Source organism: Paraneptunicella aestuarii, assembly GCF_019900845.1.
Taxonomy (GTDB): Bacteria; Pseudomonadota; Gammaproteobacteria; order Enterobacterales; family Alteromonadaceae; genus Paraneptunicella; species Paraneptunicella aestuarii.
On sequence record NZ_CP074570.1, the window covers coordinates 2,652,887 to 2,883,572 of the forward strand.

At 44.8% G+C, this 230,686-nt stretch carries 110 protein-coding genes, 6 tRNA genes, 8 pseudogenes and 1 riboswitch (2 of these 125 cut by a window edge); of the genes and pseudogenes, 37 read left to right on the forward strand and 87 right to left on the reverse strand.

Features of this window, described 5'->3' with window-relative positions:
* Positions 1 to 29,306 carry the 5' portion of a non-ribosomal peptide synthase/polyketide synthase gene (locus KIH87_RS10500; protein ID WP_232357847.1) on the reverse strand. It extends 3,001 nt beyond the left edge of the window, so 29,306 of the gene's 32,307 nt are visible here — the first part of the coding sequence; the start codon lies at positions 29,304 to 29,306; its stop codon lies beyond the left edge, outside the window.
* Entirely contained in the window at positions 29,303 to 49,816 is a 20,514-nt protein-coding gene (locus KIH87_RS10505; protein ID WP_232357848.1) for a non-ribosomal peptide synthetase, read from the reverse strand. The genes KIH87_RS10500 and KIH87_RS10505 overlap by 4 nt, the downstream gene beginning before the upstream one ends.
* Before the next feature lie 932 nt (positions 49,817 to 50,748).
* Between KIH87_RS10505 and KIH87_RS10510 the strand changes: the two genes are divergently transcribed.
* Genes KIH87_RS10510 through KIH87_RS10520 form a run of 3 tightly spaced genes read left to right on the forward strand, consistent with a single transcriptional unit; the run spans position 50,749 to position 56,792 of the window.
* Positions 50,749 to 51,333, forward strand: coding sequence for a hypothetical protein (locus KIH87_RS10510; protein ID WP_232357849.1), 585 nt, complete (start codon positions 50,749 to 50,751; stop codon positions 51,331 to 51,333).
* Between the two features lie 21 nt (positions 51,334 to 51,354).
* On the forward strand, positions 51,355 to 53,661 hold the full coding sequence (locus KIH87_RS10515; RefSeq protein WP_232357850.1) for a hypothetical protein: 2,307 nt from the start codon (positions 51,355 to 51,357) through the stop codon (positions 53,659 to 53,661).
* Positions 53,646 to 56,792 carry a site-specific integrase gene (locus tag KIH87_RS10520; RefSeq protein WP_232357851.1) on the forward strand — a complete coding sequence of 1,049 codons (3,147 nt, stop codon included), beginning with the start codon at positions 53,646 to 53,648 and terminating at the stop codon, positions 56,790 to 56,792. Before KIH87_RS10515 ends, KIH87_RS10520 begins: the two co-directional genes overlap by 16 nt.
* Positions 56,793 to 57,108: 316 nt before the next feature.
* On the opposite strand, the gene KIH87_RS10525 is transcribed toward KIH87_RS10520, so the two are convergent.
* A complete protein-coding gene (locus KIH87_RS10525; RefSeq protein WP_232357852.1) occupies positions 57,109 to 58,362 on the reverse strand; it encodes an IS4 family transposase in 1,254 nt (417 codons plus the stop codon).
* A gap of 253 nt (positions 58,363 to 58,615) precedes the next feature.
* Here KIH87_RS10525 and KIH87_RS10530 point away from each other — a divergent pair, with 253 nt between their 5' ends.
* Entirely contained in the window at positions 58,616 to 59,086 is a 471-nt protein-coding gene (locus KIH87_RS10530) for an ankyrin repeat domain-containing protein (protein WP_232357853.1), read from the forward strand.
* A gap of 46 nt (positions 59,087 to 59,132) precedes the next feature.
* Here KIH87_RS10530 and KIH87_RS10535 read toward each other — a convergent pair whose 3' ends face one another.
* The 5 genes and pseudogenes from KIH87_RS10535 to KIH87_RS19410 form a co-directional block, all read right to left on the reverse strand.
* Positions 59,133 to 63,938, reverse strand: a complete 4,806-nt coding sequence (locus KIH87_RS10535) for a non-ribosomal peptide synthetase (RefSeq protein ID WP_232357854.1) — start codon at positions 63,936 to 63,938, stop codon at positions 59,133 to 59,135.
* Between the two features lie 212 nt (positions 63,939 to 64,150).
* Positions 64,151 to 65,947: a polysaccharide deacetylase family protein gene (locus KIH87_RS10540; RefSeq protein WP_232357855.1), complete on the reverse strand. Its 1,797-nt coding sequence runs from the start codon at positions 65,945 to 65,947 to the stop codon at positions 64,151 to 64,153.
* Positions 65,944 to 67,797, reverse strand: coding sequence for a condensation domain-containing protein (locus tag KIH87_RS10545; protein ID WP_232357856.1), 1,854 nt, complete (start codon positions 67,795 to 67,797; stop codon positions 65,944 to 65,946). Before KIH87_RS10545 ends, KIH87_RS10540 begins: the two co-directional genes overlap by 4 nt.
* A pseudogene (locus tag KIH87_RS19405) lies at positions 67,763 to 69,780 on the reverse strand (non-ribosomal peptide synthetase). Before KIH87_RS19405 ends, KIH87_RS10545 begins: the two are co-directional and overlap by 35 nt.
* 17 nt (positions 69,781 to 69,797) lie before the next feature.
* Entirely contained in the window at positions 69,798 to 70,763 is a 966-nt protein-coding gene (locus KIH87_RS19410; RefSeq protein WP_269751468.1) for a condensation domain-containing protein, read from the reverse strand.
* 519 nt (positions 70,764 to 71,282) lie between these two features.
* Between KIH87_RS19410 and KIH87_RS10555 the strand changes: the two genes are divergently transcribed.
* Complete coding sequence (locus KIH87_RS10555; protein WP_232357857.1) at positions 71,283 to 72,230, forward strand: IS30 family transposase; 948 nt, start codon at positions 71,283 to 71,285, stop codon at positions 72,228 to 72,230.
* 123 nt (positions 72,231 to 72,353) lie between these two features.
* On the opposite strand, the gene KIH87_RS10560 is transcribed toward KIH87_RS10555, so the two are convergent.
* The 29 genes and pseudogenes from KIH87_RS10560 to KIH87_RS10695 form a co-directional block, all read right to left on the reverse strand.
* Positions 72,354 to 73,115: an IS5 family transposase gene (locus KIH87_RS10560; RefSeq protein WP_232357858.1), complete on the reverse strand. Its 762-nt coding sequence runs from the start codon at positions 73,113 to 73,115 to the stop codon at positions 72,354 to 72,356.
* A 236-nt stretch (positions 73,116 to 73,351) separates the two neighbouring features.
* Positions 73,352 to 74,953, reverse strand: coding sequence for a condensation domain-containing protein (locus KIH87_RS10565; RefSeq protein WP_232357859.1), 1,602 nt, complete (start codon positions 74,951 to 74,953; stop codon positions 73,352 to 73,354).
* Positions 74,954 to 74,962: 9 nt separating this feature from the next.
* Positions 74,963 to 76,324, reverse strand: a complete 1,362-nt coding sequence (locus tag KIH87_RS10570) for a hypothetical protein (RefSeq protein ID WP_232357860.1) — start codon at positions 76,322 to 76,324, stop codon at positions 74,963 to 74,965.
* Between the two features lie 25 nt (positions 76,325 to 76,349).
* The gene (locus tag KIH87_RS10575; protein WP_269751469.1) at positions 76,350 to 78,971 is read right to left on the reverse strand and encodes a condensation domain-containing protein; all 2,622 of its coding nucleotides are present in this window, start codon (positions 78,969 to 78,971) and stop codon (positions 76,350 to 76,352) included.
* The gene (locus tag KIH87_RS19415; protein WP_269751495.1) at positions 78,965 to 79,654 is read right to left on the reverse strand and encodes an AMP-binding protein; all 690 of its coding nucleotides are present in this window, start codon (positions 79,652 to 79,654) and stop codon (positions 78,965 to 78,967) included. Before KIH87_RS19415 ends, KIH87_RS10575 begins: the two co-directional genes overlap by 7 nt.
* Positions 79,640 to 80,739 (reverse strand): annotated as a pseudogene (locus KIH87_RS19420) (condensation domain-containing protein); the annotation flags it as partial. The pseudogene KIH87_RS19420 and the gene KIH87_RS19415, both read right to left, overlap by 15 nt.
* Before the next feature lie 54 nt (positions 80,740 to 80,793).
* Positions 80,794 to 83,310, reverse strand: coding sequence for a condensation domain-containing protein (locus KIH87_RS10585; protein WP_332460737.1), 2,517 nt, complete (start codon positions 83,308 to 83,310; stop codon positions 80,794 to 80,796).
* A 35-nt stretch (positions 83,311 to 83,345) separates the two neighbouring features.
* Positions 83,346 to 90,389 (reverse strand): non-ribosomal peptide synthetase, encoded by a 7,044-nt coding sequence (locus KIH87_RS10590; RefSeq protein ID WP_269751470.1) that lies wholly within the window; start codon positions 90,387 to 90,389, stop codon positions 83,346 to 83,348.
* Positions 90,390 to 90,459: 70 nt separating this feature from the next.
* Positions 90,460 to 95,343 (reverse strand): non-ribosomal peptide synthetase, encoded by a 4,884-nt coding sequence (locus tag KIH87_RS10595; protein WP_232357861.1) that lies wholly within the window; start codon positions 95,341 to 95,343, stop codon positions 90,460 to 90,462.
* Positions 95,340 to 97,325, reverse strand: coding sequence for a condensation domain-containing protein (locus tag KIH87_RS10600; protein WP_232357862.1), 1,986 nt, complete (start codon positions 97,323 to 97,325; stop codon positions 95,340 to 95,342). The genes KIH87_RS10595 and KIH87_RS10600 overlap by 4 nt, the downstream gene beginning before the upstream one ends.
* Positions 97,322 to 104,266, reverse strand: coding sequence for a non-ribosomal peptide synthetase (locus KIH87_RS10605; RefSeq protein ID WP_232357863.1), 6,945 nt, complete (start codon positions 104,264 to 104,266; stop codon positions 97,322 to 97,324). Before KIH87_RS10605 ends, KIH87_RS10600 begins: the two co-directional genes overlap by 4 nt.
* 1 nt (position 104,267) lies before the next feature.
* Complete coding sequence (locus tag KIH87_RS10610) at positions 104,268 to 105,965, reverse strand: FkbM family methyltransferase (RefSeq protein WP_232357864.1); 1,698 nt, start codon at positions 105,963 to 105,965, stop codon at positions 104,268 to 104,270.
* Positions 105,929 to 106,930, reverse strand: coding sequence for an AMP-binding protein (locus KIH87_RS10615; RefSeq protein WP_232357865.1), 1,002 nt, complete (start codon positions 106,928 to 106,930; stop codon positions 105,929 to 105,931). The genes KIH87_RS10610 and KIH87_RS10615 overlap by 37 nt, the downstream gene beginning before the upstream one ends.
* Positions 106,927 to 116,010, reverse strand: a complete 9,084-nt coding sequence (locus KIH87_RS10620; RefSeq protein WP_232357866.1) for a non-ribosomal peptide synthetase — start codon at positions 116,008 to 116,010, stop codon at positions 106,927 to 106,929. Before KIH87_RS10620 ends, KIH87_RS10615 begins: the two co-directional genes overlap by 4 nt.
* A complete protein-coding gene (locus KIH87_RS10625; RefSeq protein ID WP_232357867.1) occupies positions 116,007 to 120,575 on the reverse strand; it encodes a non-ribosomal peptide synthetase in 4,569 nt (1,522 codons plus the stop codon). The genes KIH87_RS10620 and KIH87_RS10625 overlap by 4 nt, the downstream gene beginning before the upstream one ends.
* The gene (locus KIH87_RS10630; RefSeq protein WP_232357868.1) at positions 120,572 to 124,324 is read right to left on the reverse strand and encodes a non-ribosomal peptide synthetase; all 3,753 of its coding nucleotides are present in this window, start codon (positions 124,322 to 124,324) and stop codon (positions 120,572 to 120,574) included. Before KIH87_RS10630 ends, KIH87_RS10625 begins: the two co-directional genes overlap by 4 nt.
* Before the next feature lie 41 nt (positions 124,325 to 124,365).
* The gene (locus KIH87_RS19425; protein WP_269751471.1) at positions 124,366 to 129,120 is read right to left on the reverse strand and encodes a non-ribosomal peptide synthetase; all 4,755 of its coding nucleotides are present in this window, start codon (positions 129,118 to 129,120) and stop codon (positions 124,366 to 124,368) included.
* Positions 129,035 to 130,858 carry a non-ribosomal peptide synthetase gene (locus KIH87_RS19430; protein WP_269751472.1) on the reverse strand — a complete coding sequence of 608 codons (1,824 nt, stop codon included), beginning with the start codon at positions 130,856 to 130,858 and terminating at the stop codon, positions 129,035 to 129,037. The genes KIH87_RS19425 and KIH87_RS19430 overlap by 86 nt, the downstream gene beginning before the upstream one ends.
* Positions 130,855 to 139,806: a non-ribosomal peptide synthetase gene (locus KIH87_RS10645; protein ID WP_269751473.1), complete on the reverse strand. Its 8,952-nt coding sequence runs from the start codon at positions 139,804 to 139,806 to the stop codon at positions 130,855 to 130,857. The genes KIH87_RS19430 and KIH87_RS10645 overlap by 4 nt, the downstream gene beginning before the upstream one ends.
* 106 nt (positions 139,807 to 139,912) lie before the next feature.
* Complete coding sequence (locus tag KIH87_RS10650) at positions 139,913 to 142,348, reverse strand: ABC transporter permease (RefSeq protein WP_232357869.1); 2,436 nt, start codon at positions 142,346 to 142,348, stop codon at positions 139,913 to 139,915.
* Between the two features lie 78 nt (positions 142,349 to 142,426).
* The gene (locus KIH87_RS10655) at positions 142,427 to 143,422 is read right to left on the reverse strand and encodes a TauD/TfdA family dioxygenase (protein WP_232357870.1); all 996 of its coding nucleotides are present in this window, start codon (positions 143,420 to 143,422) and stop codon (positions 142,427 to 142,429) included.
* Positions 143,415 to 144,428, reverse strand: coding sequence for a guanitoxin biosynthesis L-enduracididine beta-hydroxylase GntD (gntD, locus tag KIH87_RS10660; protein WP_232357871.1), 1,014 nt, complete (start codon positions 144,426 to 144,428; stop codon positions 143,415 to 143,417). The genes KIH87_RS10655 and gntD overlap by 8 nt, the downstream gene beginning before the upstream one ends.
* Before the next feature lie 99 nt (positions 144,429 to 144,527).
* A complete protein-coding gene (gene vioD, locus KIH87_RS10665) occupies positions 144,528 to 145,643 on the reverse strand; it encodes a capreomycidine synthase (protein ID WP_232357872.1) in 1,116 nt (371 codons plus the stop codon).
* A gap of 21 nt (positions 145,644 to 145,664) precedes the next feature.
* Entirely contained in the window at positions 145,665 to 146,624 is a 960-nt protein-coding gene (locus tag KIH87_RS10670) for a TauD/TfdA family dioxygenase (RefSeq protein WP_232357873.1), read from the reverse strand.
* A 52-nt stretch (positions 146,625 to 146,676) separates the two neighbouring features.
* Complete coding sequence (locus KIH87_RS10675; protein ID WP_232357874.1) at positions 146,677 to 147,393, reverse strand: ABC transporter ATP-binding protein; 717 nt, start codon at positions 147,391 to 147,393, stop codon at positions 146,677 to 146,679.
* A gap of 46 nt (positions 147,394 to 147,439) precedes the next feature.
* Complete coding sequence (locus KIH87_RS10680) at positions 147,440 to 149,119, reverse strand: cyclic peptide export ABC transporter (protein ID WP_232357875.1); 1,680 nt, start codon at positions 149,117 to 149,119, stop codon at positions 147,440 to 147,442.
* Positions 149,120 to 149,206: 87 nt separating this feature from the next.
* The gene (locus KIH87_RS10685) at positions 149,207 to 151,654 is read right to left on the reverse strand and encodes a penicillin acylase family protein (RefSeq protein WP_232357876.1); all 2,448 of its coding nucleotides are present in this window, start codon (positions 151,652 to 151,654) and stop codon (positions 149,207 to 149,209) included.
* Between the two features lie 67 nt (positions 151,655 to 151,721).
* Entirely contained in the window at positions 151,722 to 152,900 is a 1,179-nt protein-coding gene (locus tag KIH87_RS10690; RefSeq protein ID WP_232357877.1) for an efflux RND transporter periplasmic adaptor subunit, read from the reverse strand.
* Positions 152,901 to 153,025: 125 nt separating this feature from the next.
* On the reverse strand, positions 153,026 to 154,624 hold the full coding sequence (locus tag KIH87_RS10695) for an MBL fold metallo-hydrolase (protein WP_232357878.1): 1,599 nt from the start codon (positions 154,622 to 154,624) through the stop codon (positions 153,026 to 153,028).
* Between the two features lie 474 nt (positions 154,625 to 155,098).
* Between KIH87_RS10695 and KIH87_RS10700 the strand changes: the two are divergent.
* A pseudogene (locus KIH87_RS10700) lies at positions 155,099 to 155,302 on the forward strand (transposase family protein); the annotation flags it as partial.
* A gap of 27 nt (positions 155,303 to 155,329) precedes the next feature.
* Here the strand turns inward: KIH87_RS10700 and KIH87_RS10705 are convergent.
* Positions 155,330 to 156,496 (reverse strand): IS4 family transposase, encoded by a 1,167-nt coding sequence (locus tag KIH87_RS10705; RefSeq protein WP_232357879.1) that lies wholly within the window; start codon positions 156,494 to 156,496, stop codon positions 155,330 to 155,332.
* Between the two features lie 127 nt (positions 156,497 to 156,623).
* On the opposite strand from KIH87_RS10705, the pseudogene KIH87_RS10710 reads away from it, so the two are divergent.
* The 4 genes and pseudogenes from KIH87_RS10710 to KIH87_RS10725 form a co-directional block, all read left to right on the forward strand.
* A pseudogene (locus KIH87_RS10710) lies at positions 156,624 to 157,486 on the forward strand (IS3 family transposase); the annotation flags it as partial.
* Positions 157,487 to 157,765: 279 nt separating this feature from the next.
* Positions 157,766 to 158,848 (forward strand): annotated as a pseudogene (locus tag KIH87_RS10715) (IS110 family RNA-guided transposase).
* Between the two features lie 16 nt (positions 158,849 to 158,864).
* Positions 158,865 to 159,131 (forward strand): annotated as a pseudogene (locus KIH87_RS10720) (IS3 family transposase); the annotation flags it as partial.
* A 90-nt stretch (positions 159,132 to 159,221) separates the two neighbouring features.
* Positions 159,222 to 160,388: an IS4 family transposase gene (locus KIH87_RS10725; protein ID WP_232357879.1), complete on the forward strand. Its 1,167-nt coding sequence runs from the start codon at positions 159,222 to 159,224 to the stop codon at positions 160,386 to 160,388.
* A gap of 32 nt (positions 160,389 to 160,420) precedes the next feature.
* Here KIH87_RS10725 and KIH87_RS19525 read toward each other — a convergent pair.
* The 4 genes and pseudogenes from KIH87_RS19525 to KIH87_RS10745 all read right to left on the reverse strand — a co-directional run.
* Positions 160,421 to 160,712: pseudogene (locus tag KIH87_RS19525) on the reverse strand (transposase); the annotation flags it as partial.
* Positions 160,713 to 160,884: 172 nt separating this feature from the next.
* Positions 160,885 to 161,169, reverse strand: a complete 285-nt coding sequence (locus KIH87_RS10735; RefSeq protein ID WP_232357880.1) for a hypothetical protein — start codon at positions 161,167 to 161,169, stop codon at positions 160,885 to 160,887.
* A gap of 92 nt (positions 161,170 to 161,261) precedes the next feature.
* Positions 161,262 to 162,419 (reverse strand): Arm DNA-binding domain-containing protein, encoded by a 1,158-nt coding sequence (locus KIH87_RS10740; protein WP_232357881.1) that lies wholly within the window; start codon positions 162,417 to 162,419, stop codon positions 161,262 to 161,264.
* A 2-nt stretch (positions 162,420 to 162,421) separates the two neighbouring features.
* A complete protein-coding gene (locus KIH87_RS10745) occupies positions 162,422 to 162,631 on the reverse strand; it encodes a hypothetical protein (RefSeq protein ID WP_232357882.1) in 210 nt (69 codons plus the stop codon).
* 141 nt (positions 162,632 to 162,772) lie between these two features.
* Here KIH87_RS10745 and KIH87_RS10750 point away from each other — a divergent pair, with 141 nt between their 5' ends.
* Positions 162,773 to 162,949, forward strand: coding sequence for a helix-turn-helix domain-containing protein (locus tag KIH87_RS10750; protein ID WP_332460715.1), 177 nt, complete (start codon positions 162,773 to 162,775; stop codon positions 162,947 to 162,949).
* A gap of 224 nt (positions 162,950 to 163,173) precedes the next feature.
* Here the strand turns inward: KIH87_RS10750 and KIH87_RS10755 are convergent.
* The 4 genes from KIH87_RS10755 to dnaQ all read right to left on the reverse strand — a co-directional run bounded on the left by KIH87_RS10755 (position 163,174) and on the right by dnaQ (position 165,826).
* Positions 163,174 to 163,250, reverse strand: a tRNA-Asp gene (locus tag KIH87_RS10755).
* Between the two features lie 75 nt (positions 163,251 to 163,325).
* A tRNA-Asp gene (locus KIH87_RS10760) sits at positions 163,326 to 163,402 on the reverse strand.
* 230 nt (positions 163,403 to 163,632) lie between these two features.
* Positions 163,633 to 165,099, reverse strand: coding sequence for a TIGR03503 family protein (locus tag KIH87_RS10765; RefSeq protein WP_232357884.1), 1,467 nt, complete (start codon positions 165,097 to 165,099; stop codon positions 163,633 to 163,635).
* A gap of 1 nt (position 165,100) precedes the next feature.
* Positions 165,101 to 165,826 carry a DNA polymerase III subunit epsilon gene (gene dnaQ / locus KIH87_RS10770; protein ID WP_232357885.1) on the reverse strand — a complete coding sequence of 242 codons (726 nt, stop codon included), beginning with the start codon at positions 165,824 to 165,826 and terminating at the stop codon, positions 165,101 to 165,103.
* Positions 165,827 to 165,981: 155 nt separating this feature from the next.
* Between dnaQ and rnhA the strand changes: the two genes are divergently transcribed.
* A complete protein-coding gene (rnhA, locus tag KIH87_RS10775) occupies positions 165,982 to 166,449 on the forward strand; it encodes a ribonuclease HI (protein WP_232357886.1) in 468 nt (155 codons plus the stop codon).
* A gap of 29 nt (positions 166,450 to 166,478) precedes the next feature.
* On the opposite strand, the gene KIH87_RS10780 is transcribed toward rnhA, so the two are convergent.
* The 6 genes from KIH87_RS10780 to KIH87_RS10805 form a co-directional block, all read right to left on the reverse strand.
* Entirely contained in the window at positions 166,479 to 167,447 is a 969-nt protein-coding gene (locus KIH87_RS10780) for an NAD(P)H-quinone oxidoreductase (protein ID WP_232357887.1), read from the reverse strand.
* Positions 167,447 to 167,755: an acylphosphatase gene (yccX, locus tag KIH87_RS10785; RefSeq protein ID WP_232357888.1), complete on the reverse strand. Its 309-nt coding sequence runs from the start codon at positions 167,753 to 167,755 to the stop codon at positions 167,447 to 167,449. The genes KIH87_RS10780 and yccX overlap by 1 nt, the downstream gene beginning before the upstream one ends.
* A 184-nt stretch (positions 167,756 to 167,939) precedes the next feature.
* Entirely contained in the window at positions 167,940 to 168,239 is a 300-nt protein-coding gene (locus KIH87_RS10790; protein ID WP_232357889.1) for a PilZ domain-containing protein, read from the reverse strand.
* A gap of 60 nt (positions 168,240 to 168,299) precedes the next feature.
* Complete coding sequence (gene hrpA, locus KIH87_RS10795; protein WP_408635733.1) at positions 168,300 to 172,211, reverse strand: ATP-dependent RNA helicase HrpA; 3,912 nt, start codon at positions 172,209 to 172,211, stop codon at positions 168,300 to 168,302.
* Between the two features lie 111 nt (positions 172,212 to 172,322).
* Complete coding sequence (locus KIH87_RS10800; protein ID WP_232357890.1) at positions 172,323 to 172,751, reverse strand: CBS domain-containing protein; 429 nt, start codon at positions 172,749 to 172,751, stop codon at positions 172,323 to 172,325.
* A 154-nt stretch (positions 172,752 to 172,905) separates the two neighbouring features.
* A complete protein-coding gene (locus KIH87_RS10805) occupies positions 172,906 to 173,871 on the reverse strand; it encodes an isoaspartyl peptidase/L-asparaginase family protein (RefSeq protein ID WP_232361467.1) in 966 nt (321 codons plus the stop codon).
* Between the two features lie 625 nt (positions 173,872 to 174,496).
* On the opposite strand from KIH87_RS10805, the gene sbcB reads away from it, so the two are divergent.
* The 3 genes from sbcB to KIH87_RS10820 all read left to right on the forward strand — a co-directional run bounded on the left by sbcB (position 174,497) and on the right by KIH87_RS10820 (position 178,366).
* Positions 174,497 to 175,930 carry an exodeoxyribonuclease I gene (gene sbcB / locus KIH87_RS10810; protein WP_232357891.1) on the forward strand — a complete coding sequence of 478 codons (1,434 nt, stop codon included), beginning with the start codon at positions 174,497 to 174,499 and terminating at the stop codon, positions 175,928 to 175,930.
* A 64-nt stretch (positions 175,931 to 175,994) separates the two neighbouring features.
* Positions 175,995 to 177,650: a DUF342 domain-containing protein gene (locus tag KIH87_RS10815; protein WP_232357892.1), complete on the forward strand. Its 1,656-nt coding sequence runs from the start codon at positions 175,995 to 175,997 to the stop codon at positions 177,648 to 177,650.
* 230 nt (positions 177,651 to 177,880) lie between these two features.
* Complete coding sequence (locus KIH87_RS10820; RefSeq protein ID WP_232357893.1) at positions 177,881 to 178,366, forward strand: glutathione peroxidase; 486 nt, start codon at positions 177,881 to 177,883, stop codon at positions 178,364 to 178,366.
* A 681-nt stretch (positions 178,367 to 179,047) separates the two neighbouring features.
* On the opposite strand, the gene KIH87_RS10825 is transcribed toward KIH87_RS10820, so the two are convergent.
* The 3 genes from KIH87_RS10825 to KIH87_RS10835 form a co-directional block, all read right to left on the reverse strand.
* On the reverse strand, positions 179,048 to 179,323 hold the full coding sequence (locus tag KIH87_RS10825; RefSeq protein ID WP_232357894.1) for a helix-turn-helix transcriptional regulator: 276 nt from the start codon (positions 179,321 to 179,323) through the stop codon (positions 179,048 to 179,050).
* Between the two features lie 368 nt (positions 179,324 to 179,691).
* Positions 179,692 to 181,038 (reverse strand): lysine-sensitive aspartokinase 3, encoded by a 1,347-nt coding sequence (gene lysC / locus KIH87_RS10830; protein WP_232357895.1) that lies wholly within the window; start codon positions 181,036 to 181,038, stop codon positions 179,692 to 179,694.
* Between the two features lie 109 nt (positions 181,039 to 181,147).
* A riboswitch (Lysine riboswitch) is annotated at positions 181,148 to 181,414 on the reverse strand.
* 182 nt (positions 181,415 to 181,596) lie between these two features.
* Positions 181,597 to 182,367 carry a methyltransferase domain-containing protein gene (locus KIH87_RS10835; protein WP_232357896.1) on the reverse strand — a complete coding sequence of 257 codons (771 nt, stop codon included), beginning with the start codon at positions 182,365 to 182,367 and terminating at the stop codon, positions 181,597 to 181,599.
* A 21-nt stretch (positions 182,368 to 182,388) separates the two neighbouring features.
* Between KIH87_RS10835 and KIH87_RS10840 the strand changes: the two genes are divergently transcribed.
* Entirely contained in the window at positions 182,389 to 183,138 is a 750-nt protein-coding gene (locus KIH87_RS10840) for an ElyC/SanA/YdcF family protein (RefSeq protein ID WP_232357897.1), read from the forward strand.
* A 54-nt stretch (positions 183,139 to 183,192) separates the two neighbouring features.
* Here the strand turns inward: KIH87_RS10840 and KIH87_RS10845 are convergent, their stop codons facing one another.
* A complete protein-coding gene (locus tag KIH87_RS10845) occupies positions 183,193 to 183,948 on the reverse strand; it encodes a Nif3-like dinuclear metal center hexameric protein (protein ID WP_232357898.1) in 756 nt (251 codons plus the stop codon).
* Between the two features lie 121 nt (positions 183,949 to 184,069).
* Here KIH87_RS10845 and KIH87_RS10850 point away from each other — a divergent pair, with 121 nt between their 5' ends.
* Entirely contained in the window at positions 184,070 to 184,438 is a 369-nt protein-coding gene (locus KIH87_RS10850; protein ID WP_232357899.1) for a hypothetical protein, read from the forward strand.
* A gap of 102 nt (positions 184,439 to 184,540) precedes the next feature.
* Here the strand turns inward: KIH87_RS10850 and KIH87_RS10855 are convergent, their stop codons facing one another.
* The 4 genes from KIH87_RS10855 to pheS form a co-directional block, all read right to left on the reverse strand.
* Positions 184,541 to 185,491 carry a YbgA family protein gene (locus KIH87_RS10855; RefSeq protein ID WP_232357900.1) on the reverse strand — a complete coding sequence of 317 codons (951 nt, stop codon included), beginning with the start codon at positions 185,489 to 185,491 and terminating at the stop codon, positions 184,541 to 184,543.
* A 134-nt stretch (positions 185,492 to 185,625) separates the two neighbouring features.
* Positions 185,626 to 185,928: an integration host factor subunit alpha gene (gene ihfA, locus KIH87_RS10860; protein ID WP_232357901.1), complete on the reverse strand. Its 303-nt coding sequence runs from the start codon at positions 185,926 to 185,928 to the stop codon at positions 185,626 to 185,628.
* 4 nt (positions 185,929 to 185,932) lie between these two features.
* Complete coding sequence (gene pheT, locus KIH87_RS10865; protein WP_232357902.1) at positions 185,933 to 188,329, reverse strand: phenylalanine--tRNA ligase subunit beta; 2,397 nt, start codon at positions 188,327 to 188,329, stop codon at positions 185,933 to 185,935.
* A gap of 8 nt (positions 188,330 to 188,337) precedes the next feature.
* Positions 188,338 to 189,318, reverse strand: a complete 981-nt coding sequence (pheS, locus tag KIH87_RS10870; RefSeq protein WP_232357903.1) for a phenylalanine--tRNA ligase subunit alpha — start codon at positions 189,316 to 189,318, stop codon at positions 188,338 to 188,340.
* 177 nt (positions 189,319 to 189,495) lie between these two features.
* Between pheS and KIH87_RS10875 the strand changes: the two genes are divergently transcribed.
* The gene (locus tag KIH87_RS10875) at positions 189,496 to 190,743 is read left to right on the forward strand and encodes an EAL and HDOD domain-containing protein (protein ID WP_232357904.1); all 1,248 of its coding nucleotides are present in this window, start codon (positions 189,496 to 189,498) and stop codon (positions 190,741 to 190,743) included.
* Positions 190,744 to 190,873: 130 nt separating this feature from the next.
* On the opposite strand, the gene rplT is transcribed toward KIH87_RS10875, so the two are convergent.
* The 4 genes from rplT to thrS all read right to left on the reverse strand — a co-directional run bounded on the left by rplT (position 190,874) and on the right by thrS (position 194,033).
* Complete coding sequence (rplT, locus tag KIH87_RS10880) at positions 190,874 to 191,227, reverse strand: 50S ribosomal protein L20 (protein WP_232357905.1); 354 nt, start codon at positions 191,225 to 191,227, stop codon at positions 190,874 to 190,876.
* A 14-nt stretch (positions 191,228 to 191,241) separates the two neighbouring features.
* A complete protein-coding gene (rpmI, locus tag KIH87_RS10885) occupies positions 191,242 to 191,439 on the reverse strand; it encodes a 50S ribosomal protein L35 (RefSeq protein ID WP_232357906.1) in 198 nt (65 codons plus the stop codon).
* A 116-nt stretch (positions 191,440 to 191,555) separates the two neighbouring features.
* Positions 191,556 to 192,101, reverse strand: a complete 546-nt coding sequence (gene infC / locus KIH87_RS10890) for a translation initiation factor IF-3 (protein WP_232357907.1) — start codon at positions 192,099 to 192,101, stop codon at positions 191,556 to 191,558.
* Between the two features lie 21 nt (positions 192,102 to 192,122).
* The gene (gene thrS / locus KIH87_RS10895) at positions 192,123 to 194,033 is read right to left on the reverse strand and encodes a threonine--tRNA ligase (protein ID WP_232357908.1); all 1,911 of its coding nucleotides are present in this window, start codon (positions 194,031 to 194,033) and stop codon (positions 192,123 to 192,125) included.
* A gap of 394 nt (positions 194,034 to 194,427) precedes the next feature.
* On the opposite strand from thrS, the gene KIH87_RS10900 reads away from it, so the two are divergent.
* Complete coding sequence (locus KIH87_RS10900) at positions 194,428 to 195,297, forward strand: fructosamine kinase family protein (protein WP_232357909.1); 870 nt, start codon at positions 194,428 to 194,430, stop codon at positions 195,295 to 195,297.
* 45 nt (positions 195,298 to 195,342) lie between these two features.
* Positions 195,343 to 195,543, forward strand: a complete 201-nt coding sequence (locus tag KIH87_RS10905) for a CPXCG motif-containing cysteine-rich protein (RefSeq protein ID WP_232357910.1) — start codon at positions 195,343 to 195,345, stop codon at positions 195,541 to 195,543.
* 15 nt (positions 195,544 to 195,558) lie between these two features.
* Here KIH87_RS10905 and KIH87_RS10910 read toward each other — a convergent pair whose 3' ends face one another.
* From KIH87_RS10910 to KIH87_RS10925, 4 genes are all read right to left on the reverse strand, one after another.
* The gene (locus tag KIH87_RS10910) at positions 195,559 to 196,044 is read right to left on the reverse strand and encodes a LabA-like NYN domain-containing protein (RefSeq protein WP_232357911.1); all 486 of its coding nucleotides are present in this window, start codon (positions 196,042 to 196,044) and stop codon (positions 195,559 to 195,561) included.
* A gap of 9 nt (positions 196,045 to 196,053) precedes the next feature.
* On the reverse strand, positions 196,054 to 197,445 hold the full coding sequence (locus KIH87_RS10915) for a DEAD/DEAH box helicase (RefSeq protein ID WP_232357912.1): 1,392 nt from the start codon (positions 197,443 to 197,445) through the stop codon (positions 196,054 to 196,056).
* Between the two features lie 348 nt (positions 197,446 to 197,793).
* Positions 197,794 to 197,870: transfer RNA gene (locus KIH87_RS10920), tRNA-Val, on the reverse strand.
* A 153-nt stretch (positions 197,871 to 198,023) separates the two neighbouring features.
* The gene (locus tag KIH87_RS10925; RefSeq protein WP_232357913.1) at positions 198,024 to 199,094 is read right to left on the reverse strand and encodes a patatin-like phospholipase family protein; all 1,071 of its coding nucleotides are present in this window, start codon (positions 199,092 to 199,094) and stop codon (positions 198,024 to 198,026) included.
* 285 nt (positions 199,095 to 199,379) lie between these two features.
* On the opposite strand from KIH87_RS10925, the gene KIH87_RS10930 reads away from it, so the two are divergent.
* From KIH87_RS10930 to KIH87_RS10955, 6 genes are all read left to right on the forward strand, one after another.
* The gene (locus KIH87_RS10930; protein ID WP_232357914.1) at positions 199,380 to 199,763 is read left to right on the forward strand and encodes an ACT domain-containing protein; all 384 of its coding nucleotides are present in this window, start codon (positions 199,380 to 199,382) and stop codon (positions 199,761 to 199,763) included.
* Positions 199,763 to 200,290 carry a PTS sugar transporter subunit IIA gene (locus KIH87_RS10935; protein ID WP_232357915.1) on the forward strand — a complete coding sequence of 176 codons (528 nt, stop codon included), beginning with the start codon at positions 199,763 to 199,765 and terminating at the stop codon, positions 200,288 to 200,290. Before KIH87_RS10930 ends, KIH87_RS10935 begins: the two co-directional genes overlap by 1 nt.
* 142 nt (positions 200,291 to 200,432) lie before the next feature.
* Complete coding sequence (locus KIH87_RS10940; protein WP_232357916.1) at positions 200,433 to 200,777, forward strand: ArsC family reductase; 345 nt, start codon at positions 200,433 to 200,435, stop codon at positions 200,775 to 200,777.
* Positions 200,777 to 201,904, forward strand: coding sequence for a succinyl-diaminopimelate desuccinylase (dapE, locus tag KIH87_RS10945; RefSeq protein WP_232357917.1), 1,128 nt, complete (start codon positions 200,777 to 200,779; stop codon positions 201,902 to 201,904). The genes KIH87_RS10940 and dapE overlap by 1 nt, the downstream gene beginning before the upstream one ends.
* Before the next feature lie 30 nt (positions 201,905 to 201,934).
* Positions 201,935 to 202,588 carry a M15 family metallopeptidase gene (locus tag KIH87_RS10950; RefSeq protein ID WP_232357918.1) on the forward strand — a complete coding sequence of 218 codons (654 nt, stop codon included), beginning with the start codon at positions 201,935 to 201,937 and terminating at the stop codon, positions 202,586 to 202,588.
* Positions 202,588 to 202,770, forward strand: a complete 183-nt coding sequence (locus KIH87_RS10955) for a DUF2897 family protein (RefSeq protein ID WP_232357919.1) — start codon at positions 202,588 to 202,590, stop codon at positions 202,768 to 202,770. Before KIH87_RS10950 ends, KIH87_RS10955 begins: the two co-directional genes overlap by 1 nt.
* A 26-nt stretch (positions 202,771 to 202,796) precedes the next feature.
* On the opposite strand, the gene KIH87_RS10960 is transcribed toward KIH87_RS10955, so the two are convergent.
* The 5 genes from KIH87_RS10960 to pgm all read right to left on the reverse strand — a co-directional run bounded on the left by KIH87_RS10960 (position 202,797) and on the right by pgm (position 212,321).
* Positions 202,797 to 204,737 carry a hybrid sensor histidine kinase/response regulator gene (locus KIH87_RS10960; RefSeq protein ID WP_232357920.1) on the reverse strand — a complete coding sequence of 647 codons (1,941 nt, stop codon included), beginning with the start codon at positions 204,735 to 204,737 and terminating at the stop codon, positions 202,797 to 202,799.
* Entirely contained in the window at positions 204,737 to 205,972 is a 1,236-nt protein-coding gene (locus KIH87_RS10965; RefSeq protein WP_232357921.1) for a sugar ABC transporter substrate-binding protein, read from the reverse strand. The genes KIH87_RS10960 and KIH87_RS10965 overlap by 1 nt, the downstream gene beginning before the upstream one ends.
* Before the next feature lie 323 nt (positions 205,973 to 206,295).
* Positions 206,296 to 207,360 (reverse strand): succinylglutamate desuccinylase, encoded by a 1,065-nt coding sequence (gene astE, locus KIH87_RS10970; protein WP_232357922.1) that lies wholly within the window; start codon positions 207,358 to 207,360, stop codon positions 206,296 to 206,298.
* Between the two features lie 314 nt (positions 207,361 to 207,674).
* Positions 207,675 to 210,125 (reverse strand): glycogen/starch/alpha-glucan phosphorylase, encoded by a 2,451-nt coding sequence (locus KIH87_RS10975; RefSeq protein WP_232361468.1) that lies wholly within the window; start codon positions 210,123 to 210,125, stop codon positions 207,675 to 207,677.
* 543 nt (positions 210,126 to 210,668) lie between these two features.
* Complete coding sequence (gene pgm / locus KIH87_RS10980) at positions 210,669 to 212,321, reverse strand: phosphoglucomutase (alpha-D-glucose-1,6-bisphosphate-dependent) (RefSeq protein ID WP_232357923.1); 1,653 nt, start codon at positions 212,319 to 212,321, stop codon at positions 210,669 to 210,671.
* 209 nt (positions 212,322 to 212,530) lie between these two features.
* Here pgm and KIH87_RS10985 point away from each other — a divergent pair, with 209 nt between their 5' ends.
* The 4 genes from KIH87_RS10985 (at position 212,531) to KIH87_RS11000 (ending at position 214,499) form a co-directional block, all read left to right on the forward strand.
* Positions 212,531 to 213,298, forward strand: coding sequence for an alpha/beta fold hydrolase (locus KIH87_RS10985; RefSeq protein WP_232357924.1), 768 nt, complete (start codon positions 212,531 to 212,533; stop codon positions 213,296 to 213,298).
* 81 nt (positions 213,299 to 213,379) lie between these two features.
* Complete coding sequence (locus tag KIH87_RS10990; protein WP_232357925.1) at positions 213,380 to 213,598, forward strand: DUF2788 domain-containing protein; 219 nt, start codon at positions 213,380 to 213,382, stop codon at positions 213,596 to 213,598.
* A 66-nt stretch (positions 213,599 to 213,664) separates the two neighbouring features.
* A complete protein-coding gene (gene fldA / locus KIH87_RS10995; protein ID WP_232357926.1) occupies positions 213,665 to 214,189 on the forward strand; it encodes a flavodoxin FldA in 525 nt (174 codons plus the stop codon).
* A 103-nt stretch (positions 214,190 to 214,292) separates the two neighbouring features.
* Entirely contained in the window at positions 214,293 to 214,499 is a 207-nt protein-coding gene (locus KIH87_RS11000) for a hypothetical protein (RefSeq protein WP_232357927.1), read from the forward strand.
* A gap of 68 nt (positions 214,500 to 214,567) precedes the next feature.
* Here the strand turns inward: KIH87_RS11000 and KIH87_RS11005 are convergent, their stop codons facing one another.
* Positions 214,568 to 216,589 (reverse strand): HAMP domain-containing methyl-accepting chemotaxis protein, encoded by a 2,022-nt coding sequence (locus tag KIH87_RS11005; RefSeq protein ID WP_232357928.1) that lies wholly within the window; start codon positions 216,587 to 216,589, stop codon positions 214,568 to 214,570.
* A gap of 528 nt (positions 216,590 to 217,117) precedes the next feature.
* Here KIH87_RS11005 and fur point away from each other — a divergent pair.
* Complete coding sequence (gene fur, locus KIH87_RS11010) at positions 217,118 to 217,546, forward strand: ferric iron uptake transcriptional regulator (RefSeq protein ID WP_232357929.1); 429 nt, start codon at positions 217,118 to 217,120, stop codon at positions 217,544 to 217,546.
* Positions 217,547 to 217,667: 121 nt separating this feature from the next.
* Here the strand turns inward: fur and alr are convergent, their stop codons facing one another.
* The 6 genes from alr to KIH87_RS11040 form a co-directional block, all read right to left on the reverse strand.
* Positions 217,668 to 218,765, reverse strand: coding sequence for an alanine racemase (gene alr, locus KIH87_RS11015; protein ID WP_232357930.1), 1,098 nt, complete (start codon positions 218,763 to 218,765; stop codon positions 217,668 to 217,670).
* 31 nt (positions 218,766 to 218,796) lie between these two features.
* Positions 218,797 to 219,654, reverse strand: coding sequence for an aminotransferase class IV (locus tag KIH87_RS11020; RefSeq protein WP_232357931.1), 858 nt, complete (start codon positions 219,652 to 219,654; stop codon positions 218,797 to 218,799).
* A gap of 108 nt (positions 219,655 to 219,762) precedes the next feature.
* Positions 219,763 to 220,737: a 5-oxoprolinase subunit C family protein gene (locus KIH87_RS11025; RefSeq protein WP_232357932.1), complete on the reverse strand. Its 975-nt coding sequence runs from the start codon at positions 220,735 to 220,737 to the stop codon at positions 219,763 to 219,765.
* Between the two features lie 16 nt (positions 220,738 to 220,753).
* The gene (gene pxpB / locus KIH87_RS11030; protein WP_232357933.1) at positions 220,754 to 221,473 is read right to left on the reverse strand and encodes a 5-oxoprolinase subunit PxpB; all 720 of its coding nucleotides are present in this window, start codon (positions 221,471 to 221,473) and stop codon (positions 220,754 to 220,756) included.
* Between the two features lie 30 nt (positions 221,474 to 221,503).
* Entirely contained in the window at positions 221,504 to 222,235 is a 732-nt protein-coding gene (locus tag KIH87_RS11035) for a 5-oxoprolinase subunit PxpA (RefSeq protein WP_232357934.1), read from the reverse strand.
* Positions 222,225 to 223,031, reverse strand: a complete 807-nt coding sequence (locus tag KIH87_RS11040) for an alpha/beta fold hydrolase (RefSeq protein WP_232357935.1) — start codon at positions 223,029 to 223,031, stop codon at positions 222,225 to 222,227. The genes KIH87_RS11035 and KIH87_RS11040 overlap by 11 nt, the downstream gene beginning before the upstream one ends.
* A gap of 193 nt (positions 223,032 to 223,224) precedes the next feature.
* Between KIH87_RS11040 and KIH87_RS11045 the strand changes: the two genes are divergently transcribed.
* The 3 genes from KIH87_RS11045 (at position 223,225) to KIH87_RS11055 (ending at position 225,143) form a co-directional block, all read left to right on the forward strand.
* Positions 223,225 to 223,938 carry a rhomboid family intramembrane serine protease gene (locus KIH87_RS11045; protein ID WP_232357936.1) on the forward strand — a complete coding sequence of 238 codons (714 nt, stop codon included), beginning with the start codon at positions 223,225 to 223,227 and terminating at the stop codon, positions 223,936 to 223,938.
* A gap of 194 nt (positions 223,939 to 224,132) precedes the next feature.
* Complete coding sequence (locus KIH87_RS11050) at positions 224,133 to 224,417, forward strand: NDNF family FN3 domain-containing protein (RefSeq protein WP_232357937.1); 285 nt, start codon at positions 224,133 to 224,135, stop codon at positions 224,415 to 224,417.
* Positions 224,418 to 224,552: 135 nt separating this feature from the next.
* Positions 224,553 to 225,143, forward strand: a complete 591-nt coding sequence (locus tag KIH87_RS11055) for a CBS domain-containing protein (RefSeq protein WP_232357938.1) — start codon at positions 224,553 to 224,555, stop codon at positions 225,141 to 225,143.
* Positions 225,144 to 225,234: 91 nt separating this feature from the next.
* Here the strand turns inward: KIH87_RS11055 and KIH87_RS11060 are convergent, their stop codons facing one another.
* The gene (locus KIH87_RS11060; RefSeq protein ID WP_232357939.1) at positions 225,235 to 226,623 is read right to left on the reverse strand and encodes an alpha-amylase family glycosyl hydrolase; all 1,389 of its coding nucleotides are present in this window, start codon (positions 226,621 to 226,623) and stop codon (positions 225,235 to 225,237) included.
* 166 nt (positions 226,624 to 226,789) lie between these two features.
* Positions 226,790 to 227,338, reverse strand: coding sequence for a hypothetical protein (locus tag KIH87_RS11065; protein ID WP_232357940.1), 549 nt, complete (start codon positions 227,336 to 227,338; stop codon positions 226,790 to 226,792).
* Between the two features lie 164 nt (positions 227,339 to 227,502).
* Here KIH87_RS11065 and KIH87_RS11070 point away from each other — a divergent pair, with 164 nt between their 5' ends.
* Together KIH87_RS11070 and KIH87_RS11075 are read left to right on the forward strand one after the other, a co-directional pair.
* A complete protein-coding gene (locus KIH87_RS11070) occupies positions 227,503 to 227,979 on the forward strand; it encodes a helix-turn-helix domain-containing protein (RefSeq protein ID WP_232357941.1) in 477 nt (158 codons plus the stop codon).
* Positions 227,980 to 228,028: 49 nt separating this feature from the next.
* Entirely contained in the window at positions 228,029 to 228,550 is a 522-nt protein-coding gene (locus KIH87_RS11075; RefSeq protein ID WP_232357942.1) for a transposase, read from the forward strand.
* Here KIH87_RS11075 and KIH87_RS11080 read toward each other — a convergent pair.
* Positions 228,547 to 229,576 (reverse strand): IS630 family transposase gene (locus KIH87_RS11080; protein WP_232357943.1). Its coding sequence is split into 2 segments (ribosomal slippage): positions 228,547 to 229,122 and positions 229,124 to 229,576, totalling 1,029 coding nucleotides; the frame shifts between segments, so codons are not numbered across the junction. The genes KIH87_RS11075 and KIH87_RS11080 overlap by 4 nt on opposite strands.
* Positions 229,577 to 229,658: 82 nt before the next feature.
* Between KIH87_RS11080 and KIH87_RS11085 the strand changes: the two are divergent.
* A pseudogene (locus KIH87_RS11085) lies at positions 229,659 to 229,832 on the forward strand (transposase); the annotation flags it as partial.
* Between the two features lie 201 nt (positions 229,833 to 230,033).
* Here the strand turns inward: KIH87_RS11085 and KIH87_RS11090 are convergent.
* From KIH87_RS11090 to pgsA, 4 genes are all read right to left on the reverse strand, one after another.
* Positions 230,034 to 230,120 (reverse strand) — tRNA-Leu (locus KIH87_RS11090).
* A gap of 34 nt (positions 230,121 to 230,154) precedes the next feature.
* Positions 230,155 to 230,228, reverse strand: a tRNA-Cys gene (locus tag KIH87_RS11095).
* An 8-nt stretch (positions 230,229 to 230,236) separates the two neighbouring features.
* Positions 230,237 to 230,312 (reverse strand) — tRNA-Gly (locus KIH87_RS11100).
* A 181-nt stretch (positions 230,313 to 230,493) separates the two neighbouring features.
* Positions 230,494 to 230,686, reverse strand: partial view of a CDP-diacylglycerol--glycerol-3-phosphate 3-phosphatidyltransferase gene (gene pgsA / locus KIH87_RS11105; RefSeq protein ID WP_232357944.1) — the 3' end only. 398 nt of this gene lie beyond the right edge of the window; only the last 193 of its 591 coding nucleotides appear in the window; its start codon lies beyond the right edge, outside the window — the gene reads right to left on this strand; the stop codon is at positions 230,494 to 230,496.

Consider the following 230,686-nt stretch of genomic DNA (forward strand, 5'->3'; position numbering starts at 1 on the left):
TTGCCCGTTGAGCCTGACGTGAAAATCACATAAGCCAGATGCTCCGGGGTTAACCCTTCTGGTTTCGGGTTGGTAACAGGTAGAGCTTGATCGCCTGGCTTATCATTTTGACTCTGCCAATTCTGATCCAGTCGGATCATATTCTGACGATTCGCGGCCTCGCCCATAGCTGCAATCCCTTTTTCATCGGTAAGCAGTAACATAGGGTTAATATCATTCAGCATATCGACCAGACGCTCACTGACATGATCAGGCTCAAATGGCACATAAGCCCCGCCCGCCTTTAACACCGCCAGTATTGCCACCACCATATAAGCTTGACGATCAACACAAATACCCACCAGAGAATCGGGTTTCACTCCTTTTGAAATCAACAAATGCGCCAATTGGTTAGCCTGCTCATTCAGTTCCCGGTAGGTCATTTGAACATTGTGATCATCAACGAATTTAGGGTGCTCCAGCACCAACGCCATCGCATCAGGGGTTTGTTCTACCTGACGTTCAAACAGTTCATGTAAACAAATATCGAGCGGATAGCTGGCATCAGTTTGATTGTAGTCGTACAACAACTGCTGACGCTCGTCGTCAGGCAACACATCCAACTCATACGACGGCGTTTCTGGCGCGTCTTGCAACACCTCAACCAAGTGTTGTAAAGCTCGGGTCATCATGCGCGTAACTTGCTCTGGATCAACAGGCGCAACGCCTTGCGTAGTTAAACCCAGCGAATCACCGTTATCCTCTACCGACATAAATAAAGGATAATTGGTGCGCTCTTCAGCGCCGATCACTTCCAGTTCATCGAACAATGAAAGCGGACTTTCCGGATTGCTGTTTTCGCTGTTATTTTCTGTGCTGTTTTCGCTGTGATTTTCTGTGCTGTTTTCGATGATCTGATCATCCACCTCAATACGGATATTGTGGCGATAATTGAACAGCGCACTAAACAATGGCTCTGAATTATTCAAACCACTGCATCTCAGGGCATCGGTCAATCGCGTATGCTCATGCACCATCAATTCACTTAACTGCTGATGAGCCTGCTTAATCGCAGCTTTCACACTCAGAGCGTTAACATCCTGCCTAAACGGCAGGTTGTTAATAAACACGCCCATCGAATCAGACACGCCTTCACCCGATTGCATTCTTCCCAGCAACACAGTACCAAAGACTGCCTTATCAACATTGCTACTACGCGCCACCACATGCCCAAAAGCAAAATGACACAAGCTCGCCAGGCTCACGCCCAGAGCTTTAGCGCATGTTCTCAATTCGTTGTTGAGTGAAGATGGCAGCACAACATCGTGAATAACCACATCACGACCATCCTGTTTAATATCACTGGCACCGAAAGGCAATGACGCTTCGTCAACATCTGCCAGCATTCGAGTGAAGAACTCACGATCAGACTGGATATCACTCCCCAATCGAACCTGAGCAATCAGGTTTCGGTAAGGCTGTACTTCCGGCAACTCCGCCTCTTGCCCCAGCAATATCTGTAATAATTCCTGAGAACGTCGTTCCAGCGTTGAATGGTCACCAATCAAATGATGCATTTGCTGGAGCACCAACCAACGATCCGTATTAGGCTCTGGCGCAATAACGTATTGCAACAGAGACGCCTCGTTAATATTCATCTTGGCGAATTGCGCTTGCATATTATTTAGATAGTCAGCAGCGGTTGCTCCAGAAACGGCCTCGACTCCCAGCTCTCGCACAATCAATCTGGCCTTGTTTAACACCACCTGAGCAGGTTCAGACAAGCCTTCCCAATAAAATGCAGTACGCAAAATGTCGTGGCGATCGACGATCTTCTGGGTCGTGGCTAAAAACACATCCACGGCTTCACGACTACCGAACACCATTTGTGTATTCAGGATGTAAGGGTCAATGTCATCCGAAGACAGATAATGGAACAAGATCCCTTCCTGTAATGGCGACAAACCGTAGATATCCTGAATATTGCCAATACCACCCGGCACGCTGTCCACAAGCTGGTCAATCTCGGATTGAGTCAGATCTATCAACGGCAGCATGTTTGGCGTAATGCGCGATGTCGTCGCCGTAATCTGATTAGCAGGCACCACCAGTTCATCATGCCCACCCAGTTTTTTCGCTAATCCAATAAGGGTTGGCGAATCAAACAGGTCTTTAATGGCAATGCCTAATCCGGCTTTACGAAGCTGCTCCATCAGCTTAATCGCCAGCAATGAATGTCCGCCCAAGGTAAAGAAGTTGTCGTGACGACTCACCTTTTCCACTGACAGCAATTCAGACCAAATCTGCGCTAGCTGTGTTTCCATCGCGCCTTGTGGCGCTTCGTAAACGGCTTTCACCAATGCGCCTTCATCGGGCTGCGGTAGCGCTTTGCGATCAAGTTTGCCATTGGGCGTTTGCGGCCAGCTATCCAGCAATACCAGCGCCGAAGGCACCATGTATTCCGGTAGCTGCTGCATCAGATGTTCATGCAGGGTTTGAATAAGGTTTTGACGGCTATCTTCATTTTCTAAAACAGCCAACATTTCAGGTATTACCCAGCCCACCAAACGTTTCTGCTCAGCCTCGCCCACTGCCAACACGGTTGCGGATTGCACCAGCTCATGGTTAGCAAGCTGCGATTCAATTTCTCCCAGCTCGATACGATAACCACGTAGTTTTACCTGAAAATCGTTACGACCCAGATACACCAGATTGCCATCAGGCAAGTAACGCGCTAGGTCACCAGTGCGGTAAATGCGTGCAGCTCGGCCTCGGTTATCCTGTTCGCGGAACGGGTCAGCAATAAAGCGCTCTTGCGTTAAATCCTCCCGGTTCAGATAACCACGGGCAACGCCATCACCACCAATCCAGATTTCACCCACCGCGCCTTTCGGCACAGGCTGTAAATGCTCGTCTAACAGGTAGATCTGATTATTGTCGATAGGATGACCTATGGGTGGAGAATCTGTCACAGGCAAATTGTTTAGCTCGTCAGCATCAATCTCCCATGCCGTGGCACACACCGTATCTTCGGTCGGGCCATAGGCGTTAAACACGCGAGTCTGTTGCGATAAATGCTTCACTAATTCTCGATCCGGTGCTTCACCGGCCAGGATTAACACCTCTAAACCATCCAGTGTGATATCGTCCAGCGACAAGCTTCTAAACAGCACGGGCGGCAATACCGCATGAGTAACGCCTTGTGTATTGATTTGCTCAAACAAATGGCGAGCATCGCGGCCTGACAGCTCATCACGCAGGAACAACGAGCCACCACCCACGCACATCATGGAGATTTCAAACACACTGGCGTCAAAGCCAGGGGAAGCAAACTGCATCACTCGGGTATGGTGATCAATGTCAAACAAGCGAGACTGCGCATAAGCCAGATTGACCCAGCCGCCATGCTCCAACATCACCCCTTTGGGTTTGCCCGTTGAGCCCGATGTATATATGACATAGGCCAGATTATTCGGATTTAACCCCGCGATGTGCGGATTGGTGACAGGTAGATCTTCATCTAAGAGCTGACGATCCAGCCTGATAGCACCTTGCACCAGCTCGCGGACAACAAGCTCACTAACCTCATCACCAATCGCCTCTAATCCTGCTTCATCGGCAAGCAACAACAACGGGTTGGCATCAGCTAGGGTATCCAGCAATCGACTGCTGGCATAAGTCGGATCAAGAGGTACAAATGCGCCACCGGCTTTCAGTACCGCCAATATCGCGACAATCATGTAAGGACGACGACTGCCACAAATAGCAACCAGCGTTTCCGGCTTCACACCGCGTTCAATCAACAAGTGGGCAAGCTGGTTGGCTTGTTCATTGACCTCACGATAATTCAAACTGATTTGAGAGCCATCATCATCCCCATCATCATTTGCCTGCAATAACGCAATGGCATCCGGGTTCGATTGAGCATGTTGTTCAAACAGCTCATGCAGGCACAGCTCACGTGGATACTCCGCCGTCGTCTGGTTAAAGTCATAGAGCAACGTCTGACGCTCTTGTGCGGGCAACACATCCAGCTCGCAAGAAGGCGTATCTGGCGCTTGCGCTAACAGCAAAGACAAGTGTTCCAATGCCCGTTCCATCATCTGGCACACGCGTTCAGAACCAACAGAATCAACCACTATCGCCGTTAACCCCAATGCATCGCCATAATCTTCAATCGACATGGAGAACGGATAATTGCTTTGCTCAATGGCGTGAACAAACTCAATGCGATCAAAGAGGGTTTCTTCTCCTTCCATGTCCTGCATATCAGGGTGCTGATTGTGACGATAATTCAGCAGCGCACTGAACAAGGGTGCAGACGAATCAATACCACTGCAACGCTGCGCTTCTGCCAGTGACGCATATTCATGCATCATTAACTGGCTCAATTGTTGGTGTGTCTGTTTAACCGCTTCGGCAACGCCTTGAGCACTGACATCTTGTCTAAATGGCAAGGTATTAATAAACACGCCCATTGTGTCAGCCGCGCCATCACCCGCTTGCATCCGACCAAATAGCACTGTACCGAATACAGCCTTTTCCACACCGCTGGCACTGGCAAGTACATGCCCAAAAGCAAAGTGGCACAAGCTAGCCAAACTGACACCCAAGGCTCTGGCCTGCTCCCTCAAGGTATTATTTAACAGCGCAGGTATTAGGGTTCTATGCTCTGTTGCCTGCTCACTGACGCCCTGCACATCCTTTAAACCAAAAGGCGTGGTGGATTCATCAATATCAGCCAGCATATTGCTGAAAAACGCCTGATGTTCTTCCCTGTTTGAGCCCAAGCGAGCCTGAGCAATCAGGTTTCGATAAGGCTTAGGAGTAACCAGACGTTGGGCTTGCTCAGCCAGTATCAATACCAGTTCCTGAGCATGAGTTTCAGAAGTGGAGTGATCGCCAATCAAGTGATGTAACTGCTGCACCATTAACCAGCGTTCGCTACCAGAGCCAACAGCGCCGGGTTCTTTGGCGATGATGTACCTCAGCAACGGCGCTTTGCGAATATCCAATCGAGAATGCAGCTGTTGCATCTCATCCAGATAATCTTTGGCGACCTTATCCCTATTCGCATCAAGCGAAACCTCGATGACATTCAACGGAATATGGCGCAAAACCACCTGAGCAGGCTCAGACAAGCCTTGCCAATAAAACCCCGTGCGCAGAATATCGTGTCGATCCACGATTTTCTGGGTCGCAGACAAGTAGGAATCCATATCCTCGCGATTCTCGAAGATCATATAAGAATATGGCAAATAAGGATCGACGCCGTTATCTTGCCCCTCTTGATCAGATCCGGAAGACATTGAAGACAGATAATGGAACAAGATCCCTTCCTGTAATGGCGACAAACCGTAGATATCCTGAATATTGCCAATACCACCCGGCACGCTGTCCACAAGCTGGTCAATCTCAGGCTGAGTCAGGTCTATCAACGGCAGCATGTTTGGCGTAATGCGAGATGTTTCCACTGTAATCTGATTAGCAGGCACCACCAGTTCATCATGCCCGCCCAGCTTTTTCGCTAATCCAATAAGCGTTGGCGAATCAAACAAGTCTTTGATGGCAATGCCTAATCCGGCTTTACGCAGTTGTTCCATCAGCTTAATCGCCAGTAATGAATGTCCGCCAAGAGTGAAGAAGTTGTCATGACGACTCACCTTTTCTACTGACAGCAATTCAGACCAAATCTGCGCCAGTTTAACTTCCATCACGCCTTGTGGGGCTTCGTAAACGGCTTTCACCAATGAACCTTCACCGGGCTGCGGTAGCGCTTTGCGGTCAAGCTTGCCATTGGGTGTTTGCGGCCAGCTATCCAGCAATACCAGCGCCGAAGGCACCATGTATTCCGGTAGCTGCTGCATCAGATGTTCATGCAGGGTTTGGATCAGGTTTTGACGGCTATCTTCATTTTCTAAAACAGCCAACATTTCAGGTATTACCCAGCCCACCAAACGTTTCTGTTCCGCCTCGCCCACAGCCAGCACGGTCGCCGATTGCACCAGCTCATGGTTAGCAAGCTGCGATTCGATTTCGCCCAGCTCGATACGATAGCCACGTAGTTTCACCTGAAAATCATTACGACCCAGATACACCAGATTGCCATCAGGCAGATAGCGCGCTAAGTCGCCAGTGCGGTAAATGCGTGCAGCTCGGCCTCGGTTATCCTGCTCGCGGAACGGGTCGGCAACAAAACGTTCTTGCGTTAAATCCTCCCGGTTCAGATAACCACGGGCAACGCCATCACCGCCAATCCAGATTTCACCCACCGCGCCTTTCGGCACAGGTTGTAAATGTTCATCCAACAGGTAAATCTGATTATTGTCGATAGGATGACCTATGGGTGGTGAATCAGTCACAGGCGCATCAGTCGAAGAAGAATGGTTTAGCTCGTCAGCATCAATCTCCCATGCCGTGGCACACACTGTATCTTCGGTCGGGCCATAGGCGTTAAACACGCGAGTCTGTTGCGATAAATGCTTCACTAATTCTCGATCCGGCGCTTCACCGGCCAGGATTAACACCTCTAAACCATCCAGTTGGATATCGTCCAGCGACAAGCTTCTAAACAGCACGGGCGGCAATACCGCATGAGTAACGCCTTGTGTATTGATTTGCTCAAACAAATGGCGAGCATCGCGACCTGACAATTCATCACGCAGGAACAACGAGCCACCACCCACGCACATCATGGAGATTTCAAATACACTGGCATCAAAGCCAGGGGAAGCAAACTGCATCACTCGGGTATGGTGATCAATGTCAAACAAGCGAGACTGCGCATAAGCCAGATTGACCCAACCGCCATGCTCCAACATCACCCCTTTGGGTTTGCCCGTTGAGCCCGATGTATATATGACATAGGCCAGATTATTCGGATTTAACCCCGCGATGTGCGGATTGGTAACAGGTAGATCTTCATCTAAGAGCTGACCATCCAGCCTGATAGCACCTTGCACCAGCTCGCGGACAACAGGCTCACTAACCTCATCGCCAATCGCCTCTAATCCTGCTTCATCGGCAAGCAATAGCAACGGATTGGCATCAGCCAGGGTATCCAGCAATCGACTGCTGGCATAAGTCGGATCAAGAGGTACAAACGCGCCACCAGCTTTGAGTACCGCCAATATCGCGACAATCATATAAGGGCGACGACTGCCACAAATGGCAACCAGTGTTTCCGGCTTCACACCACGCTTTATCAGCAAGTGAGCAAGCTGGTTGGCTTGTTCATTGACCTCACGATAATTCAAACTGATTTGAGAGCTATCATCATTTGCCTGCAACAAAGCAATGGCATCCGGGTTCGATTGAGCATGTTGTTCAAATAGCTCATGCAGGCACAATTCTCGCGGATACTCCGCCGTCGTCTGGTTAAAGTCATAGAGCAATGCCTGACGCTCTTGCGCTGGCAAGAGATCCAGCTTGTAGAGCGGAGTATCTGGTGCAGAGTCAAGCAACTCAACCAGATGCGCCAGCCCCCTATCCATCATCTGGCAAATCAGCTCGGCACTAATTCCTTCAACCGTCTGAGAGGTGAAACCTAATGCCGTACCATAATCCTCTACCGATAGCGCTAACGGATAGTTGGTACGTTCCGCGCTCTCAAGCACCTCCATACGACTGAACAAATTATCGACCTGGATTACAGGTGCGCTTTCATCCGTGTTTTCATCAGCGCTTTTTTCATAGACATTATGACGATAATTCAACACCGCACTGAACAAGGGCGCGGATGCATCAATGCCACTGCATTTCTGTGCCGTGGCAAGGGATGCTTGTTCATGTCCCAACAACTGACTCAAACGTTGATGTGTTTGTTGAATCGCACTGCGAATGGCTTGTGCATTAATATCCTGTCGGAAAGGCAAGGTATTGATAAATACGCCCATGGTTTCACTGGTATTTTCCAGTGCCGCCATTCTGCCCAACAGCACAGTACCAAATACGGCTTTATCGACACCACTGGCTCTGGATACCAACAAGCCAAACACCATATGACATAAGCTTGCTACACTCACACCCAGCGCTTTGCTCACTGCTCTTAACTGGTCATTCAGAGGTTGTGGCAACATGTGATGATGCTCTGTCACTTGAGAACCATCCAGCATGGTATCGCCAAAGCCATAAGGCAGCGTCGATTCATCAATATCAGCCAGCATGTCAGTAAAGAACTGACGATCATCCTCTGCACTCACACCCAAGCGCGCTTGTGCCACCAAATTGCGGAATGCTCCCGGTGTAGCAAGGCTTTCATTCTGTCCTGAAATGAGCGCATTTAACTCTTTAAAATGGATCTCCAGCGTAGAGTGATCACCGATAATATGATGCAACTGCTGCATCACTAACCAACGCTGGCTGTTTGTATTTGAGGAAGAACCAGCAATACTCGGCTCTTTGGCTATCACATAACGCAATAATGGCGCATCGCGAATATCCAGTCGGGAATATTGCTGATGCATCTCATGTAAATAATCTTCGGCAGTTTTATTTGCATCTTCTTCGAGAGAAACCTCGATGACATTCAGCGGAATATGGCGCAAAACCACCTGAGCAGGCTCAGACAATCCTTGCCAATAAAACCCCGTGCGCAAAATATCGTGACGATCCACGATTTGCTGAGTCGCAGAAAGGTATGCATCCAAATCCTCGCGATTGGCGAAAATCATATGGGCATACAGCAAATAAGGATCAACGCCTGATGATATGGAAGACAAATAATGAAACAGGATCCCTTCCTGTAATGGCGACAAACCATAGATATCCTGAATATTGGCAATGCCGCCCGGTATGCTGTCCACAAGCTGGTCAATCTCGGATTGAGTCAAATCAATCAGCGGTAGCATGTCCGGCGTAATATGAGATGTCGCAGGCGTAATCTGATTAGGTGGAACAATCAGTGCTTCATGCCCACCCAGTTTTTTCGCTAAGCCAACAAGGGTTGGCGAATCAAACAGGTCTTTAATGGCAATGCCTAATCCCGCTTTACGCAGCCGCTCCATCAAGGTGATTGCCAGTAATGAATGTCCGCCCAAGGTAAAGAAGTTGTCGTGACGACTCACCTTTTCCACTGACAGCAATTCAGACCAAATCTGCGCTAGCTGTGTTTCCATTGCGCCTTGTGGGGCTTCGTAAACAGCTTTCACCAATGAACCTTCACCGGGCTGCGGTAGCGCTTTGCGGTCAAGCTTGCCATTGGGTGTTTGCGGCCAGCTATCCAGCAATACCAGCGCCGAAGGCACCATGTATTCCGGTAGCTGCTGCATCAGATGTTCATGCAGGGTTTGGATAAGGTTTTGACGTAGACTTTCGTCTGTTAAAGCAGATACATCATCTGGTATTAGCCATCCCACCAAACGTTTCTGTTCCGCCTCACCCACTGCCAACACGGTCGCCGATTGCACCAGCTCATGGTTAGCAAGCTGCGATTCAATCTCACCCAGCTCAATACGATAGCCACGTAGTTTTACCTGAAAATCGTTACGCCCCAGGTACATCAGATTGCCATCAGGCAAGTAACGGGCTAAGTCGCCAGTGCGGTAAATGCGCGCAGCTCGTCCTCGGTTATCCTGTTCGCGGAATGGGTCGGTAATAAAGCGTTCTTGCGTTAAATCCTCCCGGTTCAGATAACCACGGGCAACACCATCACCACCAATCCAGATTTCACCCACCGCGCCTTTCGGCACAGGTTGTAAATGCTCATCTAACAGGTAGATCTGGTTATTGTCGATAGGACGGCCTATAGGCGGAGCATCAATCGACAGAGCATCAGTCGACGACATATGGTCTAGCTCGTCAGCATCAATCTCCCATGCCGTGGCACACACTGTATCTTCGGTCGGGCCATAAGCATTAAACACGCGAGTCTGTTGCGACAAATGCTTCACCAATTGCAGCTCTGAAGCTTCACCCGCAAGGATTAAGGCATCCAGTGAATCCAGCGAGATATCTTCCAGTGACAAACTTCTAAACAGCACGGGCGGCAATGTCACATGAGTCACACCTTGTTGTTTGATTTGTGCAAACAAATGGCGGACATCCCGCCCTGAGAGTTCATCACGCAACAACAGCGAACCGCCACTAACACACATCATGGCAATTTCAGACACACTGGCGTCAAAACCCGGTGAAGCAAACTGCATCACTCGGCTAGTGTGATTAATGCCAAACAAGCGTGCCTGCGAGGTCGCCAAATTCACCAAGCCGCCATGTTCCACCATGACCCCTTTGGGCTTGCCGGTTGAGCCTGAGGTGTAAATGACATAAGCCATGTGATTGGGAGAAAGTCCGGTGATCTCGGGATTAGTCACAGGCAGATTTTCAAGACTGTTAAGATGGAGAGCGCTATCCAGTCTGATAGCACTCTGAACCACCATATCATCCTCTATCGCGTCCCCTATCGCCTGTAGCCCTGCATCATCGGCAAGCAACAACAATGGATTGGCATCTGTCAGCGTATCCACCAATCTGCTGCTGGCATAGGCCGGGTCAAGCGGCACAAAAGCACCACCGGCTTTCAATACGGCTAACATCGCCACAATCATATAAGGGCGACGACTGCTGCAAATAGCAACCAGCGTTTCTGGCTTCACGCCACGCTGGATCAGCAAATGAGCAAGTTGATTAGCTTGTTCATTGACTTCACGATAACTCAAACTGATTTGAGAGCCATCATTGTTCTCTTCATCATTCCCTTCATAATAGCCCTGCAACAAAGCAATAGCATCCGGGTGAGCTTTAGCATGTTGCTCAAAGATCTGATGAAGACACACATCGCGAGGGTAATCCGATGCCGTCTGGTTCAAATCATAAAGCAATGCCTGACGCTCTTGAGCAGGCAGAATATCCAGTTTATAAATCGGTGTATCCGGTGCAGACTCAAGCAACTCGACCAAATGAGCCAAGCCCCTTGCCATCATTTTACAAATCAGCGCTGCATTAATACCTTCAGCCGCCAACGCGGTTAAGCCCAATGAAACCTCGTTATCATCCACCGACACACTTAAGGGGTAGTTAGTGCGTTCCACACTTTCAATCAATTCGATGCGTTCAAATATACTTTCGGTCTTAGTCTCTGATGACTCGATATCAAGGCTTTCAGGGGATAGATTATGACGATAGTTAAGTACAGCACTGAACAGAGGCGCAGAGGATTCAATGCCACTGCACTTTTGTGCCATCGCAAGCGACGCCTGCTCATGGGACACCAATTGGCTCAAAGTTCGATGAGCCTCTTGAATAGCGGCTTTAATACCTCGCTCATCAATATCCTGACGGAATGGCAAGGTGTTAATGAATACCCCCATGGTGTCACTGTTGTCTTCACCTGCGCCCATACGTCCGAGTAACACAGTGCCAAATACCGCTTTGCTGACGCCACTGGTTCTGGATACTAACAAGCCAAACACCAGGTGACACAAACTCGCCAGGCTGACGCTCAAGGTTTTACTGAGCTGACGCAACCTGTCATTCAGTTCCTGAGGCAATAACTCGCTATACTCATCAATTTGCGAACCATCCAGCATGACATTGTTCATGCCATATGGCGTACTGGATTCATCAATATCCGCAAGCATGTTAGTAAAGAATGCTTGATGCTCTTCCTCGCTAACACCCAAGCGCGTTTCAGCCACCAAATTACGGAATGCTCCTGGCTTACCCAACCGCTCTGGTTGACCGGATATCAAAGCGTCCAACTCATGAAACTGAATATCCAGCGTAGAGTGATCGCCTATCAGGTGATGCAAAAGAAGTAATACCAGCCAACGTCCATCTTCAGAATGGGAGCCCGGTTCTTTAGCCACAACAAACTGCATTAACGGAGCCTGTTTCACATCCAACATGCCATGCTGAGATTGCATCATGTTGAGATAGTCAGTAGCGCTATACCCCTCGACTTCATGCAACTCGACTTCTGTCACCTTCATCGGTGCATGGCGCAATACCACTTGTGCTGGCTCCGACAAACCTTCCCAGAAAAATGCGGTTCTTAGAATGTCGTGACGGTCAATCACTGTTTGTGTGGCAGACAAGTAGAGATCCAAATCTGACCGATTTTGGAATAGCAAATAGGAATGGGAGAGGTACGGATCAAAATCTTGCACCGACAAATAGTGGAACAATATCCCTTTCTGTAACGGTGACAAACCGTAAATATCCTGAATATTGCTTACACCACCCTCAATATTCGCCACCAGTCCATCAATCTCAGATTGAGTCAATGTGATGAGCGGTAACATCTCAGGAGTAATTCGAGTAGTGCTGCCAGTGATCTGGTTTTCAGGAACCACAAAGGCCTTGTGAGCCCCTAGCTTCTTAGCCAGCTCAGACAATATGGGCGAATCAAACAAATCTCGAATAACAATGCCCAAACCTACCCGACGAAGTTGCTCCATAAGTTTCACTGCAAGCAATGAATGACCGCCCAGAGCAAAGAAATCATCATGACGACCTACCCGCTCAACCTTGAGCAACGCAGACCAAATATCGGCCAGTTTTTGTTCGACCTCGCCTTGAGGTGGCTCATAATGAGCCTTAAGCAAGGCGCTATCGTCAGGTTCAGGCAGTGCTTTACGATCCACCTTGCCATTCGGCGTTAACGGCCATTCCTGTATAGTAATCATCGCCGTTGGCACCATGTAACCGGGTAACCGTTCAGCCATATACTGACTCACCGACTGAATAAGCGATTGGGATTCCTGTCCTTCATTAACGGGTTGCAAATAAGCCACAAGACGTTTTTGTTCTCCCTCACCCATCACTTTTACAATGGCCGATTTGATAGCCTCATGACTGGTCAACTGCGCTTCGACTTCGCCCAATTCAATACGGAAGCCTCTGATTTTCACCTGAAAATCATTACGTCCCAGGTACTCCAAAGTGCCGTTCGGTAACCAGCGCACCAAATCGCCGGTTTTATACATGGTTGCAGATTCATTTGAAGAAGATGAACTGGCAAATGGATCGGGAATAAAACGTTCTTCTGTGAGCTCTGGTCTATTTAGATAACCTCTAGCGATCCCGACACCAGACACATACAGCTCTCCTGCCACACCAACGGGAACCGGATTTAAGCGCTCATCCAGAACATAAGCGCGCATATTAGCGATAGGTTTACCAATGCTGCGTAAATCCTCTTTGCTTGCTACTTGAGCAAAGGTGGCATTAACCGTCGTTTCAGTGGGGCCATAACCATCAAAAAGCGTAGGTAGATGGCCAGAACGAGCCAGCCACTGCGCCACTTTTTCCGGGTTCGCAGCTTCACCGCCAATAGCAAGGCTGTGTAAACATTCAGGAATCGGCACATCATCATCCACAAGCAGATGCCAAAATGCCGTTGGCAAGTTAGCAATAGACACCTGATACTGCTCACAATACTGCCAAAAGGTATGTGCATTCACTAACCAATCATCAGTTCTGAGTACCAAACCACTGCCGTTACATAAGGCACCAAAGATTTCTTCCACCGACATATCAAAACTGTTGGACGCAAATTGCAGCACACGATCCTGGGGCTGATAATGATAAATTTGCTGCAACGCAACGGTCAGATTCACCAACCCCCGATGTTCGATCATTACGCCTTTCGGTTTTCCAGTGGTTCCCGAGGTATAAATCACGTAAGCCAGATCACGAACATTATTGATGTTTTCAAGATTACTATCGGAATGCTGACTCAGATCTATTTCGTCAACACAAAGAGCTTCTACCTTGTGCTTGAGCTCATCCACAATAGGTTGCAGCGACAACAGATTCTGCTCTTTTGTTAAGACCAGCTCCACGCCGGAATCCTGCAAGATATGTTGTATGCGTTCACCAGGGTAATCAGTGGAAATAGGCACGTAGGCTGCGCCCGCTTTGAGCACGGCCAAAATACTGACTATCAGTTCCAGATTACGCTCAAAGTGCAAGGCAACCAGAGTGTCACCGGTAAGCTCTTTACCAGTAATAACCTTATATCGCTGACGAATTTCACGAGCCAGACGGTTTGCTTTGGCGTTCAATTCACCGTAACTCAACATTCCTTCATCACTGACAACGGCAAGATTGTCAGGGCTGGCATGAGCATGATATTCAATCAACTGATGGGCACAGCGATCCTCAGGAAACGCCACCTTGGTTGCATTGAAATCATCCAGTATTTTACGACGCTCATCAGTCGGTAAAATATCCAACTGGTAGGCAGGAAAAGGCGTTGAGGCCGAAAGCGCATCCGCTAAACCAGACAGCGCTGCTGCCATCATCTGACAGATTTGTTCAGCGTCAATGGGGTCAACAACCTGAGCCGTCACCCCCAATTGTTTGCCATAATCTTCAATTGAAACCGCCAATGGATAATTAGTACGTTCTTCACTTTCAATCCACTCAATGCGATTCAGCAAATGGGCTTCATCTGGTGTTTCAGCGTCGGATTCAGAAGGCAACACATTGTGGCGATAGTTCAACAAGGCACTAAACAAAGGTGCAGCAGAATCCAGAGAGCTACATTTTTGCGCTTCTGCCAGCGATGCATGTTCATGCATCATCAATTGACTAAGATTACGATGCGTCTGTTTAACGGCAGCCAGAATGTCCATGTTTTCAACGTTGGCACCATCCACATCTTGCCTGAACGGCAAGGTATTAATGAATAATCCCATGGCTTCAGCAGCACCATCACCGGCTTGCATTCGTCCAAACAATACCGTACCAAATACCGCTTTTTGTACGTTACTGGTACGGGCAACCACATGCCCAAAGGCAAAATGACACAGCGCGGCCAGGCTCACACCCAGCGTTTTAGACTGTCGACGCAATTCATCATTCAAAGACTGCGGCAGCATGATGTTATGTTCGCGTACCAAAGCGCCATCCATAAGCACATCATGCAAACCATAGGGCACAGTAGGTTCATCAATATCCGCCAACATTTCGGTAAAGAAAGCGCTATCCACTCCCTTATCTACACCATATCGAATTTGAGCTATCAAATTTCTGAAGGGCTGTGGTGTATCCAATTCGGCATTGTTGCCGGACAGGATAAGCGCCAATTCATTCGACAGATATTCAAGCGTGGAATGGTCACCAATCATATGATGCAGTTGTAGTAACACTAGCCACTGCTCTGAGTCTGGATCTTTAGCAACCACATATTGCAGCAAAGACGGTTTCTGTATATCAAGATGGCAATACTGTTGTTTCAACAGGTTGAGATAATCGTGTTTACTGTACCCGGAAACCGTGTCCAATTGCGTTTCGGTAACAATAAGTGGTGCATGGCGCAACACCACCTGAGCAGGTTCACTTACCCCTTCCCAATAGAAGGCGGTTCTTAAGGTGTCGTGACGATCAATAATCTGTTGTACTGCTGCCAAATAGATATCCAGATCCTGTCGATTTCGGAATACCAATTGCGTGTTCAGCAAATAAGGATCCACATCATCTGAAGAGATGTAATGGAATAACATTCCTTCCTGAAGTGGCGACAAGCCGTAGATATCCTGAATATTAGCTACACCACCTGGCACGTTTTCCACAAGCTGGTCGATCTCCGATTGAGTCAAGTCAATCAGCGGTAGCATGTCTGGCGTGATATGAGAGGTATCTGCCATGATCTTGTTTGGTGGGATAATCAAAGATTCATGCCCACCCAGTTTTTTCGCCAAGGCACTTAGTACCGGCGAATCAAACAGGTCTTTGATAGCAATGCCTAGCCCGACTTTGCGCAGCTTTTCCATCAACTTGATGGCAGAAAGCGAGTGCCCGCCCAAGGTGAAGAAGTTGTCATTACGCCCTACCTGTTCAACCCCCAATAGCTCAGACCAGATCTGCGCCAATTGCTCTTCCATTGCGCCTTGCGGTGCTTCATAAGCCGCCTTGATCAAAGCGCCTTCATCGGGCTGTGGTAATGCTTTACGATCAAGCTTGCCATTCGGCGTTTGCGGCCAGCTATCCAGCAATACCAAGGCCGAAGGCACCATATAATCCGGCAGCTGCTGCATCAGATATTCATGCAGCGTTTGGATGAAATGCTGGCGAAGGTTTTCGTCTTCCAGAACTGACACATCCTCTGGTATTACCCACCCTACAAGGCGTTTCTGCTCAGCTTCAGCAACAGCCAGCACTGTTGCTGATTGCACCAGTTCATGGCTGGCAAGTTGCGACTCGATTTCGCCCAGCTCAATACGATAACCACGCAATTTCACCTGAAAATCGTTACGACCGAGGTACACCAAATTGCCATCAGGCAGATAGCGCGCTAAATCGCCGGTACGATAAAGTCGAGCGGCGCGGCCTCGGCTGTCTTGTTTACGGAATGGGTCGGTAACAAAGCGCTCTTGCGTTAAATCCTCACGATTCAGGTAGCCACGGGCAACGCCGTCACCGCCAATCCACATTTCACCCACCGCACCTTTCGGCACAGGCTGTAAATGTTCATCCAGCAAGTAGATTTGGGTGTTGTCGATAGGACGACCGATTGGCGGTGAATCGGTTAGTGCTTGTCCGTCACTAGCCCATACAGTGGCAACCACTGTGCCTTCTGTCGGGCCATAAGCGTTAAACACCTGAGTCTGTTGCGATAAATGATTTACCAGTTGTGGCTCTGAGGCTTCACCACCCAGAATCAAGACTTCCAGTGACTCAAGAAAGTCCAGAGAGATATCTTGCAGCGACAAACTTCTAAACAGCACAGGCGGTAACAACACATGGGTCACTCCCTGTTGTGCAATTTGTTCAAACAGGTGGCGAGCATCCTGACCGGATAACTCGTCACGCAAGAACAGCGAACCGCCACTGACACACATCATGGCAAGGTCAAACACACTGGCATCAAATCCCGGTGAAGCAAACTGCATCACTCGGGTACTGGCGTTAACGCCATACAAACGGGTTTGTGAACTGGCTAAATTCATCAGGCCGCCATGCTCAAGCATTACCCCTTTGGGTTTACCCGTCGAGCCAGAGGTATAAATGACATAAGCCAGATGATTCGGATCCAGTCCTGCGATTTGAGGATTAATCGCTGGCAAGCTATCCAGTGCAAGTCTGTCTAGCCTGATAAGACTATGTACAAGCTCGCTCTCAACGCTTGTTTCAACATTGCTATCAAGATAGCCGATGGCCTCTAACCCGGCTTCATCAGCAAGTAACAACAGTGGATTAGCATCTTCCAATGTATCCAGCAAACGGCTGCTGGCGTAAGCCGGATCAAGGGGAACATAAGCCCCCCCGGCTTTCAGTACCGCCAACATCGCCACCAACATATAAGGGCGACGGCGGCTGCAAATGGCAACCAGAGTATTGGGCTCCACACCTCGTTCAATCAGCAAATGTGCAAGCTGATTGGCCTGTTCATTGACTTCACGATAATTCAGCGACGTTTGGTAGCCATCATCATTTACCTGCAATACCGCAATAGCATCCGGATTAGCGTTGGCATGGTATTCAAACAGCTCATGAATGCATTGTTCACGGGGATAATCGGCGTGAGTCTGGTTTAAACCATAAAGTAATGCCTCACGCTCTTGTGGCGGCAATACATCCAGCGCATAAGACGGCGTATCCGGCGCTTGTGCCAACAGCTCACTTAGATGTTCCAGTGCTCGTGCCATCATCTGACAAACGCGCTCAGAACCAACGGAATCAACGATCAGCGCGGTGAATCCCAAGGCATCGCCATAGTCTTCCACTGAAAGTGTGAATGGATAGTTGCTCTGTTCCTTACCATCAACATATTCAATGCGATCAAAGAGCGTCTCTTCCACCTTCATACCCTGCATATCAGGGTGCTGATTATGGCGATAATTTAACAGAGCGCTAAACAACGGTGCAGACGAATCAATACTGCTGCAACGCTGCGCTTCCGCCAGTGACGCATATTCATGCATCATTAACTGGCTCAATTGTTGGTGTGTCTGTTGAACCGCCTCGGCAATGCCTTGAGCGCTCACATCTTGCCTAAACGGAAGAGTATTAATAAACAATCCCATTGCATCGGCAGCACCATCGCCGGCCTGCATTCGACCAAATAGCACTGTGCCAAATACAGCCTTATCTACTGTGCTGGCACGCGCCACCACATGCCCGTAAGCAAAGTGACACAAGCTAGCCAAACTGACACCCAAGGCTCTGGCCTGTTCCCTCAGGGTCTTATTCAACGGCGCAGGCAACATCAGGTGATGTTCTGTCACCGACTCTGAATTGCTCTGCACATCCTTTAAACCGAAAGGTGTTGTAGACTCTTCAATCTCTGCCAGCATGTTGCTGAAAAAGGCCTGATGCTCTTCCTTGTTTGAACCCAATCTCGCCTGAGCCACCAGATTTCGATAAGGCTCAGGAGAAGCCAGTTGCTCCGATTGCCCCGTCAATATTAGCACTAGCTCCTGAACCAATATTTCAGAAGTAGAATGGTCGCCAATCAAATGGTGGAATTGCTGCACCACTAACCAGCGATCACTATCACAATCAGAAGCAGAATCAGAAGCTCCAGGTTCTTTGGCGATGATATATCTCAACAACGGCGCTTCCCGGATATCCAATCGGGCATATTGTTGCTGCATCTCATTCAGGTAGTCTTTAGTGCTTTTGCCTTCTCCATTATTCTCGTCGAGTGAGACTTCAATCACACTCAGCGGTATTTGACGCAATACCACCTGAGCAGGCTCAGACAGCCCTTCCCAATAAAAAGCGGTGCGCAAGATGTCATGGCGATCCACAATCTGTTGGGTCGCAGACAGATAAGCATCCAAATCCTCCCGATTAGCAAAAGCCATATGGGAGTAAAGCAAGTATGGATCATCGCCTTTTGACGACAAGTAATGGAATAATATGCCCTCTTGCAGCGGCGACAGGCCGTAAATATCCTGAATATTGGCGACGCCACCCGGTACACTTTCCACAAGCAGATCAATGTCTGATTGATTCAGCTCAATAAGAGGCAGCATGTCAGGCGTGATATGAGCACTATCCGGCGTAATCTGATTTGCAGGCACAATCAACGATTCATGCCCTCCCAGCTTCTTGGCTAATCCAACAAGCGTTGGCGAATCAAACAAATCTTTGATGGCAATACCCAAGCCTTCTTTACGAAGCCGTTCCATCAATTTAATCGCCAGTAAGGAATGCCCGCCAAGCGTGAAGAAATTGTCGCGACGACCAACCCGTTCAACACTCAATAGTTCCGACCAGATTTGTGCCAAACGTTGTTCGGTTGCGCCTTGAGGTGGTTCGTATTCAGCACTTAACAAGGCTGCACCATCGGGTATCGGCAGCGCTTTTCGGTTGAGCTTGCCGCTTTCGTTCAAAGGCCACTGTGCTAATAAGGCCATCGCCGAAGGCACCATGTACTCTGGAAGATGGGCTTGCAGATAGGCGTTTAATGTTTCAATCAACGCCTTACGCTCATGAGCTACCTCTCTATCTGCCGAAACCTCTTCAAGCAAAGACACATCTTCCGGGATAACCCAAGCTACCAAGCGTTTTCTATCGCCTTCGCCTAATACCAAGACCGTCGCCGAACTCACCAGTGGGTGTTGGCTTAATTGCGCTTCAATCTCGCCCAGCTCAATACGATATCCGCGGAACTTCACCTGAAAATCGTTACGACCCGCAAAATCAATATTGCCATCGGGTAGGAAGCGCCCTAAATCTCCGGTTTTATATAACCGTGCCGGGCGACCCAAACTATCAGTTTCAATGAAAGGATCGGGAATAAAGTGCTCTTGCGTCAGGTCAGCTCTATTCAAATAGCCTCTCGCCAAGCCATCACCACCAATATAAATCTCCCCAACCGCACCAATCGGCACTGGCTGCATAAAGGCATTTAATAAATAGACTTGCGTATTGGAAACAGGACGTCCAATAGGAATGGAAGGCTTACCTAGATCGCTAGAAGTTATCCTGTAGGTTGTCGCAAAGGTGGTGGTTTCTGTCGGCCCATAACCATTTAAAACAAATTGTGGACTATTGGTTTTGATTAAACGTTCTATTTTCTCTGGTTCCAGCGCATCGCCGCCCACTAGAAGCGCTTTAAACTGACTCGCTATCGCTATCAGCTTGTCTACCAGATTGTTATACAGCCCTACCGATAACCATAGAATGTTGACTTCATAGGTGGTTAACAACTGAATAAATGCATCGGCATCGACCAATATATCCCGGTCAATCATGATGCATTGCCCGCCATTGGCTAACGCGCCCCAAATCTCCATAGTCGCAGCATCAAAGGCCACGGTTGACGCAAAGGCGACTTTGTCCTCTGAAGTAAAATCCAGATAACCATTGTCTTTCACAATCCGCAGCACACCCAAATGCTCGGTCATCACCCCTTTGGGCTTGCCGGTCGAGCCCGAGGTGTACACCATGTACGCCATATTGGCTGGCGTCAGCCCTGCAACCACAGGGTTAGATATTGAAAGCGGAGTCTGGCTGTCTGAACGGGTTTGCCAATCCGTATCCAGACGAACAACCGGCGTATCACCGATATGCTCACCCAGCACAGCAAGACCGGTACTGTCTGCCAACAACACCTTGGGTTTGGCATCGTCAAAAATATCCAGAAGACGAGTGCTGGCGTATTCTGGCTCCAGTGGTACATAAGCCCCACCCGCCTTCAAAATTCCCAGAATTCCTACCAATAGATACCCTTGGCGTTCAGTGGAAATGGCCACTGGCGTATCGGGTTTCACGCCTTGCTCAATCAACAAGTGAGCCAGTTGGTTGGCCTGTTCATTTAGCTCTCGATAGGTTAACTCAACGGTTGCGGATCGCTCTGTAACATGAATTCTAGTTTGAGCTTTTTTAGTTTGAGCTTTCTTAGTTTGAATTAGGGCAATCGCATCAGGAGTTTGTGCTGCCTGTTGTTCAAATAACTGGTGAATACAGCACTCGTAGTTTGATGTGCTGCTTATATTTTTATTGGGCTGATTAAAGTCATAAAGCACCTTTTGCTTTTCATCAGCAGGCAAAACATCCAGCTGATAAGCCGGAATATATGAAGACGAAGCAGAAGCTGACGATCCATTAGATAGAGTATCATCAAGCAATTCCGATAAATGCGTTAAGGCACGAGCCATCATGTTGCACACACGTTCTGGCGCAATGGGTTCTACAACCTGTGCGGTTAACCCCAAGGCATCGCCGTATTCTTCAACCGACAGTACAAAGGGATAATTTGTACGTTCCTTACCTTCAATCCATTCAATACGATTTAACAAATTGTCCTGACTCTCACTGACCTCATCAGGCTTCATATTGTGTCGGTAATTCAACAAGGCACTAAACAACGGAGCGGATGAATCCATACCGCTGCATCGTTGCGCTTCGGCAAGTGATGCGTATTCATGAACCATCAACTGGCTAAGCTGTTGGTGCGTATCCTTGATAGCCCGTGCAATATCACGATTATCCACATCTTGTCTAAATGGCAAGGTATTGATAAACAATCCCATGGCATCTGCCGCGCCTTCTCCCTCTGCCGTCGCCTGCATACGACCCAATAGCACAGTACCAAATACTGCTTTACTCACGCCACTCACACGCGACACCACATGCCCGTAAGCGAAGTGGCACAAGCTGGCCAGGCTCACTCCCAATGAACGAGCTTGCTCTCGCAAACGCTCGTTCAAAGACGCAGGTAATAACATCTGGAATTCACGGCTTTGGCTGCCATCCAGTTGCAAATCACTAAGACCAAAAGGCAATGTTGAGTCTTCGATATCAGACAACATTTTGCTAAAGAAAGCGTGATGCTCGTCTTTACTGGATCCCAAGCGGACTTGTGCAACCAAATTCCGAAACGGCTGAGGCGGTGTGAGTTTTTCAGCCTGATTAGCAAGCAGCAAACTCAGCTCACTCATGAGATATTCCACAGTGGAATGGTCACCAATCAAATGGTGCAATTGCTGTAATACCAGCCATTTTCCTGGGTCTGTATCTATGTCTGTAACGCTATTCTCGGCATCAGTTGGCACTTGGGCAACCACAAATCGAAGCAACGGCGCATGGCGGATATCTAATCGTCCATGTTGGTTTTGCATCTGCTGTAATTGCGCCTTGTATCCCTCGTTGCTAGCGTCAAGCTCCATGTTGATAACAGACAAGGGAGCTTGACGTAACACCACCTGCGCAGGTTCACTTAAACCTTCCCAACAAAAAGCGGTACGCAGAATATCGTGACGATCGATAACCTGTTGCATAGCAGCCAGATAAGCATCCAAATCCTCACGATTGGCAAATACCATCTGCAAATTTAACAAGTAAGGGTCGGTATCTTGTGATGACAGATAATGAAATAAGATGCCTTCCTGCAATGGCGACAAGCCGTAGATATCTTGAACATTGTGCGTGCCACCCGGAATAGAGGTCACAATGCTGTCGATGTCCTGCTGACTCAATTGGATCAGCGGTAACATTTCCGGGGTAATCTGTTCCGTTGTAGCCGTAATCTGATTTTCAGGTACAACAATCCCCTGAGTATTGCCCAAACGCTTTGACAGACCAGTTAATGTCGGCTGTTCAAACAGATCTTTAATCGTTATGCCTAACCCGACTTTGCGTAAGCGCTCCATAAGCTTGATCGCCAGCAAGGAGTGCCCTCCCAAGGCGAAAAAGTCATCATGGCGGCTTATGCGCTCAACCTTGAGTAGCTCAGACCAAATCTGCGCTAGCTGAGCTTCAACCCCATCTTGCGGAGCTTCATACTCAGCTTTAATAAAGGCACTGTCATCGGGCTTAGGTAATGCCTTTCTGTCCAGCTTGCCATTGGGCGTTTGCGGCCAGGCATCCATTAACACCACCGCCGAAGGCACCATATAACTCGGTAGCTGCTCAGCCACCGATTCCAGTAATGACGATATCAAATGTTGGCGAGCAGGATCAGACGCCAGTAGCGACGTATTTTCAGGCAGCACATAAGCAACCAGCTTCTTATTTTCACCGTCGCCAAAAGCCATCACCACCGATGATTGCACCTGTGGTTGTTCATTGAAGCGAGCTTCTATTTCGCCCAGTTCAATGCGGAATCCGCGAATTTTCACCTGAAAGTCATTACGACCCAGATATTCAATAAATCCGTCTTGGTTCTCACCGGAAAGGCCATCGTCGTTATCATGAGGAAGATAACGCGCCAAATCTCCGGTTTTATACATGCGTGCCGGGCGACCGCGGCTGTCGGTATCTCTGAATGGGTTTAACAGGAATCGCTCTGCGGTCAGGTCTGCACGGTTCAAATAGCCTCTGGCTACCCCGTCACCGGCAATGTAAATTTCACCGACTGCACCTTTGGGTACAGGCTGTAAATGTTCATCCAGCAAGTAAATTTGGGTATTGGCAAGAGGACGGCCAATGCTGGTGATAAAGTCCTCACTGGACTCAACGGCATAATAAGTGGAATAGGTCGTCGTTTCTGAAGGCGCATACAGGTTACATAAACGCTCAATATGACTGTGCTTAAACAGAGATTGTGCCAGCGATACGGGTAATGGCTCGCCAGCCAGGTTCACAACACGAACACTGTCTTGCACCTGCCCGCGCTCCAACATGCCTTCCAGCACTGAAGGCACTGTGTTTATGTGAGTAGTCCCAATATGAGTATTAGCAGAGACGCCATTTTCCAAGGCATTGCGCACCAGATTCAGCGTGCCGCCCTGATGTAAGGTAGCGAAACATTCATATACCGACAAATCGAAGCTTAAGGAAGTGGCAAACAGCGTCATCCCTAGCTCTTCAGCCTGATATTTTGTCTGTGTCCAGATAATCAGATTAACGGCATTGCCATGCTCTATTACCACGCCTTTGGGCTTACCGGTCGAGCCCGAGGTGTAGATTATGTAAGCCATGTTCTCGGGGCTTAAACCTTCCACTTTAGGATTAACAGATGACCTTGATGCTACTGTCTGTCCGACTTCATCTAATCGGATAAGTGCCTGGGACTGCTCATAGGTTTGTGCCGTATTCCCAATGGCCTTTATTCCGGCTTCATCGGTTAATAACAGCACAGGGTTAGCATCATCCATCGTATCCACCAAACGACTGCTGGCATAATCCACATCCAATGGTACATACGCCCCACCGGCTTTTAATATCGCTAAAAGCCCAACCAACATATAAGGGCGACGCTCAACACATAGAGCTACCAATGTCTCCGGTTTTACACCTTTTTCCATCAGCAAGTGAGCAAGCTGGTTAGCCTGTTCGTTGATTTCACGATAGGAGAAAGAATCAGCCCCTTGAACCAAGGCAATGGCATTCGGTGTGCGCTCTACCTGCTGTTCAAATAACTGATGCAAACAGACATCAAGAGGATAATCGCTATCGGTGGCGTTGAAGCCATACAATAGCTGTTCACGCTCTAAAGGCGGTAACACATCCAACGCACGAGACGGCGTATCCGGTGCGTTAGTCAACAATTCAGCCAAATGTTCAAGCGCGCTTGCCATCATCTGGCAAATGCGTTCGGGATCAATGCCTTCTATGGCCTGAGCAGTCAGCCCTAACGAATCGCCATTGTCTTCTACCGATACCAAAAGCGGGTAGTTAGTTCGCTCCTCCGCCGTTATCCACTCAATGCGGTTCAACAGGCCATTTTCCTGAACTGGCTGCTCTTCTAAATGTATATTGTGTCGATAGTTCAGAATGGCGCTGAATAAAGGCGCAGAAGAATCAACATTACTGCACCGTTGCGCCTCTGCCAGTGATGCATGTTCATGCATCAACAACTGGCTCAAACGCTGGTGAGTTTGTTGAATGGCGGGCTGAATACCTTGTTCGTTCACATCTTGTCGGAAAGGTAAGGTATTAATGAACAACCCCATGGCGTCGGAAGTGCTCTCATTTGACAGCATACGCCCCAGCAACACTGTCCCAAACACGGCTTTTTGCACGCCACTGGCGCGAGCCAGAACATGCCCATAAACAAAGTGGCACACACTCGCCAGACTCACGCCTAACTCTCTGGCCTGCTCTCTTAAAGCATGGTTAAGTTCCCTGGAAAGCATCAAACGATGTTCGCTGGTTGTCAGGCCATCCTGACGTACATCGCCTTTGCCAAAAGGCAAGGTAGGCTCGTCAACGTCCGATAGCATGTCGGTGAAGAAGCGCTGTTGCTCTGCCTTTTTCGTGTTTGGTTGACCATCCGCTGCCGCACTGTATCGAATTTCAGCGATGAGATTTCTAAACGCTTGTGCTTCAGGTAATTGCTCTTCATGCCCGTTCAAAAAGGCCATCAGCTCCAGGTTCATCTGTTCCTGTGCCGAGTGATCGCCGATCAAATGATGATGCTGATGCAACACCAGCCATCGCTCAGTTCCGGGTTCCTGGGCAATGAAAAAGCGCATAAGAGGCGCATGGCGAATATCCATCCAGCCGTTTTGTTCCTGCATCTGCGTTAAGTAATCCGCAGCACTCTTGCTGCTGTCTTGCGATACTTGTACTTCATGTATCGGAACTGTAGCTTGACGCAATACCACCTGAGCAGGTTCGGTCAGCCCTTGCCAATAAAAGGCGGTGCGTAAAATATCATGACGATTAACCACCTGCTGAAAAGCTTCCAGATAGCGGTTAAGATCATCCCGACTCTGAAACACCATTTGCAGGTTCAGCAAATAAGGGTCTTTCTCTTTGGCGGATAGATGATGGAACAATATCCCTTCTTGCAGAGAAGACAGTCCGTAAATATCCTGAATATTGCTAATGCCTTCCGGGATAGAAGCAACAATGGCATCGATCCCTTCCTGAGTGATCTCAATCAGGGGCAACATATCCGGTGTAATGCTTGTACTTGAAAGCGTTATCTGGTTATCCGGAACTTTAGGTTGTTCATTTAAGTGCGTTTCCTGACTGTTTTCACTCAAGGCAGACAAGCGCTGAGATAAACTCAAAGAGAGCCCCGCCAAGGTTGGCGATTCAAACAAATGCTTGATGGTCAGATGTAAATCATGCTTTCTCAGTTGATTCATCATCTTCACCGCCACCAACGAATGGCCGCCCAAGGCAAAGAAATCATCGTGACGACTTATCCGTTCAACCTGCAATAGTTCAGACCACACCTTGGCGATCTGCTGCTCTATTTCCCCTTTCGGAGCCTCATATTCAGCCTTAAGCAGAGCATCTTCATCAGGTACGGGTAAGGCTTTACGATTGATTTTGCCATTCGGTGTCAATGGCCAACTATCCATCACCACAATGGCTGAAGGCACCATGTAACCGGGCAAACGTTCGGTTGCATATTGGTTTACTGACTGGATAAATTGCCGACGCGCCTTCTTATCTTCAAGAACAGCATCTTTCTCAAAAACAGCGCCAAGAACCGCATCATTTTTTGGGATCAGATAAGCAACCAGACGTTTTTGTTCGCCCTGCCCCAATGCCTCGACAATAGCGGATTGCACTTCATCGTGAGAGGTTAACTGCGCTTCGATTTCGCCCAGCTCAATACGGAACCCTCGAATTTTCACCTGAAAGTCATTACGGCCAATAAATTCAATGCTGCCATTAGGCAACCAGCGCACTAAATCGCCGGTTTTATACATTCGCGCCGATGCCACTTGTGTGCCAGCTTGGGTATCCTTGCGCACAAAGGGGTTTTGAATAAAACGTTCATCCGTCAAATCAGAACGTTGCCAATAACCTCGACCAACGCCCAAGCCCCCCACATACAATTCGCCAGTAACACCAACCGGAACCGGATTGCGCTGTTCATCCAGCACATAGCACAACATATTGGCCGTAGGCTTACCAATACTGCGAATATCCGCAACACTGTCGATGCGCTCAAAGGTAGCATTTACCGTGGTTTCGGTGGGGCCATATCCCACAAACAATTGTGGCGTATGCCCAGACCTTGCCAGCCATTGCTGAATTTTCTTCTGGTTAACCGCTTCACCACCAATGGTGACTATCCTGACGCACGTTGGAATACTCCCTTCATCATCTGCCAACACATGCCAAAAAGCCGTTGGCAAGTTGGCGATGGTCACATGGTATTTTTCACAATATTGCCAGAAAGTACGGGCATCCAGTAACCAGTCATCGGTTCTCAACACCAAGCCACCACCGTGACATAGCGCTCCGAATATCTCTTCAACCGACATATCAAAACTGATAGGAGCAAACTGTGTGACCCTGTCTTGTTCGCTGTATCCATACAGTTTCTTCAAACCAACGGTAAGGTTTACCACATTGCGGTGCTCAATCATCACCCCTTTAGGCTTACCTGTAGTTCCCGAGGTATAGATGACATAAGCCAAGTCGCTGGCTTGTTGTTCTACAGATAAATTATTCTTATCTGATGAGGAGGCTTGATCAAAAGACAACTGATCAACACATAGCAACTGCGGAGACTTCGTCAATGTTGCGGCAATGCTTTGCAAAGCAGGCAAATGCGGGTGTTGCGTCAACACGATGGCACAACCGGTGTCATCCAATATATGCTGAGTACGCTCGGGGGGATAATCGGTGGAAATAGGCACGTAAGCGCCTCCGGCTTTAAGCACCGCCAGAATGCTCATCACCATGTCGATACTGCGATCGAAATACAAAGAAATAAGTGTATTCGGCTTGAGCGCCTCGCCCGTTAATGCCTGATACTGAGCGCGTAGCTCTCTTGCCAGAATATTGGCTTTGGCGTTTAGCTCTTCGTAGGTTAAAGAGCCTTCTTCACCGATCACTGCCACTCTATTAGGGAATTGCTCCGCTTTAAGTTCAACCAGTCGATGAACGCACATGTTCTTAGCGACATCAGTGACATCCAGGTGAGTCTCGTTAAAGCCATACAAGACTTGCTCGCGCTCAGGTTCTGACAGCAGAGGGATACCACTATGAATCTGTGATAGCTCTGCCGCCATACCTTGCAACACGCGGCAGAAATACTCTTTAAAGCGCACAATGGTCTGCTCATCGAACAATGCCGTGGCGTAATCAATAAACCCCGCCAAAACGCCATCCTGCTCATACCATGAGATTTCAAGGTCGTACTTAACGCTTTCATAAGGTACTAACTCAGGCGTTACCGTCATGCCGGATAAGGTCATTCCCTGAGTTTTCATATCCGCCACGCTGATCCAGTCGCATAACACCTGAAAAACAGGCGTATGAGACAGACTTCGCGCAGGATTAATCAGCTCCACCACTTGTTCAAATGGCACATCCTGATTGTCCTGAACAGAAAGGATCTGTTTTTTAACGTGGTTAAGTAGTGCTTCGGAGCTGGCATGATGTTGGGTGTCGATATGCAGCGCCAACGTATTCACAAAATAGCCAATCAGGTTTTCAATCTGGCTATGTCCTCGGTTGGCACTGGGCATGCCCAATACAACCGAATCCTGCCCCGCCAAGCGAGACAACACACTAGCCCAGGCGGTCATCAACACCACAAAAACAGAGCAGTTTTGTTGTTTGGATAGTTGAACAATCTGCTTCGATAAGGATTCATCTAACTGGAAATTTACCCGATCACCGTCGAAAACCTGCTCTGCCGGACGAGGTCTGTCCAATGGCAAAGTAATGCACTCCGGCGCACCTGCAAGCTGTTGCTGCCAATAGGCTAATTGCTTGTCAAAACGCTCACCCGACAGATTGGCATGTTGCCAGGCGGCATAATCAGGATATTGAATAGATAAAGGCGCAAGCGGGTTACCCTTCCCGTCATGATATGCCTCATACAACGACGTTAATTCCTGGAAAAAGATCCCCATTGACCAGCCATCAAACACGATATGATGCAAGGTAATAGCGAAAATCCATTCATTGCTTGAAAGTTGCACCAAAAGCGCCCGAATTAGCGGCTCAGCACTTAAATCAAACGACGCTCCCGTATTGGTTTTTATCAGCTCATTGAGCTGTTTTTCTCTGTCATCCTTTGAACTCTGAGACAAATCCACTTGCACCATTGGGCATGGCGTATTCTCAGGCAAAATTGCAACGTGCGGCGTTCCATCGTCATTCAAAAACACTGTGCGTAGCGCTTCATGCCTCGACATAATGGTGTTAAGGCTTGCGATAAGGGCTTCGACATTGAGTTCGCCTTGCATACGCAAGACATTATGGATGTGATACACCCCATTTAAGGATTCATCCATCTGAGCCAATAGCCACAAGCTTTGCTGCGCAAAAGAGATATTCAGCGGTGTATCTCGCGAAACCCTTTGGATCGCCTGAGCCACACGGCTATCTGCCTTACTGCTATGTTTCAGGTATTCCAGAATGGCTTCTTTATGACGCTTTAACAGATCAATATCGTCAGCGGTAATCGCGCCTTCCGGCGCATCAATCGATAGCTGATCATCCAAACAAGCTAAAAGGACTTTTTTACTTAAGAAGTAATCAATAATGCTTGAAATTTGCGTCATATCGTAAACTTCACTCTATTCGTTGTATTAGTTTCAGATTCAGTCTTTAAAGAATTCATTTTCACTTGTTGGTCACAGGTTTCTGCCAACGCTTGCAACGAGCCTTGCTCTGTGAGGCTCACCATAGAAAGACTGACATTTAATCGGGATTGGATAAGGTTAATGAGCTTCACCATATGCAGGGAGTGGCCGCCCAGACTAAAGAAATTGTCGTGGCGTCCTACTTGTTCAACCCCTAATAACTCTGACCAGATCTGCGCTAGTTGCTCTTCCATAACCCCTTGCGGCGCTTCATAAGCCGCCTTGATCAAAGCGCCTTCATCGGGCTGTGGTAATGCTTTACGATCAAGCTTGCCATTCGGCGTTTGCGGCCAGCTATCCAGCAATACCAAGGCCGAAGGCACCATATAATCCGGTAAATGCTGCATCAGATATTCATGCAGCGTTTGGATGAAATGCTGGCGAAGGTTTTCGTCTTCCAGAACTGACACATCCTCTGGTATTACCCACCCTACAAGGCGTTTCTGCTCAGCTTCACCAACAGCCAGCACCGTTGCTGATTGCACCAGTTCATGGCTGGCAAGTTGCGACTCGATTTCGCCCAGCTCAATACGATAACCACGCAATTTCACCTGAAAATCGTTACGACCGAGGTACATCAAATTGCCATCGGGCAGATAGCGCGCTAAATCGCCAGTACGATAAATACGAGCGGCGCGGCCTCGGCTGTCTTGTTCACGGAATGGGTCGGTAACAAAGCGCTCTTGCGTTAAATCCTCACGGTTCAGGTAGCCACGGGCAACGCCGTCACCGCCAATCCACATTTCACCCACCGCACCTTTCGGCACAGGCTGTAAATGTTCATCCAGCAAATAAATTTGGGTGTTGTCGATGGGACGACCAATTGGCGGTGAATCGGTTAGCGCTTGTCCGTCACTGGCCCATACCGTGGCAACCACTGTGCCTTCTGTCGGGCCATAAGCATTAAACACCTGAGTCTGTTGCGATAAATGATTTACCAGTTGTGGCTCTGAGGCTTCACCACCCAGGATCAAGACTTCCAGTGACTCAAGAAAGTCCAGAGAGATATCTTGCAGCGACAAACTTCTAAACAGCACAGGCGGTAACAACACATGGGTCACTCCCTGTTGTGCAATTTGTTCAAACAGGTGGCGAGCATCCTGACCGGATAACTCGTCACGCAAGAACAGCGAACCGCCACTGACACACATCATGGCAAGGTCAAACACACTGGCATCAAATCCCGGTGAAGCAAACTGCATCACTCGGGTACTGGCGTTAACGCCATACAAACGGGTTTGTGAACTGGCTAAATTCATCAGGCCGCCATGCTCAAGCATTACCCCTTTGGGTTTACCCGTCGAGCCAGAGGTATAAATGACATAAGCCAGATGATTCGGATCCAGTCCTGCGATTTGAGGATTAATCGCTGGCAAGCTATCCAGTGCAAGTCTGTCGAGCCTGATAAGACTATGCACCAACTCGCTCTCAACACTTGTTTCAATATTGCTATCAACATTGCTATCAAGATAGCCGATGGCCTCTAACCCGGCTTCATCAGCAAGTAACAACAGTGGATTAGCATCTTCCAATGTATCCAGCAAACGGCTGCTGGCGTAAGCCGGGTCGAGTGGAACATAAGCCCCCCCGGCTTTCAGTACCGCCAACATCGCCACCAACATATAAGGGCGACGGCGGCTGCAAATGGCAACCAGAGTATTGGGCTCCACACCTCGTTCAATCAGCAAATGTGCAAGCTGATTGGCCTGTTCATTGACTTCACGATAATTCAGCGACGTTTGGTAGCCATCATCATTTACCTGCAATACCGCAATAGCATCCGGATTAGCGTTGGCATGGTATTCAAACAGCTCATGAATGCATTGTTCACGAGGATAATCGGCGTGAGTCTGATTTAAACCATAAAGTAATGCCTCACGCTCTTGTGGCGGCAATACATCCAGCACATAAGACGGCGTATCCGGCGCTTGTGCTAATAATTCACTAAGGTGTTCCAGTGCTCGTGCCATCATGTTGCACACACGTTCTGGCGCAATGGAATCAACAACCTGTGCGGTTAACCCCAAGGCATCGCCGTATTCTTCAATTGAAAGCACAAAGGGATAATTGGTGCGTTCTTGTCCTTTGATCCACTCAATGCGATCAAGCAAGGTGGCTGTTTTAGCACTTTCAACGTCGGACGGATCGGGCAAGGTATTGTATCGGTAATTTAACAAAGCACTAAACAGCGGTTCAGATGATTCCATACCGCTGCATCGTTGCGCTTCACTCAGTGACGCATATTCATGAATCATGAGCTGACTCAATTGTCGATGGGTCTGTTTAATACCAGACTCGAGGCTGGCCTCGTTCACATCTTGTCTGAACGGCAAGGTATTGATAAACAATCCCATGGTATCCGCCGTTCCCTCACCCGCCTGCATACGTCCTAACAAGACAGTGCCAAACACCGCTTGTTGTACGCCGCTGGCTCTGGAAACTACATGCCCATAAGCAAAGTGACACAAGCTGGCAAGGCTGACGCCAAGAGTTTTAGCCTGTTGGCGTAATTTGTCGTTCAACGCGGCTGGCAACTTAATGTGATGCTCACGGCTTTGACTACCATCCTGTTGCACATCCCCCAATCCAAATGGCAAGGTGGGCTCTTCAATATCCGCCAGCATACTGGTGAAAAATGCCTGATGCTCTTTCTTATCGCTGCCCATTCGCACTTGCGCAACCAGATTCCGGAATGGCTGAGGCGTTGTCAACTGCTCGGCACGGCCTTCAAGTATCAGGGTTATTTCCCGCATCATGTGTTCCAGCGTCGAGTGGTCGCCGATTAAATGATGCATTTGGTGCAAGACCAACCATTTGTCTGAGTCTGAGTCTCCCTTTGTCGTATCGGTAGGCGCTTTGGCAATCACAAGCCTAAGCAACGGCGCATGGCGAATATCCAATCGTCCATGCTGGTTTTGCATCTGTTGTAATTGCGCCTTGTATCCCTCTTTGCTAGTGCTAGCGTCAAGATCCATGTTAATAACAGACAGGGATACTTGACGTAACACCACCTGTGCAGGTTCGTTCAAGCCTTCCCAACAAAAAGCCGTGCGCAGAATATCGTGGCGGTCGATGACCTGTTGCACCGCTGCCAAATAAGTATCTAAATCCTCTTTATTGGCAAACACCATCTGCACATTCAACAGGTATGGGTCGGTCTCTGTGGATGACAAATAGTGATATAAAATGCCTTCCTGCAAAGGCGATAAACCGTAGATATCCTGAATATTGCCAAGTCCACCAGCGACTGAGCGGGTAATACGGTCGATATCAGCCTGATTCAGATTTATCAGCGGCAACATATCCGGTGTAATATGCGTGGTGCTGACTGAAATGACATTATCAGGAACCTCAATAGACTGATAACTGCCCAGCTTTTTCGACAATCCCGCCAAGGTTGGCGAATCAAACAAGTCCTTGATACTAATACCCAACCCGACCCGGCTAAGTTTATCCATCAATTTCACTGCCAGTAGCGAATGCCCACCCAGAGTAAAGAAATCATCGTGACGACCCACGTTTTCGACTTGTAACAATTCAGACCAAATCGCAGCCAACTGTTGTTCAGTCTCGCCTTGAGGAGCTTCATATTCTTCTTTTATCAAGGCGCTGTCATCGGGCACGGGTAATGCCTTTCTGTCCAGCTTGCCATTGGGCGTTTGTGGCCAGGAGTCCATGAACATCACAGCAGAAGGCACCATATAGCTGGGTAGCTGAGCCGATAGATGCTCAATCAGTTCTTTAATCAGGGACGGGTCATGTGACTGTTCAGCAATCCCCGTGTCGTTAGCCAGCACATAAGCCACCAGGCGTTTCTGATCGCCTTTACCAAAGGCTGTCACAACAGACGATTGCACTTGTTCATGCTTATTCAACCGGGCTTCGATCTCACCCAGCTCGATACGGAATCCGCGGATTTTCACCTGAAAATCATTACGACCGAGATATTCAATAAATCCGTCTTGGTTCTCACCGGAAAGATAACGCGCCAAGTCGCCTGTCTTATACATTCTCGCCGGGCGACCACGGCTGTCTTTTTCCCGGAAGGGATTAGGCAGAAAACGTTCATTCGTTAAATCCGGCTGATTGAGATAGCCACGAGCAATACCGTCACCAGCAATGTAAATTTCACCCACAATGCCTTTGGGCACAGGCTGTAAATCTTCATCCAGCAAGTAAATTTGAGTATTGGCAAGAGGACGACCTATGGTGGTGACAAAGTCCTCGCTGGACTCGACGGCATAATAAGTGGAATAGGTGGTGCTTTCCGACGGCGCATAAAGGTTACACAAACGCTTAACCTGGGTTTTTCTAAATAGCGATTGCGCTAATGAAGAAGGTAACGGCTCACCAGCCAGGTTCACAACCTGCACTGTGTCTTGCACCTGACCTCGCTCCAACATGCCTTCCATGACCGATGGCACTGTGTTTATGTGAGTATTATTGATATGAGTATTACCAGAGACGCCATTTTCCAAGGCATTACGCACAAGATTCAATGTACCGCCCTGATGCAAGGTGGCAAAACACTCATACACCGATAAATCAAAGCTTAAGGAGGTTGCAAAAAGCGTGTTGCCTAGTTCCTGAGCTCGATATTCCGACCTCGTCCAGGCAATGAGGTTAACCGCATTGCCATGTTCAATCATGACCCCTTTGGGTTTACCAGTAGAACCCGAGGTATAAATGATATAGGCCAGATTTTCAGGGGTTAAACCTTCAACATTGGGGTTTGCAACCTGTTCTGATGTTACGGCCTTTCCTGGGTCATCTAATCTGATAAGAGTGTCAGCCTGAACATAAGCTTGCGCCGCATCTCCTATCGCTGCCAGCCCAGTTTCATCGGTCAGCAACAATAGAGGCTTGGCATCTTGCAACGTATCTGCCAAACGGCTGCTGGCATAATCAGCGTCCAGCGGCACATAAGCGCCGCCCGCTTTTAATATCGCTAATAGCCCCACCAGCATATAAGGGCGACGCTCAACACATAGAGCAACCAAGGTTTCCGGCTTCACGCCTTTTGCAATCAGGGTATAAGCCAACTGATTAGCTTGATGGTTTAATTGCTGATAAGTGAGCGTTTCTATTTTCGTTTCTGGTTTAGCTTCTGGTTTAGTTTCTGGTTTCGTTTCTGGTTCAGAGCTTTTTATTTCATGCACAACGGCAACCGCATCCGGCGTTTTCTTAGCTTGCGCTTCGAATAGCTGATGTAAACAGACATCAAGAGGATAATCGCTATCGGTAGCATTAAAGTCGTATAGCAACTGCTGACGTTCCGATGCAGGAAGCACATCCAGATAACGAGCTGGCATTGTAGGATCGCTGCTCAACATCTCGCTTAAGTGTTCCAACGCCCGGGTCATCATTAGGCAAACACGTTCAGCATCAACAGATTCAACACACTGCACCGTGAGCCCCAGCTTATGTCCGAAATCCTCAACCGATAGCAATAATGGGTAGTTGGTTTTTTCGTCCGCTTTTAACCATTCAATCTGATTCCAAACATGGTTATCGTGCTCATTTTTATGGGAATCAGCCAGGACATTATGACGATAATTCAAAATGGCACTGAACAAGGGGCTGGCAACATCTACGCTGCTGCAACGCTGTGCTTGAGCTAACGACGCATGTTCATGCATCATCAATTGGCTCAAACGTTGATGTGTTTGCTTGATCGCAGATTGAATATCCTGCTCATTCACATCCTGCCTGAATGGCAAGGTATTGATGAACAGTCCCATCGCGTCAGCCGCATTCTGTGATGCCAGCATTCTTCCCAACATTCTTCCCAACAAGACTGTGCCGAACACCGCTTTTTGCGTACCACTAGTGCGTGCTACAACATGACCAAAAGCAAAATGGCACAAGCTCGCCAAGCTCACGCCCAGCGATTTCGCGCGATCTCTTAAGGATTGATGTAGCGATTCCGGCAACATCAAATGATGCTCATGGCTTTGCAAGCCGTCCATCTGCACATCGCTCAAACCAAATGGCAACGAGGGTTCTTCTACGTCATGTAGCATGTCGCTAAAGAAGGATTGGTGTGCTTCTTTTTTCGTTGCTAATCGGGCGACTGCAATCAGGTTTCTAAATGGTTGAGGCTCTGCAAGCTGTGTCCCGTTGTCTAACAAAATAGCGTGTAGTTCATGATTTAACTGTTCCAGTGCCGAGTGATCACCAATGAGGTGATGATGCTGATGCAATACCAGCCATCGCTCGCTTCCCGGCTCTTGCGCAATCAAGAATCGGAACAATGGCGCATGACGAATATCAATGCGGCTATGTTGTTCCTGCATTGCTTGCAAATAGTCAATTGCGTTTTTATCTTTCTCGTTTTTGTCTTCGAACGAATCCAGCGTCACTTCCTGAACCCAGGCCGAGGCATGACGTAAAACAACCTGAGCCGCTTCGTTTAAGCCTTCCCAACGGAAAGTGGTACGCAAGATGTCATGGCGTTCAATCACCTTCTGAATGGCAGCAAGGTAAGCATCCAACGCCTCACGATTTTCAAAAGTCATATACAGGTTTAACAGATAAGGATCGCGCCCTTGCTCAGAAATATGATGGAATAAAATCCCTTCCTGCAACGGCGACAAGCCGTAAATATCCTGAATATTAGCCATACCACCGGGTACCGATGCCACAATGGAATCAATGTCAGATTGACTCAAATCGATCAGCGGCAGCATATCGGGTGAAATCAGCCTGGTTTCTGAGGTAATGAGGTTTTCAGGAATAATGAACGAGTGCGAATCGCCCTCTTTCTGCACGCGCAACTGTTCCAAACGTTGTGCTAGCTGAGCTAATGTAGGCGAATCAAACAAATCTTTAATAGACATGCGTGTTCCGCTACTGCCCACCCTATCCATTAATCTGACCGCTAAAAGAGAGTGGCCTCCCAAGGCGAAGAAGTCGTCATGTCGACCAATAGCTTCAAGCTTCAGTATCTCTGACCAAATCCCAGCCAGATACATCTCGGTTTCCCCTTCGGGCTCAGCATATTCGGCTTTCACATAGGCACTGTCATCGGGCACAGGCAACGCTTTTCTATCCAGCTTACCATTGGACGTTTGCGGCCATTGCTCCAGTAGCATAATGGCTGAAGGCACCATGTAGCTTGGTAATTTTTGCGCAACATGATCCAGTAATTGTTGAACTAGCTCTTTTTGATTAATGTTTTTTTGATCAATGCTTTTTTGATCAAGAGCTTGTTGTTCAAGCAAGGTCTTATCTTCCGGGATCACATAGCCGACCAGGCGCTTTTGCTCGCCTTCACCAAAGGCCATAACAGTAGAAGATTGAACCTGATGATGCTCATTCAAGCGAGACTCGATCTCCCCCAGCTCAATGCGGAATCCTCGAATTTTCACCTGAAAGTCATTACGTCCAAGATATTCGATATTGCCGTATGATCTCTTATCCAGCAGATATCTACCCAAATCGCCGGTTTTATACATTCTGGCCGGACGACCTCGGGAATCAGTGGCATTGAATGGATCTGGAAGAAAACGCTCGTCAGTCATATCAGGACGATTCAAATAACCTCTGGCAACACCGTCACCGGCAATATAAATCTCACCCACCACACCTTTAGGAACCGGCTGTAAATGCTCGTCCAACAAATAAATTTGCGTATTGGCAAGAGGTCGCCCAATGGAAGTGATAAAGTCCTCAGCAGATGCTACCGAATAATAGGTGGAATAAGTGGTGGTTTCCGAAGGCGCATACAGGTTACATAAACGTTGAATATGGCTCTGCTGGAAGATGCGCTTGGCTAAGGATGCAGGCAGTGGCTCACCCGCCAAATTGATGACCTTAACAGTGCTTTCGACTCCTGTTTCAGCTCCATTCCTTTCTAAAATACCCGCCATAACCGAAGGCACGGTATTGATATGCGTTGTTCCAGCAACACCTTGTTCTAAAGCGTTTCTTACCAGATTTAACGTACCGCCCTGATACAAGGTAGAAAAGCACTCATAAACCGACAGATCAAAACTCAGCGAGGTAGCAAACAGCGTTGTCGCCAGTTCTTCCGCTTGATAAGTATTGGCTGTCCAGGCAATTAAATTCACGGCATTACCATGTTCAATCACTACGCCTTTGGGTTTGCCTGTGGAGCCCGAGGTATAGATCACATAAGCCATATTTTCAGGCTTGAGTTCGTCTACAACAGGGGAACTGACGGGTAAAGGAGCATTCTTCGCATAGTCTGTTTGCCAATCGCTATCCAGTCGGATCACAGAATTAGGGCTCACAGGGGACGGGGCTTGTTTGTTGCTCCCCTTATGACTCCCCTTATTGATAGCAGACAGCCCGAATTCATCGGTTAACAACAGCAAAGGCTGGGCATCGTCAAGCGTGTCCACTAAACGCTCACTGGCATAATCCGGATCTAACGGCACATAAGCACCGCCCGCCTTTAATATTGCCAATAACCCAACCAACATATAAGGATGACGCTCAACACACAACGCCACCAGTGTTTCCGGTTTAACTCCCTTGCGCACCAACACATGGGCTAGCTGGTTAGCACTGGCGTTCAACGCCTGGTATGTCAGTTGAATAACATCGCCTTGCGGGTCACGATATTTAACCGCAATGGCATCTGGTGTTTTTTCTGCCTGTTGTTCAAATAACTGATGTAAACATAAGTGCCTTGGATAATCGGCCTTGGTGTTATTCAGCTCATAAAGCAGATGTTGACGTTCTTCGCTAGCCAGCAAGTTGATTCTGGAATGCAACGATTCACTATCCGCCACAATCCCCTTCAGCATCGCATAGAAGTAGTCCCTAAAGCGTATGATGGTTTGTTCATCGTACAGCGCCGTGGCATAGGCCAGCATACCTTCAACATTGCCGTCTTTTTCCTGCAACGACAGTTCAAGATCGTACTTGGCAACTTGGTATGGCAACTCGGAAGCAAGAAAGGTACTGCCCGGCAAGGTGAACTGATCCACCAATAAATCGCTTTCAGAAATCCAGTTACACAACACCTGAAAGATGGGTGGATGGGAAACATTACGCGGTGGATTGACCGCTTCCACCACTTGCTCAAAAGGCAACTCCTGATTAGCATGCGCGGATAACAATTGCGATTTAACATGCGACACCAGCGATTGCACTGATTGATGACTAGCCGTATCAATATGCAATGCCAGCGTATTTACGAAAAAGCCAATCAGATTTTCAATTTGTTGCTGATCCCGGTTCGCGCTCGGCACACCAATAACCACCGAGCTTTGCCCTGACAACCGAGCCAATACCGCCGACCATGCCGACAGCAAGGTCATAAACAGCGTACCGCCGTTATTCCTACTGAAATTCTTAAGCTTGGAAGTGAGTTCTTTTCCTAATGAGAGTGCAATCATGCCTCCGGCAAATGACTGCTTTTCCGGGCGCGGACGGTCGGTCGGCAACGAAATACACGCCGGAGCATGCTGTAACTGTTTTTTCCAATAATCAGATTGAGATTGTAGACGTTCCCCGGTTAACCACTGACGTTGCCACGCGGCATAGTCAGGATACTGAATTTCTAATGCGGCAAATGGACTTGTAGCCTCTTCAAAATTAGCTCCCTCTAAATTGGCCTGATAAAAGGCGTTAAGCTCTTTAAACATGATGCCCAAAGACCAGGCATCAGACACCATATGATGTTGCGTTAAGCAAAATAGCCACTCGTTGTTTGGCAACAAGGCGATCATGGCTCGAATCAATGGCCCTTTGCTGAGATCAAATGGCGTTTCTACGTTTACCTTCACCAGTTCATCAACGCTGGCATTCAATTCAACGCCAGAAAGCGTGGTCAGATCCGCATAAACGACAGGACATTGCGTGTCATCGGGCAACAACTGCACCTCAGGCATTCCATTATGGCTGGTGATCACGGTACGCAATGCCTCATGACGAGCAACCAGGCTATGTAAGCTGGCACTCAGCGCATCCACGTTTACCTCGCCTTTAAAGCGCCACAAAATAGGAATGTGGTAAGCGTCGCTGAGCCCGGTATCCATCTGTGTCAGTACCCATAAGCGTTGCTGAGTAAATGACAAAGGTAGCGAGCCATTACGTGGAATCGGCACAATCTGTTGTGCGCTTCGGCCTGTGGCGCCAATCTCATGAGTGAGACTGTATGATTCTTCTTGCTCAAACACTGAAATAGCATCCGTCAATTTAGAAGACGCTATTTTGCAAGCGATGTCAGACAAGGTAGCCAGCTCGAAGATATCTGCCATTGAGACATTGGCCTTCAATTCTGACTGGATCAGGTTCATTAACTTCACAATTTGCAGCGAATGCCCACCCAAGGCGAAGAAATTGTCATGACGTCCTACTCGTTCAACATGTAATAATGCCGACCAAATCTGTACCAGGCGTTCTTCAATTTCACCTTGTGGCGCTTCATACTCAGCCTTGATAAAGGCACTGTCATCGGGCTTAGGTAATGCCTTTCTGTCCAGCTTGCCATTGGGCGTTTGCGGCCAGGCATCCATTAACACCACCGCCGAAGGCACCATATAACTCGGTAGCTGCTCAGCCACCGATTCCAGTAATGACGATATCAAATGTTGGCGAGCAGGATCAGACGCCAGTAGCGACGTATTTTCAGGCAGCACATAAGCAACCAGCTTCTTATTTTCACCGTCGCCAAAAGCCATCACCACCGATGATTGCACCTGTGGTTGTTCATTGAAGCGAGCTTCTATTTCGCCCAGTTCAATGCGGAATCCGCGAATTTTCACCTGAAAGTCATTACGACCCAGATATTCAATAAATCCGTCTTGGTTCTCACCGGAAAGGCCATCGTCGTTATCATGAGGAAGATAACGCGCCAAATCTCCGGTTTTATACATGCGTGCCGGGCGACCGCGGCTGTCGGTATCTCTGAATGGGTTTAACAGGAATCGCTCTGCGGTCAGGTCTGCACGGTTCAAATAGCCTCTGGCTACCCCGTCACCGGCAATGTAAATTTCACCGACTGCACCTTTGGGTACAGGCTGTAAATGTTCATCCAGCAAGTAAATTTGGGTATTGGCAAGAGGACGGCCAATGCTGGTGATAAAGTCCTCACTGGACTCAACGGCATAATAAGTGGAATAGGTCGTCGTTTCTGAAGGCGCATACAGGTTACATAAACGCTCAATATGACTGTGCTTAAACAGAGATTGTGCCAGCGATACGGGTAATGGCTCGCCAGCCAGGTTCACAACACGAACACTGTCTTGCACCTGCCCGCGCTCCAACATGCCTTCCAGCACTGAAGGCACTGTGTTTATGTGAGTAGTCCCAATATGAGTATTAGCAGAGACGCCATTTTCCAAGGCATTGCGCACCAGATTCAGCGTGCCGCCCTGATGTAAGGTAGCGAAACATTCATATACCGACAAATCGAAGCTTAAGGAAGTGGCAAACAGCGTCATCCCTAGCTCTTCAGCCTGATATTTTGTCTGTGTCCAGATAATCAGATTAACGGCATTGCCATGCTCTATTACCACGCCTTTGGGCTTACCGGTCGAGCCCGAGGTGTAGATTATGTAAGCCATGTTCTCGGGGCTTAAATCGGCGACCAACGGATTAATTGTTGGCAAAGAACTCGTAAACCATTCATCCAAATCCAATCGAATAGCTTCTCTGTCTTGTGCCGCTTCACCAATCGCAGCCAGGCCAGTTTCATCAGTTAACAACAACAGCGGGTTGGCATCGTCCAGCGTATCCACCAAACGGCTGCTGGCATAGTCCACATCCAGCGGCACATAAGCGCCACCGGCTTTTAAAATAGCCAACAACCCCACCAACATGTAAGGGCGACGCTCAACGCACAATGCAACCAGCGTTTCTGGCTTCACGCCTTTTTCTATCAGCAAGTGAGCAAGCTGGTTAGCTTGTTCGTTGATTTCACTATAAGAAAAAGAATCCGTTCCTTGAATCAAGGCTATGGCATTCGGTGTACGCTCAGCCTGTTGTTCAAATAACTGATGCAAACAGACATCAAGAGGATAATCGCTATCGGTGGCGTTGAAGCCATACAATAGCTGTTCACGCTCTAAAGGCGGTAACACATCCAACGCACGAGACGGCGTATCCGGTGCGTTAGTCAACAATTCAGCCAAATGTTCAAGCGCGCTTTCCATCATCTGGCAAATGCGTTCGGGATCAATGCCTTCTATGGCCTGAGCAGTCAGGCCTAACGAATCGCCATTATCTTCTACCGATAGTAATAGCGGGTAGTTAGTGCGTTCCTCGGCTTTTATCTTTTCAATACGATGTAAAAGGTGATCGCGCATCTCTTCCGGGGCGATATCCGGCTCAGCATTATGGCGATAGTTCAGGATAGCGCCAAACAAGGGAGCGGAAGCCTCAAGGCTGCTACAGGTTTGAGCTTCAGCCAAAGAGGCATGTTCATGCATCATTAGTTGGCTTAAGCGTTTATGTGTGTGTTTGATTGCGTTAGAGACGGTTTGCTCGTCAATATCCTGCCTAAAGGGTAAGGTGTTAATGAATAATCCCAATGCCTCTGCCGCACCTTCACCCGCTTGCATTCGCCCAAGCAGCACTGTGCCAAACACCGCTTTTTGTACGCCACTGGTACGCGCCATCACATGACCAAAAGCAAAATGACACAAACTTGCCAGGCTCACGCCCAAGGCTCGCGACTTTTCTCTTAGCGACTGGTTAAGCTCATTGGATAACTGTAAAAAGTGCTGAGAAGTCTGGACTCCGTCTTGTCGCACATCCCCCTGACCAAAGGGCAATGTGGGTTCATCAATGTCGCGCAGCATGTCAGTGAAAAATTCACGATGTTTGTCTTTGCTGACACCCAGACGAACATGAGCAATAAGGTTTCTGAAAGGTTGTGCCGCTGAAAGTTGCTCGGCTTTTCCAGATAGAATCAATGCCTGCTCTGCAATAAAGCTTTCCAGCGTCGAGTGATCACCAATAAGGTGGTGCATCTGTTGTAGCACCAGCCATCGTTCGCTATTGGTATTAGTATCACTATGAAAATCAGTATTGGGCTCTTTGGCAATCACATATCTCAGCAAAGGGGCAGATTGCACGTTCAGCCTTGGGTGTTGCGCTTGCATCACATCAAGATAATCAGCCGCCTGATATTGGCTGTTTGCTTGCAACTCCACCTCGACCACATTGAGCGTTGCATGTCGCTGTACCACTTGAGCTGGTTCCGATAGCCCATCCCAATAGAATCCCGTGCGTAATATGTCATGGCGATCAACAATCTGTTGCGTCGCTTTTAGATAGGTATCCAAATCCTGTCGGTTTGGAAACACCATCTGGGTATGAATAAGGTAAGGGTCGATATGCTCAACAGAGAGATGATGAAACAGTATCCCTTCCTGTAACGGTGACAAAGCATAAATGTCCTGAATATTAGCCATTCCACCTGGAACAGCAGCGATAATGCGGTCAACATCAACTTGATTCAGGTTGATCAAAGGCAGCATTTCAGGGGTAATGTGGCTGCTGGATCCGGTGATCAGATTGGCAGGCACTTCCACTGAATGCGTTGCACTTGCGTTCTGATTTTCCAAACGCTTGGCTAACCCCTCCAACGTGGGCGCATCAAACAGATCCGCAATCACCATGCTCAATCCGGCCTTGCGCAACCGCTCAATTAACTTCACAGCCAGCAGCGAATGTCCGCCTAAATTGAAGAAGTCATCAAAGCGGCCTATTTGGCTAACTCCCAATAAATCTTGCCATAATGCGGCGATTAGCTGTTCTGTTTCGCCCTGTGGCGCTTCATAATGCGCCTTAACTAAAGCGCTTTCATCTGGTGCAGGTAAAGCTTTTCGATCCAGCTTGCCATTGGGTGTCAGAGGCCATTTGTCGAGCAAGACAATCGCCGATGGCACCATATAATTCGGCAGTATTGTGCCAATATATTCAGACAGCTTATTAATTAACGCCTGATGAGTATCGTCGCCCAGATTTTGATCTGTTAGAAGCGCTAAACTTTTAGGGATCACATAGGCAACAAGACGCTTATCATCACCCTGCCCTAAAACCAATACAGTTGCAGCTTCGACCTCTTCATGTTCGGTAAAATGCGCTTCGATCTCTCCCAACTCAATACGATAACCACGCAGTTTTACCTGAAAATCATTTCGCCCCATAAACAGCACGTTGCCATCAGGTAAATGACAGCCCAAGTCCCCCGATTTGTATAATCTGGCCGGACGCCCCAAACTGTCGGATTGCAAAAATGGGTTGGGCAAAAAGCGTTCTTCAGTCAAATCCGGGCGGTTCAAATACCCTTTGGCTACACCATCGCCACCAATGTAAATTTCACCTACAGCGCCTACAGGAACTGGCTGCAAATGATCATTCAGGATATAAACTTGTGTGTTACCAATTGGGCAACCAATTGGAATAGATGTCGTCTCAATATCTTTGTCGGTAACAGGGTAAAATGTTGCATAAGTGGTGGTTTCTGTAGGCCCATAAACATTCAGGAAAGACTGGGGCTTATTGGCGCGAAGCAAACGTTTTATTTTGTCAGCATCCAATGTATCCCCACCAACAAGCAAGGTTTTAAATTGCTCACCAATAGCCATCAATTCATTGACTAAATTGTTATACAGACCAACGGACATGAATAGAATATTGATTTGAGAGCTTTTTAACACGCCAATAAAAGCCTCGCTATCAATCAATACTTTTCGATCAACTAATACTGCGGTTCCACCATTGGCAAGTGCTCCCCAGATTTCCATCGTGGCAGCATCAAAAGCCACCGTGGAAATAAAACCAACGCGATCTCCCGGAGTAAAATCCACATAACGGTTATTTTTCACCAGGCGAGTAACACCCAAGTGCTCAGCCATGACCCCTTTAGGTTTACCGGTAGAGCCCGAGGTATAGATAACATAGGCGGTATTGCTGGGCGTCAGATCCGATACTTGCGGATTGGTTTCTGGCAACACTTGCTCTTGCCAATTCTCGTCCAATCGAATGACGTTGTATTGTTGAGCAGCGTCACCAATGGATGACAAACCGCTTTCGTCAGCCAATAGTAATAACGGATTAGCGTCTTCCAGAATATCAACCAGTCGGCTACTGGCATATTCCGGATCTAAAGGCACATAAGCGCCTCCAGCTTTAAGAATGGCTAATATCGCCACTAACATATAAGGGCGACGTTCCGCGCACAAAGCCACCAATGACTCGGGCTTGACGCCCTTTGCGATTAGCAGGTGAGCCAATTGGTTCGCTTGCCGATTCAGCTCGCGATAAGTCATTCCCCTGTCGCATATTTCGCTCTCACAATCCTGCGATTGAGATTCAATTAAAGCAACCGCATCCGGCGTTGTTTCAACCTGCTGTTCAAACAGTTGATGAATACATAGATGGTGCGGGTATTGCGTCTGCGATTGGTTGAACTCGTATAGAACTTTCTGGCGCTCTTGTGGCGGCAACACATCCAGCTCGCAAGCAGGAACAAGTGGTGAGTGAATCAGGATCTCAGATAAATGCGCGAGCGCCCTTTGCATCATTTGGCACAGGTGTTCTGCATCAATAGAAGATTTGGTATTCGCCGTTAACCCTAGCGAGTGCCCATCATCTTCGACCGATAACACAAAGGGGTAATTGGTATGTTCCACAAACCGAACTCGTTGAACTCGGCTGAATAGATGCGCTTCCTCCGTCGCGTTGATGATGTCGGACAAGGCGTTATGCCGATAATTGAGCATTGCCGTAAACAAAGGCGCGGCTGAATCAATGCCGCTACACCGTTGTGCTTCAGCGAGCGAGGCATACTCATGCTCCATTAATGCATTTAACCGCCGATGTACTTGTTTGATACTGGCTTGCACGGTTTGCGTATCAACATCCAATCGAAATGGTAAGGTGTTGATGTAAAGCCCCATCGCATCGGCAATGCCTTCACCGGATTGCATTCTCCCCAGTAAGACTGTGCCAAACACCGCCTTTTGCACGCCACTGGTGCGGGCAACCACTTGCCCGAACGCAAAGTGGCATAAGCTTGCCAGACTCACGCCTTGCATTTTGGCTTGTGCGCGTAGCGTGGTATTTAAGGTATCAGGCAAAACAACCCGATGCTCTTTGCCCTCCAAACCCTCTTGTTTTGACGTTTGCACAGCAAAAGGTATGGTGGATTCTTCGATGTCCGAGAGTAAATTCGCAAAATAGCTCTGGTGAGACTCTCTGTGACTATCCAATTGAATGCGGGCAACCAGATTACGATAAGGCACTGGCGTAGCAAGTTGAGCGTCTTGCCCGGATAAAATCAGCTTCAATTCAGCCGCCAAACTTTCCAGTGTAGAGTGATCGCCAACCAGGTGATGCAGTTGTTGCAATACCAACCATCGACCTTCGGCAGAAGCTTCAGATTCTGCTCTTGATGCTACTCTTGATACTTGAAGGGGATCTTTAGCAATGACATAACGTAACAAGGTGGACTGACGTACATCCAGGCTTTGATATTGCGCCTGCATATACTGCAAAGAATCATCATCAGCAGCGGCTTGCTGCTCGCTCAAATCCATTTCTACGACATTAAGAGGCGCATGGCGCAGCACGACTTGAGCGGGTTCGCTCAATCCATGCCAATGAAACACCGTTCGCAAGGCATCATGGCGATCCACGACTTTTTGCACCGCCGCCAAATAAGCGTCTAAATCGTCCCGATTGGAGAAAATCAAATGCTCACTGAGCAAGTAAGGATCGTGCCCCTCACCTGCAATATGATGGTATAAAATCCCTTCCTGCAACGGCGTTAACGCATAGATATCCTGTATGTTGGCGATACCCGAAGGCGTTGCCGACACAAGCTGATCAATCTCGTCCTGTTGCAGTTGAATAAGCGGCAACATCTGCGGTGTGATACGAGCACAATCCGGCTCGATCACATTAGGCGGTATCGCCGCTTTTCGATAAGAGCCGAGCTTTTTAGCCAGTTCAGCCAAGGTTGGAGAGCTGAATAAATCATGAGTTGCCAGCCCTAACCCGACTTTATGCAACTGCTCCATCAACCTGACCGCCAGTAACGAATGACCGCCTAAAGCAAAGAAATCATCATGACGACCGATACGTTCAACCTTGAGTAAGCTTGACCAAATCTGTGCCAGTCGCTGCTCCGTTTCACCTTGGGGAGCTTCATATTCAGCACGAATCAAGGCGCTGTCATCGGGTGCAGGTAAGGCTTTTCTGTCTAGTTTTCCATTCGGTGTTTGCGGCCAGTGTTCAAGCAACATCACCGCCGAAGGCACCATATAATTCGGTAAATGGCGACCAAGATGCTCGATTAGCGCTTGAATCGCTTCCTGTCTGGTATTTTCTTTCTGCAACGTAGCGAATTCGGCAGGCATCACATAAGCCACCAAACGCTTTTGCTCTCCGGAACCAAAGGCCATCACCACAGAAGAATGCACGGTTTCATGCTCGTTGAGGCAATTCTCTATTTCACCAAGTTCAATACGAAAACCACGGATTTTTACCTGAAAATCATTACGTCCGAGATACTCGATATTGCCATCAGCAAGATACCGAGCCAGATCGCCGGTTTTATACATTCTGGTGGCTCGGCCTCGACTATCCATGTGCTTGAATGGATTGAGCAAATAGCGTTCATCGGTTAATGCTGGCTGGTTTAAATAGCCTCGGGTAACGCCATCACCGGCAATATAGATTTCACCTACAGCTCCTTTAGGTACAGGCTGTAAGTGCTCATCCAGCAAATAGATTTGAGTGTTGGCGATTGGGCGACCAATGCTAACAATAAAGTCTTTCGCCGATGCCGCTTCGTAATAGGTGGAATAGGTTGTGCTTTCGGAAGGCGCATACAAGTTACACAATTTATGAATGTGCGTTTCTCGAAACAGAGATTCCGCCAATGATTGTGTGAGCGGTTCACCCGCCAAATTAACCACCTTGACGCTATCTTCAACCTGCCCCCTATCCAACATGCCATCCATCACCGATGGCACAGTGTTGATATGAGTCGTGCCAACAGCCCCTTGTTCCAGCGCATTACGCACTAAATTCAGTGTTCCGCCCTGATGCAAGGTAGCAAAGCACTCGTAAACAGACAGGTCGAATGTCAACGAGGTCGCGAACAAGGTATTGCTGAATACCTGAGCCGAATATTGAGACGCAGTCCAGATAATTAAGTTAACGGCATTGCCATGCTCAATCATGACTCCTTTGGGCTTACCGGTAGACCCTGAAGTATAAATGATGTAAGCCAAATTAGTGGGAGTGAGCTCCGGTATTGAAGGATTGCTTACAGGTAATGCTTTGTCAAAATCTCTGTCAAAACCTCTATCAAAATCCCAGTCCTTATCCAATCGAACAACGGTTTTATCAGACGGCATATCCCCAATCACGGATATGCCTTTTTCATCCGTTAGCAGTATTAACGGGTCAGCATCTTCAAGAACGTCGTTTAGGCGAGTGCTGGCATAATCGGTATCCAAAGGAACATAAGCCGCTCCGGCCTTTAAAATCGCTAATAGCCCAACCAACATATAAGGCTTGCGTTGAACACACAAAGCCACCAGTGACTCCGGTTTCACTCCTTGTTCGATAAGATAATGAGCTAATGCGTTGGCTTGCTCATTAAGCTCTCGATAAGTGAGTTTTTGATTATCACTAACATCCTGATAAACAACGGCAATTGCCTCTGGTGTTTTTTCAGCTTGCGCTTCAAATAACTGATGTAAACAGATGTCGAGAGGGTAATCACAGTCGGTGTGATTGAAATCGAATAATAATTGCTGACGTTCCGAGGCATCCAGAAAATCGACGTCAGCCAGGCTTTGTTGTGCGTTCAGGTGTATTTGATTGAGCAGATTTCTCAAATGCAAGCCGATAGCATTTGCATTAGCTCTCGCATTAGTCGCACTAGCCCCATTCCCATTCATCCCACTAAATGAGCAACGAATAGCATTTTCCTTAATGGCGACATCAATCACCAAACCAGTTCTGGAATAGCTTTCGTCGCTGTCCAAATCTTCGATAGACTGCCCGATCCTCACGACAACATTAAAAGGATTCGCCTCGGAGTCTCGGGGGATCGTTCTAAGCTCAGGATATCGACCAAAGATATCTTTGGCATAGCCAACAGGGGTTATTTCGAGAAAGCGATTAGCCTGAGTAAGAACATCTTCAAGGCGCTGTTGAGGTGTTAAAGTTAATTCAACTGGCTTAAGGAAGTTCAGTAGTGACCTATGCGCCAATGAATGTGACGTATTGTCTTGTTCATACAGAACGAAGGTAAAAGGCGTGAAACTATTTAATCTTGATAAATAGACAGCCAAGGCGCTCATGCATTGACTCGTTAGCTCATCTCTCGACTGGAAATGCTGCTGCAATGCGTGCCACTGTTTCTGCTCCAAAGATTGCTCACTAACAACATCGAGCTGTGGCAAAAAGAATGTGTCGAAATTCGCTAACTGAGTGAATACTTTGAGATATGTAGGTTCATTTTTATGAATATCGCGATATAGGTTTTTTAAGGATGTGCGCAACTCATTAGGCAATTGCGGAAGCACATCCCCTTCTTTCAAGCCCAGGGTTTCAAATACATGAATATTTGAAACCGTTTCGCCATTTAAATACCGAATGCCTTGTATTTGCACATCCTGCGTTGCCGTTGCAATAACCGGATTATCGCCTAATTGCAGGATTTGCCCCGGTGTAGCGTCAGAGGCACTATTCAGCACCTTGATGCCATCAACCAAGTAAAATTCTCCGTTCAAATAGCATTTGAGCTGAAACCAGGGATTGACTTGATATTGTCCAAAATGCAAGCCCCGCTTGAGGTTTACAATAGATTCCGCATCCATGTGCCAATCAACAATTCCCAGTGAATCTGGCGTTTTACGGGAAGAATAAAAAGTACGGAAATCTAAATTCTGAGGCGAGCCTTTAAGCGTATTTTGAGAAATGTGCTCAATGAGTTCGACAAATGCGTCATAAGCCTCGTCATAACAAAGCAAGTTAAGAGCTTCGGCACTTTCAATATGTGAAATATCAAATTTGCGCTGAATGTAAATATCACCAGCATCCACCTTATCGACAATTTGATGCCATGAAATACCGTGCTCTTTTTCTCCCTCTAACAATGCCCAGGCACTGGCATTAAGGCCGGCATACCTGGGTAGAAGGGAGTCATGAAAATTGATGGCAAACTGTTTGATTTGACGAGTCAGGCTGTCGGGGATAATTGCCTTATTAACGATGGAAAAAAGAAGATCAATATCACTCAGGGTAAGATGATCTTCAAGCTCCTGAATAGAAGCTACATGACTTATATTCTGCTCTTTACACCAATTTGCAACTGTAGGTTCTGATGTGACAACACAGGCAATGTCATGTTGGTTCTCAAGCAGGTGATTACCACACCTGATAGCTAACGTTGTATCCCCCAGTAATACACATGACTTTTTCATAGATGAAACCCGTGAGTAAATTCAGAATTTTTGATTTAACAATTTGCTCAACTACACGGTACATCATATGAAATACAGTAATATCAACAGAGTTCGGTGTCTCTCCATGAAAGGCTCCAGACTAATATTGCAATCTATTGGTAGATGCGAATTAATCAGTTCTGAAGGCTTATTCCGGCCTCTAGCATGAAGTTGGCAACGTGGTATTTAGATACTGCTTGTTCTATCTAGACTGCTTGAATAATTTCATAGAACGGTAAATTATTTTCCGGCGAGGATGGTATATTTGACGCACATTGAAGTCAAATATTTTACCCGAAACAAACAATAATTGATCAATGTGAAAATCAGGCTCTTCATCATTATCAGTCCATATGACTAGCAAAGAAGTAGTTCAGCATTGATATAGGCATCGCAGATTTATATGAAATTACTGATGAATAAAATGGGGTTTGGTCACGGTGACCATTCCAAGAAGAGCAAGTGCTTATAGCCAAATATTATTTTTTCGCAAAAATTGGAATCTATTGGCAAAAACACCAAGTAATACCCGGCCTTTTTGTACAAAAGTCACGGTTTGGTCACGACATGGTCACAAGCGATATATTGAGTTGCACTGGATCGTGCTTATATAAGAGATAACGTATTGATTTGATTGACATGGATTTTATTGATATGAATATTGGCGGAGTGGACGGGACTCGAACCCGCGACCCCCGGCGTGACAGGCCGTACCGACTATAAGTTCTTATACATAGTTATGTGTATATTAATAGTATCCAACTGTATTTATTACCTTTTCTAAATCCTCTTCATTTATACAATTTCAACCAATTAAACACACTTGTTTTGGTCACGGTCACAATAAATTCAATTTTATTAGATCTATATTGTATATTTATTACTCTACAAATAGACCTGACGGACGTAAAATGGCTCACTTACTCAAGTCAAAAAGTAAGGTAAAAACTGCAATTATTCACCCTGCGGTTGAACCCATTTTCAAGCTTTATGGGCAACTTCCAAGAACAATAGATCTGAGTTCACTCCCCCACTCTTTTTTTGAACATCTAAACCAGACCATCAGACTTGAAGGCATTTTGAATGGCAAAGAATTGCTTGTTACTGGCCCTGTAGACAAAATCGCATTATTGAACTGCCCAATTCTCGATCTAGTCAGATCCGATACTTTAATCCTAAGCAGCAATGGTGACTCAGAAGCGATAATAGAGAAGATAGTTTTTGATGCTTGGCTCTCCCTACTCCACACTGTGATTTATAGTGTTGATTCAAAAGTTCAACTCGGTATGCTCTTGGATATAGTCAATAAGGAAGTGCCAGTGGACATCCATAAAAAGCTCTTTAGCGAACACAAAACAACGGAACCAGACATTGCCAATTGGGCTGATGCCAGCAGAGCGGTAGTACAAAGACAGGCTCAGAAATGGAGAGATTATCAACGCCTCTACACAACTCATATATCTTTCCAAACGTCAGCCCTTCTGGATAAGCAATAGCATAAATGGGCAGCAGATCAGATGAGCAGTAAATCAGATCAAAAGTACAAAGAGGAATACGGCAGCAATTTATTTCTGCATATATTTAATGACGCATTAAATATCCCCCAAAAACATGCTATTGCTCACTACCTTAAGTCCCTTATTGATTCCCCGCATTACAGTATCACCATAGAATTTAAGAAAGAACTCGACAAAATTAACTTCGCCTGTGATGAAATCATCTCAGTGTCAGCCCCTTCCAATCAAAACCCGGTCGAAATACATGAAATCTATAACTGGTTACTTAAAAAACAGTGGTTACGTGAATATCACGCAACGGCTTTCGTGTGCTGTGAGTTAAAATCATACAGCTATCGAAAGCCTCGATTTGATCACTACAAAATTTTAGTTCTTTGTTCTGCTATCAGACTGGCCGAAATTGGAGATAATGACTCCCCACTCAACAAAGTGTTCAACGAATTAAGGCAACTCGGTCTCGGTAAAAGAGATGATGTAGCCCGTACACTGCCCAATCCCGAAGACTTTCCCTTAGACGTTTTGATCGACAGACTCGATATATTGAGGCAAGACGAAACAAAGTCCAACAGGGTTCAAAGATCATTGGATGGATATTACGTTGCTTTTAAAAATGCTTACGATAAAAAAACAGGCAGAATCAAGAAGGGAAATCGCGGTCCTCGCAAAAAGTATCGGCTACATATACAAACAGAAATTGAAAACGAACCTGACAATGATTTTGATGTTTTCCAGGTTCGAGAATTAAACAGACAAAGAAGTAAATCCATTGAAGAATGGGAAAATGAAGAAAAATCTACTTCTGCGGAGGACTTGGCAACCTACGCAGTCGTTGCACTCAATCAGGATACCGCCAGAGAGCTAAAAGAGAACCAGGTAAAAGCTAAGCAAGTCATTCAAAGTATCCAGCGCAAGAAACAATTTCTACCCTGTGATTTCCAAAGTCTGACCTCACATGAAATTCGAATCTTATCTCACTCAATATTGTCTGCCGACAAAACCTCAGATTTTGAGCCTGCTTTAGCATTTCTATTATTGAGCTTGTTAACTGGCAGAGCCCCAGAGGAAATTGCAAAGCAATCCAAAGGTCAACATCGATTGTTTTATCATGATGACTCTGGCTTGAACCTGAAAATTAAGCATATAACAGCGACATTTGCCCAAGAGCAAGAAGTCAGCCACATCATTCGACCTGTTGACAAAAGCGTGACTATCCGTTTGCCCAATATCGTTACTGAAGCCCAATTAAAATCAGGAGAGATTGACTCAGACATTGTCAAAAAGTGGCTATCAGAATTAAACAAAAAGTACGGAACAAGACTGGCAATAAGTCGTATTTGCCAACAAATAAATGCGTTTCAACGTCAAAACAATCTGGATTCTGTCATCGCTGATCTCATCACAGGTGTAAATGACATCAAAACTACCGGGCTCCCCTATAGCCACATTACACAGCAACAAATTCAAAGCTTCATTGACCAGTTCAGCAACTGGATTCAAGACATCACTAACAATGAAAAATGGATAATCACGACAGAGGACGAAAACAAAGAGTCTGAGCCAACCCTCGCAATAGGATCGCCACTTTATCTCAAAGAAACGGAAATCATTAGCTGTAACAGGCAGCATATTCAGCACTTAAATGAACTACGAACCAAGGGGACTCGCTACGTAATCGCCTTCCATAATCAATATGTATTGTACATCTACCGTTTGATTACTTTGGCCTCTGGTTATCGACCTGTAGTTGGCACGGGAGGCAGAATTCAGGACATCTGTCTGGGATCAGGAAAATACTGGATCAGCGATAAAGAGCGTCGAGAAGGTCTTGCTGCACGCGTGATTGTATTGCCAGAAATCGCAATACAACAAATTAAAATGTATCTCGCCCATTTAGATGCCCTGCACTTTTTCGCTTGTAACCAACTCCCCGTGTTAGCAAGTCACATCCAACAAGTACATGCCGGAGATCATACTGATGATAATACTGGGGAAAGCGACTTACTATTTTTCATAGAAAATGACGACATTACACCGTTATCACCTAAATCATTAAAACCCTATCTGGCAGATCAGTTCCCCGTTGCCATTAATTGGCATCGTCATTTCCTGCGAAGCTTTTTGATGACCAAGGAAGACATTTCACCTGCACTAATTGATTGTTTTATGGGGCATGAAGAAATGGGACAAGAAGGGTTTGGTCGATTTTCAGGATTTTCCTATGGGGATTTCAAACGAATATCCGAGACTCTACAAACACTATTGTGCTCTCTTAAATTTGAAGTGGTGAAAGGATGCAAAATCCATTAATTGAATTTAGAGCAAGTCTGGCGACAAAAAAGTCAGATCCTTTTCAATCAGGAATCGCAAAGCGAGAGCGTGATAGAAAAGACCATGATATCACTCTAGGAAAAGAGGCTTTACGCATCCTTGAACAATACTTGCCCAAGCTCTTCCATCCTGAACCTCATCCCTATGCCAGTTTCCAGAAAATCTGGAAGGAAAGTGTATTCCCTGCACTTTGCAAAAAGTTCACCAGTGCTAGCCAGTTATCAAAAGCGAATAACCTGTTAACGCATCTGATCAATGAAGGTAACAAATCCAAACTCTGGCACCTGCCTGTTCCAAATACAATCATAAGGCAGAAAAGAGAGCGCCCTTTTCGCAGCCACAAATGGTTTATTGGCTCCAATGCATTGATGGAGTTTGAAAAGAACTGGCTAAGTAATATAGAGAAAAATAGTGATCCGCAGACCAATTTAAGAGATTGCCTGATTAGCGCGGTTTTACACAGCGGACTTAACGAGCAAAGACACCTGTCGGCATTATTTGAAGCTCTACAAAGCAAATGCCCGCTCCAGCAAATTGAGCAACTTGTTTGGTTAGATTTAACACTTGTACCAGACAGAGACCATAAAAAACGTTCATTCCCCTTCTCCACCAATAGCCATAATGGAGAAGACTCAGTTTTAGTCACCCGATTTTTCCCGACCGCAATCACCTTGGCTTTAATTAATAAGTACCTTAGAAGCCGAAAATACCATTCTCAAAAATCACTTTCGCTGCAAGAAGTATTACGTCCAGCCTTTAAACAGCATGGTCTTAAAGAGCTATCTATTGAACGGTTCTGTAAAGCCGGTATCGGAGTGGCTGAAACCAAACCTGAAATTTCAATACCGGAAGCCAATGTCGAGTATGCAACCAAAAGAAACATGGCTTACTCCTTGCCAGCCAATATGTGGCAGTCCCTCTTTAAAGCACCGACACCGGTAATAATGGATAGCAAACAGTTCCAAATTACGCATGCCAACGCATTACCAAGCCTTAACGACATTAAACACAGCTCAAATAAGAGAACATCAAAATTTGGATTACTTGATGACCTGAAAAAATTACTTCGAGAGAAAGATAAAGGCATAAAACGTACATCTGCCCGAGCAAGAAATGAATGGCATTCGTTTTTCCCCAGCCTCGACACAATGCCAATTAACGAAAGCATTTTGCTTAGTTGGGTTAAACACAAGTTAGATAAAAACAACAAACTCAGTTCAATCAGAAGATACGTGAATGCTGTTGGTGCCGTATGGCTTTCAGGTACACGAGATATAGAACTCACAGATCCAGAAACCGATTTTGAAGCCTTGTACGAAGGAATGCTGGAAATCGCCGTATCCCAAAATGATGCTAGTTACCGTGCCGGACGATTAGATGATTTACACCAATTTGCGGTGGTTAACTTTCAATTGAAACCGTTAAGCACGCCACTTAGTGATAATAAAAACGCTATTTCGAGAGTCCGAGCAGGGGTTGTATCAGAGCCAGTTTTTGCCCAACTCATTAAAAGCATTTCCCAATGCAAAGACATGACTGAACCGGAACAACTACAGCTTTGCATAATTTGCATCATCGCCTTTAGAGCTGGGCTCAGAATCGGCGAAATTCTAAAACTCAGGCTCAAAGACATAGAATGGTCTGCTCAGTTATGGCTGTTTATCAGAGACAATCAATACGACAACAATAAAAGCAATGCTGCACGGAGAAAAGTGCCTCTCATCACATTGTGTACAGAGCAAGAAAAAGACTTTATTCGGCGCTGGTTGGAGCTATGTCGTTTTTCCAAGGCTCGAAAATCCAATCCTCAGCAACTGTTTTGCGCTTCCCCCCATAACCGCTACGAAATGCCGGACAAGTTACAAGTTTCCAATTTCATTGGCCAACTACTAAAGCAAATTGCCGGAGTGCCATCGCTCGTATTTTACAGCTTAAGACATTCCGCTTTTTCAAGACTGCAATTAATTATGCATTGGGATGATATGGATAAAACTTATCTTCCCGAAAGTTTGATTCAGGCCGTTATGCCATACACTCAAACAGAAAGGGCAAACATTAAAAATGCTATTTTCGGACTTCACCCTCAAAGCAGATATTGGGCTTTAGCGGTTGCCGCAGGCCATAACAGCCCATTAGTCACATTCAACAACTACCTGCACTTTTGCGATTTGATTCTATTCTGCGAGCTACAGAAGAATGCCATGAAGCTCACAAAAAACATGGCTATCAACATCAGCGGCCTTAGCGTTAAAACAATTTCAAGCCTCATGAGCATGGACAAGACAATCGAGGCTTTTCAGCTATTAAACCCGGTCATGACTAAACTCAAAAACAAAGCTTTTTGTATAGAACATCAATCTAATGAACTATCAAGAAATGAACAAAATGCGGTCGAACTTGAACTGCCAAAACCAGATAAAAGCCGAATGTTCTATATCCTTCATGAATTTTTATCTGAATATCAGGCAGGCCAATCAACCGACATGCTAGTCTGGCAGCACAAGCTTGCAAGGAAAGAAATCGACATCTGGATCGCCAATGCTAAACTCATCTGTGAACTCAGCACTTCAAAAAATCATCTAAGACATAATCCAGGTAACAGAGACTACAGCCTAATACCTCCCTTCCCTAATTCACATTTAGAAAAGCAAGATATACAGCGTTTATTGGCTCATTTTCGGAAAATATTCAAAGATAATTCCAAATCAGCTAAAAAGCAGTTGGCCTTGCTCTCCCGAATCACCTTGTTAAGGACGCACAGCAGCGATAGCGCCATATTAATAAGGCACTGGAGTCACTTACAAAAATTGTTGACCATTGTTAACTGTTTTCCCAAATCCCGATGGCGCATTCAGATTGGCTACCAGCATAAATCTACGTTAGAACAGTGGAAAGATGCCTGTAGAGGTTTTCCAACAAGCCAATATTCCCTCATTGAAGACAAACGCAATCCGAATGGACAGGCCAAGGTTTATCTATCTCATCCCGGTGAAAAACAGATTAAGTCAGACAACGATTATGGAAAGTATTCAACGAATGTACTCAAGTTGACGGTTAGGTTGTTGAGTATATTGATGTTTTCTGAAGTGGAACTTAAGGCAATTTGTTAAAACGGTTCTTAGTTAAGACTATTAATGCCCCCTCCCCTTACAAGACGAGGTTCAAGTCCAATACAACCCACTTCTTCATTGTGACGAAATCGTTCCGGATTTGTGACATATTCAGGTCTATTATAAGAACTTACAACTCGACTTTTTAGAATGTTTAGCCCAGACCTCAGCCCGGTCATGGCAATTAACCTGTTAAATTAACCCGAGATCGGTTTAAGCGATAACCATCGAATTACGCTCGACATCAGTTAATTTAAGAGATGGCTTATTTTCTTTTAGGCAATAAGGGGTTCTACCCTGAGGGATCCCCACAAATTTAAATGGGAACATAATTCACTTCCGCTAGTTTTAGTTTCAAAGCGTCGACGGCTGATGGCCATATTTCTGGCAGGAGCTTCAATGTCTTATCGACAATGGCCCTTAAACCGATAAACATCAGGCTTAGTACGTCTTTGCTTTTTAGACTGTTAGCTTGGTAACGACGATGCTTATTGGCTCTTTTCACCGTCCATCCCACTAGCGTAGCAACAAGATGGGCCAGAGTGGTGAGCAACACCAGAATGCGTAAACGCCGTGTGTCTTTGCTCAGATTATTGCTAAATCCCAAGGCAAAACGTGGGCTCTTCATATCCCGAAACGTTTCTTCAATCTGCATTCGGGTTTGATATATTTTCACCACACGTTTACCCAAATGACTTTTATCTGGTAACGACGTCACCAATAACCATGGTTCACGGTTTCGTTTAGCGCCCTTTTGGGATGGGCCTTTAAGACAGGAGGTGCCGGAGCGGTTAAGCTTATGACGCCCCTTGGGATTTTGTTTATATAAAACGAATCGTACATCCATTGGACTGCTCCGACACAACTGTCCAGCAAAGGTTTTAGGACACGATGTCGCAGCAGGATAAAGGGAAGTGATACATTGCCAGTTTTCATCGTTTATATGGAAAAAGTTGGGTTTTCTTGCTCGTCCAACAAAATGCCATCCCAGTGATAACACGGTATTAAACCAAGGCGTTTTAAACCCTGCATCGGTGACAATAACAGGCGTTGAACCCGGTGGAAGAATGGATTTAAGCACATCCAGAAAATGGCGATGTGTTGCTGGTTTTTCCTTGGTTCCAATATCATGCACTTCTTCATATAGAGTAATGCTTCGTCCCTCAAATGCTAATGAAGCTCTAAGAAGAAAATGTCGTTTATATTCATCGAGGTCAGACCAATCGACATGAATAACCGGAGTAGAAAGAGCCGCCGTAAAAAGCCTTCCCATGAAACCATAAATCCCGGATAACTCAATGTATAAGTGGCTATTTGAAAGCAGCCTGTCAGCACGTTTAATGTTATGTTTTTCTCCAGCAGAGGATGAAATTCCACGACCAATACTTGTCACTGTCGCATTTGCTCCATGCAATATGCTGGTCATGCAAGCGAGCGGTGATTTTCTTCTAGTGACATGCATACTGGGGGTGACAAGTGTGATGGTTTTATTCAAAATCTGGGGTACATTCATGGCGTATCCGTTTGGGGTTTGTGATGTTTGGCGATTGATCAGATCACCAAATGCCATGAATGTTCCCTTCTATTTAAAATAAATTATTGATCCACAAAATTTATTTGTGGGGATACCTCAGGGTAGAACCCCAAGACAAATTCGCTCTTTGTTACGATATACCGATGTAAAAACCGATTGATGTTTATCAAGATCGAGTTGCATTCAATTTGCAGACATTAGCCACTGTTTACAATAATAAGCCACCAATGTAGATTTATTACCGAAGAAAAAATTAACACCCTCAAATTATTCCAAAAGGAGATTGCTCATGGTTAAACCCGGTCACGCATTGGTAGCCAGTGTTTTATTATCTAGTTCCATGTTTTTGTATGCGGATGATGTCGTAGCGGCTGGTAATACTTTTACATCCAGTACTCAAAGTATACTAGCTGAAGCAGTGACCTCTGGCGATCACCTTAAATTAAGTAAGCTTCTGGAACAGGGGGCTAAAACTGACGGGGAACAAGGATTAACATTATTAAAACTGGCTCTGGAACATAATGACAATAAAGCTGCCGAGTTAATTCTGGAAGCTGGTCTTGATTTAGCATCCCATCGCGATGACAGTCTGCTCGACACTGCAATTTCTCAGAATAACGTAAAAATGTTTGAAACACTTCTGGAAGGTGGAGCCATTGTAGATGAGAAAAACATCAGTCAGTTGCTTAAAAAAGCCCATTCTTCCCAAAATCCCAGATTTAAAACTCTGATAGAGGCGGCTAATTCCGTCAATGACTAACGCAGGAACCGCAATTGCAGAAGCCAACAGCTTCTGCAGATAACGCCTAGCGATTCAACTTAAACCATTGAGCCACTTCCTCCATCTGTGAAATAAACATATCAATCAATTTTCCAATTGATTCATTTGCATAGAATTTGTCACTATACTGAACACCAATTCCCAGTCGGTCTCCAATTTCACTAACCCATATGGTCAACATATAACCATTGTAATTATCTGGTGCAACATAAGGATCCAGAGAAAAATCCAACCATTTAAGAATGGGTTCTTCTTTCTGGACACTCGATGATTCAGCCGGAAAGAAGTTCAACATGAGCTCTGGATGGGGTTTGCTCTTTAATCGCTGCCTGATATTTTCATCACCACTCAAATATTTCAAAAGCCCAAGGTTAGTACCGGAATAAGGAATAGACTCCAACCCATCGTGAATTTTGTGGATAGCTTCCCGGTGATTTTTTGAAGTGGAAGGATCGACAAAATAAGGTATGGTTACAGCATGCCAGCCCAAACATTCCGACAAGTCCACTTTGTTGTCTTTAACCTCCCTGCCAAAACGCATTAAATCTATCAGCATCGGAGATTGCTCATTCCACTCTGCAACAAACAAAGATAGTGCATGCAGCACTACGGCAACACTATTTACTTTTTCTTGTGCTGGAATCTCATGCATGATGATTTGGGTTTCTTCCGGTCCTACCCATTTATCAATAAAAAAATGTACCGTTTTAAATTGATTACTTTGCATAGAGTTAACGTAATCAGTTGGTAATTTTTTCATCTCATCAGGAATATGTGAAATCCAATAATCTGCTTCATCTTTTAACTCATCAGAAGCCATCATTTTTAATGCTTTTAAAGCGTTAGAATAATTCGAAGAATCAGAAACAACAGGAAGCGGGTTACCCTGAGCAATGGTAGAATAAGTATTGACTAGCTCGTCTAAAATAAACTCCATTGAAAACCCATCCAATACCAGATGATGACAAATAAACAATAATCGTTGTGGTCTGTCATTCGGTAAATTGAATAGGGCAAATCGCGTAAGTTCACCCGTACGAATATTAAGACTGCCTTGTAATTCCTGTACGTGACTTTTTAGCTGCTCATCAATATCGTCATCACTGTCACCATACACATTAATGACTTCCAATGGCACAGTTTCAGGAACATCAGCAACGACCTGATACCAGTCAGTACCATCGGTATGAAATACCATTCTGAGGGCATCATGTTTAGTGAGAACAAATAAAATTACCTGACGCAAAATGTCTTCGTTTAGCTCTACCCTCACTTCACACATTGTGGCGCAGTTAAAGTGATTTTCATTGGGGTTTTTACCTTCAAAAAAACGATATTGTGCGGGTAATAGAGGAATTTGGGATAGTTCATCAACCTTTATGTCCTGCGAACCCTCAATACGACATTCACCAAGAATAGCAGACAGCTCTGCAATAGTCTGATTTTGCCAAAGCTGCTGCATAGTCATGCTCAGCCCCACTTTTTTTGCTTTGCTGATCACCCTTATAGCAACTAGTGAAGTTCCCCCCAACTCAAAAAAGTTGTCTGCAGTCCCTACTCGCTCAACACCCATAACTTCCTGCCATAACTCACATAACAACCGTTCAGTCTCGGTCACCGGAGCAATATATTCATTCTCTCCATGTCCACTACTGTCCGGTAACGGTAATTGTGCCCGGTCTATTTTTCCATTGGGGTTCAATGGAAAACTGTCCAGAAATTGCCAGCCACCCGGCAACATAACCATCGGTAAACGCTCACCAAGCCACGCTTTTAACTCTCGCCCCAGTGCCCTCCGTTTCTCCTCTGTCTGAAAACCCTTAACCGGAATAACATAGGCGATTAGCTGAGGCACAATACCCGCCTCGTTCCCCGGCCCGTAATACACAACCACCGCATTCTCAACCTCAGGATGCATCAACATGACCGCTTCTATCTCACCGGTTTCTACCCGGATACCATGAATTTTAATCTGTCCGTCAACCCGTCCTAAAAACTCAAGGTTCCCATCAGGCTGATAACGAACACGGTCTCCCGTACGAAACATCCGACCATAAACTCCTCCCTCTCCAAACGGGCTCTCAATAAAACGCGACCCCGTCAGCTCATCACGGCCCAGATAACCTCGCGACACACCAGGACCCGATACATACAACTCACCAGGAACACCCACCGGACACAACTGCATTCCCTCATCAAGCACATACACTCGCATGTTGTCTATCGGACGACCTATCAGACTCCGGCTATCTACACTCTCACCATAGGCATAACAGGTCACATCTGCCGCCACCTCCGAACTACCGTAAAGGTTCAGCAAACAACAATCTCTCCCATAACCCTGAAATCGCCTCAACACACCCACTCCCGGCTTCTCTCCACTCACCGTCACATAACGCAACCGCTCCAGACAACCGACAAACGACTCTTCATCCTCCATCAAAACCTCAAGCATCGACGGAACAACAACCAGGCGCGTCACACCATATGTCACCAGTGAATCCAAAAACAAGGTGGGCTCCACGACCTGCTCTCGCGGTAACAATACCGTCGCACAACCCGATAACAAACCTCCCAGCAACTCCCATACCGAATCCACAAAACCCAGTGCCGCCTTGCTACAAAACACCTCTCCATCACAAACAGGATATTCACGCCACATCCAGTAAAAACGGTTCAACACACCATCATGCTGCGCCATCACACCCTTGGGCTGACCCGTCGAGCCTGACGTGTAAATCACATAACACAGTGAATCCGACCCAACCTCAATCCCCAGGTCCTGCGATGACTCCTCTCGCAAGACCTCTTCCAGTGACACCGAATCCACCGACAACACATGCCCTGAACCCAGGCCTTCAAAACGGGGCGCTATCGCCTCCTGCGTCAACAAATAATCCAGTCCCGCATCGCCCACCATATATCCCAAACGCTGCAACGGGTAATCCGGCTCCAATGGGACATACGCCCCTCCCGCCTTCAACACCGCAAGCACCGACACCACCACATCAAAATTGCGCTCTGTACACACACCAAGCGTCTCTTTGCACACCCCCTGCGCTCGCAGATAACGGGCCAGACGATTCGACCTCGCATTCAGCTCACCATAGCTCATCGACTCGCCATCAAAGTACAGCGCCACCCTATCCGGATTCTGTTGTACCTGACGCTCAAACAACTCATGCAGACATAAACCCTCCGGGTGAGCAACTTCTGTCTGGTTCCAACCAACAAGCATCTGCTCTCGCTCTGCCTCACTCAGCAGCGACAACTCGCCAACCTGCAAGTCCTCGCCGCCTCGCGCCATCTGCTCCAGCACACGTTCAAAGTGTGACAGCATCTGACGCGACATCGAATCAGACAACACATCTCCATGGTAGTGGAATTCACATTCCAGACGACCATGCTCAAGCTTTGCCCTGACCAGCAACGCATATTCGGTTCGCTCATCCGAGCCCGCTCGACCAACAACAATACCCCCGTCCGATGCACTCGCACCTCCCGGATGACCCGGCTGGTTCTCATACACCAGTAAACTGTCAAACAGTGCTGTACCAACGGGTATGGCCGTCAAACCCTGGATATCCGATAATGACAAATACTGATGCTCGTCACTCGCCACATTACGGCCATGAATGTCTACCAGCCACTGACCCAGCGACAACCCCTTGTCCACATCCACCACCACCGGTATCGTGTTGATGAAAAGACCAAGCATCCTCTCAACACCCCAAAGCGCTCCCGGTCGACCCGACACCACCGTACCAAACATCACCCGTTCACTACCGCTGTATCCCTGCAGCACATACGACCAGGCTCCCTGTAATAAACTGTTCATCGTGGTACGACTTGACTTCACCAGTGCCTGTAACTGCCCCGTTACCCTTTCTTCCAGCACAAAACCGGTCTCGCAAAAGTCATCGGCTGCTCCCTTCGATACTGGCAAATCATGGATAAAACGCGTCGGGGCCTCTATCCCCGATAGCCGCGAAGACCAAAACGCCTTCGCTTCCTCTTTGTCTCGTGACATCAGCCAACCAATGTAACTCTCATAGGGCGCTACCGCTGGGGGAGAAAAAACCTCTCCTGACTGTAAACCTCGATAACGGCCCATAACCTCATCCAGCAACAGCGGCACACACCACCCATCCAGCAGTATATGGTGGTAGGTCCATAAAAAGTGTAAACGCTCATCTTCCAGGCGCACCAATGTAATACGCATCAGGGGGGCCTGTGCAAAATCAAATCCCGCCTGTTTGTCTTGTGCATGTAATGCCAAAAGCCCCGAAGCCTGCTCCGACCCCGACTGGCCTCGCCAGTCTTCGACATGCACCGGCAATGTCACTTCACGGCGTACCAGCTGATGTACATTACGGTTGTCCAGACCCACAAAACAGGTTCGTAAAATAGCGTGCCGCGATACCGTCTGTTGCCATGCCTGTTGCAACAAACCGGTATCCACATGACCACTGAGCTCCATATAACTCTGGGATGTATACGATGAACCGTTACCATCCCACAGGCCGTGGAACAGCAAACCCGACTGCAGCGGCGTTGCCAGATAAAGATTTTCGGTATCAGGATATTGTTCGAACAACGCTTCCACCTCTTCGGTGGACAACGTTGCATGAGGAAAGTCAGAGGCGGTATACCCATGACCCGGGCTGAAAAACCTTATCAGCTCTTGCTTGTGCTCACGCAGTAAAACCAGCAGCGACTCATCCAGGCGTTTCTCCGGGTCCAGTACCTTTAAACGCCCTTCTACCACTCCCACACTTATCCCTTTGGACTGACATAATGCTAATAATTCTGTTGTACTAATTTCAGTCATTTGAACCCTTTTAGATTAAGTGTATAAATCAGCCACATTAATACTTGAACAACCAGGTTGGTGAATATAAACACCCTAACCTACATGATAAATTTTTTCTTATAAACAATATTTCCCGGTTTTCTGAATTTTGACTTCATAAATCCTCAGGTAAAGTGGGTTAATCAGCCCCCCCGAATCCAAGACTCACCTATTTGCATTACCACTGGTATTTAAACATATACGCCATCTACCAATTTTCTGTCCCATAGATCCCATGGGTTATTAGGCTCCATGAAGAGTCGTTCTTCGGAGTCAATCAATTCAAATATTTCTTCAAGTAAGTCTGTTGCCTCGCACAAATGCCGATAGCCAATAGAGCATTGATAGTTCACTCCCGATTTTAAAATCGTTTTTGCACTCTGAATTTTCTTTTCAGCTTCTCTAATTTGAGGCTGAAGATGTGCACTATCACTCATTTTGAGTTGCTGAATCCTGCTGATAATCGGTTTGATTGCGCCATCATGCCAAGCAACATCTATAACGAAAGTGTTTTCATTAGATTCCTGATAGAAATCTGCCAGAATCCCATGCAGTTTCATTAATAATGTATAAGCTGGTTTAAGTCGGTAGACAGGTGGAAACCACCCATAAAAGCAGGACGTTTTAGTCACATCCAATAATGATGTTATCTGATTGATCAGAACCTTTTGATGGTCACTTGCTTCGGACACAGGAGTCATATGCTCAAAAACATATGCCATATGTGCTGAAATCAAATCATAATGATAAGAGTATGATTTCCAATTGGCGAAAGGCTCACATATGGTTCCATGAGAATATAAAAACTGGTTGTCCTTTATATCCTTAAGATAAGCATCTGCCAGCATCAACCCTGAACACCAAGAGCCTTTTAAAAGACTAACTGTCTGCTTTTTAATCTTGGTATTTTCAATTCCACGATAACTTTCGTTTAACGTACAAAATTGAAGCGATAAGTTTTCTTCTTTGGAATTTGCTTCGCAAATTCGACCAATAGCCTGGTTAATCAGTGGAAAGATTCTATGCGAACTACCAAGATACTCATGATCGGTAAAAAGCATAAGGCTATGATTAGCATCTTCCTGTCCTTCATCACTCTCGTTAATACTTAAAGATTTAACAATGTCTGCAAATTGCTCCGGATTAATACTGTTTCTTTCAGTGTGTTTAGAACGAGTGAATACGTCTTCGAACTCTAGAATTGAATTATCAACCGAGCCATCAAGCCTTGCATATTGAACATCTTGTCGGACCGAATTGTTTTTTCCTGTATTGCCAATGTTTTCATATTCCGACAGCCAGGACAGTAACGATATTGCACGATTGCGGTGAAAACAGCCTAATCTGCTTTGCTCACCTTCTCTATCAAGAGAATAGAAGTTACCCGACCTCCGTCTGAAGCCACCCCGCGTATCCATATAGGTAGGATCTTCCAATACAAGATATTTAATACCACAAGCTTGATATATCTCTATATCTCGTTCAGTTATACAACTTTCGGGAGGAAAGAAGCCCTGCACATCAGTAACACCAAAATGAACTTCGAACGCCCTAAGAATTTTTTCAACTTCGTTCCTGAAGTCATCTACACTAAGAAAAGGCATAATAGAATGATTATATGCGGTTCCTATCAACTCCAGTCGACCATTAGCTACATAATGCCGGGTATTCTGTAACATATTTCTTGCCATATCCCTAACCTGCATAATTTCCAACTCGCCAAGCGAAGTATTTCGTAGAAAGTTAAATGTTTCCTCCGACATTTCAGCTAAAGCCAGAAATTGTTCAATAGTTTGTCCAGATATACTAATAAAAGACTTAAAGTCCTTGTTGTCTCTAAATATTTTGTAAAATTCGCTAAAACCATTCACTGAATCTAAAATCCATTTGGAACATTGTGCTTTTTTGTCTTCACTGTAGTAATTATTTTCGTTAAGCACATAAGGTACATGTGAGTGCCATCCAAATTGTAATTGAGTTGTTTTCATGATTTATTCCCCGTTTTACTAACTACCGCTGTTTGCATCATCAAAGCTTCTGAAAAAAGCTCACGTAATGCATTTTCAAAACACTGATGCAACATTTGAATGCTGTCTTCATAGTGAATTTCAACAACGTAATTCCACCCTATACTTACCGCATCCGAAGACACATGACATGTAACACACAGAATATGTTCACGCACTTTAGAACCCGTGACCCTATATTCTTGTTGGTGATTTTGTTCTTCATTAATTGATCGAACCAAATGTGTGGGGCTCTCAAATTCCGATGAGGATTCGGCTTGGCTTGTTATATCTTCAAAGTAGTTAAAATTAACCTGAGGCTCAGGTATGGCAAGCATTTTTTCTCTAACGGCTTTGTCTTTGTGACAATACCGCAACAAACCTAAACTATTATCGTTCGGTACAGCCTTAAGTTGCTCTGAAATAAACCCTATAGTATCCAGGGATACCAGATCACTTTCAGTTTTGATAAGAACCGGAGTGAGATGAGACAACCATCCTACGGTTTGACTTAAATCCAGAGTCACATCTGAATTCATACGACCGTTCTGAATCAAATTAAGATATATTGCCTGCTGTCCTGACCATCGGCGAAACCCTAATACCAAAGCTGCGACAGCAAGCGCATGATAATCTATTTTGACCCTGGAAAGAGGTAAGGGGATTTTTTGTTTTATTTCACTTACCCGCCAGCTAGTGATACCAAGGTTATCTTTATCCAGTGGGATGGTTAATGCTTGAGATGTTGCTAATTTCTGCCAGTATTCGCCATGACTAATGCAGATTTCCGAATTTGCATACTCAACCAGAGACATCGCATATTTGCGATAACTTCCCGACTGATAAGGTAAATCTTCGTCACGCTCTGTTACCTGGCAAACATAATAATAAAAAGCTTCTTCCATAAGCAGGTCGAAAGATATTGCATCCACAACATAATGATGAATTGCAAGCAATATTCGGCTAATACCTTCTTGTTCAGATTGTAATAAAGCAACTTGAATTAACGGACCTGCCTCAATATCAGATCGGTTTTCCATAATAGTTTTCAATTCAGATACTTTACGAAAACTGTCTTCTTTACCTTGGCAATTGAATACCTCAAAAGAAAGGTTGTTATCACCCGAAATCAAAATATTAACCCAGGAGTTATTTTCCCTTTTTTTGAATCTTAGCCTGAGCGCTTCGTGTCTGTTGATGACTTTTGAAATAGCCTTTTTAAGAACTTCAGGAGCAAAAATCTCTGAACCTTGTAATAAATCCCAGTATATCCATTTATTCCAACTTCCGTTTGCTCCATTTAGGCTAAAAGCAATATTTGGAGTCAAAGGGAGATATGTTGCTTCATCCTCAACATCATTACGATGAGGCAAGGATTCCTGCTGATAGATAAAGTTCACCAAATCACTTAACAATGGATTTTCATAGGCAGCTTTAACACTAATAGATAATCCTTTTCGAGCCGCCCGACGAGTCATGGTAATGATGGTGAGTGAAGTTCCCCCCAACTCAAAAAAGTTGTCTGCAGTCCCTACTCGCTCAACACCCATAACTTCCTGCCATAACTCACATAACAACCGTTCAGTCTCGGTCACCGGAGCAATATATTCATTCTCTCCATGTCCACTACTGTCCGGTAACGGTAATTGTGCCCGGTCTATTTTTCCATTGGGGTTCAATGGAAAACTGTCCAGAAATTGCCAGCCACCCGGCAACATAACCATCGGTAAACGCTCACCAAGCCACGCTTTTAACTCTCGCCCCAGTGCCCTCCGTTTCTCCTCTGTCTGAAAACCCTTAACCGGAATAACATAGGCGATTAGCTGAGGCACAATACCCCTCGTTCCCCGGCCCGTAATACACAACCACCGCATTCTCAACCTCAGGATGCATCAACATGACCGCTTCTATCTCACCGGTTTCTACCCGGATACCATGAATTTTAATCTGTCCGTCAACCCGTCCTAAAAACTCAAGGTTCCCATCAGGCTGATAACGAACACGGTCTCCCGTACGAAACATCCGACCATAAACTCCTCCCTCTCCAAACGGGCTCTCAATAAAACGCGACCCCGTCAGCTCATCACGGCCCAGATAACCTCGCGACACACCAGGACCCGATACATACAACTCACCAGGAACACCCACCGGACACAACTGCATTCCCTCATCAAGCACATACACTCGCATGTTGTCTATCGGACGACCTATCAGACTCCGGCTATCTACACTCTCACCATAGGCATAACAGGTCACATCTGCCGCCACCTCCGAACTACCGTAAAGGTTCAGCAAACAACAATCTCTCCCATAACCCTGAAATCGCCTCAACACACCCACTCCCGGCTTCTCTCCACTCACCGTCACATAACGCAACCGCTCCAGACAACCGACAAACGACTCTTCATCCTCCATCAAAACCTCAAGCATCGACGGAACAACAACCAGGCGCGTCACACCATATGTCACCAGTGAATCCAAAAACAAGGTGGGCTCCACGACCTGCTCTCGCGGTAACAATACCGTCGCACAACCCGATAACAAACCTCCCAGCAACTCCCATACCGAATCCACAAAACCCAGTGCCGCCTTGCTACAAAACACCTCTCCATCACAAACAGGATATTCACGCCACATCCAGTAAAACGGTTCAACACACCATCATGCTGCGCCATCACACCCTTGGGCTGACCCGTCGAGCCTGACGTGTAAATCACATAACACAGTGAATCCGACCCAACCTCAATCCCCAGGTCCTGCGATGACTCCTCTCGCAAGACCTCTTCCAGTGACACCGAATCCACCGACAACACATGCCCTGAACCCAGGCCTTCAAAACGGGGCGCTATCGCCTCCTGCGTCAACAAATAATCCAGTCCCGCATCGCCCACCATATATCCCAAACGCTGCAACGGGTAATCCGGCTCCAATGGGACATACGCCCCTCCCGCCTTCAACACCGCAAGCACCGACACCACCACATCAAAATTGCGCTCTGTACACACACCAACAAGCGTCTCTTTGCACACCCCCTGCGCTCGCAGATAACGGGCCAGACGATTCGACCTCGCATTCAGCTCACCATAGCTCATCGACTCGCCATCAAAGTACAGCGCCACCCTATCCGGATTCTGTTGTACCTGACGCTCAAACAACTCATGCAGACATAAACCCTCCGGGTGAGCAACTTCTGTCTGGTTCCAACCAACAAGCATCTGCTCTCGCTCTGCCTCACTCAGCAGCGACAACTCGCCAACCTGCAAGTCCTCGCCGCCTCGCGCCATCTGCTCCAGCACACGTTCAAAGTGTGACAGCATCTGACGCGACATCGAATCAGACAACACATCTCCATGGTAGTGGAATTCACATTCCAGACGACCATGCTCAAGCTTTGCCCTGACCAGCAACGCATATTCGGTTCGCTCATCCGAGCCCGCTCGACCAACAACAATACCCCCGTCCGATGCACTCGCACCTCCCGGATGACCCGGCTGGTTCTCATACACCAGTAAACTGTCAAACAGTGCTGTACCAACGGGTATGGCCGTCAAACCCTGGATATCCGATAATGACAAATACTGATGCTCGTCACTCGCCACATTACGGCCATGAATGTCTACCAGCCACTGACCCAGCGACAACCCCTTGTCCACATCCACCACCACCGGTATCGTGTTGATGAAAAGACCAAGCATCCTCTCAACACCCCAAAGCGCTCCCGGTCGACCCGACACCACCGTACCAAACATCACCCGTTCACTACCGCTGTATCCCTGCAGCACATACGACCAGGCTCCCTGTAATAAACTGTTCATCGTGGTACGACTTGACTTCACCAGTGCCTGTAACTGCCCGTTACCCTTTCTTCCAGCACAAAACCGGTCTCGCAAAAGTCATCGGCTGCTCCCTTCGATACTGGCAAATCATGGATAAAACGCGTCGGGGCCTCTATCCCCGATAGCCGCGAAGACCAAAACGCCTTCGCTTCCTCTTTGTCTCGTGACATCAGCCAACCAATGTAACTCTCATAGGGCGCTACCGCTGGGGGAGAAAAAACCTCTCCTGACTGTAAACCTCGATAACGGCCCATAACCTCATCCAGCAACAGCGGCACACACCACCCATCCAGCAGTATATGGTGGTAGGTCCATAAAAAGTGTAAACGCTCATCTTCCAGGCGCACCAATGTAATACGCATCAGGGGGGCCTGTGCAAAATCAAATCCCGCCTGTTTGTCTTGTGCATGTAATGCCAAAAGCCCCGAAGCCTGCTCCGACCCCGACTGGCCTCGCCAGTCTTCGACATGCACCGGCAATGTCACTTCACGGCGTACCAGCTGATGTACATTACGGTTGTCCAGACCCACAAAACAGGTTCGTAAAATAGCGTGCCGCGATACCGTCTGTTGCCATGCCTGTTGCAACAAACCGGTATCCACATGACCACTGAGCTCCATATAACTCTGGGATGTATACGATGAACCGTTACCATCCCACAGGCCGTGGAACAGCAAACCCGACTGCAGCGGCGTTGCCAGATAAAGATTTTCGGTATCAGGATATTGTTCGAACAACGCTTCCACCTCTTCGGTGGACAACGTTGCATGAGGAAAGTCAGAGGCGGTATACCCATGACCCGGGCTGAAAAACCTTATCAGCTCTTGCTTGTGCTCACGCAGTAAAACCAGCAGCGACTCATCCAGGCGTTTCTCCGGGTCCAGTACCTTTAAACGCCCTTCTACCACTCCCACACTTATCCCTTTGGACTGACATAATGCTAATAATTCTGTTGTTTTCATTTAGATCACTTGTCTTTTTAATCGCCATGAAGGAAATACAAATTTCCTATTAAATTTTCGAATAAAGACTCAGTGATGGAATCCAGACAGGAGGCAGGGCATTAAGATTAAACCAGGTACAATACCAAAAAGCATGAGCAGAATTCCCTGATTAAAACATTTCCATCAATGAGCTTTTTAGATCAACTACAATAACTGCCAAATCTTTGAAAAGGACGCCTATTCTGGTAAAAAACCGCCCTAACGTCCAGATATTTCTCCTTCTTTCTTTTCTCACACCTCCAAGCTGGAATTATCTTTTTCTACCTTATCAATAACATATACTTCTGCTGAATTAATTAATATCTCATCGTTCAAAATGGATAAGTTACCCACCTGTGGTACCGTTAACACTGAATGGTGGCTACCTGGAGTATCCGCTATTTCATAAAATAAGTGCAACGCTCATGGTTGCATGGTGATAGACGATCAACTGCCTATTGGTGGTATTCTAAAGTCGCCAAAAATTAGAGTATTACCATGAGTTATAAGCAGTTGACCGAGGGTCAAAGATATCAGATCGAAGCATTATTGCGAGAAGGTTTTAGCCAAAGTCATATCGCCATTCAGATTGGCAAGAACAAAAGTAGTGTGAGTCGGGAAATTAAGCGCAATGTCTCTGAAACAGGTTATTGTGCAGAGACTGCCCATAAAATAACAATGGAAAGGCACCTCCATAAAAGTAAACGTGGGATACCCGATGATACGCGCTTTTTTGTTGAGTACTGTTTGTCACTTAAATGGAGTCCAGAGCAAATTTCTGGTGTGGGTGATCTGACAGGATATCGAGTAAGTCATCAGTGGATTTATGAGTTTATCTATGAGGATAAAAAAGCCGGAGGAAAGCTTTTTAAACAGTTAAGACATGGACACCGAAAGTATAAAAAAGGTGGTTCAGGCAAACGCACTATCATCCCAAATCGCGTTGGTATTGAGCACAGGCCAGAAGTGGTTGACACAAAGGAACGCTTCGGAGACTGGGAGGTTGATACTGTTCTGGGTAAACAAGGAACAGGGGCGATTGTGAGCCTTGTTGAGCGCAAAAGCAGGCTCTATTTAGTGCGTAAAGTGAGTGGCAAAAATGCGAAAGATGTCGCACTAGCCATGACTGATATGTTACGCCCTTATACCGATTCGGTTAAAACCATTACAGCAGACAATGGTACAGAATTCTGTGACCACGAAACCGTTGCAAAGGCATTAAAGACAGATATCTATTTTGCCAATCCGTATGCCTCATGGGAGCGAGGATTGAATGAAAACTTTAATGGTTTGCTGAGACAATATATTCGCAAGGGAACTGATCTGACGACAGTCAGTGATGAAGAATTGTCTTCAATCGAAAAGCAGATAAATTTACGTCCGAGGAAGTGCCTCGGATTCAGGCAGCCAGCAGTTGTCTTTGATGAACTGCTGAATGCTGCTTAATTGGTTGAGTGTTGCACTTGAGAGTTGAATCCGCGTCATATACAACACAATTGGAGAAACGATCGCCTAAAGCATGAGCCGGATGTACGTTTTCGCTAGACAGTGTTGATCTTTGTTTATATTTCAATCGCAATACATTGGTAGCCACATCATGACAAAGGCCAGAGCGACTATGCTGCGATAATTCCTCGCCAATTTGTCATACCGAGTGGCAACGGCTCTGTATTTCTTTATCTTCATAAAGGCATTTTCAACAAGGTGTCGGTACCTATATAAACACCACTCCATTTGGCTATTTCCGATGCGGCTATTTTGCTTCCTTGGTATCTGCGATTGACTGCCCTTATTTTCGATAAAGTCCCTTAAAACCTCGCTGTCGTAGCCCTTGTCTGCAACGACATGCTGTGCCGTAGATGCATGACTAATCAAACTCTCTGCATGGACAATATCGTTAACTTGACCACCCGATAATTCAAAATAAACTGGCAATCCGCCGCTATCGACAGCCAAATGGATTTTAGTCGAGTTACCGCCTCGGCTTTTGCCTATTGCTTCTTCGTCTTTGCGACCACTTCGAGCACTATCCTGATGGGCTTTGACAATACTGCCATCGATGAACAGCCATTCTGTATCACTTTCCTTCGCCAAAGTGCTCAACAATTTTTCTAAAACACCTTTTTTCGACCATAAGTTAAACCGCCGAAAAATGGTATTCCATAGACCAAACTCAGGAGGTAAATCTCGCCACTGTATACCTGTGCGCATTCGATAAAGAATGCCTTCCAGCGTATTTCTGTGCTCATATTTATTGTAAACCCGCCCACTTTCTTTGAGCACATTTTTTAACTTTTTCCAAGCATTATCTGTTAGCATTGTTCGTGGCATAGCATCACCTTCGGTATAACGATTTTTGGCGAAACCATTATACCTTGATGCTATGCCGATTGTTTTTTGCACAAAGGTCAACACTGTCTAGCTCTTTAGTTGAAATATTGTGCAAATAAAATCAAATGTGACCACATAAAACATTTACCATTGCGAGGCAGTTTAATTACTCTTTGCTGTTGAATTCAAGAGGTAGGTAAAGCTCTCATAAATTATTACTAATCCATTTCCTCTATTCAAAACTCTGCACCTACTAACGAACTGACTAAATCGCTCTGGTGACCTTCACTCAATCGCTTCAGAACCTGTTCAAATTGTTTCGATAGTTTTTTACTTTTATCTTCGGTTAGAAACTCAGCATCGAATGTGAACCTTACGCTGAGTTCTTCAGCCAACAATTGTGCTCTTATAATGACGGGATAACTTATCAAGTACTCAGGCTCTAAATTCTCAATACTAAAACCCGGTAGTAAATTACTTGCTTGTGGCTGCTTGTATCCTGAAAGTGAGTTCTCAAAGATCAGTAAACTATCGAACAAGGGTTCGTCTGAAGTTAGCCCGCTGTAAGCCAGGACTTCAGAAAGGGGCAGACAACTGTATTCCTGGCATTTAAGAGTACCTTCATGAACGACATCCAGAAGATGTTTGATGAGCTCCACACCAGAGAAATCAATCAGTACAGGAACCAAATTAACAAACTGCCCTAACATTTTTTCGTTTCCCTCGAGCCGTAAAGACTTGCATGGAAACACCCCCCCATACACTACACTGGTACCTCCGCAATAATGTCGCAAAATGACGGCCCATGCGGCATGAAGAATAGTGCCTAATGCCGTGCAGTGTTCATGTGCTAAAGCTTGTAGCTTTTTTGTGCTTTCAGATGAAAACGAGATGCTGGATATCCAACTTGCCGGCAACTCTTTTTCAATATCATCAATTGGATGGGCTAAAAGCGTTGGTAAAGAAATTCGGTTTAAATGTTTTTGCCAGTGCTTTCGGGTCAAACCGGGATCTTGTTGTAATAGCCAGTGAATGTGCTCTTCATAAGGTAGAGCTACGGAAGAATCAAATACTTTTCCAACAACCGATTTTCCAACATCATCGAGTAATTCATTCAGCAATACGGAAATGCACCACTCATCCATAAGGAAGTAAGGATAAGTGAATATAAGATAACTATGTTTTTTTCCGGTTTTTATCAACCTGAGTCTTGTTAATAACGGCTTTGACAGGTCAACCTTCTGAGCTTTATCCCTGGACTTAAATTGTTTCCACAACTGTTCCTGTTGCCCTTCATCGACTGAACTCCAATCAATACACCATCTTGGCATTTGATAGGTATAATCTGATATCACATCAAGTGTTTTGTACACAAACTGATGTAAGGATCCTGGCCCTGTCTCTACAAAACCAGTTCTCAAAATATCATGCCTGTTAACGACAGATTGCCAGGCATTTAATACATCTACAGGCTCCAGTTCACCAGAGACTTCATAACAATATTGTGTTACACAAGTCTCTCGGTTCTGTTTTCCAATTCCACGGAACCACATTTCTGTTTGTAAAGGTGTCGCAATATACAGTTTGTAAAAATCGGGATACTGGTGCTTAATTTGTTCCCATGCTTGCTGACTGAGCCTCGCATTGGGGAAATCAGAAACTGTGAAATATTCACTCTGCTTAAAAATATTTAACAGTTCTTTCTTCTTATTCCGAATATTATCCAGTAACTCCTTATTTAGTTTATCGTCAGGTGCATGTAATTTTAACTTCCCATCAACCACTCCCAGAACAATTCCATTCTGTTTGCAATATTCCATAATTTCTCTGGTGTTCACTGTCCAGTCCTATACAGTCAATTTCAAAACACCAATATGGTTTAACCTGTTAAGCAAATGCATGATTTCATCCTGAATACGCAAATCAGCAAATTGATTTGTCATAGACTCAATAGAAATCACATTCCCTGTATTAATTAATTCGACAATTGGCTTAACCAGATCTTCATGATGCTTGTTATAATCGAAAGTGGTACCAGCACATCCAACAACGATGTGATTAGTGCTTTTCCCCCAGAGTAAAGAATGGTTCTTCAACAATTGAATCGACTGGTTTTTCATAAGCGGAGCTTCTTCAATTTCAATCACTTCAGAAGCTAATCCATAAGAAGACAATACAGAAACCCAGAATTTAACTGCCATCAAGTCCAGAAAGTCTTGCGGTATATAGTTAGCCAGTAATTTGGCTGCATCAGTGATATGCTCGGGTATTGATTCTGCATTTTTTTGCATATTATCAGGATCAAACTGCAATCGACTGTTATCGCGTTCTTTCTGCTTCAAATGCTTTACAGTTTGCTCATAGCGGTCTCGCAGCAAGGATAAAATCCGATATTTTTCCTGATACTCACCCGCAGGAAAGCACTCTAATTGCTTCTCAATAAAATTGAAAAAAGCACTGGTACAGTCTCTTGCTGGTTTTACTGCAACAAACAGGTTAAAGCTGTCTTTAACCTTAGACTCACCAATATGAAGTTGATATGAGGGAAAATAGATCATCTGCCCCGGATGAGCTATCAAAATAGCGGCATCCTTGGAATATGCTTCCATATCTCGCATGCCATTAACTTCCGGGTTATCTTCCTCATAACCCTCCGGCCAGACCCATATGGTTTTTTCTCCCCTTAAAGAAGTAATGAAGGTGGCATCACATTCCTTCTCACAATCATGAATATGGGCACCAAATGGCGTAGATGTGTATTCACCAAAAAAGAAGAAGGCAAAAGACTCTGGTGCGATGTAACCCAGTCGGGAGAATACATTTTTTAACAATCCATACACTTCTGCACGCACGTGAGGCAACAACTCAGCCCTATCAAGAACAGTACACAGTTCCCTCCCTTTAAGAAGGGGCTGTAATCGCTCAATAAAGTTTGTATAGTTTCCATCAGAAATCTTGGGGATTATTCCCATTGCATCAATTTCAGCAGGGGTTACCGGTGTACCATCAATAAACAACTTTAATGATGCCTTGGATGCGTGCCTTTTTCTGGTGAACGTGTTTAAACCATTCAATAGCATTTGATATGCATCTTCATGAGTAATGATGTCAGGTTGTACGTAGGCGTCTAACACCGCATATTCTTTCTGCCAGATATTATTAACAAAATCATCCCAAAATTTATCTGATTTAATATTCTGAACTTCCATAAAAACCCAATACCCCTGTTATTCGTTAAATCTCAATTCCGTCCTGCGACAATGAGTCATCAGAACCTTGTACTACATACTCTTTATACAGCTTACGGTTTACGTTAACTTCCCTGCAATGTTCTATACAGCTCATAAGAGCCTGTTCATAAGCCTGAGCCAGCGACGCTGTACTCTTGCAGGCAACACTGGCAGAAATGGAAAAGCGTAAACATCCTTTATGGACTATGCCATTGATGCTCAAATCAACTGTAGATGGGTTCTCACTGGCAACATCTGCCCCAGCAGATTCTTTTGCGGGAACAAAAACCGAATCCTGATTAATCGTGTTGTCAAACTGACCAAGGTAGTTGAACTCTATCTGCGCAGGATTATATTTAGCCTCCAACGCTTCAAGACCACTATCCGGATCCAGATAACGTAGCAATCCATAACCCATACCCTTGTCAGGCACTGCTCGGTATTGCTCTTTAACCTGTTTGATAAGCTCTCCAACCTCTCGATTGTCATCCAGCGACACACCTGCATCACTTAGAATCAATGGATACAAAGAAGTAAACCATCCCACTGTGTCACTCACATCAAGATGCTCAAACAACTCCTCTCTACCATGACCTTCCATCAATAAACGCAAGCTGTGCTGACCACTCCACTGTCGGTAAGCCATCAAAAAACCACACAACAACAATTCATTAATCCGGGTGCGATAAGCATCATTACATTCTCCCAACAACTGTCGGGTCGATTCTTCATCCAGCGTGAAGCCCGATGCTTCATTACCCCAAGCCTCTTCTGATGAAACCGGAAGTGGCAACACCTCCTGTGATAACTGCTCTCGCCAGTAGTCTTTCTGCCCTTGCACATGATGCGACTTCACGTATCCTTTCAAGGCCTCTCCCCATTGCTGTAACGATGAACTCTTATCTGCCAACGCTACCGGCTCACCTGAACGGTATTGTTTCCATGCCGTCTCAAGGTCAGACAACAGTATCCGCCACGAGACACCATCAACGACAAGATGATGCACTACCAACAACAATCGACCCTGTTCTTCGTCCTCCATATACACCGCTTTGAATACCGGTCCCAAACCAATATCCAGACTCGCCTGTGCCTGGTTAACCACCTTTAATTGTTCTGCTTCTCGATGCTCTGGAGAAATGTCCCTGAAATCATGTACTTCAAGGCTCTGTACCAACAGTTCTGCACTAAACGGCACATGCATGGCGCTACGCTTCTGACTATCGAAGCGTAAACGCAGCGCATCATGGCGTTGATACAGACTCCGCACTATCGCTTCTTGTGCCTTCTCGTCAAACCCTTGTGGGGTTACCAGCAAAACTGACTGGTTATAGTGATTCTCCACCGGTAACTGCCATTCAAAGAAGGCTCGTTGTACCGGCAACAGAGTCAGTTCCCCACTCACTTCGGATTGCTCAGCTTGTACCTGGCTGCCATGCCCTATAACCTCTGAAAGTTTGGCTATGGTCTGATGGTCGAACAGCTCTCGCACCGTAAAATGCAAACCCTGACGCTTCGCTCGCGATACAACCTGGATTGAAACAATGGAATCTCCACCCATGGCAAAGAAGTTATCTTCTATACCTACTTCTGGCAGGTTCAATGCTTCCTGCCAGATCTCACACAACTGCCGCTCTACTTCATTACGTGGAGGAACATAGGAACTTTGCTCCTTACCATATTTCAAAGGATCTGGCAGAGCACGTCTATCCACTTTACCGCTGTTGGTCAAAGGCAATGCTTCTAGCTGTATGTAGATTGAGGGAACCATAAATTCAGGCAAACGGCGCATTAATGCTGTGCGACACAAATCAGAAATGTTGTCCAGATCACTGAGTACAGTGGGTACAACATAAGCCACAAGATGCTTATTACCCGCTTCGTCTTCATACACGATGACGGCATTCGCAACTAATTCCGATACTGCTGCCAACGCACTTTCGATCTCGTCCAACTCAATACGGTAACCCCGCACCTTGACCTGATTATCAATACGACCCAAAAACTCAAGCTCGCCATCATAACGCCAGCGCACACGGTCACCCGTCCGATATAATCTACCGCCTCCTTCAAACGGACTGTCAACAAAACGCTCGGCAGTTAAGCCCTCTCGTCCAAGGTAACCTCGCGCTACACCCGCTCCACCAATATACAACTCACCCGACACACCCGCCGGTAACAACTGCTGATACTCATCAAGACAATACAAATGCGTATTCTGTATCGGCTTTCCTATCGGTACCGACTCACCTACAAGTGACTCCCGCGTCACTCTGAATACAGAACAGCCCACCACCGTCTCTGTCGGACCATACTCATTGATAAACACCGCATTCGGGAAACAGCCCTGCCATTTCTCCATCGTGCTCACCGTTAACTGCTCTCCACCTATAACAACTACGTGCTCAATATCCTCATTCCGCTCTATACGACCCGTCGCCCACAACGCATCAAGGTGGGCCGGGGTCAGTTTAAACAACAAACGGTCTTCATCGTCCAGCAGGTAATCTTCCAGACGCTCAAGCGCATCATCACCCTCGGCAAGCAGCTCAACATAACGACCATGACACAACGGCGCCAGCAAGCTTGTCACCGTAGCATCAAACACCAGCGGTAAACTCACCACGCACCCTGCACTTCAACAAGGTAATCTCTACCCGCGTGACTCACATAGTTCATCAAACCACCGTGCGTCACCATCACGCCTTTGGGCTGCCCTGTCGTTCCCGATGTATAAATCACATAGGCCATATCCGAACCAAAAATGCTTACCTCTGGCGACTCTGTCGGTTGTTGCTGTAACAACGACAAAAACTCACTGTCATCCAGACACACCAGTGTTTCATCCAACAGTTCCAGCTCCTGTGACAGCACGCTATCACTTATCACCAGTGACACCTTCGCATCATCCAGCAAGTAACGGATACGTGCTCTCGGATAACCCGGGTCCAGCGGCAAATACGCACCTCTCGCTTTCAGCACCCCCATCAACGCGATAACCATCTGTGGTGTACGCGATAAACACAGCGCTACCGGGATATCATTCTCTATACCCTGGCTAATCAGGTAATGGGCCAGCTGGTTTGCCCGGCTGTTCAGCTCCCCATAGGTTAGCTGGGCCGAACCCGATATCACCGCGATGGCATTCGGGGTTTTCGCAACCTGGTCGTTAAATTGCTCAATGAAGCTGGTTGTATCCAGGCCAGTGAATGTTTGCCCCGCCCCCCAATCGGAGAGCAACACTCTCTGTTCCTGTTCAGATAATAAACTCAGTTTTTTAACGGAAGTTTCGAGATCAGATGTCGCCATTTGGCAAATTACATTCTCCAAATGACTTAACAATGCAGAAATTGTCTCTTTGCTGAATTCATTTGCATTGTATTTAAAACCCAATTGCAAAGTTTTACCGTTTTCAGCCAAAAGCATTAATTTATAGTTGGATGCTTCATATGACTGGCTATCTTCAAAAGACAACCCCAGATCATCTCGCTTCTGTTCAATCACATCTTCAACCGGGTAGTTCTGGAACACCAGATAACTGTCGAACATCGCACTACCCTGAGGCAATTCACTCAACTTCTGGATGTCTGCCAACGGCATATAGCTGTATTCTTCACGACGGATATTGTCTCCATGAATATGACTTAACAACTCTCCCAACGTACCCGACAACGAGAAATTCACTCGACTCGGTATCGTGTTGATAAACAATCCAACTATCTGCTCAACACCCGACACCTGTGACGGACGACCCGATACCGTCGTACCAAACACGACATCCGATAATCCACTGTAACGCGACAACAAACACGCCCACGCGCCTGTACTATGACATTCATCGTTACCTGTTGGCGCTTCGCCAACTGCTCCAGCGCCTGACTCACCGACACAGACAAACTCGTTCCCTGCCAGGCCGACGCAGCCGCCACCACATCACCCGACAACTTCGCAATCGATAATGGAGTCGGCTCATCAAAACCGGCAAGGTAACCTGTCCAGTAATCTTCCGCCTGCGACGGCGCCTGAGCTCCCAACCATTGCATATAGGACCGGTACGGCTTCACCTTCGCCAGCACAGGCGCATGCCCCTGACACAAAGCTCGGTAACAGGCAAAAAGCTCCTGATTGATAATCGGTAATGACCAACCATCAAAGGCGCCCATAAAAAACTCCACACCAGGTGATACTGCTCTCCCAAGGTCAAACAGTCCCACACGCATCAACGGCGCACGCTCAAGGTCAATACCCTTCTCACGCTCCCGAGCCTGATAAGCCTCCAAAGCTGCTTCCTGTGCTGATGCTTCCAGCCCCGAAAGGTCCTGCTCATGCCACGGTAATGCCGCATCGGCCAGCACCAACTGCTGGATATTCTCATCTTCAAAACCGACAAACACCGTACGCAAGGCACTATGACGTGATATCAGATGCTGCCAGCTTCACGAAGCCGCTCACCCTGTAAGCGGCCCCCTGATACGATAGGTTATCTGACCAAGATAGGCCCCTGCTTCATTATCCAGTAAACGATGGAACAACATTCCCTGCTGCATCGGAACTGTCGGGTATATATCCTCAATATTCCTATAACGACGCTGCCACTGGTCCAGCTGCAACTGGCTCACCTTCGACAACGTAAAGTCACTCGGCGTATAACCACCGGCCCCAGGCTCACAGCAACGGGCTGTCAAACTCAGCAGGGATTCTTTAATACAGCGACCAAGATGCTCCATGGTCTGCGCCCGATAGCTACCCGGGTCATAATCCACACCCAATACCAGTGACCCCGATACCACCTGCCCGGAAATATTCAGCAACGCCTCTCTTGGATTACCCTGTGCAACATTACGTCCGCTAAACTCCCTGCCAACCTGGAACGCGGTCTCACTATTTACCGCCTGGTCAAACTGGCCCAGATAGTTAAAAGTCACCTCAACAGCACCGCCATCCGGTAAATCAATCTCCGGTGACAGGTAGCGGGCTATACCGTAACCCAGTCCACGGTTCGGCAACGCCCGGTATTGCTCTTTGACCTGCTTGATAATCTCGCCTGGATACTTCGCCTGAACATCCAGCGTCAGTGGGTACAAGGTGGTAAACCACCCCATCGTCTGCGTCACATCCAGCGATTCAAAAATATCTTCCCGACCATGACCTTCCATCCAGATACGCAACGCACTGTTACCGCTCCAGCGGTATATACCTAACCAGACCGCCGCCAGTAACAGTTCGTTCACCTGGGTTCGATAGGCCGCCGGGCTCTGACGTAACAGTTGTTCCGTTTCCGCTTCATCCAGTTTGAATTGATGTACCGCAACATCCAGCTCCGACTCTACTCTCTCATCCTGTGGCAAGGCCGGCACATCGGCTCCAAGACTCCGTCGCCAGTAACCGATTTCAGCCTCAAACGCCTCGCTCTGACCATACTCAACCAGCGCCTCTGCCCAGCGCTGATACGATGTCGTTTTATTCCCCAGCAACAACCGCTCACCCCGGCTATGTTGCTCATAGGCCAGGCTTAAATCATCCAGCAATATCCGCCAGGAAACTCCGTCTACCACCGCATGGTGCAACACCAGTAATAATCGACTGTCCTGTGCCTCATCAGCATCAAAATAACCGACCTTCATTAACGGTCCACCCGACAATGAGAAGCTTTCCTGTAACTCCTGGCCCGTCTCACCCAAACACGCCGTTCGGGCCGACTCATCCATGCCTCTCATATCAACACGGGTAAATGCGCTATCAATCGACAGCTCCTGCAAGGGAAAGTAATCACTATGCCACTGCCCATCCGACTCATAAAAACGCAGCCTCAATGCATCATGACGCTGGAAGATGGCATACAGCCACTCCCGTAACCACCTCTCGTCAACATCCACCGGGGGAACCAGTAACAATGACATATTGTTATACGATGGCCTGACCTGCTTCTCGGCAAAAAACCAGTGATGTATCGGTAACAGCACCTGCTTGCCACTGACCTCGCCCTGGAAGACATCCATGCCGACTCTCTTATCCAGATTCGCCACGACATCGGCAATATTCTGATGTTCAAATAACTGACGAACCGACAGGCTAATTCCGGCCTGACTTGCACGGGAAGCTATCTGGATGGAGATTATCGAATCCCCACCCAGCTCAAAGAAATTATCCCTGATACCGACACGCTCAACACGTAACGCCGAAGACCAGATATCACATAAGGTCGATTCCACCTCATTACGCGGAGCAACATATTCTGACTGCTCAAGGTACTGTGACCCCGGAGCCGGTAACGCCTGCTTGTCCACCTTGCCGTTTAACGTCAGCGGTAAACTTTCCAGCAACAGAAAATGCCCGGGTATCATATAACCCGGTAAATGCCGTGACAGCCCGGCCTTGATATCCGACAGTACCTCAGAGCCCCCGCCCTGAACCTCCAACACCACATAACCGACCAGTTGCTTGTCATGACCGGCATCATCCCGTACCAGCACCACTGCATCCTGTACCTGCGGCAACTCCCGTAAACGCGACTCTATCTCCCCCGGCTCTATACGGTAACCCCGTATCTTCACCTGGTTATCCATCCGACCAAGAAATTCAATATTACCGTCTTCTCGCCAGCGAACCTTGTCTCCTGTTCGGTACAAACGACCACTATCTATCCATGGCAATTCCACAAAACGTGCTTCACTTAGCTCCCTGCGACCAAGATAACCCTGGGTCACACCATCGCCACCAATATACAATTCACCAGCCACACCCACGGGCTGCAAACCCTGAGCAGCATCAAGCACATGCAAACGCGTATTACCCAACGGGCTGCCACTGGGCAGACTACCCGATAAACTGGCATCCCAATCCTTCGAATGCCACGTACTGGACGTAATCGCTGTCTCCGTCAAACCAAATACATGAACCAGCTCCACATCGTACGCCATCCACTGACGCATCAACCGTACCGGTATCGCTTCACATCCAACCATCACCACCCGCAGTCCTGACGGCGGTCTTTCATTATTCACTTCCAGCCAGTACAGCCATTCTCGCCACTGGGCAAACGAAAGCTCCAGTACGCTGATGGATAAATCCTCATCGATGCCTGCAGCTCGGCTGCTCCAACTAACCCACCACTTCCACGGCTCACCACCGTTGCACCCGACAACCATGCCGGTAACAGCTCTTCAAGTATCACATCAAAACTGACCGATGCCAGTTGCCAGACACGGTCATCACCACAACTGCCCAGCACGGCCTGCATCGACAGGCTGTAGTTCACCAGGTTGCGATGGCTATATAACACACCCTTCGGCTCGCCTGTGGAGCCCGATGTGTAGAAAACACCAATGCCATCATCGCCACCACAAACCGGTAAACCTCCTCTTTCCCCGGGCATCGATGATACCTGCTCTATCGCTGCATCCTCATCCATCACAATGACCTTCACACCTTCTGGCACAAAATCAGTCATGGCGAGCTTGGGGCACAACACCGCTGCGGCTACACTGTCCCGCAGCATGTATGACAACCTCGGGGCCGGATACTGGGTATCCAGCAACAGGAAACGGCCTCCGGCCTTGATAACCGCAAGCAATCCCACACAAAGCTCTCGTCCCTCTGACTGGTAAATACCTACCACATCACCGGACTGAATACCCTGGGACAACAGATAATACGCCCATTGATTGGACAAGGACTCAAGCTCACCGTAGCTCAACGAAGCACTTCCACCATCTCCGGCTTCTGCACCCTCTACGGCTATATTGCCTGGTGTCGACATCGCCTGGGCACTAAACAGCGCTCCGACTCCCGCTTCGCGGTCATAGTCAAAATCTGTCGCGTTCCAGGACGCCAACTGCTGTCCTTCTGCCTCGGTCAGCAACTTTAATGATGACAACGCCATCTCAGGCCCACCTGACGCCATCCCTTCAAGGATCTGCTCCAGATGGCCTAACAAACGGCAGATACTGGACTGACTATAAACATCTTCCCGATATTCAACTTTAAATGACAAGACCCCTTGATAAGTAGCAGATACATCTAATCCATAATCAGATTTGGCATCTTCACTCTGGATCTCAAAAGTTAATTCGTTATTAACCTGCCCCTGTTGTTCAATCACATCTTCAACCGGGTAGTTCTGGAACACCAGATAACTGTCGAACATCGCACTACCCTGAGGCAATTCACTCAACTTCTGGATGTCTGCCAACGGCATATAGCTGTATTCTTCACGACGGATATTGTCTCCATGAATATGACTTAACAACTCTCCCAACGTACCCGACAACGAGAAATTCACTCGACTCGGTATCGTGTTGATAAACAATCCAACTATCTGCTCAACACCCGACACCTGTGACGGACGACCCGATACCGTCGTACCAAACACGACATCCGATAATCCACTGTAACGCGACAACAAACACGCCCACGCCGCCTGTACTATGACATTCATCGTTACCTGTTGGCGCTTCGCCAACTGCTCCAGCGCCTGACTCACCGACACAGACAAACTCGTTCCCTGCCAGGCCGACGCAGCCGCCACCACATCACCCGACAACTTCGCAATCGATAATGGAGTCGGCTCATCAAAACCGGCAAGGTAACCTGTCCAGTAATCTTCCGCCTGCGACGGCGCCTGAGCTCCCAACCATTGCATATAGGACCGGTACGGCTTCACCTTCGCCAGCACAGGCGCATGCCCCTGACACAAAGCTCGGTAACAGGCAAAAAGCTCCTGATTGATAATCGGTAATGACCAACCATCAAAGGCGCCCATAAAATAACTCCACACCAGGTGATACTGCTCTCCACCAAGGTCAAACAGTCCCACACGCATCAACGGCGCACGCTCAAGGTCAATACCCTTCTCACGCTCCCGAGCCTGATAAGCCTCCAAAGCTGCTTCCTGTGCTGATGCTTCCAGCCCCGAAAGGTCCTGCTCATGCCACGGTAATGCCGCATCGGCCAGCACCAACTGCTGGATATTCTCATCTTCAAAACCGACAAACACCGTACGCAAGGCACTATGACGTGATATCAGATGCTGCCAGGCTTCACGAAGCCGCTCACCCTGTAGCGGCCCCCTGATACGATAGGTTATCTGACCAAGATAGGCCCCTGCTTCATTATCCAGTAAACGATGGAACAACATTCCCTGCTGCATCGGAACTGTCGGGTATATATCCTCAATATTCCTATAACGACGCTGCCACTGGTCCAGCTGCAACTGGCTCACCTTCGACAACGTAAAGTCACTCGGCGTATAACCACCGGCCCCAGGCTCACAGCAATGGGCTGTCAAACTCAGCAGGGATTCTTTAATACAGCGACCAAGATGCTCCATGGTCTGCGCCCGATAGCTACCCGGGTCATAATCCACACCCAATACCAGTGACCCCGATACCACCTGCCCGGAAATATTCAGCAACGCCTCTCTTGGATTACCCTGTGCAACATTACGTCCGCTAAACTCCCTGCCAACCTGGAACGCGGTCTCACTATTTACCGCCTGGTCAAACTGGCCCAGATAGTTAAAAGTCACCTCAACAGCACCGCCATCCGGTAAATCAATCTCCGGTGACAGGTAGCGGGCTATACCGTAACCCAGTCCACGGTTCGGCAACGCCCGGTATTGCTCTTTGACCTGCTTGATAATCTCGCCTGGATACTTCGCCTGAACATCCAGCGTCAGTGGGTACAAGGTGGTAAACCACCCCATCGTCTGCGTCACATCCAGCGATTCAAAAATATCTTCCCGACCATGACCTTCCATCCAGATACGCAACGCACTGTTACCGCTCCAGCGGTATATACCTAACCAGACCGCCGCCAGTAACAGTTCGTTCACCTGGGTTCGATAGGCCGCCGGGCTCTGACGTAACAGTTGTTCCGTTTCCGCTTCATCCAGTTTGAATTGATGTACCGCAACATCCAGCTCCGACTCTACTCTCTCATCCTGTGGCAAGGCCGGCACATCGGCTCCAAGACTCCGTCGCCAGTAACCGATTTCAGCCTCAAACGCCTCGCTCTGACCATACTCAACCAGCGCCTCTGCCCAGCGCTGATACGATGTCGTTTTATTCCCCAGCAACAACCGCTCACCCCGGCTATGTTGCTCATAGGCCAGGCTTAAATCATCCAGCAATATCCGCCAGGAAACTCCGTCTACCACCGCATGGTGCAACACCAGTAATAATCGACTGTCCTGTGCCTCATCAGCATCAAAATAACCGACCTTCATTAACGGTCCACCCGACAATGAGAAGCTTTCCTGTAACTCCTGGCCCGTCTCACCCAAACACGCCGTTCGGGCCGACTCATCCATGCCTCTCATATCAACACGGGTAAATGCGCTATCAATCGACAGCTCCTGCAAGGGAAAGTAATCACTATGCCACTGCCCATCCGACTCATAAAAACGCAGCCTCAATGCATCATGACGCTGGAAGATGGCATACAGCCACTCCCGTAACCACCTCTCGTCAACATCCACCGGGGGAACCAGTAACAATGACATATTGTTATACGATGGCCTGACCTGCTTCTCGGCAAAAAACCAGTGATGTATCGGTAACAGCACCTGCTTGCCACTGACCTCGCCCTGGAAGACATCCATGCCGACTCTCTTATCCAGATTCGCCACGACATCGGCAATATTCTGATGTTCAAATAACTGACGAACCGACAGGCTAATTCCGGCCTGACTTGCACGGGAAGCTATCTGGATGGAGATTATCGAATCCCCACCCAGCTCAAAGAAATTATCCCTGATACCGACACGCTCAACACGTAACGCCGAAGACCAGATATCACATAAGGTCGATTCCACCTCATTACGCGGAGCAACATATTCTGACTGCTCAAGGTACTGTGACCCCGGAGCCGGTAACGCCTGCTTGTCCACCTTGCCGTTTAACGTCAGCGGTAAACTTTCCAGCAACAGAAAATGCCCGGGTATCATATAACCCGGTAAATGCCGTGACAGCCCGGCCTTGATATCCGACAGTACCTCAGAGCCCCCGCCCTGAACCTCCAACACCACATAACCGACCAGTTGCTTGTCATGACCGGCATCATCCCGTACCAGCACCACTGCATCCTGTACCTGCGGCAACTCCCGTAAACGCGACTCTATCTCCCCCGGCTCTATACGGTAACCCCGTATCTTCACCTGGTTATCCATCCGACCAAGAAATTCAATATTACCGTCTTCTCGCCAGCGAACCTTGTCTCCTGTTCGGTACAAACGACCACTATCTATCCATGGCAATTCCACAAAACGTGCTTCACTTAGCTCCCTGCGACCAAGATAACCCTGGGTCACACCATCGCCACCAATATACAATTCACCAGCCACACCCACGGGCTGCAAACCCTGAGCAGCATCAAGCACATGCAAACGCGTATTACCCAACGGGCTGCCACTGGGCAGACTACCCGATAAACTGGCATCCCAATCCTTCGAATGCCACGTACTGGACGTAATCGCTGTCTCCGTCAAACCAAATACATGAACCAGCTCCACATCGTACGCCATCCACTGACGCATCAACCGTACCGGTATCGCTTCACATCCAACCATCACCACCCGCAGTCCTGACGGCGGTCTTTCATTATTCACTTCCAGCCAGTACAGCCATTCTCGCCACTGGGCAAACGAAAGCTCCAGTACGCTGATGGATAAATCCTTCATCGATGCCTGCAGCTCGGCTGCTCCAACTAACCCACCACTTCCACGGCTCACCACCGTTGCACCCGACAACCATGCCGGTAACAGCTCTTCAAGTATCACATCAAAACTGACCGATGCCAGTTGCCAGACACGGTCATCACCACAACTGCCCAGCACGGCCTGCATCGACAGGCTGTAGTTCACCAGGTTGCGATGGCTATATAACACACCCTTCGGCTCGCCTGTGGAGCCCGATGTGTAGAAAACACCAATGCCATCATCGCCACCACAAACCGGTAAACCTCCTCTTTCCCCGGGCATCGATGATACCTGCTCTATCGCTGCATCCTCATCCATCACAATGACCTTCACACCTTCTGGCACAAAATCAGTCATGGCGAGCTTGGGGCACAACACCGCTGCGGCTACACTGTCCCGCAGCATGTATGACAACCTCGGGGCCGGATACTGGGTATCCAGCAACAGGAAACGGCCTCCGGCCTTGATAACCGCAAGCAATCCCACACAAAGCTCTCGTCCCTCTGACTGGTAAATACCTACCACATCACCGGACTGAATACCCTGGGACAACAGATAATACGCCCATTGATTGGACAAGGACTCAAGCTCACCGTAGCTCAACGAAGCACTTCCACCATCTCCGGCTTCTGCACCCTCTACGGCTATATTGCCTGGTGTCGACATCGCCTGGGCACTAAACAGCGCTCCGACTCCCGCTTCGCGGTCATAGTCAAAATCTGTCGCGTTCCAGGACGCCAACTGCTGTCCTTCTGCCTCGGTCAGCAACTTTAATGATGACAACGCCATCTCAGGCCCACCTGACGCCATCCCTTCAAGGATCTGCTCCAGATGGCCTAACAAACGGCAGATACTGGATTCATCAAACGCGCTCTGATCAAATCGAATGTCCAGCATTAAAGTATTCTGGTACAGCACGGAAATATCCAAAGGATAATTTGACCACTGCAAGCCAGCAGCTGATTCAATTGAAAATGCTCCGGATTTACTCTCTTTGTTCGTTGAGCCACCGTCAGAGCTTTCGATAAGCTTATTTACAGGGTAATTTTCAAACGTAAACAGACTATTGAATAACGGAGTTCCATTAGGTAGTTCACTGGCACGTTGAATATCAGCTAAAGAAACAAAAGAATTTTCATCTCTGCTCAGGTTAGCCTGCTGCAATGCTTTGAGGTATTGAGCAATGGTAAGTTGCTCATCAAATCGGACTCGGCATGGAATAACGTTAATGAACAATCCCAGCATATTTTCCACACCAGGTAATTCAGCAGGCCGACCAGAGACGGTGGTTCCAAATACAACATCTTTATCGCCACTGTAATTGTGCAGCAGGTATGCCCAAGCCAGTTGCACCAAGGTATTCATTGTACAATTGCTCTGAGTGGCCAATTGATTTAACTGTTCCGCAATGTCGGCATTCACCAGAACATGGACATTACCGCATTCAGAAAAATGCTCATCACTATGTGAATTGGGCAGGCCAAGCCGTGTAGGTTCAGAAAATTCCTGCAAATACTCTTTCCAGAACAAACGTGAGGCTGTTGGATCCTGTTTGAGCAACCAGCGAATATATTCTTTAAACTGCAGAACTGGCGGCAATGAGGGAATCTGGTCTGCTACTAACTGACGATAAAATGTAAAGACCTCTTTAAACAGGATTGGCGTACACCAACCGTCAACCAACGCATGATGCCCAGCATAGACAAAGTGATATCTTTCGTCTTCTGTCCGGATAAGTGAAAATCTTAGTAATGGTGCCTGTTCAAAGTCGAAACCTTTAGCTTTATCTGCTTTTCGATATGCTGTAAGCCTATCACTCAAAATCTCTTTTGATACATCACGCCAGTCTTCTTCGTTGAATTCTAGCGGGCAATTTTGCTTCACTAACTGGTGGATATTTTCCGAATCCAGGCCAGTGAAACAAGTACGTAAAATATCATGTCTGTCGACGACTAACTGCCAGGCTTTTTTAAAGGCGTTAATATCGATACCACCAACCAGATCACAATAGGTTTGCAGTATATAACCCGAATCGGCCCCATCAAAAAGGCCATGAAAAATAAGACCGGCCTGTAACGGCGTAGCAATATAGAGATCTTCAATTTCCTTATGAGCTCCCTGAATCTTAACCAGTTCTTCACTGGTAATCGAAGCTAACGGAAAATCATGCTTATCCTTGTTGAAGTCGTCTTTCAGTAAAGCAATGAGTTCTTCTTTCTGAGAACGTATATCCTGTAGTAGCGTTTCGTTTAGATTGTTATCAGGATCCAATAGTCTTAATTGACCATCAACCAAGCCAATACTGATATTTTTTTGCGCCAGTTGCTGTAATAAGTCCTTGCAGCTCAAAGTAAATACCCCTTAATACTGAAAGCAGTGCTAAAAATGTGAAATGCCATGTTTTTTCTTTTATCAGGCCTCATATCTGAATACCTTTCTCTGCAAGTTCAGAACTGTCGGTCGCGAACACTTTGGAACTTTCCTGTAATTCTTTTTTCTGGTTTACATTGCCACAACGGACGATGATTTCCTGTAATGCCTGCTCCAACGCTTCACTAAAGCCCCTGATATCCTGATATTCCTGTCCCAGGGTGGTCTTCACACCAAGTTGCCCCTGATAAACATCACAAGAAACCGACATTACTGCAGGCGGGTTATTTTCGGGATGAACAGAATGACCAGAAGAGAGCCCTCGAGCTGTTTGGAATTGCGTGTCCTGGTTGACAGATTTATCCAGTTGCCCCATATAATTAAACTTGATTGCGGGTTCTGGCAGCGCCTGATCCAGTTTTATTACTTCCTGATCATTATTGATGTGCTTCAAGATCCCATAACCAATACCGTTGTTGGGAACTTCTCGATACTGGTCTTTTACTGCCTTAATTAAATCACCAATATCTTCTGTTTTTCCCGATGACAAAATCAATGGGTAAATCGAAGTAAACCAACCCACTGTTTCACCGACATCACAATTATCAAATAATTCTTCACGGCCATGACTTTCCATCTTCAATAACATGGCCTCCCCACCTAACCATCGCTTGTAAGCTTTTAACAAGCCAGTTAGTAAGAGTTCGTTGATCTGAGTGCGATAGGCTTTGTTGCATTCTCCCAATAGGAATGTGGTTTCTTTTTCTGTCAGCTGAAAACGAGCAGTCTGAAAATCCCTTTCTGACTTCGTTCTGGTTTTCATAGATTTGGGGATGGGTGTAACAGAGGATGACATTTTCTGCACCCAATAATTACGCTCCTTACGCATCAGGTCAGACTTGGCATACTGATGGACTTTTTCACCCCACTGCTGGAAAGAGTTGCTTTTTGGACGCAGCTGAATTTCACCACCTTGTGCTAACTGCCCCCATCCATATTCCAGATCATTCAATAAAATACGCCATGAAACGCCATCGACTATCAGGTGATGCATAACAAATAACAACACATTGCGCTCACCATTAATTCTAAATAGAGCAGCTTTAAAGAGCGGACCATTCTGGATATTGAGGCTCCCCTGAAGTCGCTCACAATGCTGTTCAACCTGATTTCTCCAATCAGCTTCATCAGGATTATTTAGCTCAAAAACCTCAATGGACTGAACTATCATTAGCCGATTAAAAGGCATATAGATCGTTTCAAGCTTTTCACCCGTTTGGTTAAAACGCAGTCGTAAAGCATCGTGACGAGAATAGATAGCTGTGATTAATTTATGTAAATCAGATTCAGTTAAAGCAACTGGCGCCTCTAACAATACCGACTGATTGTAATGGTTTGGCACCGGCAGGTTCATTTCGAAAAACTGAATTTGAATAGGCAGTAATGGCATGACACCAGTAACCTCGCCCTGAGGAGCAGAAACAATCTCTTCGGTGCTGACAAATGGTGCTAACGCTTCAATTGTCAGCTGCTCCAGCAGATCCCTGACACCAAAGAACAGCCCCTGCTGACGAGCCATAGACACTACCTGAATTGAGATAATAGAGTCACCACCAAGAGCAATGAAGTTGTCCTGTATCCCAACTTTAGGAATTTTTAGTACTTCTTCCCAAATTTTACACAGCTGTTCTTCAATCTCATTTTCAGGCGCTACGTATTTCTCTTTTTGAATATCAGATAATTCTGGTGCCGGCAGAGCTTTCCTATCCACTTTGCCATTTGGAGAAAGCGGCATAGTATTCAGAAAGACGTAGTTAGCTGGCAACATATAATCAGGAAGATGCTTTTTAAGCTCTGCCTGATACTGATCAATCAACATTGATGTACGCGCCTTGCGTAGCAATTCGTCTTGTTCATATTGCAGTTCATTAACAACAACATAAGCAACTAAACGGGCTTCAGCATCACTCCCCTGCCAAACGATAACTGCAGCGTGATCAACCCCAGCAATAGCACTAAGCAAGACTTCGATTTCACCCAACTCAATGCGAAATCCTCTTAACTTCACCTGATTGTCAATACGACCAATATATTCCAAATCACCGGTGTTTAGTCGTTTAACCAAATCACCTGTACGGTATAAACGTTGAGCAGGTATATTCACATTGGTATTAGTGATAAATTTCTCGGCCGTCAATTCCGGTTGATTTAGATAACCTTCAGCCAACCCCGCCCCACCAATATAAAGTTCACCCACACATCCAAGTGGCACCAAATGATGCTGAGAATCCAAAACATAACACTGGGCATTGGTTAATGGCTTACCAATTGGAATGACTGGCGCAGGTAATGTTTCGACATTATTAATATTGAAAATTGTGGTTCCTACCGTTGCTTCCGTAGGCCCGTATTCATTGATGAACTGGCAATTTGGCAGATTCACCAACCAAGGGAAAATCACTTCTGAAGTAAGTTGTTCACCTGCAACCACAAGCACATGTCTGGCATAAGGAGCAGTTTGTCCTTGAGTGTAATTATATAAAGCTTTCAGGTGTGCGGGTGTGATCTTGAATAACAAGGCGTCAGTGCTGTTAAACAAGCAATCACTTAAAGACTCAATTGGCAACGCTTCTTCTGGCAACAATCGAACATATAACCCGGCAATTAAAGGAATAAATAAAGACTGTACTGTCGCATCAAAAGCTACAGGTGAACTCACCACCGAACCTTTAATCAGCCCCTGTAAAAATGCATCTTTACCGGCACAAATAAAATTAACCAGACTACGATGTTGAATAAGAACACCTTTAGGTTGCCCGGTTGAGCCCGATGTATAAATGGCATAAGCGATACTGTTAGCTTCGGCGTCGAGTGCCCCAATATTTGATTTGGGCATTGTAGACAGACTGGAACTTTGAACCCCTTCATCAAGGCATAAATGCCTGCTATCACTTACCGGAAGTTGACTACTCAAATGCGTTTGAGTAACGAGCAAACTGGCTCCACAATCATGCAGAATATGGGTAATTCGGGATTCAGGCGCTTTAATATCTAGAGGAACATAAGCTGAACCTGATTTCATTATACCGAGCATCGCTACCATCATTTCAATAGAGCGATCCATACATAAACCAATTAATTTTCCGGGAGCTTCTCCATTTTCAAGTAAATAATGAGCGAATTGATTGGCCTGCTCATTAAGTTCCTGATAGGTGACCTGAATATCTTTGTACTGCAAAGCAATTGCATCAGGGGTCTGTACAACCTGTTGTTCAAACAAGCGATGTAAACCAACATCTTTCGGATACTCTTTCTCGTTATTGTTCCATTGATGCACCAATTGTCGAGTTTCTACCTCACTCAACATATTCAAGTTTTCTAAACGGCTGTCTAGTCCAACCTTTGAAATAGCAATCAGTACTTGCTCAAGGTGCTTAGCCAATCGCTGCATCATGTCTGGTTCAAATTGTGCAGTCTGGAAAGCTATCTCATACTGAAGTTGGGCATTCTGAAAATGGGCAATAACAGATATTCCCAAATTGTTATTGCTGTTTGCACTGAGATTTTCTACCTGAAAGCTATTCTTTTTCTGATTAGCCTTATCACTTATAGCTTCATTTGTCGGATAATTTTCAAATACCAGTAAGCTATCAAATAAAGCCGTACCATTTTCAACATCACATACTTTTTGCACTTCTGCCAATGGCAGGTAACTGTGCTCGTTACGATCAACGTTATCTTTTTGTATCTGGGCAAAAATATCTCTTAACGTGGCCTCGGAGCTCAATTGCACGCGTACCGGAATACTGTTAATAAATAATCCCATCATGGTCTCAACCCCCTGCAACTCTGCAGGACGACCAGACACAGTAGAACCAAACACAACATCATCCTTGCCCGTATAACGCTGTAAAACGTAGGACCAGGCCAACTGCATAACAACATTGATTGTACAGTGCGCCGCTTTTGCCATTTCGGCAATTTTGTCGCTGTATTCCTGTGGCAAGGCAACATATATTTTCTGCACATCAATAGATTGCAGATTTTTATTAATAATCTTATGAGGAATATTCGTTGGAGAAGTGAACCCTTTCAGATGATTTTGCCAATAACTTTTCGCCATTTCATTATCTTTTCTGAATAGCCATGAAATGTAGTTTTCATAAGAAATAGTTGTACCAAGATCTGGCGTTTCACCATTGGAAAGCGCCTTGTAACAACTCATGACCTCTTCAAAAATAATGGGAGCACACCAACCGTCCAACAACACATGATGATGGGACCAGACAAAGTGATATTTATTATTGCCAACTCTGATCAGGCTTATACGCATCAATGGCGCTTGTGCAAAATCAAATCCCTTCTCTTGATCTGCCTTACGCCAGTTTGCTAATTGTTCTTCCACGCCTGAAGGTTCCTGTTGACGCCAGTCTTCTTCATGCAGGGAAAGAATCACATTATTACAGACCAGTTGATGGATTTGGTTACTGTCCAAACCAACAAAGCAGGTTCTCAGAATATCATGACGTTGCAATACCGTTTGCCAGGCTCCATGCAGCGCCTTGCTATCAATCTCCCCCACCAGATCACAGTAAATTTGTGTCGTATAAGACGTACCCGCACCATCCAGCATGCCATGGAAAATAAACCCTGTTTGCATTGGCGTTGCTATATATAAACGCTGCAAATTGGGATAGCGGGATTCAATATCAGAAATTTGCTCTGAAGACAGCTTCGAATACGAGAAATCACTCGCAGTAAAGCCCTTTCCTTGTGACAACCATTGAACAATTTCCGGTTTATAGTGTTTTAGCCATTTGACTAACTCATCATCGAGATTTTTGTCTTGATCGAATACTTTAACTTTGCCATTGTCCAATTGCAGGCTGATTTTCTTATTATTTAACGCCGTTAAAAGTTGTTCCAGTTTCATAATTCCAAACTCGCTTCGATAGACTGTTCTTTTTGTTCACCCGCTTGTTTTGAGCGGATTTCCAATTGTTCTTTATTTTGATCCAACAACTGTTGTCTTAGGTTATGTTGCAAACAGGTGGAAATAATGGCGTTCAAAGCCTGTGAATATTCCGATGTTAAAAGTTCGGCTGATGCGAGGTTGTCCGCGACTTCAACATTCACTTGCAAACACCCCTTGCTTATCATTGCCATAACACTGATGGCAGTAGATGAAGGATTTACAGGATCAGAATTCGCCCCAGCAGATTCTTTTGCGGGAACAAAAGCCGAATCCTGATTAATCGTGTTGTCAAACTGACCAAGGTAGTTGAACTCTATCTGCGCAGGATTATATTTAGCCTCCAACGCTTCAAGACCACTATCCGGATCCAGATAACGTAGCAATCCATAACCCATACCCTTGTCAGGCACTGCTCGGTATTGCTCTTTAACCTGTTTGATAAGCTCTCCAACCTCTCGATTGTCATCCAGCGACACACCTGCATCACTTAGAATCAATGGATACAAAGAAGTAAACCATCCCACTGTGTCACTCACATCAAGATGCTCAAACAACTCCTCTCTACCATGACCTTCCATCAATAAACGCAAGCTGTGCTGACCACTCCACTGTCGGTAAGCCATCAAAAAACCACACAACAACAATTCATTAATCCGGGTGCGATAAGCATCATTACATTCTCCCAACAACTGTCGGGTCGATTCTTCATCCAGCGTGAAGCCCGATGCTTCATTACCCCAAGCCTCTTCTGATGAAACCGGAAGTGGCAACACCTCCTGTGATAACTGCTCTCGCCAGTAGTCTTTCTGCCCTTGCACATGATGCGACTTCACGTATCCTTTCAAGGCCTCTCCCCATTGCTGTAACGATGAACTCTTATCTGCCAACGCTACCGGCTCACCTGAACGGTATTGTTTCCATGCCGTCTCAAGGTCAGACAACAGTATCCGCCACGAGACACCATCAACGACAAGATGATGCACTACCAACAACAATCGACCCTGTTCTTCATCCTCCATATACACCGCTTTGAATACCGGTCCCAAACCAATATCCAGACTCGCCTGTGCCTGGTTAACCACCTTTAATTGTTCTGCCTCTCGATGCTCCGGAGAAATGTCCCTGAAATCATGTACTTCAAGGCTCTGTACCAACAGTTCTGCACTAAACGGCACATGCATGGCGCTACGCTTCTGGCTATCGAAGCGTAAACGCAGCGCATCATGACGTTGATACAGACTCCGCACTATCGCTTCTTGTGCCTTGTCGTCAAACCCTTGTGGGGTTACCAGCAAAACTGACTGGTTATAGTGGTTCTCCACCGGTAACTGCCATTCAAAGAAGGCTCGTTGTACCGGCAACAGAGTCAGTTCCCCACTCACCTCGGATTGCTCAGCTTGTACCTGGCTGCCATGCCCTATAACCTTTGAAAGTTTGGCTATGGTCTGATGGTCGAACAGCTCTCGCACCGTAAAATGCAAACCCTGACGCTTCGCTCGCGATACAACCTGGATTGAAACAATGGAATCTCCACCCATGGCAAAGAAGTTATCTTCTATACCTACTTCTGGCAGGTTCAATGCTTCCTGCCAGATCTCACACAACTGCCGCTCTACTTCATTACGTGGCCCGGTTCGTTCAACATACTCTTCGCTCTGCTGTACATCAGGCAATGCCTTGGTATCAACCTTGCCATTTACCGTTAACGGAAACTCATCCAGGAACAGGTAAACATCCGGCACCATATAGGAAGGTAACGACTCTGCCAGTAACTCCCGTAACGCACCCGACAATACCTGCTTGTCACTCCACGGGTATCGGGTCGTTGTCATATTCCCCTCGTCATGCACTACACTGCCTTGCGGATAACCTTCTCGAATCGCATAAATCACATACAGCGGAGAACCTTCCAGCAACTTCTCCTGACCAATGTGAGTCATAAACCCTTTTGAGCCAACAGCCCCTGTAACGCCTCAAGCCGGTTCTCAATATCGTGCACTTCCACTATCATCTGCTGTATCAATGGCCAGTGTTCATCTTTCAAACCTCGAAGCACATCCATCTCACTCTTCTCGACATCCAGCTTCAACAGGTCGATGACCTTCACATCATACTCTTCTATTACCTGGGATAGCGTCTGTAGCTGACAGTGCACGTCCACACTCTGCAAACGCTCATTCAACAGCTCATCAAACTCGTCACTGCTTAATCGACCTTGCTCCAAATCCTCTTGATACTGGTTATACAGATACACCTTCACATCACTCAGATCTTCCTCCAAATCGCCATAACGACCAGAAATCAGGGAATTATGAGGGTAAAAGGTAAAGGTCACTTCCTGGGCTCGATCCGACAACCCGAAGTTACACAACTGGACATCCACGTTATACAGAGCCGCATTAAACGATAACACCCTGAACACATCCGGGATCGGCTCAAAGGAATACAACTTCGCCTGCGGACATAACTGGCCCGCAAACAGCGTGAACATCCCCGTATTGGCACCCACATCAAAAATGGTCGCATCCGGTTTCAAGGTCACACCGTGTTTCAGGTAGGTCTGCTCTATGAATATCTCATCATAGGTGAAATCGGTTTCCCCACTGTTCAGACACCCGACCACCATGCCATTAGGCAGACTCTTGCGTAATACACTGTCCCAGCGACTATCCTTGCTCATCCGTGCCAAGGCATGAACCGGATAGGCACTACCTTTCGACGGCACAATATAGGTTTGTAAACGCTGTTGACGCTCTATCACCACCGCCTGCTCAACCGCTTCATGACCCAGCAACTGCGCTTCTATCTCGCCCGGCTCAATACGGTAACCCCGCACCTTGACCTGATTATCAATACGACCCAAAAACTCAAGCTCGCCATCATAACGCCAGCGCACACGGTCACCCGTCCGATATAATCTACCGCCTCCTTCAAACGGACTGTCAACAAAACGCTCGGCAGTTAAACCCTCTCGTCCAAGGTAACCTCGCGCTACACCCGCTCCACCAATATACAACTCACCCGACACACCCGCCGGTAACAACTGCTGATACTCATCAAGACAATACAAATGCGTATTCTGTATCGGCTTTCCTATCGGTACCGACTCACCTACAAGTGACTCCCGCGTCACTCTGAATACAGAACAGCCCACCACCGTCTCTGTCGGACCATACTCATTGATAAACACCGCATTCGGGAAACAGCCCTGCCATTTCTCCATCGTGCTCACCGTTAACTGCTCTCCACCTATAACAACTACGTGCTCAATATCCTCATTCCGCTCTATACGACCCGTCGCCCACAACGCATCAAGGTGGGCCGGGGTCAGTTTAAACAACAAACGGTCTTCATCGTCCAGCAGGTAATCTTCCAGACGCTCAAGCGCATCATCACCCTCGGCAAGCAGCTCAACATAACGACCATGACACAACGGCGCCAGCAAGCTTGTCACCGTAGCATCAAACACCAGCGGTAAACTCACCACGCCACCCTGCACTTCAACAAGGTAATCTCTACCCGCGTGACTCACATAGTTCATCAAACCACCGTGCGTCACCATCACGCCTTTGGGCTGCCCTGTCGTTCCCGATGTATAAATCACATAGGCCATATCCGAACCAAAAATGCTTACCTCTGGCGACTCTGTCGGTTGTTGCTGTAACAACGACAAAAACTCACTGTCATCCAGACACACCAGTGTTTCATCCAACAGTTCCAGCTCCTGTGACAGCACGCTATCACTTATCACCAGTGACACCTTCGCATCATCCAGCAAGTAACGGATACGTGCTCTCGGATAACCCGGGTCCAGCGGCAAATACGCACCTCTCGCTTTCAGCACCCCCATCAACGCGATAACCATCTGTGGTGTACGCGATAAACACAGCGCTACCGGGATATCATTCTCTATACCCTGGCTAATCAGGTAATGGGCCAGCTGGTTTGCCCGGCTGTTCAGCTCCCCATAGGTTAGCTGGGCCGAACCCGATATCACCGCGATGGCATTCGGGGTTTTCGCAACCTGGTTTTCAAAGGCCTGTAGATACCCTCTGTTCACGCCTCCGACCAGGTCAATTTCAACTTCCGTATCGTTCCAGCCGTACAACAATGTCTCCTGTTGCTCTGCAGTTAACAGCGGCAAGAACTCAACCGGTGTCTGAATGTCCTGCACAATACCAGACAACATCTGCTCAAAACTGTCAGCCATTCGTACCAGCGTCTCTTCTTCAAACAACGCCGTGTTGTACTTCCAGTCAATCACCAGCTGTTCATTGGCAACAAACATGTCAAATTCCAGGTCATAGCGGATAACACTTATTTCTGCACCACGCCCTTGTAGATCCAATTGCTCAAGTTCCAAAGACTGCACGGCATTGTTCTGCATGGTGAAATAAATCTGGGCCAGCGGTGCATAGGCCATCGACCTTTGTGGCTTCACTTCCTCAACCAGCATGTCAAACGGGATATGCTGATGCTCAAAGGCTTCCAGTATCATTTGACGGTTTTGCTGCAGTAACTCAACAAAAGGGGGATTACCCGACACATCACTGCGTAGTGGCAATGCATTGATAAAGAAGCCAATTAAGCCTTCCAAATCCTTGTGTACCCGACCCGATGACGGTGAGCCAATAACAATATCTGTCTCGCCACTAAAGCGTGACAACAGCACGGCAAAGGCAGTCTGCATCAGCATAAACAGGGTCACATCCTGAGCCTGACACACTAACTGAAGCTGCCGGGTATCATCGACGGATAACTTACGGGTTAACACCTTACCCTGATATTGCTGCTGTTTCGGACGGGGTTTATCCAGCGGTAAACTGTGTACCTGTGGAGCGCTATCCAACTGAGTTTTCCAGTAATCCAGTTGCTGGCCTAGCACATCGCCCTGTAGCCATTCCCGCTGCCAGCGTGCATAGTCTGCATACTGCACTGTCAGCGCCGGTAATGGATCCGGCTGCCCCTGACAATAGGCTCCGTACAAGGTATTGAGCTCTTTGACCAGTATTCCCATCGACCAGCCATCCGACGCAATATGATGCATGCTGGACAACACCACATGACGCTGACTGTCGCATTGAATAAGGTGCAGACGTAATAATGGGGGTCGACTCAAATCAAACGGGGTTTTGCTGTCCAGCGCGACAAGACGGCGAATTTCCTGCTCCTGCGCGTCCAAGGACAAGTGACAAAGATCTACCCGGGTGACGGGCAACGCTACCTGCTCGTGAATAACCAACACAGGCAGCTCGTCACGTTTTTCAATACCACTGCGCAGCACTTCATGGCGTTGTACGATAGTGGAAAGAGCCTGCTCAAAGGCTTCAGTCACCAGCTCACCGTGTAATTCAAAGCTGGCCTGGATATGGTATTGATTACTGTTTTCAAGCTGGTCAATAAACCACAACCGCTGCTGGGCAAATGACAATGGTAGCGTCTCGTCACGAGAAGCGACCTCGATAGGAGGCATCACCACATTGTCGGCAAACTGCGATAGTAGCGTGACGAATTCACGGATGGTTGGTTTTTCGAATAACATCCGCAATGGTACTTCGACACCAAAGGCATCACGGACCAGACTGACAACTCGTGTAGCCAGTAAGGAATGCCCTCCTAATTCAAAGAAATTGGCACTAACGCTGATGCTGTCAGCGTCCAGATTCAGTAGCTCAGCCCAAATACCCGTGAGAACCTTTTCCTCCTGCGTTTCAGGAGCCAGATATTCCCCTTGAGAAGATATTCTGTCGGGCAAAGGTAAAGCTCGTTTATCTATTTTGCCACTTGAGGTTTTAGGAAAGCTCTCCAGCACCACAAACATTCCTGGTAGCATGTAGTCAGGTAAACGTTCATGCAGAAACGCTTTTAAATCCTGAGAGGACAATGCTTCTTCCAGACTAGCCGGAATAACATACGCCACCAGATATGACTCTCCCGGAGCAAATTCTTTCGTGGTAACAACAGCATTATAAATTGCATCATGAGCGAGTAATTGCTGCTCTATTTCACCGGGTTCAATCCTGAAGCCCCGGATCTTAATTTGATCATCGTCTCTGCCCACATAAACCAATGCACGATCGGAAGTGTAATACGCACGATCACCAGTTTTATAAAGTTGATATTCAGATGTTTCATTAAATGGATTAGTAATAAAACGCTGCGTGGTTTGTTCTAAATTATTCAAATAGCCCCGAGCAACTCCGGGACCAGAGACATACAGCATACCTTTACTACCAAATGGACAAAGCTGCAGATTCTCATCAAGGATATAGCACTGCATGTTATCAATTGGGCGACCAATCAGGTTTTGTTCGCAATTTTTCCTGGTAACTTCGCTGCATGTCACATCTGCGGCAACTTCCGAACATCCGTACAGGTTAAGCAGGCGGCATTGGCTACTAAAACTTAAAAATCGTTTAGTTAATTCTGCGGAGAGTTTTTCACCACTCACCGTAATGTGAGTTAACACATCAAGGCAATTCCGGAAGGCCTGCCCCTCTCGTATCATTGCTTCCAGCAAAGAAGGAACGACTACCAGTCGAGTCACTCTCTGTTGAGTCAGCAGAGCAATAAACACCGGGATATCTTTGACCGTTTCATACCTCACCAGTACGGTAGGGAGCCCCTGTAATAAACCGCCAAATAACTCCCAGACCGAATCCAAAAAACCTAATGCAGTTTTACTGCACATAACGTCATTGTCCTGCATAGGATAAACTCGCCACATCCAGCGTATGCGGTTCAAAATAGCGCCATGTTCCCCCATCACTCCTTTAGGTTTTCCAGTAGAACCAGAGGTATAAATAACATATGCAAGATTACCCGGATTGTTTGCTTCAGATATTTGTGGATTCGCTACAGATTGTTCATGTAACAACCCTTGTAAATCAGGGCTGTCCAGAGCCAATAAGGTTGTGGTTGTAGCAAACCCCATCACCGAAAGCAGTTGGGATTGAGTAATGACAAGTCCAGGTTGAGTATCCTCAACCATGTACTGCAAACGAGCTTGAGGGTAATCTGGATCTAAAGCAACATAAGCTCCACCGGCTTTGAATATAGCCAGAATAGCAACAACCAATTCCGGCGTTCTCTCCATACATACACCGACCAGCGTCTCTTTTCCTACGCCATTCGCACTAAGATAATGTGCTAACTGATTTGCTCTTTGATTTAGCTCAGCGAATGAAACTTTTCTCTCACTATCAATTAATGCAATCTTATCGGGAGTCTTGTACACCTGTTCTTCGAACAAAATATGCAGAGGCAACTCTGGTGGATATTCAACCCTGGTATCGTTGATCCCATCTATCAGGAACGTGACTTCTTTGGGCGATAAAATTGAGAATTCCGAAATCCTTGCACCTGGCTGTTCGGCAATTCCTTTTAAAAGTGATAAGTAATGGTCAGCCAGAGTTTTAATAAAAGACTCTTCGAATAAATCCGTGCGGTATTCAAATGAAAATTCGAGGCCTGAATGAGATTCTGCTGCAGACAACGATAATTCATACTTAACAGTATGTTGTTCACTCTCTAATGACGATAGCTGGATACCATTCAGTTCCAGATCGCTTTTCTCATTAGTATTCATGGAGAAAAGCACCTGAAAAAGTGGAGAATATGATTCGCTACGAAGGGGGTTTATCTTTTCAACCAGAAATTCGAAAGGGATATCCTGATTAGTCTGAGCATCCAGATTAACCTTTTTAACCTGGCTCAAATAATCCAGAAACACAGGATTCCCGATACAATTAGTTCTTAAAATCAAAGTATTAACAAACAAACCGATTAAGGGTCTCAGTTCAGCCTGCATACGGTTAGCAACAGGCGTACCGATAACAATATCGGATTCATTACTATGTTTTGACAGCAGTAACGAAAATGCACTGTGTAGCAACATGAATAACGAAACACGCCGTTCTTTTACCAATGCTTGCAGCTTTTCCACAACCACTTTATCGGTCATAGAGAAAACCAACGAAGTACCGGTATTATCGGGCTTTGCCGGTCTTGAACTTTTTAAAGGTAAAGCATGTAAAAGAGGTAAATTATCTAATTGTTTTTCCCAATAACCCAGCTGGTTCGCCAAGACTTTACCAGCCAGATTTTTGCGCTGCCACCGGGCATAATCAATATACTGAATCGACAATGGTGCGACAGAAGCAACCTGGTAATTTTGAGCTGCATCGTATTCGGCCATGAATTCCTGCACAAGAATATTCATCGACCAGCCATCAGCCGCAATATGATGCAAATTGAACAACAACAGACCTTTCTGCTCTGATAACTTTATAAAGCGGGCACGCAGCATCAGGTCACTAGAAAGATCAAAATGGTAATTGATATTTTCAGAGATAAGCCCTTCAACAACCTCCTTCTGCTGTTGTGCACTCAAATCACTGAGATCTTCTGTATGTAACCTGAAATCAAATATCTGTAATACCTGCTGTGCAGGCTCATCATTCTGATAAACAAATACGGTTCTTAATACTTCGTGACGCTGAATAACCTGTTTAAACGCATGCTCTGCAACTTCAGGATTTAGTTTTCCTGAAACATTTAATGCCAAAGGAATATTATATTGCGTACTTTGTCCTTCAATTTGATCAATAAACCAAAGGCGCTGCTGTGCGAAGGACAGTGGCTGGGGCAATGTTCTATCGAAATCTTCAACCTTAATATGCTCCGCTGAAATCAAGCTATTGGACTGATTCTGATAGTCCTCCAAATAGGAGACAAGTTCATCCTTGTTACTTCTTATCTGAGCCAATAAGTCTTCAGAGAGGCTTTCTTTATCTCCTTTGACTTTCAGTTTCCCATCGGATACCGACAGGTGAATGCCCAAATTAATTAAGTCCTTAATAAATTTACTTGCACTGAACATTTTAAATCTCAATCTCCACAGTGTTTTCTCCCTCATCCAGAGAACTTTCCAGGGCTACCATCTTTTGTTGAACTTCGATTTCCTGTGCCAAATCAGTTAACGAATTCATTTCAAAAATTGTTTTTACAGGTAAAACAACTTTGAATTGATTTTTAATGTTCGTAATAAGGTTGATAGCCAAAAGCGAATGTCCGCCCAACTCAAAGAAATTACTACTTGCGCTAATCTGTTTACCTGCAAGCCCTAGAATGCTGGCCCATATATTTGCCAGTTCAATCTCGACTTCGGTTTCCGGGGCAATGTATTGAGACAGACTTGCGCTTGTTGACTGCGGATCAGGCAATGCCTTGGTATCAACCTTGCCATTTACCGTTAACGGAAACTCATCCAGGAACAGGTAAACATCCGGCACCATATAGGAAGGTAACGACTCTGCCAGTAACTCCCGTAACGCACCCGACAATACCTGCTTGTCACTCCACGGGTATCGGGTCGTTGTCATATTCCCCTCGTCATGCACTACACTGCCTTGCGGATAACCTTCTCGAATCGCATAAATCACATACAGCGGAGAACCTTCCAGCAACTTCTCCTGACCAATGTGAGTCATAAAACCCTTTTGAGCCAACAGCCCCTGTAACGCCTCAAGCCGGTTCTCAATATCGTGCACTTCCACTATCATCTGCTGTATCAATGGCCAGTGTTCATCTTTCAAACCTCGAAGCACATCCATCTCACTCTTCTCGACATCCAGCTTCAACAGGTCGATGACCTTCACATCATACTCTTCTATTACCTGGGATAGCGTCTGTAGCTGACAGTGCACGTCCACACTCTGCAAACGCTCATTCAACAGCTCATCAAACTCGTCACTGCTTAATCGACCTTGCTCCAAATCCTCTTGATACTGGTTATACAGATACACCTTCACATCACTCAGATCTTCCTCCAAATCGCCATAACGACCAGAAATCAGGGAATTATGAGGGTAAAAGGTAAAGGTCACTTCCTGGGCTCGATCCGACAACCCGAAGTTACACAACTGGACATCCACGTTATACAGAGCCGCATTAAACGATAACACCCTGAACACATCCGGGATCGGCTCAAAGGAATACAACTTCGCCTGCGGACATAACTGGCCCGCAAACAGCGTGAACATCCCCGTATTGGCACCCACATCAAAAATGGTCGCATCCGGTTTCAAGGTCACACCGTGTTTCAGGTAGGTCTGCTCTATGAATATCTCATCATAGGTGAAATCGGTTTCCCCACTGTTCAGACACCCGACCACCATGCCATTAGGCAGACTCTTGCGTAATACACTGTCCCAGCGACTATCCTTGCTCATCCGTGCCAAGGCATGAACCGGATAGGCACTACCTTTCGACGGCACAATATAGGTTTGTAAACGCTGTTGACGCTCTATCACCACCGCCTGCTCAACCGCTTCATGACCCAGCAACTGCGCTTCTATCTCGCCCGGCTCAATACGGTAACCCCGCACCTTGACCTGATTATCAATACGACCCAAAAACTCAAGCTCGCCATCATAACGCCAGCGCACACGGTCACCCGTCCGATATAATCTACCGCCTCCTTCAAACGGACTGTCAACAAAACGCTCGGCAGTTAAACCCTCTCGTCCAAGGTAACCTCGCGCTACACCCGCTCCACCAATATACAACTCACCCGACACACCGCCGGTAACAACTGCTGATACTCATCAAGACAATACAAATGCGTATTCTGTATCGGCTTTCCTATCGGTACCGACTCACCTACAAGTGACTCCCGCGTCACTCTGAATACAGAACAGCCCACCACCGTCTCTGTCGGACCATACTCATTGATAAACACCGCATTCGGGAAACAGCCCTGCCATTTCTCCATCGTGCTCACCGTTAACTGCTCTCCACCTATAACAACTACGTGCTCAATATCCTCATTCCGCTCTATACCCGTCGCCCACAACGCATCAAGGTGGGCCGGGGTCAGTTTAAACAACAAACGGTCTTCATCGTCCAGCAGGTAATCTTCCAGACGCTCAAGCGCATCATCACCCTCGGCAAGCAGCTCAACATAACGACCATGACACAACGGCGCCAGCAAGCTTGTCACCGTAGCATCAAACACCAGCGGTAAACTCACCACGCCACCCTGCACTTCAACAAGGTAATCTCTACCCGCGTGACTCACATAGTTCATCAAACCACCGTGCGTCACCATCACGCCTTTGGGCTGCCCTGTCGTTCCCGATGTATAAATCACATAGGCCATATCCGAACCAAAAATGCTTACCTCTGGCGACTCTGTCGGTTGTTGCTGTAACAACGACAAAAACTCACTGTCATCCAGACACACCAGTGTTTCATCCAACAGTTCCAGCTCCTGTGACAGCACGCTATCACTTATCACCAGTGACACCTTCGCATCATCCAGCAAGTAACGGATACGTGCTCTCGGATAACCCGGGTCCAGCGGCAAATACGCACCTCTCGCTTTCAGCACCCCCATCAACGCGATAACCATCTGTGGTGTACGCGATAAACACAGCGCTACCGGGATATCATTCTCTATACCCTGGCTAATCAGGTAATGGGCCAGCTGGTTTGCCCGGCTGTTCAGCTCCCCATAGGTTAGCTGGGCCGAACCCGATATCACCGCGATGGCATTCGGGTTTTCGCAACCTGGTTTTCAAAGGCCTGTAGATACCCTCTGTTCACGCCTCCGACCAGGTCAATTTCAACTTCCGTATCGTTCCAGCCGTACAACAATGTCTCCTGTTGCTCTGCAGTTAACAGCGGCAAGAACTCAACCGGTGTCTGAATGTCCTGCACAATACCAGACAACATCTGCTCAAAACTGTCAGCCATTCGTACCAGCGTCTCTTCTTCAAACAACGCCGTGTTGTACTTCCAGTCAATCACCAGCTGTTCATTGGCAACAAACATGTCAAATTCCAGGTCATAGCGGATAACACTTATTTCTGCACCACGCCCTTGTAGATCCAATTGCTCAAGTTCCAAAGACTGCACGGCATTGTTCTGCATGGTGAAATAAATCTGGGCCAGCGGTGCATAGGCCATCGACCTTTGTGGCTTCACTTCCTCAACCAGCATGTCAAACGGGATATGCTGATGCTCAAAGGCTTCCAGTATCATTTGACGGTTTTGCTGCAGTAACTCAACAAAAGGGGGATTACCCGACACATCACTGCGTAGTGGCAATGCATTGATAAAGAAGCCAATTAAGCCTTCCAAATCCTTGTGTACCCGACCCGATGACGGTGAGCCAATAACAATATCTGTCTCGCCACTAAAGCGTGACAACAGCACGGCAAAGGCAGTCTGCATCAGCATAAACAGGGTCACATCCTGAGCCTGACACACTAACTGAAGCTGCCGGGTATCATCGACGGATAACTTACGGGTTAACACCTTACCCTGATATTGCTGCTGTTTCGGACGGGGTTTATCCAGCGGTAAACTGTGTACCTGTGGAGCGCTATCCAACTGAGTTTTCCAGTAATCCAGTTGCTGGCCTAGCACATCGCCCTGTAGCCATTCCCGCTGCCAGCGTGCATAGTCTGCATACTGCACTGTCAGCGCCGGTAATGGATCCGGCTGCCCCTGACAATAGGCTCCGTACAAGGTATTGAGCTCTTTGACCAGTATTCCCATCGACCAGCCATCCGACGCAATATGCATGCTGGACAACACCACATGACGCTGACTGTCGCATTGAATAAGGTGCAGACGTAATAATGGGGGTCGACTCAAATCAAACGGGGTTTTGCTGTCCAGCGCGACAAGACGGCGAATTTCCTGCTCCTGCGCGTCCAAGGACAAGTGACAAAGATCTACCCGGGTGACGGGCAACGCTACCTGCTCGTGAATAACCAACACAGGCAGCTCGTCACGTTTTTCAATACCACTGCGCAGCACTTCATGGCGTTGTACGATAGTGGAAAGAGCCTGCTCAAAGGCTTCAGTCACCAGCTCACCGTGTAATTCAAAGCTGGCCTGGATATGGTATTGATTACTGTTTTCAAGCTGGTCAATAAACCACAACCGCTGCTGGGCAAATGACAATGGTAGCGTCTCGTCACGAGAAGCGACCTCGATAGGAGGCATCACCACATTGTCGGCAAACTGCGATAGTAGCGTGACGAATTCACGGATGGTTGGTTTTTCGAATAACATCCGCAATGGTACTTCGACACCAAAGGCATCACGGACCAGACTGACTACACTGGCAGCCAGTAAGGAATGCCCACCGATATCAAAGAAATTGTCTTCAACACCGACGTCTTCAAGAGATAAAACTTGTTGCCAGATAGCACACAACTTATGTTCTTCTTCTGTTTCCGGTGCAACATAAACAGTTTCCTTTACTGTGTTCAAATCAACTTCAGGCAATGCCTGATAATCAACCTTGCCATTGTGAGTTAAAGGAATATCATCCAAAATCACAAAGTCACTTGGCACCATGTAGTGAGGAAGCTTGTCAGACAGGTAACGTTTCAATTGAGTAACGCTAAATTCTTCCAGCTTGTTCAACTGTCCGTTTTCATCAAATAACTTCTGATGGAAAGGAGATTCAATATCAGAATGTGCATGGTGGAAGGAATCAAACTTAAAGTTAAATTCTTCGCCGTTTTTACGGATAAGTTTCCCTTCAACGTGGAAATCCGGGTTCACTCCGTTATCACAAAGCCTTCTACTGATGGTGGCTTCTATGTAATCTCCTACATCCACATCTATGCCGGAACATGAAACCGGAAAGTAAACTGGCAACCAACTGGCAGGGTCATCAAGAATATCCAGATTCAGATCGTGATCCACGAATAAATCCATCCAGACCAATAAACCATTAAAAATGGATTTCTTATTAATGTTCAAACAGATATCGTGATCTAACTCAAATGGAGAACCATTCTGATAATCCAGATCTTCAAACACATCACGACTGGAAATCACAATTTCATCTGTCACATTCTTCACAGAAATCCGGTACTGAAAGTCTTTACCAAAGTCATCCAGAATACGTTCAGCATACTGATAAGCCAGGCCAGAATAGCCATAATCAAACTGTGATTCTTCCAGTGTGGCCGCGGCAATGCGAGTCACACTCTTCACTGGTATCATATTGGCAGGATCTTTCAGTAAACGTCTGGCACTTTCGATTAAGACTGCTGACCCCTCCGATCCAGCGATACTACCGACGATTTCTGACACACAGAAATCTGCTTTTTCTGGCAGTTCCACTTCCATGATGTCGCCATGTATCAAAGTAATTCGATCTGTCAGTCCTGCAAGTTCAATATACTGTTTGGCCTGTAAATAGGTTTCTTCCAGTATTTCAACGGCATAGACATGCTTTGCACCTGATTCAAGACATAGTCGAGACAAGATAGCTTCAGGCCCCGGACCTATGTCTAATACTGTTTTATTAACCACATTTTTCTCTAGCGCTTTGCGGTATAACTCATTACGCTTGATATGCATGAACATGGCTCGATAAGCGAAATAGTCGTAGATGAAAAACTCTGAAATCGAAGGCCAGAGTTCAACTTTGTTTTGCGGCTTACAATATGCGACCAAACGCTTGTCACCGGGCTGAACTTCCACCAGATTAACCACGCCTTTATCAACTTGTGGATGCTCAGACAAGGCCGAACTGATTTCTTCCAGCTCAATACGAAAGCCTCTTAGCTTGACCTGTTGGTCCACTCGCCCAACGAAAATCAATTTTCCGTCAGCATTCCACTTAACCAGATCGCCGGTTTTATAAAGTCTCTGATATGGAATATTGGCATCGTCAATGTTGATAAACTTCTCTTGAGTCAGCTCAGGCTGATTTACGTAACCACGGGCCAAACCTGTGCCCCCGACCAGTAACTCACCTTCAGCACCTATTGGGCAGAGATTGCCAGCCTGATCCATAACACAACAATAAACATTGTTCATTGGATAACCGATCAAATCGGTAGATAGTGTCTCATCCAGAGTTTCCGCAGATGTACATACGGTATTTTCGGTCGGCCCGTAGGCATTGATGAACTGAGCATTTGGGAAACACTGTTGGGCTTTACTGATAGCCCCACCGCTTAGTTTTTCCCCAGCAAACACCAGAACTTGTAACGACTTTGCACGTCCCGCTCTTTCCTGATGGAAAAGAGCTGGGGGAATAGTGGCATGTGTCACCCCCTGGGTTTCAACAAATTCACAAATGGACTGGATATCGTAGCGCTTTTCGTCTTCCAGAATGCTCAGGGTTGCACCTGCAGATAATGCGGTTACCCATTCGGAAACGGAAGCATCAAAACTAATAGATGCAAATTGTAAAATATTACTATCCGCAGATATCTTGAATATTTCATTCTGTGACCTGGCAAGATTCACAACCCCCTGATGTTCCAACATCACCCCTTTCGGTTGCCCTGTTGATCCCGATGTATAAATAACATACGCAAGATTACGAGAGGTTAAATTACACTCTTGTACCGGAATATTGGTCACAGGCTGAGACGCAAGCAGTGCCTCACGCATGTTTTCATCAATAGGAAGAACTTTAAGTTCATCCATTGGCAAACTGGACATCAAATCCGTCTGAGTAAGAACAATCTCACATTCGCTGTTTTCCAGTATATATTCAACCCGACTATCAGGCAGGTCCGGATCGATGGGCACGTAAGCACCACCGGCTTTCAATATCCCCAGAATACCGATAATCATATCCAAAGAACGTTCGACATAGAGTGCAACCAGAGTATCAGGTTCAACGCCTTGGGATATCAGGTAGTGAGCAACCTGATTGGCCTGCTCATTCAACTCCTCGTAAGTCAGGGTTTCACCATCAAAGTAAAGGGCAGTTTTATCGGGCGAAAGTTCTGCCATTTGTTCAATTAACTGGTGAGCACATAAAGATTCTGAAATATGCCTGTCGTTCCTGTTAAATTCCTCCGTCACTCTACGCAATTCTGAGTCAGACAGGATAGGCAATGTGGCGAACGATTGCTCAGGATGAGCCAGAATACCAGACAATAACGTACTAAAATTGGCCGACATTCTGGACAGGGTTTCTTCGACAAACAACGCAGAGCTATAACGCCAGGAAAGCGAGAACAGTCCATTGATTAAACTCACATTCAAATGCAGGTCATAATCAATATTCCCGAGATTTTCATCTTTCAGATACGTTAGTTTCAATCCTTCAATATCAAGCGACTTATCCTCTGCCTCCTGAAAATCAAACTTAATCTGGGCAATAGGCGAGTGGCTCATGCTGCGCTCTGGTTGCAGTTCCTCAACCAGTAACTGGAAAGGAATATGTTGATGATCAAACGCTTCCATCAACATATTTTTATTTTGCTCTAACAGCTGCATGAAATCCTTGCCGTCAGACAAATCACTTCTCAATACCAGATCATTAACGAAGAATCCGATTAATGGTTCAATCTCAGATTGAGTTCTACCACTGATAGCAGTACTCATAACGATATCGTTCTGGTGGCTATAGCGAGACATTAGTAACGCGAATGCCGTCTGCAAGAAAGCAAATTGAGTAACGCCATTTTGTGCACAAAAATCAATAATTTGCTGACTTATTTTCGGGTCCAGTACATCATTGAAAAAAGCGCCGTCAAACTGTTGTACCGCAGGACGCGGCTTATCCAGAGGCAAGCTATGGACACTTGGAATTCCTGCCAACCGGCCCTTCCAGAAATCCATTTCAGACTCGAGATTCTTACCTTTCAGCCAATTCCTCTGCCAATACGAAAAATCACCATATTGAACTTCCAGAGGTGGCAAAGGATTCTGTTCGCCTCGGTTATAAGCAGCATACAATTTACTGAATTCATCAATTAACACCTGCATGGAACTGCCATCTGAAGCAATGTGATGAGTGTTAAACAGGAATACAAATTGTTCTTCAGCCAGTTTAAATACCTTTAACCTAACGGGTAAATCCGTACTTAAGTCATATTTATCAGTGGCATCTTCAACCATTCCCATTTTTAGAGTTGCTTGTTGCGTATCACTGTCCAGGTCACTCAAGTCCTGCCAGAAAATTGGCAACTCAAAGTCAGCTTTTACTATTGGAGTAGCTTTACCATCCTGCTCAATGATGCAGGTGCGTAATACTTCATGGCGATGCAAAATGGTATCGAATACCTTTTCGACCAAGGCTGGCTGCAGGTTACCTTCCAATCTGATTGCAACAGAAATATTATACTGCGTACTGCCTCCCTGTAGTTGGTCCACAAACCACAAACGCTGCTGACCAAAAGACAATGGAATGTCTTCATCTTCAGCAACCCTGAGTATCTGTGGGGTAACAATGCCATTTTGCAAAGAAGTGATTTCTTCAGCGCAAGCGCTGATAGTTGGAAACCTCAGAATGGCACTTAACGCAATATCAACGTCAAAGGTTTTCCGTATCTGACTAACCAGGCGCATAGCATGCAGTGAGTGGCCTCCCAACTCAAAGAAGTTATCATTAACGCCCACTTCCTCAAGTTCCAGGATTTCTTTCCATAAATCACTCAAGCGGTTTTCCAGCTCATTGCGCGGCGCAACATATTCTCGTTGAGATAACGCATTGGCTGCAGGATATGGCAACACCTTACGATTCAACTTGCCATTTGAAGTCAACGGTAAATCATCAAGAACATAGTAGTGACCAGGCACCATATGTTGAGGCAACTTACTGATTAAGTAGTTCTTGAGATGACGAATGTATTCAACTTCTTCCGGTGTCTGAATAGCCGGCACAACATAAGCGGCAAGTTGCTGATCCCCATAAGCATTATTAAAAGCAACAACTGCAGCATTTTTAACAGAGCCCTCTGCAACAAGAGCGCTTTCTATTTCACCTAACTCTATACGGAATCCACGTATTTTTACTTGATCATCAATACGTCCGACGTATTCCAATTGTCCTTTGACGTTCCAGCGAACCAAATCTCCCGTGCGATACAGTCTTTGCTTTTCTGAATTATCAAAACTGTGTTCAATAAAACGCTCTGCTGTCAATTCTGGTCGATTCAGGTAGCCCCGCGCAACCCCAGCACCAGACACGTATAATTCACCTGTCACTCCAACAGGTTGTAATGCCATTTGTGTACTGCAAACATAAGCTCTTAAATCTGCCAGAGGTCGTCCAATATTACTGGAATATTTCTCTGCGTCTTGAGCACAAACAGCATGATGGGTAACGTGAACTGTAGTTTCAGTAATACCGTACATATTCACCAACTGCACTGGTGATTGTTCCATATTGCTGAACCAATGCTTCAATTTGCCATATTCCAACGCCTCTCCACCAAAGACGATGTAACGCAGGCTTAAAGAATCTTTGTAATCACACAGATATTCCACCAACGGATAGAAAGCTGAAGGCGTTTGAGAAAGTACCGTTACTTTATGTTCCTTGAGCAAACGGCTAAAGGCGACATTATCTTGTGCCACTTGAGACGGCACCACCACAACGGTACCCCCATGGAGCAATGCTCCCCACATTTCCCACACAGAAAAGTCAAACGCATTGGAATGGAATAAAGTCCATACATCATCATGACCGAATTCGAAGTTTTCATTACAAGCGGTGAAAAGTCGCGCTACATTCTGATGCTCAACCATAACCCCTTTAGGCTGACCTGTAGAACCGGATGTGTAGATAACATAGGCCATATGCTCGGGCGTTAAACCCGTTACTTCAGGATTAATATCTGAATATTCTTCAAGAGTGGCCTCTACCTGTGGGTCTTGTAGACAAACTAACTGCACTTCTGATTCAGCAAACCTTTCTGCCAAACCAGTTTGAGTAATCAGAATATCAACCTGTGAATCAGAAAACAGATAATCCAAACGCTCTTTAGGATAGTTTGGATCCATGGGCACATAGGCTGCCCCAGATTTCAAAATAGCCAACGTGGCAACGACAGTCTCTATAGAGCGCTCAACACACAGTCCAATCAGACTGTCAGGTTTTACTCCCATAGAAATCAAATGGTGAGCCAGCTGATTGGCACGCTTGTTTAACGTGTCATAACTTAGCTTTTTGTCTTCACAAATAAGCGCTGTTCTATCTGGTTCCTGCTCAACCTGTAACTCAAAGACTTGATGCACGCAATTTTCTACAGGATAAGTCGTTACAGGAGTATCCAACCACGCTTTCTGCTCTGCATCCGATAAAATCGGCAGCTCACTGACTAAAACCTGAGCATCAGAATCAGCCATACCACTCAACGTAATTTTCAGATGCTGGCAGATTCGTTCTATGCTCTCCAATGTGAAATGTTGAGCCTGATAGGTAAGTTCACATTGCAATTGATCTTGATGCACATAAGCTCTTACTGCCAATGGATAGTTAGTATGTTCGAAAGAGTGAACATCACTGATTTCCAGAGAATTGGATCGACTGGCAACCGCTTCATTAAGCGCTGCATCCATCGGATAATTCTCAAACACCAGCAGGCTGTCAAACAGCGAAGTCCCTCCCGAAACCTCACTCAACTGCTGTATCTGCGCCAGTGGTAAATAACCATACTCATCTCGCTCTATATTGTCCGCATGCAATACACCAAGCAAGTCACCAAAACTCATCTGCGGCTCAACCTGTACCCGCACCGGTATCGTGTTAATAAACAGACCTATCATCTGCTCTACTCCCGGCAATTCTGCCGGACGACCCGATATCGTCGAACCAAAAACAATATCCTGCTCATTGCTGTAACGCTGCAACAAACAACTCCACGCTGCCTGCAACACAACATTCATCGTCGTATGGTGCGCTCGCGCCAAGGCCATCAAACGACCCGTCAACGCCTCATCCAGACTCAGACGCTGATAACCAACCGAATCCCCATCCCCCGAAACCCGGTCATACAACAACGGCGTCGGAGATACAAAACCCGACAGATGACCCTGCCAGAAATCCGCAGCCAACTGACGCTCCCGAGACAACAACCAGCCTATATAATGCTCATAAGGCACCACCGCTCCTGACGACAATTCTGCTTCGCCTGACACCTGCGCATGATAATGATTCAGCACCTCTCCAAACAATATCGGCGTACACCAACCATCCAGCAACGCATGATGATATGTCCACACAAAACGGTAACGCTCCTCTCCCATTCGAATAAGATGGATACGCATTAACGGCGCACAGCCAAAGTCAAAACCCTGCGCCTTGTCTTCTCTTAACAACCGCTCAAGCTCTAACACCTGCTCATCAAATGACTTCTCGCGCCAGTCAAGTTGGATAAAGGGTAAGTCGACCGTTCGTTGTACCAGTTGGTGAGGCTGCTCACCATCAAGCCCCACAAACGCCGTACGTAAAATGTCATAACGACCAACCAGCGCTTCCCAGGCACCTCTCATCGCCTCACTGTCCACTCGACCGCTCAGCTCACAACCTATCTGAATCGTATACGATGCCCCACTGCCATCCAGCAAACCATGGAACAACAGCCCTGACTGCATCGGCGTCGCCACATACAGCTTCTCCAGCCCAGGATAATCAGCCTGCCAACCTGACAGGGTAGCCATATCCACTGCCGCCAACGCGAAGTCTGATGGGGTAAACTGCCCTTCACTCGACTCACAATGTGCAATACAGGCCGCCAGCGATTGTTCAAACAAGACTCCCAACCGCTCAATATCCCGGCAACGCGGCGCACCCGTCATATCCACTCGCAACTGACCCTCATGAACCAGCGCATTGATACTCAACGGCACTCCCGGGGGTTATCACGACTAATGCTGTCTCCCGCTGGCTCGCGTGCAACAGAAAATGCCGACATCGCATTCACACTGTTATCAAACTGACCCAGGTAATTAAATTCAATTCGGCTATCCTGATACCCGGCTTCAAGCCCAACCAACGGACTGTCTGCTTTCAGGTAACGCAATAAACCATAACCCATGCCCTTGTCCGGCACCTGACGGTACTGCTCTTTAACCTGACAAATAACCTCTCCGATGTCCTGTGAACCAACAGATAACACCAGCGGGTACACCGAGGTAAACCAGCCCACGGTCTCCGCAATATCCAGCTCGTCACCCGGTAGCTCACGACCATGCCCTTCCACATCCAGACACATCACGTCACTACCGCTCCACTGACGGTATGCCAGTAACAGTCCCGCCATTAACAATTCATTCGTCCGGGTTCGATAAGGCCGGTTGACCGCGCCAAGTAACTGACGTGTCTGTGTTTCACTCAAACTGAAGCCTAACTGCTGTAAACCCTCACGTTCAAACTCGACCGATTCAAGCAGGGAAGGCACCGCAACCGACAGTTGCTCCTGCCAGTAATCCTGCTGCTCCTGTATCTGCTTACTACCTGCATGCGCCATCAACGCCTCGCTCCAACGCTGCAACGACACACTGCGAGGACCCGCCTTGGGCACCTCTCCTTGCGCTAACAACGACCAGCCCTGCTCCATATCCGACAACAATATCCGCCAGGACACTCCATCTATCACCAAATGATGAGCAACCAGCAACAACCGGCTATCGCCCTCTCCCCGATGCAGATACATGGCCTTGAATACCGACCCCTGTGCTATGTCCAGACTCGCCTGTGCCTGCTGACAATACTCCAGTTGCATCGCCTCCTGTGCTTCGCCCGATAAATGACTGATATCATGCTGCTCCAACGAATCCCATAACATCCGCTCACTATAGGCCTCATGACTGGCAACAACCTCTCCATGCTCTCGAGTAAAACGTAAACGCAAGGCATCATGACGCTGATACACCATATCAATCAACGCACTTAACGCCTTCGCATCAAACCTGGTCGGACACTGTAATAACACCGACTGGTTGTAATGATTTGCTACCGGTAATTCACGCTCAAAAAACGCTCGCTGAATGGGTAAAAGACTCAAGCCTCCTTCTACCGGCTCCTGAGGAATGTTTGACTCTCCCTTCAAACTCACACAGCCAGATAACTCCGCAACCGTCTGATGGTCAAACAGTTGTCTTACTGTAAAGTGCAGCCCATTGTGTTTGGCTCTTGAGACCAGTTGAATGGATATTATCGAATCGCCACCCAGTGCAAAAAAATTGTCTTGTGTGCCTACACGCTCAAGTTTCAGCACATCCTGCCAGATTTCGCACAACTTCTCTTCTATCTGATTCTCCGGAGCAACATACTCACCGCTTTGGCGGTCGCTCTCCTTCGGCGCGGGTAAGGCTTTGCGGTCCAGCTTGCCACTGCTGGTCAGCGGCATTGCGCTCATACGAACAAACACCGACGGTATCATGTAATCCGGTAAACCCGCCTTCAGTGACAACCGGCAACGGCCGACCAACTCATCGTCACTCAGTGAATCGTCACCCACCACATAGGCAACCAGTTGCATACCTCGGGCAATCTCCCGGGCTATCACCGCTGCTGAGCGCACGACATCCTCTTCCAACAGAGCGTTTTCTATCTCGCCCAACTCAATACGGAAACCCCGTATCTTAACCTGGTCGTCATTACGTCCCAGATATTCAAGCTCCCCTTCACTGTTCCAGCGACATATATCACCCGTACGGTATAAACGCGCTCCCTCAACATGACTAAATGGGTCCGCAACAAAACGCTCGCGCGTTAAATCCGGGCGGTTCAAGTAGCCACGCGCGAGACCCACACCACCAATATAAAGTTCCCCAACAGCACCAATCGGTAACAAACGCATTGATTCATCAAGACAATACAACTGGGTATTGTGAATAGGCTTACCAATCAATACGCGCTCATCGTTCATTTGAGAACAATCCCAATGACTCACATCAATTGCAGCTTCGGTTGGACCATAAAGATTGTGCAGCCTGGCGGTGTTGCCACCTGCAAAAAACTGTTCTATCAATTCAGCGGGAAGTGCCTCACCACTACAGAAAACCTGTCGAACAGAAGCACACTCAGACCAACTGGAATTCTGTAACATCATGCGCAGCATGGACGGCACAAAATGCAGGGTGGTAATCGCAAGCGTTTGAATAACATGAGACAAATACTGAGGATCTTTATGTCCTTCAGGTTCTGCCATGATCAATTCTGCCCCTTTAATTAGTGGCCAAAAGAACTCCCAAACTGAAACATCGAAAGTGTAAGGTGTCTTTTGCAACACTTTGTCACTAGCGTCTAATCCGTAAGTATCATGCATCCACTCAATTCGGTTAACCAATGCCCGATGAGGAACTGCAACGCCTTTTGGTTGCCCGGTAGACCCTGATGTATAAATAATATAAGCCAGATTACCACTGGTTAACTCAGCGACTTCCGGGTTGGTAATCGGCATGCCGGATAACGAATACTGTTGTTCAGCACTATCCAGGGCAATAGTGACTATCTCCTGCTGAGCGTCGGTTAACTCAGCATATTGTTGCTGTGTAATAACGATGCCAACACAACCATTTGACAACATATAATTACGACGTGATTCAGGCTCATGAGGTGACAATGGCAGATAGGCTGCGCCTGCTTTTTGTATCGCCAAAATGCTCACAATCATATCAACCGAACGGTCCATACAAATACCGACTGGCGTGTCGCATGTTACGCCAGATTGTAACAATTGGTGGGCAAGTTGATTGGCTTTGGCATTCAGAGCGTCATAAGTAATATGCTGATCTCTGAAGACCACGGCAATCTTTGTTGGTGTCGCCTCTACCTGCTGTTCAAATAACTGATGGATACAAACCTGATCCGGGAATTCATGAGCTGTCGCATTCCAATCGTGCAATTGCTTTTTAGTTTCTTTTTCAGTAACAACTGACAACTCAGAAATATCTTTTTGTGGGGCAACCAAAACATCTTCAATTAATAAAGCAAAACTATCTGCCATGCGTTCAATGGTGTCAGAAGAAAACAACGCCTTATTATATTTCCAGCGAATATTAACTCCATTTTCGCCAATGTTGACTATCAGCTCCAAATCAAATTTAGCGATATCAATATCCTGTTCCATTTCACGCATTTGCAGACCATCAAGTTGTACCTGGTGCTCCTCAAAATTTTGCAATGTCAGCATGATTTGGAACATTGGATGATAAGCAGTATTCCGCTCTGGTTTAAGATGCTCAACAACAAGTTCAAATGGGACTTGTTGATGGCTATAAGCTTCAAGGATAGATTGTTTGTTTTGTGCTAAAAATGAAGAAAAACTCTGTTGTCCAGAAACCTCACTACGTAACACCAGAGTATTTACAAACAGTCCAACCAGTTGTTCCAGATCTTTATGAATACGACCAGCAATTGGCGTACCTACAACGATGTCTTTTTCATTGCTGTACCTGCTGATAATCACAGATAAGATGCTGTATAAAAAAACGAATGGAGTAACCCCTTGGGTTTTACAAAATGATTCCAGTTTTTGTCTGATATCAACATTGAAATCTTGCTTATGTACGGCTCCTTCATAAGTCTGAATCTTAGGTCTTGGCCTATCCAAAGGAATACTATGCAGCATTGGCATATCAGCCAGTCTGGATTTCCAGTAAGCCAGTTGTTGATCCAGTAAATCACCTTGCAGATTTTCATGTTGCCAGGCTGCATAATCCGAATACTGGCGTATCAACGGCTGAAGAGGGTTATCGAGCCCTTGTTTAAAGGCAGAGTAAAGAACACTGATCTCTTTTAACAATATCTGCATCGACCATCCATCAGTGGCAATGTGATGCATATTGAACAGCAGACAATGTTTAAGCTCTCCAAGCTTAACTAAATGAGCACGAAGAAAAATATCGCAGCTTAAGTCAAAAGGCTTTAAGGCAAAATCAGTCATCAACTCATGCAATTTCTCCTGCTTTTCTTCAGAAGATGATGCAGAGAAGTCACTTGTTTCAAGCAAGGTAGTGTTTGGAGTAAGCAAACTCAGGTAAGCAATACCATCTATGCTCTGAATATTGGTACGCAACACTTCATGTCGTTGAACGATAGTGTCCAAAGCTTTTGATAAAGCCGGAACATCTAACTCTCCCTTTAACTCAAAAACAGAAGGCATATTGTACTGGTAGGAACCACTCTCGAACTGTTCAATAAACCACAAACGCTGTTGTGCAAATGACAGAGCTTTATTAGAAGCCATCTTTTCTGCGGTATCTTTTGTTTCAGGCAATTGCCCGAATTCACCACCATTACTTTCCAACCACTCAATCAACTCAGCTTTATGTTGCTTTAAAGTCTCTCTAAATTCGGGTGATAAACTATTTTTGACTGCGCTATAGTGCAACCTTCCATCTTGCAGGTATAATCTGATTCCTGATGCTTTCAATACATCTAATAGTGCTTCAAGTGTCATAGCTCACCATATTCAATTTCATCGTTATTATCTTCCTTAACACTAAGCCCTGAGAGAGTTTGCTTCTCTTTGTAGTGTTCCAATTTTTCCGCAATACCCCGGACAGTAGGATTCTCGAAGATAGCCAATAGTGGAACTTCCACATTTAGATTATCGCGTATCTGATTGACTAACTTTGTCGCCAACAGGGAATGCCCCCCCAAAGCGAAAAAACTGTCGTCAATACCAACAGTTTTCACTGCAAGGATCTGTTTCCATATCTCGCACAATTTCTCTTCATTAGAGTTTCGAGGGGCAACATATTCATGAGTTACAAGATTTTCAGCCTGAGGTGCTGGCAAAGCTTTCTTGTCTAGTTTTCCATTGTTGGTCAATGGTAAAACATCCAACCAAACAAAAAATACCGGGATCATAAAACTGGGCAATGTTGCTTCAAGGAAACGTTTCAGAGAGTCATTTACATGAGCGTATTCTGCTTCCTGAATATTCTGATGCTTATCAGCAACCAGATAGGCAACCAATCTCTTTTCACCATTGTTGTCTGTCAGGGCAATGACTGCCGCATCATTAATGATGTCGTGTTGCACCAACGCATTAGATATTTCGCCCAACTCTATCCGGAAACCACGGATCTTGACCTGTTCATCGGTTCGGCCCATATATTCCAACTGACCATCAGGTAACCGTCGAACCAAATCCCCTGTCCTGTATAGCTTGCTTGCTTGTTCCTCAAAACGTGATGAAACAAAACGTTGTTCTGTTAATTCCGGACGATTTAAATAGCCTCGAGTTACGCCAGCACCGCCAACATATAATTCCCCAATAACGCCATCCGGTTGCAAACGCATCTGTTCATTACAGATATAGGCATGTAAATGCGGCAGAGGCTGACCGATCAAGCTACGTGACTGTTCAACCTGCTCATTAAGAACTTTATGATACGTCACATGAACCGTCGTTTCGGTAATTCCATACATATTGATTAATTCAACACTGTCGGCAATCACAGTGTCATACCATTCTTTCAATTTCCCGTATTCCAGCGCTTCGCCACCGAATACCACATAACGCAAATATTTTTCAGGCTGTAATTGCGCTAGCGGTTTAATCAACGGATAAAATGCTGATGGGGTTTGCGATAATACTGTGACCTGCTCCTGATTAATCAGATAACTAAACGCTACACTGTCTTTACTGACTGTCTTTGGAACAATAACCAACTTGCCACCATGAATGAAAGCCCCCCAAATCTCCCAAACCGAGAAATCAAAGGCATTGGAGTGGAATAAAGTCCAAACATCTGTATCACTAAATTGGAAATGCTCCGAACAACCACTAAACAGCTCAACAACATTGTGATGTTCAACCAATACCCCTTTGGGAGTTCCCGTAGAACCAGAGGTGTATATGATATATGCAAGGTTACCCAATCCTAATTGCTCAACCTGTGGATTATTCGAAGGATACTCAGCAAACGAATAGCTATTCGCAGCAACATTGATTATCTGTTGGTCAGACAATGACAATTGAACAGACAGATGCTCTTGCGTTAAGACAATATCAACGCCGGAATCAGCCAACGTGAATTCAATTCGGGAACGAGGATAGACGGGATCAATAGGAACATAAGCACCACCGGCTTTCAGGATAGCTAATGTCGCAATCAGCATTTCCAGAGATCGTTCAAAACACAAGCCAACAAGAGTATCCGGATTTACCCCTATGCTAATCAGGTGATGGGCCAACTGGTTCGCCTGAGTGTTCAACTCCCGGTAAGTTAAACTTTGTTGCTCATAAACGACTGCAATCTTATTCGGGTAACACTCAACCTGTTGTTCAAATAAATGGTGAATGCAGCGCTTATTCCCTATTGACACATAAGGTTGCGATTGCTCTGCTGCCAGAATTTGTTGTTCATCCACCACATCGTAAAATCCAACCTCTTTTTTCGGAGCAGCAATAATTTCACTTAGCAACAACTCGAAACTATCTGCCAACTGCTCAATGCTTTGCTGGCTAAACAGGCTGGTGCTGTATTTCCATTCTGCCATCCAGTCGTCAGCATCGGTTGAAATTTCCAGTTCCAAATCAAATCTGACGATGTTCTTTTCCCGAACTCTTTCTTCAATCGTCAGTGTCTTAGCCGTAATGGCCGGAGTTGACTCTTTCTGAACGCTAAACAGGATTTGGAATAATGGACTGTATGCTGTATTTCTCTCCGGACGAAGCGCATCTACCATCATTTCAAAAGGCAGATACTGATGCTCAAACGCTTCCAGAATCATGGTCTTGTTCTGTATTAGAACAGATTCGAAACTTGCTTCATTATCAATTTTCGTACGTAAAGCCAGTGTATTGATAAAACAACCAATCAAATCTTCGGTATTTTTGTGGAACCGCCCTGATATTGGTGATCCTATCACTACGTCCCCCGAATTACTGAAACGGCTGACAAGTAATGCAAACACCGTCTGAAGCAACATAAACTCAGTAACTTTGTAGGTCTGACAAAGAGATCTGATTCCCTGTATATGCTCCGCATTTATCGAACGTTTGAAGTAAATGCCTGTAAATTCCTGACGTGCAGGACGAGGATAATCCAGCGGTAAATCGTGCAGCGAAGGAATAGCTGATAACTGTTGCTTCCAGTAAGCTAACTGACTATCAAGGACATCGTCACCAAGCCAACCTCTCTGCCACAGAGTGTAATCCTTATATTGCACCGAAAGACTGGGTAACGCAGGAGATTGCCGCTCTGTGTAACTTTCGTAAAAAGCTTTTAATTCTTTTACCAATACCGCGGTTGACCAGGCATCGGAGATAATATGATGCGTGGTAAATGTCATCACATAATAATCGTCCGAGCAGATCAGTAAATTAACACGGATTAATAAATCCTGGGCCAGATCGAATGGCTTTTCAGCATCCTCTTCGATCACCGAGTTAATACTTAGCTGTTGGGCGACCTCATCCAAACAAGAGAGGTCGTGATATAAAACAGGCACATCCAGAGGCGGCCGGATAATCTGAATGGCGCCTTCCGCACCATCGATAAAATTAGTCCGCAATATTTCATGGCGTTCAACAATAGTATTTAGTGTTTTCTGGAGCGCAGCTTTATTCAGTTTTCCTTTTATGACAAAGGCTGCAGGCATATTATACTGAACACTCTGCCCCTGTAACCTGTCTATAAACCACAAACGTTGCTGTGCATATGACAAAGGAATATCTTCTACACCTTGTCCAGGCTCAATTTCAGGCAGGACAAACGTTGATCTTTCAGATGATAGCTCTTTGGCAAAATCCTCAATGGTAGGAGCAAGAAATACATATCGTAGCGGTACTTCAACACCTAATGCTTCTCTAACCATACTGACCATTCTTGTAGCAATCAGAGAATGTCCACCCAGCTCAAAGAAATTATCCCTGATACCGACACGCTCAACACGTAACGCCGAAGACCAGATATCACATAAGGTCGATTCCACCTCATTACGCGGAGCAACATATTCTGACTGCTCAAGGTACTGTGACCCCGGAGCCGGTAACGCCTGCTTGTCCACCTTGCCGTTTAACGTCAGCGGTAAACTTTCCAGCAACAGAAAATGCCCGGGTATCATATAACCCGGTAAATGCCGTGACAGCCCGGCCTTGATATCCGACAGTACCTCAGAGCCCCCGCCCTGAACCTCCAACACCACATAACCGACCAGTTGCTTGTCATGACCGGCATCATCCCGTACCAGCACCACTGCATCCTGTACCTGCGGCAACTCCCGTAAACGCGACTCTATCTCCCCGGCTCTATACGGTAACCCCGTATCTTCACCTGGTTATCCATCCGACCAAGAAATTCAATATTACCGTCTTCTCGCCAGCGAACCTTGTCTCCTGTTCGGTACAAACGACCACTATCTATCCATGGCAATTCCACAAAACGTGCTTCACTTAGCTCCCTGCGACCAAGATAACCCTGGGTCACACCATCGCCACCAATATACAATTCACCAGCCACACCCACGGGCTGCAAACCCTGAGCAGCATCAAGCACATGCAAACGCGTATTACCCAACGGGCTGCCACTGGGCAGACTACCCGATAAACTGGCATCCCAATCCTTCGAATGCCACGTACTGGACGTAATCGCTGTCTCCGTCAAACCAAATACATGAACCAGCTCCACATCGTACGCCATCCACTGACGCATCAACCGTACCGGTATCGCTTCACATCCAACCATCACCACCCGCAGTCCTGACGGCGGTCTTTCATTATTCACTTCCAGCCAGTACAGCCATTCTCGCCACTGGGCAAACGAAAGCTCCAGTACGCTGATGGATAAATCCTCCATCGATGCCTGCAGCTCGGCTGCTCCAACTAACCCACCGCTTCCACGGCTCACCACCGTTGCACCCGACAACCATGCCGGTAACAGCTCTTCAAGTATCACATCAAAACTGACCGATGCCAGTTGCCAGACACGGTCATCACCACTACTGCCCAGCACGGCCTGCATCGACAGGCTGTAGTTCACCAGGTTGCGATGGCTATATAACACACCCTTCGGCTCGCCTGTGGAGCCCGATGTGTAGAAAACACCAATGCCATCATCGCCACCACAAACCGGTAAACCTCCTCTTTCCCCGGGCATCGATGATACCTGCTCTATCGCTGCATCCTCATCCATCACAATGACCTTCACACCTTCTGGCACAAAATCAGTCATGGCGCGCTTGGGGCACAACACCGCGGCGGCTACACTGTCCCGCAGCATGTACGACAACCTCGGGGCCGGATACTGGGTATCCAGCAACAGGAAACGGCCTCCGGCCTTGATAACCGCAAGCAATCCCACACAAAGCTCTCGTCCCTCTGACTGGTAAATACCTACCACATCACCGGACTGAATACCCTGGGACAACAGATAATACGCCCATTGATTGGACAAGGACTCAAGCTCACCGTAGCTCAACGAAGCACTTCCACCATCTCCGGCTTCTGCACCCTCTACGGCTATATTGCCTGGTGTCGACATCGCCTGGGCACTAAACAGCGCTCCGACTCCCGCTTCGCGGTCATAGTCAAAATCTGTCGCGTTCCACTGCTTTATCAAATCTTCCTGTGATTGATCCAGCAGAGCTAACCCGGTTACTGATTGTTTTGGCGTGGTAATAACTGCATTTAACAGGGTGGCAAAACTATTGGCTAATCGCTCAATAGTACCGACAACGAAAAGATCTTTTCTGTATTTCCAGGTTAATTTGATGCCGAAATCAGTTTCATAGGCAGTCAAATCCAGATCATTATGTGCGATGTCAGTATCTTCATCGTTGAACTCAAGCGTTAGTTCATTGTTCTGGAAAGTTTCACTTTCATTGTTCTGTAAGGTAAATGAGATCTGGAACAATGGACTATAGGCAAGACTCCGCTCTGGCTGCATCTTCTCAACCAGTAACTCAAACGGGATATGCTGGTGCGTATACGCATCCAGTATCATCTGCCGGTTCCGCTGCAACAACGCCGAGAAATCAGGTGCTCCCGACAAGTCCGTACGCAAGACCAGCGCGTTAACAAAAAATCCGATTAAGCCCTCGGTTTCCTTACTCACTCGACCCGCTATCGGCGACCCCATCACTATGTCCGTCTCATTACTGTAACGGGAAAGCAAGACCGCAAACGCCGTCTGCAAAAACATAAACAATGTCACATTATGCTGCTTACACAACTGACCTATCCGCGCTGACAATTTCTCATCCAGCAACTGGCTGACCGTATCCCCTACAAACGCTATCTCTGCCGGACGTTGCCTATCCAAAGGTAAACTGTGCAACTGAGGAAGACCCTCAAGCTGCTGTTGCCAGTAACCCAGCTGCGCTTCAAGAACGTCTCCCTGCAACCAGTCCCGCTGCCATTGGGCATAGTCTGCATACTGCACCTTCAAACCCGGTAACGGGTCCGGTTTGCCCTGACTAAAGGCACGATACAATTCACTGAATTCACGTACCAGAATCGATATCGACCAACCATCCGATGCAATATGGTGCATGTTAAACAACACCTGATGCACCTCTTCCGACTGCCTGAATACCTGCAATCGCAATAACAGGTCACTGGACAGGTCAAACGCCCGACCCGCATCTGCCTCTGCAAGCTCCTCTATCGTTCTCAACTGCTCCTGCGCTGACAACCCGGACAGGTCATGCCACACCAACGGCGTATCAAACGTCTCGCATATCACCTGCTGCGCTTCACCATCAATCGAAACAATACGGGCTCTCAATACCTCATGCCGCTCAATAATCTTATGAATAGCCTGTGTCAGCGCCTCTCGGTCAAGACGCCCCACCAAACGGAACTGACCCGGCATGTTGTACTGACTACTGCCCCCTTCAAGCTGGTCAATAAACCATAAACGCTGCTGGCCATAAGACAGGGGTAACCGGCCCTCTCGCGATATCACCTGTATCGGTGGAAGCACTGAACCACTGGTCAGGCTATCCAGCACAGCCGCAAATTCTGCAACCGATGTGTGCTCGAACAAGGTCTTCAACGGTACTTCCACATTGAATGCCTGACGCACCTGACTCACCAGACGCGTCGCCAGCAATGAATGACCGCCCAGCGCAAAGAAACTATCTGTCACACTCACCCTGTCTACCTTAAGCACATCCTGCCAGATAGCACATAAACGGGCTTCCCTATCATTACGAGGTCCCACGTAACCCTGGGTATCGTTACCCTGCTGTTGCGGCGAAGGCAACGCCTTGCGATTCAGTTTGCCATTTGGGGTCAGCGGAAAACGGTCCATAAAGATATACGCCGAAGGCACCATAAAGGCCGGTAAACGTGATCCCACCTCTGAGTTCAGAGCTGACCTTAACAGTGACTCATCATTCCACTCACAACACGGATGTCCCACTCTATCGTCACCAAAACCGACACCTTCTGCCTGATAACTCTCATGGATGGCATACAGCACTTCATGAGGACTTCCCTGAAGCTGGTCATCACGGTCCACTGTCCAGCGATACCCACGGCTTTCCAGTAACGCCTTAATACTGTCTATCCGGTCTCCAATATCATGGACTTCTATAATTATCTGTTTGATTTTCGACCAGTCCGAATCGTCAATACCGGCAAGAACCTGTACCTCACTCTTCTGGACATCCAGCTTTAACAGGTCAATACGCTCAACCCGCTGCTCGGCAATAATGTCTGACAAGGTCCTTATCTGACAGGTCACCTCTTCACTCTGCAAACGCTCTGCCAACAACTCATCAAAGGCCGATTCACTCAGCTCTCCACTGTCCAGCTCTTTTTGATGCTGGCTTCGAAGATAGGTTTTTACATCCTGCGAATCTACCTCCTGGTCTCCATAACGACCCGATATCAACGAGTTATGCGGATAGTAGGTAAAGGTGACTTCCTGGGATGCTTCTCCAAGACCACAGGGATACAATGTGGCATTAAGCCCATACAGCTCTGTGTTAAATTCCAGCACCCTGAATACACTCGGAACCGGCTCAAAGGAATACAGACGCACACCTGGACATACCTGCCCGACAAACAGACTGGCCATTCCCGTGTTCGCACCCACATCAAAAACACAGGCATCTTCCGGCAACACTATCCCGTGTTTCAAGTAAGTCTGTTGCCCAAAGATTTCGGCATAGGTAAAGTCGGTCTCTGCCGGATTCAAACAGCCAACATACATACCATTGGGTAATGTCTGGCGCTTCACGCCATCCCACTTGTTCTGTCCGCTCAAACGTGACAACGCCCTTACCGGACCGGCATGCTCACGGTCAGCCTGAACATAGGCCAACAACTGCTGGTCTCGCTCTATCACCACCGCCTGTTCAACCGCTGGATGTTGTGATATCGCCTTGGAAATTTCATCCAGCTCTACCCTGAAACCTCGCAACTTCACCTGATTATCAATACGCTCTACGTATTCTATGGTTCCATTGGGCAGCCAGCGTACCAAATCACCGGTACGGTATAAGCGCTCTGCGCCCTCTGTTGAAAACGGGTTATCTACAAATCGTTCAGCTGTCATCTCTGGCTGGTTCAGGTAACCTCGAGCAAGACCCGCACCTCCAATATACAACTCCCCTATCGCTCCCGGAACCTGTAACTGTTGTTGTGGATCCAGCACATAGAACTTCGCATTCGCCAGTGGCTTGCCTATCGGAATAACGCCCCTCGCGGTCCCTCGTGCCACTTCACTGTCTATCAGTTGCGTACAACTGCCCACCGTCGCTTCCGTCGGACCATATTCATTGATAAAGGTCGCTCCCGGGAGGTAGTCGTTTATCCACGGCTCCAATGTCTCACGGGTGAGTTGTTCTCCTGCCACAACCAACACATGCCGCGCATCCGGGTTGCTGCGTAAATTACCCAGCGACTCCACCGCCTTTAAATGGGCTGGCGTTATCTTGAATAACAGCGCATCTTCATCAAAACAGGTAATCTGCCAACGATTCCAGTGGCAGGACATCTTCCGGCAATAATTCAACATAACCACCGCTGATAAGCGGCACATACAGGGACTGCACTGTCGCATCAAACGCTATCGGCGAACTCACCACCGAGCCGACTATCTGCTCGTACATGAAATCCTGCTCGCCGAACTTCAAAAAGTTACACACACTGTGGTGCTCTACCATCACCCCTTTAGGTTGTCCCGTTGAGCCCGACGTATAAATCACATAGGCAAGATGATGCGGTGTCAGTCCCATGACGTGAGGATTAACATCCGGGTAACCGGATAACTGCTCACGGGTCTGTGCCGTATCCAGGCAAATCACCTGCTGGACTGTCAGCGGTAACTGCCCCACCAGACTGCTCTGGGTCACCAGCTGGCTAATACCGGTATCGTCAAGCATATAGCCAAGGCGTGCCTCGGGGTAATTCGGATCCAGTGGAACATAGGCTCCCCCGGCCTTTAAGATACCCAGTAGCCCCACCATCATCTCGGCGCTACGCTCCAGACAAATCCCCACCACAGTATCCGGCCCGACTCCCTGACCTATCAGGTAATGGGCCAGGCGGTTCGCCTGTGCATTCAGCTCTTTATAGTTAAGTTCTACATCTTCAAAAATCACCGCCACCGCTTCCGGTGTACGGCTTACCTGTTGTTCAAACAGGTAATGAACCAGGCGTTCATCCTGTTGCGACTCATCAAAGTACACTACGTCACTGGCATTCCAGTCGAACTCCAGTTGCTGACGCTCTTGCTCCCCGATCAAAGACACCTGTTCCACGCTAACTGACGGATCATCGACAAGCGCCTCAATCAGCGTGTTTAAACCTGATGATAGTTTTTGAATACTTAATGGCTGAAAAAGGTTCTGGTTGTATATCCAATCAATAGTAATGCCATCGTCCGTTTCGTTGACGTTCAACTGAAGATCGAATTTGATATTATTGGTCTCTGTTTTCAGGCCTTCAATTTCCATTGACTCAAATGTCATGGAATCTTTTTGATGATTACCTAAAGTGATAGTGATCTGGAACAATGGACTATAGGCAAGACTCCGCTCTGGCTGCATTTTCTCAACCAGTAACTCAAACGGGATATGCTGGTGCGTATACGCATCCAGTATCATCTGCCGGTTCCGCTGCAGCAACGCCGAGAAATCAGGTGCTCCCGACAAGTCCGTACGCAAGACCAGCGCGTTAACAAAAAATCCGATTAAGCCCTCGGTTTCCTTACTCACTCGACCCGCTATCGGCGACCCCATCACTATGTCCGTCTCATTACTGTAACGGGAAAGCAAGACCGCAAACGCCGTCTGCAAAAACATAAACAATGTCACATTATGCTGCTTACACAACTGACCTATCCGCGCTGACAATTTCTCATCCAGCAACTGGCTGACCGTATCCCCTACAAACGCTATCTCTGCCGGACGTTGCCTATCCAAAGGTAAACTGTGCAACTGAGGAAGACCCTCAAGCTGCTGTTGCCAGTAACCCAGCTGCGCTTCAAGAACGTCTCCCTGCAACCAGTCCCGCTGCCATTGGGCATAGTCTGCATACTGCACCTTCAAACCCGGTAACGGGTCCGGTTTGCCCTGACTAAAGGCACGATACAATTCACTGAATTCACGTACCAGAATCGATATCGACCAACCATCCGATGCAATATGGTGCATGTTAAACAACACCTGATGCACCTCTTCCGACTGCCTGAATACCTGCAATCGCAATAACAGGTCACTGGACAGGTCAAACGCCCGACCCGCATCTGCCTCTGCAAGCTCCTCTATCGTTCTCAACTGCTCCTGCGCTGACAACCGGACAGGTCATGCCACACCAACGGCGTATCAAACGTCTCGCATATCACCTGCTGCGCTTCACCATCAATCGAAACAATACGGGCTCTCAATACCTCATGCCGCTCAATAATCTTATGAATAGCCTGTGTCAGCGCCTCTCGGTCAAGACGCCCCACCAAACGGAACTGACCCGGCATGTTGTACTGACTACTGCCCCCTTCAAGCTGGTCAATAAACCATAAACGCTGCTGGCCATAAGACAGGGGTAACCGGCCCTCTCGCGATATCACCTGTATCGGTGGAAGCACTGAACCACTGGTCAGGCTATCCAGCACAGCCGCAAATTCTGCAACCGATGTGTGCTCGAACAAGGTCTTCAACGGTACTTCCACATTGAATGCCTGACGCACCTGACTCACCAGACGCGTCGCCAGCAATGAATGACCGCCCAGCGCAAAGAAACTATCTGTCACACTCACCCTGTCTACCTTAAGCACATCCTGCCAGATAGCACATAAACGGGCTTCCCTATCATTACGAGGTCCCACGTAACCCTGGGTATCGTTACCCTGCTGTTGCGGCGAAGGCAACGCCTTGCGATTCAGTTTGCCATTTGGGGTCAGCGGAAAACGATCCATAAAGATATACGCCGAAGGCACCATAAAGGCCGGTAAACGTGATCCCACCTCTGAGTTCAGAGCTGACCTTAACAGTGACTCATCATTCCACTCACAACACGGATGTCCCACTCTATCGTCACCAAAACCGACACCTTCTGCCTGATAACTCTCATGGATGGCATACAGCACTTCATGAGGACTTCCCTGAAGCTGGTCATCACGGTCCACTGTCCAGCGATACCCACGGCTTTCCAGTAACGCCTTAATACTGTCTATCCGGTCTCCAATATCATGGACTTCTATAATTATCTGTTTGATTTTCGACCAGTCCGAATCGTCAATACCGGCAAGAACCTGTACCTCACTCTTCTGGACATCCAGCTTTAACAGGTCAATACGCTCAACCCGCTGCTCGGCAATAATGTCTGACAAGGTCCTTATCTGACAGGTCACCTCTTCACTCTGCAAACGCTCTGCCAACAACTCATCAAAGGCCGATTCACTCAGCTCTCCACTGTCCAGCTCTTTTTGATGCTGGCTTCGAAGATAGGTTTTTACATCCTGCGAATCTACCTCCTGGTCTCCATAACGACCCGATATCAACGAGTTATGCGGATAGTAGGTAAAGGTGACTTCCTGGGATGCTTCTCCAAGACCACAGGGATACAATGTGGCATTAAGCCCATACAGCTCTGTGTTAAATTCCAGCACCCTGAATACACTCGGAACCGGCTCAAAGGAATACAGACGCACACCTGGACATACCTGCCCGACAAACAGACTGGCCATTCCCGTGTTCGCACCCACATCAAAAACACAGGCATCTTCCGGCAACACTATCCCGTGTTTCAAGTAAGTCTGTTGCCCAAAGATTTCGGCATAGGTAAAGTCGGTCTCTGCCGGATTCAAACAGCCAACATACATACCATTGGGTAATGTCTGGCGCTTCACGCCATCCCACTTGTTCTGTCCGCTCAAACGTGACAACGCCCTTACCGGACCGGCATGCTCACGGTCAGCCTGAACATAGGCCAACAACTGCTGGTCTCGCTCTATCACCACCGCCTGTTCAACCGCTGGATGTTGTGATATCGCCTTGGAAATTTCATCCAGCTCTACCCTGAAACCTCGCAACTTCACCTGATTATCAATACGCTCTACGTATTCTATGGTTCCATTGGGCAGCCAGCGTACCAAATCACCGGTACGGTATAAGCGCTCTGCGCCCTCTGTTGAAAACGGGTTATCTACAAATCGTTCAGCTGTCATCTCTGGCTGGTTCAGGTAACCTCGAGCAAGACCCGCACCTCCAATATACAACTCCCCTATCGCTCCCGGAACCTGTAACTGTTGTTGTGGATCCAGCACATAGAACTTCGCATTCGCCAGTGGCTTGCCTATCGGAATAACGCCCCTCGCGGTCCCTCGTGCCACTTCACTGTCTATCAGTTGCGTACAACTGCCCACCGTCGCTTCCGTCGGACCATATTCATTGATAAAGGTCGCTCCCGGGAGGTAGTCGTTTATCCACGGCTCCAATGTCTCACGGGTGAGTTGTTCTCCTGCCACAACCAACACATGCCGCGCATCCGGGTTGCTGCGTAAATTACCCAGCGACTCCACCGCCTTTAAATGGGCTGGCGTTATCTTGAATAACAGCGCATCTTCATCATCAAACAGGTAATCTGCCAACGATTCCAGTGGCAGGACATCTTCCGGCAATAATTCAACATAACCACCGCTGATAAGCGGCACATACAGGGACTGCACTGTCGCATCAAACGCTATCGGCGAACTCACCACCGAGCCGACTATCTGCTCGTACATGAAATCCTGCTCGCCGAACTTCAAAAAGTTACACACACTGTGGTGCTCTACCATCACCCCTTTAGGTTGTCCCGTTGAGCCCGACGTATAAATCACATAGGCAAGATGATGCGGTGTCAGTCCCATGACGTGAGGATTAACATCCGGGTAACCGGATAACTGCTCACGGGTCTGTGCCGTATCCAGGCAAATCACCTGCTGGACTGTCAGCGGTAACTGCCCCACCAGACTGCTCTGGGTCACCAGCTGGCTAATACCGGTATCGTCAAGCATATAGCCAAGGCGTGCCTCGGGGTAATTCGGATCCAGTGGAACATAGGCTCCCCCGGCCTTTAAGATACCCAGTAGCCCCACCATCATCTCGGCGCTACGCTCCAGACAAATCCCCACCACAGTATCCGGCCCGACTCCCTGACCTATCAGGTAATGGGCCAGGCGGTTCGCCTGTGCATTCAGCTCTTTATAGTTAAGTTCTACATCTTCAAAAATCACCGCCACCGCTTCCGGTGTACGGCTTACCTGTTGTTCAAACAGGTAATGAACCAGGCGTTCATCCTGTTGCGACTCATCAAAGTACACTACGTCACTGGCATTCCAGTCGAACTCCAGTTGCTGACGCTCTTGTTCGGAGAGCACATTCAAATCCAGAATACGGCTTTGAGTTCCGTCTTTTGTGACAGATGTTAATAAGTGCTCCAGATGATTCCAGATGCTTTGTACCTGACGATCACTGAACCGGTCTTCCTGAAAACGAATATCACAATTGAGGATGCCATCTTCGATAAAAGAGGTTAACGATATAGCGTAATTCGATTCGCTATTTGCTACGACATCACTAATTCGCAAGCCATTATTTTCCTGACTGGATGCTTGTTTGACCGCTGCATCCATCGGATAATTCTCAAACACCAGCAGACTGTCAAACAGCGAAGTCCCTCCCGAAACCTCACTCAACTGCTGTATCTGCGCCAGTGGTAAATAACCATACTCATCTCGCTCTATATTGTCCGCATGCAATACGCCAAGCAAGTCACCAAAACTCATCTGCGGCTCAACCTGTACCCGCACCGGTATCGTGTTAATAAACAGACCTATCATCTGCTCTACTCCCGGCAATTCTGCCGGACGACCCGATATCGTCGAACCAAAAACAATATCCTGCTCATTGCTGTAACGCTGCAACAAACAACTCCACGCTGCCTGCAACACAACATTCATCGTCGTATGGTGCGCTCGCGCCAAGGCCATCAAACGACCCGTCAACGCCTCATCCAGACTCAGACGCTGATAACCAACCGAATCCCCATCCCCCGAAACCCGGTCATACAACAACGGCGTCGGAGATACAAAACCCGACAGATGACCCTGCCAGAAATCCGCAGCCAACTGACGCTCCCGAGACAACAACCAGCCTATATAATGCTCATAAGGCACCACCGCTCCTGACGACAATTCTGCTTCGCCTGACACCTGCGCATGATAATGATTCAGCACCTCTCCAAACAATATCGGCGTACACCAACCATCCAGCAACGCATGATGATATGTCCACACAAAACGGTAACGCTCCTCTCCCATTCGAATAAGATGGATACGCATTAACGGCGCACAGCCAAAGTCAAAACCCTGCGCCTTGTCTTCTCTTAACAACCGCTCAAGCTCTAACACCTGCTCATCAAATGACTTCTCGCGCCAGTCAAGTTGGATAAAGGGTAAGTCGACCGTTCGTTGTACCAGTTGGTGAGGCTGCTCACCATCAAGCCCCACAAACGCCGTACGTAAAATGTCATAACGACCAACCAGCGCTTCCCAGGCACCTCTCATCGCCTCACTGTCCACTCGACCGCTCAGCTCACAACCTATCTGAATCGTATACGATGCCCCACTGCCATCCAGCAAACCATGGAACAACAGCCCTGACTGCATCGGCGTCGCCACATACAGCTTCTCCAGCCCAGGATAATCAGCCTGCCAACCTGACAGGGTAGCCATATCCACTGCCGCCAACGCGAAGTCTGATGGGGTAAACTGCCCTTCACTCGACTCACAATGTGCAATACAGGCCGCCAGCGATTGTTCAAACAAGACTCCCAACCGCTCAATATCCCGGCAACGCGGCGCACCCGTCATATCCACTCGCAACTGACCCTCATGAACCAGCGCATTGATACTCAACGGCACTCCCGGTGGGTTATCACGACTAATGCTGTCTCCCGCTGGCTCGCGTGCAACAGAAAATGCCGACATCGCATTCACACTGTTATCAAACTGACCCAGGTAATTAAATTCAATTCGGCTATCCTGATACCCGGCTTCAAGCCCAACCAACGGACTGTCTGCTTTCAGGTAACGCAATAAACCATAACCCATGCCCTTGTCCGGCACCTGACGGTACTGCTCTTTAACCTGACAAATAACCTCTCCGATGTCCTGTGAACCAACAGATAACACCAGCGGGTACACCGAGGTAAACCAGCCCACGGTCTCCGCAATATCCAGCTCGTCACCCGGTAGCTCACGACCATGCCCTTCCACATCCAGACACATCACGTCACTACCGCTCCACTGACGGTATGCCAGTAACAGTCCCGCCATTAACAATTCATTCGTCCGGGTTCGATAAGGCCGGTTGACCGCGCCAAGTAACTGACGTGTCTGTGTTTCACTCAAACTGAAGCCTAACTGCTGTAAACCCTCACGTTCAAACTCGACCGATTCAAGCAGGGAAGGCACCGCAACCGACAGTTGCTCCTGCCAGTAATCCTGCTGCTCCTGTATCTGCTTACTACCTGCATGCGCCATCAACGCCTCGCTCCAACGCTGCAACGACACACTGCGAGGACCCGCCTTGGGCACCTCTCCTTGCGCTAACAACGACCAGCCCTGCTCCATATCCGACAACAATATCCGCCAGGACACTCCATCTATCACCAAATGATGAGCAACCAGCAACAACCGGCTATCGCCCTCTCCCCGATGCAGATACATGGCCTTGAATACCGACCCCTGTGCTATGTCCAGACTCGCCTGTGCCTGCTGACAATACTCCAGTTGCATCGCCTCCTGTGCTTCGCCCGATAAATGACTGATATCATGCTGCTCCAACGAATCCCATAACATCCGCTCACTATAGGCCTCATGACTGGCAACAACCTCTCCATGCTCTCGAGTAAAACGTAAACGCAAGGCATCATGACGCTGATACACCATATCAATCAACGCACTTAACGCCTTCGCATCAAACCTGGTCGGACACTGTAATAACACCGACTGGTTGTAATGATTTGCTACCGGTAATTCACGCTCAAAAAACGCTCGCTGAATGGGTAAAAGACTCAAGCCTCCTTCTACCGGCTCCTGAGGAATGTTTGACTCTCCCTTCAAACTCACACAGCCAGATAACTCCGCAACCGTCTGATGGTCAAACAGTTGTCTTACTGTAAAGTGCAGCCCATTGTGTTTGGCTCTTGAGACCAGTTGAATGGATATTATCGAATCGCCACCCAGTGCAAAAAAATTGTCTTGTGTGCCTACACGCTCAAGTTTCAGCACATCCTGCCAGATTTCGCACAACTTCTCTTCTATCTGATTCTCCGGAGCAACATACTCACCGCTTTGGCGGTCGCTCTCCTTCGGCGCGGGTAAGGCTTTGCGGTCCAGCTTGCCACTGCTGGTCAGCGGCATTGCGCTCATACGAACAAACACCGACGGTATCATGTAATCCGGTAAACCCGCCTTCAGTGACAACCGGCAACGGCCGACCAACTCATCGTCACTCAGTGAATCGTCACCCACCACATAGGCAACCAGTTGCATACCTCGGGCAATCTCCCGGGCTATCACCGCTGCTGAGCGCACGACATCCTCTTCCAACAGAGCGTTTTCTATCTCGCCCAACTCAATACGGAAACCCCGTATCTTAACCTGGTCGTCATTACGTCCCAGATATTCAAGCTCCCCTTCACTGTTCCAGCGACATATATCACCCGTACGGTATAAACGCGCTCCCTCAACATGACTAAATGGGTCCGCAACAAAACGCTCGCGCGTTAAATCCGGGCGGTTCAAGTAGCCACGACCAACCCCTTCTCCTCCGATATAAAGCTCACCTGTCACGCCAATAGGAACAGGCTGCATATTTTCATCAACAACATGTAACGTTTCACTTGGGAAAGGTTTACCAATAGGGACTATCTCAAGTCCCTTATTCAAACAGGACACCGAAGAAAAAATAGTGGTTTCTGTTGGGCCATAACAATTAAATAATTCACCCTCAAATGAATCTAACAACCTATTAGCCAACAGAGGTGGCAAAGCCTCGCCAGCTACAAACAACTGCTGAATTTTTTTGAGCCCAGCCTGGAATTTTGTGTCTTCCAGATAGGCTGAGATCAAGGTAGGTGTTGATTGAAAATGAGTTACTGGATACTTCTCTAGCAAGTCTGCCAAAGATTCTTCTTCAGCATGAATTTGCTCGTTTTTAGCCAAAAGCAGTGTAAAACCACTAGCTAAAGTACAAATCAACTCAGCAATAGAAATATCAAAGCAATAGCTGGTCGCACCCAACCAAATTCCTTCAGGGTTAGAGAAATCCGCATATCTCTTGAAATCATTTTCAAAAGAGAACAAATGGCGGTGTTCGATCTCAACACCTTTTGGTTTACCGGTAGACCCTGAAGTGAAGATGACATAAGCACGGTTATCAAATGACAAGGGATTTGATAAAACAGGCGTTTCAAGGCCACCGTCGGTAAGAGACTCTTCAAATTTTTCTTCGCCCAAACACAGTATTTGTGCTGGCGTTTCGGGCAACCGGGTTCGAATATGCGATTCAGTAATGATGGCTTTGGATTCTGCGTTTTCCAATTGATAAGCCAAACGCTCCCTGGGATGATCAGGATCTAATGGCAGGTAAGCCGCCCCGGCTTTTAATACAGCCAAAATACTAATGACTATCTTCTCATTGCGCTCGAGATACAATCCAACAATGTCTTCTGGCTGAACGCCCATAGAAATTAAGTGATGAGCTAACTGGTTAGCTTTTTCGTTGATTTCTTGAAAGCTAAATGATTTTCCATTGCTAATCAGTGCTATCTTTTCTGGCGTTTGTAACGCGTGCTGTTCAAACAACTGATGAACAAACTTTCGCTCATTAACCTGTTGCTTAGGGCCAGACCAGTCTGCAATCTGAGCCACTTCGCAGTCAGGCATAATACGAACGTTTTTAAGATCCTCATGTAATTTGCCCAGACTATCCTCAATAAGGAAGTCCAAACGAGCCAAAATGAATTTTATTTCCTGTTCATTGAAGAATTTGGGATTGTAATCCAGGTGTAGATCTAGCGACCCATCGCTATCTTGCTCCCATACTGTCAGCATGAAAGGTCTGGTTTCATGATTGTGGCTCTGATAAACCAGCTTTCCCGGTTGGCCCCCAAAGAATAATTCTTGCTTCAACTGTAAGTAATTATATGCAACTTCATATACTTGACGTCCTTGCAAACCCAACGCGGAATTAAGGTGCCCTATTGGATAACGTTGATGCCTTAAATTTGAGCGTTGAGATTTGGTAATACTCTTCAGTAACTCTGCAAATGTATCAACGCTTGCTGTATCAATATTAGAAAGTGCAGTACTGACAAATGCCCCCAGCATCGATTTTTGTCGAGCTTTTTTCCGATTATGGGAAGGCACGCCAAAAAGTAAATCGGTACGATGATATGCAACAGAGAAGTAATGCGCTAACGCCCCCATAAAATAGTGAGCATTTGTTACTCCAACAGATTCAGATGCCTTTGAAATTTGCTCAACTTTTTCAGCTGAAATATGGAAGGTTTCCCTTTGACTTCGAATATGAACTTTTTTATCTCTGTTCTTATGATAAAACTCGGTCAGGAACCTATCTGTTTTTCCTGCACATAAATTAGACCAATATTCTTTATTTCTTTGGTAATTTTCGCTTGCAAGGTAACGCTCATCATCCCGTGCAATCGCTTCCCACTCTTCATCCTTTTGCGCCTCTACTGGATTTCCATTATAAAGTTGGCTGAGGTTTTGCGCCCAATTTGAAAAGCCCCAACCATCCATTCCCAGATGATGATATAAACCAACATACCAAAACCTGTCATGGCTCAACTTCACCAAAAATGCCTTGAAGAGTTCTTTATCCTCAATTTCCAGAGGAGTTTCAAAAAGTTCAGTAATCCATTTTTTAGCTGCATCAAAAGCATTAGCTTCATGTGTGAAATCAATAAATGGTAAATCGGTGCTACGTTGAGATGAACTATACTGTTTTACATGCTCTCCCTGAGAAACGATTCTCAGGCCAAAAATATCAAAAGTTTCTACCAGTTGACGATGCGCATCGGTCACCTTCTTTACATCAATAGCAGGTAAATCGATATAACCACCAACGTTATATAGGGGGCTCCCCTGATTCCATATCTGGTCAAAATAGATGTCTTTTTGTGTCAATGTTAATGGGTAAAAATTCACATTCATTTTTTGGCCTTATTAATATCTTCCATACCCGTTACGATCAGTAAAACCAATCACATAGCTTTTTATTAACAGTCGCTAATTAGCGATATTTGATGCATTCCATTGTCTACTCATATCTCAAAACTTCCATTGGGCTTGATAGAGCAACTTTTCTGGTTTGAAAAAAGGCTGACAGTGTGGCAACCAAAAGTGTGAGAATGATCGTCAGAATGAAAATGTAGATGTGCTCCCCAACGCCAATACGCAAAGCGAAACTGTTTAACCAGCCCTGAATAAACCAGAATCCGCCAATTAGACCAATAAAGCTGCCTAGTATAACGGGCTTGGAGAATTGCCAATTAAGTAACCAGATGAGTTCCCAAACAGACGCGCCCAATACCTTACGAATTCCAATTTCTTTTTGACGACGGGTAACATAAAACAGTGCCATGCCATACAGGCCAGTAGCAGCCATGAATAAAGCAACGGCCGAGAATACCAGTAAAATGTTTATTTGACGGTCTTCAGTGCGGTATAACGCCTCGAACTCTGATTCAACAAACTTTTTGGATATTGGTTGGTCGGGTAAAACCTGACGCCAGATCGTATCAATTTGTTTTAACACAGTTGAGGTAAATGCAGGATCTAAATCCAACGTCATAATGTGCAATTGATTGGGTGTCCCCAAAGTAAAGACCATGGGTCTGACGGCATGATGCATTGAACGTAACTTCAGATCTTCAACAACCCCGATAATTTTGAGATCGCTATCATCAGTTGAAATCACTTGCCCAATTGCAGCTTCCATTGAATTGATGCCGAGTTTGTTTAAAAACTCTTTGTTGACCACGACATCACCTTGACCTCTGACATTTTCCTGCGGTCGGATGAAAACCCGGTCATTCTGACCAGTGGAAAACACTCTTCCTGACTTGGCACTAATTTCAAAGAGATCGAAAAATTCAGTGTCGACAAACATTTGCTCACTAATGAGCCTGCCACTTTCCTGATTGCCCGCGATTTGCGCGTTAATTGTACTTGAACTAAGTCTCGGGAAAGGACTGTTAGATAAAGCAGCACCTTTCACACCATTGATGCTCAGCAACTGCTGTTTGAAAGTATCTGCCAATGCTTTGTTCTGCCCACCGAAGAATAATGTCAGCTTATTAGATTCATTAAATCCCTTGTCTACGCTGTAGAGATAGTTCATTTGCATATAGAAGAAGGCCGTGCCAATGATTAATGCGGCAGAGACAGCAAATTGCACAACAACCAGTGCGTTTCTGACATAGGATTGTCCGGGAGGGGATGACTTGTTAGCAGTTAAAACGGTTGTCGGTTTAAGGGATGACAATACAAATGCAGGATAACTGCCGGCAATAACAGCCAGAACAAAAACAAATACAATGCTCCCGAAAAATAATATGGGATCCAGCAAAGTAACCATTGTTAGTGACTTTTCCCACAACAGGTTGAACCAGGGTAGAGCCAAAGCCCCGATGACTATTGCCAGTAAAAATGCAAAAAAAGAGATAACAATGGATTCAGTAATGAATTGAATAATAAGCTGCTTGCGAGAAGCCCCCATTACCTTACGGATGGTAACTTCCCGTGTTCTTAATGATGCTCTGGCAGTGGAAAAATTAACAAAGTTAATACTGGCTATTAGCAGTATCAGTATTGCAGCTAACAATGCAGAGTAAACCGCACTTATACTGCCATTCTGATCACGCTGATGCTCTTTATCACCATGCAAATGAATATCAAACAATGGAATTAGATTGATCTTGATATTTTCAACATTTTCCAAGTGATCATTAGAAATAAAGTTTTTAGCCAGATGCTCTACTTTCCTGTTAATTAACTGATCATTTTGTGGAGTAGAAAATTTAATATAGGAATGTACGGCTGCCGAATACCACTCATTTATAATGCCACTGAATACCGTTTTTTTTTCATCAAATAAAGTCAAAAAATTCAACTTGAAATGCGAGTTTTCAGGTACATCTTTGAGTACCCCAACAACCTCGTAATCAACAATTTGGCCAAAAGCATCAATAGCCAGAATCTGCCCAATCGGATTCTCCGAACCAAAGTATTTTAAAGCCATAGATTCGCTGACAAGAATATTACTCGCGCTTTGTAATGCCTCTGCACCAACCCCTTTGACTACTGGAAGATCAAAAATGTCGAAGAAAGATTTTTCAGCATATGTGATTTGTTCATAGAACACCTGATTGTTGCGACGAACTCTGTTGTCCCAATCAAATAAGCGAACCGACGCACTTACATTGGGCACCTGTTCAATTACCGCACTCAATACAGGATAAGGTGATTTGGAAGTTCTGAATGGTTGTAAATTTTTGGGATAATAACTGGTTTCAATCTTGTAAACATTTTCACCGCCATCAACCCAACGGTCATAACTCAGTTCATCAACTATATATAAGGTCACCAATAAGCACGCGGCAAAACCTATAGCTAATCCCCCTACACTAATAAGGAAATTAACTTTATTTGTTAACGCGATTCTTAGTGCAATATTGAAATAATTCTTAAACATTACTTCCAATTCCTGTTTAGACCCTATCCGGGTCTGATTTCAGGCAACCTGTTTGCCTGATAAAAATACAAACACTACTTATTCTTCTAATGCGGCAACAGGCTGGGCATGTAATAACCTGGAAGACATTTCGTAGCGATAATCAGCAGATTTTTTCAAATCCTGAGTGATATTTATGCGCTTTAACCAGCGGTCGTTACCATCAAAATTGGCAACAAAAGGTTTACGCCCATGAACCCATTTAAAATTGTCCAGGTAACAGATATCGCCAGCCTGAATAGGAATTTCTATTAGCTTCGATTCTATTTCCTTATTTAAATAATCCAGTGCCATCTGAGCCTCTTCATCATTTTCCATGGCATGGGTGAAATCTGGATCAATACATAAAAAGGGTTCGTCCGGATTGCCATATAAAATGGAATGCGTCACAAAAGTATCACCCTCAGTCTGATGCGCATTGTCAGGAACGATATAAAACCGTTTCTGGAAAAGAATGTTGAAAATATCTTTAGGAATATCCAGTGCACTAAGGGAAATGCCTGTAGTACCAGTGTTTGTTGGGTTTTTAAGACAGTAGAAACACAAGTATTCACCTTTATGCGGATGAAATGCATCTTCAGTGTGAAAACTAAGAGTAGCAAGACTGCTACAACCAGCCTGATAATATTCCTTACCCTTTATCGGCACAACATCGTGGATCAGTTTTCCACCCTGCTGGCTTACAAAGCCAAATGCATCCCCCAGACGAGAAGAAGCGATAACAGCTAAATAATCCACTTTTTTATTGGGAATATAAGTATCTTCTGGATGCCAGGTTTTAGGCGTTAGTGGAAGCTTATCTTTCTGAAACCCTCGAATAATCAAACACCCACTATGTGAATTGTTGTTTTTCAATTCATTCAGTTGTTCCAGCAATGATTTAGGCAAATCTCCTGCCAGCACATAAGCGATTTCGAGAAATTCAGGGTCCTCTGCTGTCGAAAACTGTTCACGAATATCTGCCATATAAACATCTAAGGCATCAACTTCACTATCGCTTAATTCATAAATATCAATGAGATTTACACTAGACATGATTATCGACCTCTCCAATGATTCTGTCTTTGCTTGACTTTCTAACGCTTGCTGAGCGTCTTAAACTTGAGGTGATATTGATGCGCTTTAACCATCGATCTGTGCCGTCAAATCGTGCGATAAAAGCTTCTCGACCATGGACAACCTTACGATTATCCACAATGCATACATCACCACTCTGAAAAGGAACTTTGACTACATTGCGGTTAACTGCTTCTGTCAATATTTCCAGAGCGCGTTTCGCTTCCTTATCGTTCCTTAATTCCTGCGTATAATGAGGGTCGTAGCAAATGTAAGGACGTTTGAAATTACCGTACAACATAGACCGTCTTTTGCCATTGCTGCACAACTCATTGAGGTAATCTTCCGACACAGGATCTTTGGATTGTTCTTCATCAAGATGTGATTCGTCCGGCATAATGCTATAGCGCTCCTGAAATAAAATTCTCTTAACTTCAGGCTCAATATTGAGGTCGACTACAGAACAAAAGGTTGTTGCGATGTTGTCCGGGTTGCGCACACATACAAAATTAACGTATTCCCCTCTATGAGCATGGAATGAGTCTTCAGTATGTAAAACCAGTTCAGAATCACTGCCATAACCGGTTTGGGCATTTCCTCTTCCTTTAATTGGAATCAGGTCATGGATTATTTTACCTTTTTGTTGTGTTTCCCAACCAAAGGCTTCCCCCACCAATGAAGAAAGCAAAACTGAAAAATAATCAAGATCCATCATTGGTCGATAAGATTCCGGGTAATCCCATGAAGAAGGCGTAGGGCCAAGATCTGCAACAGGAAACCCTCTAACCAGTACGAGTCCACGGTCATCGGGATTATATTTTAAGTCTTTGTAAGCCATACGAATTCTTCGGGGCAAATCACAGGCATACAGAGACGCTCTGTCCAAAAATACGGGAGCATCAGCGGTTCCGTACCTGGCCTTCAACGCTGCAACCAGTTCCAGACAAAATTCGATCTCTTTTTGAGTAAGTGTTATTTGGTTCATCCCTTTACCTCTTAGGACTAATTATGCTTAACGAATATACTACTGAATAGAACATGTGCTTTTGTGGAGACATTTTTTAGTCCTGCATATTTGACTCTATTAAGCCCAATAGCGCTTTTTAAGAAAGTCTGTCAGTAGTCCAAAACCCTCATCGAATGAAGCTTTTGAAGCACCAAAACCCAAGCGGCAATACCCCTTGTAACCAAAACATTCTCCCGGAACCAGCATTACGCCCGTTTCGTTTACCAAGTCTCGGCAAAACTGCTCTGTATCCTCAACCCCCTTAAACTTGATGAAACAGGAGACACTACCTTGAGGATTAGTCCACTTAACCCGATCTTTGTTTTTCTCTACCCAATGAGTTAATTGTTGAAGGTTATCTTTGGCTTCTTTCATTTTGGGGGCCATCAAAAGATCAATATTTTCAATGGCTATCTGGCCTACGTATTCAACCAGAGGGGAAATATATAACGTTGTATAATCACGTAGCTGTACACAGTGCTCGATGACTTCTTCTGAAGCAAAGCACCAACCAATCCTGAGGCCTGGTAAACCATAGCCTTTGGATAATGTTCCAACTGAAATTGCCTTATCATATTCAAGGAAAGGATTAGGCAACTGTTCTCCCAGTGTCATTTCTTCAAATGCAGCATCCCACACAAGGTACGCATCAACCTCAGACACTAACTTAATAAGCTCTTTCTGCTGCTCACGAGTGATAGTGACTCCTGTAGGGTTATGAGGAAAGTTTACCGCGACCAATTTGGTATTTTCAGTAAGAAGGGATTTAAAATCATCCATTGCAGGAATGAAACCTGCCTCAGGTTCCATTTTCCAGTATTTGATATTACAGCCTTTTGTTTCAGCTACTGTGCTTAAGGCATGATAAATCGGATCCAGAAGAATAACTTCATCACCAGGCTCAAGTAACGTGCTCATAATATGGTATAGCATCTCGTTTGAGCCGTTAGCAGTCATGACATTGTGTAAATTGCCATTTCCCCATCTGTTAGCTATCGCCTGGCGTAAACCATCACAGCCTCGAGTCATACTGTCATCAAAAGAAATAGCATCCATTTTTTCCAGATCAATGGGTAAAAGCTTGCGCAGGTCGCCAAAGGTATATGTAGCAACACCGCTACTACCAAGGTCCATCTTGCAATCAAAGTAAAACTCCCTCATCCAGTGCTCTAGTGATGCCTTTGGTAACTGCATAAATTCTCCTATTAAAGTATGTTAAGCCATTGCGGTTAGCGTTTTACGCTCCCCTGAGAAGGGTTTTCGGCCATGGCTGAAAGCGAGATTATCCAAAATCATCAGATCGTTCTCTTGCCACTTAAAAACGATTTCATTGTCCGCGTAGACTCTTCGAATAACGTCAAGATCTTGTTCATCAATCTCACTTCCATCACCAAAATAGGCATTCCTTGGCAGGTTCTCTTTGCCCAATACTTCAACCAGGCTTTCTTTGGTACTCTTGGTAAGGCTGGAAACGTGAAACAGGTGTGCCTGATTAAACCAAACGTCTTTATTCGTATGCGGATGCTTTAGCGTGGCCTGATTAATTTGTTTTGTACGCAAGCCATTGTTCCCTATCCACTCGAACTGAATATCATTGTCGCGGCAATAAGATTCAACTTTTGTTTTATCGGTGGTCTGAAATACTTCGCTCCATGGAAGATCGATGTCTTGATAATTACGTACATACATGACTTTTTTAGCAATAAACTTTTCCCTTATCTCAACAGGAATAGCCTCAAAAACCTTATGACTATCTGCAATTGGAGTTTCACCGCCAATGCTTGCTGCAACCTGGCTAAAAAAACCAATTTTTGTCGGCCATTTGTTCGAGTATGAACTTTCATTATGTTGCAGAATCGTCTCATCAGGATGGTATTCAGTAGCCGTGTAGACATTAGCACGAAGCTGAGTTCGCGGCGTAGACCGGTACACGTAAGACAACAGTGGCATACTAAAAATTTCTGACAAAACCCGGCTCAACTGTTTACTGCCAGATATGCGCAATCCTCTGATAAGAAGTGCACCATTCTGGTCTAATAAGCGATTAATATCGGAATGATTATTTTGGGCCCAATCAGTAACTTTTTCACCTTGTGGATCAACATGAATCAACATGGGTTTACCGCTAATTAACTCTAAATCAGATACCTGAATACCATTCAGATTGTTGACCATAACTCATCCTCTATTATCATCTTCGTTATCATTTTTTCTTGCGAGTTTTCTACTAAGCCACGGTTACTTCTGGTGTGGTTTCAGTTTGCTTTTCCAGTCTTTTCTCAGACACAACTTTGCCATCCAGTAAATTAACGACATAATTGGCAAAGCGAGTGTGCTCTTCAGAGTGGGTTACCATGACAATGGTTGTCCCCTTTTCATGCAACTGGCGAAGCATTTCCATAACTTCTTCACCATGTTTTGTATCCAAATTACCCGTTGGTTCGTCAGCAAGAATGACCTGGGGGTCAATCACTAACGCTCTGGCGACAGCAACTCTTTGCTGCTGACCTCCCGAAAGCTGATAAGGGCGATGATTTGCTCGATGGGAAATATTAAGCTTCTCTAAAACCGCATTTACCCGGCAGGTAATCTCACTAGCCGGTAGTTTCTGATATAGCAGTGGTAGCTCAATGTTTTCCCTGATAGTTAGTTCGTCAATCAAATTGAAAGACTGAAAAACAAACCCGATATTTTTCTTTCTGATGGTTGAAAGCTGGTCTTCTGAATAGTTGGAAATATCCTCTCCATCAAAGATATAACTACCGCTAGTAGAGGAATCCAACATTCCTAATATGTTGAGAAGTGATGATTTTCCACAACCAGATGGCCCCATAATGGCCACAAAGTCACCACGTTGGATTTGTAGGTCAAGGTCACTAACGGCTGCGGTCTGAACCTCTTCTGTCCTAAACAATTTAGTTAATCCTTTAAGTTCAATTAACATGTTCCAGCTCCAGCAAAATTTAAATTATTATTTAGTTGTAGGGTTGTTAGTGAACAGCTTCCAGCTGCTTTTTGGTTTGTACTTTTTTGATTTTGCCTTCATCCATCACAATGATTTTGTCAGCGATATCAAAAAATCTGTCGTCATGACTGATAACAACAACCATTTTTCCTCTGGCTTTTAGTTCTGGTAAGATTTCCTTGTAGAATACAATCTTAAAGCTAGGATCCTGATCCGCGGCCCATTCATCAAAGATATACAAGTCACGATCTTCAAGCATTTCAACCAAAAGGGCTAACCGTTTCTTCTGTCCGTCAGACAAAGATATTGTTGAAAATTTTCCATTCTCAATTTTTACTTTTTTATCCAGACCTAACTTGTTCAGTAATTCTTGAATTCTTGAATTTTCATCGGGATTGATACTACCCAACAGACGATCAAACAAATAAAAATCGGTAAAAATTGCCGAAATCGCCTCTCTACAACTATTTAGGGTGCTTTGATCTACGCGAGTATTTCCGAAGTAAATATCACCTTCATGGACAGGATAATGAAGAGCTATCAGTTTACATAAAGTAGACTTACCGGAACCGTTGCCTCCCACAATAAAAGCAATTTCACCTTTAGCGAGTTCCATATCTATCGGACCTAATTGAAAACTATGATTTGTGCCTTCGTAACGGTAGGTCAGATTGGAGTAACGTACTGTTTTCCAATCAGGCAATCTGATTATCTCTTCACTGGCGTTTTCCCGAGACATTAAATCAATGAATTCGTTGACTCGCCCCAAAGCGACCTTGGCAACAAGTAATTGTGGAACCGTATTCATAATCGCAGTGATTGGCCCTGTAATGTACAGCATGGCCATGATGACACCGATCAGTGTTTCAGTACTGATCGAGTTATAGTTAACGTAAACAAAGGCGACGAAACCTATTACAAAAAAGCTAACCAAATCACCGTAACTACGTGCAGAACGCACGATTGTTTCAGCTTGTAAGCTGTCATCCCTAAGTAACCGTTCTGCATCACTCAATATTTCGTTGTAATAAGCTTCTCTTTTGGCTTTGTTAAGCTTCAGTTCTTTGGTGCCATATACCAGCCCCAACATTGACTCATACAAATAATCCCAATGCTTTCTTACCTTTCGGAAATAGTGGTTACCAATATACAGGGGGATCTGATATGTCACGCCACCAAATACAATAGCCAGGATAACTACCCAGAACAGCTCCGTATTCAGAAACAACAAAAAGCCTAACAAACCAACTAAAGTTACACTGTTCACCAATAGCCCTGGAAATAATCCGGCTCCGTCAACAATTTGCGATACATCTCCGGTAATAACAGCCAATGTACGAGATGACCCCAGCTTGTCCAACTCATCAATTGGCGCTTTTAAAATACGACGATATATATTCAGTCTTGTTCTGTTGGTAATCTCGGTAGCGATTCTCACCAATAGAATTTGAGATGCTGTGCGGGCTATCAGGATAATGACGCATATCGCCAGGAAAAGTAGTGCGAAATAAGGATTGGAAACCTTAATTTCAAACATTGTTAAAGCACTGGACTGATCGACTGTAGGCAAATTATTGTCAGCCCCAATGCTCTTCAATATGATGGGAATCAGCATTGAGTAACAAATACCAGCAATCGCACCTAATAACATGGAAATGAATACCATATTAGGTGCGTTTTTTGTGAAAGCTTCAAAGAGCTTCATGGGTTCTCTTTGTGGCATACGCTAAATAATCTCCCTGCCAATAGTTTTGCTTACTCGATCATTCATAAAAGTCGAAAAACGTTCTTATTAATTTGTTGTTGGATTCAGAATCGTTGTAGTTTCAACGTTTTTATTCCCATCACCATACAGTTCAAAGAATTCAACTCTATTGAACGGTTTCACCATATCGGAATAATGCTTACTGAGCACATGACCAGACTGGCCAGTAGAGTTCATATAAAGATGACGGATGTCACCATCCCCCATTTGCATGATTTGCCTGAAAGTGGCGCCAAAGGTTTGTTGGTATCCCTCTCCTTCCAACCACCTGGCATTTGCAACATTAACAGTATTACTTGATCCGCCATTCTCGAGTTGACGGCCAAAGACCATATCCAAAAACCGGAAGTCACTAAAAGGCGTATGCTTGTAGAGAGTGAAATGAAGATTTCCCCAATTCCAATTCGAAAAGCTTCCTCCTTTTAATTCTTCCAATTCTTCAAGAGCTGCTTTCAAACTCTGCTGCAACATTGTCTTGCAGTTTTCTTTCACCGCAGTGCCAACATTTTCACACCAGTCCAACTCGTTAGATGTCAATGCCTTGTAAAGTTGTGAATTGGAAGTGCCTCTTCCAATATCCAGCAATCTGTCACTTTCGGTGATTTTGTTCCAAAATCCATCTAATTGATCATCAAAAAGGTGCATTCTCAAGTGCTTCACCCATACATAGAAAATACTTGCAGCAACACTGTCTTCGGACATTTGTCCATCCCAATCCCTGATCAGAGCAATTACCTGTTTCTGTTTATCATTCTCTGGTTCTAATGAGAGTAAAACTGGCACTAAAGCAAGTGCACTTACATCCTTCGTGTCAGCATGCATAGACTGGATAAACGCCAAATCAACCGCCTGTTCACCTTCAATCTGTTGTTCGAGCAATTCTTCTATTCGTTGTGCTCTTGCAGGCTCAGCCCAATCTTTTGAAATGAAGTAAGGGTATTCATCACCAATAATTTTGTTATTAGCAGAAACAATAAATCCTTTTTTGGGATTGAATGTTCTGGGCATGACTTCATCAGGAATATATCCGTTCCAAGCAAACTCATCAGTCCATCCAGGAACGGGAAGTTGCCCTTCCCCATTCGCTCTAACAGGAATTTTGCCAGCAGCCAAATAACCAATATTATTTTTTGAATCTGCATAAAGCATATTCAGTGCTGGTGTCACGAGGAAACTGGCAGCCTTTTGAAATGCGGTCCAATCCTGAGCATAATTCATCTGAAAGAAAGACTGATATGTAGTGTCGTTTTCATTAAGTGCAGTCCAGCGCAATGAGACTGGTTGATCAAACACACCATTCATATCCGTAACTAAAGGACCATGGCGAGACTTACGTAAAATGATTTTTACCGGTTGGTAAGGGGACATTAACTCCGCAGGAAAATCTGCTTTTATAGAAATTTCTTCGGTGCGGGTTTCAAATTCAAGCCACTCACCGTTGAAAAGGTACTGCTTGGAATTTTTAGCATTTACCTGCTCAAAATACAGGTCCTGAACGTCTGCAAGCATTGCCGTACCGCCCCAGGCAATACTCTCATTTCTGCCAAACACGACTACGGGCATACCAACTAAAGTCATACCTGATGTATTCAGGCGATCCCCCTTTAAGCTTGCGACATACCATAGTGATGGCATTTGAAGACCCAAATGAGGATCATTCGCCAAAATAGCAGCTCCTGATTCGGTATATTTCCCTGAAACAACCCAAGCATTACTGCCAGCATTTTGTCCCCCAATGCCCAAGTCGGTTTCCATTTCCTTGTTCACTTTACCTAGAGACAACAAAGCGGCCTCTGTCTCAGGAGAGAGCTCAGTAATCGAGACAGGTGCATTTTCCGGATAACCTTTATTCAAAAATGCCTGCTGATCAGGTGAAAGATATTTGTTCGTTATTAGATTATTAATTTCCTGATCAAGGTTGGCTGATATATTAAGTGCAAACACTTTGGCCCAGGCAAGTGAATCTATTGGTTTCCAAGGGGCTGGTGTCACACCAAGAATCAAGAATTCCGGAGGCAATACAGGATTACTGTTCAACCACGCGTTAATACCATCAGCATAGGCCTGCAGGGAAGCTTTGGCATCTTCATCTATTGCCTCATAAGCACTTTCCGCAGCACCATAAAAATCCAACGTCCGCATCCATGTGTCTTTACTCAATAAAGCCTTGCCAAAGACTTCACTCATTGTTCCTGCAGCAATTCTGCGCTGTAATTCTAATTGCCACAGGCGATCCTGCGCATGAGCGTAACCAATTGCGAAAAAGGCATCAGTATCAGTTTGTGTATCTATATACACAACACCATTGTTATCACGACGAATTTTTACAGGATGAGAAATTCCTTTTACGACAACGTCTGTGTCAGAATCCACAACGCCTTTTGCCACATGCCAATACACTGCAAACAAAATCAGAAATAATGGAATTATGATGAAGATTAAGAATCTTGACATCACAGGGTATTTCTCAAACATTAATAATTTCCTTTCCTGGCTTGCATGCTCAATTTCTCTGGTCCTTAATGAATAAACTTTGAAGGCTCTAACGAGAATTGATTTCAAGCACATCTTTATCTTCATAACCGGAATATGAAGATGAAACGATAAACTCACCTAACTCCAGACCGTTTAGTACTTCGATGTACTTGGAATTGTGACGCCCTAATTGCACTTTTCTTTTGGTAGCATAAGTTCCATCGTCAGATAATACGAACACCCAGTTGCCACCGGTTTCCTGATAAAAGGAGCCATACTCAATCAAATTCGCAGAGGTAGATTCTCCCAACTGCAAGTTGCCAATGACAGTCTGGCCTCTACGGAAATCGGCTGGAGATTCCCCATCAAATTTCAAATCGACTTTAAAAGTGTTGTTAGTCACCTGGGGATAGATTTTAGCAACATAAAGCTGATGAACTTTGTCGTTAATGGTTACCTCAACTTTCTGATTTACATGCACACGCTCCAAATAGAATTCACCGATATCAGCAACCAATTTAAATTGCAGAGGATCATCAATTTGTCCGATTCGAACTCCTACGCCAACAGCCTGGCCTTTCTTCAATTCAAAAGAAGTAAGTCGACCAGACCTGGGAGCCTTGACGGAAAGGTTTTCCAGATTTTTACGAGCCATAGCCAGGTTCTTTTCCAATTGCTCACTTGCCTTTTTCAACTGACCTATCTGTACTTCCTGCATTTCAATATCGTTTTGTTGACTTTCCAGCGTTACTTCTCGTTGAGAAACATACCAGTCCAATTCGATTTGAGTATCTTCAAGGTCGGCTTTCATCAGTACATTGTCTTTCACCAAAGGAAGAGAACGTTCAAGCTTTTTCCTCAATCGACGAATCTGATAATTAATATCGATAAGATTTTTTTTGTGGCTAAGACGGTTTTGCTCTAACTGAAGTTCGAGAGTTCGGATATTATTTAATTGCTGAGTAGTATCTGCGTCACTTCTGATCACCGATATTTGTACAGCGGGGTTAGAAAGCACCAGCATTAGCTGTCCCTCTTCAACCAATTCCCCATCCTCAACATAAATATCTTCTACCCGTCCACCTTCAATAGCGTCCAGGTATAAAGACTCTAATGGCTGTACATTAGCTCTAATAGTAACTCGATCATCAAAATTACCTTCTATAACCTGAGACAGAGATAAAACCTCACCTTCGACATCAACCGTACGTGAACTTTCTGGCACGAACAGCTTATATAGACTCACAGCTATGATTAAAACTATTGCTACTACAATTAATTTCTTTCGGCCATCATTTGTTTTTTGAATTACTGTATCCAAGAAATTACCTTATAAACAGTTAACTTTTCCAATTACTCAAGCATGTCTTATCAAACAAACTCGTATGTTTTTTTACCATATAGCATTTCTGCTTCGATATTAAGATCTGAGCATTCACAGACAAACTTCCTTGATTCCACCAATTGTTCGGAATCATGTTCATAATTCATCCCCATAAAATATCTATAACAGGGTTCCACACCTAGCGCATAAACTGCTACATTTTTAGGTAAGAATTTGTTAACAAGAGCAATTGCCTGTACAGAATTCGCGCCATTCAACCGGCGGCTTTCTTTAATCTTTTTGGAAACCTTTTTGCTACTCAAAGCCCCATAAATCCAAGTATAGGGTGCCCCTACACACTCCATTCCGATAGCAAACAAATCAATATTTTCAAAGAAGGAAGACATATTATCATACACCTGAATGTCAGGGTTTGCAGAGTCAGCTCCGAAAAACATCCTTCGGCCATTTATGTCAATTATCCAGGCAGTTTTGGATCGAATATTAAGATCGCCATGCTCACCTAGAAAAGGAATTGCTGTAATACTGCCTTTATCTAATTTGATGGAATCCAGATCTTCAACATCAATGACATCAAATCCTAATTTCTCCAGCCCCAACCGTAACGAAGGGTCCTCAAGTGTTCCACCATTGTTACGAGGAACGATTATCTTTCCAATTCTATGCCTTAGCTGAATAAGCGTTTCCAAATTGACATGATCAAGATGGTGGTGCGTTAAACATGCGTAATCAATTCTTTCTGGTAATTCAGAAAAGCTCATTACTTGAGCTTTATCATCATTACTCACCGCGATTACCGGATCTATCAGGATATTAACTTCCTGAGTTTCAATTAAGAATCCTGCGTGTCCCGTATAATTAACGCGCACACCTTGATGTTCTAAAGGCTTATGAAACTTCAGAGGTTTTGATTCTGTGAAGAGTTCTTCAACATCAAGCCCGCCCTCTATAGAGACATTTGAAAACAACTCTTTGATTCTTTTGGAAGATATCGGGTTAACGCGGGCACTGAATATTTCATCAAGTATTGGAGAATCAAATGCTAAATCAGCCTGTAGATGCTGTTTGTCAGGTAAGCGGGGCGTGCTTAAAACGAAGGGACGCTCTTTAACTTTTTCCAGTGAGCCAAAAGATACTGACTGTAATTCTGGTTTGTAATAATCACTTATATATAGAAGTGACTCCAGAATACGATACGAAACCCTGTGTTCCCGATCCATGAGCAATTCAACAAAGCCCTTTAGCGGCCCAGGTATCTGCGAATAAAGATATTCAATACTTTCTCCACTAACATGGCTATTCACAAGTTCGTCTAATTTATCTATCGCTTCAGATAGTTGAATAAGATCGCGATTATGCGTTTGGGTTTTATCTACCAACGCACTGATTTCCTGCACCTGGTCTTCGGTACAATTGAGAAACTCACCTCCCGCCAGATTAGGATCCTTAGAGGCTATAATATGAAGTTGATGGTTACTAAGGAAAGAGCGCATCAATCTCAGATGGGTATGGACAAGATAACGGGAAAATGTAGCCGGAGAAACCAGGTAAGACCATGCATACCAGTGATTAATCAATGGTTCAAAGTAAACATCGTCTCTCAAATAAAGGGCTTTGCCGTCCACTCTTTCCTTTCCGTCATAAAAATCAGTTTCCGAGGTGCGAAACGCCCCCCAAAATCACTTATTTGGCAACATCGTGTTGTAAGCAAAACAGATGTCGCTAAACCCTATAAGTTTACAAACATCTAAAAGTAGTTGTTTGACTGTTCACTCGAAGGAACGGAATGCCTTAGACCCTATGCAGTCAATATTAGCTCAGAAGAACATAAAGGATAATTTTCATCGACACACAATAACAACAGCACTTACAAACATGCACAATTGATTACTCGTGCATACTATATTTATTTTTTCCTTAAAAAAAGTAAATTCACACACTTTCAACATTTTTTATTAACCTTTTTGAACGAACATTTTCACCAATAAGAAAAAATTGTAACATTAGATTGTTTTTCATACGAAAAAATGCCAAGGCCGGATCGCACTTTATTTAAAAATATGATCAAATAACGGCAGTTTCCCTAACCAGCCGTAGCAATGACACTTATAGAACACCTTTCCATAGTTGAAGAGACTCGCTCAGACATTAACAAAAAACATGACCTCACCGATGTTATCTTTTTGGTCATCAGTGCCATTATGGCTGGTGCTGAAGGATGGCAGGATATTCAGACTTATGGTGATGCCAAGAAAGACTGGCTTAAGAATTATCGTCCCTTTAAAAATGGCATTCCTCGCCGGGTTCTACCCTGAGGGATCCCCACAAATTTAAATGGGAACATAATTCACTTCCGCTAGTTTTAGTTTCAATACGTCTCTATTTTTTAGGCTATTGGCTTGATAACGACGATGCTTATTGGCCATTTTTACCGTCCACCCCGTCAGCGTAGCAACGAGATGGGCCAGAGTGGTGAGCAACACCAGAATGCGTAAACGCCGTGTGTCTTTGCTCAGATTATTGCTAAATCCCAAGGCAAAACGTGGGCTCTTCATATCCCGAAACGTTTCTTCAATCTGCATTCGGGTTTGATATATTTTCACCACACGTTTACCCAAATGACTTTTATCTGGTAACGACGTCACCAATAACCATGGTTCACGGTTTCGTTTAGCGCCCTTTTGGGATGGGCCTTTAAGACAGGAGGTGCCGGAGCGGTTAAGCTTATGACGCCCCTTGGGATTTTGTTTATATAAAACGAATCGTACATCCATTGGACTGCTCCGACACAACTGTCCAGCAAAGGTTTTAGGACACGATGTCGCAGCAGGATAAAGGGAAGTGATACATTGCCAGTTTTCATCGTTTATATGGAAAAAGTTGGGTTTTCTTGCTCGTCCAACAAAATGCCATCCCAGTGATAACACGGTATTAAACCAAGGCGTTTTAAACCCTGCATCGGTGACAATAACAGGCGTTGAACCCGGTGGAAGAATGGATTTAAGCACATCCAGAAAATGGCGATGTGTTGCTGGTTTTTCCTTGGTTCCAATATCATGCACTTCTTCATATAGAGTAATGCTTCGTCCCTCAAATGCTAATGAAGCTCTAAGAAGAAAATGTCGTTTATATTCATCGAGGTCAGACCAATCGACATGAATAACCGGAGTAGAAAGAGCCGCCGTAAAAAGCCTTCCCATGAAACCATAAATCCCGGATAACTCAATGTATAAGTGGCTATTTGAAAGCAGCCTGTCAGCACGTTTAATGTTATGTTTTTCTCCAGCAGAGGATGAAATTCCACGACCAATACTTGTCACTGTCGCATTTGCTCCATGCAATATGCTGGTCATGCAAGCGAGCGGTGATTTTCTTCTAGTGACATGCATACTGGGGGTGACAAGTGTGATGGTTTTATTCAAAATCTGGGGTACATTCATGGCGTATCCGTTTGGGGTTTGTGATGTTTGGCGATTGATCAGATCACCAAATGCCATGAATGTTCCCTTCTATTTAAAATAAATTATTGATCCACAAAATTTATTTGTGGGGATACCCCAGGGTTCTACCCAGATTTTACGGACACATCTAAAAAGAGGCATACTATGCCTGATAGGAGTGTTCATGACCAAACGAAGAAAGTTTTCCCCAGAATTTAAGCGCGAAGCTGTCGCCTTAACGCAACAGCCAGGTGTTAGTTGTCGTCAAATAGCATTAGACATTGGCATCAACCCTAATATGTTGAGCCGTTGGAAACGTGAAGCGGAACAAGCGAAAGAGCAAGCATTTAAAGGCAGTGGCTCCCCGCGTGATGAAGAAGTGGCCCGTTTAAAAAGAGAGTTAGCCAAGGTCAAAAAGGAACGAGATTTTTTACGAGAAGCGGCAACGTTCTTCGCCAAAGAGTTACCTTAAGGTATCAGGCGATAAAACGTTGTCGCGCTCAGTTTTCGATTAGACTCATGTGTCGTTGTTTGAATGTATCACCTAGCGGTTATTACGCTTGGGCGGCGCGTCAACCAAGCCCGCGAGTCCTTGCCAACGCATACATACTTAAGCGAATTAAGGATATCCACGAAGACAGTCACGGTATCCTTGGTGCTCCTCGCATGTTGGAAGACCTTCTGGATGAAGGGATTAAAGTGAGTTTAAATCGTGTCGCTCGACTGATGTCAGTCAATGGTATTCAAGGCTGGCCTCGTAAAAAAGCTCGGGGATCAAAACGTCATTCCATTCGCCCTGATGGCTTAAAGAATCATCTTGAACGAGATTTTTCTGCATTAGAGCCAGAAACAAAATGGGTTACTGACATAACAGAAATTCCGACTCAAGAAGGAAAACTCTACTTATGCGTGGTATTGGATTTATTCAAGAAACTGGTTCTGGGCTGGTCGATGCACCATAGGCAAGATCGCTACATGGTAATGCGAGCAGTGGAAATGGCAATCTGGCAGCGTGAAGGTAAACATGAGGTGATTCTGCATTCGGATAGTAATAATGTTCTTGCTTTGTTTAATAGTGTAAATCACTCCTTAGTGTTTCATGCTTGAGACATGGTGCAGATAATGTACTGGGCTTTCTGACCCTCATTCCGATCGACCTTTTGTGTCATTCCTTGGATCTGTCGATTGCCCGGTTACATTATTTGGTGAGGGCAACCTCGCTGATATTTGTGACTCAAGAAGGGCCTGGTGATTATCTCATTACTGTCATGTCCAAGTATTCAGTTTGCTGCTCTCTTCCATATTTTTAAGAATTGGAGATAAGCGATGAATCAAGCAAAAGTGATTGAAGCTGGATATGTTGTTGGCGGCGTAGATACTCACAAAGATATCCACGTTGCTGCGGTTGTAAATCATTCAAATCAAGTTTTATCGAGTGAAAGCTTTCCTACAACGCGATATGGATACAAAAAAATGCTGAGTTGGATGTCATCATTCGGCAAAATCTCACGTGTAGGTATTGAGTGCTCTGGCTCATATGGTCAAGGACTGCTTCGCTATATGCAGTCCAGTGGTGTAGAGGTATTAGAGGTAACAGCACCAGATAAATCAGATCGCCGTAAACGTGGAAAAGACGACACTTTGGATGCACAAAATGCTGCGCATGCCGCGTTTAGTGGGCATCGGACGGTTACACCGAAATCCAGAGATGGAATGGTTGAATCGCTACGAGTGCTAAAAAGTTGCCGTAAAAGTGCCGTGGCAGCAAGAACGGTTGCATTACAAATGATTAGAACAAGTATCGTTTCTGCGCCAGAGGAGCTGCGTGACACCTTAAGACACATGACTCGGATGAATCTAGTCCGCACCTTGGCCGCTACTCGGCCTGATTTAACGAGCTATAAAGATATTACGACAGCTTACAGAATCACTTTGAAGTCGTTGGCCCGAAGATATATTGAACTTCACGATGAAATCGCAGATCTCGATAAAATGATTGCTACGATTGTTGAAACACTAGCACCAGAGTTATTAATGCAAACAGCTGTTGGATACGAATCGGCAGCGCAACTACTAATCACTCTAGGCGATAATCCCGAAAGGCTTAGTTCTGAATCGAGTTTCGCCGCTTTATGTGGTGTCAGTCCAATTCCTGCATGATCAGGAAAAACAAATCGGCATAGATTAAATAGAGGTGGAGACCGCGCTGCAAATAGTGCACTTCACATAATTGCCATAGGAAGACTTCGAACTGAAGAACGTTCACAAACCTATATCAAGAAGCGCACGGCTGATGGCTTATCGAAAATGGAAGCATTGAGATGCTTGAAAAGATACATAGCTCGCGAAATCTACTATCTATTAAGAAATAGAAACGCGTCTATAAATGCTATTCAAATTACTACTTGACTCTTAGAAGGGCATCAGAGGAAGCCAATATACCAGCGGTGATTATCAGCGTCTGCTCAAACGCAATCAGCTAATCAGCAGTATGAGTGCAGTTGGACATTGTGGTGATAATGCGGCCTGTGAGGGTTTCTTTGGAATGTTAAAGCGTGAACGGGTAAACCATCGGCGCTATCGAACACGAGATGAAGCAAGAGCGGATCTGTTTGATTACATTGAAAGGTTCCATAACCCGAGAATGCGACGTAGACTAGCGAATCAAGACAAGAAGTTTAAGTCTTTATAAAACTGTCCGTAGAAACGGGGTAGAACCCGAGGTATCCCCACAAATAAATCAGGCAAATCAATAAATTAATTCGCAAAGGAAGGAACATTCATGGCATTTGGTGATCTGATCAATCGCCAAACATCACAAACCCCAAACGGATACGCCATGAATGTACCCCAGATTTTGAATAAAACCATCACACTTGTCACCCCCAGTATGCATGTCACTAGAAGAAAATCACCGCTCGCTTGCATGACCAGCATATTGCATGGAGCAAATGCGACAGTGACAAGTATTGGTCGTGGAATTTCATCCTCTGCTGGAGAAAAACATAACATTAAACGTGCTGACAGGCTGCTTTCAAATAGCCACTTATACATTGAGTTATCCGGGATTTATGGTTTCATGGGAAGGCTTTTTACGGCGGCTCTTTCTACTCCGGTTATTCATGTCGATTGGTCTGACCTCGATGAATATAAACGACATTTTCTTCTTAGAGCTTCATTAGCATTTGAGGGACGAAGCATTACTCTATATGAAGAAGTGCATGATATTGGAACCAAGGAAAAACCAGCAACACATCGCCATTTTCTGGATGTGCTTAAATCCATTCTTCCACCGGGTTCAACGCCTGTTATTGTCACCGATGCAGGGTTTAAAACGCCTTGGTTTAATACCGTGTTATCACTGGGATGGCATTTTGTTGGACGAGCAAGAAAACCCAACTTTTTCCATATAAACGATGAAAACTGGCAATGTATCACTTCCCTTTATCCTGCTGCGACATCGTGTCCTAAAACCTTTGCTGGACAGTTGTGTCGGAGCAGTCCAATGGATGTACGATTCGTTTTATATAAACAAAATCCCAAGGGGCGTCATAAGCTTAACCGCTCCGGCACCTCCTGTCTTAAAGGCCCATCCCAAAAGGGCGCTAAACGAAACCGTGAACCATGGTTATTGGTGACGTCGTTACCAGATAAAAGTCATTTGGGTAAACGTGTGGTGAAAATATATCAAACCCGAATGCAGATTGAAGAAACGTTTCGGGATATGAAGAGCCCACGTTTTGCCTTGGGATTTAGCAATAATCTGAGCAAAGACACACGGCGTTTACGCATTCTGGTGTTGCTCACCACTCTGGCCCATCTCGTTGCTACGCTGACGGGGTGGACGGTAAAAATGGCCAATAAGCATCGTCGTTATCAAGCCAATAGCCTAAAAAATAGAGACGTATTGAAACTAAAACTAGCGGAAGTGAATTATGTTCCCATTTAAATTTGTGGGGATCCCTCAGGGTAGAACCCAAAAATGATTCGGTCATCGAAGCCGTTTAGCTGTTTTTCACTAACAGCAGTTCAAAGCTGCTTTTTCGATCTCGAGGAACCTCAAGTGCAATTTCACTATGGACACTACGAACAGATTTGGAGAACCTACCAGTACAGGAGTTACAGGCATTTTTTCCGGTAGGTTCATTTTTAGAATAACCAAGATGCTGTTCCATCCAGCTTCTAGGGCTCTTTCTACAACTTTCTTGGTGAGTTGTTTTAATAATCCTGATTCGCCCAAAATATCTTTTGGTGAATCACAACTTTCAAGCAATTAATCGATTAGTTTGTCTAAAATTGGCATTCTTACTTCCTACTACTTCATTTAACAGAATGTCAGTACACAACTCTTTTTCCATTCAAGAATGAGCCAGATCAAGCAACCTGACTCAAGAGAACACCTTGAAAGAGCCTATGTAGCTAAGCTTTAAATTGTAGAAGTTAACTTATGAGTTAGCCGCCAATCGAACCAACCCCACTATCCCCTCCTCAAAATCTAGCTTTAGCTCATCTTGCCTAAGCTGAAGCTCGTAGGCGGCTTCAAGGTAGGGATTGGAAAACCCGATAATAATTAATTTTGGGAGTGAAGCTTGAAAGATATTCCCTTCAGGAGCGCTTTCTAAACAAAGTTCTTCTTGCATTTCACTGAGAGAAATAGAAAGTTTGCTATCTATTGATGATATTTGTTTGACAAACCATGGTTGTGGTTTTGTATTATTGCCGTTAGCCATAATTACCTCTGCTTAGGTTGTTGTGGTTAGTCAGGTAGTTGGGCTGCAACCCTTCTATCTGGCGTTAAAAATTCTTCGTTGTCTGATGTATTTTAAAAATCTGTCAGCAGCTTCTCGAAAGCGCTGCCGTCTTTTCTCGTTAAATTGGGAACGTATCGAGAATAAACTCGAAATAGCATTGCTGTACTTGTATGCCCTAATTGCTTAGCGATCCATTCAGGACTCTCCCCTGCTGCCAACCACAATGTTGCTGTGGTATGTCTGCTTTGATAAGGATTCCTTTCTAGTATGTTCAGTCGCCTTAAAAGTGGATACCAAACTCGTTTAGTGACGTTCCTATGCTGCAAGGGCGTCCCTGTGGCGCTACAGAACACGAAACCAGATCGATTAGCCGTCATTGCTCTTTGGGCTTTTAAAGCCTCTATTACGGGCTCTGACAAATCCACATGGCGATAAGAACCATCCGTTTTAGTATCCTGGATATTGCCATTTACCAAAGATTTGTAGATCAATAGTTGCCTGTTATCTAAATCGACATACTTCCACTGCAAACCGTCAATTTCACCCGTACGCAATCCAGTAAAAAATCGAACCGTATAGTAATTTTTGAAGTCATCTCGCACATATTTGATCAGCCTTTTAACCTCATCCATAGTGAAAGGATTTATCTCGGTACGTGGTACAGATAATTGCTTAATACCACGCCACGGAGACTCAAATTCAAAACGATCTGCGGCTTCTTCCACAATCATCTTAAGCGGTGAAAGAATATGATTGATTCTTGAGGAAGATAGTCTCTTTTTGGTCACTGGAGACTCTTCTGTAATTTTACGCCTGAAATCCATAATGTCTGCCTTTTGGATTTCATGAAGTTCACGCTCTCGCCAAACAGGCAAAAGATGCTTGTCCAATATTCCTCTGATGTTTTCAATCTGCGATTGTCGCCATTCTACTTGCTTCTCAGCAAACCAGATTTCAGCGAATACACCAAATAACATACGGTTACCAATTCGCTTAAATTTCTCCTGACGAATTAAGTTTTCAAACTTTTCCACCTTAGGGCTATCAGGAAAGTATCTGGAGTAATCGAATTTACCCAATTTGATTTCTGCCTCAATCATGCTGATTAGCTTTTCCAGGCGCTTACGATTTTGAGGGTTATCAAGATGGCTTGTCTGTTCTCTGCATCTAACTCCCTTGAAACGGAAGTCCACATATAACTTTCCATCTCTGGCATTAATAGCGCCCATATTTAGCCCACCAGTAATGTAAGAGGATCAGGCCCTTGATGCATTTCTTTTTCTATCTCTTCCCAAAGATACAGAATTTTGCGACCACCAAATGGCCTTACGTAATGAACACCTTCAAAGAAAACCGAATCCTTTAGTCTTTCCCTTACCGTTCTGACATCGTATTTAATTTTAGCGGCAAGCTCTTCCGCTGTAAGATAGGTGTATGACATAATACCTCCAAAAGTTAAATTATTAACTTTGCAACACATTTAATACCTACAGGAGTTACTTTACCACCATAAATACCTTCTGCAAGTATTTTTTATTATCTGGAGGGATTATTTTTGGTTAAGTGTCATTTGAGCCGAATTATGGGTGAGCGTAAAATTAAAGTTGCTGAGCTTTCCAGAGAGACAGGAATTAATAAAAACACGTTACATAGGATGTATAAGGAAACTGCTTCGAGAATTGAGCTAGATGTAGTAGAAACACTCTGCCGCCACCTTGATATAGGCATCGCAGATTTATATGAAATTACTGATGAATAAAATGGGGTTTGGTCACGGTGACCATTCCAAGAAGAGCAAGTGCTTATAGCCAAATATTATTTTTTCGCAAAAATTGGAATCTATTGGCAAAAACACCAAGTGATACCCGGCCTTTTGATACAAAAGTCACGGTTTGGTCACGACATGGTCACAAGCGATATATTGAGTTGCACTGGAATGTGCTGATATAAGAGATAAGGTATTGATTTTATTGACATGAATAGTGGCGGAGTGGACGGGACTCGAACCCGCGACCCCCGGCGTGACAGGCCGGTATTCTAACCAACTGAACTACCACTCCGCATTATTCATTTCAGAAATCTTGTTAGGAACAAGGAATTATCTGAATTTTGCAGATGAAATATAACTTTAAAAGTGGCGGAGTGGACGGGACTCGAACCCGCGACCCCCGGCGTGACAGGCCGGTATTCTAACCAACTGAACTACCACTCCGCATTATTTTAAAGTTTTCAAGAAGTTAAGAAGATACTCTTGTATTTCTTTGAACCCCTCGTCCACCGCGGCGCAGATAATACGGCGATGGCAGAAATGAGTCAACAGCTTTTTTTGAAAAAGTCGTTCGTTAGCTTTATTTATGCGCGAATTGTTCAAAGTTTGCTTTGTTCAAACAAAAATTCAACAAACTTAAGGCTTATATCCATAAATCAGCCAAGTTTTTAGCGTTAAGCCTTCTCTTTCTTCTTACCAGACTTGCCAGGTTTTGCTTTTGGCAACTTACTCATTAACCCTTTCATCGAGTTAAGCATTCCGGAAAAATCCATCTTAGGCATACTCAATGTCTTATTGGCAGTCTTATTATTTGGTTTCTTGCTTGATGAACCCGTTTTTTTTCTGGAAACGATAAACCAAATAACGCCCGCACCAATAATAATAATCCCCAGATTAATACCAATGATAAGCTTCACCAATGTACTGGTTGACATAGAATCATCTTCAACAACGGGCTGATTAATACGTTTCATTTCTTGCAAGGCTAGCGCCTCTGCACTTAAGGCATCTTCAGGAATACTTTCAATCTGTTTTGGAGGCGCACCAGCAGGCAATTCAGGTTCTTCTGCAAAGAAAGTAAATTCAGGAACATCTAAAATAAAGTCGCGTCCATCGATTGTATTGCCATAGGCTGTTAATTTGACCCTAAAAATACCGTACTCAAAATTAACAACATCATAGGTGCGAACATCGTTTGAAACCCGGGTAATTGAAAAATTCTGCACATCACCATTGGGATATCGGATTTTTCCGTCTACCAACAAACTTCCCATATCTACCATTTCCCGATCCGCATCCACCATTAATTTATGATAACCGGAGCCGGTATCATCCAGTTTGACATCAACTTTAATGGGATTTTCATGCAAAATGATAGGTTCACTGACCTGCTCCCGAGTAAACATGGGAGTCGATACGGTGAAAATGGGTTTCCATTCGCCTGCAGGTATGGTCAAGTTAAACTGACCGGTAAAAGTGCCGTCCAACGGACGTTCATCCATGCCTTTACCATTATCTTCAAAGGTGGCAATGGTCTGAGTTTGAGCACCAAAATTATTAAAGTTAGGGTTATTGGTACTAACAAATTCCATGTTTAACTTAACGACGTCGCGAAACTCAGCATAATCAATAGGCTTGCCGCCATTAGTCAAATAGGCCGTTTGCTTAAGAATCTCACCCGAAAATAGAACGGTAGGCAGTGGTTCAGCCTGCAATTCAATATCACTGAGCACCATAACGCGACTACCGGGCAAGATCTGCCCTACCGCTTGCCAAGGCCCCGGTGTTGGATTTTTCATGCGTATCATGTCGTAGGTAGTTGAGTCATACCATTCAACATCATTCTCTTCGGCTTGAGACAAAAAGATTTTAGAACCATCAGGCCGAACCAGCACAATAGGAGCAGAGCCGAACTTGCGGAAAAACACCATGGTGATTTCATCCACTTTATAGTCAATACGAAATCGGTTTTGCAGCAAACGTATACCATTGTGGTATTCGCTGCCGATTTCCCGCAACGGTGTCGTATCAACCTGTTCGACCGCTGTTTTTTGTTTATTTGCGTTATATTCCTGGTCTGACTCTTGGGCAAACGCGCCCAAAGTCAGCAATATCGCAAATAAATAAATTACTCTGCTCATTTTACCCCTGAAGTTTTTGATCCTGTATTTCTCGCCACAGGCAACTACCGCCTTCTTTGGCGACAATATCTAAACGGCTTTCATGCTGTTCCAATTCATCGGCGGAAGCGTGGATAATCTTTAGCGGTTTACGATCAGAAGTTAATCTTCGGATCACTTCTGCGCCTCCGTCATTTTGTTTATTACCCGATAAATTTAAGCTGGTTTGTCCCCCCGTCATCATCAGATAAACATCAGCCAGGATCTCGGCATCCAGCAAAGCGCCATGCAGTTCACGTTGCGAGTTATCTACGCCATATCGCTTACACAAGGCATCAAGATTATTTTTCTGACCCGGGTGCATGGTTCTGGCAAGTACCAGAGTATCCAGCACGGTACAAATTTCATCGGTGGTTTTTACCGGGCTTTTGCGACTTTTCTTGAATTCATGATTCATAAAGCCCACGTCGAAGGGAGCATTATGAATGACCAGTTGAGCACCGCTGATGAAATCGACAAACCCTTGCACAACATCATCAAATATAGGTTTGTCAGCCAGGAATTGGTTGGTTATACCGTGAACTTCAATGGCTTCCTGTTCAACTTCACGTTGAGGATTAATATATTGATGGTAGTGATTCCCGGTCAGACGACGGTTAATTACTTCAACACAACCGATTTCAATAATACGGTGTCCCTGCAATGGATCGATACCTGTGGTTTCGGTATCAAGAACAACTTGCCTCAATGTTTTTCTCCAAACTCTCTTCGTGTTAGCGCTATTCAAGCTCTTCAATTCAGCTTCTTATTCAAAAGAAGCATCGCAAAAAATGAAGCTCTGTGCCTGAAAGCATAATCTGAGTTATCATACACCGCCATTAATCAAGTAGACTACAGTTAACCTTGAAAACCATTCAAATATACACAGACGGTTCCTGTTTAGGAAATCCCGGGCCAGGCGGATATGGCGCAATCCTTGTTTACAAAAAGTATCGTAAAGAACTAGCTGGCGGCTTTAATCTGACAACGAACAACCGTATGGAGTTGTTAGCAGCCATTAAAGCGCTGGAATCACTGAAAGAAGCTTGTCAGGTAGAACTCACCACCGACAGCCAATATGTTAAAAATGGCATTAATCAATGGATTAATAACTGGAAAAAACGAGGCTGGAAAACGGCTGACAAGAAACCGGTTAAGAATCAGGATTTATGGCAAGCGTTGGATCACGAAGTGTCAAAGCACAAAGTCAACTGGCACTGGGTAAAAGGTCATTCAGGTCATCCTGAAAATGAACGCTGTGATGAACTTGCTCGTGATGCGGCGTCACAATCCAATTTACCTAAAGACCCAGGCTTTATTCAAGAAAGTTAGAGTGGGCTTCTCAGTTCCATTTACCAGCACTATTCCCAGTTAATAATGAATTTGCCCATACTGTCGTTTTTCGCCATACGCTCATGGGCAATGTCAATATCAGAAATTTCAAATTCCGTATCGATAACGGGTTTTAACTCACCAGATTCGAACCGGGATAAATACTGTTTGGTAAAATCCCTCACCAAATCCGCTTTATAACTGTCACTGCGATTCCGTAATGTGCTTCCAACCAGTGTTGCCCTTTTCCCCAATAACAATGCCGTATCGAACTGTTCAACAAAACGCCCTCCCAATATTGCCAAGTCGATAATACAGCCATCCATGTTTAACAATTTCAAGTTTTTATTGGTGTAATCCCCCGCGACCATATCAATAACCAGATCCACACCACCCCAAGCCAGCTTCAACTCTTGATAGAAATCCTGTTGCTTGTAGTTAATCGCAATATCCGCGCCCCATTCTTGGCAATAATCGCCTTTAGCCTCACTGGAACAGGTGACAGCCACTTTTGCTCCGTGTAATTTTGCTAATTGGATCGCAGCAAGCCCAACGCCACTGGCACCAGCATGAATAAGAAGGTTCTGACCAGATTGCAATTCTCCAATCCAGTGTATTGCTTGAAAGGCAGTTAAGAAGACTTCTGGTATTGCCGCCGATTCCGCCATTGTAAGTGTCGCAGGACAAGGTATTAGCAAGCCCACATCAACAGCTGCGTATTCAGCATAGCCGCCACCAGCAATCATGGCGCAAACAGGATCGCCAATTTTCCAACCAGTGACTTGCTCTCCCAGCTCTTCTATAACACCTGAAACTTCCATCCCTAAAATGTTACTTGCTCCGGCAGGAGGCGGATATTTGCCCTGCTTCTGCAATAAATCGGCTCGATTAACGCCAAATGAAGCCACTTTCACCAATACCTGATGAGGCTGAATATCTGGTTTATTGGTTTCCTGAAGAGAAAGAGTTCCATCTTCCGAGTAAGAAACATAACGCATTAGAGCACCTGAAATTCATTGTCTGTATTTGTTGAAGCGCTATTTGAGGCGCTATCTGAAGAGAGCATCGTAACACTGTCTACCCTTGAACGGTCTGGCCCTTGCCATAACCAATCCATAAGAGATTGAACTTGAGCCTCCACGCCACAAGCCATAACCTCAACAGAACCATCGGGCAGGTTCTTGGCGTAACCTGTTAATCCCAACTCCAGCGCTTGTTGACGAGTTGTGGCACGATAGAAAACACCCTGCACTTTTCCAGTTACAATGGCTTTTTGAATAATAAAACCGTTATTGGTTATCGACATTAAGATAGCCTGCGATCCATTTGTGAAGAAAGGATTATAAACAAAAATACGAGTGAATTAAGAAGTGAAGCCGTTTAAAGACAAACGGCTTTATACGAAGCGGAATAGCTCTTAGATAGCTTGGTACTAATAGCCAAAACTGTCACCTCAAAAGATTTCCTTATCTTGATTTGAGTTTTTTACTCTAGGTCATATTGACAATTTCAACACCAACCAGAAAGGTGCTATCAGATAATTTTTGCTCTCGAACCACCTTAACAACCGCCGATAAAGACGCGATTTGGGCACTATTAGAATCTATAGAAACGCTTAACTCTGTACCAATTGCGATAGACTCACCCACCTCAAAAGACATACCCACCGCACTAATATCCTTACATACAGCAGAAATGGGGTTTGAGACATCTTGGCCTTGTACACGCAATTCACAAGGTGAATTCATAATCATTCTGAAAAATGAGCGTTTATCGTCGTACTGCAGCATGATTATTCCTCTATTGGTTTAATGCAAGTCTAATACATCCACATCCCTTTTTCGTATTCCCTATAGATTATCTAAATAGTTTTCTATACGTTTCGCCGATATTGGCATACTTGTACCTAATTGCTGAGCGAAAAGCGATACTCGTAATTCTTCAATCATCCAGCGTACCTCAGCAATCTCGTCGCTTACAGGCCTTCCTTTAGGTATTGTATTCAGTAATGACTGATAGCGTGCGGTTACCTTTTCAATACTCAATTGATGCTGCTTATCCTTGATTGGATCGACGGGTAATTTCTCCAGTCGCTTCGATAACCCCTGAATATATCGACGCCAATCTTTCAAACGACGAACACCAACATCAGTGACAAATCCTGGATACACCAAGGATGCCAAATGCTGCTTTACATCATTGAATGCCTGCACCATTTCAAAGCCCACTTTGCCTTTTAACTTCTTATTTATGGCATGAGCTTCGGTTAATCCTTTCTCTACTTCACTGGCTACGACCAATACTCGTTCATTTAACTCACCAGCTATAGTCTTTGTCAGCAACTCAAATTGAGCCTGGCTACGGATACTGTTATCCGAAGCAATGAGATATTCATCAATCACGGCTTCGATACAGTCATCGATCAACTTTTTAACTTGTCCAAATGGATTGAAGTACAGTCCAAGTTTAGCCTTATTTGGTAATTTATCCTGCAAATAGCCGACAGGAGATGGCAACTGCTTCATTAATAAACAACGCAATCCCACTCTATGTTCGCGCACAGCTTCATCCTGATTGGGAAACAAACGGACATTAACCTGCTGGCCTTCTCGACTTAATGCCGGGTAGCTTTTTAATTCAAAGCCGGCTGTTTTACTCGTCCACTGTTCAGGTAATTCACCAATATTCCATTCATTCAAATCATCTTGTTCAATGCTGTCAGGAACCGTTTTATCCAAGGTTTCTTTAAACTTATCTTTTAACGCTGTTTGCAATTCAAGCAAGTTTCGCCCCTGCTTGATGACCTGATGATTGTTGTCCAGCACTTTGAAATTAAAATGCAAATGCACTGGCAAGTTATCCCACTGCCATTGCTCTAATCCAATTTCAACGCCTGTCATGCGCAATAACTTCTGAGACAACACACTTAAGAATTCACCTTGCTCAGGATGAATATCATTGAGCACCGCATTGGCATAATCGGGGGCAGGTACAAAATTGCGTCGGTATTGCTTAGGGAGAGATTTAATCAAAGACACAATTAATTCGTGGCGCAAGCCAGGAACCAACCAGTCAAATCCCTGATCGTGAACCTGATTTAATATTGGTAAGGGAATTAACAGGCTAACACCATCATCAATCGCACCGGGGTTAAACTGATAATCTAACGGCAAGCTGATATTACCCTGAGTCCAATAATCGGGGTATCCGGTTTCACTGGCTCCGCTAGCACCTTCTTTTTGCAACTTGTCGGGGTCGAATACCCAATCTTTCTGCTGATTCTTGCTTTGCCCTTTCCACCATTTTCGAAAACCCGCTTCAGTGCAAATATTCTCAGGCAGTCGCTCTGCGTAGAAGGCTTCCAGAATTTCTTCATCAACCAGAATGTCTCGACGACGTACCTTGTCTTCCATTTTCTCGATATCCGCTACCAAGTCTTGATTGGTTTTCAGAAATCCAAAATCCAGTCGAGTCTCGCCGTGAACCAGCGCTTCACGAATAAATAATTCTCGAGATACACCGGGATCAATATCGGAATACACCACATGACGATTAACCACTATGGGCAAACCATAAAGAGAAACAGAACACACTGCTTTAGCTGCTCCGGATTTTTTGCTCCAGTACGGTTCAGCATAATGGTATTTACATAAATGCTGCCCGGGCACTTCTAACCATTCCGGTTGGATCACCGCAACCATGCGAGCAAACAATTTACTGGTTTCCACCAGTTCTGCTGCCACAACCCATTTGGGTGTGCGCTTGGCAAGACCTGAGCCGGGAAAAATAGCGAACTTGATATTACGAGCCCCGGTATATTCCTTGTCTTTATCCAGTTGCCCGACATGAGATAACAAACCCGGTAACAGTGCTTTATGAATGGCTTCATAGTCAGCTTGAGTGGAGTTTAAACGCAGCCCCATTTCCGCAGCAGAACGGCGAAGCTGGCTAAACACATCCTGCCATTCTCGCACTCGCAAGTAATTTAAAAACTGTTGCTGGCACCATTTACGAAATTGATTACCTGATAAAGCCTGTTGCTGCTCACGAATACCAAACCATAGGTTCACCAGAGCAAGAAAATCTGATTCTTTGTCATGCCATTCCTGATGCGCTTCGTCGGCTTGCTGTTGTTTGTCTCTGGGGCGTTCACGAGGATCTTGAATGCTTAATCCAGAAACAATAACCATGGTTTCTAACAGGCTGTCGGTGTCGGTCGCAGCAATCACCATTCGAGCGTAACGAGGGTCGATGGGTAATCTCACCATCATGCGACCATGTTGAGTCATTTTCCATTGACCACCTTGCTTGCGAATAGCTTGCAATTCCTCTAGCAACTTAATCCCATCATTGATATTGCGAGAATCCGGTGCCTGTAAAAATGGGAATTGATTAATATCGCCTAATCCCAGCGACATCATTTGTAGTACAACAGATGCCAGATTGGTACGCAGAATTTCAGGATCGGTAAACTCATCGCGCTTGTTGTAGTCATCTTCATCATACAGGCGAATACAGATACCATCCGACAAACGACCACATCGTCCTGCCCGCTGATTAGCACTGGCTTGAGAAACATCTTCAATAGGTAATCGCTGCACTTTGCTGCGCACGCTATAACGGGAAATTCTGGCTGTTCCAGGGTCGATAACGTAGCGAATACCCGGCACGGTCAGAGAGGTTTCAGCAACGTTAGTGGACAGTACAATCCTGCGCCCACTATGTCCCTGGAAAATACGGTTCTGCTCGCTGGCTGAAAGTCGAGCGTACAAGGGTAAAATCTCGGTGTGACGCAATTGCGCTCGCTTTAAAAACTCAGCAGTGTCACGAATTTCTCGTTCACCACTAAGAAAGACCAAAATATCACCTGGCGCTTCCTTATCCAGTTCATGAACCGCCTTTAGTATTGCCTGTGTCTGCTCTAATACTTCACCATCTTCTTGCATTAAAGGGCGGTATCGAATTTCAACCGGATAAGTTCGACCACTCACTTGAATAATAGGTGCGTTACTAAAATGTTCGGAGAAACGTTCCGGGTCGATAGTCGCAGAAGTAATGATGACTTTAAGATCTTTACGCTTGGGCAGTAACTGCTTTAGGTAGCCAAGAATGAAGTCAATATTCAGGCTACGTTCGTGAGCTTCGTCGATGATCAGCGTGTCGTATTTATTGAGATAGCGGTCTTCCTGAATTTCGGCGAGCAAGATACCGTCAGTCATTAACTTAACGAGCGAATCACTTTGAGTCTGATCACTAAAACGAACCTTAAACCCTACCTCACTCCCTAAAGGCACCTTTAATTCTTCAGCAATACGAGTTGCGACGCTACGAGCAGCGAGTCTTCTTGGCTGCGTATGACCAATAACCCCCGCAATACCCTGCCCGGCTTCAAGACAGATCTTAGGTAACTGAGTGGTTTTTCCTGAACCGGTTTCACCTGCAATAATCACTACCTGATTATGCTTAATGGCTTCAACCAGTTCATCTTTCATTTCCGAGACAGGTAATTCAGGATAAATAATCTCAGGCACGGACACTCTGCGCGCTTCATACTGCTGAGTAGAAGCTTCATACAAAGCCGTGAGCTTATTTTGCAACTCAATACGTTTTTCATCACCTAATTGTTGCTTAAGCTGTTTTCTTAACTGCTGAATGCGGTGCCTGTCTTGAGTAAGACAGCGAGAGATATCCCTTGTTAAATCCAAAAGAGGCTTACTTGCTAATGCTTGGGATGCCTGGCGAGAAGATGCAGATTGACTCAAGAATTACGTTCACTTACCTGAAAAATAATGCCGCCGATCCTAGAGAATTTTATCAACAGGGTAAAGCGCTCTTGAACAAGAGCGCTAATAAAACCGTAGATTGAAAACGAATTAAGCTGATTGGCTACGTTTGCGATACCCATCCCTGAGTTGAATATCTATAGCATTGAGCACTTGTGAACGATTAATGGTTCCCATCAAAGTACCCTCATCATCAATAACCGGATACACCTTGGGCTTTTCAGTTATCATCTTTTGGGCAAGCTCCAACACAGAGTCATAGTGTTTTACCGTTAATACTTCAGTGCGCATGATGTCTTTAACCCGAGCAACTTGCTCGCGATAATAACTGGATTCAATCATTTGTCTAAGACAGTCTTGCTCAGACAAAAAACCAACCAGCTCATGACACTCATTAACAACCGGCCCGCCGGTCTGATGACTTTGAACCAATCTTTCAACGGCTTCAGCCACAGGCATTTCTGTGGTAAATGTGACCGGACGTGAATTTAAGTAATGTTTAACTCTTAACGATTCCATCCTGTACCCCCATAACATGGTTTCAGGTTTTAATTTATATAGCTTCCATACCAGCCATTGCTAGCCTTGATACAACTCCCTGGAACAGTGTCTTGTTTAAAGATACTCGCTACTTTTGCTTATTCCCAGTGCTTCACGTGATCTGGCGCAATTTTTAATATATACCGACCATTATTTCACCATTTTGATCAATACTTGCGCGATACATACCTTCTGTATTATATGGTGTTGAAATATTACCCTTGTTATCCAACACAATTACTCCGCCACTACCACCGACGGGTTTCAATACTTTATGTATCACATCGTTTGCAGCTTTCTCAGCCGATTCACCTTTGTATTTCACTCTGGCACAAATATCAGCAGCCACATTGTAACGAATAAAGAATTCTCCATGCCCCGTCGCAGAAACTGCACAACTGGCATTGTCTGCATAAGTTCCCGCACCAATAATTGGAGAATCCCCCACTCGACCGTAACGCTTTAGCGTCATACCGCCAGTCGATGTTCCTGCAGCCAAATTGCCATTTTTATCCAAAGCAACCGCACCAACAGTACCAAACTTATAATCTGGCCATTTGAAATAAAAAGCTTGCTTATCCGCTTCTGATTTTGCCTTGGCTTTTTCCCACGCTTCATAGCGAATTTGAGAATCAAACATATGATTGTCGGCAAACATAATACCTCGGGATTCAGCAAACTCTTCAGCGCCTGTACCCGTCAACATCACATGATTGGAATGCTCCATCACCTGAAACGCTAATTGAATGGGGTTTTTAATGCGTTTTACACCAGCAACAGCACCAGCGTTGAGTGTTTTGCCATCCATAATGGATGCGTCAAGTTCATGCTCTCCATTATAGGTATAAACGGCTCCAATACCTGCATTGAACAGCGGCGAATTTTCCAGAATGGTAATAGCGCTTTGAACCGCCTGCAGGCTGGAGTACCCCTCTTTTAATTGCCCATAGCCAGCTTTTACAGCTTCCGTTAACTTGGCTCTGATTTGCGCCTCTTTCTGTTCACTTAAATTAGCTTTGGTAATGGTTCCTGCGCCGCCATGAATGGCAAAAGCAATCGGCTGTTTGTTCCCCTCTGCTGAGGCCATATCAGCGGCCATAGATGCCTTAACAAAACAATAGCCAGAAATTAATAACCCAAATGACATCAGCAATCGAGGTGACATTTTTTTCATATCTGAAACCTTTGGTGAAAATGATAAAGCCTGAGACTTTCAATAAAAGCCTACATACCAGTAAACAATATCGTCAAAATCAGCTCATCCAATACAATTCTGGTGGCGTTCCAACGCTAAACTTTACATTTAAAGTAGCTTAATCTACATGAAATTATTGAATTAAAACAGGAGGATATAAAAAGCCCCACGAAGGGGCTTGAAGAGGTAACACAATTAACACTGTCAGCTTCAGTACTGCTTCTTTGTTTTTGAATCCAGGCAAACAAAACAAGCTTGGCTAGCATATCCAGTAGGCGCATATAATAACCACATATGATGAAATATTAAACACTGGATGACCACTTATTTCATAAATACTTCAAAACCATTACAAAATACTTTTCAACGGTCATTAAATTTCACATTCACGTAATTAATATGTAATCAAGAAATCATGGAACGGCCTTGGTTCATGGCTTGGCGATTATCTTAATAACAACGTAGAATAGTCCCTTCCAACTCATCACAAATCACTAGCCAGCTCAACTAAACAGGACATTTATAGCACATGACACAACAAGCCTCTATCTTATGGCACGACTATGAATCCTGGGGGGCGGATCCCCATAAAGATCATCCCAGTCAATTCGCAGCAATTAGAACTGACCTTGATCTTAATGAGATTAGCGCTCCAATGAATTGGTATTGCCAAATCCCTAATGACTGTCTTCCCCACCCTCAGGCTTGCTTGATCACTGGTATTACTCCACAACGCTCATTACGAGATGGTTTATTGGAATTTGATTTTATACAACGAATTCTTTTTGAAATGAGCCAGCCAGGAACTTGTAGCGCGGGTTACAATAGTATTCGATTTGATGATGAAATGACGCGTTTCACTGCCTATCGTAACTTTCATGATCCTTATGCTCGTGAATGGCAAAACGGTAACAGTCGCTGGGATATTATTGATTTAGTAAGAGCCGCCTATGCGTTAAGACCAGAAGGTATTAATTGGGTATATAAAGAAGATGGAACGCCCAGCTTTAAGCTTGAGCAATTAAGCATAGCCAATAACATCATCCATGCCGATGCTCACGATGCGTTGTCAGATGTACGAGCGACAATTGGATTAGCCAAGCTCATTAAGACCAAACAGCCTAAATTATACGACTATGTGTTCTCGCTACGTTTCAAGAAAAATGTAAATAGCCAGATTGATTGTTTTAATATGAAGCCACTGGTTCATATTTCTTCAAGGTTTCCAGCATCGAATGGATGTTGCTCCTGGATAGTGCCAATCAGCCCTCACCCGGTAAATAGTAATGCAACTATCTGTGTGAATTTAGCACTACCGCCTGAGCCACTATTTGAATTAAGCGTAGAAGAAATAAAAGCAAAACTTTACACGCCAAATTCAGAACTACAGGAAAATGAAACACGCATACCTCTCAAGTTACTACATAGCAATAAGAGCCCGGTCATTGCCCCCGCAAAAACATTAACGCCAGAACATGCTGAGCGACTCAATATTGATCGTCAGATATGTCTGGATAATTTACAGAAACTTCGTTCTTTCACCGGATTGCAACAAAAATTAAGCGCCGTGTTTGAACAAGAAGATCATCCTCAAGAATCTGATGCTGAATTTGCCTTATATTCTGGCGGATTTTTTAATCACAGCGACAAAGCTAAAATGGAGCAAATTCGCCAAAGCGATAAGTATCAACTCAGTAATTTTACTAACAGCTTTGATGACCCAAGATTAAATAGATTATTGTTCTACTATCGAGGACGTAACTTTCCCGACACCTTTTCAGAATCAGAAATGCAAAAATGGCAAGCTCATCGTCGCTATCGATTAACCGATCCAACTTCACCTGCATCGATCAATTTAGAGTCATTTCTACATGAATTGGAGGCTCTTGCGGACACTTATCAACAAGATCAGAAAAAAATAAGCATAATAAAAGACTTGTATCGTTATGCCGAGCAACTATAAACTTCAATAAATTAAAAAATGGCCGATACTTACACTAGTAAGTTAACTAACGATTGAATAGTTTATGGAAGGCATCTCCCTCAGACTAGAAGAAAATAACAAAGATGTTGTGCTAACTATCAAGCCTGGGCAAGTAAAAGGCAGGGTTGATGCGCAGGCACTGCATAACTTTGTCAAAAATAGTGAGTATGCAAACTTCTTCATTATGGAAGATGCCATTGCCAGTGCCGCCAGCTCACTCAAGATTGCTCAGCAAGCGTCAAAAAATAATGAAATTATAGAGCGTGTTGCGGAACGTCGTGATGCCATTGCAAGGTTCGCAATGGACGAAGACGAAATGAAGGCCTATTTGAGCATCACCGCTCCTAACGCAGGTAAACATATCACTATTAGTGACCTGAACAAGCTTGCGAAAGATGCAGGAATTGTTCGGGGTTTAAGCCGAAAACGTATGCAATTACTGCTTGCCGAGGTTAAGCAAGTTGCTCCTGGTGGAGTCGTTGAAGATTTGGTCGCCAAAGGGCTTCCTGCTCGTCACGGTAAAAACTCCAGAGTTGTTCCATTGGTTCCTAATGCACTGGAACGTATATTACGACCTCAACGTGTAGACGAATCGAAAGTTGATATGCGTAATTTGGGGGAAATTATCTGTGTTAAAGCGGGTACCCCGATTTCTCGTCGACTACCACCAACATTAGGAAGAGATGGTTATACTGTCACCAACACCCCGCTAGAGAGCCAGCAAGGACAATGGGTAGCCTTTAAGCCCGGCTCAGGAACCAAACTAAGCGATACCGATGAAAATCTGTTGTTATCAGAAATCAACGGCATGCCGAAATTTAAAAATGAGCAGATGTGGGTAGACGATACCTTTATTTGCAAGGGCTGTAACGTTGGTACGGGAAATATCAATTATGATGGCGCAGTGTTGGTCAACGGTGACGTTACAGAAAAAATGAAAATTGTGGCTACCGGGGATGTAACCATCAACGGTTTTGTTGACTCAGCAACTATCCAAGCTGGCGGCGATATTATCATTACCGAAGGGGCAATGGGTAAAGTTAACGAAGCCAACACAGAATTTGGCACGTCGCTAATTGCTCAGGGCAGCGTTCACGTCCAACACGGGCAGGGCTTGGATATTATGTGCAATGGTAATGTAACCATTGGACGCCAACTGGCCTACAGCCGCATTGTTTGCCGAGGAAGTGTTATTGTTGGCCCGGTAGACAATCCTAACGGTAATCTGTTCGCTTGTGAGATCCAGAGTCAAGACGCGATTAGAGCGGGTACATTAGGCGCTGTTTCAGGTAGCACATTGTCGATTGATTTCAGCTCTGGCTTCAATATGCTGGTTGAGAAGAAAGAACAATTAGACGAAATGGTGCAACAGATCCAACGCAACTTTAAACGTCACGAAGACAAGATAGCCTTTATTAAAAGTAAGAAGATACCAGCTGAACTTGCAGACAAAGTGATAGAAGCTGTCACTCTATACAATAATGAAAAGCAATTAATGGAGTGGCTGGAAGAAAAAGCGCTACAAATGAAAAAGGCTAAAGAACAGTACACTGAAGAAATTGGCCTGTTTGCTACTCAAAGGTTATATCCTGGTGTCGTGGTCAAGCTAAATAATCGTACCTGGAGAGCTGAACGAGAGTATCCCAAAGCCAAGATCCATTATTATGAGCATCAATGGCAATACGAACCCATTTATTAATCCAATGTGTGGATAACAACGGGCAATACAGTGCCCGCTGTTACCCGCTATAAATCTTAATAATACAATTCAATTAAACTTCCCTTACCTATCTACTTTTTAAAATTTCTCTTTCTGCTAGTTCGTCATAGTATCATCAATATTCCGTCGTAAATTTCATGGCATAACTGCTATGAATACGTTATTTTTTACAGTTAATCAATCGCCTTCCAATAGAGAGAGAATATTTAATGAGCAACATTTACTCATTTGACGTAGTTAAAAATAATGGAGAAAAACAGGCATTATCTGATTATTCCGATAAAGTAATTTTGATCGTTAACACAGCAAGTAAATGTGGTTTTACACCTCAATATGAAGGATTACAGAAATTATATGATAAATATCATGAGCAAGGTTTAGAAATACTTGCGTTTCCATGTGATCAATTTGGGCATCAAGAGCCAGGTGATGATAAGGAAATCGCTCAATTCTGTAGCCTTAACTACAATGTCTCATTCCCATTATTCAAAAAGCTGGAAGTTAATGGCGATAATGCCTCACCTTTATTTTCATATTTAAAGAAAAACGCTCCAGGAATTTTTGGAAGTGAAGGGATTAAGTGGAATTTCACTAAGTTTTTAGTTAGTAAAAAAGGAGATGTAATAAAACGATATGCTCCAAAGACTGCACCTGAGAAACTTGAGAATGACATAAAAGAAGAGCTTGAAAAATAAACCTTTATCTCATTAATAAACAATTAACTATTACATACGTAATATACATAGCATGAATAATTTCTTTTATAAAATCATAAAAAAGCCGAAAGAATTTAATTAGCATTATCAAAATAGGTCATGGACGTTCGCCCAAATTAAATTTGAGCTGGGGGGCCCGTCCATGACCCAAACAGTTTGGAGGGTAATTCAAATAATTTAAATTCGCAGAGTCTGAAAAATGCTTATTTTTCAATAAGTGACAACCTGTCATTTCGGAGCGAATTCCCATACAAACCTCCCATCCAATTAATAACATCAACAATATAAACCCCCCTACAATGAAGAGAGCTAAACACTTTTTTGAGGCAAGCGATGTTACCTTAACGCTAACAAGGTTATTCATTCAAAGTAGGTAAACTAGTGATTTTCGATACTTTCCATTCAACAAATAATGCTAGAAAACAAAAATTTATCACCTAACAAAAAAACAAGACAACGAAATGAGACTTGGAGGATGATATACAAGTTGATGTCAGAAAAACCTGACACTTTTAAATAAAGTTCGCTTTTTTAAGCAGCAGATAAAAACTGGATGGCATAACAGAAGGAAATTATTTTCTATGATCTAATTAAAATGTGTAGAAAGAAAAGGCTACAAAAGTAATTAGATTATTCTCTCGCAGCCAAAAAAGCCAATATTTAGTCTTCGAATCCCTTTGTATCTTCGATTGCATTTTTCTCAATGTGTTCTTGAACAATAACAGCCATTTCGTTCAGCAATCCTTTCACATTTGTTAAACCACATGCACTAGCAATAAGTAAAAACTGATCATACCGGGGTTTTCCAACGCCACATTCCCAAGAACTATAAGTCTGTCTGCTAACCCCTGCGATTTTAGCCAACTCAATGGTTGTCTTTTTCCCATGTAATCTCATGGCTCGCAAATTGTCGCCGGTAAAACGATGTTTAACCATTGTAATATAAGCTTTTTCTTTAAAAAGTTAATGAAACAAAATAGTGTTCCATATGGAAATAATGAGCGCATCTTATAGAGTTGAAATATTACCGTCAAGATATTAAATGCGCGAAAAAGTGTATCACTATATCACCACATTATTAAACACATATAGGATATTTTTTTGTTTTCAATAAAAATTAAAACTTGAATTAAAAAAGAAAAAAGAGACTATCATTGAAAAATAAGAGAAAACAACAAAACAAAAAAAATAAAAAAAGCAAAGAAAAACAACAATAAAAAACAACATGTAGAACAAAATAAAATAGCACTAAAATACGGAATGCAAAAAAAGGAGCGCAGGACTCCTTTTATGAAATTAACAGACTATTCAAATAATTTTTGATGTAAATTTTCAACAATTCTTTCGGCGTCTTCAGCATAAACCAGAAAACATAAATTATTCGGACTTGCTCCATGACAAATCATTCTCAAATTATAAGAATCCATGGCAGACAAGATTTTCCCACCTACACCATTAACCGATTGAAGTCGATTTCCAATAACTGCAATTAATGATAATCCCTGCTCTACTTTTACATCACAAATTTCCCCAAGTTCAGCAAGTAATTCAGAGCTCAACGTTTTACGAGTACCATTTTGAGGTTCATCAATTGTTAATGCGACACTAATTTCTGAAGTTGTAATTAAATCAACACTAATTTTATATTTGGCAAGAATGCCAAATACATCAGCAAGGAACCCCGTGGCATGCAGCATATTGGGGCTTTTCAGAGTAAGTAACACCTGATCTCTTCTAAGAGCAATAGCTCTATAAGCTGGACGTTCCTGTGTTTCTCTGGAAATCCATGTTCCCCCATCATTTGCGGCACGGCTAGAGCCAACAAACACTTTCGACCCGGAGCGAATAGCAGGAATCAGTGTGGCAGGATGAAGTATCTTGGCTCCAAAAGTCGCCATTTCAGCTGCTTCATCAAAACTAATCTCAGGAATAGGTCTGGCACTGCTGGCAACTCGGGGATCGGTAGTAAAGATACCTGTTACATCGGTCCAAATATGAAGCGTTTCAGCATCTAGAGCCTCAGCAAGTAACGCTGCGGTATAATCACTCCCTCCTCGTCCCAGTGTGGTAGTTGCGTTCTCACTATCAGATCCAATAAATCCCTGGGTTACAAAAACACTGCGGCTTAATTCAGGCTTCATGAGTGTTTGAGCCTGACGCCTTGTAGCTTGAATATCAGGTTGAGCCTGGCTGAAAGTAGAGTCTGTTTTTAGCACCTGCCGAATATCAAAATTGACAGCTTGCACACCTCTCTGACGCAATAACTCAGCAAATAAAAGGGACGACATTCGTTCGCCAAAGGAAAGCAGCGCATCTTTTAATTTCAAGCTTTCAGATAATTGCTCATTTCTTGCGATTGCAGACATTTCGTGGATAAGGTTATCCAAAGCAGTTAATACATCTGCCGGCTGTTTTAAACGCCCAATAACGGCATATTCAATGTCACAAATAGCCTGAATTATCTTATCTTGTTGTTCTGCAGTAAGATTCCCCTGAGCTAATTGCACAAGGTAGTTAGTCACGCCAGCAGAGGCACTGACAACAACAACTCGAGTGTCCGGATTATTAACAATGATATCCGCGCAACGCTGCATAGCATCATAATCAGCCACACTGGTTCCACCGAATTTCGCAACGTTTAATTGATTCATAAGCTACAAATTCCTGAATGTTAAATACAAGAAAATGGGAGAATGGGTAGCAGAAGATCAATAACAGGCTGAAAGCCAGTATCGAAAGGTTCGACAAAGTACAGAACACTTATACCGAAGCACCCCACTCCGCCACCAAATATAAATTTAGTGCCACGAAGCGACAGTTACAGAGTTTCACCTCAAATAACCGAATTTAAAGTGTTCCAACACACTTCAATTCTCGGCATTAGTCCCCCTCGGTAATAATTATTAAAAATAACAATTATCAAATATTGGCTGCATAATTACGCTAATAACAAGGTTATTAAAAGAATTACGCTGATGATTGGACATCTCCAATACCCTACCTGGCTAATGCACCTCTTCAGACAGTAAAAGGAATCGATGATTAAAAGCAATTCATAGAATAAATGCAAGGCATTTTCTTAAAATGAGCTAGTTAATTTTATGAAAAATTATAAACACTAATGACGCGGCAATTCTATTAACCTGAAGTTAACAAAAATAAATATTTATCCACATTAAATAGAAGTTTTTTAGAAAAAAAACGAAAATTTAAATTACACGAACAATAATATGGAAATATTTTCCTAGCCACATATAAGGCTCTTTAGTTCCATATTCCAGTTCTAACGCAAAAAGTTCATCGTACTTTTCTTCAATCGCTTCTTTTTGCTTTACATAATCGTGAAAACAACGAATACCAGACTGACTCACAACCTCTACAGGCAGCTTGTCCAACATGCTTATGACCTTCTCAGGAGTGATTGGCGAGTGAGGCGTCAAACGAACCTGATTCCTTTTTTTCATTCCACCTAAAACAAAATGGAAGTTACCGTACACCATATTGCTGAATAGCTGAGCATGGTAGTTATAAAAACTCAGGGAAATGTATCCACCCGGTTTGGTCAGAGAAACCAAGTCATCAAGCAATTGACCTTGATCTGCGGCCCATTCCAACACCGCATGACAAGTAACGAGATCGTATGATGATTGTTTAGGGATCTCCTGAATTGATGAGCAAAGATATTGAACATCAGGGAATGCCTGACACTTTTCTTGAGCTGCCAATAGGGATTCACTGGAAATGTCATTCAAAGTCACTCTATGCCCTAATTGCAATAGAGCACGAGTCATTTCTCCAGTGCCCCCACCGGCATCCAGAATATCCATTGACGCATCAGTCAAAACATGTTCACGCAATTGATGCAATAACAATTCATGCCTCAATTTACCTTTACTGGTACCATAGATATTCTTGTCAAACTTACGTACCAAATCATCAAAATTGCGATCGTTTTTACTCATCAGCACCAGACTAATCATTCAAAGTTGCAGAATTAAATCATGGATTTATTTACATTCAAAAAAATAGTTGCTCATTTACTTATGCCATTACCCGTTATTGCTTGCCTATTAATCCTGGCCTTGTATTGGACAATACGAAAACGTAACAAGCTGGCTTTCATAGCTCAGTTATGCGTTTTATTCATGGTCATAATGTTGGGTAATCCAACTATCGCTAACAAGCTGCTTTCACCTATGGAAAGAACATTCAAGCAATATGATTTAGACACCAAAGTAAATACGATTGTCGTTTTAGGATGTGGTCATAGTAATGATGGTATGCTCCCTGTCACCGCACAGCTTTACGGTTGTTCTTTATATCGCCTAGCAGAAGCCATGAGGATATATAAGGCTAATCCGGGAAGCAAAATCATCACATCAGGTTATGGCGGAACTGAACAATTCAGTAATGCCTTTATGGTAAAAGAAGCGGCTATAGCAATGGGAATTCCAGCTCAAGACATCAGTATAATTGAGTCGCCAAGAAACACAGCGGAAGAAGCTGATGCTATAAAACTAAAACTTGGAAACAAGAAATTTGCTTTAGTCACATCAGCCAGCCACATGCCTCGAGCCATAAGCACATTTAATGAAAAAGGCTTGTTCCCCATTCCCGCACCAGCCGGACACTTGGCAAAAGATGCCAGCCGAGCCAATTGGTGGCAACAGCTACCTCAATCTGAAAATTTACGCAAAGCCGAAACCTGGTGGTACGAAACGATGGGACAATTGGCACAAAAGTTAGGATAAACAGTAAAAACAGGCTGTTCCAGTTGCAGGTAACAGCCTAATGCGCCTCAATGTCTATACCGGATTGTTAATATCAATAAACTCAACCTTCAAACCCAGTTCAGCAGCTAGATGTTCCCCTAATGCTTTAGCCCCATATCGCTCTGTTGCGTGATGTCCTGCAGCAATAAAGTGAATCCCCATTTCTCTGGCTGTATGAATAGTCTGCTCAGAGGCTTCTCCTGTAATGAATGCATCGATTCCTTCTTGAGCAGCTAATTCTATATACCCTTGCCCACCGCCGGTACACCAGGCCACAGTATGAATTTCATCTTTCCCAGCCGCCTCAATCAATGGTTTTCTGCCAAGTTGTAAACTAATACGTTGCTCCAAGGCATTAATATCGATGCCATTCACAAAACAGCCTCGACGCACAACACTTTGCGCATTTCCCTCTTCTATCGGTTCATTCCCTTCGATATCAAGAAGCTTGGCCAACTGAGCGTTATTACCTAAAACCGGATGGCAATCCAACGGCAAATGATACGCAAACAGGTTAATATCATTGGCAAGCAAAGCACGAATACGATTACGCTTCATTCCTGTAATGACCTGATTTTCGCCTTTCCAAAAATAACCATGATGTACCAATATCGCATCAGCCTGAACATCAATTGCAGCATCGATCAGCGCCTGCGATGCCGTTACTCCCGTAACCACTTTATGTACGTCGGTTTTTCCTTCAACCTGAAGCCCATTTGGGCAATAGTCTCGAAATAGCCACGGCTGCAACAATTCGTCCAAATAGGCTAATAATTTGGTATTTTCCAAGCGAATATCCTCTCTAAAATGAAAAGCTGGGTCGAATATTAGACATTTTACTTAAAAGCAGGTATAACAATCGCCTTAAATTTTCGCAATCTTAAAATCAATAAGGCAATACAATAACGATATGAGTAAATTGGATAAAGACGAAGTTATAGCCAAATTTACCGAAGCATATAAAGCGGCTAATGGCAAAGAGCCACAAATTGAAGTTAAAAGTGGCTGGTATAGCGTTGACGGCGGTAAAAATATTCGTTTGGCTCAAATAGAAGAAATGTTGGCAGAACTCACTAGCGGTTCAACCAATACAAGCGAAGCAAAAGCAGAGAAAACAGAAAAAGCTGCTGCGCCTAAAGCTGAAAAAGCACCTAAGAAAGAAAAAGCCCCAGCTAAGAAAGCTGCGCCCAAGCCTAAAGCTTCTGGCGGTTTTTCAGTGAAAGCCTATTGGGCTGAAAAAATCACTGAAAACAACCCAGGTTCAAAATTACCTCGCTAAACCTGGCAATCAGAGATATCACACACCGTTAGCCAATGCTTTCGGTGTGATCTTCTCTTATATTTCTTCAGCGATTTTTCTAAAGCCTTCTATTTTTCTATCCTAAGCATGCAACCCCAATTCTATAGGGAATGGCTGTAAGTATGCCTGTTGCTCAAGATAAGGATTAGGAAAGCGTTTCAAATGATGGCGCAGTAAAGTTAAGGGCGCCAGTAAAGGCACATAGCCCAACCGGAAATGCTCAATCGCTTGAGACAACTCTCGTTTCTCTTCTTGCTCCAAATGCTTCTTAAAGAATCCCTGTAAATGCATAAGCACATTAGTATGCTTCTTACGGGAAACTGTACGAGATAATGCCGCCATCATTAGCGATTGATACTCACTCAAAGTGCTGGCGAGCTCTCCCTGCGACGCCTGAGCAACAATACGCCCGAGTTGACGATAAATATCTTCTTTATAAGCGAGGATCAAAAACTTGTAACGACTATGAAACGCCACCAAACTTCTCACACTTGGCTGTTCCAACACTTGGGTACGGAATTCATGATGAGCCATGACCCTAACGAAAAAGCTTTCACGTAAGCCTTGATCATTCAATCGCCCATCTTCTTCAATAGGTAGATTAGGAAAATGTGCTTTCATTTTCGCAACATACAACCCCATACCTTTACGATGCAACAAATCACCCTGCTCGGTATAGACCTTTATTCGCTCCATGCCACAGGAAGGAGACTTTGCCGCAACGATATATCCATCCATCGCTTTCAATCGAGAATGAACAGACTGATAAAAATTCTCCATAGCTTCAGAGTGGTCAATACTACCATCTTTGGAATCAACCAATCTGATTGAGATATTATCTGACTGTTGAAATTCTCTTAAATGAATCGTCGGCCTGGGCACAGGCATTCCCATACCAACTTCAGGGCATATGGGCACCAATTCAAAAATATCAGCAACCTTTTTTGCCACAAAACCTGATTTTTTATGTCCACCATCATAGCGAACTGATTGCCCTAGCACACAAGAGCTAACACCAATCTTAATTTTCATAGCAGATATCGAATTTTGAATAGTTTAAACACCAAGCAAAGCTCGGAAATAAGAACAGACTGTATGTATAAAATGGTTAGTTCCTATCGACAGATATCGACAGGAACTAACTCTCATTAAATCACAAACAATATTTAAGGAGTTTCTGAAGGCTTTGAATTCTCAACCCGACTCTTCAATTTTTGTCCAGGTCGGAATGTTACTACTCGCCGAGCTTTAATAGGAATATCTTCCCCTGTTTTAGGATTACGACCTGGTCGCTCATTTTTGCTACGCAGATCGAAATTTCCAAAACCGGAAAGTTTCACTTGCTCCCCAGCTTCTAACGCTTCGCGCATTTCCTCAAAGAAATACTCAACCAAATCCTTGGCATCACGCTTGTTTAATCCAAACTTTTCGAACAAATGTTCCGAAATCTCAGCTTTAGTTAGGGCCATAAGACTAATCCCTCAAAGACGCACCAAAATCAGTACATAATTTTTCGACTACAACATTCACTATAGACTGAATCTCAGCCTCTTCCAGTGTTCTGTTGTCATCTTGTAAAGTAAGAGAGATCGCCAAGCTCTTGTGACCTTCAGGGATCCCTTCTCCCTTGTATACGTCAAACAAGTTTAGGCCAACTAATTGATTTACGCTACATTTTTCGACAGCAGATAAAATATCAGCCGCTGCGACCTCATCTTTAACAATAATAGCAAGGTCTCGACGGTTTGCAGGATATTTGGAAAGTTCCTTACTCGCAGGAATCACTTTCTCTCCTAAAGCAGCCACAGCAAGCTCAAATACGAAGGTTTTACCTTTTAAATCCAAAGAATTTTCGTACTTGGGATGCAATGCACCAATATATCCAACCAGTTGCTCACCATTGAAAATGGCAGCAGCTTGCCCAGGATGTAAATAAGAGGCTTGTTCTAGATTAGCTCGCTCGAAGCGGAACTTTCCAGGTTGAACACATTTGTTCAACATCGCCTCAACATCACCTTTTAAATCAAAGAAGTCACATTTGCGATTATCAGAATTCCAACTTTCTGGCAAAACCAAGCCAGAAATCACACCTGCGATCATTTCTTCTTGCTTTAAGCCCAAATCAGCTTGCTCATCTGGAACAAAACGCAATCCGGTTTCAAACAAGCGAACGCGATTTTGCTGGCGATTCAGGTTGTAAGACAGAGCTTGCAATAATCCCGGTAACAAACTCAAACGCATTACCGACATATCCGCAGAAATAGGATTTGGAAGATGAAATCCTTCTTGCTCAGGGAATAACGCAGCTTGCATTTTTGGATCAACAAATGAATAGGTAATCGCTTCTTGGTAATCTCGAGCAATTAACACATTCTTCAATTCAGTTAAGGTAATATTCGCTTCTTTGGTATTACGCATTCTCAAATCAGCTTTAGGGGCCTCATTTGGAATATTGTTGTAACCATACACACGAGCAACTTCTTCAACCAAATCTTCTTCAATGGCAATATCAAAACGGAAAGAAGGGGCGACAACATCCCATTTGCCATCTAATTCAGTAACAGACAACCCCAAACGAGTCAGTATTTCAGTGACCTTCTCTTTCGGGATCTCAATACCAATTAGCCTTTCAAGCTTTTCAGCTCGTAAGGTGATTTCGTTCATTTTAGGAATATGCTGTTCCAATACGGCTTCAGTAATCGGCCCAGCTTCACCACCAACGATGTCTAACAACAGCTTGGTAGCTCGTTCCATTGCAGTACGCTGCAATTGAGGATCGACACCACGCTCATAGCGGTGAGATGCATCAGTGTGCAAACCATACTGACGAGCTTTACCTGCAATGGCTAAAGGCGCAAAGAAGGCACTTTCCAGGAAAATATGACGGCTTGATTCAGTCACCCCGGAATCCAAACCACCAAAAATGCCCGCCATTGCGACAGGTGCTTTATGGTCTGCGATGATCAAAGTATCAGACTTTAATTCAACTTCATTACCGTCCAACAAAGTCAGCTTTTCACCTTCTTTAGGGAAACGAACTTTAATGCCGCCTTGTAGTTTTTCCAAATCAAAGGCGTGCATTGGATGGCCTAATTCCAGCAACACGTAGTTGGTCACATCAACAACTGGATCAATACTGCGAACACCACAACGACGCAGTTTTTCTTGCATCCAGACAGGAGATGTCGCCGCCAGATTGATGTTACGAATCACACGTCCAAGATAACGCGGACAGGCTTCGTTGGCTTCCAATTCGATAGCGAATTCATCGTCAATCATTGGAGCAACAGGTTCAATAACAGGAACCGTCACATCCAGATTGTTTAATACGCCTACTTCACGCGCCAAACCTTTAATGCTTAAACAATCGGCACGGTTAGCGGTTAAGTCCACTTCAATTGTGACATCATCCAGTACAAGATAATCACGAATATCAGTGCCAATCGGCGCATCTTCTGGAAGTTCAATAATACCGCTGTGATCTTCTGAAATACCCAATTCAGAATAGGAGCACAACATACCATGAGAAGGCTGCCCACGAAGCTTGGCTTTCTTAATCTTGAAATCACCTGGCAAAACTGCGCCCACAACAGCAACAGCAACTTTTAATCCCAGGCGGCAGTTTGGTGCGCCACAAACGATATCAAGAAGTTCGTCCTGACCAACATTAACCTTTGTCACTCGCAGTTTATCGGCATCAGGATGCTGACCACATTCAACCACTTCACCAACCACCACACCTGAAAATTCACCCGCAACAGGATCAACTGCGTCTACTTCAAGGCCGGCCATTGTAATTTGCTCAGCCAATGCTTCACTTGTCAGAGCAGGGCTTACCCACTCTCTTAACCATTTTTCACTGAATTTCATCGGTCTGCTTACTTAAATTGTTTCAATAAACGAAGATCATTTTCAAAGAATGATCGCAAATCGGTTACGCCGTAACGCAGCATCGTTAAACGCTCTACCCCCATACCAAAAGCAAACCCTGAGAACTCTTCCGGGTCAATATCTACTGCTTTCAAAACATTGGGGTGAACCATGCCACAGCCTAACACTTCCAACCATTTGCCATTTTTTCCCATTACATCAACTTCGGCTGACGGTTCGGTAAATGGAAAATAAGAAGGACGAAAACGAACCTGCAAACTCTCTTCAAAGAAATGTTCCAGAAAGTCGTGCAAGATCCCTTTTAACTCGGTAAAAGTCACTCGTTTATCAACCATCAACCCTTCAACTTGATGGAACATTGGTGTATGCGTTTGATCGTAATCGTTTCGATATACACGTCCGGGAGAAATGATACGAAGAGGGGGTTTTTCAGCCTCCATGGTGCGAATTTGTACACCAGAGGTTTGCGTACGCAACATCATGTCAGGATTAAAATAAAAGGTATCGTGGTCTGCTCTTGCAGGATGATGCGCCGGCATATTTAACGCATCAAAATTATGAAATGCATCTTCCACTTCTGGCCCGGATTTTACTTCAAACCCTAACTCACCAAAGAACTGTTCAATTCGGTTTATAGTGCGAGTTACAGGGTGTAGACCACCAGAAGATGCGTAACGACCAGATAGCGTGACATCAATGCTTTCTTTGGCTAGTTTTTCAGACAATTCCTGTTCTTTCAGGAATTCGCCACGAGAATGAAGTATATCCTGGATAACCTGTTTGGCTTCATTGATTTTTTGACCAACAACAGGACGCTCTTCAGCAGATAACTGCCCCAAACTTTTTAATAGCCCTGTAAGCTTGCCTTTCTTCCCTAAAAATGCAACCCTAACTTCGTCCAGTGCTGGGACATTGTCAGATGCAGCAATACTTTTTTCCGCTTCTTTGATAATGGCTTCGAGATCCATAATCTCCCCAATATTCGGCTCAAAACATGTGAGATGGTCATTGACCACGGTGAGCGGGCAATTCTACACGAAAGCCAAACGAGGCGACTAGTGAAAATGCAGTATATTTAACAGATTGACGCATTTTACCGAAATTTAAGTAGTAACATTCTAGAAATAGCAGGAGGAAGTCGCTAAATGCGTGTCTATGCGGCAAGACAAGCAATTCTGAATCGCCGAAAACAGTCCGTTGCCTATGAATTATTTTTCAGGGATGGCGTTAGCAACAGTTTTCCTAATATTGACTCAACAGCAGCCACCTCCAAACTCATGCTTAATCACCACTTCAATGTGGGTTTTAAGACAATTACCAGAGGTAAACGTGCGCTGATCAATTTCTCTGAGCAAGCTATTTTAGCCAGATTACCGACTCTTTTACCGGCAAACGACATTGTTGTTGAAATTCTGGAAGATGTACCACCGTCTGAAGAAGTATTCCAGGCTTGTCGAGAAATGTTCCATCAGGGATATCGTTTGGCGCTTGATGATTTTCAATATCATCATGGCTGGGAGAAATTCATGAATTTCACTCGCCTTATTAAGTTTGATATTCAACATACGCCTCTTAATAAGCTTGGTGGAATACTGCCAGAATTAAAGAAAAAATATAAACAAATTAAATTTCTGGCAGAAAAAATAGAGACTTATGAAGAATACGAACAAGCCAGAGAAATGGGCTTTGACTTCTTCCAGGGCTATTTTTTCTGTCGTCCAGAAATGATGAGCCACAACGATATAGATGTTAGTTATCAAATCGTTATGGCTATTTACGCGGAAGTGCTTAAACCCAATTTCAGTTATGACAGGTTAGCTCGTCTGTTTGAAAAAGATGTTTCCCTAACCTACAAATTACTTAAATTTATTAATTCGGGATTATTTGTACTGGTAGAGCCGATCGGCTCTATTAAGCAAGGTTTAGTCTACCTTGGAGAAGAAAGAGCAAGAAAATTCATCTCTCTGATTGCGACGGCTCATTTGGGAATAGTAAAACCCATGGAGCTCATCAGGATGTCAGTCATTAGAGCGCGCTTTTGTGAATTTATTGCTGAAAAATCACATCCCGCAATGAAAGATCAGGCGTTTTTGCTCGGCCTATTCTCCTTAATTGATGCCATTCTGGATAAATCAATGGAAGATATCGTTCAGGCATTACCTTTGGTAGAGGAAATCAGAGAAGCACTCATAGGCTACAAAAATGTGTTATTTCACAACTTGGAGCTAGTGAAGGCTTATGAATCAGGAAGCTGGTACAACACCCAGAAAAAAGCGCGAGTATTACGATTACAACAGGATTCTTTGGCTGAAATGTACAATAAAGCCGTCGCTTGGTCTGAATCGTTCGAAGAAGGTACTGAACAAATTGCTGCATTAACCGATGATATATAAGGCTCTTTACCGAGCCTTTATTTCATTGCACTTGCTTTTTCAATTCGGCTTTTCAATTTAGTTTTTCAACAGATATAAAAAAGGAGCGTTAAACGCTCCTTTTTCAAAATCACATCAACAGATGCAAATCTTACAAAGCACCTTTTGCAGTTTCAACCAAAGCAGTGAATGCTGCTTTGTCATGGACTGCGATGTCAGAAAGGATCTTACGATCGATTTCAACAGATGCTTTCTTAAGACCATTGATGAATCGGCTGTATGACATACCGTTCTGACGAGCGGCAGCGTTAATACGCGCAATCCACAATTGACGGAACTGACGCTTGCGTTGACGGCGGTCACGATAAGCATATTGACCCGCTTTAGTTACCGCTTGATAAGCAACGCGGTATACACGACTACGAGCGCCGTAATAACCTTTTGCTTGCTTCAGTACTTTCTTGTGACGTGCACGCGCCACTACACCACGTTTTACTCTAGGCATTATTCAGTCTCCCGTTACACGTAAGGCATCATACGTTGAATCAACGCAGTATCCGATTCATGAACTAATTTTTTACCACGTAGATGACGTTTACGCTTAGAGCTTTTTTTCGTCAAAATGTGGCGCAAATGAGACTGCTTGCTTTTGAAACCACCAGAAGCAGTTTTTCTAAAACGCTTCGCGGCTCCGCGGTTAGTTTTCATTTTTGGCATGAGTATATACTCCGCATTTTTAAGGCAGCATGCATAACACGCTGCTAATTACAAACTGGTTGCAAGGTGATTAGCTGTTCTAAAAGAACATCTAATACTTGTAGTGACCTTACCACCTACTTTTTAGAGGGGGCTAATACCATGATCATCTGGCGACCTTCTACCCTATTAGGGAAAAACTCGCAAGAAGCAATGTCTTCCAAATCCGTTTTAATACGGTTTAGAAGTTCAATACCGATCTCTTGGTGAGCCATTTCACGACCGCGAAAGCGAACCGTAACTTTGGCTTTATCACCCCCTTCGAGAAAGCGACGCAGGTTGCGCAGTTTTACCTGGTAGTCGCCAATATCAGTGCCAGGGCGAAATTTAATCTCCTTGACCTGAATTTGTTTCTGTTTTTTCTTCTGCTCTTTCTGAGCCTTACTTTTCTCGAAAAGAAACTTACCGTAATCCATTACTTTACAGACAGGAGGAGTGGCATTAGGGCTAATTTCAACCAGATCCATATCACTCTGCGAAGCTCGTTCTAAAGCTTCCGTCAGAGAAACAACACCGACCTGTTCCCCATCCTTTCCAATTAAACGAACCTCTCTTGCTGTAATTTCATCGTTGATGCACTCTTTGTTTGCATCAGCCTTGTTGTTGCTTCTTTTAATAAGCAATTCCTCCGAGAAAAGTTAATATCATGATTTCTGTTCAATTTCTTGAATCAGTTTATTCACTATATCGTCAATGTGGAATTTACCAAGGTCTTCACCTTTACGAGTCCGAACAGCCACTTCACTGCTCTCAACTTCCTGATCTCCGACCACTAACATATATGGAACGCGCTTAAGCGTGTGCTCGCGGATTTTAAAGCCAATTTTTTCATTTCTCAAGTCCGCTTTTACTCTTATGCCATGTTTCCGTAACTTTTCAGCAACAGAAAGCACATATTCGGCCTGTTTATCGGTAATATTCAGGATAACGACCTGAGTCGGAGCCAACCAAAGTGGAAAATGACCAGCATACTCTTCAGTTAAAATACCAATAAATCTTTCGAGCGAGCCTAATATAGCACGGTGAATCATAACCGGTACTTTTCTTTCTCCATCTTCAGCAACATAAGTGGAATCTAATCTTGCCGGCATAGAGAAATCGAGCTGAACTGTACCGCACTGCCATTCACGATCCAAACAGTCGTGCAAAGTAAATTCGATCTTAGGCCCGTAGAATGCGCCCTCACCTTCCTGATATTCAAACTCAATATCATTAGACTTCAGAGCTTCTGCCAAGGCTTCCTCAGCTTTATCCCAAATTTCATCACTACCCACACGTTTTTCAGGACGAGTGGAAAGTTTCACATCAATTTTTTCAAAACCAAAGGTTTGATAAGTCTCGTAAACCATCTTGATACAACCGCTGACTTCATCAAGAATTTGCTCTTCGGTACAGAAAATATGAGCATCATCCTGAGTAAAACCACGAACACGCATCAAACCATGTAGAGAACCAGATGGCTCATTACGATGGCAGCTACCAAACTCTGCCATACGTAAAGGTAAATCACGATAAGATTTTAGACCCTGATTGAAAATTTGCACGTGCCCCGGACAGTTCATTGGCTTAACGGCATATTCTCTATGTTCCGACTGTGTCGTGAACATGTTTTCTGCGTATTTGTCCCAATGCCCTGACTTTTCCCACAGAACACGATCCATCATCAATGGGCCTTTAACTTCCTGATAATCAAAGACAGACAACTTTTCACGAACAAAAGCTTCAAGTTCTTTATAGATAGTCCAGCCATCGTTGTGCCAGAACACCATACCCGGGGCTTCTTCTTGCCAGTGGAACAAATCCAACGCTTTACCAATTTTACGGTGATCACGTTTTTCAGCTTCTTCCAGCTTCACCAGGTAGGATTTCAGTTCTTTTTTATCAGCCCATGCCGTACCGTACACACGCTGCAACATTTTGTTGTTGCTGTTACCACGCCAATAAGCACCCGCAACCTTCATCAATTTAAAGTTATGGCAAAAGCGCATATTAGGTACGTGCGGGCCACGGCACATATCGACATATTCTTCATGATGGTACAAACCAGGACGATCATCTTTACTGACGTTTTCGTCCAGGATTTCCATCTTGTAAGTTTCGCCTCGCGCTTCAAACGCATCACGCGCTTCCTGCCAGGAAACTTTCTTCTTGATAACATCGTAATCGGTTTTAGCCAGATCCAGCATGCGCTTTTCCAGCTTATCCAAATCTTCCTGACGCAGTGGCTCATCTAAATCAACATCATAGTAAAAACCATTGTCAATTACCGGACCGATAGCCATCTTGGTATTAGGCCACAATTGCTTGATAGCATGACCCAATAAGTGGGCACAGGAGTGACGCAAAATTTCTAGTCCTTCCTTATCCTTTGCGGTAATGATACGCAAAGACGCGTCTTCAGAAATTAAATCACAAGCATCGATCAGATTACCGTCAATTTCCCCAGCAATGGTTGCCTTGGCTAAACCAGGGCCAATATCGTTGGCAATGTCCATTACAGATACAGGGTTATCAAATTGACGTTGACTACCGTCAGGGAGCGTAATTACAGGCATGTTTAATCCTTTTACAGTGGTGACACGTACCAAGCGCCACTTGTTAATTCTTTAAAAAAAAACTAATCGAAAATATTTGGCAAAATGAAGTATTTGCGATCGATTAAAAAAACGGGCGGATATTAACAATTTAGAGCTTTGATTACTACCTTGAATGCTCACTGAAATGCAGATATTCCGGACTTTCGCTCATTTAAGAGAAGTTTTAAAACAGAAAACACATGGTAGCTTTCAAATTTATGAAAATAAATTTAAAAAAGCATCAACAAGTTAGTAATAATTCCTGCAAATTTGCGGAGAATCCCCGCAACAACACAACAATTTGTACCATACTAACAAAATATTATTGGTCTTAAGTCGTAATGACAGCCATTAAACCTTTGCCTACTGTGTAATGACTATGTGGCATTTTATTAGTGAAAAAATTAGTGACGCTCTAGATATCGAATTCGTCTGTGACGACATTCGACATATCTCTGGTGGTGATACTCATTCTTGCTTCAAAATCAGTAACGATAAAAAACGTTTTTTTGTCAAAATCAATTCACCGGATATATTGCCTCAATTTGAAGCCGAAATAGATGGATTGTTGCATTTAAACAAAACAGAGCTCTTCTTTGTCCCTCATCCAATTTGCTCAGGCATTATCGAAGACAAAAGCTATTTAGTGCTGGAATACATCTCCATGCAGGAAGGAACAAAGAATGACTGGTTTGCCTTCGGGCAACAACTCGCCAACATGCATCAACAATGGACTTCAGAAACCTGCGGTTGGCATATCAACAATTTCATTGGCTTAACCCCACAACTCAACACCCCATGCCAAAACTGGACTGAGTTTTTTATTGAATATCGCATTCGGTACTTAATGAAATTGCTTCAAAAACAAGGACATTCCGTCGCAGATATCAATGACACTTGCAAGTGCATTTCATCCTTACTTGACGGACACAATCCAGTAATCTCGCTAATGCATGGTGATTTATGGGGCGGAAATGTAGCTTTTCATAAAGCTCAACCTGTTTTATTCGACCCAGCCATCTACTATGGTGATAGAGAAACAGATATTGCCATGACCGAATTGTTCGGTGGTTTTAATACCTCATTTTATAAAGGCTACAACACCACATATCCTCTTAATGATGGATACACATTGCGTAAGTCTATCTACCAGCTCTACCACATTCTCAATCATGCATTATTGTTTGGAGGACATTACCTGGAAAATGCAAAAGCAATTATTGCTCAGTTACGTGAAAGCTAACCGCCATCACAATCATCGGTTTAAGTTGTTGAACGAGGTGTGTTTATGAAGTTGAAGTATACCGATATCCAATGCCCTCATTGTGGTCATAGAGTGCATCTGGAAATTGACGCCAGCAACGGCGATCAAGACTATTACGAAGATTGCCCCAACTGTTGTAACCCAATCCATTTACGAACCCACGTTGACGAGTTACATCGCCAAATACAGTTAAATGTGGATTCAGATGATGAGCAGATTTATTGATTCAGCAGATTGAGTCTACAGAAGATATTCTTCATCAATGATCTGAAAGTCATTACAACTGTTGATCAAAGAGCGAGCGGTTAACTCTTGTACTCCCATAACATGGGTACGTACATGGTATTTCTCTGCCACATGTTCCAGCAGCATGTCGAAATCACCATCACCACTCATTAATATGATATTTTCCACCTGAGCAGCGGCTTCCATCACATCAATGGTTATTCCTACATCCCAATCCCCTTTTGCCGAACCATCACTACGCTGAATATAAGGCTTTAATTTTACGTTAAAGCCCATGCTACGTAGCGCCGTTTGAAACTTATGCTGTCCATCATTGTTGCTATCAATCGCATACGCATTGGCAATCGTTAACTCATAAGTCTCACTCAACTTTTGCCACAATAAACGATAGTTGAACTGCCTTTGGTACTTTTGGCGGCAGGTATAGTAAATATTCTGCACATCAACAAACAGAGCCGCTGTAGGTTTGGTTTCAGACATATTAAGCCTTTATGATGGACTTTCAGGACGCTTACGCGGTCGACGCCACTTTGCAGGTTTTGAACGAGAGTCTGTTTTTGTACGAGAATCTTGTTTTCTATGAGACTCGGGTTTTGGATCCGTTTTTGATTTTACTGATTCATTTCCCTCTTTCGGCGATGTCGCAGGCCATGCAAATTCGCCCTGCTTTTTCCTAAGCTTGGCTTTGTGTGGCTTTTTCGGTTTTGAACTTGATGCTTTCTTGCTATTCACTACTTTTAGCGCAACCGTCGGTTCGAATCCTTCAATCACCTTTTGCGGGATCGTTAAATTAATAAATTTTTCAATGTCTGCCAGTTGTTCACTTTCTTCACTGCAAACCAAAGAAATGGCCATTCCCGATTTGCCCGCTCTTCCTGTACGACCAATTCGGTGTACATAATCTTCTGAAACGTTCGGCAGGTCGAAATTAACCACATGCGGCAATTGTTCTATATCAATGCCTCGAGCAGCGATATCAGTCGCGACAAGCACTTGCACCTTGTTCTGTTTGAAGTCAGCCAGCGCCCGGGTACGGGAATTCTGGCTCTTATCACCATGAATCGCAGCCGCAGAAATGCCTTTTTTGTCCAGTGTTTTAGCGAGTCGATTAGCGCCATGCCTGGTACGACAAAACACCAAAACCTGAAACCAGTTTTCACTACTAATCAAATGCAAAAGCAACTTTGTTTTATCGCTTTTATCAACCGGGTGAACACATTGGTCGATGCGATCAACTGTTGTATTGGGTGAAGAAACAGAAACTTCCACCGGGTCAACCACCAGGCTCTTTGCCAATTCTCGAATATCATCCGAAAACGTTGCCGAAAACAACAGGTTCTGACGCTTTTTAGGCAACAACGCCAATATCTTTTTGATATCGTGGATAAATCCCATATCCAACATACGATCAGCTTCATCCAATACCAACACTTCCAATTGTTGAAACTTGATGGCATTTTGTTGGTACAGGTCTAACAACCTTCCCGGCGTTGCAATTAATACATCAGTGCCTCGACGTAACTTCATCATCTGAGGATTGATTTTCACACCACCAAATACCACGTTGTAATTTAGCGGTAGTTGCTTGCCGTATTTGTTGACGCTATCAGCCACCTGAGCAGCCAATTCTCGAGTCGGCGTCAAAATTAAAGCTCGAATATGATTGTGATGAACTTTATGCGCCTTCTCACTCAAATTATGCAATATAGGTAAAGTAAACGCCGCAGTCTTACCGGTTCCGGTTTGCGCTGCCGCCATGACATCACGACCTTCCAGCACGGAAGGAATGGCTTTTTGTTGAATAGGAGAAGGATCGCTATAACCTTGTTGTTCTAGCGCCAGAAGTAAAGGAGCGGAAAGCCCCAGAGATTTAAAATCCATAAAATAAGGTTTCTTTTGTGATAAAACATATCCGCTCAAACGATCTGCGTCTATTCACAAACAATTCGCGGCTTAATCATATAATTCATGCGTTAATTGCCCGCCTATTCTAGCAACAAAGAGCTGACGACAAAAAACAGGCAACAAACGCATCTAAACATTCATTCGAAAATAATCACTGGCAACTTAAAAAAATATTGCCCTTGGTTTTCATTCCATCGTAATAAACCAATAGAAGTTTTACGCTATTTAGAGACTAGCAACCGGAGAAAATTCATCAACGCTTAAAATAACGATGATTTTCTTTTGTCTGGCTTGGAGGTTAGATATCTGAAAAGAATTTGGAAATGGTGCGTCCGAGTAGACTCGAACTACCGACCCCCACCATGTCAAGGTGGTGCTCTAACCAACTGAGCTACGGACGCACTTGAATGAATCGGCGCGTATCATAACGATGCCGCCTATAAGGTGCAAGTAGTTTTTATGCCATCCTTGTTTCTCTGATGATTTAGTAATCATTCGCAAGAATTTCATACCGCTCGGCACGATAACGCACATTAAATTTCCGCGTTTGTGTGCTACTTCATCTTGAAGGGCAAAGGTTTTATACGTTTGCGCAACTTGACCGGATCCAGCAGTTCCATAAAGTCCTGAGCCAGTTTATCGCCTTCTTTAATAATCGTTTGCCAATAAGGAATACGCTCTTCAGCACTCATGCTTTCAAAGTCTTTTCTGTCGGCAATCTTGCGTTTAGGTAGTTGCGCAACAAAACGCTTACTGGGAGCTAAAATAACCACTTTGTCGTAACTGGATGCATGTGGACGACGCTTGCTCATTTTATCGAACCAGCCTGGCGTAGGTTTCGGATAAAAATGAGGATATAAGGTAAGCCCTTTTCTATTCGGGAAAGAAAAATCAAAATGGTAATCAATGATACCACCATCACGGTACATGCCCTCTTTTGCCCCTTCGATATCTTCAACTCCTCTTAATACTCCGGGTATTGAGCCAGAAGCCAACAGCGATTCAAATACATTTTCAGGAGTTAAAGGAACTATTTCAGTAGGTATATGGCAAGGATCTTTAAACTCTAGCCCGGATTGAGATTGCGAAAAGACAACTCGAGTATAGTGATTGCCCAGATGCTTGCGTTTTACGGAGTTACTTGCCGCACTTGCCAGTAATCCCATCGTTAACCCGGGTTGCCTTTCTCGCGCCGTCAATCCACGGCAACGAACAGCAATAAAGTGAGCTTTAAATACCGGGTTATTCACAATTTGGTTTAGCCTGTCACCGGCCAAAATTTCAGATAATAGCGCCTCGGCTTTATCGGAAATTTCATGAATATCCGGCTTTTCACTGTAAACCGTATGAGAATATCTATCTGCTAATATACTTAGCGTTTCCGCAGGTGAACTTTGAGCAAGACAGGCAAAGCGAAACGCGCCCGCAGAAGAACCAACCAAATCAAGCGGCTTACTACGCCCTTTAAAAAATTCTGGCACAAGCACTTTATCCAGCCCAGCCAAAATAAACCATTTAGGCCCGCCAGAAGCGCCTAACATGACGTCAAAGTCATCTGCAACCAATCCAGTATCCAGCAATTGAGCCATTGCAGCCGGCCCCGCATAAATATCCAAGTTCAACACTTACCCCCTTACATATCTGGATTGATCACTATTCAAACAACTTTTATTGTTGGCTTTTTATTCGTTGATCAAAAGCTGATCAAGACGAATTTTTATTATTTTTCATTGAGTTACAAGACAATACCATGCTTACCCCCAAGGTTATCCACAACATTTGTGTATATCTATTCTGGCGTAGATATACATTCGCCAATATTCTACACTTGCAAAAGGTCGCTGACTTTCAGATGATTTAAGTCGTTATTGCGCCTCAACAAATAAAATAACTACAACGTTGGATTAATTATGCCTAAACAGACATTAGCTGTATTGCCTCAACAGTTTTCAATATACAGTCTTGATGTCAATGCTGACATTCCAAAGCAAGTATTCAATGCATCGGTTTATTTTATTGGTAAAACCAATGAAGAGCTTTCTCTGGTGCTTCCCGAAACCATCACTATCGACGCAGAAGAATGCGACAGTGGCTGGTGTGCCATGGAAGTATTAGGCCCCCTGCAACTCTCTATGGTAGGGATCATGGCAGATATTGGCAACGTATTAGCTCAAGCGCAAATAAGTATTTTTGTTATATCAACATTTGAGACCGACTTTTTCCTGGTAAAAGCTCATAATCTGGGAAGTGCCGCCAAAGCGCTGGAAAACGGTGGTTATAAAGTCATACTGTAATGAGCCTATTTAGCAAGCAAATCCTTTCTGGCAGTGATCCTGTTCATTCAGTAAAAAACCCGGAACAAAGCAGAAAAATAGCAATTCCCAGCCCTCTCAATGGTCGGGTTAAGCCTTTAGATAGCGTTCCTTTAAAAATATTCTCACAACGGTTATTGGGCGAAGGCATTGCAATAGAGCCAAGCGGATATCAACTTTTCACTCCCTTTGACTGCAAAATCGATCTACTCCCAGCCACGGGCGAGCAAATACGACTGCGAGCATCCAACGGGCTACAGCTATTAATTCAATTGGGAATTGGCACTGAACGGCTGATGGGTGAAGGATTTAAATTTCATGTCAAAGAAGGTGATCTGGTACGTAAAGGTGAGCATATTCTTGATTTTGACCTGCGAAAAATGAAAGCTCAGCTAGATTCAATCCTATGCCCTGTTACCGTGCTTAATAGCCAAAAAATAAAGGGCATTGAACCCAATTTTCGACAGGTGCTGGCTTTGGAAGATCACATCTTCTATTTACATTTGTAATGTCCGATAGAGAAAATTTCTCTTTCCCTTTTTCTTTATTCTTGTTCATGCAGACAAGTAAAAACTTGCCGTTGCATTCTATCCCTTCTGCTATAACCTATACACACCACAAACATCATCTCCGGAACCTCACTTAATATTTATGATCACTGTATTTGGTATTAAAAACTGCGACACCATCAAAAAAGCCCGCAAATGGTTTGAATCTCAAAATATTGATTATCAATTTCATGATTATCGCGCTGATGGTCTGGATCAGGATTGGTTAAAATCCTTGCTTGCTGAACACGGCTGGGAAATCATTTTAAATAAAAAAGGCACTACCTACCGCCAGCTTCCAGAAGATAAGAAGGCTAATATTGATAATGAATCAGCCCTTGCTTTGTTAATGGAACATCCGGCAATGATTAAACGCCCTATCGTACAAAGTGAAAGCGACATTGCGATTGGTTTTAAAGAATCTGAATATGCGAGCAAATTTGCCTAATGTCTGAAGTAGTTGAATTGACCAAAGCGCTCATTAATCGTCGCTCTGTTACCCCGTTAGATGAAGGTTGTCAGGAAATGATGGCCGATTATCTTCGTCCTTTGGGTTTTGATATCGAATCTATGGTTTTTCACGACACAACCAATTTGTGGGCGCGAAAAGGCACTGAAGGCCCTGTATTTTGCTTTGCTGGGCATACCGACGTTGTACCATCGGGCCCAGAAGAAAAATGGCACACGCCCCCCTTTGAAGCCACTGAAAAGGATGGTTTTCTCTATGGTCGTGGCGCTGCTGATATGAAAGGCAGTCTGGCAGCCATGTTGGTTGCAACCAAGCGCTTTGTCACTCAACACCCAGAACACAAAGGCAGCATCGCGTTTTTAATCACCAGTGATGAAGAAGGCCCTTTTATCAATGGAACGCCCAAGGTTATTGAAACTTTAGAAGCGCGAAATGAGAAAATCACCTGGTGTATCGTCGGTGAACCTTCAAGCACCGAAAAAATGGGCGATGTGGTAAAAGTAGGAAGACGCGGCTCACTCACTGGCGACCTTGTCGTTTACGGTATCCAAGGCCATGTGGCCTACCCTCACTTGGCTAAAAATCCGGTTCATGAAGTCGCTGCGGCATTGGATCAACTGGCAAAAATGCACTGGGACAACGGTAATGAGTTTTTCCCACCAACCAGCTTTCAAATTTCCAATGTCAGAGCGGGTACTGGCGCAGGCAATGTTATTCCTGGGCATATTGATGTTTGCTTTAACTTCCGCTTTTCAACCGAAGTGACCAATGAACATCTTATGACATTAGTGACCGACATTCTGGACAGCCATGAATTGGATTATGAAATAAAATGGACGTTCAACGGTCAGCCATTCATTACCACTGCTGGAGATTTGGTTAACGCGACACAAAGTGCAATTAAAGAAGTGACAGGGATCGACACCGATTTATCCACTTCAGGCGGCACTTCCGATGGTCGTTTTATCGCTCCAACTGGCGCTCAGGTAGTAGAGTTAGGGCCAGTAAATGCTACCATTCACAAGATCAACGAATGTGTAAAAATGGCAGATTTGGATTCTCTGGCAACAACCTATGAAGCCATTATGAAACGTCTGCTTGTTTAATGTCGGTATAAAATCGCTTGGGAATAAAACATGCTGACACCTGATAACTTAACGATCATTGACGAAAAACATCGCTTACATCCAGAAGCATACAAACGCTTTTTGACTATGCGTGAAGTAGCGTTAAGTTCAGGCGTTCATATTGATATTGTCAGTAGCTATAGAAGCGTTGAGCAACAGCTCGCCATTTGGAATGCCAAATGGCGAGGTGAGCGTCCTCTATATAACCGCAAAACTGAATTAGTCGATGCTCATACCCTCTCAAATGAAGAAAAGCTACACACCATCCTCATTTTTTCCGCCTTGCCTGGAGCCAGCCGACATCATTGGGGCACAGATCTTGATGTGTATGACGCAACAGCCATGTCAAATGCTAACCAGACATTGCAATTAATTGAAGCTGAGTATGCTCCCGGCGCGCCCTGCTATCCCTTGTTTCAATGGATGCAACATCACTCTCACGAATTTGGTTTTTACTTCCCTTACATTGATGATGTTGGCGGTATCGCCAGAGAACCTTGGCATATTAGTTTTAAGCCGATAGCCGATAAAATTCTGGCAGAATTGACGCTTGAAAAATTACAGCAACAGATTGAAAAAATGGATATTTTAGGTAAATCAACCATTCTGGAAAACCTGCCAGACATCTACCATCGTTATATTTTGAACAAAGGAGTCATCTAATGTCTACCGGGTGGATTATCGCCATTATTGTGATTGCGTTAGGAATAATCGTAAGCAACATTATGCTTGTTAAAAAAACCGCAAAGATGAAAATGCCTTCTCTTAAAGATCTTGAGCAAGAAAAACAGAAAAATGAAGGCTCTCAGAACAAAAATCAGGGCTCAAACGAAGACAAGGGGTAAGATCAAATAATTGGAGCCCCTAAGAGCTATAAAAGGTATTTCGCTAGCTTAGAATGCAAATGATTCAACAGAATCGGTTTACCGATATGATCGGTAAAACCGGCCGCTTCATAAGTCTTGACATCATCAGACATAACATTAGCGGTAAGGGCAATGACAGGTATTCTTAAATTGCTCTGCTGTAATAAATACAATGATTCAAATCCATCCATCACGGGCATTTGAATATCCATCAGTATCAAATCCGGTTGGAACGACTCAAACAACTCATAAGCCTCCTTACCGTTACTCGCAATTTTAATGGTCGCCTGAGTGGCTGATAGCATGGATTCAATGACCATTTGGTTAATTTCATTATCCTCGGCAACCAGTATTTTCTTCCCTGACAACTGTGGCACAGTATCCATTTCATCCTGAACGGTATTGTCATCCTCTTCAATCACAGCACAGGTTTGAAGTGGAAGAATCACCTCAAATACGGTTCCAACCCCCTGCTGACTGGAAACATCTAACTCCCCTTGCATCATTTCAATCAATTTTTGGGTAATCGACATGCCAAGGCCAGTACCGCCAAATTGCCTTGTTGTAGAACTATCAGCCTGTTCAAAACGGTTAAACACCCGAGAAATCACCTCCTCGGACATACCAATACCCGTGTCTTTTACGGAAAAGCGCAAACTTTGATATCCATTTTCATTCATGTTTGAAGGAGACTGAACAATAATGGATACCTTACCTTGCAAAGTGAATTTCACAGCATTAGACACCAGATTAAGCAAAATTTGCTTAATTCTGACCGGATCTCCCAGCCAACCATCCTTAAAGTCTGGGCTAACAATCAATTCCAATTTCACTGACTTTTTCACAGCTAGCGGAGTCATATCAGAAATGATTAATTCACACACATCAATGAACTTAAATGGCACTTCTTCCAATGACAACTTCCCCGCTTCCATTTTGGAGTAATCCAGAATGTCATTAATGATGGTAAGCAAGCTCTGGCAAGAAACGAGAGAGTTTTTAACCAATGTCCGATATTCTGACTTCTCGGTTTTATGCAGGATAATTTGCAAGGCTCCCAAAATCGCATTCATCGGCGTTCGAATTTCATGGCTCATGTTAGCCAGAAAATCAGACTTCGCTTTATTCGCCGATTCAGCAGCTAATGTAGATAGTGCCAGCTGGCTTTCAATCCTTCTCATGCTGGTAAAGATCCTGAAACAGCAATAAATCAGCAAGACAAAGAAAACCAGACAAGCAATGGCTGAAAACCCCATATTTCTTAATTCTTTCTGAGACTCCAGCGCAATACGGTTATGAATAAGCTGTGTTGCTTCCGCAACAGGTTGCAGAATATTGGCCTTAGCCTGGCGATAGGCGATACCATTAAGTAGCCGAATAGCACGATTCTGGTTACTCTGCCCTGACAACATCAGAGCCTGCTGCTCTGTTGGATCGGTCTCCGCACGACTAACTATTTCAAAGGCTAAGCTCTCAAGTAGCGCTAAAGCATCAGAACGATGTTGTGCGGTACGAATAAGCTCATATTCTTTTGGCGTTAAATTTTGTTCCAGCAACCTTTCGTGCAAACTTTTAGGGCTCACTGTGGTTGAAGGCACATAATCAACAACCCCAGACGATGCAATTTCCCAAAATGAAGGATGATAATTCTCTGGCGGAGGCATCTGACCATTTCTAATGGCAAGAATAATATCGAAATAGTGTTTTAATCTTACTTCACCATTAGAAATATAAGCTCTAGCCATATTGGTCAGATCATTGGTACTTTGGTGTAGTTCTTCGGTTAATTTAAGCGTGACATTTCTTTGCTCTTCCATATCTTTTAAATTTTGCTGAGCACCAAAGATACCGGCTGTTGATAAAGCGACAATCAGTGCACAGATAACCGCACCTACCAGATAGAATTTTTGTAATGATGTCATTGGATGAGAATAAGAGGCAGACATCACTTCAACACTCTTTTCTGGCTACGCAGCTGCTCGAACTTGCCGGCAAGCTCTTGAGTTTCGGCGTCGATATTGTATGCCGCTTTTTCAATGCCGATCTGATCTTGTAACACGGCCAGGACATTGTTACTTAATGCACTCCACATAAAGCTAATTGAAGCATGTGACTGTATGGAGATTGAGTCATTCAGCAAGGTAAAAAACTGACTTTCAAATTCGCTTGTTCGCTTGTTAAGTTTACTATTTGGATCAATAGACGCCGGATATAGGCCGTATTCGTGAAAAATATGAGTTTGTGTTTTATCCTTATTAAAGAACTCAATGAGCGATTTCATTTTTTGCTTTCTATTGGCTTCACTCTCTTTTTTGTTCTTCGGAAAGGCAATAACATAATTAGAAGAAAGCCCCCTTACAGCATGCCCCTTAATGGCAGGAATAGCCGCAACACCAAGATTATCACCTAGTGCGCGCTTAAACTCTCGATAGTTCCAATCGCCATCAATGGTGTAAGCAACTTGCCCATTAAGAAAATCAAATGAGTCGCAGCTTCTGCCACAAAACCTGATTAAATCTGCTTGCTCAACAATTTCTTTGTAACTTTTCAGAGCAGAAAGCATTGCTTCGTTGTTTAGTTTCAACGCCTCATTTGTCTCAATATTGCCGCCAAATGCATAGTAGAATGGCAAAAAATAAAATGGGGCTCGATACTGCCACGTAATGGCCTGTATGCCCTTTTCACTGAGTTGTTGAGCTTGTTGAAACAGTTCATCCCAAGAACTAGCAGGGTTACTAACCAATAATTTGTTGTAGTAGAGCAACAAAAAATTACCCGTGGTTATGGGGTAGCCAAAATAAGCATCTTTCGAATTGCCTCGTTCAGATTGAGGAAAATTCTCTTTATCAATAGCCTGGAAACGATAATCCTGATGAAGTCCAAGAAAATCGGAAGGAACAATAACGGCGTCGGGCAAAATTTCAGCATCAGCGGCAAATAATAAATCGCCCTTAAGATCTTCCACACCAAAAAAGACAATCGACAATTCTTGCCCAAATTGATGTCGATACTGTTCATTAAGCGAATCAAAAGAATTGTAACCACCAAACGCAGACCACAGCACCAAGTTGTCGGCATGCCGTAATTCCGGTACAAGTATATCACTACGATATTCAGAGTCTTGCCCCCACACATTCAGGGAGAAAACAAAAAAAACAATAATAAGGATTGGGTGGTGCACTCTATAGGTAACTCCGTACAACAGTAATCTGATATTCTGATTCTACTTACAAAGCGCTCTTCTTTTCCCTAGAACCTATATCCATGCTGTACGCTACCATATCACTTGAGCTATTACAGACAGCTCCAAAGTACCGCAAAGTACCGATAGCCCACCCCTACCATTAACCGAAAAAGCTTTGCTCTCTAATTTTGCTCTCTAGAAATTAACTACAATTTGATGTTGCAAAAACGCCTTTATTAGATCCTAGCGTATTCTATTCATTTCGCTAAAAAAATTACTTATAACCGGCCTCGGTTGATTGATAATTATTCTTTTATGTTCTACAGCGTCGTTGGCACCACGGTCAGTAATGCACGTTGACCAATCTCAACATTCGCATTTGGGAACACAATAGCTTCACCATCTTGTTCTGCAACATATTGACGCCCCGACTCTTCAGCAAAAACAAAACCTCGTTGAAAATCAGCAAAATTAGGCACATCTTCGTCGAAATTCAACCTAAAATCACCTTTCGATTTATTAATCACTTGATTCACATGGTATATTAAAAACTTATCTGAATCATAGTCAGGTAATTGAAAAACGGGATTTGTCGCAAAATCCGTTAGCGTTTTTCGGGCATCGGCAAATCGACTCATGTCATTCTCACCAAAGGGATGAACCTTGCCTAATTCAACCGTAAAGGCATCAGCGCCAAAATGTTTACTACTAAAGTAACTAAACGTCGTGGTGGGAGAGTTAGACAATAATATGGTGTAAACACCACAAGCGCCCATAAAAGCAACTTGCTCGGGTTTTCTTGCAATACCGGGCGTAAAGGGATACACCGCAAACTTTTCGTTTTTAGAGTCACGAATCGCGGTATGAAGATCATAATGAAACCGCTCTCGAGCGCCCTGCTCATCTTGTTTATTGAGCGACGGCGCCATGAAAAAAGCTCGAACCTCTTGTTCCAACTTTGCAGCACGAACACGTTCGGCATTTTGAGGCACATCAGGGTTACTATGCTCTCCATCGAATAAACGATTCATATTCTCTTCAACAAAACGCTTCGCAATATCCATCGCTGGCAGGTTGCCAAAAATGACCATCAAGCGATGTACAACCCTCAGTTTTTCCGTCAGAAGTTGCTGCACCAGCTCGTCACAAATCTCGATAGGCGCGGTTTCATTACCATGAATGCCGCAAGAATAAACAATATCTTTATTACTGATAGTGGCAGGCTCAAAGACAATAATTCCCTCGCAAGGAACAATAACTTTAGTGCCATTATCAAGGATAAAATCAAGAGGTTGAGCAAACAATGCCGCTTGCTGACGAGATAATGAAAGAAAAGTGCCATTGGCACGTAATTGAGCAACTGTGTTTAACTTCTGGTCTGTCATAGGGTTTTAATATTTATATTCATTCTGCGTAAGAGAAAATATGCGTGTTTCAGTAAGAAATACGTTAATTAGCAAATATTTTACGCAAGAAAGAATCTTATGTCGCCGAAGATAATATGAAAATCCGTTAATAGGAATAGCTAAAGAGTAAAGAAAGCTTGATAGTCGGGCTGTGTTTGTTAAGTCAGATGGCTTTAGATGACCATAGTAAAAGCAGAAAAGGCGTAGAGAATCTGGATTCCCCACGCCTTTTTAACTCGTCACATTAAGATACTAACTTAATTTTTGCCTGTAACGCAGTATAACCAGAAGCCTTAATCTACGTTACAAGGTTTCAGACGCCAGATCTTGTCAACGTATTCTGCGATACAACGGTCTGAGGTGAATTTCCCCATATTCGCGGTATTAATGATTGCCGCTTTTGCCCAGGCTTTTTTATCTCTATACAACTTATCCACGGCTTTATTCGCTTCCGAATAAGATTCAAAGTCAGCCAGGGCTAAATAGGCATCACCATGTTCCAACAAGCTATGTTTGATTGACGCTAACGCTCCCGGTTTACCCGGTGTGAAGTAATCGGATTCTAACCAATCCAGCACCGCTTTAATCTCTGGGTTCTTGTAGTAATAGTCATAAGGATTATAACCATTTGCCCACAGCTCATTGACCTGCTCGACGGTATTACCGAAGATGAAAATATTTTCATCACCTACTTCCTCAGCGATTTCAATATTCGCACCATCCAGCGTTCCCAAAGTAATCGCGCCATTTAGTGCCAGTTTCATATTTCCTGTACCAGAGGCTTCTTTACCTGCTGTGGAGATTTGTTGAGAAACATCAGCAGCCGGGATCATTTTCTCTGCCAAACTCACTCTGTAGTTAGGCAAGAACACAACCTTCAATTTATGGTTAACGCGGGTGTCGTTGTTAACTTTCTCGGCAACCTTGTTGATGGCATAAATAATGTCTTTCGCCAACTTATATCCCGGTGCAGCTTTAGCTCCAAACAGGAATACACGAGGATGCATATCGTATCCCGGATTTTCCAGTAAGCGCTTATACAAAGCCATAATGTGCAACAGATTTAAGTGCTGGCGCTTATATTCGTGCAAGCGTTTAATCTGAATATCAAAGATGGCATCAGGACTGATTTCAATACCGGTCAGCTTCATCACTTCATCAGCCAATGCCACTTTGTTCTGACGCTTGATACCCATAAATTGCTCTTGGAAAGCCGGATCATCAGCATATTTGCCCAGCTCTCTAAGCTTGTCTAAATGTAGCGGCCAATCATCCCCTATTTTACTGTCGATAAGCTTCGATAATTCAGGGTTACATGCCTTCAACCAACGACGTGGCGTAATACCGTTAGTAACATTAGTAAATTTAGTCGGCCAGATTTCGTTAAATTCAGGGAACAAGTCTTCTTTCACCAACTTGGAATGGATTTCCGCCACACCGTTTACCGCATAGGAACCAATAACGCTCAAATGCCCCATGCGAACCATTTTCTCGCCGCCTTCTTCAATAATAGACAGCTTGGATTTAATACCCGGGTTATTCGGCCAACGAGCGTCCACTTCATCCATAAAACGTTGGTTAATTTCGTAAATAATTTCCAGATGACGCGGTAATACATGTTCCATCAAACGCACAGACCACTTCTCTAGCGCTTCTGGCAATAAAGTATGGTTTGTATAGGCAAACACTTTGGTTGTAATGTTCCAGGCTTTGTCCCAGTCCATTTCCGCACGATCAACCAGAATACGCATTAGTTCAGGAATGGCGATTGCCGGGTGAGTATCGTTTAGCTGAATAACAACCTGATCAACGAAACGGCTCCAGTCATCACCATGAGCGCGCTTATATCGACGGATAATGTCTTTTAAGGAACAAGCACAGAAGAAATACTGCTGGATCAAGCGCAGCTCTTTACCGGCATGTGTTTCATCATTGGGGTATAACACTTTGGAGATGGTTTCTGCTTTTACGTTCTCGGCATGCGCATCCAGATAACCACCTGCGTTAAATACGTCCCAGTTAAAATAATCGGAAGCCTGACTTTCCCATAGGCGAAGTACGTTAACCGTATTACCACCATAACCAACAATAGGAATATCCCAAGGCAATCCTTTTACGATCAATCCAGGGTGCCACTCTTTCTGAATGCGTCCGTCATGGCCATATTTGGTTTCGACATAACCATACAAGGGAATTTCCTGAATCGACTCAGGGCGGCAAATCTCCCAAGGGTTGCCATAGTCACGCCAGCTATCAGGTCGTTCAATTTGAGCACCGTTTTGGATCTCCTGGCGGAATAATCCGTGTTCATAATGCAGCCCGTAACCTAATGCTGGCAACTCCATAGTCGCCAAAGAATCGATATAACAAGCAGCCAAACGCCCCAAACCGCCATTACCCAAGGCCATGTCTGGTTCGCCTTCCATCACATCGGTCAGGTTAATACCCAGCTCATGCAATGCTTGTTCAGTCGCATCAAACATACCCAGGTTATGCAGGTTGTTTGACATTAAACGCCCCATCAAATACTCGGCAGAGAAGTAATGAACAGCACGAGTGTCGTTAAAATAATGGGTCTTTTGAGTTTTTCTTAATTGCTCAAGCACTTGCTCATTAATTGCTGCGCAAGTCGCTTTCCACCATGCATGGTTGTTAGCCTTATTTTCATCTGTACCTAACGTACAATGCAGATGGTTTACGATGGATTCTTTTATTTTGTCTTTGGTCAACGACGCAGCCACCATTGCGCTTTTTTTGGATGCTTTCTTGCTATCACCTTTTGATGAGCTTGCAGATTTATTCTTATTCGTTGGCATGTCATCGCCCTCAATCACTGTTAATCAAATGCTGGTTTCCAGTCCATAGTGCAATTATCACTCACCATGAAACAACAAAATCTGTAATAAAATTACAGCTTGATACTTTTTACCCCATTTAAAAACAAATTATAAGGGGTTGAATGTTAATATTTTGTTAATTTTTTTACTTATTTTATTGCAAACTTTCAAAAAGGCTTATTTTTTACATTAAATTAATAATTATAGATCACTTGGTTTACATTTGGGGAAATGTCACATGCAGCCATATGCCTCAAAATTAAAAAAAGAGATTTGAAAAACGAAATTTACAAAGGAAGTAAAGAAGGAAATTTAAGGAGAGAGATTTAACAAATACTTTATTAAGACATGATTATTTCATTGAGCAGCTTTCATTGAGCAGTTTTTATGAAGAAAGAATTGGCTTTAATCACTGCTGTTGCTCATAAAAGAGCAACAGCAGCTCTTACATTACACACCAGCGGTATCAAAAACACCTTGCACCAAGGTCTTGGCTTCATCTATCAAGGCTTCCAGATGTGCTTCACCTTTAAAGCTCTCGGCATAAATTTTATAGATGTTTTCCGTTCCCGATGGGCGAGCAGCAAACCAGCCATTTTCGGTACTGACCTTAACACCACCAATCGCCGCATTGTTTCCAGGAGCATGAGTTTGAATAGATTTAATCTCTTCCCCTGCTAAAACACTGCTTGTGATCACATCACGATTCATACTGCTTAAAGCTTGTTTTTGTTGTGGATTCGCCGCAACATCCAAACGTCGATAATGAGGTTCACCAAACTGTTGCGTTAGTTCGGAATAATGTTGACCAGGATCCTTACCCGTAACAGCGGTGATTTCCGCAGCAAGCAAGCAGAGAATGATACCGTCTTTATCCGTCGCCCAGGCTTTCCCATTGCGACGCAAGAAAATCCCTCCAGCACTTTCTTCTCCGGAAAATCCCAGCTGACTATTTAACATGCCATCGACAAACCATTTAAATCCTACCGGCATTTCAGCGATATCTCGATGCAAGCTGGCCGCAACACGATCGATCATGGAGCTGGAAACCAGCGTTTTACCAATTTTTAAGGATTCAGACCACTCTGGACGATGCTGATAAAGATAGTTAATCGCCACCGCCAGATAATGATTAGGGTTCATCAAGCCACTGGATTTACACACGATACCGTGGCGATCAAAATCAGGATCATTGCCAAAGGCTAAATCAAACTTGCTTTTGAGCTTGATTAAACCCGCCATGGCGTAGGGCGAAGAGCAATCCATGCGTAATTTGCCATCCTTATCTCGATGCATAAAAGAAAAGGTAGGATCGACTCTGCGATTCACGACTTCAATATTCAAGCCATATTTATCGGCAATCATGTCCCAATAGCTCAAACCTGCACCACCCAATGGATCTGTGCCCAATGCAAGCCCGGCATCGCGAATAGCTTGCATGTCCAAAACCTGATCCAATTCAGCAACATAGTTGACTCGAAAGTCCTGCTCATGAAACAAATCACTGGACTTCGCTTGCGTAAACGACATTCGCTTAACCTGACTTAATCCATTAGCAATGATCTCATTAGCACGATTTTGGATAACCTTGGTAACGTCTGAGTCTGCCGGGCCGCCATTAGGTGGATTATATTTAAAGCCACCATCTTCGGGCGGATTATGCGATGGCGTGATCACAATACCATCTGCCAAATGACTGTCTTTACCTTGATTGTGGTTCAATATGGCATGTGAAATCACTGGCGTTGGCGTATAACCGCCATCAGCTTGCACCATCACATTCACACCATTAGCTACCAGCACTTCAACAGCAGTAATAAATGCCGCTTCAGATAACGCATGAGTATCGATACCGATAAACATGACGCCATCAATCCCCTGTTGCACACGATACTCAGCAATCGCCTGGCATATCGCAGCAATGTGAGTTTCATTAAAAGTACAATCAAAAGAACAACCTCGATGGCCTGATGTGCCAAAGCTAACGGCATGGTGAGGATTTTCAGGGTCTGGTGTTAAGGTGTAATAGGCACTAACCAATTTGGGAATATTAACGAGCTGATTTAAATCAGCGGGTTGGCCAGCTTGAGGATGCAACGCCATTTCTGAAACTCCTTGGAATTCACGGGATTAGGAAAGCCCATACATTACACCGCAAATAAGTCACAATAAAGAAGGGAACCGCATTTGTCTTAGACGATTTAGCCTTGAATATTGTATGAATGCAGTAAACACCCTTTGCAAAACAAGCTTGAGTTGAGCAAAATGCGCCCTGTTTTACAGAGGCAAAGTAAACCTGAGCAGGAACGGATATGTCACTTAATTTTAAACGAGTTGGTGAAGGTAAACCCATTGTTATGCTTCATGGCTTATTTGGTAGCCTGGATAACCTAGGTTCAATCAGTCGAGAATTACAATCACAGTTCGATGTTATTTCTGTCGATCTTCCCGATCATGGACGTTCACCGCATAGCCCATCCTTTAGTTACGAACAATACGCCAAGCAAGTCCTGGACGTTATTGAGCTGAACGAATTAGAGCAAGTCTCTCTGTTAGGACATTCCATGGGCGGTAAGGTAGCCATGCATATGGCATTGAATCATCCTGAGAAGATAAGCAGCCTGATCGTGGCAGATATTGCACCAGTACAATATCAAGCACGCCACAATAAAGTCTTTGATGCTTTAAAAGCAGTACAGCTGGATAAAATCAGCAGCCGTAAAGACGCCGAAAAAGCCATGTCTCAATATATTGAAGAGCAAGGTGTTATTCAGTTTCTACTGCGCAGTTTAACTCAAACACCCGATGGAAAGTTCGCTTGGCGCTTTAATCTGGACATGCTGATGCGTGATTATTCGCAATTATCTGAAGGCATTTCACACCCAATTCCCTATGAAGCACCTACACTATTCATCAAGGGGGGAAATTCTGATTATATTACGGCAGAGCATCGTCCTGTGATCACGCAATTATTCCCCAATGCCAGTGCTAAAGTGATGCAAGGAACAGGACATTGGCTGCATGCAGAAAAACCGGGAGTATTTGCCAAACTGGTTAAGGATTTTGTTACAACAATTTGATCCAAATCGGGGTAAGCGCGTTACAGTGCAGACCGCTTATGCTATAGTCCGCGATTATTTTTGAGGAGCAAACGCAATACCATGCTCAGCGAACATTTTGAACAGATAGAATCTATTGTTCTTGATTTAACACTTTTGGCGCTTTTTATTCTGATGGGCATGGCTGTTCACGATGTTCTAAAGAAAAATGATGTGCCACTTATAGGTCGACTGGCTGCTTATTTAGTGCTGTTTTTAGGTGCAGCGGGCTTTCTGGCAAAAGGACTTATCCAGTTGATATGGGAAGCCGTAGGACTTTAACAGTCAAGCTTGATACTACAATTAACAACATATTTTGATTTTTATAGAGTATAAGGTAAGTAATTCATGGCGAGCGTTGGTTTATTTTTTGGAAGTGATACAGGCAACACGGAGCATGTGTCAAAGTTAATCCAAAAAGAACTGGGTAAAGATTTGGTTGATATTCAAGACATTGCCAAATCCTCTAAAGAAGATATCGAGAAGTATGACCTGCTACTCTTCGGGATTCCAACCTGGTATTACGGTGAAGCTCAATGCGATTGGGATGACTTCTTCCCTGAACTGGAGCAAATCGACTTCACCGACAAGCTGGTGGCTATTTTCGGTTGTGGTGATCAGGAAGACTATGCAGAGTATTTCCTGGATGCCATGGGCATGATCCGCGATATCGTTGAAACCAGAGGCGCTATCGTTGTCGGACACTGGCCTACCGATAGTTACGATTTTGAAGCCTCAAAAGGCTTGGTAGACGAAAACCATTTCGTGGGTTTGGGCATTGATGAAGACCGCCAACCAGAACTGACAGAATCCAGAGTTGCGCAGTGGTGTAAACAGCTACAAGAAGAAATGTGTTTATCTGAATTGGGCTAAATCCAACTGGATAATCCAGGGTCTGTTGACCTTTGTTCATAATTTATGCAGCTGACAATTTTTGAGTCAGACAATCGCAAATGAACGAGTCTAGTGGGTCTAAATGAGTGAAATTTGTGAGCAGTATGGCTCAAAAAGGGGCGCAGCCCCCTATCTACTCAAAGAACGGCTTGAAGCTAAAATTGCCTGCCCCGGCGTTGTTAATGACTTATTTGGATTGCCAAACAGCGTCATTAACGCCTTGGTTCAAACAATTTTATCGTTCAACATAAAAAATGAACAAAGGTCAACAGACCCTAGCATCAGATAAAACTATCAGTTAATAAAAAAGAGAAGCCAGGCTTCTCTTTTTTAGTGTCCATTATTTGTGTTTTTAGTCTAAATCTTAAACTTGGCAACCGCACCTTTTAACTGCGCCATTAACTCATCCAACTGCTGTACCGCACTATTGGATTGACGCGTTGTATCCGCACTGGTTTCTGCAAGTTCTACGATAGTACACAAGCGCTCAGCGACATTCTGCAATAGTTCATCCTGCGTGCCAGTGTCTTTTACAATATGCTCGTTGATATCCGATAATTCCGTCACAATCTGGCTAATGGACGTGACATTGCCATCAACACTTTCAATCAAGCTGACACTTTGCTCCGACTGTTCTTTACCTCGTTGAATGGCGCTAACGGCCATACCTGCGTCACTCTGCAAGTTAGCAATCATCTTTTCAATTTCTTCCGTGGAATTTTGCGTTCTGTTTGCCAAAGTGCGTACTTCGTCGGCAACAACAGCAAAACCTCGCCCTTGCTCCCCTGCTCTGGCGGCTTCGATGGCAGCATTCAAAGCCAACAAATTAGTTTGCTCGGCGATGGTTTTAATCACATCGAGAATACTGCCAATGTTTTTACTGTTTTCATTTAAACGCGCAATAACCTCGGAACTCTCTTGTGCCTGTTTGGCTTGATTCACAATCTGCTGGCGAGTTTTTACAACCAGCTGCCTTGCATCGTCAGTTTTATGAATGACTTCTTCCAACTTCTCCATGCCGTAATTGATTTGGGTAAGGTTGTTCTGACTCGTAGTACGCACTTGCTGAGTGTTATCTGCTGTGAACTTCACTTCTTCCAACTGTTTATCAACACGTTGCAGCGTTTCATTACCCAATGACACGGTAGAAGCAGTTGCACTTTGCAAATGTTCCTGCTGCTCCAAAATCTGCAGAATCAAACCATGCAGGTTATGAGAAAGCTGATTAATTTTTCCTGCTAACTGCCCAAATTCACAAGCACTGCTAGCATCAGCCTGATGGGTTAAATCACCGCTACTGATAATTTGCAGGCTATTGCTGATCCGCTGCAATGGGCGATGTATTCCACGAACGGTAATAAATCCAATTAACGAAGCGGCAACTACACCAAATGCCATGATTGCCATTCCTGTAACCACGTTGGATTGCACATCACCTAATATGGCGGATTGTCCGTCTAGCGTACTTTGGTTGATACGTGCCGACATCTCGGTAAATTCAGATTCAGCCTTCATTAGATTCGCTTCCGCATCTCTCATCAAGGCTTTGCTATTCTCTAACAAAGCTAATAGCCGATCGTAATTTTTTAATATACCTTGAGAGCCACTTATGAGTTGATCGATTTTGGCATAAGCTTCATTGTAGGATTCAACCAAACCATCGGTATTAACCCCTGCGGCTGTTCTATTTAAAAATTCATTAGCTTGCTGCACATTACTCACAGCAAATTGCAGATTGTTTTGAATTGTAGTGGCAGTTTCTCTGTCTCGGGCTGCAATCAATTCTTTAATATTATCCAGCATGGTTATCATGTGAATATCAATATTGTTTCCCTGCCCTGCGAGGTTCTGCAATACCGGATCAGTATCGGCATTATCAATAAATGCGATATCTAACAAGAATGAGGTGGTATCAGTTGCTGAGGATCTGATTGTTTCAAACTGAGCTTCCAGCTCACTAATCAATACAAGTGATTCTTCTCTGCTTTTATACATATTGGAAACAGAACTGAGATACGCCTCGGCATCACTTGAACCTCTTTGCAGACGTTCACGTTCACCGTTTTTGACCAGCCCGGATAATTTATCAATTTGATTAAGGTAGTCGCTTTTCAAAGCATCAAAGCCGTTCTTGTTATTAATCAGCTCTTGAAGACTATCGACATAGTAGTCACGCAATGAAAGTTTCCCCAAATTTAACAATTGGGTTTGCACCAAACTCATTTGAGACTGTAGCGGCATTTTTTCCTGAATAACGGATTCGGCTGAAGAACGAATGTTCGCCAAGCCTACATAGGAAGCAATGTTGGTAACAATTAACATCACGATTAGCAAAGCAAAGCCAATAATGATTTTGGTAACGACTGTCAAACCATTCATGACATGCCTCCATCAACAAAGTAAATGATATGTGATGAACGTGTGCAAATATCGATATTTTTATTTAACGAGACGTATTTCAAGAGTTGCTCACTCCCGAATGGAGCGGCAATTGGGTAAACCTTTCGCCAAGGTTCATTGTTATTCGTGGTTCAAGTGCAAACACCATACTACCTATACACTACTATCTGCAAAAACCATTCAATGCCAGTTAAATTTAGTTTCGTTTTCACCAATACAACAGGTAAGAAAAACGGCTAAATTTGTCTAGTATATGAACTGGTCATACCGCTTAACAAAGAGTTTACATACTACCTAAAATTCCCCGAGACACAAGATTTAGTATCATTTTCGCTAACAATCGGAGTAACAAAATTCTCTCAAAACAAAACAATGTCACAAAGGGCAATTTGGTGTTTCTGAAAATCATTAAAAAATTGCAGATTAATGGCTAATCTTGGGGTTTTAGCTTTCAATTAGAACTGAGTTACCTATAATAACGTCATTCTAATCGCGCAGTTCAGACACATGGATCAAAACCAAGAATTAAAAAAGGCCGGTCTAAAGGTAACCTTACCCCGACTTAAAATTTTAGAAATCCTGCAATTACCAGAAAACCAACATATTAGCGCTGAAGAAGTCTATAAGATCCTTCTGGATCAAGGCGAAGATATCGGCTTGGCAACCGTTTATCGAGTATTAAACCAATTTGATGATGCTGGAATATTGAATCGCCATCACTTTGAAGGCGGTAAATCGGTATTTGAAATCAGCAACAAGAATCATCACGATCATTTAGTTTGCCTGGATTGCGGTCGAGTTATGGAATTCGAAGATGAAGTGATCGAGCAACGACAAAATGAAATTGCCCGAACTCATGATATTAAACTAACTAACCATAGTTTGTATCTGTATGGCAATTGCCAAAAGAAAGACTGCGAGTTTAAAAACGATTAAACCAGCTTCTTACATCAAAGGAGCAAGCCCCCCTTTCTTAAATTGATTTAAAAAGTCTCTGCTAATCAAAAGTGCATTTCCAAGTACCCTTTTGATTAGCAACTTCGGTTCTTTTATATTGTCAGCAATAACTCTTGGGAACCCGCATAGGCATTCGGGTCATTAGCTCATGTCCAATAGTATTTGCCCACTGAGCAATTTCATTAATATCCAGTCCTTTCCCCCAAAGAATCACTTCATCGCCCACTTTAACGCCGCTAATGTGTGTGACATCAATGCTTAGCATATCCATAGACACTCTTCCGGCAACATAAGCTCTTTGCCCATTGACTAAAACCGGAGTACCGCTTCTTGCGTTGCGCGGGTAGCCATCACCATATCCAATAGCAACCGTTGCAATAACGGAAGGCTTTTCAGCTTCCCAGGTACTGCCATAGCCAACCTTATCTCCTTTGGGCACATCTCTAAGAGCAATGATTTCCGACTTCAATGTCATCACGGGCTCCAGCTTCTCAGCTAAAGGAAGTGATTCAGCTAGTGGAGATACGCCATACAGCATAATGCCTGGACGGATCCAGTCACTGCTCCCCGTTTCCCACCCCATAATGGTGGCGGAATTGCCAATGCTGGTTTCTATTTTATCACCAAACTCTTTTTCCAGTGTTTGATGTAATTGATGAAAATCAGCTAATTGCCTTTGCGTATGAGCATTTCCCAAATCATCGGCGCTGGCAATTTGGGTCATCAAGATAATGCTATCCTTCACATTCTTACTGTTTTTCAACTGACGATAACAATCCTGAGCCTCATCCAGTTTAAGTCCCAAACGATGCATTCCTGAATCGACTTTTAGCCAGGCTCGGATAGGTTTAGGCAATTGTTTTGAAAGTAAATCATCGATTTGCTGCTGATTATGAAACACCACTTCCATATTATTTTGCGAAGCACACAATAGCTCAGACGCTTCAAAGCATCCTTCCAACAGCAAAATCGGGGTTTTTATATCTTCATGGCGGAGTAACATGGCTTCTTCAACGCAAGAAACAGCAAGCAGGCTAATGTATCCCTGCAAGGCTTCCGCTATTTTGATGGAGCCATGTCCATAAGCGTTTGCCTTGATAACAGCAACGATTTGGCTTTGAGGTGCTACTTGAGAAATTAATGCACAATTATGTCTTAGTGCAGTTAAATCTATTTTCATTTTTGCCGGACGTGGCATGAACCTTCCTAACTTCTATTACTTCACAATATTAAATATCGAATTTATGAGTGGCATATAATGGCTGAACCTTTCGCCATACATTTCCAATAGCGCCATTACCCACAGGATGATCATCCAGTTCGATTACTGGCATGATTTCTCTGGTTGAACTGGTCAGCCAGATTTCATCAGCATTTTTGACTTCATCCATCGAAATAGCTCGTTCTTCAACGGTAATACCTGCAAATCGTTGTAGTACCTGTATGAGAATGTCTCGAGTAATGCCGGGTAAGATTTGCTTATCCAACACTGGCGTACTAATAACTTCGCCTTTAACAACAAACACATTCGCTGAGCTGGCTTCGGTTAATTCATTGTGTTCATTGAACAACAGTGTTTCGTCATAGCCTTGCTGATGTGAATGCTGAAAATGCAGTACATTGCCCAAAAGCGATGTAGATTTGATATTGCAATGATCCCAGCGTCTATCTTCCTGACTAAGCACCTTAGCCACTTGCAAAGGTTCAGCCCCAGCCTCTAAAGGCGCATTAATGGAGAATGTACGAATAAATACCGTGGGAGCAGTATCGCTCATGTAACCATGGAAACGCTTTTGCGACACACCTCGTGTCACATGAACATAAATGCCAAGGTTATCGCCTTCATTGCGTTGCAATATTTCATTGAATAGCTCTACCCACTCAGCGTGAGACATTGGGTGAGGAATTTGCAACGCATCAAGGCCAAAATTCAATCTATCCAGATGCAATTTGGCACCAATAATTTTGCCGCTATAGGTAGGAATACTTTCGTAGAGACCTTCACCAAACAAAAAGCCTCGATCCATAGGTGAAATACGTGCTTCATTCTCTGGGATAAATTGTCCGTTTAAAAACACAATACTCATGAAAAGATAAATTCCTGTTAGCTGGATATTCGACGCCGGATTATGCCACGCAGCTTGCCATGCTGCATTCAACTTATCTTTATTTTTGGCAATTAAGACTCATTATTTTCAATAATTACTGGAAATAGGTGAAATTGAACGCATGTAAATATGCAATTGCCTAAACAAGGACTGAGCGCGATGTAAGGAAACCAGTTTAAACTTAACCGTCTCACCCGGAGCAAGCTGCGCCAACCGCCAGCAATCCACTGCGCACACAGATCCAATTTTAGGATAACCACCTAATGTTTGTCGATCTTGCAACAACACTATTGGCTGCCCATCGCCCGGAACTTGTATAGCACCAAGCCCCGTTGCTTCGGAAAGCATTCCGGGCATATCGTGTACTACTGCTTTCCCTTGCAAGCGATACCCCATCCGGTTGCTGTCCTGAGATATTCGATATGAGTTACTCAGCAAAGTTTTTCTTGCTGACTTTGAAAACTGGCTATATTGCCCACCAGGTATCATTCTGATGGTGCCTGGATCACAGCCCACATCATCAAACCAGCCCCAATCAATAAAGCGCTTAGGCAATATCAATGAAGTCGTTGCTGCTGTTTGTCGATATTGCAACAGATCACCCGCTCGAATAAGTTGCCCATCACCAGTAATGCCACCAATACCTTCACGCATATTGGTGGCAACACTATTTAAAATGGGTTGCACGACAAAACCACCTCGAACCGCCAGATAATTACGCATTCCAATATCGGGTCTTTCTATTTTCAAGATATCGCCAGCACGAATAGCATGGCTCTGCCAACACGCACGTTTTTGTCCATTGATAGTAACTTTAACATCAGCACCGGTCACACACATAACGGTAGAGGCCAAGGCTTTGAGTTCAAGCGCACCCATGACAATTTCCAGCACAGGCATATAAGACGCATTACCACACAAACGATTGGCCCAATGCGCAGACCAATAATCCATCACGCCAGAAGTGCTTACCCCCAAATGCGCAACACCTTTGCGTCCCAAATCCTGCAGTAAAGTAAGGAAACCAGGCTTAATAACGCTAAATCCAGTGGGTTGAGTCATGTAGCTTACTTCTCTTTTATCCTTGTTTTAACAAAGATTGATATTCCTGTTGCGAAACCGATTGAAACTTAACTCTGTCACCCACTGATAACCTTGATATATCTGGGCTAGACAGATCAAACATTGGAATGGGACAGTGACCGATAATATGCCAGCCCCCGGGTGAATCAGTGGGGTATATCGCCGTTTGTCCTTCGGCGATCGCCAGCGCACCTTTGGGAACAAAGGTTCTCGGAGTGGTTTTACGAGGCAGTCTAATCCTCTCAGAAACACCATCCATATAAGCAAAACCAGGAGCAAAGCCAACAGCAGTAACCTGATAAATAACGCGACTATGAATCTCGATAATCTCATCCAGCTCAAGCTTTAACTCTTTACTTAATGACACTAAATCCAGCGCCAACTCGCCACCATAGAACACTGGAACGCTCACGATATTTCTATCGTTGATACATTCTTGAAGCCACGCCTCATTTGTTAGCAATGATTCCAAGCGAGATTTTGCCTGTTTGTAACCAATGAATATCGGGTCATAAAAGACAGTGATGTTATTATTGGCAGGAACAACATCATAAAAATCCTCGCATCCTCTGAGCAGCGCAGCTAATGACATCACCTGAAAAAGCGTTTGTTCACTGTTACTGTCACCAATATAAATGGTAAAGGCGTTGTCAGCATTAGCCCTCACCTTAAGCAAAGATGCCAATCCACTGATTTCAAAAGTTGATGTAATCAAATGACGAACCGATAATTGTAATTAATGAGATTAAGAGCCTTTCATGGTTTGGTGGACTATCCGAGCCTTCGCTAAAGCCCCTTCCCCATCACTATGAATACAAATTGAGTCCACTTCCAACGGGATCAGCTTGCCGCTTTGAGTCTTCACTTCACGATCATTTTTCAATCGTTTCACCTGCTCTTCCACTTCATCAATATGTAACACAGCACCAGCGATTTGACGCGACGCGAGCAAGCCAGCATCGGTATAAAGACGGTCTGCGAAGGCTTCAAACATAAGCTCAACACCGTGCCGTGATGCGATTTCTCTCGCTTGGTTGTTTTCAGGCAAGGACTGAACCATAAGCTTGATAGGACGATGATATTCATTGATAGCTTTAGCTACAGCATCCAGCACTTCCGGCTTCACCATCATATCGTTATATAAAGCTCCATGAGGTTTTACATAGCTGACCTTTGTGCCCAGAGAATGTGCCATGCCATCTAGTGCAGCAATTTGATAAAGCAGCATATCCGTAATGAGCTCAGGCGCCATATTCATGCTGCGTCGACCAAAGCCTTGTAAATCAGGGTAAGCAGGATGAGCACCAACAGAAACATTATGCAGCATGGCTAAAGATAAGGTCTTTCGCATACCGGATGGATCACCGGCATGATACCCGCATGCAATGTTGGCTAAATCAATAAGCTCCATAAAGGCTTCGTCATGCCCCATTGACCAAGCGCCAAAGCTTTCACCCAAATCACAATTAATCTGCACGGTTAGACTCCATTTCATCAATCAGCTCAACTAATAGTTTAGCTGCATGAACAGGTTGCTCTAGTGGAAACAAGTGCCCACCTCGATGAAATTGACGATGCTGCATGGGAAATAAGCGTAGCAAACTACTGACCATGGCAGGAGGCAACACTCCTCCGTCTGCCGCAGTGACCAAGGTTGCGGGAACCTTAAGCTTGCCTTTCAAATGGTGCAAGTTATGAGGAACCGAATGAAAAATATCAGCTTCTACTGATGCCTTAAAAGCAAGACGTTTTTCATTATCTTCAGACAAAATACCCGCCTGAACATAGTCATCCAATGATTCATCTGAAAATTGATTGAATAATGGTTTGCCTCTGAAATAAGCATGAACATCTTCATCTTTTCGCCACACTTGCTTTCGGGTTTCCGCTTTACCTGCCGGAGTATAACGAGAGGTCAACCCAGTCAGCTTCATTAAGCGTATAGCGTAACTTTTCCAGCCGGTGAATGCTGGCGGCTCCATCATAATAAGCCCTTTGAATAGATCAGGGCGGGTACAGCATGCCTGTAGTGATAATGCAGCACCAAAAGAATGCCCTACGGCATAAACGGGTGTGTCGCTATTGTTTTCAACAAACTCGATCATTTCATTGATTTGGTTTTGCCAGTTGTTGGACACCGGGAACTTAGGCTCATGCCCGTACATATCCTTTGCAATAATTGAATAGTTATCTGGCAAGGCAGCAAAAAACTGGCGATAGGTTTTACTCGGAAACCCATTTGCGTGAGCAAAATTTAATACTATTGAGGACATCGACTATTTGACCTGCTATTTAACTAAAAATGAAAAGTTCATTGCTTACGCATAAAACGGACTCAGACCCTAACAAAATAATATGGCTTTGCAAACTCAGTTCCAAGCCTTCTCGCGCACTTCCCCAAAATAGAAACGTAGTCTTTTCATATTCCCCCTTTATTTTTACCCAAGGCTTCCCCATATCGGATTTATGAACACGACACCAACATTCAAATCGGCAATAACTAAAACCTGTCTTTTCGTTTTAGTGCTTTGGCTCATCAAAACCAGTGAGCAATTATTCCATTTAAAACTACAGCTCCTTGGTGTGTATCCCGGTGAACTATCAGGGCTTATCGGTATTTTAACCGCACCTCTAATCCATGGCTCTTATGAGCATTTGTTTAGCAATACACTCCCTACTCTAATTCTGGGAACGGTACTTTTTTATGGTTACCCGAAATCCAGCAAATGGGTTATTCCGTTGGTCTGGATTGGTTCAGGAATCGGTGTTTGGCTGTTTGCTCGAGATTCTTACCATGTTGGCGCCAGTGGCCTGACTCACGGTATTTTCTTTTATTTACTGATCACCAGTATTTTACGTAGAGACAAACGCTCAATTGCCTTGATGATGATCGCCTTCTTTATGTATGGCAGCATGGTGCTGACCATACTCCCCAGAGAACAACAAATTTCCTTTGAATATCATTTGTTTGGAGCCATATTTGGTGTCTTGAGTGCGGCTATATTTTACAAATGGGATCCGAAGCTGGAACGTAAAAAATATGATTGGGAAAATGAGCATGAACCTGATGATCCGTTACCCACAATAGAAAATGATGAGATTGATCTGATTGGCGATGCCTGGAAATTAGACAATCAAGCCTATGATGATATCAAGTCATACGATAAATACAGGCATTGAATATCCTCGTTCTACTATGAAATATTCATTAACAATTAAGAACAACACTCAATAAACAAGATTTCGCCGAGTTCTGTTTCCTATGCTATCGTTAAGATAAGCACAAAGGGAATTAAAGAATAAGGATGTTGTCGCTGTATAAATCAGAGAAGACTAATAAGTCGACTAATAAGGCTAAATAAACGAGAACCGAAATGAAACGCTTACTACTCTATTTTAGTTTGCTTCTCATTAACAGCGTAAACGCTGATGTCGGCTTACTCATGTTCGACAACCCAGCGGGTTCTGTCATTGCCTTATCAGATACTCCAGACAATGAAAGCAATAATGTCGAATTTGATAGTGACGATGCTATTGTTTCAACGCTTCATGAACTGACTTCCTCCCCTCAATATCATTATTATTCTGTTCTCGCAGTTCATTTGTCTGAACAGACATCAACGGCATACTCAATAAGAGCACCACCTTCATTGGCCTGAGCTAAACACGCTTTATAAACCTGCATTCGCAGGAAAGATAACAAAAAGCCGTGTAGCTCAATCATCATTCGTTATCAATGTGTATCGCCATTAATGATGGCAATTCGAGTGAGTCCTTTTTTGGAGTATAGTCCAATGAAAAAATTACATTTTTACCATGTATCCAGCGTTGATGAATTAGCCCAACCTCAAGAAACTAATCAGATTACCCTGGATTCACCAGCTCTTACTTTTTTAACTGACTTCAGCGTAACTGAGCCATTAATGATCGACTCAAGCGCATCGGCCATTGAAGCTAAAGAGCTAATGCAAAAAACCCATGTTCGCTTGCAAATGGTCGTTGATGAAAACAATCATTTTGTTGGCATTATCAGCGCTGATGACCTGATCGATCGCAAGCTGGTTATGAAAGTCTCGGAAGGAAACCTGCGTAACGAAATTCCAATCACTGAAATGATGAGAAAGAAAGAATCGTTAATGGCACTGGATATTGAAGAGCTGTCACGTGCCAATATCCGTGACGTGATTAACGCTCTTAGAGATAGCGGTCAGCAACATGCCTTAGTCATCTCAAGAGATAACCACAAAATCAGGGGGATTTTCTCAGCCAGTGATATTTCAAGAAAACTGCACCTACCTATTGATATTCAAAGAAGATCAACCTTCTTCGATGTCTTCATGGCAATCAATAGCAAGCATGTTTCAAACCTGGCAGTAGCTTCTTAAGATCAATAACCCGTAGAGATAACACACAAACAAAAAAGGTGCTCTGGTAAAAATCTGAGCACCTTTTTATTTTTGAAGTTTTATAGAACTACTACTTCACAAAAACCTTAAATTCCCATGCAGGCAGAATCACGCTAGAGTCGGCGGACATAAAAACCTCATCGCCAGAAAAAGCATCCTGATAACGTCCATGATACAGCTTTTCTTCAAATTTCACTTCACGTGCGGTATCGGAAAAGTTAAATACTGCAAATACCTTGTCTTGTTCATTTTCCCGCACAAAGCTGAGCACGCGTTTGGGATTATCATTCGGCACGTGAATCATTCGAGCGCCATATTGTCCATTCCATAACGCAGTATTTTTATGTTTAAGCGCAAACAATGCTTTGTATAAATCCCCAATTGGATGTGCTTTCCACTGAATAGGATCCTTTTCAAAGAACTTGAGACGACGGTCATTACCTGCTTCCTGACCGTTATACATCATGGGTACTCCTTCACCGATAACACTTAACGCGATTACCGTTTCCAGTGCATCACCATAATTCTCAAACATGGTACCTTCCCAAGCATTGGAATCATGATTGGCAACATGAGTCATACGATAAGCTTCTCTGGGAAAAGCACTTTCATTCCATGAATAGTATTTAAATAAAAGAGGCATATCCGCCTCGCCACGCACAATCTTGTGCATATATTCACTCCAGCTCCAGGCATAAGTCATATCGAAGGCGTAGGCGTGCAAGTCACGAGACTCCCACTCAGCCAGCATAAACACAGGTTTCACGCTGTCTAACTCTCGTCTAACCGTATTCCAAAAATCAACAGGAACAAATCCGGCGACATCACAACGGAAACCATCCATCCCCACTTCCTGAACCCAATATTTCATAGCAGCAGTCATATATTCACGAATACCGGGTTGAGAATAATCAAGATTAATGATGTCAGACCAATCCCACCACGGCGTTGGGCGAAAATCACCTTTATAGTCACGCTGATACCACTCCGGGTTTGTCGTGCGTAACTCATTGTCCCATGAAGTATGATTCGCCACCCAATCCAGGATGACTTTCATACCCAATTCATGAGCCTGATTGACAAAGAATTTCAAGTCATCCAGAGAACCAAATTCAGGGTTAACACCATAGTAATCTTTAACAGAGTAAGGACTGCCCAAAGTACCTTTACGGTTCAACTCACCAATAGGATTAACGGGCATCAGCCAAATGATATCAATACCTAATTCTTTCAACCGAGGAAGCTGTGCGGCAGCAGCTACAAATGTGCCTTCCTCAGTAAACTGACGGGTATTCAATTGATAAAGAATGGCATTCTTACTCCACTCAGGATGTTTAACTTTGACGTAAGGCTCAGGTGAGTATTGGTCATTTTTCGAATTTGAATAGGATTCAGTAGATTGACATCCTAATAGTGAAAACATGAAAAGAAATACCAGAACAGTGCAACGTGACAACATAGATTCTCCAAAGCACAAGCGAAATTAATCGTTTAAGATAGCAGGCAAGATAACGTCTCAAAAGCAGTGCATTAAATCAAGTAAAAGCGTAGAAGATAAACCTGGCGCAGCAAACAAGACGTATTCGAGCCAAATTCTGGATACCCTGTTTGAATGGAAGGCGGTTTTAACTATGAGCCTCCATAATAATAGTTTTTGGCTCTCCCTCAACATCACAGTCGAGTTTGTCATATTCGAGATCAACATACTCAATTTGAGATTCAGTCAAATGTTTAATAAGTGGCTTAGTCGCTCCTCTAAAACAAAACCACACCACCCTGTCTACAGAATCTTCGTTGTTTAAAATACTAATATCTTTCCTGACCTGAGCTCTCGTAGCGCTGTTCAGCCTCGCAAACCCAGATTTAATTTCTATTGCTACAGCTTGATTCTTTGAAAATAAATCAATTCTTCTAACCCCATAAGGAGTCACAAATGACACTTGCTTATCAAAATCAGTAATACCAAAGGTATTGCCGATAATCACTTCTGCCATGACTTCAAAGATGGAGCCTCTTGTTCTATTTTGTAACGGAATTATGTTTTTAATAATATCGTCTAAAAATGGTTTCCCGTGTGCATTTATATCCAAATTAGAAGACTCAAAAACATTTACTAACATTGCCTTTGCTTTTCTTTCCCTGTGCTCTTTAAGCCCCTTTATATATTTTTTCATCACTTATATCTCATCAAGCCAGCTTTTCCAAAGCGTTAGATATGGCAGCAACCTATAGTGACTATGCAGCGTTTTAGGAAGAACAATGGGCTCTTCATCATTAACGGGGGACACAGGCATTAATTAAACTGATTTTGCGAAGATCATTTAATGGAGCAATACCCATGTCCCACGCAGGTGCCATTTTAGGCATAAAAGAATTAATAATTGAAGAGGTCTTTAGACATGACAGCATTGATGTTTGGGCGAGGCCGTTCAACAGAACGAACTGTAAGCATTGTGATAGCAACAGGTTAAGGATAAAAGCCACACACAAGAGAACCATCAAGCATACCCGCCAGGGTAATCAGCTGATGACCTTGCACCTGAAAGTGCCAAAGTATCACTGCTTGGACTGTGGGCGTTATTTCAGGCATCAATTTAAAGGCATTCTACCGCGGTTTCGGTCTTCTGAAGCTTTTCGACTAGAAGTCTTTGAAGCGCATCACGAAGGCGTAACGCAACGTAAAATTTCACGGATTCACGGCATTAGTCCTGCGACCGTTGAACGCTGGTATCAGTCTTTGATTAATCAGAAATACAAGGAAGTCAGGCTCTTCATCATTAACGGGGCGCACTTGTCCTCGAATATTAGGCATTGATGAACACTTTTTCACCAAGAAGAAAGGGTACGCCACAACCTTTGTTGATTTGAAAAACCATCGAGTCTTCGATGTTAAACTGGGACGTTCAGAGCCAAGCTTGAGCCGCTATCTAAAAAGGATGCAGGGACGTGAGCAGGTTCAGATAGTCGTCATGGATTTATCCGAAACCTATCGTCGAATTGCCCAACACTACTTCCCTAACGCCATTATCGTGGCTGACCGTTTTCACGTTGTTCGACTGATTAATCATCATTTCCTCAAAGCTTGGAAGCAACAAGACGAACAAGGCCGAAAGAACCGGGGATTACTCAGCTTGATGCGTCGTCACGAATGGAATCTGAGTGATAAGAGCCGAGTGAGATTACACGCATATCTGGATAATTATCCTGTATTAAAAGCGCTCTATGATGTGAAACAAAAGCTGAATCGGTATGTTTTACTTAAAACGGTGAATAAGCGCCGTATGCAATCCAAACTACCGGGCTTTCTGGCATTGTTGGAGCAGATGAAAGCCAGCCCTCTCAAAGCGTTGGCGAACACCTTAATACCAATCCCATTAAAAACCTAGCCATTTAACTGTGCCCATTTTCTGGTGCATAAAGAGATAACACGATGGGTATCTTTGACAAATGTATTCCAGGCGTCACTACATGCATCCACGATATCTTCATACCCTTCAAATATGCGATTGGATAGTGCGTTCTGACGAAGCCAACTCCATACCTGTTCAACCGGATTCAGTTCCGGCGAGTAGGGAGGAAGCTTTAGCATACGAATATTATCAAACTGTTGGATCGTGTCCTCTGTATGCCATCCTGCGCCATCCATGATGACGACAGCCATTCGCCCCGGTTTAGTACGTTCAGAAATCTGTTTCAAGTGCAATGTCATTGCATCCTTGTTGACCCACGGCGTTATGAGCGCTTCTGTTTCACCGGTTGCGGGACAGACAGCACCGAAAAGATAGGCATATTCAAATTGTTGCTGTTTGACTGCGCGTGGGCGACTGCCAGTTCTTGCCCATAAACGAGAGGTGGTATTTTGCTGACCAAAGCGAGCTTCATCCTGAAACCAGATATCAACATTGTTCAGAGGCAGATGTCCTGGACAAAGTTTGATCACATTAATCTCCAGTTTTTTTAAACTCTTCCTGAGCATTTTGCGATTGCTTTGGATGTTTTGAACGGCTGGAAATCCATGAAAAACCCCATTGATGCAAGAGACGGTAAATGTTGGACATTTTATAATCCACATTCAGATGGCTCGATATCCAGGCTTGGATATCGGCTCCCGTCAGTCTTCCCCCGACATCAGAACGACTATGATATTCAATATAGCGAGATAGCTTTTTTATCTGTTCTGATGACAGCGATGCAGGACGACCGGGAGGAGATTTGGCATCCAGGCCATCAATTCCTTTATCCAGAAAAGCCGCTACCCATTTATTTACACTTGCCCTGCTGACCTTAAGTGTTCTAGCTATTTGTGCTTTGTTCATTCCTTCACTGTAATGAGCCAATGCAAGTAACCTGATCCTTTTAGCTGCGTTAGTTTCCTTTTTGGAAAGCGCTGTGAAATCTATCTTTTTTAGCATCTAATTATCTGTTTTGTCTTCACTGACTTAATTAGATCATACTTTTAATGGGATTGGTATAACATCCTGGCTACAACCTATTGTAGCTATGTGGAGGTTCAGAAAAAGCAATGGCATAACTGAAGGTTTCCACAACAAAATGGAAATGCTATCGAGAAGAGCGTATGGTTTCAGGAATTTTGAGAATTATCGGTTAAGAGTAATGACCCATTGTGGATGGGATGGAATAATTAATCGAACGAGGAATGAATGCTGATCCCCCGTTTATTGGGTAGAGCCTTCAGGAATTTTGAGAATTATCGGTTAAGAGTGATGACCCATTGTGGATGGGATGGAATAATTAATCGAACGAGGAATGAATGCTGATCCCCCGTTTATTGGGTAGAGCCAATTCAAACGGTTTCGGAATTTATTAAAAAAAACCGCTTAACCTATTGATTTTAAAGACTTTGGAAATTGGTGCCCGGGGCCGGACTTGAACCGGCACGAAGTTGCCTTCGAGGGATTTTAAATCCCTTGTGTCTACCAATTTCACCACCCGGGCACTGGAATTTAGATAACCTAAATGATGTAAAACTTGGAGGCGGGTCCCGGAGTCGAACCGGGGTGCACGGATTTGCAATCCGCTGCATAGCCACTCTGCCAACCCGCCAAAGGTTGTGGAGCGGGAAACGAGGTTCGAACTCGCGACCTCAACCTTGGCAAGGTTGCGCTCTACCAACTGAGCTATTCCCGCAGTTTGCGCCGGTATTTTTCATTGCCGCCGCAAAATGTGATGTGCATTCTACAGTTAAGATGTTGACTGTCAATAACAAATTTAAGGACAAATGTTTAACTGCTGAATTTTTAACTTGCGCCAAATTATTTGACCAGCGCATTGTATGGAGTTTGGGTAGTTTCGTACAACTACCAGTGTGTTATAAGTTAGTTTTTTGGGCTATTAGTAGATATTTTTTCGCAGCAATAAAGTATTGCATCATCGAAAAGACTGACAGCACTGTCGCTATATATAGCAGAATATATCCTAGGGATACCCAATATATTGGGATCTCCAAATCCCCTATCGCCAAAATTTCAAGTTCTGATAACAAACCGATCAACGCTAACATT

What these genes read in the sequence shown, in the direction of transcription:
- KIH87_RS10930 (WP_232357914.1), top strand. Translation starts at nt 199,380, where the DNA reads ATGCCTAAACAGACATTAGCTGTATTGCCTCAACAGTTTTCAATATAC.
- KIH87_RS10735 (WP_232357880.1), bottom strand. Translation starts at nt 161,169, where the DNA reads ATGGCTAACGGCAATAATACAAAACCACAACCATGGTTTGTCAAACAA.
- KIH87_RS10815 (WP_232357892.1), top strand. Translation starts at nt 175,995, where the DNA reads ATGGAAGGCATCTCCCTCAGACTAGAAGAAAATAACAAAGATGTTGTG.
- KIH87_RS10540 (WP_232357855.1), bottom strand. Translation starts at nt 65,947, where the DNA reads ATGAAAACAACTCAATTACAATTTGGATGGCACTCACATGTACCTTAT.
- KIH87_RS10645 (WP_269751473.1), bottom strand. Translation starts at nt 139,806, where the DNA reads ATGAATGTGAATTTTTACCCATTAACATTGACACAAAAAGACATCTAT.
- KIH87_RS10525 (WP_232357852.1), bottom strand. Translation starts at nt 58,362, where the DNA reads ATGGCATTTGGTGATCTGATCAATCGCCAAACATCACAAACCCCAAAC.
- KIH87_RS10990 (WP_232357925.1), top strand. Translation starts at nt 213,380, where the DNA reads ATGCTCAGCGAACATTTTGAACAGATAGAATCTATTGTTCTTGATTTA.
- sbcB (WP_232357891.1), top strand. Translation starts at nt 174,497, where the DNA reads ATGACACAACAAGCCTCTATCTTATGGCACGACTATGAATCCTGGGGG.
- KIH87_RS10680 (WP_232357875.1), bottom strand. Translation starts at nt 149,119, where the DNA reads ATGAAGCTCTTTGAAGCTTTCACAAAAAACGCACCTAATATGGTATTC.
- KIH87_RS10960 (WP_232357920.1), bottom strand. Translation starts at nt 204,737, where the DNA reads ATGTCTGCCTCTTATTCTCATCCAATGACATCATTACAAAAATTCTAT.
- KIH87_RS10955 (WP_232357919.1), top strand. Translation starts at nt 202,588, where the DNA reads ATGTCTACCGGGTGGATTATCGCCATTATTGTGATTGCGTTAGGAATA.
- KIH87_RS10595 (WP_232357861.1), bottom strand. Translation starts at nt 95,343, where the DNA reads ATGAAACTGGAACAACTTTTAACGGCGTTAAATAATAAGAAAATCAGC.
- KIH87_RS10655 (WP_232357870.1), bottom strand. Translation starts at nt 143,422, where the DNA reads ATGTCTAGTGTAAATCTCATTGATATTTATGAATTAAGCGATAGTGAA.
- astE (WP_232357922.1), bottom strand. Translation starts at nt 207,360, where the DNA reads ATGACAGACCAGAAGTTAAACACAGTTGCTCAATTACGTGCCAATGGC.
- KIH87_RS11005 (WP_232357928.1), bottom strand. Translation starts at nt 216,589, where the DNA reads ATGAATGGTTTGACAGTCGTTACCAAAATCATTATTGGCTTTGCTTTG.
- KIH87_RS10600 (WP_232357862.1), bottom strand. Translation starts at nt 97,325, where the DNA reads ATGACTCACATTGGTCAGGAGAAGTTGCTGGAAGGTTCTCCGCTGTAT.
- vioD (WP_232357872.1), bottom strand. Translation starts at nt 145,643, where the DNA reads ATGCAGTTACCAAAGGCATCACTAGAGCACTGGATGAGGGAGTTTTAC.
- KIH87_RS11050 (WP_232357937.1), top strand. Translation starts at nt 224,133, where the DNA reads ATGAAACGCTTACTACTCTATTTTAGTTTGCTTCTCATTAACAGCGTA.
- fldA (WP_232357926.1), top strand. Translation starts at nt 213,665, where the DNA reads ATGGCGAGCGTTGGTTTATTTTTTGGAAGTGATACAGGCAACACGGAG.
- KIH87_RS11000 (WP_232357927.1), top strand. Translation starts at nt 214,293, where the DNA reads ATGAGTGAAATTTGTGAGCAGTATGGCTCAAAAAGGGGCGCAGCCCCC.
- KIH87_RS11060 (WP_232357939.1), bottom strand. Translation starts at nt 226,623, where the DNA reads ATGTTGTCACGTTGCACTGTTCTGGTATTTCTTTTCATGTTTTCACTA.
- thrS (WP_232357908.1), bottom strand. Translation starts at nt 194,033, where the DNA reads ATGCCTGTAATTACGCTCCCTGACGGTAGTCAACGTCAATTTGATAAC.
- KIH87_RS10975 (WP_232361468.1), bottom strand. Translation starts at nt 210,125, where the DNA reads ATGGTGGCTGCGTCGTTGACCAAAGACAAAATAAAAGAATCCATCGTA.
- KIH87_RS10940 (WP_232357916.1), top strand. Translation starts at nt 200,433, where the DNA reads ATGATCACTGTATTTGGTATTAAAAACTGCGACACCATCAAAAAAGCC.
- KIH87_RS10840 (WP_232357897.1), top strand. Translation starts at nt 182,389, where the DNA reads ATGGATTTATTTACATTCAAAAAAATAGTTGCTCATTTACTTATGCCA.
- KIH87_RS10650 (WP_232357869.1), bottom strand. Translation starts at nt 142,348, where the DNA reads ATGTTTAAGAATTATTTCAATATTGCACTAAGAATCGCGTTAACAAAT.
- KIH87_RS10705 (WP_232357879.1), bottom strand. Translation starts at nt 156,496, where the DNA reads ATGGCATTTGGTGATCTGATCAATCGCCAAACATCACAAACCCCAAAC.
- KIH87_RS10520 (WP_232357851.1), top strand. Translation starts at nt 53,646, where the DNA reads ATGCAAAATCCATTAATTGAATTTAGAGCAAGTCTGGCGACAAAAAAG.
- KIH87_RS10750 (WP_332460715.1), top strand. Translation starts at nt 162,773, where the DNA reads ATGGGTGAGCGTAAAATTAAAGTTGCTGAGCTTTCCAGAGAGACAGGA.
- KIH87_RS10820 (WP_232357893.1), top strand. Translation starts at nt 177,881, where the DNA reads ATGAGCAACATTTACTCATTTGACGTAGTTAAAAATAATGGAGAAAAA.
- KIH87_RS10985 (WP_232357924.1), top strand. Translation starts at nt 212,531, where the DNA reads ATGTCACTTAATTTTAAACGAGTTGGTGAAGGTAAACCCATTGTTATG.
- KIH87_RS10515 (WP_232357850.1), top strand. Translation starts at nt 51,355, where the DNA reads ATGAGCAGTAAATCAGATCAAAAGTACAAAGAGGAATACGGCAGCAAT.
- KIH87_RS10915 (WP_232357912.1), bottom strand. Translation starts at nt 197,445, where the DNA reads ATGGATTTTAAATCTCTGGGGCTTTCCGCTCCTTTACTTCTGGCGCTA.
- KIH87_RS11025 (WP_232357932.1), bottom strand. Translation starts at nt 220,737, where the DNA reads ATGACTCAACCCACTGGATTTAGCGTTATTAAGCCTGGTTTCCTTACT.
- KIH87_RS10725 (WP_232357879.1), top strand. Translation starts at nt 159,222, where the DNA reads ATGGCATTTGGTGATCTGATCAATCGCCAAACATCACAAACCCCAAAC.
- pheS (WP_232357903.1), bottom strand. Translation starts at nt 189,318, where the DNA reads ATGGATCTCGAAGCCATTATCAAAGAAGCGGAAAAAAGTATTGCTGCA.
- KIH87_RS10675 (WP_232357874.1), bottom strand. Translation starts at nt 147,393, where the DNA reads ATGTTAATTGAACTTAAAGGATTAACTAAATTGTTTAGGACAGAAGAG.
- KIH87_RS19415 (WP_269751495.1), bottom strand. Translation starts at nt 79,654, where the DNA reads ATGGCGACATCTGATCTCGAAACTTCCGTTAAAAAACTGAGTTTATTA.
- KIH87_RS10585 (WP_332460737.1), bottom strand. Translation starts at nt 83,310, where the DNA reads ATGGTTGGATGTGAAGCGATACCGGTACGGTTGATGCGTCAGTGGATG.
- KIH87_RS10510 (WP_232357849.1), top strand. Translation starts at nt 50,749, where the DNA reads ATGGCTCACTTACTCAAGTCAAAAAGTAAGGTAAAAACTGCAATTATT.
- KIH87_RS10530 (WP_232357853.1), top strand. Translation starts at nt 58,616, where the DNA reads ATGGTTAAACCCGGTCACGCATTGGTAGCCAGTGTTTTATTATCTAGT.
- KIH87_RS10835 (WP_232357896.1), bottom strand. Translation starts at nt 182,367, where the DNA reads ATGATTAGTCTGGTGCTGATGAGTAAAAACGATCGCAATTTTGATGAT.
- KIH87_RS11020 (WP_232357931.1), bottom strand. Translation starts at nt 219,654, where the DNA reads ATGAGTATTGTGTTTTTAAACGGACAATTTATCCCAGAGAATGAAGCA.
- KIH87_RS10910 (WP_232357911.1), bottom strand. Translation starts at nt 196,044, where the DNA reads ATGTCTGAAACCAAACCTACAGCGGCTCTGTTTGTTGATGTGCAGAAT.
- yccX (WP_232357888.1), bottom strand. Translation starts at nt 167,755, where the DNA reads ATGTCGATAACCAATAACGGTTTTATTATTCAAAAAGCCATTGTAACT.
- fur (WP_232357929.1), top strand. Translation starts at nt 217,118, where the DNA reads ATGGATCAAAACCAAGAATTAAAAAAGGCCGGTCTAAAGGTAACCTTA.
- KIH87_RS10535 (WP_232357854.1), bottom strand. Translation starts at nt 63,938, where the DNA reads ATGACTGAAATTAGTACAACAGAATTATTAGCATTATGTCAGTCCAAA.
- KIH87_RS19410 (WP_269751468.1), bottom strand. Translation starts at nt 70,763, where the DNA reads ATGAAAACAACAGAATTATTAGCATTATGTCAGTCCAAAGGGATAAGT.
- rpmI (WP_232357906.1), bottom strand. Translation starts at nt 191,439, where the DNA reads ATGCCAAAAATGAAAACTAACCGCGGAGCCGCGAAGCGTTTTAGAAAA.
- lysC (WP_232357895.1), bottom strand. Translation starts at nt 181,038, where the DNA reads ATGAATCAATTAAACGTTGCGAAATTCGGTGGAACCAGTGTGGCTGAT.
- KIH87_RS10685 (WP_232357876.1), bottom strand. Translation starts at nt 151,654, where the DNA reads ATGTTTGAGAAATACCCTGTGATGTCAAGATTCTTAATCTTCATCATA.
- KIH87_RS10555 (WP_232357857.1), top strand. Translation starts at nt 71,283, where the DNA reads ATGAGTTATAAGCAGTTGACCGAGGGTCAAAGATATCAGATCGAAGCA.
- KIH87_RS10625 (WP_232357867.1), bottom strand. Translation starts at nt 120,575, where the DNA reads ATGACACTTGAAGCACTATTAGATGTATTGAAAGCATCAGGAATCAGA.
- KIH87_RS11055 (WP_232357938.1), top strand. Translation starts at nt 224,553, where the DNA reads ATGAAAAAATTACATTTTTACCATGTATCCAGCGTTGATGAATTAGCC.
- KIH87_RS11040 (WP_232357935.1), bottom strand. Translation starts at nt 223,031, where the DNA reads ATGTCCTCAATAGTATTAAATTTTGCTCACGCAAATGGGTTTCCGAGT.
- KIH87_RS10740 (WP_232357881.1), bottom strand. Translation starts at nt 162,419, where the DNA reads ATGGGCGCTATTAATGCCAGAGATGGAAAGTTATATGTGGACTTCCGT.
- KIH87_RS10875 (WP_232357904.1), top strand. Translation starts at nt 189,496, where the DNA reads ATGCGTGTCTATGCGGCAAGACAAGCAATTCTGAATCGCCGAAAACAG.
- KIH87_RS10825 (WP_232357894.1), bottom strand. Translation starts at nt 179,323, where the DNA reads ATGGTTAAACATCGTTTTACCGGCGACAATTTGCGAGCCATGAGATTA.
- pgm (WP_232357923.1), bottom strand. Translation starts at nt 212,321, where the DNA reads ATGGCGTTGCATCCTCAAGCTGGCCAACCCGCTGATTTAAATCAGCTC.
- KIH87_RS19425 (WP_269751471.1), bottom strand. Translation starts at nt 129,120, where the DNA reads ATGTGCCGCTTATCAGCGGTGGTTATGTTGAATTATTGCCGGAAGATG.
- pheT (WP_232357902.1), bottom strand. Translation starts at nt 188,329, where the DNA reads ATGAAATTCAGTGAAAAATGGTTAAGAGAGTGGGTAAGCCCTGCTCTG.
- KIH87_RS10745 (WP_232357882.1), bottom strand. Translation starts at nt 162,631, where the DNA reads ATGTCATACACCTATCTTACAGCGGAAGAGCTTGCCGCTAAAATTAAA.
- KIH87_RS10800 (WP_232357890.1), bottom strand. Translation starts at nt 172,751, where the DNA reads ATGGAATCGTTAAGAGTTAAACATTACTTAAATTCACGTCCGGTCACA.
- KIH87_RS10560 (WP_232357858.1), bottom strand. Translation starts at nt 73,115, where the DNA reads ATGCCACGAACAATGCTAACAGATAATGCTTGGAAAAAGTTAAAAAAT.
- KIH87_RS10805 (WP_232361467.1), bottom strand. Translation starts at nt 173,871, where the DNA reads ATGGCCGCTGATATGGCCTCAGCAGAGGGGAACAAACAGCCGATTGCT.
- KIH87_RS11070 (WP_232357941.1), top strand. Translation starts at nt 227,503, where the DNA reads ATGTCCCACGCAGGTGCCATTTTAGGCATAAAAGAATTAATAATTGAA.
- KIH87_RS10670 (WP_232357873.1), bottom strand. Translation starts at nt 146,624, where the DNA reads ATGGTCAACAATCTGAATGGTATTCAGGTATCTGATTTAGAGTTAATT.
- alr (WP_232357930.1), bottom strand. Translation starts at nt 218,765, where the DNA reads ATGCCACGTCCGGCAAAAATGAAAATAGATTTAACTGCACTAAGACAT.
- KIH87_RS10900 (WP_232357909.1), top strand. Translation starts at nt 194,428, where the DNA reads ATGACTATGTGGCATTTTATTAGTGAAAAAATTAGTGACGCTCTAGAT.
- KIH87_RS10780 (WP_232357887.1), bottom strand. Translation starts at nt 167,447, where the DNA reads ATGCGTTATGTTTCTTACTCGGAAGATGGAACTCTTTCTCTTCAGGAA.
- KIH87_RS10855 (WP_232357900.1), bottom strand. Translation starts at nt 185,491, where the DNA reads ATGAAAATTAAGATTGGTGTTAGCTCTTGTGTGCTAGGGCAATCAGTT.
- KIH87_RS10605 (WP_232357863.1), bottom strand. Translation starts at nt 104,266, where the DNA reads ATGTTCAGTGCAAGTAAATTTATTAAGGACTTAATTAATTTGGGCATT.
- KIH87_RS11045 (WP_232357936.1), top strand. Translation starts at nt 223,225, where the DNA reads ATGAACACGACACCAACATTCAAATCGGCAATAACTAAAACCTGTCTT.
- KIH87_RS10850 (WP_232357899.1), top strand. Translation starts at nt 184,070, where the DNA reads ATGAGTAAATTGGATAAAGACGAAGTTATAGCCAAATTTACCGAAGCA.
- KIH87_RS10790 (WP_232357889.1), bottom strand. Translation starts at nt 168,239, where the DNA reads ATGCTGCAGTACGACGATAAACGCTCATTTTTCAGAATGATTATGAAT.
- gntD (WP_232357871.1), bottom strand. Translation starts at nt 144,428, where the DNA reads ATGAACCAAATAACACTTACTCAAAAAGAGATCGAATTTTGTCTGGAA.
- dapE (WP_232357917.1), top strand. Translation starts at nt 200,777, where the DNA reads ATGTCTGAAGTAGTTGAATTGACCAAAGCGCTCATTAATCGTCGCTCT.
- KIH87_RS10570 (WP_232357860.1), bottom strand. Translation starts at nt 76,324, where the DNA reads ATGGAAGTTCAGAATATTAAATCAGATAAATTTTGGGATGATTTTGTT.
- KIH87_RS10935 (WP_232357915.1), top strand. Translation starts at nt 199,763, where the DNA reads ATGAGCCTATTTAGCAAGCAAATCCTTTCTGGCAGTGATCCTGTTCAT.
- KIH87_RS10765 (WP_232357884.1), bottom strand. Translation starts at nt 165,099, where the DNA reads ATGAGCAGAGTAATTTATTTATTTGCGATATTGCTGACTTTGGGCGCG.
- KIH87_RS11065 (WP_232357940.1), bottom strand. Translation starts at nt 227,338, where the DNA reads ATGAAAAAATATATAAAGGGGCTTAAAGAGCACAGGGAAAGAAAAGCA.
- rplT (WP_232357905.1), bottom strand. Translation starts at nt 191,227, where the DNA reads ATGCCTAGAGTAAAACGTGGTGTAGTGGCGCGTGCACGTCACAAGAAA.
- KIH87_RS10950 (WP_232357918.1), top strand. Translation starts at nt 201,935, where the DNA reads ATGCTGACACCTGATAACTTAACGATCATTGACGAAAAACATCGCTTA.
- ihfA (WP_232357901.1), bottom strand. Translation starts at nt 185,928, where the DNA reads ATGGCCCTAACTAAAGCTGAGATTTCGGAACATTTGTTCGAAAAGTTT.
- KIH87_RS10505 (WP_232357848.1), bottom strand. Translation starts at nt 49,816, where the DNA reads ATGAAAAAGTCATGTGTATTACTGGGGGATACAACGTTAGCTATCAGG.
- KIH87_RS10905 (WP_232357910.1), top strand. Translation starts at nt 195,343, where the DNA reads ATGAAGTTGAAGTATACCGATATCCAATGCCCTCATTGTGGTCATAGA.